Origin of the sequence: Roseateles sp. (genome assembly GCF_965262435.1) — a bacterium.
Lineage (GTDB): Bacteria > Pseudomonadota > Gammaproteobacteria > Burkholderiales > Burkholderiaceae_C > Paucibacter_A.
The window spans coordinates 1658821-1885529 of sequence record NZ_OZ253537.1; the positions used below are offsets into that span (position 1 = coordinate 1658821).

General features: G+C 66.1%; 198 protein-coding genes, 2 tRNA genes, 5 pseudogenes and 1 riboswitch (2 of these 206 only partly in view). Of the genes and pseudogenes, 81 read left to right on the forward strand and 124 right to left on the reverse strand.

Annotated elements, in window-relative coordinates; genetic code table 11:
- The 11 genes from ACQY39_RS07150 to udk form a co-directional block, all read left to right on the forward strand.
- Positions 1-302: the 3' portion of a pyridoxal-phosphate dependent enzyme gene (locus tag ACQY39_RS07150; protein ID WP_428504768.1), read on the forward strand. The gene continues 631 nt to the left of window position 1, outside the view; the window shows 302 of its 933 coding nt (coding positions 632-933); its start codon lies beyond the left edge, outside the window; its stop codon occupies positions 300-302.
- A 128-nt stretch (positions 303-430) separates the two neighbouring features.
- Positions 431-1111, forward strand: a complete 681-nt coding sequence (can, locus tag ACQY39_RS07155) for a carbonate dehydratase (RefSeq protein ID WP_428504770.1) — start codon at positions 431-433, stop codon at positions 1109-1111.
- Between the two features lie 69 nt (positions 1112-1180).
- Positions 1181-2947 (forward strand): bifunctional isocitrate dehydrogenase kinase/phosphatase, encoded by a 1767-nt coding sequence (gene aceK / locus ACQY39_RS07160; RefSeq protein WP_428504772.1) that lies wholly within the window; start codon positions 1181-1183, stop codon positions 2945-2947.
- Positions 2948-2994: 47 nt separating this feature from the next.
- A complete protein-coding gene (locus ACQY39_RS07165; protein ID WP_428504774.1) occupies positions 2995-4176 on the forward strand; it encodes an acetyl-CoA C-acyltransferase in 1182 nt (393 codons plus the stop codon).
- 366 nt (positions 4177-4542) lie between these two features.
- Entirely contained in the window at positions 4543-5406 is an 864-nt protein-coding gene (gene prs / locus ACQY39_RS07170) for a ribose-phosphate diphosphokinase (protein ID WP_428504776.1), read from the forward strand.
- 38 nt (positions 5407-5444) lie between these two features.
- Positions 5445-7031, forward strand: coding sequence for a nicotinate phosphoribosyltransferase (locus ACQY39_RS07175; RefSeq protein WP_428504778.1), 1587 nt, complete (start codon positions 5445-5447; stop codon positions 7029-7031).
- A gap of 68 nt (positions 7032-7099) precedes the next feature.
- Positions 7100-7786 carry an NUDIX hydrolase gene (locus tag ACQY39_RS07180; RefSeq protein WP_428504780.1) on the forward strand — a complete coding sequence of 229 codons (687 nt, stop codon included), beginning with the start codon at positions 7100-7102 and terminating at the stop codon, positions 7784-7786.
- A gap of 32 nt (positions 7787-7818) precedes the next feature.
- On the forward strand, positions 7819-8283 hold the full coding sequence (locus ACQY39_RS07185; protein ID WP_428504782.1) for a hypothetical protein: 465 nt from the start codon (positions 7819-7821) through the stop codon (positions 8281-8283).
- Positions 8284-8628: 345 nt separating this feature from the next.
- Positions 8629-9390, forward strand: coding sequence for a tetratricopeptide repeat protein (locus ACQY39_RS07190; RefSeq protein ID WP_428504784.1), 762 nt, complete (start codon positions 8629-8631; stop codon positions 9388-9390).
- 121 nt (positions 9391-9511) lie between these two features.
- A complete protein-coding gene (locus ACQY39_RS07195; protein WP_428504786.1) occupies positions 9512-10135 on the forward strand; it encodes an FG-GAP repeat protein in 624 nt (207 codons plus the stop codon).
- Between the two features lie 129 nt (positions 10136-10264).
- Entirely contained in the window at positions 10265-10906 is a 642-nt protein-coding gene (udk, locus tag ACQY39_RS07200) for a uridine kinase (protein ID WP_428504788.1), read from the forward strand.
- A 68-nt stretch (positions 10907-10974) separates the two neighbouring features.
- Here udk and ACQY39_RS07205 read toward each other — a convergent pair whose 3' ends face one another.
- Positions 10975-11775 (reverse strand): substrate-binding periplasmic protein, encoded by an 801-nt coding sequence (locus ACQY39_RS07205; protein ID WP_428504790.1) that lies wholly within the window; start codon positions 11773-11775, stop codon positions 10975-10977.
- A 269-nt stretch (positions 11776-12044) separates the two neighbouring features.
- On the opposite strand from ACQY39_RS07205, the gene ACQY39_RS07210 reads away from it, so the two are divergent.
- The gene (locus ACQY39_RS07210) at positions 12045-12434 is read left to right on the forward strand and encodes a 50S ribosome-binding protein YggL (RefSeq protein ID WP_428504792.1); all 390 of its coding nucleotides are present in this window, start codon (positions 12045-12047) and stop codon (positions 12432-12434) included.
- Between the two features lie 458 nt (positions 12435-12892).
- Here ACQY39_RS07210 and ACQY39_RS07215 read toward each other — a convergent pair whose 3' ends face one another.
- The gene (locus ACQY39_RS07215) at positions 12893-13192 is read right to left on the reverse strand and encodes a DUF2834 domain-containing protein (RefSeq protein WP_428504794.1); all 300 of its coding nucleotides are present in this window, start codon (positions 13190-13192) and stop codon (positions 12893-12895) included.
- Positions 13193-13321: 129 nt separating this feature from the next.
- Between ACQY39_RS07215 and ACQY39_RS07220 the strand changes: the two genes are divergently transcribed.
- Positions 13322-14122 (forward strand): helix-turn-helix domain-containing protein, encoded by an 801-nt coding sequence (locus ACQY39_RS07220; RefSeq protein WP_428504796.1) that lies wholly within the window; start codon positions 13322-13324, stop codon positions 14120-14122.
- Between the two features lie 215 nt (positions 14123-14337).
- Here the strand turns inward: ACQY39_RS07220 and ACQY39_RS07225 are convergent, their stop codons facing one another.
- The 12 genes and pseudogenes from ACQY39_RS07225 to ACQY39_RS07280 all read right to left on the reverse strand — a co-directional run bounded on the left by ACQY39_RS07225 (position 14338) and on the right by ACQY39_RS07280 (position 30247).
- Positions 14338-14934, reverse strand: coding sequence for a PIN domain-containing protein (locus ACQY39_RS07225; protein WP_428504798.1), 597 nt, complete (start codon positions 14932-14934; stop codon positions 14338-14340).
- A 442-nt stretch (positions 14935-15376) separates the two neighbouring features.
- Complete coding sequence (darG, locus tag ACQY39_RS07230; RefSeq protein ID WP_428504800.1) at positions 15377-16462, reverse strand: type II toxin-antitoxin system antitoxin DNA ADP-ribosyl glycohydrolase DarG; 1086 nt, start codon at positions 16460-16462, stop codon at positions 15377-15379.
- Entirely contained in the window at positions 16462-17106 is a 645-nt protein-coding gene (gene darT / locus ACQY39_RS07235; protein ID WP_428504802.1) for a type II toxin-antitoxin system toxin DNA ADP-ribosyl transferase DarT, read from the reverse strand. Before darT ends, darG begins: the two co-directional genes overlap by 1 nt.
- Complete coding sequence (locus tag ACQY39_RS07240; RefSeq protein ID WP_428504804.1) at positions 17103-17678, reverse strand: DarT ssDNA thymidine ADP-ribosyltransferase family protein; 576 nt, start codon at positions 17676-17678, stop codon at positions 17103-17105. Before ACQY39_RS07240 ends, darT begins: the two co-directional genes overlap by 4 nt.
- 431 nt (positions 17679-18109) lie before the next feature.
- Complete coding sequence (locus ACQY39_RS07245) at positions 18110-19954, reverse strand: uracil-xanthine permease family protein (protein ID WP_428504806.1); 1845 nt, start codon at positions 19952-19954, stop codon at positions 18110-18112.
- Between the two features lie 12 nt (positions 19955-19966).
- On the reverse strand, positions 19967-21061 hold the full coding sequence (locus tag ACQY39_RS07250; RefSeq protein ID WP_428504808.1) for a hypothetical protein: 1095 nt from the start codon (positions 21059-21061) through the stop codon (positions 19967-19969).
- A 137-nt stretch (positions 21062-21198) separates the two neighbouring features.
- A pseudogene (locus ACQY39_RS07255) lies at positions 21199-21636 on the reverse strand (hypothetical protein); the annotation flags it as partial.
- 23 nt (positions 21637-21659) lie between these two features.
- Positions 21660-22004: an STAS domain-containing protein gene (locus ACQY39_RS07260; RefSeq protein WP_428504810.1), complete on the reverse strand. Its 345-nt coding sequence runs from the start codon at positions 22002-22004 to the stop codon at positions 21660-21662.
- 49 nt (positions 22005-22053) lie between these two features.
- Entirely contained in the window at positions 22054-24591 is a 2538-nt protein-coding gene (locus ACQY39_RS07265; protein WP_428504812.1) for an ATP-binding SpoIIE family protein phosphatase, read from the reverse strand.
- Between the two features lie 7 nt (positions 24592-24598).
- Positions 24599-25072, reverse strand: a complete 474-nt coding sequence (locus ACQY39_RS07270) for a hypothetical protein (RefSeq protein WP_428504814.1) — start codon at positions 25070-25072, stop codon at positions 24599-24601.
- 13 nt (positions 25073-25085) lie between these two features.
- Positions 25086-26462 carry a hypothetical protein gene (locus ACQY39_RS07275; RefSeq protein WP_428504816.1) on the reverse strand — a complete coding sequence of 459 codons (1377 nt, stop codon included), beginning with the start codon at positions 26460-26462 and terminating at the stop codon, positions 25086-25088.
- 68 nt (positions 26463-26530) lie between these two features.
- On the reverse strand, positions 26531-30247 hold the full coding sequence (locus tag ACQY39_RS07280; RefSeq protein ID WP_428504818.1) for an AAA family ATPase: 3717 nt from the start codon (positions 30245-30247) through the stop codon (positions 26531-26533).
- 200 nt (positions 30248-30447) lie between these two features.
- On the opposite strand from ACQY39_RS07280, the gene ACQY39_RS07285 reads away from it, so the two are divergent.
- The 6 genes from ACQY39_RS07285 (at position 30448) to ACQY39_RS07310 (ending at position 37875) form a co-directional block, all read left to right on the forward strand.
- Positions 30448-31116: an SDR family oxidoreductase gene (locus ACQY39_RS07285; RefSeq protein ID WP_428504820.1), complete on the forward strand. Its 669-nt coding sequence runs from the start codon at positions 30448-30450 to the stop codon at positions 31114-31116.
- A gap of 32 nt (positions 31117-31148) precedes the next feature.
- Positions 31149-32555: a hypothetical protein gene (locus ACQY39_RS07290; protein ID WP_428504822.1), complete on the forward strand. Its 1407-nt coding sequence runs from the start codon at positions 31149-31151 to the stop codon at positions 32553-32555.
- Positions 32556-32925: 370 nt separating this feature from the next.
- Positions 32926-33600 (forward strand): PEP-CTERM sorting domain-containing protein, encoded by a 675-nt coding sequence (locus ACQY39_RS07295; RefSeq protein ID WP_428504824.1) that lies wholly within the window; start codon positions 32926-32928, stop codon positions 33598-33600.
- A gap of 184 nt (positions 33601-33784) precedes the next feature.
- Positions 33785-34915 (forward strand): acyl-CoA dehydrogenase family protein, encoded by a 1131-nt coding sequence (locus ACQY39_RS07300; RefSeq protein ID WP_428504826.1) that lies wholly within the window; start codon positions 33785-33787, stop codon positions 34913-34915.
- A gap of 192 nt (positions 34916-35107) precedes the next feature.
- Positions 35108-36802, forward strand: coding sequence for a GNAT family N-acyltransferase (locus ACQY39_RS07305; protein WP_428504828.1), 1695 nt, complete (start codon positions 35108-35110; stop codon positions 36800-36802).
- A gap of 152 nt (positions 36803-36954) precedes the next feature.
- Positions 36955-37875, forward strand: coding sequence for a hypothetical protein (locus ACQY39_RS07310; protein ID WP_428504830.1), 921 nt, complete (start codon positions 36955-36957; stop codon positions 37873-37875).
- 57 nt (positions 37876-37932) lie between these two features.
- On the opposite strand, the gene ACQY39_RS07315 is transcribed toward ACQY39_RS07310, so the two are convergent.
- The 5 genes from ACQY39_RS07315 to ACQY39_RS07335 all read right to left on the reverse strand — a co-directional run bounded on the left by ACQY39_RS07315 (position 37933) and on the right by ACQY39_RS07335 (position 42588).
- The gene (locus ACQY39_RS07315) at positions 37933-38124 is read right to left on the reverse strand and encodes a hypothetical protein (RefSeq protein WP_428504832.1); all 192 of its coding nucleotides are present in this window, start codon (positions 38122-38124) and stop codon (positions 37933-37935) included.
- A 367-nt stretch (positions 38125-38491) separates the two neighbouring features.
- Entirely contained in the window at positions 38492-39556 is a 1065-nt protein-coding gene (locus ACQY39_RS07320) for a hypothetical protein (protein WP_428504834.1), read from the reverse strand.
- A 5-nt stretch (positions 39557-39561) separates the two neighbouring features.
- Positions 39562-40257, reverse strand: a complete 696-nt coding sequence (locus tag ACQY39_RS07325) for a hypothetical protein (protein WP_428504836.1) — start codon at positions 40255-40257, stop codon at positions 39562-39564.
- A gap of 3 nt (positions 40258-40260) precedes the next feature.
- Positions 40261-41439 (reverse strand): hypothetical protein, encoded by a 1179-nt coding sequence (locus ACQY39_RS07330; protein WP_428504838.1) that lies wholly within the window; start codon positions 41437-41439, stop codon positions 40261-40263.
- Positions 41440-42588, reverse strand: a complete 1149-nt coding sequence (locus ACQY39_RS07335; protein ID WP_428504840.1) for a hypothetical protein — start codon at positions 42586-42588, stop codon at positions 41440-41442.
- A gap of 684 nt (positions 42589-43272) precedes the next feature.
- Between ACQY39_RS07335 and ACQY39_RS07340 the strand changes: the two genes are divergently transcribed.
- The 4 genes from ACQY39_RS07340 to ACQY39_RS07355 all read left to right on the forward strand — a co-directional run bounded on the left by ACQY39_RS07340 (position 43273) and on the right by ACQY39_RS07355 (position 48603).
- On the forward strand, positions 43273-43824 hold the full coding sequence (locus ACQY39_RS07340; protein ID WP_428504842.1) for an RNA polymerase sigma factor: 552 nt from the start codon (positions 43273-43275) through the stop codon (positions 43822-43824).
- Positions 43824-44543 (forward strand): hypothetical protein, encoded by a 720-nt coding sequence (locus ACQY39_RS07345; protein WP_428504844.1) that lies wholly within the window; start codon positions 43824-43826, stop codon positions 44541-44543. Before ACQY39_RS07340 ends, ACQY39_RS07345 begins: the two co-directional genes overlap by 1 nt.
- On the forward strand, positions 44540-47845 hold the full coding sequence (locus ACQY39_RS07350; protein WP_428504846.1) for a CHAT domain-containing protein: 3306 nt from the start codon (positions 44540-44542) through the stop codon (positions 47843-47845). Before ACQY39_RS07345 ends, ACQY39_RS07350 begins: the two co-directional genes overlap by 4 nt.
- A gap of 98 nt (positions 47846-47943) precedes the next feature.
- Complete coding sequence (locus tag ACQY39_RS07355) at positions 47944-48603, forward strand: 2-hydroxychromene-2-carboxylate isomerase (RefSeq protein WP_428504850.1); 660 nt, start codon at positions 47944-47946, stop codon at positions 48601-48603.
- A 12-nt stretch (positions 48604-48615) separates the two neighbouring features.
- Here the strand turns inward: ACQY39_RS07355 and ACQY39_RS07360 are convergent, their stop codons facing one another.
- Positions 48616-49470, reverse strand: coding sequence for a substrate-binding periplasmic protein (locus ACQY39_RS07360; protein WP_428504852.1), 855 nt, complete (start codon positions 49468-49470; stop codon positions 48616-48618).
- Between the two features lie 65 nt (positions 49471-49535).
- Positions 49536-53126 (reverse strand): indolepyruvate ferredoxin oxidoreductase family protein, encoded by a 3591-nt coding sequence (locus ACQY39_RS07365; protein ID WP_428504854.1) that lies wholly within the window; start codon positions 53124-53126, stop codon positions 49536-49538.
- Between the two features lie 123 nt (positions 53127-53249).
- On the opposite strand from ACQY39_RS07365, the gene ACQY39_RS07370 reads away from it, so the two are divergent.
- Positions 53250-53720 (forward strand): Lrp/AsnC family transcriptional regulator, encoded by a 471-nt coding sequence (locus ACQY39_RS07370; RefSeq protein WP_102768093.1) that lies wholly within the window; start codon positions 53250-53252, stop codon positions 53718-53720.
- 211 nt (positions 53721-53931) lie between these two features.
- On the opposite strand, the gene ACQY39_RS07375 is transcribed toward ACQY39_RS07370, so the two are convergent.
- The 3 genes from ACQY39_RS07375 to ACQY39_RS07385 form a co-directional block, all read right to left on the reverse strand.
- Positions 53932-54468: a hypothetical protein gene (locus tag ACQY39_RS07375; protein WP_428504857.1), complete on the reverse strand. Its 537-nt coding sequence runs from the start codon at positions 54466-54468 to the stop codon at positions 53932-53934.
- Between the two features lie 147 nt (positions 54469-54615).
- The gene (locus ACQY39_RS07380) at positions 54616-55482 is read right to left on the reverse strand and encodes a DUF4399 domain-containing protein (protein WP_428504859.1); all 867 of its coding nucleotides are present in this window, start codon (positions 55480-55482) and stop codon (positions 54616-54618) included.
- Positions 55483-55630: 148 nt separating this feature from the next.
- Positions 55631-55972, reverse strand: a complete 342-nt coding sequence (locus ACQY39_RS07385; protein ID WP_428504861.1) for a zinc ribbon domain-containing protein YjdM — start codon at positions 55970-55972, stop codon at positions 55631-55633.
- 328 nt (positions 55973-56300) lie between these two features.
- Here ACQY39_RS07385 and ACQY39_RS07390 point away from each other — a divergent pair, with 328 nt between their 5' ends.
- From ACQY39_RS07390 to ACQY39_RS07410, 5 genes are all read left to right on the forward strand, one after another.
- Complete coding sequence (locus ACQY39_RS07390; protein WP_428504863.1) at positions 56301-57158, forward strand: class I SAM-dependent methyltransferase; 858 nt, start codon at positions 56301-56303, stop codon at positions 57156-57158.
- Between the two features lie 11 nt (positions 57159-57169).
- The gene (locus tag ACQY39_RS07395; protein ID WP_428504865.1) at positions 57170-58063 is read left to right on the forward strand and encodes a DUF2520 domain-containing protein; all 894 of its coding nucleotides are present in this window, start codon (positions 57170-57172) and stop codon (positions 58061-58063) included.
- 60 nt (positions 58064-58123) lie between these two features.
- Entirely contained in the window at positions 58124-59317 is a 1194-nt protein-coding gene (locus tag ACQY39_RS07400) for a diguanylate cyclase (protein WP_428504867.1), read from the forward strand.
- Between the two features lie 13 nt (positions 59318-59330).
- Positions 59331-60023 carry a CBS domain-containing protein gene (locus ACQY39_RS07405; protein WP_428504869.1) on the forward strand — a complete coding sequence of 231 codons (693 nt, stop codon included), beginning with the start codon at positions 59331-59333 and terminating at the stop codon, positions 60021-60023.
- A gap of 179 nt (positions 60024-60202) precedes the next feature.
- Positions 60203-60796, forward strand: coding sequence for a protein phosphatase CheZ (locus tag ACQY39_RS07410; protein ID WP_428504871.1), 594 nt, complete (start codon positions 60203-60205; stop codon positions 60794-60796).
- A 15-nt stretch (positions 60797-60811) separates the two neighbouring features.
- On the opposite strand, the gene ACQY39_RS07415 is transcribed toward ACQY39_RS07410, so the two are convergent.
- Entirely contained in the window at positions 60812-61663 is an 852-nt protein-coding gene (locus tag ACQY39_RS07415; RefSeq protein WP_428504873.1) for a zinc-dependent peptidase, read from the reverse strand.
- Positions 61664-61759: 96 nt separating this feature from the next.
- Between ACQY39_RS07415 and ACQY39_RS07420 the strand changes: the two genes are divergently transcribed.
- The 4 genes from ACQY39_RS07420 (at position 61760) to ACQY39_RS07435 (ending at position 64648) form a co-directional block, all read left to right on the forward strand.
- A complete protein-coding gene (locus ACQY39_RS07420; RefSeq protein WP_428504875.1) occupies positions 61760-62941 on the forward strand; it encodes a YbfB/YjiJ family MFS transporter in 1182 nt (393 codons plus the stop codon).
- Between the two features lie 54 nt (positions 62942-62995).
- On the forward strand, positions 62996-63370 hold the full coding sequence (locus ACQY39_RS07425; protein WP_428504877.1) for a nuclear transport factor 2 family protein: 375 nt from the start codon (positions 62996-62998) through the stop codon (positions 63368-63370).
- A 340-nt stretch (positions 63371-63710) separates the two neighbouring features.
- Complete coding sequence (locus ACQY39_RS07430; protein WP_428504879.1) at positions 63711-63893, forward strand: hypothetical protein; 183 nt, start codon at positions 63711-63713, stop codon at positions 63891-63893.
- A gap of 311 nt (positions 63894-64204) precedes the next feature.
- Positions 64205-64648, forward strand: a complete 444-nt coding sequence (locus ACQY39_RS07435) for a phosphate ABC transporter substrate-binding protein (protein ID WP_428504881.1) — start codon at positions 64205-64207, stop codon at positions 64646-64648.
- A 24-nt stretch (positions 64649-64672) separates the two neighbouring features.
- Here the strand turns inward: ACQY39_RS07435 and ylqF are convergent, their stop codons facing one another.
- The 4 genes from ylqF to ACQY39_RS07455 all read right to left on the reverse strand — a co-directional run bounded on the left by ylqF (position 64673) and on the right by ACQY39_RS07455 (position 68542).
- A complete protein-coding gene (ylqF, locus tag ACQY39_RS07440) occupies positions 64673-65728 on the reverse strand; it encodes a ribosome biogenesis GTPase YlqF (protein ID WP_428504883.1) in 1056 nt (351 codons plus the stop codon).
- Positions 65729-66162: 434 nt separating this feature from the next.
- Positions 66163-66387: a cysteine-rich CWC family protein gene (locus ACQY39_RS07445; protein ID WP_428504885.1), complete on the reverse strand. Its 225-nt coding sequence runs from the start codon at positions 66385-66387 to the stop codon at positions 66163-66165.
- On the reverse strand, positions 66384-67919 hold the full coding sequence (locus ACQY39_RS07450) for a malonate--CoA ligase (protein WP_428504887.1): 1536 nt from the start codon (positions 67917-67919) through the stop codon (positions 66384-66386). The genes ACQY39_RS07445 and ACQY39_RS07450 overlap by 4 nt, the downstream gene beginning before the upstream one ends.
- Before the next feature lie 101 nt (positions 67920-68020).
- Entirely contained in the window at positions 68021-68542 is a 522-nt protein-coding gene (locus ACQY39_RS07455) for a response regulator (protein WP_428504889.1), read from the reverse strand.
- 356 nt (positions 68543-68898) lie between these two features.
- Between ACQY39_RS07455 and uvrA the strand changes: the two genes are divergently transcribed.
- From uvrA to ACQY39_RS07470, 3 genes are all read left to right on the forward strand, one after another.
- Entirely contained in the window at positions 68899-74556 is a 5658-nt protein-coding gene (gene uvrA / locus ACQY39_RS07460; RefSeq protein WP_428504891.1) for an excinuclease ABC subunit UvrA, read from the forward strand.
- A gap of 59 nt (positions 74557-74615) precedes the next feature.
- Positions 74616-75152, forward strand: a complete 537-nt coding sequence (locus ACQY39_RS07465) for a hypothetical protein (RefSeq protein ID WP_428504893.1) — start codon at positions 74616-74618, stop codon at positions 75150-75152.
- Positions 75153-75276: 124 nt separating this feature from the next.
- Positions 75277-76707: an esterase-like activity of phytase family protein gene (locus tag ACQY39_RS07470; RefSeq protein WP_428504895.1), complete on the forward strand. Its 1431-nt coding sequence runs from the start codon at positions 75277-75279 to the stop codon at positions 76705-76707.
- A 98-nt stretch (positions 76708-76805) separates the two neighbouring features.
- On the opposite strand, the gene ACQY39_RS07475 is transcribed toward ACQY39_RS07470, so the two are convergent.
- Complete coding sequence (locus tag ACQY39_RS07475; protein WP_428504897.1) at positions 76806-77108, reverse strand: hypothetical protein; 303 nt, start codon at positions 77106-77108, stop codon at positions 76806-76808.
- Positions 77109-77209: 101 nt separating this feature from the next.
- Between ACQY39_RS07475 and ACQY39_RS07480 the strand changes: the two genes are divergently transcribed.
- Together ACQY39_RS07480 and ACQY39_RS07485 are read left to right on the forward strand one after the other, a co-directional pair.
- Entirely contained in the window at positions 77210-79930 is a 2721-nt protein-coding gene (locus ACQY39_RS07480) for a S9 family peptidase (RefSeq protein WP_428504899.1), read from the forward strand.
- A gap of 46 nt (positions 79931-79976) precedes the next feature.
- Positions 79977-80468 carry a Fur family transcriptional regulator gene (locus ACQY39_RS07485; protein WP_428504901.1) on the forward strand — a complete coding sequence of 164 codons (492 nt, stop codon included), beginning with the start codon at positions 79977-79979 and terminating at the stop codon, positions 80466-80468.
- A 9-nt stretch (positions 80469-80477) separates the two neighbouring features.
- Here ACQY39_RS07485 and ACQY39_RS07490 read toward each other — a convergent pair whose 3' ends face one another.
- Together ACQY39_RS07490 and ACQY39_RS07495 are read right to left on the reverse strand one after the other, a co-directional pair.
- Positions 80478-82763: a hypothetical protein gene (locus ACQY39_RS07490; RefSeq protein WP_428504902.1), complete on the reverse strand. Its 2286-nt coding sequence runs from the start codon at positions 82761-82763 to the stop codon at positions 80478-80480.
- Positions 82764-82766: 3 nt separating this feature from the next.
- The gene (locus ACQY39_RS07495; protein WP_428504904.1) at positions 82767-84974 is read right to left on the reverse strand and encodes a TonB-dependent receptor; all 2208 of its coding nucleotides are present in this window, start codon (positions 84972-84974) and stop codon (positions 82767-82769) included.
- Between the two features lie 134 nt (positions 84975-85108).
- On the opposite strand from ACQY39_RS07495, the gene ACQY39_RS07500 reads away from it, so the two are divergent.
- The 3 genes from ACQY39_RS07500 to ACQY39_RS07510 all read left to right on the forward strand — a co-directional run bounded on the left by ACQY39_RS07500 (position 85109) and on the right by ACQY39_RS07510 (position 90105).
- Positions 85109-88495, forward strand: a complete 3387-nt coding sequence (locus tag ACQY39_RS07500; RefSeq protein WP_428504906.1) for a hypothetical protein — start codon at positions 85109-85111, stop codon at positions 88493-88495.
- Between the two features lie 52 nt (positions 88496-88547).
- Positions 88548-89300 (forward strand): hypothetical protein, encoded by a 753-nt coding sequence (locus tag ACQY39_RS07505; RefSeq protein ID WP_428504908.1) that lies wholly within the window; start codon positions 88548-88550, stop codon positions 89298-89300.
- A gap of 88 nt (positions 89301-89388) precedes the next feature.
- Positions 89389-90105 carry a PEP-CTERM sorting domain-containing protein gene (locus tag ACQY39_RS07510; RefSeq protein WP_428504910.1) on the forward strand — a complete coding sequence of 239 codons (717 nt, stop codon included), beginning with the start codon at positions 89389-89391 and terminating at the stop codon, positions 90103-90105.
- Between the two features lie 66 nt (positions 90106-90171).
- Here the strand turns inward: ACQY39_RS07510 and ACQY39_RS07515 are convergent, their stop codons facing one another.
- From ACQY39_RS07515 to ACQY39_RS07530, 4 genes are all read right to left on the reverse strand, one after another.
- A complete protein-coding gene (locus ACQY39_RS07515) occupies positions 90172-91167 on the reverse strand; it encodes an AraC family transcriptional regulator (protein WP_428504912.1) in 996 nt (331 codons plus the stop codon).
- Between the two features lie 19 nt (positions 91168-91186).
- Positions 91187-91834, reverse strand: coding sequence for a UPF0149 family protein (locus tag ACQY39_RS07520; RefSeq protein WP_428504914.1), 648 nt, complete (start codon positions 91832-91834; stop codon positions 91187-91189).
- A 60-nt stretch (positions 91835-91894) separates the two neighbouring features.
- Positions 91895-92122 (reverse strand): hypothetical protein, encoded by a 228-nt coding sequence (locus ACQY39_RS07525; RefSeq protein WP_263516802.1) that lies wholly within the window; start codon positions 92120-92122, stop codon positions 91895-91897.
- Positions 92123-92210: 88 nt separating this feature from the next.
- Positions 92211-93137, reverse strand: a complete 927-nt coding sequence (locus ACQY39_RS07530; RefSeq protein ID WP_428504916.1) for a DUF808 domain-containing protein — start codon at positions 93135-93137, stop codon at positions 92211-92213.
- A 93-nt stretch (positions 93138-93230) separates the two neighbouring features.
- Between ACQY39_RS07530 and ACQY39_RS07535 the strand changes: the two genes are divergently transcribed.
- Both ACQY39_RS07535 and ACQY39_RS07540 read left to right on the forward strand, forming a co-directional pair.
- Positions 93231-93734 carry a thioredoxin family protein gene (locus tag ACQY39_RS07535; RefSeq protein ID WP_428504918.1) on the forward strand — a complete coding sequence of 168 codons (504 nt, stop codon included), beginning with the start codon at positions 93231-93233 and terminating at the stop codon, positions 93732-93734.
- 86 nt (positions 93735-93820) lie between these two features.
- Positions 93821-94750, forward strand: a complete 930-nt coding sequence (locus ACQY39_RS07540) for a transposase (protein WP_428504920.1) — start codon at positions 93821-93823, stop codon at positions 94748-94750.
- Between the two features lie 147 nt (positions 94751-94897).
- On the opposite strand, the gene ACQY39_RS07545 is transcribed toward ACQY39_RS07540, so the two are convergent.
- The 13 genes and pseudogenes from ACQY39_RS07545 to ACQY39_RS07605 form a co-directional block, all read right to left on the reverse strand.
- Positions 94898-95434 (reverse strand): SRPBCC family protein, encoded by a 537-nt coding sequence (locus ACQY39_RS07545; protein WP_428504922.1) that lies wholly within the window; start codon positions 95432-95434, stop codon positions 94898-94900.
- Between the two features lie 102 nt (positions 95435-95536).
- Positions 95537-96010 (reverse strand): hypothetical protein, encoded by a 474-nt coding sequence (locus ACQY39_RS07550; RefSeq protein WP_428504924.1) that lies wholly within the window; start codon positions 96008-96010, stop codon positions 95537-95539.
- Between the two features lie 139 nt (positions 96011-96149).
- Positions 96150-97541 carry a bifunctional UDP-N-acetylglucosamine diphosphorylase/glucosamine-1-phosphate N-acetyltransferase GlmU gene (glmU, locus tag ACQY39_RS07555; RefSeq protein ID WP_428504926.1) on the reverse strand — a complete coding sequence of 464 codons (1392 nt, stop codon included), beginning with the start codon at positions 97539-97541 and terminating at the stop codon, positions 96150-96152.
- A gap of 105 nt (positions 97542-97646) precedes the next feature.
- Positions 97647-98270 (reverse strand): DUF4136 domain-containing protein, encoded by a 624-nt coding sequence (locus tag ACQY39_RS07560; RefSeq protein ID WP_428504928.1) that lies wholly within the window; start codon positions 98268-98270, stop codon positions 97647-97649.
- An 84-nt stretch (positions 98271-98354) separates the two neighbouring features.
- Positions 98355-99338, reverse strand: coding sequence for a tRNA 2-thiocytidine(32) synthetase TtcA (ttcA, locus tag ACQY39_RS07565; RefSeq protein ID WP_428510747.1), 984 nt, complete (start codon positions 99336-99338; stop codon positions 98355-98357).
- Positions 99339-99492: 154 nt separating this feature from the next.
- The gene (locus ACQY39_RS07570; RefSeq protein ID WP_263517155.1) at positions 99493-99861 is read right to left on the reverse strand and encodes a dihydroneopterin aldolase; all 369 of its coding nucleotides are present in this window, start codon (positions 99859-99861) and stop codon (positions 99493-99495) included.
- Positions 99862-100071: 210 nt separating this feature from the next.
- Positions 100072-100851 (reverse strand): annotated as a pseudogene (locus tag ACQY39_RS07575) (NAD(P)/FAD-dependent oxidoreductase); the annotation flags it as partial.
- A 204-nt stretch (positions 100852-101055) separates the two neighbouring features.
- Entirely contained in the window at positions 101056-101667 is a 612-nt protein-coding gene (locus ACQY39_RS07580; RefSeq protein ID WP_428504930.1) for a sulfite oxidase heme-binding subunit YedZ, read from the reverse strand.
- Positions 101668-101678: 11 nt separating this feature from the next.
- The gene (gene msrP, locus ACQY39_RS07585; protein WP_428504932.1) at positions 101679-102677 is read right to left on the reverse strand and encodes a protein-methionine-sulfoxide reductase catalytic subunit MsrP; all 999 of its coding nucleotides are present in this window, start codon (positions 102675-102677) and stop codon (positions 101679-101681) included.
- 115 nt (positions 102678-102792) lie between these two features.
- Complete coding sequence (locus ACQY39_RS07590) at positions 102793-103611, reverse strand: substrate-binding periplasmic protein (protein ID WP_428504934.1); 819 nt, start codon at positions 103609-103611, stop codon at positions 102793-102795.
- A gap of 14 nt (positions 103612-103625) precedes the next feature.
- Positions 103626-105005: a c-type cytochrome biogenesis protein CcsB gene (gene ccsB / locus ACQY39_RS07595; RefSeq protein WP_428504936.1), complete on the reverse strand. Its 1380-nt coding sequence runs from the start codon at positions 105003-105005 to the stop codon at positions 103626-103628.
- The gene (locus tag ACQY39_RS07600; RefSeq protein ID WP_428510749.1) at positions 105002-107077 is read right to left on the reverse strand and encodes a cytochrome c biogenesis protein ResB; all 2076 of its coding nucleotides are present in this window, start codon (positions 107075-107077) and stop codon (positions 105002-105004) included. Before ACQY39_RS07600 ends, ccsB begins: the two co-directional genes overlap by 4 nt.
- A 295-nt stretch (positions 107078-107372) precedes the next feature.
- Positions 107373-108002 (reverse strand): c-type cytochrome, encoded by a 630-nt coding sequence (locus tag ACQY39_RS07605; protein ID WP_428504938.1) that lies wholly within the window; start codon positions 108000-108002, stop codon positions 107373-107375.
- Positions 108003-108073: 71 nt separating this feature from the next.
- Between ACQY39_RS07605 and yihA the strand changes: the two genes are divergently transcribed.
- A complete protein-coding gene (gene yihA, locus ACQY39_RS07610) occupies positions 108074-108862 on the forward strand; it encodes a ribosome biogenesis GTP-binding protein YihA/YsxC (protein WP_428504940.1) in 789 nt (262 codons plus the stop codon).
- A gap of 6 nt (positions 108863-108868) precedes the next feature.
- On the opposite strand, the gene ACQY39_RS07615 is transcribed toward yihA, so the two are convergent.
- The 6 genes from ACQY39_RS07615 to asd all read right to left on the reverse strand — a co-directional run bounded on the left by ACQY39_RS07615 (position 108869) and on the right by asd (position 120135).
- Positions 108869-111169 carry a patatin-like phospholipase family protein gene (locus tag ACQY39_RS07615; protein ID WP_428504942.1) on the reverse strand — a complete coding sequence of 767 codons (2301 nt, stop codon included), beginning with the start codon at positions 111167-111169 and terminating at the stop codon, positions 108869-108871.
- On the reverse strand, positions 111159-113171 hold the full coding sequence (locus tag ACQY39_RS07620) for a DUF1631 family protein (protein ID WP_428504944.1): 2013 nt from the start codon (positions 113169-113171) through the stop codon (positions 111159-111161). Before ACQY39_RS07620 ends, ACQY39_RS07615 begins: the two co-directional genes overlap by 11 nt.
- Before the next feature lie 215 nt (positions 113172-113386).
- On the reverse strand, positions 113387-115036 hold the full coding sequence (groL, locus tag ACQY39_RS07625; protein ID WP_263516819.1) for a chaperonin GroEL: 1650 nt from the start codon (positions 115034-115036) through the stop codon (positions 113387-113389).
- A gap of 181 nt (positions 115037-115217) precedes the next feature.
- Positions 115218-115508 (reverse strand): co-chaperone GroES, encoded by a 291-nt coding sequence (gene groES, locus ACQY39_RS07630; protein ID WP_133700865.1) that lies wholly within the window; start codon positions 115506-115508, stop codon positions 115218-115220.
- Between the two features lie 510 nt (positions 115509-116018).
- Complete coding sequence (locus ACQY39_RS07635; protein WP_428504947.1) at positions 116019-118802, reverse strand: TonB-dependent receptor; 2784 nt, start codon at positions 118800-118802, stop codon at positions 116019-116021.
- A 451-nt stretch (positions 118803-119253) separates the two neighbouring features.
- On the reverse strand, positions 119254-120135 hold the full coding sequence (gene asd / locus ACQY39_RS07640; protein ID WP_428504949.1) for an archaetidylserine decarboxylase: 882 nt from the start codon (positions 120133-120135) through the stop codon (positions 119254-119256).
- A gap of 88 nt (positions 120136-120223) precedes the next feature.
- On the opposite strand from asd, the gene ACQY39_RS07645 reads away from it, so the two are divergent.
- Entirely contained in the window at positions 120224-121873 is a 1650-nt protein-coding gene (locus tag ACQY39_RS07645; protein ID WP_428504951.1) for an aminotransferase class III-fold pyridoxal phosphate-dependent enzyme, read from the forward strand.
- 59 nt (positions 121874-121932) lie between these two features.
- Here the strand turns inward: ACQY39_RS07645 and ACQY39_RS07650 are convergent, their stop codons facing one another.
- Positions 121933-122559 carry a hypothetical protein gene (locus ACQY39_RS07650; protein ID WP_428504953.1) on the reverse strand — a complete coding sequence of 209 codons (627 nt, stop codon included), beginning with the start codon at positions 122557-122559 and terminating at the stop codon, positions 121933-121935.
- 207 nt (positions 122560-122766) lie between these two features.
- Between ACQY39_RS07650 and ACQY39_RS07655 the strand changes: the two genes are divergently transcribed.
- On the forward strand, positions 122767-124020 hold the full coding sequence (locus ACQY39_RS07655; protein WP_428504955.1) for a glycosyltransferase family 4 protein: 1254 nt from the start codon (positions 122767-122769) through the stop codon (positions 124018-124020).
- A gap of 25 nt (positions 124021-124045) precedes the next feature.
- On the opposite strand, the gene lplT is transcribed toward ACQY39_RS07655, so the two are convergent.
- The 15 genes from lplT to ACQY39_RS07730 form a co-directional block, all read right to left on the reverse strand.
- Positions 124046-125335, reverse strand: a complete 1290-nt coding sequence (gene lplT / locus ACQY39_RS07660) for a lysophospholipid transporter LplT (protein ID WP_428504957.1) — start codon at positions 125333-125335, stop codon at positions 124046-124048.
- 97 nt (positions 125336-125432) lie between these two features.
- A complete protein-coding gene (locus tag ACQY39_RS07665) occupies positions 125433-126599 on the reverse strand; it encodes a VWA domain-containing protein (RefSeq protein WP_428504959.1) in 1167 nt (388 codons plus the stop codon).
- On the reverse strand, positions 126596-128863 hold the full coding sequence (locus ACQY39_RS07670) for a DUF5682 family protein (protein ID WP_428504961.1): 2268 nt from the start codon (positions 128861-128863) through the stop codon (positions 126596-126598). Before ACQY39_RS07670 ends, ACQY39_RS07665 begins: the two co-directional genes overlap by 4 nt.
- A 19-nt stretch (positions 128864-128882) precedes the next feature.
- The gene (locus tag ACQY39_RS07675) at positions 128883-129977 is read right to left on the reverse strand and encodes an ATP-binding protein (RefSeq protein WP_428504963.1); all 1095 of its coding nucleotides are present in this window, start codon (positions 129975-129977) and stop codon (positions 128883-128885) included.
- A complete protein-coding gene (locus ACQY39_RS07680; RefSeq protein ID WP_428504965.1) occupies positions 129974-131563 on the reverse strand; it encodes a DUF5691 domain-containing protein in 1590 nt (529 codons plus the stop codon). Before ACQY39_RS07680 ends, ACQY39_RS07675 begins: the two co-directional genes overlap by 4 nt.
- Complete coding sequence (locus ACQY39_RS07685) at positions 131560-132900, reverse strand: SWIM zinc finger family protein (RefSeq protein WP_428504967.1); 1341 nt, start codon at positions 132898-132900, stop codon at positions 131560-131562. The genes ACQY39_RS07680 and ACQY39_RS07685 overlap by 4 nt, the downstream gene beginning before the upstream one ends.
- Before the next feature lie 64 nt (positions 132901-132964).
- Positions 132965-133624, reverse strand: a complete 660-nt coding sequence (locus ACQY39_RS07690; protein ID WP_428504969.1) for a DUF2306 domain-containing protein — start codon at positions 133622-133624, stop codon at positions 132965-132967.
- A 259-nt stretch (positions 133625-133883) separates the two neighbouring features.
- A complete protein-coding gene (locus tag ACQY39_RS07695; RefSeq protein WP_428504971.1) occupies positions 133884-134696 on the reverse strand; it encodes a LytR/AlgR family response regulator transcription factor in 813 nt (270 codons plus the stop codon).
- A gap of 41 nt (positions 134697-134737) precedes the next feature.
- Positions 134738-135904 (reverse strand): sensor histidine kinase, encoded by a 1167-nt coding sequence (locus ACQY39_RS07700; RefSeq protein ID WP_428504973.1) that lies wholly within the window; start codon positions 135902-135904, stop codon positions 134738-134740.
- A gap of 465 nt (positions 135905-136369) precedes the next feature.
- Entirely contained in the window at positions 136370-137365 is a 996-nt protein-coding gene (locus ACQY39_RS07705) for a PEP-CTERM sorting domain-containing protein (protein WP_428504975.1), read from the reverse strand.
- A gap of 152 nt (positions 137366-137517) precedes the next feature.
- Positions 137518-138318, reverse strand: coding sequence for a hypothetical protein (locus tag ACQY39_RS07710; protein WP_428504977.1), 801 nt, complete (start codon positions 138316-138318; stop codon positions 137518-137520).
- A complete protein-coding gene (locus ACQY39_RS07715) occupies positions 138315-139322 on the reverse strand; it encodes a Kelch repeat-containing protein (protein WP_428504979.1) in 1008 nt (335 codons plus the stop codon). The genes ACQY39_RS07710 and ACQY39_RS07715 overlap by 4 nt, the downstream gene beginning before the upstream one ends.
- A gap of 152 nt (positions 139323-139474) precedes the next feature.
- Complete coding sequence (locus tag ACQY39_RS07720; RefSeq protein WP_428504981.1) at positions 139475-141628, reverse strand: winged helix-turn-helix domain-containing protein; 2154 nt, start codon at positions 141626-141628, stop codon at positions 139475-139477.
- Positions 141629-142067: 439 nt separating this feature from the next.
- A complete protein-coding gene (locus ACQY39_RS07725) occupies positions 142068-142808 on the reverse strand; it encodes a hypothetical protein (RefSeq protein WP_428504983.1) in 741 nt (246 codons plus the stop codon).
- A gap of 50 nt (positions 142809-142858) precedes the next feature.
- Positions 142859-143860, reverse strand: coding sequence for an extracellular catalytic domain type 1 short-chain-length polyhydroxyalkanoate depolymerase (locus ACQY39_RS07730; protein ID WP_428504985.1), 1002 nt, complete (start codon positions 143858-143860; stop codon positions 142859-142861).
- Positions 143861-144178: 318 nt separating this feature from the next.
- Here ACQY39_RS07730 and ACQY39_RS07735 point away from each other — a divergent pair, with 318 nt between their 5' ends.
- From ACQY39_RS07735 to ACQY39_RS07750, 4 genes are all read left to right on the forward strand, one after another.
- On the forward strand, positions 144179-145213 hold the full coding sequence (locus ACQY39_RS07735) for a tetratricopeptide repeat protein (RefSeq protein ID WP_428504987.1): 1035 nt from the start codon (positions 144179-144181) through the stop codon (positions 145211-145213).
- An 11-nt stretch (positions 145214-145224) separates the two neighbouring features.
- On the forward strand, positions 145225-145641 hold the full coding sequence (locus tag ACQY39_RS07740) for a hypothetical protein (protein WP_428504989.1): 417 nt from the start codon (positions 145225-145227) through the stop codon (positions 145639-145641).
- Between the two features lie 97 nt (positions 145642-145738).
- The gene (locus tag ACQY39_RS07745) at positions 145739-146830 is read left to right on the forward strand and encodes a sensor histidine kinase (RefSeq protein ID WP_428504991.1); all 1092 of its coding nucleotides are present in this window, start codon (positions 145739-145741) and stop codon (positions 146828-146830) included.
- Complete coding sequence (locus ACQY39_RS07750) at positions 146827-147600, forward strand: LytR/AlgR family response regulator transcription factor (protein ID WP_428504993.1); 774 nt, start codon at positions 146827-146829, stop codon at positions 147598-147600. The genes ACQY39_RS07745 and ACQY39_RS07750 overlap by 4 nt, the downstream gene beginning before the upstream one ends.
- A 17-nt stretch (positions 147601-147617) precedes the next feature.
- Here the strand turns inward: ACQY39_RS07750 and ACQY39_RS07755 are convergent, their stop codons facing one another.
- The 5 genes from ACQY39_RS07755 to ACQY39_RS07775 all read right to left on the reverse strand — a co-directional run bounded on the left by ACQY39_RS07755 (position 147618) and on the right by ACQY39_RS07775 (position 152306).
- A complete protein-coding gene (locus ACQY39_RS07755) occupies positions 147618-148622 on the reverse strand; it encodes a GlxA family transcriptional regulator (protein WP_428504996.1) in 1005 nt (334 codons plus the stop codon).
- A gap of 28 nt (positions 148623-148650) precedes the next feature.
- Complete coding sequence (locus ACQY39_RS07760) at positions 148651-149226, reverse strand: cysteine hydrolase family protein (protein ID WP_428504998.1); 576 nt, start codon at positions 149224-149226, stop codon at positions 148651-148653.
- Between the two features lie 126 nt (positions 149227-149352).
- Positions 149353-149949 (reverse strand): DUF1415 domain-containing protein, encoded by a 597-nt coding sequence (locus ACQY39_RS07765; RefSeq protein WP_428505000.1) that lies wholly within the window; start codon positions 149947-149949, stop codon positions 149353-149355.
- Between the two features lie 15 nt (positions 149950-149964).
- Entirely contained in the window at positions 149965-151086 is a 1122-nt protein-coding gene (locus tag ACQY39_RS07770) for a M14 family metallopeptidase (protein WP_428505002.1), read from the reverse strand.
- A 23-nt stretch (positions 151087-151109) separates the two neighbouring features.
- Positions 151110-152306, reverse strand: a complete 1197-nt coding sequence (locus ACQY39_RS07775) for a M20 aminoacylase family protein (protein ID WP_428505004.1) — start codon at positions 152304-152306, stop codon at positions 151110-151112.
- 190 nt (positions 152307-152496) lie between these two features.
- Here ACQY39_RS07775 and ACQY39_RS07780 point away from each other — a divergent pair, with 190 nt between their 5' ends.
- The 3 genes from ACQY39_RS07780 to ACQY39_RS07790 are packed head-to-tail and all read left to right on the forward strand — an operon-like array spanning position 152497 to position 155979.
- Positions 152497-154551, forward strand: a complete 2055-nt coding sequence (locus tag ACQY39_RS07780) for a molybdopterin-containing oxidoreductase family protein (RefSeq protein ID WP_428505006.1) — start codon at positions 152497-152499, stop codon at positions 154549-154551.
- A gap of 1 nt (position 154552) precedes the next feature.
- A complete protein-coding gene (locus ACQY39_RS07785) occupies positions 154553-155635 on the forward strand; it encodes an aminopeptidase (RefSeq protein WP_428505008.1) in 1083 nt (360 codons plus the stop codon).
- Positions 155636-155646: 11 nt separating this feature from the next.
- On the forward strand, positions 155647-155979 hold the full coding sequence (locus tag ACQY39_RS07790; RefSeq protein WP_263564564.1) for a polyhydroxyalkanoic acid system family protein: 333 nt from the start codon (positions 155647-155649) through the stop codon (positions 155977-155979).
- A gap of 48 nt (positions 155980-156027) precedes the next feature.
- On the opposite strand, the gene ACQY39_RS07795 is transcribed toward ACQY39_RS07790, so the two are convergent.
- Positions 156028-156279, reverse strand: a complete 252-nt coding sequence (locus ACQY39_RS07795) for an acyl-CoA-binding protein (protein ID WP_263564565.1) — start codon at positions 156277-156279, stop codon at positions 156028-156030.
- Between the two features lie 136 nt (positions 156280-156415).
- Here ACQY39_RS07795 and ACQY39_RS07800 point away from each other — a divergent pair, with 136 nt between their 5' ends.
- Positions 156416-157828, forward strand: a complete 1413-nt coding sequence (locus tag ACQY39_RS07800) for a wax ester/triacylglycerol synthase family O-acyltransferase (RefSeq protein ID WP_428510751.1) — start codon at positions 156416-156418, stop codon at positions 157826-157828.
- 470 nt (positions 157829-158298) lie between these two features.
- On the opposite strand, the gene ACQY39_RS07805 is transcribed toward ACQY39_RS07800, so the two are convergent.
- The 3 genes from ACQY39_RS07805 to ACQY39_RS07815 all read right to left on the reverse strand — a co-directional run bounded on the left by ACQY39_RS07805 (position 158299) and on the right by ACQY39_RS07815 (position 160304).
- The gene (locus ACQY39_RS07805; RefSeq protein ID WP_428505011.1) at positions 158299-158646 is read right to left on the reverse strand and encodes a hypothetical protein; all 348 of its coding nucleotides are present in this window, start codon (positions 158644-158646) and stop codon (positions 158299-158301) included.
- A 214-nt stretch (positions 158647-158860) separates the two neighbouring features.
- Positions 158861-159634: a hypothetical protein gene (locus ACQY39_RS07810; RefSeq protein WP_428505013.1), complete on the reverse strand. Its 774-nt coding sequence runs from the start codon at positions 159632-159634 to the stop codon at positions 158861-158863.
- 13 nt (positions 159635-159647) lie between these two features.
- Positions 159648-160304, reverse strand: a complete 657-nt coding sequence (locus ACQY39_RS07815) for a TetR/AcrR family transcriptional regulator (protein WP_428505015.1) — start codon at positions 160302-160304, stop codon at positions 159648-159650.
- A gap of 183 nt (positions 160305-160487) precedes the next feature.
- Between ACQY39_RS07815 and ACQY39_RS07820 the strand changes: the two genes are divergently transcribed.
- The 16 genes from ACQY39_RS07820 (at position 160488) to ACQY39_RS07895 (ending at position 172317) form a co-directional block, all read left to right on the forward strand.
- Positions 160488-161396, forward strand: coding sequence for an ABC transporter ATP-binding protein (locus ACQY39_RS07820; protein WP_428510753.1), 909 nt, complete (start codon positions 160488-160490; stop codon positions 161394-161396).
- Positions 161393-162172 carry an ABC transporter permease gene (locus tag ACQY39_RS07825; protein ID WP_428505017.1) on the forward strand — a complete coding sequence of 260 codons (780 nt, stop codon included), beginning with the start codon at positions 161393-161395 and terminating at the stop codon, positions 162170-162172. Before ACQY39_RS07820 ends, ACQY39_RS07825 begins: the two co-directional genes overlap by 4 nt.
- Before the next feature lie 50 nt (positions 162173-162222).
- A complete protein-coding gene (locus ACQY39_RS07830; RefSeq protein ID WP_428505019.1) occupies positions 162223-162492 on the forward strand; it encodes a BolA family protein in 270 nt (89 codons plus the stop codon).
- 121 nt (positions 162493-162613) lie between these two features.
- Complete coding sequence (gene hisG / locus ACQY39_RS07835; RefSeq protein ID WP_102769610.1) at positions 162614-163270, forward strand: ATP phosphoribosyltransferase; 657 nt, start codon at positions 162614-162616, stop codon at positions 163268-163270.
- An 11-nt stretch (positions 163271-163281) separates the two neighbouring features.
- Entirely contained in the window at positions 163282-164595 is a 1314-nt protein-coding gene (gene hisD, locus ACQY39_RS07840) for a histidinol dehydrogenase (protein WP_428505021.1), read from the forward strand.
- A 108-nt stretch (positions 164596-164703) separates the two neighbouring features.
- A complete protein-coding gene (locus ACQY39_RS07845; protein ID WP_428505023.1) occupies positions 164704-165582 on the forward strand; it encodes a substrate-binding periplasmic protein in 879 nt (292 codons plus the stop codon).
- A 105-nt stretch (positions 165583-165687) separates the two neighbouring features.
- Positions 165688-165909 (forward strand): CopG family transcriptional regulator, encoded by a 222-nt coding sequence (locus tag ACQY39_RS07850; protein WP_171827544.1) that lies wholly within the window; start codon positions 165688-165690, stop codon positions 165907-165909.
- Positions 165906-166364 (forward strand): PIN domain-containing protein, encoded by a 459-nt coding sequence (locus ACQY39_RS07855; protein ID WP_263516855.1) that lies wholly within the window; start codon positions 165906-165908, stop codon positions 166362-166364. The genes ACQY39_RS07850 and ACQY39_RS07855 overlap by 4 nt, the downstream gene beginning before the upstream one ends.
- 5 nt (positions 166365-166369) lie before the next feature.
- Positions 166370-167470: a histidinol-phosphate transaminase gene (gene hisC, locus ACQY39_RS07860; RefSeq protein ID WP_428510755.1), complete on the forward strand. Its 1101-nt coding sequence runs from the start codon at positions 166370-166372 to the stop codon at positions 167468-167470.
- Between the two features lie 5 nt (positions 167471-167475).
- Positions 167476-168099 carry an imidazoleglycerol-phosphate dehydratase HisB gene (gene hisB / locus ACQY39_RS07865; RefSeq protein WP_263516857.1) on the forward strand — a complete coding sequence of 208 codons (624 nt, stop codon included), beginning with the start codon at positions 167476-167478 and terminating at the stop codon, positions 168097-168099.
- A 1-nt stretch (position 168100) separates the two neighbouring features.
- Positions 168101-168748: an imidazole glycerol phosphate synthase subunit HisH gene (gene hisH, locus ACQY39_RS07870; protein WP_428505026.1), complete on the forward strand. Its 648-nt coding sequence runs from the start codon at positions 168101-168103 to the stop codon at positions 168746-168748.
- Between the two features lie 143 nt (positions 168749-168891).
- Positions 168892-169635, forward strand: coding sequence for a 1-(5-phosphoribosyl)-5-[(5-phosphoribosylamino)methylideneamino]imidazole-4-carboxamide isomerase (hisA, locus tag ACQY39_RS07875; RefSeq protein ID WP_428505028.1), 744 nt, complete (start codon positions 168892-168894; stop codon positions 169633-169635).
- Positions 169636-170101: 466 nt separating this feature from the next.
- Entirely contained in the window at positions 170102-170875 is a 774-nt protein-coding gene (gene hisF / locus ACQY39_RS07880) for an imidazole glycerol phosphate synthase subunit HisF (protein WP_428505030.1), read from the forward strand.
- Positions 170872-171501: a 16S rRNA (guanine(966)-N(2))-methyltransferase RsmD gene (gene rsmD / locus ACQY39_RS07885; protein ID WP_428505032.1), complete on the forward strand. Its 630-nt coding sequence runs from the start codon at positions 170872-170874 to the stop codon at positions 171499-171501. The genes hisF and rsmD overlap by 4 nt, the downstream gene beginning before the upstream one ends.
- 53 nt (positions 171502-171554) lie before the next feature.
- Entirely contained in the window at positions 171555-172055 is a 501-nt protein-coding gene (coaD, locus tag ACQY39_RS07890; protein WP_263564576.1) for a pantetheine-phosphate adenylyltransferase, read from the forward strand.
- A 4-nt stretch (positions 172056-172059) separates the two neighbouring features.
- A complete protein-coding gene (locus ACQY39_RS07895) occupies positions 172060-172317 on the forward strand; it encodes a YfhL family 4Fe-4S dicluster ferredoxin (RefSeq protein WP_428505035.1) in 258 nt (85 codons plus the stop codon).
- Between the two features lies 1 nt (position 172318).
- Here ACQY39_RS07895 and ACQY39_RS07900 read toward each other — a convergent pair whose 3' ends face one another.
- From ACQY39_RS07900 to ACQY39_RS08020, 25 genes are all read right to left on the reverse strand, one after another.
- Positions 172319-172882, reverse strand: a complete 564-nt coding sequence (locus tag ACQY39_RS07900) for a histidine phosphatase family protein (protein ID WP_428505037.1) — start codon at positions 172880-172882, stop codon at positions 172319-172321.
- Positions 172872-173669 carry an adenosylcobinamide-GDP ribazoletransferase gene (locus ACQY39_RS07905; RefSeq protein WP_428505039.1) on the reverse strand — a complete coding sequence of 266 codons (798 nt, stop codon included), beginning with the start codon at positions 173667-173669 and terminating at the stop codon, positions 172872-172874. The genes ACQY39_RS07900 and ACQY39_RS07905 overlap by 11 nt, the downstream gene beginning before the upstream one ends.
- A 48-nt stretch (positions 173670-173717) precedes the next feature.
- The gene (locus tag ACQY39_RS07910) at positions 173718-174590 is read right to left on the reverse strand and encodes a sensor histidine kinase (RefSeq protein ID WP_428505041.1); all 873 of its coding nucleotides are present in this window, start codon (positions 174588-174590) and stop codon (positions 173718-173720) included.
- A 7-nt stretch (positions 174591-174597) separates the two neighbouring features.
- Positions 174598-176148 (reverse strand): DUF3369 domain-containing protein, encoded by a 1551-nt coding sequence (locus ACQY39_RS07915; protein WP_428505043.1) that lies wholly within the window; start codon positions 176146-176148, stop codon positions 174598-174600.
- An 80-nt stretch (positions 176149-176228) separates the two neighbouring features.
- On the reverse strand, positions 176229-177275 hold the full coding sequence (gene cobT, locus ACQY39_RS07920; protein WP_428505045.1) for a nicotinate-nucleotide--dimethylbenzimidazole phosphoribosyltransferase: 1047 nt from the start codon (positions 177273-177275) through the stop codon (positions 176229-176231).
- Positions 177272-178075, reverse strand: a complete 804-nt coding sequence (locus tag ACQY39_RS07925) for an ABC transporter substrate-binding protein (RefSeq protein ID WP_428505047.1) — start codon at positions 178073-178075, stop codon at positions 177272-177274. The genes cobT and ACQY39_RS07925 overlap by 4 nt, the downstream gene beginning before the upstream one ends.
- Positions 178072-179562: a cobyric acid synthase gene (locus ACQY39_RS07930; RefSeq protein ID WP_428505049.1), complete on the reverse strand. Its 1491-nt coding sequence runs from the start codon at positions 179560-179562 to the stop codon at positions 178072-178074. The genes ACQY39_RS07925 and ACQY39_RS07930 overlap by 4 nt, the downstream gene beginning before the upstream one ends.
- The gene (locus tag ACQY39_RS07935) at positions 179559-180626 is read right to left on the reverse strand and encodes a pyridoxal phosphate-dependent aminotransferase (RefSeq protein ID WP_428505051.1); all 1068 of its coding nucleotides are present in this window, start codon (positions 180624-180626) and stop codon (positions 179559-179561) included. The genes ACQY39_RS07930 and ACQY39_RS07935 overlap by 4 nt, the downstream gene beginning before the upstream one ends.
- The gene (gene cbiB / locus ACQY39_RS07940) at positions 180623-181573 is read right to left on the reverse strand and encodes an adenosylcobinamide-phosphate synthase CbiB (protein WP_428505053.1); all 951 of its coding nucleotides are present in this window, start codon (positions 181571-181573) and stop codon (positions 180623-180625) included. The genes ACQY39_RS07935 and cbiB overlap by 4 nt, the downstream gene beginning before the upstream one ends.
- A 165-nt stretch (positions 181574-181738) precedes the next feature.
- Entirely contained in the window at positions 181739-182308 is a 570-nt protein-coding gene (gene cobO, locus ACQY39_RS07945; protein ID WP_428505055.1) for a cob(I)yrinic acid a,c-diamide adenosyltransferase, read from the reverse strand.
- Between the two features lies 1 nt (position 182309).
- A complete protein-coding gene (bluB, locus tag ACQY39_RS07950) occupies positions 182310-182972 on the reverse strand; it encodes a 5,6-dimethylbenzimidazole synthase (RefSeq protein ID WP_428505057.1) in 663 nt (220 codons plus the stop codon).
- Positions 182969-184315: a cobyrinate a,c-diamide synthase gene (locus ACQY39_RS07955; protein WP_428505059.1), complete on the reverse strand. Its 1347-nt coding sequence runs from the start codon at positions 184313-184315 to the stop codon at positions 182969-182971. Before ACQY39_RS07955 ends, bluB begins: the two co-directional genes overlap by 4 nt.
- Before the next feature lie 11 nt (positions 184316-184326).
- Positions 184327-185172 (reverse strand): ABC transporter ATP-binding protein, encoded by an 846-nt coding sequence (locus tag ACQY39_RS07960; RefSeq protein WP_428505061.1) that lies wholly within the window; start codon positions 185170-185172, stop codon positions 184327-184329.
- The gene (locus ACQY39_RS07965; RefSeq protein WP_428505063.1) at positions 185169-186179 is read right to left on the reverse strand and encodes a FecCD family ABC transporter permease; all 1011 of its coding nucleotides are present in this window, start codon (positions 186177-186179) and stop codon (positions 185169-185171) included. The genes ACQY39_RS07960 and ACQY39_RS07965 overlap by 4 nt, the downstream gene beginning before the upstream one ends.
- Positions 186176-187060, reverse strand: coding sequence for an ABC transporter substrate-binding protein (locus ACQY39_RS07970; RefSeq protein ID WP_428505065.1), 885 nt, complete (start codon positions 187058-187060; stop codon positions 186176-186178). The genes ACQY39_RS07965 and ACQY39_RS07970 overlap by 4 nt, the downstream gene beginning before the upstream one ends.
- The gene (gene cobU, locus ACQY39_RS07975; protein ID WP_428505067.1) at positions 187057-187635 is read right to left on the reverse strand and encodes a bifunctional adenosylcobinamide kinase/adenosylcobinamide-phosphate guanylyltransferase; all 579 of its coding nucleotides are present in this window, start codon (positions 187633-187635) and stop codon (positions 187057-187059) included. The genes ACQY39_RS07970 and cobU overlap by 4 nt, the downstream gene beginning before the upstream one ends.
- Before the next feature lie 22 nt (positions 187636-187657).
- Positions 187658-189643 (reverse strand): TonB-dependent receptor domain-containing protein, encoded by a 1986-nt coding sequence (locus ACQY39_RS07980; RefSeq protein WP_428505069.1) that lies wholly within the window; start codon positions 189641-189643, stop codon positions 187658-187660.
- 99 nt (positions 189644-189742) lie between these two features.
- A riboswitch (cobalamin riboswitch) is annotated at positions 189743-190003 on the reverse strand.
- Positions 189998-190507: a hypothetical protein gene (locus tag ACQY39_RS07985; protein WP_428505071.1), complete on the reverse strand. Its 510-nt coding sequence runs from the start codon at positions 190505-190507 to the stop codon at positions 189998-190000. Its footprint overlaps the riboswitch before it by 6 nt.
- Positions 190508-190509: 2 nt before the next feature.
- Positions 190510-191190: an aminoacyl-tRNA hydrolase gene (gene pth, locus ACQY39_RS07990; protein WP_428505073.1), complete on the reverse strand. Its 681-nt coding sequence runs from the start codon at positions 191188-191190 to the stop codon at positions 190510-190512.
- A gap of 168 nt (positions 191191-191358) precedes the next feature.
- Positions 191359-191979: a 50S ribosomal protein L25/general stress protein Ctc gene (locus ACQY39_RS07995; protein WP_428505075.1), complete on the reverse strand. Its 621-nt coding sequence runs from the start codon at positions 191977-191979 to the stop codon at positions 191359-191361.
- 144 nt (positions 191980-192123) lie between these two features.
- Positions 192124-193086, reverse strand: a complete 963-nt coding sequence (locus tag ACQY39_RS08000; RefSeq protein ID WP_124448124.1) for a ribose-phosphate pyrophosphokinase — start codon at positions 193084-193086, stop codon at positions 192124-192126.
- Positions 193087-193156: 70 nt separating this feature from the next.
- Positions 193157-193233 (reverse strand) — tRNA-Gln (locus tag ACQY39_RS08005).
- A 40-nt stretch (positions 193234-193273) separates the two neighbouring features.
- Entirely contained in the window at positions 193274-194278 is a 1005-nt protein-coding gene (ispE, locus tag ACQY39_RS08010) for a 4-(cytidine 5'-diphospho)-2-C-methyl-D-erythritol kinase (protein ID WP_428505078.1), read from the reverse strand.
- A 45-nt stretch (positions 194279-194323) separates the two neighbouring features.
- Complete coding sequence (locus ACQY39_RS08015; RefSeq protein ID WP_428505080.1) at positions 194324-194884, reverse strand: lipoprotein insertase outer membrane protein LolB; 561 nt, start codon at positions 194882-194884, stop codon at positions 194324-194326.
- The gene (locus tag ACQY39_RS08020; RefSeq protein WP_428505082.1) at positions 194881-196593 is read right to left on the reverse strand and encodes a tetratricopeptide repeat protein; all 1713 of its coding nucleotides are present in this window, start codon (positions 196591-196593) and stop codon (positions 194881-194883) included. The genes ACQY39_RS08015 and ACQY39_RS08020 overlap by 4 nt, the downstream gene beginning before the upstream one ends.
- Before the next feature lie 174 nt (positions 196594-196767).
- Between ACQY39_RS08020 and mutM the strand changes: the two genes are divergently transcribed.
- The 3 genes from mutM (at position 196768) to ACQY39_RS08035 (ending at position 201726) form a co-directional block, all read left to right on the forward strand.
- On the forward strand, positions 196768-197598 hold the full coding sequence (gene mutM, locus ACQY39_RS08025) for a bifunctional DNA-formamidopyrimidine glycosylase/DNA-(apurinic or apyrimidinic site) lyase (RefSeq protein ID WP_428505084.1): 831 nt from the start codon (positions 196768-196770) through the stop codon (positions 197596-197598).
- Entirely contained in the window at positions 197583-198641 is a 1059-nt protein-coding gene (gene mutY, locus ACQY39_RS08030) for an A/G-specific adenine glycosylase (RefSeq protein ID WP_428505086.1), read from the forward strand. Before mutM ends, mutY begins: the two co-directional genes overlap by 16 nt.
- Before the next feature lie 484 nt (positions 198642-199125).
- Positions 199126-201726, forward strand: coding sequence for a TonB-dependent receptor (locus tag ACQY39_RS08035; protein WP_428505088.1), 2601 nt, complete (start codon positions 199126-199128; stop codon positions 201724-201726).
- 63 nt (positions 201727-201789) lie between these two features.
- Here the strand turns inward: ACQY39_RS08035 and rapZ are convergent, their stop codons facing one another.
- From rapZ to ACQY39_RS08050, 3 genes are read right to left on the reverse strand one after another with little or no spacing between them, the layout of a single operon-like run.
- Entirely contained in the window at positions 201790-202752 is a 963-nt protein-coding gene (gene rapZ / locus ACQY39_RS08040; protein ID WP_428505090.1) for an RNase adapter RapZ, read from the reverse strand.
- Entirely contained in the window at positions 202749-204494 is a 1746-nt protein-coding gene (recN, locus tag ACQY39_RS08045) for a DNA repair protein RecN (RefSeq protein WP_428505092.1), read from the reverse strand. Before recN ends, rapZ begins: the two co-directional genes overlap by 4 nt.
- A 3-nt stretch (positions 204495-204497) precedes the next feature.
- Positions 204498-205373: an NAD kinase gene (locus ACQY39_RS08050; protein ID WP_263516887.1), complete on the reverse strand. Its 876-nt coding sequence runs from the start codon at positions 205371-205373 to the stop codon at positions 204498-204500.
- A 68-nt stretch (positions 205374-205441) separates the two neighbouring features.
- On the opposite strand from ACQY39_RS08050, the gene hrcA reads away from it, so the two are divergent.
- Positions 205442-206461, forward strand: coding sequence for a heat-inducible transcriptional repressor HrcA (gene hrcA, locus ACQY39_RS08055; protein ID WP_428505094.1), 1020 nt, complete (start codon positions 205442-205444; stop codon positions 206459-206461).
- Positions 206462-206657: 196 nt separating this feature from the next.
- Positions 206658-206734: transfer RNA gene (locus tag ACQY39_RS08060), tRNA-Ile, on the forward strand.
- A 365-nt stretch (positions 206735-207099) separates the two neighbouring features.
- Here ACQY39_RS08060 and ACQY39_RS08065 read toward each other — a convergent pair.
- From ACQY39_RS08065 to ACQY39_RS08130, 14 genes and pseudogenes are all read right to left on the reverse strand, one after another.
- Positions 207100-208011 (reverse strand): annotated as a pseudogene (locus ACQY39_RS08065) (IS3 family transposase); the annotation flags it as partial.
- Positions 208007-209356: an IS110 family transposase gene (locus tag ACQY39_RS08070; protein ID WP_428505096.1), complete on the reverse strand. Its 1350-nt coding sequence runs from the start codon at positions 209354-209356 to the stop codon at positions 208007-208009. The pseudogene ACQY39_RS08065 and the gene ACQY39_RS08070, both read right to left, overlap by 5 nt.
- A 226-nt stretch (positions 209357-209582) precedes the next feature.
- Positions 209583-210203: pseudogene (locus ACQY39_RS08075) on the reverse strand (transposase); the annotation flags it as partial.
- Positions 210204-210552: 349 nt separating this feature from the next.
- Positions 210553-211719: a hypothetical protein gene (locus ACQY39_RS08080; RefSeq protein ID WP_428505098.1), complete on the reverse strand. Its 1167-nt coding sequence runs from the start codon at positions 211717-211719 to the stop codon at positions 210553-210555.
- Between the two features lie 167 nt (positions 211720-211886).
- A complete protein-coding gene (locus ACQY39_RS08085; protein ID WP_428505100.1) occupies positions 211887-213446 on the reverse strand; it encodes an IS1182 family transposase in 1560 nt (519 codons plus the stop codon).
- A 134-nt stretch (positions 213447-213580) separates the two neighbouring features.
- Positions 213581-214513 (reverse strand): hypothetical protein, encoded by a 933-nt coding sequence (locus tag ACQY39_RS08090; RefSeq protein ID WP_428505102.1) that lies wholly within the window; start codon positions 214511-214513, stop codon positions 213581-213583.
- A gap of 134 nt (positions 214514-214647) precedes the next feature.
- The gene (locus tag ACQY39_RS08095) at positions 214648-215058 is read right to left on the reverse strand and encodes a hypothetical protein (protein ID WP_428505104.1); all 411 of its coding nucleotides are present in this window, start codon (positions 215056-215058) and stop codon (positions 214648-214650) included.
- 681 nt (positions 215059-215739) lie between these two features.
- Complete coding sequence (locus tag ACQY39_RS08100; protein ID WP_428505106.1) at positions 215740-217302, reverse strand: IS1182 family transposase; 1563 nt, start codon at positions 217300-217302, stop codon at positions 215740-215742.
- 207 nt (positions 217303-217509) lie between these two features.
- Complete coding sequence (locus tag ACQY39_RS08105; RefSeq protein WP_428505108.1) at positions 217510-217896, reverse strand: hypothetical protein; 387 nt, start codon at positions 217894-217896, stop codon at positions 217510-217512.
- A gap of 128 nt (positions 217897-218024) precedes the next feature.
- The gene (locus ACQY39_RS08110) at positions 218025-218312 is read right to left on the reverse strand and encodes a hypothetical protein (RefSeq protein ID WP_428505110.1); all 288 of its coding nucleotides are present in this window, start codon (positions 218310-218312) and stop codon (positions 218025-218027) included.
- 805 nt (positions 218313-219117) lie between these two features.
- Positions 219118-220020, reverse strand: a complete 903-nt coding sequence (locus tag ACQY39_RS08115) for an IS3 family transposase (RefSeq protein WP_318023264.1) — start codon at positions 220018-220020, stop codon at positions 219118-219120.
- Complete coding sequence (locus ACQY39_RS08120; protein WP_166096270.1) at positions 219939-220301, reverse strand: transposase; 363 nt, start codon at positions 220299-220301, stop codon at positions 219939-219941. Before ACQY39_RS08120 ends, ACQY39_RS08115 begins: the two co-directional genes overlap by 82 nt.
- A 90-nt stretch (positions 220302-220391) precedes the next feature.
- Entirely contained in the window at positions 220392-220739 is a 348-nt protein-coding gene (locus ACQY39_RS08125; RefSeq protein ID WP_171829319.1) for a HEAT repeat domain-containing protein, read from the reverse strand.
- A gap of 120 nt (positions 220740-220859) precedes the next feature.
- Positions 220860-221306: an ankyrin repeat domain-containing protein gene (locus ACQY39_RS08130; protein ID WP_428505113.1), complete on the reverse strand. Its 447-nt coding sequence runs from the start codon at positions 221304-221306 to the stop codon at positions 220860-220862.
- Between the two features lie 230 nt (positions 221307-221536).
- Here ACQY39_RS08130 and ACQY39_RS08135 point away from each other — a divergent pair, with 230 nt between their 5' ends.
- Complete coding sequence (locus ACQY39_RS08135) at positions 221537-222583, forward strand: integron integrase (protein WP_428505115.1); 1047 nt, start codon at positions 221537-221539, stop codon at positions 222581-222583.
- 77 nt (positions 222584-222660) lie between these two features.
- Positions 222661-223074, forward strand: a complete 414-nt coding sequence (locus tag ACQY39_RS08140; RefSeq protein ID WP_428505117.1) for a hypothetical protein — start codon at positions 222661-222663, stop codon at positions 223072-223074.
- A gap of 36 nt (positions 223075-223110) precedes the next feature.
- On the opposite strand, the gene ACQY39_RS08145 is transcribed toward ACQY39_RS08140, so the two are convergent.
- Entirely contained in the window at positions 223111-223656 is a 546-nt protein-coding gene (locus tag ACQY39_RS08145) for a hypothetical protein (protein ID WP_428505119.1), read from the reverse strand.
- 428 nt (positions 223657-224084) lie between these two features.
- On the reverse strand, positions 224085-224339 hold the full coding sequence (locus ACQY39_RS08150) for a helix-turn-helix domain-containing protein (RefSeq protein WP_428505121.1): 255 nt from the start codon (positions 224337-224339) through the stop codon (positions 224085-224087).
- A 157-nt stretch (positions 224340-224496) separates the two neighbouring features.
- Here ACQY39_RS08150 and ACQY39_RS08155 point away from each other — a divergent pair, with 157 nt between their 5' ends.
- The 4 genes and pseudogenes from ACQY39_RS08155 to ACQY39_RS08170 form a co-directional block, all read left to right on the forward strand.
- Positions 224497-225360, forward strand: a complete 864-nt coding sequence (locus ACQY39_RS08155) for a hypothetical protein (RefSeq protein ID WP_428505122.1) — start codon at positions 224497-224499, stop codon at positions 225358-225360.
- Positions 225361-225381: 21 nt separating this feature from the next.
- Complete coding sequence (locus ACQY39_RS08160; protein WP_428505124.1) at positions 225382-225861, forward strand: RNA polymerase sigma factor; 480 nt, start codon at positions 225382-225384, stop codon at positions 225859-225861.
- Between the two features lie 128 nt (positions 225862-225989).
- Positions 225990-226085: pseudogene (locus ACQY39_RS08165) on the forward strand (FecR/PupR family sigma factor regulator); the annotation flags it as partial.
- 117 nt (positions 226086-226202) lie between these two features.
- On the forward strand, positions 226203-226709 hold the 5' portion of the coding sequence (locus ACQY39_RS08170) for a FecR family protein (protein ID WP_428510757.1). 258 nt of this gene lie beyond the right edge of the window; the window shows 507 of its 765 coding nt (coding positions 1-507); it begins with the start codon at positions 226203-226205; the stop codon falls past the right edge of the window.

Here is a 226709-nt window from a genome sequence, read left to right on the forward strand (position 1 = left end):
CGATCACCTCCATCGCCACCTCGCTCGGTGCCCGGCGTGTGGCCGACGAGGCCTTGCGCCTGGCCCGCATCCACCCGACGGTCAGCCTGACCGTCAGCGACGCCCAGGCCACCGCCGCCTGCGCCCGCTTTGCCGACGCCATGCGTGTGATGGTCGAGCCCGCTTGCGGTGCCGCCTTGGCCGTGCTGAGCGCCCATCCCGAGGTGTTTGCGCCCTTCAAGCGGCCCTTGGTGGAGGTCTGCGGTGGTGTCGGCGTGAGTGTCGAGCTGCTGCAGCGCTGGCGCGCTGCCCCAGTTGACTGAACAAACAAAGATCCAAGCCGCGAGCCATTCATGACGACCTGCCGCGTTCACTGCTCCAGCCGCGCCTCTTGGCACAGCAGCGAGAATGTCAGCTTGCTGCAGTGCAACAAGATCAGAATGCGAATCCTATGAGTACCGAACTTCAAGAGCTGCTGGACAGCAACAAGCAATGGGCGGCGGATACCGAGCTGCGCGAACCGGGCTTCTTTTCGCGCCTGCTCAAGCAGCAGACGCCGCAATACCTGTGGATCGGCTGTGCCGACAGCCGCGTGCCGGCCAATGAGCTGGTCAACCTGCTGCCGGGCGAGCTGTTCGTGCACCGCAATGTCGCCAATGTCGTGGTGCATTCGGACCTGAACTGCCTCTCGGTCATGCAGTTCGCGGTCGATGCACTCAAGGTCAAGCACATCATCGTGGTGGGTCATTCCAACTGCGGCGGCGTGAAGGCCGCCTTGCTGGATGCACGCACCGGCCTGGTCGACAACTGGCTGCGCCATGTGCAGGACGTGCGCAACCATCACAGCGAATGGCTGGACAGCATTGCCGCCGAGCAGCGCGTCAACGCCCTGTGCGAGCTCAATGTGCTGGAGCAAGCCCGCAATGCCTGCCAGACCACGGTGGTGCAAGACGCCTGGGCGCGCGGCCAGGAGATCGTCGTGCACGGCTGGGTCTACGGCCTGCACAACGGCTTGCTGGAAGACCTTCGCATCACCGCCGCCTCGGCCGAGCAGGTGGCACCCGCCTTCCAGCGCGCGTTGGCGGCCGTCAAGCAACGCTACGAGGCCGCGCGCCTCCAGCCGGCGGCCTGAGTCGCCACGGCGGCTTGCTGCATCGCCTCAGTCCTTTGACTATTTCGTCCCAGCCCGGCGCGCCCGTCCATGTTTCCGCAGAAGCTGACCGACGCCCGTGCCTTCGAGATCGCGCAGACCCTGCTCGGCGGCTTTGACCGCCACTACCAGCTCTTCAGCGCCACCAGTGCCGCTGCCAAGCAGCGCTTCGAGCGCGCTGACTGGCAGGGCCAGCAGCGCGCCCAGGCGCTGCGCATCGAGTTCTACGAGCAGCGGGTGGACGAAACCGTGGCCCTGCTGGAAGCACGCTTCCAGGTCGGCCAGCTGGCCATGGATGTCTGGCAGCAGGTCAAGCTGCACTTTATCGGCCTGCTGATCGACCACCTCCAGCCCGAGCTGGCCGAGACCTTTTTCAACTCGGTCTGCACCCGCATCCTGCACCGCGGCTACTTCCACAACTCTTTTCTCTTCGTGCGCCCGGCCGTGTCCACCGAGTACATCGAGAACGAGGAGCCTGCCGCCCGCGCCACCTACCGCGCTTACTACCCGACGCCGCAGAACCTGCGCGACACCTGGTGTCGGGTGCTGACCAATTTCCAGCTCGATGTCGAGTTCGAAGACCTCGGCCGTGATGTCGACCTGGTGCTGCAAGCGGTGCAGCGCCAGCTCGGAGATTTCCGCTGGCGCGCTAACTTTCAGATTCAGGTGCTGTCCAGCCTGTTCTACCGCAACAAGGGCGCCTACCTGGTCGGCAAGATCATCAACGGCTTCACGGAGACGCCGTTTGCCCTGCCCATCCTTCATGCCGAGCGATCGGGCCTGCTGCACATCGACGCCGCCCTGTTCGGCGAAGACGATCTCCTGATGCTGTTCAGCTTCGCCCGCGCCTATTTCATGGTCGACATGGCCGTGCCCAGCGCCTGCGTGCAGTTCCTGCGCTCGCTGATGCCGCGCAAGCCGCGTGCCGAGCTCTACAGCGCCATCGGCCTGCAAAAGCACGGCAAGAACCTGTTCTACCGCGACCTGCTCGCCCATCTGCGCCATTCCAGCGACAAGTTCCGCATCGCCCCCGGCATCAAGGGCATGGTCATGCTGGTGTTCGATCTGCCCAGCTACCCCTTTGTCTTCAAGCTGATCAAGGATTTCTATCCGCCGCAGAAGGAAAACACCACGCGTGAGCTGATTCAGAGCAAGTACCTGCTGGTCAAGCAGCACGACCGTGTCGGCCGCATGGCCGACACGCTGGAGTTCTCTAACGTCGCATTGCCACGCCATCGCTTTGACGAGGAGCTGCTGGCCGAGCTGCGCCACTTCTGCCCCAGCCTATTGGAAGAGGACGGTGACAAGCAGGGCGGTGAGCACCTGGTGCTGCGCCATGTCTACATCGAGCGCCGCATGGTGCCGCTCAACATCTATCTGCAAGAGGCCACGCCCGCGCAGCTGGAGCATGCGGTGATCGAGTACGGCAATGCCATCAAGGACTTGCTGGCCGCCAACATCTTCCCCGGCGACATGCTGTGGAAGAACTTTGGCGTCACCCGCCACGGCAAGGTGGTGTTCTACGACTACGACGAGATCGAGTACATGACGGACTGCAAATTCCGCCGCGTGCCCGCGCCGCGCAACGAGGAAGAGGAAATGTCCGGCGAGATCTGGTACGCGGTCGGCCCGCGCGATGTCTTCCCCGAGACCTTCGGCCCCTTCCTGCTCGGCCACCCCGGCGTGAGCGAGGTCTTCATGCGCCACCACGCCGATCTGCTCGACCCCGAGTTCTGGCAGCGCCACCAGCAGCGCACGCTGGACGGCCATGTGCACGACGTTTTTCCCTACGACCCGCAGCGGCGCTTTCTTTGCTGACGGATCCCTTTTGACTTTCGCCCCTTCACCCCCAACCGGAGATTCTCATGTCCACTGAATCCATCGTTATCGTTTCCGCCGCCCGCACCCCCATCGGCGGCCTGCTCGGTGATTTCGCCGGCCTGCAAGCCTGGGAACTGGCGGCCGTGGCCATCAAGGCTGCCGTCGAGCGCGCCGGTGTGCCGGGTGATGCCATCCAGGAAGCCTTCATCGGCAACTGCCTGATGGCCGGCCAGGGCCAAGCCCCCGCCCGCCAGGCCGTGCTCAAGGCCGGCCTGCCCCAGTCGGTCGGCGCGGTCACGCTGAGCAAGATGTGCGGCGCCGGCATGCGCGCCACCATGTTTGCCCATGACACGCTGAAGGCCGAAAGCGCCGACATCCTGATCGCCGGCGGCATGGAATCCATGACCAACGCGCCGCACCTGATGTTCGCGCGCAAGGGCGTGAAGTACGGCGCCGCCCAGATGTACGACCACATGGCCCTGGACGGCCTGGAAGACGCCTACCAGCGCGGCAAGGCCATGGGCGTGTTCGCCGAAACTTGCGTCAGCAAGTACGGCTTCACCCGCGAAGCGCAAGACGCTTTCGCCGTGGCCTCGACCGAGCGCGCCAAGCGCGCCAATGAAGACGGCAGCTTCGCCTGGGAAATGGCCCCCGTCACCGTCAGCAACCGCGGCGTGGACACGGTGTTCAGCCGCGACGAGCAGCCCTTCAAGGCCAAGCTGGACAAGATCGCCGGCCTCAAGCCCGCCTTTGTGAAGGACGGCACCATCACCGCCGCCACCTCCAGCTCCATCTCCGACGGCGCCGCCGCCCTGGTGCTGATGCGTGAAAGCACCGCCGCCAAGCTGGGCCTGGCGCCCATCGCCCGCATCGTTGGCACCGCCGTGCATGCCAACGCCCCCGAGTGGTTCACCACCGCCCCAGTCGGCGCGATCCAAAAGCTGCTGAGCAAGAACGGCTGGGATGCCAAGAGCGTCGACCTCTGGGAAGTCAACGAAGCCTTTGCCGCCGTCACCATGGCGGCCATGGCCGAGTTCAAGCTGCCGCACGAGATCGTCAACGTCAACGGCGGCGCCGTTGCCCTGGGGCACCCGATCGGCGCCTCGGGCGCCCGCATCCTGGTCACCCTGATCGGCGCGCTCAAGCACCGCGGCCTGAAGCGCGGTGTGGCGGCGCTGTGCATTGGTGGGGGCGAAGCAACGGCCGTGGGCGTCGAGATCCTGTGAATCTCCACGTAGGCCGTTGAGCCGTGGGCGTGGAACTCCTGTGAAGTTCCACGTCGGCTCGCTTTGCGCCTCGTGCGGCAAGGCATTCGCAAAGCGGCGTCTTGGTAGCCCGCATGAAGCGCTTGCGTAATGCGGGTCGCGGACCAGCCGCGTGCTTAACCGCTGGCCCCGGCTCTTAGGTGGCAGGCAAGGGCTCCGTAGCGAGGCGCTGTGCCTCATGAGCCGCCAGCCTTTCAGGCCTCAGGTTCAATTTTCTTGTCCACCCGTGCGTATGGCAGACCCAGGCCCGGGCGGCGAGCGCAATTTTTCTTGCCTCACGTTCTATATATATGTACGATGCATCAAACGACAAACAAGGCCAAGACGATGCAATCGACGTTGACTCTTCACTCCTCTCTCGTTCCAGGCAAGGATGAGGCCAGCCGGGAGCACCCCGGTGTTCACAGGCTCAGCTTTCCCGGCGGCGAACGCCACCTGCGTTTGCCCGAAAGCGTGTTGGGCTGTACAGACCTTTGCTGGACGATCACCGCTGGTCTCTACTCGGCCGAGGGGGTGATGGATCTGCTGCTCCTGGCCGACGCGCTCAAGCGCGCCGTTCCGGCGGGCGCGCAGCTTCACCTGCGGCTGCCCTATGTGCCCTACGCCCGGCAGGATCGCGTCGCCATCGAGGGCGAGCCGCTGTCGGCCGCGGTCTTCTGTCAGCTGATCAATAGCGTCGAGTTCGCAACCGTCACCGTGAGCGATCCACACAGCGACGTTGTCCCGGCCTTGCTGAGGAACGTCCGCGTCATCCCCGCGGTCCACTACGTCCGGCAGCTGCGTGAAGGTGCGCTCTCGCACATCGGAGAGCTGGCCGTCGTCGCCCCGGATGCCGGCGCCCGCAAGCGTGCCGAACTCGTCGCCAAGGCGATCGGATCGCAGCTGGTGTTCGCGAGCAAGCGGCGCAACCCCCTGACCGGCAGGCTCAGCGACGCGGCCGTCGAAGGCGAGCTTCCTGATCTCCCGCTGCTCGTGGTCGACGACATCTGCGATGGCGGAGGCACCTTCATCGCCCTGGCCGCCGCGCTGCGCGAGCGCAGCCAGCAGCCGCTCTACCTTTACGTCACCCACGGGCTTTTCACCAAGGGACTGGCGCCCTTGAGGGCCCACTTCGACGCCATCTTCACCCCCTTCTGCGCCGATCCCGCCTTGGCCGCGGAGACCTGCCTCCACAGCGCCAGGGCCGCCTGACAGCACGGCCAGCCATCAACATCTTTCGAGGACGTCCCATGAAAATGAACCCGCTTCACCTGATCGATTTCTACAAATCGGGCCATGTGTTTCAGTACCCCGCAGGAACCGAGAAGGTGTACTCGAACTTCACGCCGCGCTCCGATCGACTGGCGCCGGTGCTGCGCGAAGGCCCGGGCGCCTTCGATGGCCGGGTGCTGTTCTTCGGCCTTCAAGGCTTCATCAAGGAATTCCTGATCGACCTGTTCAATCAAGAGTTCTTCCAGCTCCCCAAGGACAAGGCAGTGCGCCGCTACCAGCGCCGCATGGACAACGCGCTGGGCCCCGGCGCGGTGCCCGTCCAGCACATCGAGGCGCTGCACGATTTGGGCTACCTGCCCGTCCGCATCAAGGCGCTGCCGGAAGGTTCGCTGGTCAACATCAAGGTGCCGGTCTTCACGATCACCGAGACCCTGCCTGCGTTTTTCTGGCTGGTGAACTACCTGGAGACCATGCTCTCCAACGGCGTCTGGAAGCCGATGACCGTGGCCACCATCGCTCGTCAGTACCGGCGGCTGCTCGAGGTCTTCTGCGAACAGACCGGCGGCGACGCCAGCTTCATCGACTGGCAGGCCCATGATTTCTCGGCCCGCGGCATGTCCAACCCGGAGGACGCCAGCCGCTGTGGCGCCGGACATCTGGTCAGCTTCTGTGGCACCGACACCGTGTCGGCCATCGACTACGCCGAGGACTGCTACGGCGCCGACAGCGACAAGGAGCTGCTGGGTGGCTCGGTGCCTGCCACCGAACACAGCGTGATGAGCATGGGCGGGCAGCTCGACGAGGTCTCAACCTTCCGCCGATTGATCACCGAGGTGTACCCCAGCGGCATCATCAGCATCGTCTCCGACACCTGGGACTTCTGGCAGGTCATCACTGAGTACACGGTGACACTCAAGAATGAGATTCTGAGCCGCAGCCCCAATGCCTTGGGCCAGGCCAAGGTCGTCTTCCGGCCGGACTCGGGAGATCCGGTGCTGATCCTGACCGGCTATCTGGACGGTGAGCTGGCCCGCAACAGCCGCGGCGAGCTCATGCAGGACGAGCAAGGCCGCTACACCGTGATCCACAACGGTCGTTTGATTTCCGATGCCGAACGCCGCGGCTCGGTGCAGTGCCTGTGGGACATCTTCGGCGGCAGCGAGACCGCCAAGGGCTACAAGGTTCTGCATGAGCGCGTCGGTCTGATCTATGGCGACTCGATCACCCTGGAGCGCGCGCAACAGATCCTGACGCGTTTGCAGGCCAAGGGTTTTGCCTCCACCAATGTGGTGCTTGGCGTGGGAAGCTATAGCTACCAGCACCTGACGCGCGACAGCTTCGGCATGGCCATGAAGGCCACGGCGGGCATCGTCGGCGGCGAGCTTCGCGAGCTGTCCAAGGACCCCAAGACCGACAGCGGCGTGAAAAAGTCGGCCGTGGGCCTGCTGCGCGTGGAGAAGATCGCGGGCGACTATGTGCTCTTCGACCGGCAAACCCCGGAGCAAGAAACCCAGGGCCTTCTGGAGCTGGTGTTCGAAGACGGGAAGCTGCTGCGCGAGCAGAGTTTTGCAGACATCCGCGCGCGGGTGAGGGCGGATGCCTGAGGCGATGCACCTCCGCGCGTCACCGCCGTGTCGCGCGGAGGTGCCCGTGGCAGAGAGAACCGAGGACCATGTTCAAGACCCCCATCCTGACCGTCGATGCCGTCATCCTCACCCTGGTCGAGCAGCGGCTCATGGTCGCGCTGATGCAGCGCAGCGAGGAGCCTTGCGCCGGCCAGCTGGCCCTGCCGGGCGGCTACGTCCATGCGGACCCCGAGTCCGGCAAGGTCGATGCGTCCACCGAGGATGCCATGCTGCGCATTCTGCGCAGCAAGCTGGGCTTCAAGCCCAGCCATCTGGAGCAGGTCTGCACCGCCTCCGGCCCCAAGCGAGACCCGCGAGGCTGGTCGGCCAGTGTGGTGCATCTCGCCCTGCACCACCATGACGCGGTGCAGCCCCTGGTCGATGCCGGCAAGGTCGAGCTGCACGAGGTGATCCCGAACTTGAGCCTGAAAGCCCGCGGCCTGGCCTTCGATCACCTGCAGCTGATCGCCACCGCTTTGGCGCGGCTGCAGGCCAAGGCCACGTACAGCACCATCGTCGCGCATCTGCTGCCCAAGGTCTTCCGCATGGCCGATCTGCAGGCCGTCTACGAGATCGTCACCGGATCCCCGACGAACAAGGACAACTTCCGCCGCAAGGTCCTGGACGAAGGCGTGCTGGTAGAGGCGCAGCTGATCCGCCATTCCGGCGGGCGTCCCGCCCAGGGCTACAGCTTGCGGGACGAGCTCGCCATGCTGGGCCGGCAGATCAGCTGAGTTCGACAGGCAAGACTGGCAGTGCGCCAGCCGTGCTGGATACCAGTTGGACAATTGGTCGTGCTGTTGCTGTTGCAGGGCCGGCCGGCATCGCCATGAAAGGTCGCGCTATGGCGCCAGGAATCCGCATGAATGCAAGAACCATCGCTGTCTCCTCTCTGGCCCTGCTCCTGGGCTCGCAGCTCCGTGCAGAAGGCTTGTCCAGCGTTGAAGGCCAGGCCCTTTTGGACGTGACCATCGAGGTTTGCAGCAAGGCCGACACGGCCAAGCCGGGGCGGTACGAGCTGCTGTTAGAGCCACCGTATGCTTGCAATCGAAAGGACCCGCGCATCGTCGCGCGGTCGCGCGCAAGGCCGGAGTACCGGGAGTTTTCTCTCAAGGTGAGGAAGGAGTTCGCGGCGATGCCGCAGGCCGAGCTGCTGGCCGTGTGCCAGAGCATGTTCGAGGCGATGTGCGAGCGGGAGCCCGAGCAGGCTGCGCCTGCAAAACAGCGCTGAGACGGCGGGCAGAGGCTTTCTGCCGCGGCAAAGCCGTCGCAGGCTGAGCCCTCGGTCTGGCGATTCGCGCCTTCGCCTCCTCCGTGCCCCATGTCTCTGTGTCCCCGTGTCCCCGTGTCCCTGTTCACAGTGCCGAGCTTGCGACTGCAGCTGCGCCTTGGTGATCAGCTGACTGTCGCGATCCTTTTTTTCATTCCGCGCGAGTAGCTCGCCAGCCCGCACGGTCTGGTCAAGTCTTGTTGTAGCAAGGCTGCCGCGCCTGCTGCAATCGACTGCTGGCAGAATCCCGCGCGAGGCGCTTGTATGCGCTCAGGTAACGGGCAAGTAAAAGGGGAGGAATGCAGCATGCCATTCGCAGGATTGAGTCTCCATGTCGTGATCGCCGTCTTGTGCGCCATCCACGCCGTTCGCAGCCGCCAGCAGATGTACTGGCTGTTCATCTTGTTCGCCTTCCCGCTGCTGGGCAGCCTGGTGTACTTCTTCGCCATCTATCTGCCGAACTCGCGCATGGAGCGAGGCGCGATGAAGGCGGTGTCAGCGGCGGTTAAGGCGCTGGACCCGGGCCGCGAGCTGCGCGAGGCCAGGGCTGCGCTCGAGGATGCGCCGACGGCGCAGAACCAGATGCGCCTGGCCGCCGCCCTGCTTGAGATCGGCGAGGCGGAGGAGGCGGCCCGGCAGTACCAGTCCTGCCTGCGCGGGCCTTTCGCCGCCGACCCCGACATCCGGCTCGGTGCCGCCCGTGCCTGGGTCGAGTGCCAGCGCTATGACGAGGCCTTGGCCCTGTTGCAGCCCTTGCAATCGGATCGGCCGGAGTTCCATGCGGAAACGGTGTCCCTGCTGATCGCCCGCTGCTATGCCGGCAGCTCGCGAAGCGCGGAGGCGCGCGGCGCCTTCGAGGCTGCGCTCACGAAGTTCGACACCTATGGGTGCAAGGCCGAGTACGCCGTATGGGCCTATGCCACCGGCGATCTCGCCATGGCTGAACGGCTCTGGCAGGAGCTGGAGAAGATTTCCGCGCGCTGGAATCCCTTGACGCGAGAGCTGAACGGCCCGGTCGCGCGCCGGCTGGCGGCGGCGCGGGCCTTGGCCGGCCAGCGGAACAGCTGAGAGCCATGTATCGCAGCTGAAGCTGCAGTCGGGGTGGGGCCGTGTTGTCGGCTGTGTCTGTGCCCAGGCGTGGCACCATGGCGAGTTCTCCCGCTACCCCTTGCCTTCCCAAGGCGCCACCATGCGAAACCACCTGCCCCTGTCCATCGCATTGCTGCTGGCCTGCTCATGCGCAGCGCCGGTCGCTGCGAATGAACGCCCGGAAGCGCTGCAGGCCTTCGCCTCGCAGGCGCGCGAACTGCGCCATCTCGACTTCGTATGGGGCGAGGCCACCGGCGACCTGAATGGCGACGGCATTTCCGATGTGGCCCTGGTGCTCACCGGAAGCAGGCGCGACGAGGCCCCACGGGAAGAACGACTGGTGGTGCTTGCCGGAGTCCCGAGCGGGGGCTACCGCATCCTCTCGCTGTCTGGCGAGTTCTGCCATCCCGGCAAGTTCTACACCCTTGATATCAAGCGGGGTTCCCTGATCGTTGAAGCGGTCGAGACCTCCGACGCCAGCCGCCACGGCAGCACCACGCGGCGCTTTCGCTACAACGCCAAGCTCAAGGACCTTGAGTTGATCGGCGAGGACACCCTGTCCGTGGCCTATGACGAGGACGAGGAAGAGCGCAGCAGCGCCAATTACCTGACGGGCAAGTCCATCGCCACGCTGCGCAGCAAGGGTAAGACCCGCAGCTCGGAGAAGCGAATCGAGAGCCCCGTCCGACCGGTACGGCTCAATGGCTGGGACTGTGGCGCATGAGCGGGTTCAGGCGTCCCCTCCACCGATAAAATCTGCCCCTCGTCCGCTCCTCCCCCCGCTTGCGCACCTATTGGTTTGTTTGTTTGCATACCAATTCGCAAGCCCTGACCCTTCCCGCTGTAGCTGCTCATGCCTAAATCTCCCCACAAACCTTTCGTCATCGGTGTCGCAGGCGGCAGCGGCAGCGGCAAATCGACGGTGACGCGCCAGGTGGTGGCCGCCATCGGGCCCGAGAACGTGGCGGTGGTGATGCAGGACGACTACTACCGCGACCAATCGCATATGCCGCCCGAGGACCGGCGCAAGCAGAACTACGACCACCCCGATGCCTTCGACTGGCCGCTGATGACCCAGCACCTGGCGGCCCTGCGCAAGGGTGAGGCCATCGCCATGCCGGTGTATGACTTCGCGGCCGACAACCGCTCCAGCGACACCATCACCGTGGCGCCCGCGCCGGTGATCGTGGTCGAGGGCCTGTTCGCCCTGTACGACACGAAGCTGCGCAACATGATGTCGCTGAAGATCTACGTGGACACCGCCTCGGACGTGCGCTTCATCCGCCGCCTGCAGCGCGATATTTCGGAGCGGGGCCGCAGCACCGAGTCGGTGGTGACCCAGTACATGGACACCGTGCGCCCCATGCACAAGCAGTTCATCGAGCCGACCAAGCGCAACGCCGACGTCATCCTGCCCCACGGCGCCAACGGCCCGGCGGTGGACATCATCACCACCAAGGTGAGGAGCTTGTTGCAGGAGATGGGGCGGGGGTGAATGAACTGAGGCCTTGGGGGCTTCAGATTCAAGACCTGACCCTCAGGCTTCAGGGTGCTGCCTGGGTCTCAGCGGCTGCAAAGTTTGGACTGCGCCGGCGGATTCATTGAGGCGTACATCGTTTCAAAGCGAGCCTGCTGGCCCTGCACCCACTCGATCTGGGCCGGCTGCTTCATGAACGCCGTCACTTGTGGCAAGACACCCAGGTGCTTGGAGCGCTTGGACATCTGCATGAACAGCGGGCCGTCTACCACCTTGCCTGGCAGCAGGCGCAGTTGTGCTTCGCAGCCTGTGGCGCGAATCTGTTGCTGGCCCGCATGCCTTGCGGTGACCACGGCGTCGAGCCTTCCGAGCAAGAGCTTCTGCAGATTGTGTGCTTCGCTGATCGCAAGATCGAACTGAGTGTGCTGAGCCAAGTAGGCGTCGAACTCTTCCCCGAAACTGACCCCGCGCCCCATGCCGATGCGCAAGCCGTTCAGGTCGGCCCAGGATTTGTAGACCAGGGCGCTGTCGCGGCGCACGATCAGCACCGCTTCGTTGTGGCCGACCGGAGGTTCCACCATCACCGCGTGCTCCAGCCGCTTGTCGTTCGCAAAACCGCACAGATTGACGTCAACCTCACCGGTTTCGACCATCCGCAGGCAGCGCGCCCAAGGCGTGGGGGGCTCCACCTGAAGCGTCAGCCCTACCGCGGCGAAGGCCCGCCGCGCTGCGGCCACACAAACGCCGGTCAGCTGGCCGTCCTGATCCCAGCTCATCGGTGGCGCGGCCGGGTGCCCACAGGCGCGCAGCACCGGCTCCTTCGCGCTGCTGTGCTGCGCCCAAGCGACCAGGCACATCAGCAGCAGAACTGAGCGGAGCGGCATCATCGGGACATGATACCCAGCGAGCCAAGCGCGGGGTCACAAGCTCGTCGGATTCAAAGATGGGCTGACGCCGTTCGCCGCGTGCAGTGACTTGACACCCGGCGCAGGGGAATTCGATGCGCAAGGGGCGGGTCATGCTGGGTGCTGAGCTGACGCTCCAGGGAGCTTCATATTCAAGACATGACCTTCATGTTCCTCCATCTGCATCAGGCGTCTCTGGCGGGTGGTGAAATGTTCTACAACGTGTACTTAAAGCTGACTCTGATCGCACCATGAAATACAACCCACCTCAAGCTAGGCATCGCAGCCGCCGACTTCGCAAGAAGCTCCGAATTGGTGAATTTCGTGAGTTGGGGTTTTCGGTCAAGGTGGAGTTCAAGCGGGAGCTGAGCCGGGAAGAAAGCTTGTCTCTGACTTTTGATTTCCTGGCGCAGGTGATCGACCCACGTGGTCTTGCATACGGCGGCTTTTGGGACGATTCGTACCTGTCCACCATGCGGCCGGGCTCTGTCACCGAGGTGGACCGTGAGGCCATTACCACCTGGTTGCTGTCCAGGAGCGAGGTCAGTGCGGTCGTCACGGGGGAGTACACGGACAGTTGGCACTGTGGTCCACAGTATGTGTACCGACCGCCGACTGAGCACCGAGAACCTTCGGTGTGATTCAGGCGCTGAACACCAGGCGAGTTGAGACAAGGTGCGTGCGGAACTGTGGAGCCAGCCTTCGACAAACCTAGGTGTTTGCGCCCTGGCCTTTACCTACCTGTCGTCTGGTCGTCATACCCCACCCGCTGAGCCATGGCAACGAGGCCTTGGTGCCAATCGAAGTGACCTACACCTTCCCGCCGAACCACCGTGTCGATGGTGCAGCGCTAATTGAACACCGTGCGCCCCATGCACAAGCAGTTCATCGAGCCGACCAAGCGCAACGCCGATGTCATCCTGCCCCACGGCGCCAACGGCCCGGCGGTGGACATCATCACCACCAAGGTGAGGAGCTTGTTGCAGGAGATGGGCGGGGGTGAGCGGGGGCCCTTGGGGACTTCAGATTTAAGGCCTGACCCTCGTGCCTCGGGAGCTCAGCTAAGGGCCTTGGGGTCTTCAAATTGAAAGCCTGACCCTCATGCCCCACGCTCGCGGCTGCGGCGCGCGGTGATGAAGTAGAGCAAAGGCCCGAAGGAGCCCACCACCAGCGAGAAGATCGCCCAGGGCCAGAACGGCCGCCCCTGGGCTTGCGCGTCGCGGCGCATGAAGACCAAGAGCAACACCATGACGATGATCAGATCGGCCATCACCTGCCAACCCTCGGGGATGCGCAGCAGCACTTGCACCAACTCCAGGACCCCGCCGGCATGCTGCACGGCGTAGACGCTCAAGGCGCTGAAGAGCAGCAGCACAACGATCAACACGGGCTTGTTCATGGCTTGTTTCCTTCCTTACTCGCTGTCAAAAATCGAATGAAGAAGGGCAGTGTCCGAGTCCCGCACCAGCGCCGCAATTACCTCGCAGATCATTGAGAAGAGGCGGCCGGGCTGTGGTGGAATCCGCTCATGCTCGCCGCCAGCCCCTCACTTCGCGAAACCCTGCAAAGCGCACGCAAGGCGCGCCGCATCAGTCAGCTGGACCTGGCCTTGCGCCTGGGGGTGAGCCAGCGCCATGTGAGCTTTGTCGAGAGCGGGCGGGCCCAGGCCAGCCGTGAGCTGCTGCTGGCCTGGTTGCAGGAGCTGCAAGCGCCGCTGGCCCTGCGCAACACCGCCTTGCAACAAGCCGGCTTTGCCGCCGCCTACAGCGGCCATGAGTTGGGCGCGGCGGTACTGGCGCCGGTGTGCGAGGCCCTGACGCTGATGCTGGCGGCCCATGACCCGCTGCCCGCCATGGTGATGGACGCCGGCTGGAACATCTTGCAAATGAACCAAGGCGCCCGCTGGATGGCTCTGACGCTGATGCCCTGGCTGGCCGACCAGCCACCGGGCCAGAGCCTCAATATGCTGGACCTGCTGCTGCACCCCGAAGGCATGAGCCGCCACATCAGCAACCTCGACGAAGTGGCCCCCGCCATGCTGGCCCATCTGCGCGACGACGCCTCGGTCGTGCCCGAGTTGCAAGCCCGTGTGGAGCAGTTGGCGGCGCAGTTTCAAGCGCGCCTGGGCGGCCAACAACTGGCGCCCTGGACGCGCCAACTGGCCCCGGTCTTGACCACCCGCTTCGCCACCGTCCACGGCGAGCTGGCCTTCTTCAGCATGTTCTCCACCTTCGGCACGCCGCAAGACATCACGCTGGCCTCGCTGCGGGTGGAGCATGTCTTCCCGGCCGACGCCAAAACCCGTGCGGTGTTGGAGGCCGCGGCTTGATGAGTAGTTTTAGGGCCTGGCCCTCATGCGCTCCTCAGCGCCAACGGCCCGGCGGTGGACATCATCACCACTATGGTGAGGAGCCTTTTGCAGGAGATGGGGCGGGAGTGAGTTAAGGCCTCGAAGCGCTGGGTTGGGCCTCGACTCTCAAATCCTCATGGCAACTGAGCTGCTGACTGAAGCTCAAATCTATGGGCTGACTCTCTTGGTCCGCTTTAGTCAGGTAAGCCGTACCTCAGCTTCGTGCCATCACGCTCATAAACACCGTTAGCCTCGAGAATTTTCAGCAAACGCTCAGTCTCAAGCTCTCCCAACTTGGGTTGAAAGATCGCAGACGTGGAGCCGATCAATGTCTTCCATGAAGCTGGGCGTTGAGAGCCTCGCCTCACGAGGAACTCCAGAATTCTCGACAGCTTCTCGTCTTCACCAGTTTCGGCTGGTGCTTTTACTATCGGTACGTCCGAAACACTCTTCCACCGTGCTGCGCGCACACCTTTTTCAGTCAGATGGCAGAGCAAGGGGTCTAGGCCCGTGTCATTGCTGATGACATGGAAGAAGTCGTCAGGAAACTCCTGACTCAACTTGCCCAAGTAGTACGAGATGTGGAAATCAAGTGCATCGCGCCCTGTTGCACTGATGCGAATGATCTTGGCAGCGCCGCCTTTTCGCTGAACGAGTTCAACAAGATCAAACTTGACCTTGGCTTGCTGCGCACCAACAAACACCCAGACTTGGAAAACCTCCCTTGCCAAGGCATCGGCGACCTCTGGCTGAACGTTCTCATAGTCAATCAGGACGTGGTTTGTCTTCAATTGCAATTCGTGACCGATCGCTGGCTGCGAATCTGACGGCCAGTCTGTGCGGTCTCTCCCTGTCGGCAGTCTAAATCGGAGTACCAGCTCGGCTCCGAGATGACTTCGCATCTAGGGCCTGATCCGCAGGCGCATAGCGCGGGGACAGGCCATACACAGCGCGGGATCACAGAGCGCTGGGTCACAAGAAGCGAATACGCGCAGCCATGATCCTGATGGGTGACTGGTGCGCTGCGGCGCAACCATGCATTGAGAACCAAGTGCGCGGTGAGTTCGACGAGCGGGGAACTCAGTCTTGAGTAAGGAGGTGAACAAGTGCGCTCTTGCGGGGCAGGGGTGTGTGTTTGCTACTTGACAGGGGCGGCTAATGGGTGACCCTCATGCCACTCTCCTAAGGCCATGCCCTTACGCCAGCGACCCTTAAGCGCGCTAGAAAGGAGCGTCAAGCGGGAGCGTAGAGCGGGCTGGTAAGCAGTCGCTGTAGAGCAATGCCCACGGAACGTTCGTCGAAAATCTCGCTCTTACGCTTGCCAGCGCCAGCGTCACCATCCGCCGGCCAATTCGCCAATCCAGCAAGTAAGGCCGGCACCTCGGGCGCAATGCCTTTGCGGCTCAGCAACCAGTCCACCGAGGCAAGCAATTCCATGCCGAACGGCGATTCAAATCCGTCGATCACCCGACTTGCCAGCTCAAGTGCGGGGGCCACGTCCTTGGCCTCGCTCTTTAGATAGCCTTGCACCAACTCCTTGCGCCCGTCGTCGAATCCGATCACATCCAGCGGACCAGCGTCGGCGATGCGCTTGTCAGAGCGTAAGTAGCTGCCGTCCAAGCTATTGAGAAGATGGTTGAGGTTCGGGGCAAACGGGCCGTATCGGTGAGGCACGAAGTTGAGCTTCAGATCATTGCGCAGGCCCAGGTGGTTCAGGCTGCGTTCCAGGAACCAGGCAAGTTTCTGCACTTCCAGTAGGCTGCACTCCATGCCCAACACCCAGTAGCGACGCACCGCTTCTGCCACCAGCGCGCGAGCGGGAGTCAGTTTTTGCACGCCCGCACGTTTGGCTACATTCTGGTACTGGTTTGTGGGCTCGTAGACGATGACCTCGACATCTTCGAGATCAGACAAAGTGGATTCGATTCGCGCCCTGACTGTCGGCCAATCCAGCCCACCATTGCCAGCACCGAGCGGAGGAACGGCCACGGAGCGAATCTTTCGCGCACGCAAGACTCGCTTTAAATCCTCCAACCCGGACTCCACCCACTCTAGCCGCGAGTTGCCTTTCCAGTGGTCCTTGGTCGGAAAATTGATGATCCAGCGCGGTCCATCGAGCTCGCCCGTTTCGGTTACGAACATCTGTCCGACCTTCACCTGCTTACCTTTGCACGCGGCGGCGTAAAGGTTGAAGTTACGGTCGAACCGCTCTCTGAACATCAAGGCGATCCCCTTTCCCATCACGCCCACGGTGTTGACCGTGTTAACCAGCGCTTCGGCGTGGGATTCGAGTAGGTTGCCTTGGGTGTAAGTGATCATCAGAAGTACCAGTTGGGGCGTGTGTGCACGGGCAGTGCTACGCTCCGGGCATGCATTGTGCACTCGATATCGGCTCGGACAACATCCGTGTAGCACACGACACCTAGCAGGGCGGCCAGCGGTAAATGTCTGTGCACCAAGGCCTCCGCTTGGTACCGCTCCAGCTTGCCAGGATCCTCGGGGTCGCGCTTGAAATCGCGACGTTGAAGAAGCGGCCAGTCGACCTTGTCTAGTCGGGCAAGATCATCGTAGAAGTTTGCTAGGCCGCTATAGGCGTGGCGGTCAGTGAATAAAAATGGCAACTTGAGCTCGCTAACGCGGCGCAGGCTGGACACCAAGATGACAATGTCGGCGTTAGGCACGTGCTTGATCCCGTTCCAGCCGGTATGGATGTTGCGCAACATCACTGAGAACGGCGTGAAGTAGAAGGGAACGTAGTCCCCAAGAGTCCCTCCTGGGGAGGTTGGAATCGGATGCCCTGCGCGCTTGTCAATCAGCTCGGCATTTCCAATGCTCACCCATTTAGGAGAGCGAATTGAACTGTTGCCGCAATGCACACCGTTCTGAAGTACCCACGGTAAATTGTCCTTATGGAGGATGCGCCAAATTAACGCCTTCTCAGGATTGAGGCTTGCGTAGTTCACTTGGAAAACATCGCTGGCGCGACGTTAACGTGCGGCACACGGTCTTGCCCATCAAGCATCGCAAGCACCTGTGCCTGCGCTTCGTCATCTTTGACGTAGATCGAATGAAACAGGTCCGGGGGAACAGGCCCAGGTGCCAAACATTCGGCCATGCAGACGCACTTGCAGTGCTGATCCGAGTAGTCACGCCTATTCATGACATCCCAGTCGATCGTTTCCATTCCAGCGTCGTAGTCATGCAGTTCAATCTGCCCTCCGGCCAAGGGGTGTTTTGGGATGATTTTCCAGCCCTTCGCTCGAGCAACTTCTCTTTGTACGGCAATGAGCACGAACCGCCTTCGCGGATCGTCACGCTGCACACGCCCATCAAAAGGATTTTTTGCAAAGAAGTGGAACGGGACGTGGCGCTCGAGGCGCAGCCGCTTTCGGTCCTCAATGATTTCGGGATCAGCCACGTCGACAAAGTTGTTCAAGCTCGACCTCGGTAGCAAGCCGTTTTCGAGAATGGACCGAATGTTGTTCAAGCTTGTCAAGTGGTAGAGCAGTTTCTTCGCGCGAATATCGTCTTTCATTGCCTCCCCCGGCTGCTTCAGGCGCTCCCATTGAAGATCTGCGAGTCATCGCGACCTGGGTGATTGCTTTTTGGGGGCGGTCGACATCCTAACCTTGGCTGCTGGGCGTCGCAGACAAGACTTGCTGCACAGCCGTCGCTCGCGGAGTCGAGTTGGCTACAGGCTTACAGCACCCTCTCGGTGCGTGGCCGCGACTATCAGCTTTCTTTAGCAAAGCAGACCTTCGTCCTGCCGTCAAAGCTTGTCCTCTCGATAGCTCCCCAAGATGAAAAGCGTTCTTAAGGCTTGGGCTTAGCAGCATTCGCTACGTAAACGGCCTGAGGGCCTGAGGGCCTGAGGGTCAAGGGGCCAAAGAGGGGCCTAAGGGCCAGCCTTAAGTCTGAAGTACTCCTAGCCGAATATCGCCTTGCCTCTAAGCTGCCGATGCGCCCTCAATGATCAAAATGCAACCTCAACACCGCCTGCCCCGCCCCCAGGCTGGCGCTGCTGAGCTTGTCGGCCAGGTGGCGGATCAGGACGCCGGAGACGCGAGCCATGGCGGCGTCGAGCTGGCGTTCAATGTCCTCATCGCTGTCCATCAACGCATCCAGATCCAACGGCGCTTCCGCCGTTGCAGCTTCGCCCGCTGAGCCATCGCCCAACCCCGCAGCCGATCCCCCCAGCCGCAGCGGCTCGCCCTCGTGCAGCAGCTCCAGGTCGAAGTTGAATTCATCAAAGCTGCCGCGTATCACCAGCAGGCGGCCGCCACCGGCGGCTTGAATGGCTTCGCTGGCTTCCAGTGCGGCCAGGGCGGCGCGGCGGACGATGTCCATGCGGGCGCCCCAGGCGGCGCCTTGGCGCTCGACAAAAGCGGTGAGCTGGTGGTTGATGGGTCCGAGGCCCGGGTCCAGCTCGCAGCTCGCGCGCATGCGGGTGCCGAGGCGAAACAGCAGGTTCAGACCCATCACGCAGACACCGGTGACCACAAAGCCATCGCCGGCCAGCATGGCCACACCTTCGGGCAGGCCTTGGCTCAGGCCCGGCATCAGCATGGTGGCCAGGCCGGCGCAGAGCGACAAGCCGACCATGAAGATGCCGCGGCTGTCGAGCGCGCGGGTGGCGATCATCTCGATGCCGGAGACGATCAGGTAGGCGGCGGCGTAGAGCGAGATGGCGCCCAGCACGGCTTGCGGGATGAGTGTGAGCGCCATGGTCAGCAGCGGGCTCAGGGCCACCAGCAGCAGCAGGGCCGCGCAGGCCAGGCCGATGTAGCGGCTGCTGGATCCGGTGGCGTGCACCAGGGCGATATTGGCCGAGCTGGGCGCGGTGGGGAAGCTGCCGAACAGGCCGCTCAAAAAATCACTGGCCCCGTTGGCGCGGATGCCGCGGCCCACCATCTGCATGTCGGCGCGGCGCCAGTCTGCGTTGTCGGTCTTGTCCATCACGATCAGGCAGCCGATGTTGTCCAGCTGGTTGAGCGTGGCGATCAGCACGATGGCAAAGATGATCTCGGGGCCCAGGTTGAAGCTGGGCGCGATCGGCTGCGGCAGGGCCAGCCAGGGCGCGCTGTGCAGCCACTCCAGGCCCAGCAGGCGGTCGCTGAGCGCGGCGATCAGCAGGCCCATCAGCAAGCCGGCCAACACACCCAGCAGCTTGAAGCGCCGCCCGCCCCAGACCGAGAGCACCACGATGCTGGCCAGGGTGGCGCCCGAGATGAGGGCGCTGATGCCGTCGATCTGCAGGGTTTGCAAGCCGCCCGCCACCTGGGCGGATTCATGGATGCCCAAGGCGTTGCGCATGGCCGGCTCCACCAGCCCCAAGCCACCCATGCAGACCACCGTGCCCACCACGGTGGGCGGGAAGAGGGCGCGCAGATGGCGCATCAGCGGCCCCACGCAGAGCGTGACGCCGGCGGCGATCAGGCTCACCTGCACCAGGGAGCCCAGGCCGTAGCTGGCGATGGCCGCGCCGGCCACGGTGATCATCATCGGGTCGGGCTGAAACACCAGCAGGGTGCCGCTGCCCCAGCGCCCGCCCCAGGCTTGCAGGGCCGTGCCCATGGCCATGCCCAGCAGGGTCATGGCGACGATGGAGTGGGTTTGCGGCAGGCTTAAACCCGCGATCTTGGCGGCGGCCAGCACATGGGCGATCAGGGCCAGCACCGTGGCCGCATGTTGCAAGGCCAGCAGGCCCAGGGCGCCGCGCGGCGGGCATTCATCGGCCGCGTAGATCAGCTCGAAGGGCCGGCGCACCGGCTTGGACGGGGGCAGCCAGCGGCTCAGAGCGTGGTGGATCAAGGTGTGGGACTCTCAGGTCTTGGTGGAGGGCGCCGTGGCCATGGCCGTAACCTTGGCCGTGAGGGGGCTGTCCAGCAGCAGCACATAGCGCCGCGCCAGCCAGACACAGCGTTCGAACACGGTGGTGGCGCTGAACACGGCCTGGCGCAGGCCGGCTTCCAGATCGCTGCCTTGCAGGCGGCGGCGGATGCCGTCCATCAGCTCCGAGCGGTCGTGGGTGAGGCTGCGCAGCAGCTCCAGGTCTTCGGCGTCGGGCTGGGCGCGGGCGGCGGTTTCGGCCAGGGCCTCCAGCATCAGGTGCAGGCTTTGCACCAGCTGGTCCAGCAGCTGGGCCACGGTGGCGCGGCCGGCTTCATCGACATCACGCACATCTCCACCGCCGGCCACCTGGGCGGCCTGGTGCAGCTCCACCAGCGATTCCTGCAGCGAGGCGAGCAGGCGGTTGCGGTCGCGCAGCACCATGCTGCGTTCCAGCACATCGCGGCTGCGCTGGCGGTCGGCCAGCTCCACCAGGAACTGCTCGCAGAGCTGCAGCACCTGGCTCTCGGCGGCCTGGCGTGTGTCCGCCGAGGTCAGGGCCTCGGGTGCGTCCTGACGCAAGGCGTCGAGGTAGGCGGGCAGGCAGGCGAGCAGGCGCTGCTGCTCCTTGTCGGCCAGCAGCAGGGCGGTTTCGGCTTCGTCCAGGGCCTCGTCGTGCACGAAATGCGGCTTGCTCAGGTTCTCTTGCAGCGAGGGCGCGGCCCAGGCCTCCAGCCAGCGCAGCGAGGGTGCCTCCAGCGCGCGGCTTGCCAGGTCGCTGAGCAGCTGCACCACCATGTAGAAAGCCGCCAGCCGCGCCGGCAGGCCCATCTGGAATTGGTCCAGCAGGCGGCCGAAGGGGTCATCCAGCAGCCAGCGGTTGCCGGCGTAAAACGCCAGCGTCAGCAAGAGGCCCTGCAGGCGCAGCAGCACCTGGAACAGCACCAGCTGGCGGGCGCTGCCCTGCAGGCGGCCGGCCAGGCTCCAGGCCGAGGCGGCCGAGCCCAGGCCGGCGCCCATCACCAGCATGGCGCCGCCGTTCCAGCCGATCAGGCCGCCGGCCGCCAGGCTCATGGTGATGACGACCACGGTGGTGGATGATTGCGCCGCCCAGGCCACGGCCGCGCCGATGGCAAAGCTGGGCAGCAGCCAGACGCCCAGCTCGCTGATGTGCAGGCGCAGCCAAGGTTCGGTGCGCAGCAGGCGGCGCCGCTCTTGATGAAATCGGTGCCCAGAAACAGCAGGCCCAGTCCCAGCAGGGCACCCACGGCATGGCGCCAGCGGGTCGATTGGTCGATCTGCCGGTAGTAGGCGATGCCGGTGAGCCCGACCAGGCACAGGGCCAGGGCGTGCAGGTCGATGGCGGCCACCAGGGCCAGCAGCGAGGTGCCGAGGTTGGCCCAGCGGATGATGGGGAAGGCGCGCTTGCGGTCCATGGCGCCGGCGGTGACCAGGGCCACCAGCACATGGATGACGGCATTGACGCTTTGCATCACCGCGCCGGCCAGCAGGCCGAACAAGGCCAGCGAGCCCGGGCCGGTGACGGCGCGCGCGATCAGCTGGCGCAGGCGGCGGCCGATCACTTGGCGCAGATTGCTGCTGATCAGGCGAACGCCGATGAAGAACAGGCCCAGCCCGGCGAACAGGCTGATGAAGATGCTCATGGAGGAACCGTGCGAATCTGCAGTCAGGCGTTCAGTTGACGCAGACCCTCAGCGCGGTCCGCGACGCTGTCGATGATCTTCAGGAAGCCGCTGATCTCGAACACCTCGCGCACATGCTGGGGCAGGCCGCAGAGCAGCAGGCGGCCCTGCGCCTGCTTGGCACGCTTGGCCGCCATCAGCACCACGCGCAGGCCGGCGCTGGAGATGTAGTCCACGGTGGCGAAGTCCAGCAGGGCGCGGGCGCCGGGCGTGGCGAACAGGTCTTGCACGGCCAGCTCGAAGGCGCCGGCGGTGGCGCTGTCGATGCGGCCCTTGAGTTGAACCAGGCGGGCGCCTTGCTCATCGCTGCTGTGGTGTTCGAAGCTCATGGGGGTGTCTTTCTTCAGGTCGAATTTTGGGTGGCGCTGGAAAGCAGCGTTAGCGCTTGAGGGTCTTCAAGAGCACGATCAGGTTGCCGCTGCCGTCGTAGAAGGCGCGCACCTCGTCCATCATGGTTTTGACCATGTGCACGCCCAGGCCGCCCACTTCGCGCGCTTCGACGCTGGCGTTGAGGCTGGGGGCGGGCGCTTCGACGAAGGGGTCGAAGGGCGGGGCGTCGTCCTTGAGGATGATTTCCAGCCATTCGTCCGAGCGCGAGAGCCGCACATGGATGGGGCGGTCGGGCGCGCCGTGCAAGCCGTGCTGGATGGTGTTGGTGATCAGCTCTTCCAGGCAGAGGTTGACGGCAAAGGCCAGGTCGGGGCGCTCGGCCAGGGCTTCGTCCACGGCCTCGGCCAGGGCGGCGATCTCCTCGACGCGGCTGTCCAGGCGGTACTCCAGCAGCAGGGTCTTGTTCTTCAATTCCAGGGGGGCATGGCTCACGGTCAGAGCTCCTCGGGCTTGTGGGCTGGCGGGCGTGTCGGTGGTGGAGGGAATGAGCAGGTCGGTGGCGGCTTCGCCTTGCGGCTTGCGGCAGAGCAGCAGGGCGGTCAGGTCGTCGCTGGGCTCGGCGCCGCCGACGAAGGCGGCCACATCGCGCACCAGGCTGGCCAGCTTGGCGGCGGCTTGCGGCTCGCGGCTGCTGCGCAGCCAGGCGATCAGGCGGTCGTCGCCATAGGCCTGTTCGGCGGCATCGAAGGCCTCGGTGATGCCGTCGGTGTAGAGCAAGAGGGTGTCGCCGTAGGCCAGGCGGGCATGCTGGCGGCTGTAGCTCATGCCGGGCAGCACGCCCAAGGCGACTTCGCAGGGCGAGCTCAGCGTCAGCACCTCGCCCAGTGCGGTGCGCAGCAGGGGCGCCGGGTGGCCGGCGCTGGCGTAGGCCAGGCTGCCGTCGCGCGGGTCGTAGATGCAATAGCAAGCGGTGACGAACAGCTCCATCGGGTTGCGCCCGCTGAGCACTTCATTGGCGCGGGCCAGCACTTCCTCGGGGCCGAGGTCGGCCTGCGCCAGGTCTTGCAAGACGGTGCGCGAGACGGCCATGAAGAAGGCCGCACCCACGCCCTTGCCCGCCACATCGGCGACCAGAAAGCCCCAGCGGCCTTCGGGCAGGGCGAAGCAGTCATAAAAATCACCGCCCAGCTCGCGCGCCGGGTTCATGCAGGCCTGCATGGAGAAGTCCGCCGTGTCGGGGAAATGCTGGGGCAGGATGGCCTGCTGCATGTCGCGGGCCGACTCCAGCTCTTCCTGCACACGAAGGGCGGCCAGGTGCAGCTGGTCGTTCTTGTCGGCCAGCTCCAGGGTGCGCTGCTGCACCAGGCGCTCCAGCTCGCGCTGGCGCGATTCGTTCTGCTCGCGGATCACATCGAGCAGGCGCCCGACCTCGGAGGCCACGGTGTTGAAGTTGCCCGCCACCAGGACCAGCTCGTCCTGCGTGTCGATGCGGATGCGGGTGTCCAGGCGGCCGGCGCAGAAGTCTTGCGTGCCCTGCGAGAGCCGGCGCAGCGAGCGCAGGGTGGAGACGTAAATGCCGGCGAACAGGTAAGCGATGGCCGCCATCGCCCCCACCAGCAGGGCGCCCACCTGCCACTGGCTGCGGCGCAGCTGGGTCAGGCGCTCCTGCAGCAGGGCATCGGCTTGCACGGTGCTGGCCACCAGCAGGGCCTGGGCTTGCGCGAGGTTGGCGCTGGCGATGGGGCGCAGCTCGGACAGGGCTTGCGGTGTGTCCAGCACCTTGTCGACGGCGTCTTGCTGGCGCTCGATGCGGGCCAGCAGCTCATCGAGCTGGGCCTGCAGACCGGCGCGGTCGCCCGGGGCCAGCAGCTGCTGCATGCCGGCGCGCAGGGCCGGCGTGGCCTCGCTCAGCACCACCTGGGCGGCCACGGCGTAGCTGGCCATGCTGTCGCTGGACAGGGCCAGCGCGTCCTGCTGCTTGGCCAAGGTTTCCATCAGCAGGGGCAAGCGGTGGCTGAGCATCTCAAACGCCGCGTCCAGCGTCGGGTCGACATTGAGACGGTGGGCGCGGGCGCTCTCGCGCATCAGGGCCAGCAAGGCATTGATGGTGCCGGTGTGGGCGGCAAAGCGGCGCTGGGCGTCATCGTCCTGCGCGGCCAGGTCTTGCAGCTGCTGCCATTGCTGCTGCAGGCGCTGGGCCAGGGCGGGCAGGGTGCTGGGCAGGGCGCTGTTCGGCAAGGGCGGCGCGGCCGCCCAGTCCAACAGGACTTTCAGCTCGGCGCGGGCGGCCTGCTTGTCGGCGCGTTCGGCCTTGAGTTCACCGCGCTGGCGCACCAGGGTGTTGAGCACGGCCGCCTGTTGCGCCAGGGCGGCCAGGCCGCGGCGTTCCAGCTCGGCGCTCTGCGCGTCTTGCCCGGCCTTGCGCAGCAGGGGCCAGCTCAGCAAGGCCAGGGCCAGCAGCATGACCGCGCCGACCAGCAGGAACTTGCGCGAAAAACTCAGCCGCCCCGACAACCAGCTGGCCGGCGCCAGCAGGCGCAGCCAGGAGGCCTGCTCCAGGCCGGGGTCGGTGGCGGCGGCTTTCATGGCCGGGTCAGTCCAAATTGGCGGTCAGCAGGACTTTCACGCCGGCGCCGTTGGGCTTGCGCGAGACATAACCGATGGCGCCCGGCGTGCTTTGCACCAGGCGGGTCACGTCCTCATCGCTGTCCACCTGGCGCGGCGGCAGGCCCATGCCGGTGAAGCTCTGGCGCGCCCAGTAGGCGCGCAGCTGGCCGGGGCTGCGGCCGGTCACCTGGTCGTAGAAGCTGCGGCGCAAGCCGTTGCCTTCGCGCAAATCGATGGGCTGGATGGGCTGGCCGTCGGGCCAGTTCTGCTGCTGGCGCAGAAAGATCTGGGTGACGCGCTCGGGGCTGATCTTGTCCAGGGCCACATCCTTGTGGGCGATGACGATCAGCTCGTTGGCCGCCAGGGCGGCTTGGGGCGCGGTGACCCAGAACAGGGCCAGCAGGGCCGTCATGGGCAAGGCGACGCGTGGCAGCAGGGAGGAGTGCAGGTGCAATTTCATGGCGGGGCCCTCCTCAGAACACCAGGTCCAGCGTGACGCTGAACAGCTGGAGCTTGTGGTTGAAGGGCAGGGTGGGCACGGCCAGCGGGCCGGGCGTGCCGGGGCTGGGCGTGCGCATCAGGTCGAGCTGGGTCTTGAGCGCCATGTTCTCGCGCCAGTCCCAGCGCAGGCCCAGGCTGAGCGAGCGGCTGCTGATGTCGGCGAATTGCTGGGCGCGGTCAAAGCCTTGCTGCAGCTGGTTCAGTGCACCGTCGAGCTGCGGGTCCAGGCCGGTGGGGCCCAAGGCTGCGGTGTTCAGCTTGGCGCCCGAACGCTTCAGCTGGGCCACGCTCAGATAGGGCGTGAAGTCACCGATGCTGCGCGCCAGCGTGACGCTGTAGCCGCGGCCGCGGCCGACCAGGTCGTTGTGCGGGTTCATCCAGGTCAGCTCGGCCAGCAGGCGCCAGCGCTGCCAATTGCCGTCCAGGCCGATGCTGGTGTAGACGGGGCGGTTGTCGAAGGGGTTGCGCAGGGCCTCCAGGCCTTGCGATTTGGCCTGCAGGGCGGCCAGCATGGGCGGCGGCAGCATGGGGTTCATCGCCAGCTGCTGCAGGGCGCCGCTGATCTGGCTCAGGCCGCTGTTGATCTGGCTGACCTGCTCGGAGCGCAGCTCATAGCGCTTGATCTCGGTGCGCGAGACGCGCAGGGTCAGGTCCTGCAGATGGGCGCTGAGGCTGAAGCCGAGCAGGCCGCGCAGGCTGGCGTCGGCCGAGATGGCCGGCGAGAAGTTGTTGAAGCGGTGGGTGTAGTCGTAGCGGCCGCCGAAGACTTGCGCCAGCAGGCTGGCGTCACCAAGGTTGAGCCGCCACTGCAGGTCGGCGCCGTCCAGGCTGGCCACGCTGTTGACCACGCCGTAGATGGCCGGCGCAGGCCGCACGCTCAGGTTGGCGTAGCCGATCTCGGCCACGCTGGAGTCAAAGAACAGCGGGCTGCGCAGGCGGCCCAGGTTGAGGCTCAGGCCCTGGCCCAGCTGCTGGCGCAGGGCGGCGATGCGCAGGCGCGGTTGCATGTCCTCGCCGGCCCGGGCCACCGCTTGCACTTGCAGCGTGGTGCCTTGGGCGGGCTGCCATTCCAGCTGCAGACCCAGGGCCGTGTCCATATTGGCCGACCAACCCTTTTGCACCGGCCGCAGCTGGGAGAAGGAGGTGGTGACGCCGGCCGTGGCGTTGTCGTTGTGGGCCAGGCCCAGGGTGGCAAAACCGGAGAAGCGCAGCGTGCTGCCCTGGCTCTCGCTGGCCTCGCCTGCCGCCTGCGCGCTGGCGCCAGCCAGCAGGCCCGCCAAGCCCATGCCGCCGGCCAGCGCCCAGGCGGCGGCTGCTCGCCCGGCTCGTCGTTCTCGTCTTGTCTGCATCAAAGCATCCCCTCGCTGTGACCCGCGTCATGGCTGGCGGGTCTGAAACTGAGCGGGAGCTTGGCGGGTCAGCGTTGAATTTGCGTTGAATCGAATGTCGGCAAGGCCTGGCGCTGGCTGGCCGTGCGCTGCAAGAGCAGCTCCGCACCCATGGCCTGGCCGGCGTGCTGGGCCTGCTCCAGCGCGTGCTCGACCTCGGCGCGCGGCTCGCCCAAGGCCGCCAGCGCCTGGGCGCGCATGCGCCAGAGCTCGGGCAGCAGGTAGAACTCCTGGCGCTCGCGCGCCTTGGGCAGGCAGGCGTCCGCTTGCGCCAGGGCCTCTTCGGCCTGGCCCAGGTTCAGCAGGGCTTCGATCAGGAAGGACAGAAACGTGGCCTCAGTGCTGGGCATGGCCACGGCCGAGGCGCTGGCCGCCTGGCGGATGGGCAGCAGGCCGGCCGGGTCGCCGCCGGCCGCCTGGCTCCAGCCCAGCACCAGGGCGCCCACGGCCTGCCACAGGGCCAGGCCATGGCGCTGGGCCAGGGCCAGCAGCTCCAGGCTCAGCGGCAAGGCGGCCTCGGGCCGGCGCAGATGGCGTAGCAGCACCGCGTTCATGGCCAGGGCGAAGCCCAGGGTATGGGCATGGCCGAGCTGGCGCGCTTGCTGCAGGCCCAGATCCGTTTGCTCCAGGGCTTCGTCGACGCGGCCTTGCAGGGCCAGGGGCCAGCCCAGCATGGCGCGCGCGGCAATGCCGCCGTGCTCGCCAAAGCGCTGGGTCAGCTGGGTGCGCTGGCGTGCGGGCAGGCGTTCGCCCGCCGCAGCGGCCTCGGCCAGGGCCTCGCAAGAGGCGTGCAGCTGGCCCAGGAAGAACAGATTGTTGCCCAGGGCATAACGCGCTTGCACAGCGGCGGCGGCATCGCCGGTGTCGGCGGCCACCGTCTGCAGCTCCTGCGCCAGGGCCAGCACGGGGCGCTCGTCCGGGCCGCTGCGGCTGCCCAGCCACAGACCCCAGAGCGCCTGGAAGCGCTGGCCCGGGCCGCTGCTGGCGCCGGGCTCGTCGCAGGCCTCCAGCGCCTGGCGGTAGCACTGGCGTGCGGCCGGCGAGCCATAGCCCTCCAGAGCCAGCAGGCCATGGCCCAGGCCCATCAGCAGGGGCAGGCGCAGGCGCTGCACCAGGGCGGGCGTGGCCTCAGGCAGCTGCAGGGCGGCCAGGCCTTGCTCGAAGCCGTGGCGCGCTTCCTGGTGCGCCGATTGGGCGGCGGCGCGCTCGGCTGCCTGCAGCCAGTAGTGCGCGGCCACCGGGTCGCCGGCGGCGTGCAGATGCTGGGCCAGGGCCTCGGGCGCATCGGCGGCCAGGCTGGCAAACGGGCCCATCAAGGCCTGGGCGGCGCGGCGGTGCAGGGCGCGGCGCTCGGCGGCGCTGAGGGTCTCCAGCGCCGCGTCGCGGATCAGGGCATGGCGGAACTGCCAGTGCTCGGGCCCGTGGGCTTGCAGCAGGTCGAGCCGCTCCAGCTGGGCCAGCTGCTGGGCCAGCGGGCCGGCCGGCAGCTGCAGCAGCTCTTGCAGCAGGGCGGGCGAGCAGCTGCTGCCCAGCAAGGCCGCGCCCTGGGCCAGGCGCTTGGCCTCGGGCGGCAGGCGGTCGAGGCTGGCGGCCAGCAGATCCCAGAGCGTGGCGGGCACCTTGTCCTCGGGCCGCAGGCGCAGCGAGCGCGCCAGCTCCTCGGCAAACAGGGGCACGCCGCCGGCGCGCTGCAGCACTTGCAGGCGCTGGGCGGCGGGCGGCGGGGCACCGTCGAGCTGGTCGATCAGCTGGCCCATGTCTTCTGTCGGCAGGGGCTGCAGGTTCAGGCAGAGGTCGAGGCTGCCGAGCAGATCCTCGGGCGGAGCTTCGCGTGAGCTGAGCAGCAGCAGGCCTGGGGCACGGCTTTCGGCCGGGCGCTGCAGATGCAGCTGCAGCAGCTCCAAGGTGGACGGGTCGACCCAATGCAGGTCTTCCAGCACGAGCAGCTGCGGCCGGCCCTGGGCCAGGCCTTCGAACAGCTCGCACAGCAGGGTTTGCAGCTCGCGCTTGTGCAAAGGCTCGCTCGTGGGCACGCTGGCTTGCGCCTGCAGCAGCAAGGGGCGCAGCAGGCTGCGCGCGCCAGCCTGCGCGGCCGGGGCGATGCCCGCGTGTTGCAGCAGCAGGCCGAGCGCCTGTTCCGCTTGGGCTTCGTCGCCCTCCAGGGCTGCGCCCAGGCGCCGGCGCAGGGTGGCGCGCACCGGCTGAAGCGGGGTGTGGCGGTACTCGGGGCGGCAGTGCAGTTGCGAGATTGGCGGGGCGGGCTGGCCTGTGTCATGGGCCAAGTGCTGGCGCAGGGCGAGCAGCAGCCGGGTCTTGCCCAGGCCGGGCTCGCCTTGCACCCAGACCGTGCGTGCGGCCTGCTGGGCGCGGGCCCATTCCTGCTGCAGCTGGGCCAGCTCGGCGCTGCGGCCGACCATGGGCTTGATCGTGTCCAGGCGGCTGGCCGCTTGCACCGGGCGGGCGCCCAGCAGCTCGGCGCTGCCGCCTGTGGCGTCGGGGGCGGTGAAGCGGTGATGGCGCTCGCTCTGCTGTTGCAGCTCGGCGCTGACGCGGATGTGCCCAGCCTCGGCCTGCAGGGCCAGCTTGCGCGCCTGGCGCGAGAGCGCGCCCACGCTGTCGGGCGAGGCCTGCTCGGGGTCGGCGTGGACCCAACCCACATGCAGGCCCAGGCGCAGGGCCCAGGGCTCGTGTTCGGTGTCTTGCTCTGCCGCCAGTTCCAGCGCGGCGTCCAGGGCCAGGCGCGGCGCCTGCTCCTGCGCACGCGGGTGGCCGAAGAAGGCCAGCAGCTCGCCGCCTTCGGCCCGCTGCACATGGGCGCCACGCGCCTGCAGCGAGCGCCGGGCGGCTTGCATGCGGGCCTGCAGGGCGGCGGCCAGGGCCTCGGCCTCGCGATCGGCCTCGTCGGCCGGCGCTTCCCATTCGCAGGCCAGGGCCACCACGCGGCGGCGTTCGGCACGGGTGGCTGGGGCTTCGGGCGCGTGGCTTGCGGGCTGACGCAGGCCTTCGGCCAGGGCCTGGGTGGCGGCTTGCGGCTGCAGCTGCAGCTCGGCCTGCAGCTGGCCGCGGAACTGCTCGAACAAGGCCAGGGCCTCGCCTGCGGCTGTGGGCGCCAGCATGCGCATGCAGCGGCGCAGGGCGGGCTCGCACCAGGGGTCTTGGGCCAGGGCGCGGCGGGCGCAGGCCAGGGCCGCCTCGGGCTCGCCGGCGTCTTCATGCAGCTGGCCCAGCGTCTCCAGCAGCTGCTGGGCCTGGCGCTGCAAGGCCTCGCGGCGCGGCTGCAGCCAGGCTTCAAAGCCGGGCGCTTCGGGCAGCTGCAGGCCGTCCAGCAAGGGGCCGCGGTACAGGCTCAGGGCTTGCTGCAAGGCCTGGCGGCGCGCCTCGGGCTGTGGCGTGGCGGCGTCCAGCTGGGCCAGGGCGAAGTCGCGGCAGTCCAGCTGCCAGGCCAGGTCGGCGCGCAGCTGCAGCTGCTTTTTGTTGTCGCTTTGCAGGGGCTCCAGTTCCGGCTGCTCGGGCCAGAGCTGGGCCAGCACTCGGCGCAGGTCGAACAGGGCACGGCGCAGATTGGCGCGCGCCTGTTCCAGGGTGGAGTCGGGCCAGAGGGTGTCGGCCAGCAGCTCGCGCGCCAGCGGCCCGGTCTGCAGCACCAGCATGGCCAGCAGGGCGCGCACCTTGTCGTAGGGCAGGGGCAAGACCTGACCCTGGGGCCCGCGCAAGTCGAAGCCGCCCAGCAGGCGAAGCTGGGGCAAGGTTGTGTCAGGAGAAGGCCGTGCGCGGATCGCAGAGGCAGCCGTGAACTCGGGGAACTGGGGCGGCATGGTGCAAAAGAATCAGGCGAGAGTATGCCCGGGGCATGTGACGGGGAGGTGAGCTGGGATGGATCAACGTGTGAACGGCTCGTGGGGCTGGGGCAGAATCGCCGCTCCCATCCCCCTTGGAAGTCTTGAACATGGCCTCAGTCTTGATCGTCGGTGCCTCGCGCGGCATTGGTTTGGAATGGGTGCGCCAGGCGCGCGCGGCGGGCGACCGGGTGGTGGCGACGGCGCGCGATGAAGACGGGCTGCAGCGCCTGCGCGAGCTGGGCGCGGTGGCGCTGAAGCTGGATGTGATGAACACGGCCAGCGCTTCTGGCCTGGCCTGGCAGATCGACGGCTATGCCTTCGACCAGATCGCCCTGGTGGCGGGGGTCTTCGGCAGCCGAACCACAGGCTTGCAAACGCCGACCGAGGCGGAGTTCAACACCGTCATGCAGACCAATGTGCTGGGCCCCATGCGGGTGCTGCCGCAGCTGCAGGATGCGCTGGCGCCGGGCTCGCGGCTGGCGATCATTTCCTCGCGCATGGGCTCGATCAGCCTGCGCAGCGGCAGCCATGGCTGGCTGTACCGCGCGTCCAAGGCGGCGGTCAATTCGGTGCTGAAGGACGCCTCCTTGCTGATGCAGGACAAGGCCTGCTGCATCAGCTTCCACCCCGGCTGGGTGCGCACCGATATGGGCGGCGCCGACGGTGACATCGATGTGCAGACCAGCGTGGCCGGCATGCGCACGGTGATGGCCGGCTTGAGCGCGGCCGACAACGGCAGCTTCATCAATTACGATGGCGAGCGCCTGAGCTGGTGAGCGGGCCTAACTGAATAGCTGCTGGGGACTCTATGAACTTGAAGAGGGCAGGCCGTGGCCTGCTGTGGGCACTGGGCCTGAGCTGTCTGCTCGTGATCGGACTGGTGCTTGCCTGGTTGGCCAGCAACAACCGCTGGGTCGATGCAGCGCCGCAACCTCGGCCCTCTGCGCTGCAGCTGCGCCCCACGACGGCGCCGCCCGAGGCCAATGTGTTCTTCGATCTGGCCGGGCTCTTGGCTCCTGCGAACGAAGCGCCGCTGGCGCGCGGCCAGGCTGTCTGGGCGGGTGGCGAAGCGCTTGCTCTGCACGCCGTCCTGGCCTCGCCCAAAGACCCTCTTTGGAATTGCAATTGGACTCGCGAGGACTGTCTGGCCAGATGGTCGCAAGAGGCCGTGGCGCTGGCAGCAGTCCTGCGTGAACAAGAGCTCTTGCTCGGCCGTTGTGCCGCCATCGCCGATGCCCTGGGCGCTGGACGCCGGGTGTTCGAAGAGCCGATGGCCCAGGCCCGCTCTGAGCTGCGCAAAGTTCTGGATCAGTATGCGGCGCTGCCCCGAGCCAACCACGTTCAAGGGGCCAATGTGTGCCTTCGTGGCTTTCAGTTGCAGGCCGCACAGGCTCAGCTGGCGGGGGATTCGACCTTGTTGGCGCAGTCCTTGGGTCGCGGCCAGGTTTTGACTCAGGCCCAGATCAGCGGTGCGCAAAGTCTGATCGCGCAGTCGGTAGCCTGGTCACAGTCGCGCCAGCAGCTGCAGCTCCTTGCCGCATTGCTGGCGCGTGAGCCCGGCCGCGCGGGCCTGTTGGCGCCGCTGCTCGGCCCCTTGCCTGCGCGCGCAGCCGACGCGGCGAGTTGGATGCCGGCAGAGGCCTATGTCCAAGCACAGGTGGGCCGCGAGCTGGTCCAGTTGTGCGGCCGGGTGCAGCTGCCAGACGAGGCTCAGCCCGTGATCCTGCTGGCCGAGGCTTCGGCCTGGGAGCGGCTGAAGTGCAATTTCGGCTTCATGCCGCAGCGCACCCAGCAGGCCAACGATGCCTGGTGGTTGCAGCAGCATGAGGCGGCCAAGGACGGGCCCGAGGCTTTGCTGCGCCGCATGCAGGCGCAGCCAGCCCCCGACTTTTCCTTGTGGAGCATGCCCTTTCGCAACACGATCGGTGCCATTTTGCTCAGCGTGGCCCACCCGGCGTTTGACGACTACCCGGCCAAGCAGGCTGATCTCTTGCTGGACCACCGCGTGGCTCAGCTGGCCTTGGCCCTTGCCACGCAACACGTCCCCGTGGCCGAACGTGGCGCCTGGCTGGCCCGGCAGGACCTGACGCCCAGCCAGCGCGAGCGCATCACGCTCAGCGAGGACGGGCTGAGCCTGCGTGTGCTGCCCTGGGCCAAGCCGGTGACGCCCAGCCCCGGCGGCCTCAGCCGCAGCTGGCCGCTGGCACCGCTCTGACGAAGCGTGGCATCGCGGCGCACGATGCCGAACCGGCCACCCCCTGAGTCAGGGGGGATTCGGCGTTTGGCGTCGCTGGAGGCGCAGCCGACCGGAGAAGCCCGATGGCATCGGGTCTGTGTGGCCTCGGGCCGGCAGACCGGGGCTCAAGTGCCAACTTTGCACACCCGTGCCTGCGGGGGGTAGGGCGGGCCGCTGCTCTTGAATAATCCGCTCCGCCAAACGATCTGCGGTCGCGGTTTGGCAGGGGGGATCTGGACCGGAGTTGAGGGACAGATCGACGAGGTGGTTCATGGATAGAGAGAACGATGGATCCATTCATTCATTCATGCATGCATCCATTCATTCATTGCTCGGACGGACAAGACAAATGACGCAAACCAACAATCTGATTTCCAAAGTGGGCTTCGGCGCAGTGGCCCTGGCTCTGGCAGTAAGCGCTCAGGCCGGTGTGGTCGTGGGTTGGAACTTTGACAACGCGGCGCCCGGCCAGGCCGGCGGCATCGCCGCATCGACCGCCGCGGCGGGCGTGAGCAACGCCAACTTCAGCACGGCCAACGTGGGCGTGTGGAACTGGGGCGCCCCCTATGGAAATGTCGTGGGGACGCAGTTTTTCGGCAGCAACAGCAACACGCTCTCGCTGGGCTTCACGCTGGCGAACTCGCTGAATGACCTGACCCTGTCCTTCACCCACTACCACAACCACAACTTCAGCAACACCAGGCCCAGCTACAAGTACGCGGTGCAGATCAACAGCGGCAGCGGCTGGACCGACCTGGCTGCCGGCTTGACGGCCTCCTACGACACCACCAGCGCGACCGAGCACATCACGCTGAGCAGCGGCCTGGCCGCAGGCAGCTACTCCATGCGCTGGATCGGCTATGGCTTTGGCGCCGGCGGCCGCGACACCAACTCCGACTTCTTTGCCCTGAACGATGTGAGCTTGAGCCAGCGCAATCAGGTGCCCGAGCCGGCCTCGCTGGCCCTGGTGGGCCTGGCCCTGGCCGGCATGACGCTGGCCCGCCGCCGCAACAAGCAGGGCTGAGCCTGTTTGGAGCCCAACAAGCCGCGACTGCGGTCTGGGCTCGCATGCTTGAGTTCTCCAGCCCTGTGGACGGTGTCCGCAGGGCTGGTTTTGTTTTGGCGGAGCGGGGGCATGTCGAGGCCGGCCCCGCTGTGGCAGGGCTGGCTGGCACAATCGCGGCGACGAAACTCGCCGTAACCGACCCATGCTGCTCAGTGAAGACCACCGCGCCATCCAGGACGCGATCCGCTCCTATGTGCAAGACCAGATCGCGCCCAAGGCGGCCGAGTGGGACAAGAGCCACCACTTTCCCGCCGCCGAACTGAAGGGCCTGGCCGAGCTGGGCTGTTACGGCGTGGCCGTGCCCACCGAGTACGACGGCGCCGGCCTGGACTACCTGGCCTTGGCCATCATCCTGGAAGAGATCGGAGCCGGTGACGGCGCGACCTCGACCGTGGTCAGCGTCAACAACTGCCCGGTCTGTTCCATCCTGATGGCCTTCGGCAACGAGGACCAGAAGCAGCGCTTCCTCAAGCCCTTGGCGCGTGGCGACATGCTGGGCGCCTTCTGCCTGACCGAGCCGCATGTGGGCTCGGAGGCCGGCGGCCTGCGCACCACGGCTGTGCGTGATGGCGACGACTATGTGCTCAACGGCGTCAAGCAGTTCATCACCAGCGGCAAGAACGGCGATGTCGCCATCGTCATGGCCGTCACCGACAAGGCCGCGGGCAAGAAGGGCATCAGCGCCTTCCTGGTGCCCACCAACACTCCGGGCTATCTGGTGGCGCGCATCGAAGACAAGATGGGCCAGCACGCCAGCGACACGGCGCAGATCAATTTCGAGAACTGCCGCGTGCCGGCGGCCAACCGCCTGGGCGAAGAGGGCCAGGGCCTGAAGATCGCACTTTCGGGCCTGGAGGGCGGACGCATCGGCATCGCCAGCCAGAGCGTGGGCATGGCCCGCGCGGCCTTCGAGGCGGCGCTGAAGTACAGCAAGGATCGCGAGAGCTTCGGCCAGCCCATCTTTCAGCACCAGGCCATCCAGTTCAAGCTGGCCGATATGGCCACCCAGATCGAGGCCGCGCGCCAGCTGATCTGGCATGCCGCCGCCCTCAAGGACGCTGGCCAGCCCTGCTTGAAGGAAGCGGCCATGGCCAAGCTCTTCGCCAGCGAGATGGCGGAGAAGGTCTGCTCTGCGGCCATCCAGGTCCATGGCGGATACGGTTATGTCAGCGACTTCCCGGTCGAGCGCATCTACCGCGATGTGCGCGTGTGCCAGATCTACGAAGGCACCTCGGAAGTGCAGAAGATCCTGATCGGCCGCGCCCTGGCCTGATGGCCGGTGCCACCGGGCGCGTGCAGCGATGCTTTGCGCCCGGCTTGCGCTCCGCAGGCTTTGCTGATTAGCATGGCGTGCCCGCCTTGCCTCGGGCCGCCCGACCGCCTTGCTGTAGCCCCGTGTTCTGCTCTTGCCCTTGTTTTTCGGTCGGTGCCTGCAAGGCCGGAGGATGCGAAAGGAGCATCACCGATGAACAGCACCGCGACCCAGCTGGAAGCCGAAGCCCAAGTCGAGGCCGAATCTGAAGCCCGGCACGAGCCGCCCAAAGCCGGCCTCAGCTTCAAGATTGCCGATCAGGCCTGGGAACTCGAGGCCATCCACCGCCTCAACTACCGCACCTTCGTCGAAGAAATTCCGCAGCACGCGCCCAATGCGGAGCGGCGCTTGATTGACCGCTTCCACGACGAGAACACCTATGCCATCGCCCTGCACGAGTGCGAGCTGGTCGGCATGATCGCCGGCCGCAGCGCGCGGCCTTTCTCGCTGGACGGCAAGTTGCCCGATCTTGACCGCCACCTGCCGCCGCATCAGCGTGCCATGGAGGTGCGCCTGCTGGCGGTGGCGCCGGCCTTTCGTAATTTTCAGAAGCACGGCGTGTTCGCGCGGCTCTCGGGCGTGCTGGCGCGGCACTTTCGCGCGCAGGGCTGCGATCTGGCCCTGATCTCGGGCACGCTGCGCCAGACGCGGCTGTATCGCCATCTGGGCTTCCAGCCTTTCGGCCCGCAGGTGGGCAGCGCCGAGGCGCCGTACCAGCCCATGCTGATGCGCCTGCCCGACTACGCGGCGCATTGCGCGCATCTGGAGTTCCTGTCGGACGGCCGCCATGCCAGCTTCCTGCCCGGCCCGGTGGCCATGTCCGAGGCCGTGGTTCAGGCCCTGGCCGAGCCGGCGCATTCGCACCGCGGGCCCCAGCATTTGCTGCGCCTGGCCCGGGTGCGCGAGCGCCTGTGCGCGCTCAGCGGCAGCGAGGATGCGCTGATCTTTCCGGGTACGGGCACGCTGGCCAACGACGCGATCGCTGGCCAGCTCTCGCTGCTGGACGGCCCGGGCCTGGTGATCAGCAATGGCGAGTTTGGCGAGCGCTTGCTTGACCATGCGCGGCGCTGGCGTCTGCCGCACCAGGCCCTGCGCCTGGACTGGGGCCAGCCGCTCTCGGCCGAGGCGCTGGAGCAGGCCTTGCAAACGCAGCGCCCGGCCTGGCTTTGGGCTGTGATCAGCGAGACCTCCACCGGCATGCGCAACGACCTGGGCCTGCTGCGTGCGGCCTGCCGCCGGCATGGGGTGCGCTTGTGCGTCGATGCGGTCAGCGCCCTTGGTCAGCAGGCGCTGGACCTGAGCGGGGTGTGGCTGGCCAGCGCCGTCAGCGGCAAGGCTCTGGGCGCATTTCCTGGCCTGGCCATCGTGCTGCATGAGGGCGCGCTGCAGCCCGAGGGGCAGCTGCCGCGCGCCATCGATCTGGCAGCCTTCGCGCCGGCCGAGGGCGTGCCCTACACCCAGAGTTCCAATCTGCTCGCAGCGCTCGAGGCCGCCCTGGCCATCGACTGGCCCGCGCGCTGGCGGGCGGTGCGCAGTGCCGATGCGCAACTGCGCCGCGCCTTAGGCTGCGGCCCATTGCTGGTCGCCTCCATGCCCTGGCGCGCCCTCGTGACGCCGGATCAAGCCATGCCCGGCATCCTGACCCTGGCCCTGGCGCCGCATCTGCAGGCCGGTCGCATCGGCCCCCAGCTGGAGCGGGCCGGTTTCAAGCTGGCCTGGCAGAGCGCCTATCTGCAGCAGCGCAACTGGCTGCAGATCTGCCTGATGGGCGCTTGGGATGCGGCCGCGCTGGCCGTGCTGCCGGCGCGCCTGGCGCAGGCGGCGGGGGGCGCTTTGCCGGAGGCTTGAAGCCGAGGCTGCGACGGCGCTGTACATAACGTACACAGACAGCGAAGGACCGGATTTCTACACTTGCGTCTCGATATCTGAGTGGCGCCGAAACAGGTCGATGACCTGGCCCGAGAGCCACCCAGCCCGCAGCGCAAAAATCAGGAAATACCATGTCATCGCAGCCCACCCGTCTCGCTTCCGCTCCTCGTCTTCGTCCGGTCTGGGCGGCTTTGGCTTTGTCGTCCTTGGTGGCGCTCACCGCCTGCGGCGGTGGTGGCAGCGGCGGTAGCAGTGAAGTCACGCCCCCGCCCCCGCCGCCGGCCAATGCACCGGAGCTGATGGTCAGCATGAGCCTGCCTGGCGCCGAAGTGCCCTCGGGCTACACCCAGACCATGGCCACCCTCAAGCTGCGCAATGTCGGCAAGGGCGCGGCCACCACCACCGATGTCAACATCGTCGCCGACGCGCTGCTCGAGGGCCTGAAGGTCGTCAACTGCCAGTCTGACAACGCCGGTACGGCCTGCCCCGCCACCGGTTCGCGCATGACGGTCAGCAATTTGCAGCCCGGCGCCACGCTCACGTTTGATATCACCGGCACCGTCAAGCTCGGCAGCAGCGGCACGGTCAATCTGGAGGCCTCGGCCACCACCGGCACGGGCACCCAGCTGTCCAGCAGCAAGATGGGCGTGGGCTTCAAGGCCTACACGGCGGATGTGGCGGTGCAGGCCACTGGCCCCAGCAGCGCCGTGCCGGCCGGCGGCAGCTTTGAGTATGTGGTGACCGTCAGCAACAAGGGCCCCGACGCCGCCAAGGACGTGCTGATCGCCAACCAGCTGGCCAGCTCGCCCAGCGAGAACGCAGCCACCCTCGGCGCCATGAGCTGCAGCGCCAGCGGTGGTGCGGTCTGCCCGAGTGAGCTTAAAGCCGTGGGCATGACGCTGGCCACTCTGCCCAAAGACGCCAGCGTGGTGTTCCGCCTGCCCTACAGCTTCGCCCCGGGCGTTCGCGGTGGCTTGGTGTTCGAAGCGGCCGTGCAGGCGCGCGGTGACAGCGACGCCAGCAACGACCGTGCGCTGCTGCTGACGCCCTGAAGGAATCTCGGAACCATGGCCCTCACTCGGGGCCGCCAGGCGCGGCTCCGTTTGTTTTCAGGGCGCGGCCTGCACCTTCACCTCGAACTGCCGTCGGCCCACACCCTGCAAGGAGTCGGCAATCTCGACGCTGAGCTTGTGCTCGCCGCTGGGCAGGGCCGCCTTGCGGATGCGCATGCTCTGAGGTTCGATGCGGGCTTCGCCCTCGGCACTCCAGCGCAGCTGGATGTCGATCGGGCTGGGCAGCACATCTGGGCCTGGCCTGGGTTGCAGCAGCTCCAGGCGCGGCGCGCCGGGCGCGGGGCTGAACCTCGGGCTGGGCGGCTCGGGTGTGGCGCGTTCCTGCCGCCACTCGGCTTCGCTGATCAGGAACAGCCCTGGCTTGGGCCGGATTTTTGCTTGGTGGTTCTCATCGTCCCTGGCTCCTATCTGGCATTGATCAGCGGTGACTGCACTCAGAGCTGTATCTGGTAGCCCAGACCGTCGTAGGCGAACACGGGGTGTGCTGAAGGTACTTGCAGGGTTGGCGTCGGCAGATGCTGCGCGACTCTTGTATGAAACTGGGGCGAGCCTCCTTCGACTGACTTTGCTTTCTCGCGCTGCAGGCTGCCACCTGTCAGCAGTCCACGTTGACGATGGATGCATCGCACATCTCTTCACGTGTCAGGGGACGCGTGTAGAGGATGGAGGTCGAGAACATCAGGTCCACCAAGGCCTTTGCATCGAGTTCGCCGCTCTTTCGCTGGATCAAGCGCCAAAGGTCACTTGCGGTCTCGGTAGTGCCTTTCAGATGATCCTGGAGCTGCTCGACGATGAGGGCTGACGCTGAACTGGTTGCAGGGTCCACTCGCTTGGATCGCTTGGCGCCGAGGTTTTGATCCAGTGTGGCCGCGAAGACCTTGGTGCTGACGAGCGCAATGCCTTCGTTGATCTTCTCGACATGTGGGTCTCCGAAATTGCCATGCTGGTACATGGCGGCCAGTGCCGCGCTTCGTTCAAGATCGATGTAGCGCGTCCGGATGGCGCCGTCCCAGGCAGTTAGAAGTTCACGCGTGGTGTCTTCCAGCGCCAAGAAAGCGGCCTGGCACTGCGCCGGGCCTTTGCAAGCCAGCACGCGCTTCAGGCCATCGACGTCTCGGTCTTCTGCGTAAAGATGCAGTCCGATGGCGTGGGCGGCCCACTTCAGCCGGTGAGTGTTGACGTGTGGCCTGCGCTCAGGATCCGGGTCTGCCCAGTTCTTGCCCTTGACCAACTCGGGGTTGGATCCGTTGAGGCTGGAAAAGCCGTGGGGCTCTAGCTTGGAGCCGGCCGGGACGAAGCGATCCGAGCCGGCGATGAACAGGAAGGTGCAGGCTGAGACACACCGGGCACCGGGCGCGACCTCCATCCGGACGCCACGACGCTCGCCCGTCGTAGCAATGAAATGGGCCATCTCCAGCCCGGCAGTGACATAGCCGCCGCCGCTATTTAGCCGGATGACTGGCACGACGCCTCGAACGTTGTCGAAGCAGCGGGAGAACTCCTGCCGAAGCAGCGCCGGATCGGGCAGATCAACGCCACCCTCGTAGTTCACCCAACGCTGATCGTTCGTGATGACGCACTTGATGGTCGCCGCTTGGCAGTAGCTGTAGGCGATCAGGATCAGTCCAAAGAGGCAGCGAGCAACCATGTCGACCCGCATTTTGGTCAGGCCGTCTTAGCTTCGACACGAACCAGTTTGCCGGTTTCATTCGGACAGTGGAGTTCCTCCTGTCGTGCTTGACCAGCGGGCGTCGTCACCAGATTGGTCTTGCGCTGGCAGCCTGCGAAATCGCCCGTGGTGATCGGTGGCGAACCTTGGGTCACGACGGTCGCGCCACCTCCGAGGTCATTGGTCACCGGTCGGGCCATAGAGGCTTCGTACTCACGCTGTAGCCGTGCCAGTTCCTCGTCCTTGGCTTGTGCCTGCTTGGCATTCGTGGTGGATCGGCTCTCGACGCTGCGCCGAGCTGTTTCGTAGGCGGCCTGCTCCTTGCTGCGGCGCTCGGCATCGCGTTGCATGGCTTCCTCGTACTTTTGCTGTTGAGCGCTATTGAGCATTTTGCCGATGACCGTGACCGCAATGCCGATGACGCAGCCTTTGACGACCACCTCCATCTTCTTCTTTGTTGTGGCTGCGTCGTTGGTCACCTTCTTGCCGCTGATCCTGTCGATGATCATGTCGCCCACGCCAGCCAGGAACGCGCCGGTCAGGCAGCTGTTGACGGCGCTGCTGACGGTCGATTCGCTGCTGCTCCGCGAACTGGCGCCAGGCATGTTCTGGCAGCCTGTGGTCAAGACCAGCAGTGCACCGGCCGCGATGAATTGTTTGTTGGTAAGACGGGAGAGAGGGCGAGACGTCATGACTTAGTTCCTTGAGTTACAGACGGAGGATTCGAGCCGCTCGGAAGGGCTGGACTGGGAACTGCTGAGCGACTTGGCTGATTCAAGTCGCGAAACAATGGCCTGCCGGAAGGCGTTGCGCTTAAGCACGCCGTCGCGCAGTTGCAGCAGCCGCGACGTCTGCCGCTCGCATGTGAGCTTGCTTGTTTCCGGCGCGCGCGCTGCGGCATCCTTCTCCGTGGCCCAACGGGTGATCTCGCCGGAGGCAAACTGCGTCATACCTCTCATGCAAGTGTTCATTGCGGTGCGCACCGACTCCAGGCCTTGTTCGTACTCCAGGCTCCGCTGGCCCATCTGTAGGCCTTTCTGCAGGATGATGAGCTGGTCGTCAGAGAGCGGAACCTGTAGCGCTGAACTCGGCGGTGCAGGCAGGTTGCTCGGCGTGGGGCTCAGGTTGATGCCCGCTAGGCGGACGATCTCCTTTGCCGGCAAGCGGCTTTGCATCGCCTGCAGACGCAGGCCGACGGCCACGCTGCAATGGTGCCGGGCATGTACCTGCAGGGTGTCGTCCGCAACCGCCCATGCGGGTTGTGTCGGTACAGCTTGTTCTGGGCCCCGCATGCAAGCTGCTGGCGCAGCCCCGGGGCGGGCGTCCAGCCGCGACTCGAGATCGCTGATCTCCTTGTCCTCGGTTTCGGCACGCCGGTTGAGTGATTCCAGTTCCGAGCTCAGAGAAACGACGGCGTTGTTGGCCCTAAGGCGCTGCTCCCAGGAGAAATGCCGGAATTCGTAGCCGTCGTCACTGCCGGCAGCGGCGCGCAGAGGTAAGGTTTTGCCATCCGTGCCGCGGATGTACAGGCAGGCGGGTTCTGGTGGCAGTCCCTGCAGGCTTGGCATTTGGAAGAAGTAGCCGTCCAGCCTGGGATCGAACCTCGCTCGAGCTAGTTCTTGCGACGCCATCATCAAGACGACGACGCCATAGGAGACACGTGGCGCGGCCATGTCGAAGCGCACACCCCCAGGGGCGATGCGCATGGGTTGCTGCTGACCGGGATTCGCGCTGACCGCCGACGTGGCAGGGCCTCGGTAGATCAGGGAATGTGGGCTGCCGATGAGTTCGACGGTGGCAGCATCGGCCGGCATGCTCGCCGCAACCGCCAGCAGGGCGCGCACAAGGGTCGATGGAATGATGGAACGGTTCATTCACTCTCCTGCCAATGACTTGGCGATGGTTCTGACATGCGCTTCGACCTCCGGCGCGCAGCTCGTCGCCGAAGGAGTCTTGGCTGAAACGGCGGCCGCGCATTGAATGCCCTCGAGTTGCTGTCGAGCGATCAAATAGGAGCGCAGCAACTCAGGTGTGGGCGAGGTGTAGCCTCTGGACCGCTCCTTTTGGGTGAACCAGTTGGACAAAAACTCGGAGTGGACCTTCGCGGCTGCGAGTCGCTCCGCTGGCGCTTGCACACCGGCCTTGGCGGCGATCAGGGTGCCTGCCGCCGCGCCGAGCGTGACGATTTTTTGCGTATTGCCGGAGCGGATGAGATCTCGCTTGAACGCCAGACTCTCGGGATGGTTTCGGAAAAGGTACGCCACCCCGACTTCGTTGAAGACGTAGAAGCGCGCCAGGTTCAGCGATGCCTGTGGGTTCTTCTGTGCGGCCGGGTCGGTCCCCAGGAAGATGATGGGATCCAGGCAGACGCTCAGCGAGGACAGGCGCCGCGCCTCGGTTTTCCAGAATTCGCGCGGAACCATCCAGTCCGAACAGACACGCGCTCGCACGTCCAGCCACTGTGACCAAGCGATCCGGGCTGTCACGGCCTGCAAGTCTCTATCAAGGACTGGCAGCAGGCTCGCAACGGTCTTCTCCTTGATCGAAGTCAGGAGTTTGAAATCGGCATCGGAATAGGCGGCCGGATTGAGGAAACTGTTGATCTCGTCGTAGAGGATCCGGGCTGGCGCTAGCTTTGCGGCTCCGTTGCGCAAGGACCGGATCGAATCCGCAAGCGCTGAGGTATTCCGGTCGTCGAACTGCAAATGGGCCGACAGCGCGACTTCGTCAGGCAGCACCACTTCGGGGGCAGAGGCAATCTCGCGCCCGTCGACATCAAGCCGTCGATAGTCCGGCGTGTTCTTCTCGGAAATGCTGACCCATAGCGCTTTCAACTGCCCGCCACCCACCGCAACTGCAATCGGCTGGTAGACGAACTCGAAGCTGTACTGAAGCGACCATGACTGCGGCGCATCTTGGCGCCACATCTGCACTATGCAGCGGCTGCGCTTGGTCGCGGTGCGGGCGGCACAATCATCGGCATTCGGCTTGACAAAAGTCACCGCCAAGACCGATTTGGCCATTTGGAAGAACGCTGCCTTCCGGTATTCCTCAGGGCCGCTGGAATGACCGCCCTGAGAACTCAGCCTGTCGCTGACAGCTCGCTGTAGAGCTTCGGCTCCCGCAGCATCTAGTGCGAAGCATGATGTGACAAGCAAACCGTGAAGTAGGAATGCGATGACTCGGCGAAATGGCACCATATTGTTGAGCCTCCCTGAGTCAAGCCAAGCAGGCGCAGCCACGTAGGTCGACGCCAATTGAACATGACGTTTGCACGCATGTAACAAATCGCCTTGCGCGTTTAAGTAGTTCCACTGGACGAGTACCTGTTGACGCTAGAGCAGCATCAGACTGCGATGCGGGCGAGGGGACGCAGAAACAAAGAGGGCGCGGATGTTCACGGATTTCTTCCTCTTAGGCTGGATCGGAGGCGGCATGTAGAGAGGGACGGATGGCGCCGGAATTCGTCAGGGTTTGTTGACTTGGGGTTTTCACCAGGGTGCTTCTGATCCGTCGAACCCTGACGTTTCCTTCATCCGGCCGTCTCTGGGCTGTGTTTGCTGATTTCAGGCCCGGGAAGTAGCGCGAAGGGAAGCAAGCTGTCGCAATTGCTCGTTAGACTCACTTTGTTACAAGAACCGGTGGGAGCAATCGGCGACATGGAACGAGAGGTGTTCAAGCGGGCCTGCGCGCAAGGAGGCGAAGACATGCGGCTCGCGTTTCGGCAGCTGGTCCAGGACTATGGCCGCGCCTTGTTGCGCGAGTGCAGCGTCTGCTTGCGTGATCCGGAGTCGGCTCGCGACGCTTTGCAGAACGCGCTGCTCAAGATCTGGAAATCCTGCGCCAGCTACCGCGGCGATTCCGAGCTCTTTCCCTGGCTCAAGCGGGTGGCCCGCACGGTGGCCATCGACGAGTTGCGTGCCAGCGCCGTGCGCCTGCCCAGCAGCGCTTCCTTGCCCGCCGTGGATGAGGAGCTCGACCCGGCGTTGCCGGACGAGCTGCCCGGGCCTGAGGCGCTGACTGCTTCGCGCCTTGCCCTGGAGCGTTACCGCGAGTGCGAGGCCCGTTTCCGCGAGGTTGAGCCGGAAGCGGCTGCGGTGATCCGCTGGATCGCCGAAGACGAGTTGAGCATCGAGGATGTGGCACGCCTGCTCAACCGCACGCCGCAGGCCACGCGGCAGTATCTGTACCAATGCCGTCGCAAGGCGCGGCAGTATCTGGCGCCCTGGTATGCCCAGGTGGCTGGAGGAGAAGGCTGATGGCTGATGAAGACCCATTGATCCCCGCGCAGGCGGCCGAGCTGGAGGCCTGGCTGCGCGGCTTGCGTGGCCAGGCTCCGGAGTCGAGTGCGGGCCAGAAGGCCCATGCCGAAGGGCAATGCCTGCAGCGCGCGCTGTCGGCCACCGCCACCGCCACCGCCAAGGAACAGCCGGCGTTGTCGCCGCGCGAGCTGGATGCGCTGCTGGAGCGGGCCGAGCGTGACGGCCTGTTCCGCGCTTCTGGCTGTCAGATCTGCGCCGCCTGGCGCGAAGCGCTGGGCCGTGTCTGGCAGGCGCCGGCCTGGCGTTGGGGTGGGGCCTTTTCCGGGGCGCTGGCCCTGAGTCTGATGGTCTGGCTGGGTCTGCCTCAGCAGAGACTCCTCTGGCCTGGCGATGGAGAGGCGCCGGCCGCCAGCAGCGCCGAGACGCGGGGCGCGACGGATGATGTGACCCGCGGCAGCGACGGTGTACTGCAGCTGCGCGTGCCGGACCCGCAGGCCTGGCGCGAGTCGCTGGCGACGGACCTGCAGGCCCAGGGTCTGCAGGTGCGACGTTATGAACGCCTCGGTCGATTGGGGCTGGATGTGGAGTTGAGCGACCTGACCGCCGAGCGCCAGCCGGTGGCGCGGGCGATTCTGAAGCGCCGCGGCATCCCTTGGCCGACCGATGGCGTGCTGATGCTGGAACTGAGCGTCGGTCCGGCGCCATCCCCGCCATGAGGCTGCGCCTGGCCTCCGGTGGTTGGCTGTTGGCGGCCGGCCTGGCTGCTCTGCCAGCATGGAGTTCTTCACCCGGCAGCCAGTCCGGTGGCGAGGCCGCGCAGCAGGCTTTGGCCGTTCTGTGTGAAGCCACGCCCGCCGCCGGCCAGGCCAGCCTGCCTCTGCTTGAACAGCTCTTGCGCGAGCCCGAGGCCGCCCTGGCTCGGGTCTGCGGCCGTGCGCCCACCGAGGCTGCGGATCTTGCCGCGGCCCTGCAGCAGGCGCGCATGGCCTGGCAGTTGTTGGAGCGGCCGTTCAGCGCCGAGCTGAATCAGACACTGCTTGCACTGGAGCCCGCAGCGGGCCGCACAGGCTTTGAAGAAGCGCGGGTCTGGGCCTTGATGCTGGCCGCCCGCGCCGCCCTGGACCGCGCCGCCCGCGACGAGGCCGTGCCGCTGGTGGCTGAGGCGCTGTCCATGCTGCTGGCGCAGCCCATGGATCGAGCCGGGCGCGATGTGATGCTGGCCCAGCTGCGTGTGCTGGAGGTCGCTGCCAGCTGGCGTCGGCAGACACCCGGTTGGGTCGAGCGAAGCGAGGCGAGCTTGAGCGAGGCCACGGCCTTGCTGCAAGGCCAGGGCCTGGCGGTCAGCGCCCTGATGGGTGAAGTCTTGAACCTGCGCACCGTGGTCAGCCATGCCCAGGATCAGCTGGCGCTGGCGGTGGGCTATGCCGAGCAGGAGGCCGACCTGCTGCGTCAGATGGGCCGAGGCGAGTCGCCCGATATGCTGGATGCGCTGGCTTCGCTGGCGGCGATTTACGGGCAGATGGAACTGATGGACCGTTCGCAGCAGGCCCTGGAGGACGCGCTGCGCATCATCGAGCGCCACCCTGACGCCAACCCCTCGGCACAGTTGGGTGTGTTCCACAACCTGGCCTCCAATTACCTGCACTACGCTCGCGTCGATGAAGCGCTGGCGTTGGCGTTGCGCGCCGTGGCTTTGGCCGAAACCACCTTCGGTGCCAACAGCCCGCGCTTGCTGCCCTACCGTGTGAGTTTGCTGAATTTGCGCATGACCCAGGGCCAGTTGGGCGAAGCCTTGGCCGTCAGCGAAGCCATTGACGCCATGCTCGGCCCGGACAGCGCCGGCACGGTGGGTCTGGCACGACTGATCCGCGCGCGTCATCTGCAGTCGGTGCTGTGGCAGAGGCTGGGTCAGCCCCGGCGCGCCCGCGAGTTGCTGACGCCGCTGCTGGCCCTCAGCGAGGGGCGCAGCGATCTGGGCTACTGGCGCGCGCGTCTGCTGCTCAGTCATGCGGCGGCGCAGATGCAGCTCAGCCAAGCTGTGCCAGCTTACCGAGACTACGACGCGGCCCTGCAGGCTTTGCGCCAGATCGTCGGCGACACGCCGTCCCTGTTGCTGGAAGCCTATGGTGGCCGCTGCCGCGCCGCCGTGGCGCTGCCGGGCTCGATGCAGACACCCCTGCATGCCTGTGAGGAGCTGCAGCAGTTCCTGGCTTTGCACGCCGATTACGACGGCCTGCCGCCGGCCGACCGCGCGCGTGCGCACCTGGTCTTGGCGCAATGGCAGGACAGCCGTTCCTCGTGGGCCGCAGCGCTGGACCACCATCTGCGTGGCCTGGCCGCCGCCGAGAGCCACGCCGCGCCTGCGCCGCTGTGGGGCAACCTCCACGGCCTGGCGCGCCACTGGGCGCGGCGCGGCCGCGAAGACCTGGCCTTGCAGTTGGGCCGCCGAAGCCTGGAGCAGATCGAGCGAATGCGTCAGGACCTGCGCGGCAAGCGCCCGGGCCAGGAGCGTGGCTTTGTGCAGGAGTTGTCCTTCGTCTACCGCGACCAAGCCGCCTGGCTGGCACGCTCGGGTCGGATCGCGGCGGCGCAAGATGTCTTGCGCGACTGGTCTGCCCTGGAACTGGATGAGTTCAGCGATGGCCAGCTGCGCGTGCGTCGCTCCTCGCGTCTGCGCGCCCCCGAAGCCTTGCTTGGCATGGACCCCAGCGCGGCGGGACCGGAGCGTGGCGGCGTCGCGCCCGCGCTGGTGGCAAGCGCGGGTGGCGAGGCGCTGAGTTCGCGTCGCCTGGCCCAGGCCCAGCAGCGCTGGCGGGCCCAGCGCGAGGACGAGGCTTTGAAGCTACAGCAGTGGCAGCAATGGATACAACAGGCGTTGCAGGCCACGCCCGCCAAGCCGGCCTCAGCGGCCCTGCGCCTCAAACCCGCTGCTCAGCAGCGCCCGGGGCCGGGCGTGCTGGAGGTCTGGAGCATCTCGGGCCAGGAGCGGCTGAGTCTGCTGATGGTCCATGCCGGCGGCCAGTCGCAGCTGGAGCTGCCCTGGCCGGCGCGCCAACTGGGCCAGGACCTGGCCGAGCTGCTGCGCAAGATCGAGGCCCGTGAGCCGGTCGATGCGGACCTGCGCCACTGGTTCAATCGCCTGGGTGAGCCTCTGCTACGCGCTGCGCGCCGGGCCAAGGCCGGGCAAGTGGAGGTGTACCTCGACGGCGCCCTGCGCTATCTGCCCCTGGGGCTGCTGCGTGGGCCGCAAGGCTATCTGGGCCAGAGCCTGCGCCTGGTCCAGCGATTGCCGGAGGGCGGGGCCGGTGAAGCGGGAGCGGGCCATGCCGAGCTGTTGGCCCTGTCTGGCTTGCGATTGCGCGCCTTCGGCAGCAGCCAGGCCGTGGCCGGCCTGCCGGCGCTGCCGGCGGTGGTGCAGGAAATCTGCGAACTGGTGGCCGGCCCGATCGAAGGCCTGGGCAACAGCGCTTGTCTGAGCGGCCCGGGCCTGTGGCGGGGCCAGGGCTGGCTGGACGCCAGCTTCACTCAACGCACCCTGCAGGACGCGCTGCAAACCGCCGCCCGCGCCCGGACCGCTGGGCTGTTGCACCTGGGCACGCATTTCACCTTACGGCCGGGCGTGATGTCTCGCTCTTGGCTGCGCCTGGGTGACGGCCAGCGCCTGCACCTGGCCGAGCTGGCCCGCATGCCTTTCGCTGGCACCCAACTGGTGACGCTGTCGGCCTGCTCGACCGGCCTGGGCGGCGGCGACGATGGCTCGGGCGCCGAGGTGGCGGGGCTCAATGTCAGCCTTTTGCAGGCGGGCGCCAGCGAGGTCTTGTCCAGCCTCTGGAGCGTGGACGATGCAGCGACCCGGCGCTGGATGCGCAGCTTCTACACGGCCCTGCGCCGCCATGGCGACAGCGCCCGCGCCCTGCAATCGGCCCAGCGCGAGTTTTTGGCCCGGGCCGGCGGCGCTCAGTCGCATCCGTTTTACTGGGGTGCTTTCTACCTAGCTCGGGCAGCCAGCCCGCGCTGACGGACGGCGCATGCGCTCAGGGCGCTGCCCGCACCCGCTGTTCCGCATGCTGGTAAGTCTGGCTGCAAGACATGGCCCGGATGGTCTATGGTTCATCCATGCTTGAAACCACCTTACCCGAACGCTCTGCCCAGGCCATGCAAAAAGGCCCGCTGCATTTCTATTTCGATTTCTCTTCGCCCTACAGCTACATCGCCTCGGAGTGGGTGGACGCGGTCGCGGCGCGTCATGGTCGGCGCGTGCAGTGGCACGCCATCTTGCTGGGTGTGACCTTCCAGGCCGCCGAGTTGAAGCCGCAGATTGAGCATCCGCTCAAGCGCGATTACGCCTTCCGTGACTTCGCCCGCTCGGCTGCTTTTGCCGGCTTGCCGTATCAGCAGCCCGCGCGCTTCCCCATCGCCACTCAGAACGCCGCACGCGTGTTCTGGTGGCTGCACGAGACGCAGTGCGCAGCAGCCGCTGTGGCCTGGGCCCGGGCCGGCCTGCGTGCTTACTTCACTCGCGGTGTTTCACTGGACGACCCGGCCCAGCTCAAGGCCTTGGCGGCCGAGAGCGGCCTCGATGCCGATGCGGCCGAGCGGGCTTGGAGTGACCCGGTCTGGAAGGACAAGCTGAAGACCGTCAATAGCGCGGCGATCGCCGCTGGCGTGTTCGGTGCGCCCTACTTCATCATCGACGGCGAGGCCTTCTGGGGCAACGACCGCCAGGCGCAGATCGAGCGCTGGTTGGCCACGGGCCCCTTCAAAGGTTTGATCTGACTGAAGCCCGATTCAGGGCAAAGGGGTCAGCTGTGCGGCGCGGAGCAGGCGGCGGTAGCTGCCGTCCTGCTTCATGGCCTGGAAAGCCTGATCGAAGGCCTGGCGCAGGGCCTCTGCCTGCGGGTCGCGGCGGCTGAAGGCCAGGTGGGTGGGTTTGCGTTCCAGGCCGGGCTCGTGCCACTGGACCTGGGCTCGCAGCTCGGGTTGGCGGGCCAGCTGGTAGAGGCCGGCGGCGCGCTCGCCGAATGCCAGGTCGATGCGCTCCTTGGCCAGCTTGCGCAGATTGCCGTTGAGTGAGCCGGCCGGGTCGAGCATCAGGCCAGCTTGGCGCAGGGGCTGGGGCAGGTAGCTGCCGCGCTCGACGCCGATGCGCAGGCCTTGCAAGGCATCGGCATGGCCCCGCTCGGGCGCTGCGCCGCGGCGCACGAAAAAGCCCAGCTCCTGCTCCAGCAGCGGGGCGCTGTAGTCAAACAGCTGGTCGCGCGCGGCATTGCGCCAGATGCCCAGGATCAGGCAGCGGCCTTCTTCGCCTTCTTTCAAGATGCGAGCCCAGGGCATGAACTCGGCCTGCATTCGGTAGCCGGCGCGCTGGAAGGCCTGCTGTGCCAAATCGAGCACGGGGCCCATGCGCGGCAAGCGGGGGCTGTTGTAGGGCGGGAAGTCGCCGACGCAGACGCGCACCGTGGGGCGGTTGTCGGCCGCGCGCGCGGCCGGTACTGCGCTGCCTTGCGCATGCGCTGCGACGCTGGCCGCCAGCAGCAGTAACAACAACAGCAACAGCAACAAGACCGCCTGCACGCGCCCAAGCCAGGTGGGTGCGGCCGGCAGGAGCAGTGGGGCAAAGGGGCGAGGCAGCGTCGTCAACATCAGCGTCCACCCTAAGCCCAAATGCACCTCGCCTCAAGCGGGCTTGCCCCGGGTGCTGTGAAGTCTTACAGCTCCGCCACGCCCTTGACCCGCGCGACCGGCACCGGCATGGCCACCGCCGCCTCTTGCACGCGGCCGTGGAAGCGGTCCAGCAGCGCCTTTTGCTTGGCCCGGGCCGTCACCACATTCGCATGCTTGACATGGCCGTAGCCGCGGATCTGTTCGGGCAGGCGGGCCAGCTGCAGGGCGACTTCCAGCTTGTCGGCCGTCAGGCCGGCCAGCAGTTCGTCCACCAGGGCTTCGTAGTCCTGGATCAGCTGGCGCTCCATGCGGCGCTCTTCGGTCTTGCCGAAGACATCGAGCGCGCTGCCGCGCAGGCCCTTGAGCTTGGCCAGCAGCTTGAAGGCCTGGAAGGTCCAGCTGCCCATCTCGATCTTCTTGGCGCGACCATCGGCACCCGGCTTGGAGATCAGCGGCGGCGCCAGATGGAAGCTCAGGCGCTCCCAGTTTTCGAACTGCTCCTTCATCGCGCGCTCGAACTGGCCGTCGGTGTAGAGCCGGGCGACTTCGTATTCGTCCTTGATGGCCAGCAGCTTCGCGTAGTAGCGGGCCACGGCCTTGGTGAGGCGCTCGGTCTTGCCGGCCTCGCCCAGCTGGCCTTCGGCGCTGCGCACGCGCTGCACGAGGGCCAGGTAGCGCTGGGCATAGGCGCTGTTCTGGTAGGCCGTCAGGTGGGCGCTGCGGCGGGCCAGCAGGCCGTCCGGGCCGTCGAGCTTGTCGAAGTTCAGCACCTGCACAACTGACTGCGCATTGCGGCCGGCCAGGCGGCGCAGGGCCTCGGGCGCGGCAATGGCCAAGCGGCCCAGGGCGAAGGCGGTCTTGTTGCCTTCCACGGCCACGCCGTTCAGCTCCATGGCCCGCATCAGCGAGGCTTCGGACAGCGGCACCAGGCCGCGCTGCCAGCAAGCACCCAGCATGATGATGTTGCTGGGCATGGTGTCGCCCATCAGCTCCTGGGCAATCGCCTGGGCGTCAATCGTGCTCATGAGGCCGGCGGCGCCACCGACGGCATGCTGCATCTTGGCCAGCAGCGAGTCGGCTTGCAGGCTGGCATCGGGGTTGCGCACAAAGGCCGCCGTGGGCAGCTCATGGGTGTTGGCCAGGATGACGGTGCGGCCCGGCTTGACCGTGCCCAGCGCATCCGGGCTGGCGCCCACCACCATGTCGCAGGCCAGCAGCACGTCGGCCTGTTGCGTGTCGATGCGCACCTGGTTGAGCAGGTCTTGCGTCGGCGCCACGCGCACGAAGCTCAGCACCGAGCCGCCTTTCTGCGCAAAGCCCATGAAGTCAAGCACCGAGGCTTGCTTGCGCTCCAGATGCGCGGCCATGCTGATCAGGGCGCCCACCGTCACCACGCCGGTGCCGCCCACGCCGGTGACCAGCAGGTCGAAGGGACCCGTCCAGTTCCAGGGTTTGGGCGAGCCAATCGCGGCCAGCTCGCGCGCCAGATCGGCGGGCGTGTAGCCAGCGCCGGCGCGCTTTTTCAGCTGCGCGCCGTGCACCGAGACGAAGCTCGGGCAGAAGCCGTTGACGCAGGAAAAATCCTTGTTGCAGCTGCTTTGCTCGATCACGCGCTTGCGGCCGAAATCGGTCTCCACCGGCACGACCGACAGGCAATTGCTGGCCTGGCCGCAGTCACCGCAGCCTTCGCAGACCTGCTCATTGATGAAGATGCGCTTCGGCGGGTCGTAAAACTCTTTCTTTTTGCGGCGGCGGCGCTTTTCGGCGGCACAGGTCTGGTCGTAGATCAGCACCGTCACGCCTTCGATCTCACGCAGCTCGCGCTGCACCGCGTCCAGCTCGCTTCGGTCGTGGAAGGTGGTGCCCGGCGGGAACAGGTTCTCGTGGCCCTGGTACTTCTGCGGCTCGTCGCTGACCACCACCAGGCGCTTCACGCCCTCGGCCTCCACCTGGCGGGCGATCTGGGGCACGCTGGTCTGGCCGTCCACCGGCTGGCCGCCGGTCATGGCAACTGCGTCGTTGTAGAGGATCTTGTAGGTGATATTGGTCTTGGCGGCGATGGCCTGGCGGATGGCCAAGTAGCCCGAGTGGTAGTAGGTGCCGTCACCGAGGTTCTGGAACACATGCTTCTCGGTGGTGAAGCGGCTGTGGGCCGCCCAGTCCACGCCCTCGGCGCCCATTTGAATCAGGCCCGAGGTGCCTCGCTCCATCCAGCTGGCCATGAAGTGGCAGCCGATGCCGGCCAGGGCTCGCGAGCCTTCGGGCAGCTTGGTGGACGTGTTGTGCGGGCAGCCCGAGCAGAAGTAGGGCTGGCGGCGCACGCCATCGGCCGCGTTGGACAACAGGCAGGGGGTGAGGAAATCCACCACCAGATGGCGGCGGTCCAGGGCGGGGTTGAGGCGGGCCAGCCAATCGGCCACCGTGTTCATGATGCGCGAGGGGCGCAGCTCGCCAAGCGCCGACAGCACAGCCTGGCCATGCTCATCGGTCTTGCCTACCACACGCGGGCGTTGCGCATCGGGCAGGTGGTAGAGCAGTTCCTTGATCTGGCGCTCGACGACCGGGGCTTTCTCCTCGATCACCAGCATATCGGTCAGGCCCTGGGCGAACTCGCTCATGCGCGAGGCCTCGAGCGGGAACACCAGGCCCACCTTGTAGACCCGCACGCCGGCGGCGGCCAGGGCATTGGGGTCCAGGTCCAGGCGGCGCAGCACTTCCATGAAGTCGTAATGCGCTTTGCCCACGGTGACGATGCCCAGGGTGGCGCGGGGGCTCACGACGATGTGCTTGTCGATGCTGTTGAGCTTGGCGAAGGCCTTGACGGCGTTCAGCTTGTGCTCGAGGCGCGTCTCCAGCTCCAGCGAGGGCAGGTCCACCGCCCGGATGTGCAAGTCCACTGGCGGCTTGTGGTCCACCGGCAGCTCAAAGTCCAGCGGCACGCTGTCCAGGTCCACCGTCATGCCCGATTCCACGACCTCGGAGATCGCCTTGAAGCCGACCCAGGTGGAAGAGAAACGGCTCAGCGCCCAGCCATAAAGCCCGAACTCCAGATACTCAGCCACATTGCCCGGGTGCACGATGGGCATATGCCAAGCCTGCAGGGCCAGATCGCTCTGGTGTGGGGTGCTCGACGAGACGCAGCCATGGTCATCTCCGCAGACCACCAACACGCCGCCTAACTTCGAGGTGCCGTAGACATTGCCATGCTTGAGCGCATCGCCCGAGCGGTCCACGCCCGGGCCCTTGCCGTACCACATCGCGAACACGCCATCGGCCGTGCGCTTCGGGTCCAGCGCCACGCGCTGCACGCCGAGGCAGGCGGTGGCGGCCAGGTCTTCGTTGATGGCGGGCAGGAAGTTGACCTTGGCTGCCTCGAGGAACTTCTTAGCCTTCCAGAGCTGCTGGTCCACCATGCCCAGCGGACTGCCGCGGTAGCCGGAGACAAAACCGGCGGTGTTCAGGCCCTTGCTTTCGTCCTGCGCTTTTTGCGCCAGCAGCAGGCGCACCAGGGCTTGGGTGCCGGTCAGGAAGACTGCGCCGCTGTTCGCTGCGAGGTTGTCCGAGAGCTTGTAGTCCCGCAGCGCGGGCTCCTGGGGAGCCGTAGGGCTGAGTGTTTGGGTTTCTGAACTGGACATGGGCTTTCCTCGCGAGACGAACGATGGCTGCCGGGGATTTTTCGTCAGAGAGCCAAGTGTTTGTTGCTCTGTTTGCCGCTGTCAAGCCAGCGAATGAGAGAATTCCTCTCAAAGGAGTCTCAAATGGAGATGGATCGTTTTGATCGGGCCACGCGCCAGATTCTCGAAGCCCTGCAGGCCGACTGCCGCCAGAGCACCCAGGCCCTGGCCGACCAGGTGGGCCTCTCGGCCACCCCGGTCTGGCGCCGCATCAAGGAGCTGGAGGACAGCGGCGTGATCCGCCGCCACGTGGCCCTGGTGGACCGCGAAAAGCTGGGCCTGAACATTTGCGTGCTGGCCAATGTCTCGCTGGTGCGGCACAGCGAGGGCGCGGTGGAACAGTTCGAGCGCCTGGTCCTGGCCAGCCGCGAAATCATCGAATGCCACGGCATCACCGGCGAGGCCGATTACGTGATCAAGGTCGTCGTGCCCGATATGAAGGCCTACGACGCATTTCTGCAAAGCCAGATCTTCAAGGTGCCCGGCGTGGCCAGCGTGCGCAGCAATGTGGTGCTGAGGGAGGTGAAGTACGAGACGGCGCTGCCCGTGGGATGAGAGTTTGTGGACTTTCTTGAGCGCGACAATCATGCGTCGTTGGTCCGGTGTTGGCTCCGACATCACGTTCATTCCGCGAATATGAGTCTCGCCGCAGCTCCATTGTCGGAATCCTCGCGTAACGGAATCGTGGGAAGCGTAACTGCACGTGAAATCCTGCTTCTGGGGCAGTTCGAGCAGTACTAGGACTTGCTTAAGTAAGTGTCGATTGTCATTGGCATGATTTGATGAGTGCTGCGGCCACTGAGCCTTCGCCATTCGTTGGTAGCTCAATAACTTTGAAAGTAGAGGTCATTTCAATCGTTTTGTACCCGAGTCCAGTGACGGCAACATCTCCAGTCATCAGGATGTATCGAGTTTGATTTGGTTTTGCGGTCAAGGTAAATGTTTCATCTGAAACGCGAAGCATTGGGCCAAACTTCAGACCAATTTCTGCTTTTCCATTGGGAATATTTACTTTTACGCAGGAATTGTCCTTAACTTCGGCAGTGACCTTTCCATTGATTATTAGCTCCCCAGTCCAGGCGGTAGGAGGGTAGTGCATCCGCGCAATGTAAAAAAGTGAGCTGTTATCGTTGGCTGTTTGAGCTTGAACGTACGATTTTGTTGATGCGCAGCCCGTTAAGATAATGCTTATCAGTATGGCGGTTATTCTGGTTTTCAAGTGGTTTGTATTGAAGGGGGGCATTTTTTGACGACCTTGCGAGATGCTAAATTCCCGAATTTTGGCTGCCATGGTTTTCTTCATGTCGTTGGAGTGCGTGAGGCGCGGTTAATTTCGCGGCTATTAATTGTTTGGCCTATTTTGATGCCAAGGTGGTGGGTGAAAAATGCCACAAATCTGGCCTGATTTGCGTGATTGCTAAAAGCCCGTAGATTTAATTTGGGCGAAATTTCACCGCCCCACCACCTGCAGCCCCTGCGCCCCCGCGCTGAACAGCACCTTCCCGGCCTGCACGTTGTCCACGAAATCGAGCTTGAGCTGGTACTTGCCTTTGGGGGGCTTGAGCCAGGCTTCGGTTTCGCCGCCGGGGAAGCTCAATACCTCGGTCTTGCCGCCGCCCTCGGGTGCGATGCTCAGGCGGAAGTGGCCGGTGCCGGGTTCTTGCAAGGCCTGGTGCGAGACGTTCAGCTTGGAGGCGTGGAACAGCACTTGAACAGGGCTGCCTTCGCGGGCCTCGTTGCTCTTATCGCCGCTGCCCGCCACGCGCAGGCTGATGCCGGGCTGGCTCAGGGTTTCGGGTTTGACGTTTCCATTGAACTTCGTGACCGTGATCTTCAGCGGCTTGCTGTAGACGAAATTGGGCACATGGCGGTGGTCGGCCAGGACCAGGCGCAAGGTGTAGTCGCCGGGCTTGAGCGTCAGCACGGTTTCCATCTGGCCTTTGCCGAAGTGGACGTACTGCTCGTTGAAGGGCAGGGGCTGGTTGAAGTCCAGCGGCAGGTCGCGGTTGATCAAGAGGTGGTGGTGGCCGGTCTTGCTCTGCGCCTTGGTGATGGGCGCAATGCCCATGCCGGTGAGGCCGAAGGTCAGCAGAAACGGCGTCTCGATCTTGGCGCCGTCTTGCAGATTGGTGAAGTGGGTCTGCTGCGCCAGGCGCGGCGCCGAGGCCAGCCAGGGGTGGGGCGATGGGCCCGGTGTTTGGGCAGCGGCCGGAGCCAAGGCGCCCCCCATCAGCAGCAGACAGCCGATCCCATAGGAAGCCAAGAGCGAGGCGGTGATGCGGGGCTTCTGGGAGTTCGTCGTCATCGTCTTCGTCATGATCTTCTTCTAGTGGGTCTGCACGAGCGGGCTGTTTTTTTAGCTACGGCCGCTTCGTGGCGTGGTGGGTGCGGAGGCTGGCGGGGGACTGCTAAGGCTTTCTAAGTACTGCTTGGAACGACTTCTGGATGCTGGGGGGAGCGAGCGCCTAGGCCTTCTTTAAAAACTCCGACTTCAGCATCAGGCTCACCCCATCAATCTTGCAATCGACATCGTGGTCGCCGTCGACGATGCGGATGCCCTTGGCTTTGCTGCCTTTTTTCAGGGTGATGGACGAGCCCTTGACCTTGAGGTCTTTGATCAGGATGACGCTGTCGCCATCGGCCAGGGGCTGGCCGTTGGCATCGCGCACCACCTTGGCGGTCTCGCCGCCCTCATCGCTCGCCGCCTCGGCCGCCCACTCAAAACCGCAGTCGGGGCAGATGTACTGCGCGCCGTCGGCATAGGTGTTCTCAAGCGTGCATTGGGGACAGGCGGGCGGTGTGGACATGGCGATGAAGGCTCTGACGGGGTGGCGAATGGCGCGACACTGTAACCGAGTGCTTCAGCGCATGCGGACCTGAAAGCGCTGCCACGCATGCCTTAGTCAGGGGGGGTGTTCGGGCTTGGGGCTTGGCTTTCTGCGAGGCTTCCGGCATGGCTTTCGGCACGGGTTGGCGCTTGCGGCCATACTCTCGGCGGCTGCGCGGGGATGCAAGCTCGGCGGAATGCGGGGCGACCCCCCGCCCCGAAGCCGCACCTCGTGCTGCCGCTGGAGTGGACGGTTGACCCGACCGCTGCCTCCAGCCCGTGTTCACCGCTGACCTGGAAACCCTGCCATGACGATGACCCGACCCTTGACCCTGTCTGCGCGCCTGGCGCTGGCGACTTGCGCCGCTCTGCTGGTGGCCGCTGCGCCCGCTCGTGCTGTTGCCGCTGCGCCCGCTGAAGATGTTGCGCTCAAGGCTGCCATTGCCAGCCCGCACCGCACGCCCGCCTTTGTTGCCCGCGATGGCGCCCGCCACCCGTACGAAACCCTGAGCTTCTTCGGCATCAAGCCGGGCCAGACCGTGGTCGAGCTCTCGCCCGGCGGCGGCTGGTACACGGAAATCCTGGCGCCCTATCTGCGCGACAAGGGCCAGCTGATCCTGGCCGGCGATGACCCGGCTTCCGAGCAAGCCTATTTCCAACGCAGCGCAGCCCGCATGAAGGCCAAGCTGGAAGCGCTGCCGGCCGTCTATGACAAGGTGCAGGTCAGCGTGTTCGCGCCCGGCGCTGGCAAGTTCGACTACGCCAAGCCGGCCTCGGCCGACCTGGTGCTGACCTTCCGCAATGTGCACAACTGGATCTCGGCCGGCGAGGGCAAGGCCCAGGCCGTGTTCAACAGCGCCTTCGCCGCGCTCAAGCCCGGCGGCGTGTTCGGCGTGGTCGAGCATCGCCGCCCGGTCGCCCAGGCGCAGGACGCCAAGGCGTCCAGTGGCTATGTGCACCAGGCGTATGTGATCAAGCTGGCCGAGAACGCCGGTTTCAAGCTGGCCGCCAGCTCCGAAGTGAACGCCAACCCCAAGGACACGGCCGACCATGAAGGCGGTGTCTGGTCCCTGCCGCCGACCTTCGGCCTCAAGGACAAGGACCGCGCCCGTTTCGAGGCCATCGGCGAGAGCGACCGCATGACGCTCAAGTTCGTCAAGCCCTGAGGCTTGCCACGGTGAGCGCCGCGTCGGCCACGCCCATGTTTGAGCGCATCGCCTTCATCGGCGCCGGCCGCCTGGCGCGAACCCTGGCGCCTGCCTGGTCTGCCGCCGGGCAGCGCGTGGTGGCGGTGGCCAGCCGCCAGCTTAGCGCCGCGCAAGACCTGACCCTGCAGCTGCCCGGCTGCAAGGCGCTGTCGCCCGAGGCGGCCGTGGCCGCGGCCGACCTGGTGCTGCTGACGGTCAGCGACGACGCCATCGCCCCCCTGGCCGCCGCGCTGCCCTGGCGCGCCGGCCAGGCCGTCGTCCATTGCAGCGGGGCCACCGAGCGGGCGGCGCTGGCGCCGGCCGAGCAGGCGGGCGCGGCCGTCGGCGGCTTTCATCCGCTGCAGATCTTTTCTGACCCTGCCCGTGCCGCGCGCTTGCTGGCCGGCAGCACGGTGGGCATCGAAGCGGCAGACGCCGGCCTGAGCAAGCGTCTGCAGGAGCTGGCCGCGGCCCTGGGCATGACGCCCATGCCTTTGCGCCCGGGCACGCGGGCGGCCTACCATGCGGCCGCCAATCTGGCCGCCAGCAGCCTGCTGGCTGTGCTGGCCGAGGCGCAGCAGGTCTGGGCCGCCATCGGCCTGCCGGCTGAAGCCGCCTTGTCGGCGCTGCTGCCGCTGGCGCGCGGCACCTTGGACGCGGCCGAGGCGCGCGGCCTGGCCGGTGCGCTCTCGGGCCCGGTGGCGCGCGGCGATGCCGGCGTGCTGGCTGCGCATCTGCAGGCGCTCGATGGCCTGGGCGCCGACCATGGGGCGTTTTACCGTGCGCTGCTCAGCCGCCAGCTGGATCTGGCCGCAGAAGCAGGCCGTCAGCCCGAGGCGGTTCTGGCGCAGCTGCGAACGTTGTTGCTGTTGCAGGCGTGCTGATTCTGGCCGCGGAGCAGCACCTGCTTGCTGCACCGCTCAAGCACGTGCCTAGAATCCGGCATGCATTTGGACGTAACGACCTTGTTTGCCGTGGTGACGCTGGTGGCTCTGCTGATGGCCGGCTGGGTCAGCTTCATGGCCTGGGGCAAGCCCGCACGTGACGCGCTCTGGGCCTGGGGCCTGGCCCTGGTCTCGTATGCGGCCAGCCACGTAATTTTTGCTGTGCTCAATGTCGTGCCCTCGGCCAGCTTGGTGGTGGCCGGCAATATGGCTTACGGCATGGCGCTTTCGCTGATGTTGCTGGCCATGCGCCGCTTCGATGGGCTGGACGTGAACAGCGGCCCGCCGGTCTGGGTGCAGCTGCAGCTCTTGCTCCCTGTGCTGGCCATCGCGCTGCTCTACACCGTGCTGATGGAGCAGTACGCCGCGCGAGTCGTGGCGGGCTCTCTCGTGTTCTCGCTGCAAATCGGCTTCATCCTGCGCGCCCTGCTGGACCCGCATCTGCCCCGTCCGGGCCGCGGCCGCTACATCCTGTTGACGGCCTTTTTCGCTCTGCTGACCTCGCTGCTGCTGCGCGCCCTGGCCGCAGCCATGGGCTGGATGAGCAGCAACACCGACGAGGCCGGCCGGCTGTGGCTGACCATGGTCTTCTTGGTGGCCTTGTGCGCGGTCATCAGCATCTCGCTCGGCTTTGTCTACATGACCATGGAGCGGGCCGAGCACCGCAATTTCGAGCTGGCCATGAAGGACATGTTGACCGGCCTGTCCAACCGCCGGGCCATCAGCGACCAGCTGCACATGGCCGTCGCGCGCGCCCAGCGCCAGGGCCAGTACCTGAGCGTGCTGATGCTGGACATCGACCACTTTAAGCGCGTCAACGACGGCTATGGCCACCAGGCCGGCGATGCGGTGCTGCGCGCCGTTGCGCAAACCTTGCAGAGCCGCCTTCGGGCGCAGGACCAGATCGGGCGCTTTGGCGGCGAGGAGTTCCTGATCATGCTGCCCGACACCAGCTTAGACGGTTCTGCCACCCTGGCCGAAGCGCTGCGCGAGGCCGTCGAGTCCGCTCCCACGCAATGGGGCGCACACCGCATTGCCGTCACCATCAGCATCGGCGTGGCGGGCGGTGCCATCACCGGCGCGGCGACGGTTGACGGCCTGGTCGGGGCGGCCGATTCGGCCCTGTACCGCGCCAAGCAGGGCGGCCGCAACCGCGTCGAAGTGGCGCCTGCGCTGCAGCAGGCGCCGAGCTGAGGGGCGAGCGGCCATGCTGACCGTCTACGGCCTCAACGGCCGCATCTTCAGCGGTTCGCTGGAAGGCTTGCGGGAGCTGGGGCCGGTGCAGGCGGTGGCGCGCCTGCGTGCGGTCGAGCCGGTGCGGCGCGACGCCATTGAAGAACCCAGCGTGTTGCTGGGCGGGCCGGTGCCGGGAGAGCCCGGCGGCCTGCTGGCCACGCCCGAGCCGCGCCAGCAGGCGGCGCTGGCGGCCTATTCGCAAACCCAGGCGCAGCGCGGCGCCGGGGGCGCGGCGCGCCAGGCCTTGAACCTGACCGAGCAGTTGATGAGCCGGCAGCTGATCACGGTGCCGGTGTCGTCCACGGTGGCACAAGGCCTGGACATCCTGGCACGCGCGCGCATCGGCCAAGCACCGGTGCTGAACCGCCAGCAGCGTCTGGTCGGGCTCTTGCTGCGTGCCGACCTGTTGCCCATCCCCAGTGCCTTGCAGGACGGCGCGGCCTGGGCACGCTGGTTCGAGCGGCCGGTCGGCGACGTGATGTGGACGCCGGTTCCCGCCGCCCGGCCTGACACGCCACTGCGTGAGGTGGCGCAAGCCTTGCTGGACCTGCGCCTGCCTGGGCTGCCGGTCATGAACGATGCCGGCGAGCTGCTGGGCTTCATCTCGCGCAGCGACATCCTGCGCGCCGTGACCCGGGAGCCGCCCTTGGATCTGTGGGGTTGAGGCCGTTGGATCTGGCCGCAACATCGCTTTTTTCGGCATCTTTGCGCTTGGACTTGTGGCTTGTGGGTGGATATCTGGTCGAGGCTGGCCTCAAACGCTACTATTTCCGACCGCGCTGCCGATAAGGTGATGTGCGCACGCCGCCCAGGGTGGCATTCAAGGGTCTAGGGAGTCGCTGCATGGCAGTTGTTGGATCGGGGGCCGAGACCTCCACGTATCAACAGACGGGATACCACGGCACGGAACACCCGGCCGTGGTGCTGCAGAAAGTGGTGCAGGAGCTGCCCGATGCCTGCGAGCGCCTGGCCTATGTGCGCCAGATGACCGAGCAGGCCGCCACCACGGTGCTGGGCCTGGTCGACGCCGCCCAGGAGGACGCCGAGCAAGTGCGCCGCCAGGGCCATGACCTGTCCGAATCCCTGACCCGCATGGCCGCTTCCCCCGACATGAGCGTCGAGCGCGCCCGCGCCATGCTCAAGCTCTGCGCCGCCTACGCCGCCACCGCCGCCGGTTTCGCCGACCGGGAGCGATCGTTGCACACCGAAATCATGATGGCTCAGGGCTTCCAGGACTTGTCCGGCCAGGTCATCAACAAGGTGATCGGCATGCTGGAGCGCACCGAGAAGCCACTCGAGCATTTGCTGGCCGATTTCGACCCACCCAAGAGCGAAGGCGATGCGCCGGCCGGCCAGGTGCTGGAAGGCGTGCAGACGCCGGACAAGGCGCTGCAGCAGGACGATGTGGACGACCTGTTGGCCTCGCTGGGCTTCTGACGAGCTTCTATCGATTCAGTGCCAGCTCAAGGGATTGAGCTTGTAGTAGCTGCTCAGCTGGCCGTAGAGCTCGGGGTGGGCGCTGGCCAGTTCACCGGGCCGCTCAAAGAACAGCTCGCTGGTGACGGCAAAGAACTCCGCCGGGTCGGTGGCGCCGTAGGCGTCGATCAGGCCAGCTTCGCCCCAGGCCAGGCGCTGGCGCAGGGCGTCAAACTCGTTTTGCATGACCGTGGACCAGCGCCGGTACGCGGCCTTGCTGGCCAGTGCCGGCGCGCCATTGGCATAGCCCTTGGCTTGGTCGAGCTGGTGGGCGAATTCATGGATGACGACATTGCGGCCGTCGTCCGGGTCCATGGCGCCGGCCAGCACATCCTGCCAGGACAGCAAGACCTGACCCTGCACCCAGCTCTCGCCGGCCAGGGCGCGGCGCTGCTCCATCTGCACCTCGGCCAGGCCGGGCGCCTGGTGCAGGCGGTCGACCATGAAGGCACCGGGGTAGAGCAGCACCTGCTTGAGCTGCGGGTAATAGCCGCGCCGTGCGCCCAGCAGGGGCAGGCAGGCCTGGGCAGCGATGGTCACGCGCATCTCGTCTGTCACCTCGAGGCCGGCGCAACCGATGATGGGTTTCTCGGCCAGAAACACCTGCATCTCCTGCTTGAGGCGCAGTTGCAGATCGGCCGGCAGGCGCTGCAGCAAGGGCAGGCGCCGGCGCAGGATGCGGCGCCAGGCCTGCGGAAACACCTGGGCGCGCAAGGCGGCCCGGCGGCGGCGCTGCTGCCAGGGCGCGGCAATCAGCCAAACCATCAGGCCCAGGGCCGCAGCAAGCGTGAGGAGCAGGGGCAGATGGGGCAGCAGGGCAGCGGTCATGGCGGGCACGGTGGGTGTCGAGTGCACATGGGCCTGCCGCGGCAATAAACAAGAGGCGCCCGGTGCAGGGGCCGTGTCCTCGATTACGCTTGGCCCATGTCGAACCGCCCCACCCCCGCCGCGCCGCGCGAGCTCCACCCCGTCCAGGTGATCGCCGGCGGCATTTGCGGCCTGGTGCTGACGGTCGGTCTGGCGCGCTTTGCCTACACGCCCTTGCTGCCCCTGATGCAGGCCCAGGCCGGGCTCAGCGATGCGGCGGCCGGTTGGCTGGCGGCCATCAACTACCTTGGCTATATGAGCGGCGCCTTGCTGGCGGCGCGCCTGGAAGACGCGCGCCTGCGTCACCGGCTCTACAGCGCCGGGCTGTGCCTGAGCTTGCTGATCACTCTGGCCATGGGCATGGCGCCGAATGTCTGGCTCTGGGCGCTGTCGCGCTATCTGGGTGGCTTGTGCGGGGCGGCCGGCATGCTGCTGGGCTCGGGCCTGGTGCTGGGCTGGTTGATGCGCCAGGGGCGGCGGCCGGAGCTGGGTCTGCATTTCATGGGCCTGGGCCTGGGCATTGTGGTCTCGGCCCTGGGCGTCATGGGTATGAGCCGCTTGAACCTCAGCTGGGCCCTGCAGTGGCAGGGCTTCGCCTTTGCCGGCCTGCTCTTTCTGCTGCCGGCCTGGGCCTGGCGGCCGCCGGTGGCGCCGGCCGCCGCGGCCAGCGCCGTGCCGGCCGTGCTGCCTTCGCGCGCCTGGCTCGGGTTGATGGGCCTGATGTATTTCTGTGCCGGCTGGGGCTTCGTCATCAACGCCACCTTCACCGTGGCCATCGTCGAGCGCCAGCCCTTGTTGAGCGGGCAGGGGCCCTGGGCCTGGCTGCTGGTGGGCCTGGCGGCGGTGCCGGCCGTGTTTGCCTGGGACCGCGTGGCCCGGCGCTTTGGCGAACTCAAAGCCTTGCTGCTGGCCTTCGGCTTGCAGGTCATCGGCGTGCTGCTGCCGGCCCTGCACGGCGGCCTGGCCGCGGCCCTGGGCGGCGCGCTGCTCTACGGCGCCACCTTCATCGGCATCGTCAGCCTGACCCTGGCCCTGGTCGGCCGGCGCTCGCCCGCCAACCCGGGCAAGGCCATGGCCCGCCTGACCCTGGGCTATGGCCTGGCCCAGGTCGGCGCGCCGGCACTCAGCGGTGTCTGGGTGCAGGCCAGCGGCTCATTCCATGGCGCGTTGTGGCTGACGGCCGCGGTGCTGATGCTGGGTATGGGGCTGCTCTTGCGGCTGATCTGGTTGGAGCGATAGCTGTAATTTCATCCAGTATCATGCGCGCGCCAACCATGTAAGCAGGAGGTCGCCATGAGCGCCGCGAATGAAGAGCTGATCCGCCGTTTCTGGGCCACCGCCAATGCCGGCGACTGGCCCGCCTTCGAAGCCTTGCTGAGCACGGACATGGTCTATCTGGTGCCGCAAACGCGCGAGCGAATCCGCGGTCGCGAGCACTTCGTCGAGTTCTTCCGCACCTGGCCCGAGGCCTGGCGGGCCGAGATCACGCGCTGCATCGTCGATGCGCAGCGTGCCGTCACGGTGATTGATTTCCTGACCGAACGAGGCCGGGACACCGGCATTTCCTTTTTCGAGCTGCAGGGTGGCTTGATCACCGAAGTCTGCGACTTCTGGCCCAGCGACTACGAGCCACCGCAACGCGTCGTTGCCTCGGTGGAACGCTACTGAGGCGGGCGCACCTTCGCTGTTTCCGCGCACTTGTGTGCATGAGTTGGCGATTCAAGGCTGCGGTTTGTGGCGCCGACGCCGCCTGTCAGCTTCTGTTTGCAATGGTTTGTAATACTGGCCGTCAACCGTTGAGCCACGGCGATGCGCAGACATCGACCGAGGCCGCAGCCGAGGCTGCGAGCAAGGCTTGACGGCGGGAGTGGAGGGCGGGTGCGTGAGGTTCGCGCGCTCAGAACGTCTTGAAAGGGTAGTCATGGCTTCGACGTCTTCCCACGCTTCGTCTCCGGCGCGAACGGCCACCGAGCCGGCAGCCCCTCCGGCGGCGTATTGGAAGTTGGCCATGCCCGGCCTGTTCGGCTTGGGTCTGCTGGCGCTGGTGCTCGGTCTGTCTCAGCCCGCCCACGCCCAGGAATTTGATTTCAAGGGCTTGGGCACCCCGGCTGTCGGCGCCGTGCAAAGCGGCTCACGGCAAACCCCGCTGATGGGGCGCTTTGACTGGCCTTGCATCATGTCGATGGCCTGAGGGCCGACCTGGAATGGACCTATTCGAGCCACTTGCCCAGCAGCAGCTTGGCCCTGCAGGCCGGTCGCAAGCGTCAGCCCTTGTTCTACCAAACCGGACTGCCGTGATGTCGGCTCTGCCTGCAGCTGGAGCCGCCCGCCGCAAGATGCTTATGGCTGGGCGACGATCAATTCCCATGGCGTGGCTCTGGCCGCGGGCTATCGCATCGGCATGTTCACGCCTATGCTGACCGTGGGTCGTTTTAGCGAGACCAAGCACTTCGCGCCCGATACGGTGAGCCTGCCCCGATTCACTTCGCTGGAGAAAAACCCATGACAAGCACCGCCTTCCCACGCACCGCCACCCGCACCATCGCCGGCCTGCTCTTGAGCTTCAGCCTGGCGAGCGCCTGGGCCGAGATGGTCATCATCGTCAACCCCAAGAACCCGGTCGCCAATATGAGCGCCGATCAGGTCAGCGCGCTGTTCCTGGGCAAGTCCAGCGTCATGCCTTCGGGCGCGACCGCCGCACCGGTGGATCAGCAGGAGGCCGGGCCGCTGTACGAGGAGTTCTATGCCAAGGTGGCCGGTAAATCGAGCTCCCAGGTCAAGGCCGCCTGGTCGCGCCTGACCTTCTCCGGCAAGGGCACGCCGCCACGCGCCATGACCAGTTCAGTCGAAATCCGAAAGTTCGTGGCGAGCAATGTCGACGCCATCGGCTACATCGAGAAATCGGCCGTAGACGCCAGCGTCAAGGTGGTGCTGTCCGTCAACTGAGGCAGCGCTGCAGCAGGGCAGCGCTCAGACCGGGCTATCTCCGGACACGTCTTCGGGCACGTCCGCCGGCACATCGTCAGCCTGATCGTCAGTGCCGGCTGAAGCCTCGCCCTCGGCCGCCGCCAGCGCGGCATCGCGCTCCGCACGTGTGGCCGGGCCCTTGACCCGCTTCTTGCGATCGGCCGCCTTGGCCAGGCGGGCCGCTTCGCGCTCGGCCGCCACGGCCGACCAGGCCAGGAATTCTTCCGGCGTTTCCAGCGAGATCGCGCCCAGCACCTTCTGGCGGAACTCGTACATCAGCACCTCGGCCGCCTTCTGTAGATTGACTCGGCCGCCGCTCAGCATGGCGCCGCGCTTGCGGCCGATTTCGGTCAGCAGTTCTTCGTCGTTCAGCCCGGCGACCTCGCCGAGCTTGTAGCGCGCCTTCAGCATGTCCAGATAGGCCGGGTGGCGACGCAGATAGTCGAGCAGCTCCAGCGCCACCTCGGCTTCGTCAAAAGCATTGCGGCCGATGGCGCCGCTGGCGGCCAGGTTGTAGCCACTCTCTTCGATGGCGATCTTCGGCCAGAGCATGCCGGGGGTGTCGAAGAGGTAGAAGTCCTCGGCCAGCACGATTTTTTGTTCGATCTTGGTGATGCCGGGCTCGTCGCCGGTCTTGGCGCTGCGCTTGGAGACCAGCGTGTTGATCAGGGTGGACTTGCCGACATTGGGAATGCCGCAGATCAGCACCCGCACCGGCTTGACCATGCCGCCGCGCAGGGGGGCCAGTTCGCGGCAGGCCTTGATTAAAGCCTGGGCAGGCGCCTTGTTGCCGGCGTCCAGGCCAATGGCGCGGGTATCTGGCAGGCTGTTGTAGTGGGCCAGCCAGAGCGCGGTGCGCGCTGGGTCGGCCAGGTCTTGTTTGTTGAGCAGCTTGAGTGTGGGCTTGCCGGCGGTCAGCTGGGCCAACAGGGGGTTGGCGCTGGAGCCGGGCAGGCGTGCATCCAGCAACTCGATCACGACATCGAGCCCCGCCTTCATGCGATCGTTGATCGCATTGCGGGTGGAATTCATGTGCCCGGGGAACCAGTTGATGGCCATGCTTGTCTTGTGCTCGCGATCGTGAAGGGCTTGCGCCGAAGCGGCTATTGTCGCCCGCCAGTTCTCTTTGCTGGCTCTGGGTGCCGCCGGGCCGCGCGTAAGCGGCGTTCGGCAGCGCACCGACGCCCGCGCCGCCGCCGCCAAGACTCGGCCTGCTTGCGGCAGATCTCAGGCCGCGCTCACCTCAGCTCTGGAGCACTGCCATGAAGACTTCGACCCCAACCGAATTCGCGCCGGGCCGCGCCTCGGAAGTCCGGCGCGCCCTCAAGCCTTTGCCGCCCAAAGGCCGCAATCTGGCGCAGCAGCAAGCCGACTTCACTGCCGAGGGCTCTCCACCGCCGACGCGGAGGGTGGCGCCGGTTTCACCGCAGCCAGCCATTCCTGCGCCACCAACGCCAACGCGGTCTTGAGGCTGCCAGCGTGTCGGCGAGGCCTCAGGGTGATGGTGGCTCCGCCTCGGCTGCGCTGAGCTCGCGCAGGCATGCCAGGCACAGGCAGCTGCTGTACTGCGCCGCCAGGCGCTCGCGCAGGGCCGGGCTCAAGCGCAGCTCGAAGCAATCGCAGTGCGCGTCCTGCGCGCCGCAGTGGAAACCGCCACCGCAGCGCGGGCAACAGTCGTCGAGCTGGGGCACTTGTGCCGACGCGGTGGCGGCGTTCATGCGAACAGCCCGGCATGCTGCTGGCGCAGCAGATTCTTTTGCACCTTGCCCATGGCATTGCGCGGCAGCTCGGCCGCCAGCAGGATCTGCTTGGGGACCTTGAAGCCGGCGATGCGGGCCTTGAGTGCGGCCGTGAGGGTCGCAGGTTCCAGGTTCGCTCCGGCCTTGGCGATCAGCACGGCCACCACGGCTTCGCCGAAGTCGGGGTGGGGCACGCCGATCACCGCCGACTCGGCCACGCCGGGCAGTTCGTTGAGAAAGCCCTCGATCTCGGCCGGGTAGACATTGAAGCCGCCACTGATGACCAGGTCCTTGCTGCGGCCGACGATGCTGACATAACCGCGCTCATCCACGCGCCCGACATCGCCGGTCTTGAACCAGCCGTCGGCGGTGAACTCCTCGCGTGTCTTCTCGGGCATGCGCCAGTAGCCGCCGAAGACATTGGGGCCGCGCACCTCGATCTGACCGATCTCGCCCGTGCCGCAATCGGCCCCTTCGGCCGTGCGTATGCGCAGGCCGACACCGGGCAGGGCCGGGCCGACCGTGCCGCCGATGCGCGGGCCATCGGCCGCGCGGCAGGGGTTGGAGGTGAGCATCAGGGTCTCGCTCATGCCGTAGCGCTCCAGGATGGTGTGGCCGCTGCGCGTCTGCCAATCGCGGAAGGTCTCGATCAGCAGCGGCGCCGAGCCACTGATGAAGAGGCGCATGGAGGCACAGGCCGTGCGGTCCAGGCCGGCTTCGGCCAGCAGGCGCACATAGAGCGTGGGCACGCCCATGAAGACCGTGGCCTCGGGCAGGCGGCGCAGCACGGCGCGCGGCTCGAACTTGCTGAACCAGAGCATGGTGCTGCCATTGAGCAGCGCGCCATGCGAGGCGACGAAGAGGCCATGGACATGGAAGATGGGCAGGGCGTGGATCAGCACATCGCCGGGCTGCCAGTCCCATAGCTCTTTCAGGGTCAGCGCATTGCTGAGCAGATTGCCGTGGCTGAGCATGGCGCCCTTGCTGCGCCCGGTGGTGCCGCTGGTGTAGAGGATGGCCGCCAGGTCCTCGCTGCGGCGCGCGGCAGGCGGGTGCTGGTCGGACATGGCGGCCGCGCGGTCCAGCAAGCTGCCGCTGCGGTCTTCGTTGAGGGTGAAGACGTTTTGCACGCCAGCCATGAAGGCCAGCTTGCTGGCCCAGCCGAAGTTCTTGCCGGCGCAGACCAGCACGGCGGGCTCGGCGTCCTTGATGAAGTAGTCCAGCTCAGCGGCCTGATAGGCCGGGTTCAGCGGTAGGTAGACGAAGCCGGCGCGCAGCACGGCCAGGTAGAGCATCAGCGCCTCGACGCTTTTCTCGCAGTGGGCGGCGATGCGGCTGCCCTCAGGCAGGTCCAGGCTCAGCAGCAGGTTCGCCAGCATGGCGGTGCCGCGCTCCAGGTCGCGCCAGCGGTAGCGCAGGCCCTCGCCATCGGCACATTCGATGGCGACGCGGTCCAGGTCGGCGGGGAAAGCGGCGCGCAAGGCGCAAAAGAGATTGGCGGAAGCACTCATGCCGGGATTGTCGACCAGGGTCAGTGCTTGCCAAGGCGCATGTTCTCGCGCCCAAATGGCGACAGGTGAAAATTACCCGAAACGCAGGTGCGGTGCGATTTTCAGCTGCTCAAGCCCGGCAGCACCAGCCAGCGACCCAGACGCATGCGCAAAGCGCTGAAATCCAGAGGCTTGGTCAGATGCTCGTCCATGCCGGCGGCCAGGCTGGCTGCGATGTCGCTTTCCAGGGCGTGGGCTGTCAGTGCCAGGATGGGAAAGTGCGGCAAGCTGCCGTTTGACTGCAGCAGGCGCAGGCGGCGTGTGCATTCCAGGCCGTCCATGCCCGGCATCTGGATGTCCATCAGCACCAGGTCCGGCGTGGCCTGATGGCAGGCGCTCAGGGCTTCTTGGCCATTGCTGGCGAGCAAGGCTTCAACGCCCATCAGGGCCAGGAATTCCAGGGCCACGACCTGGTTGATGTGGTTGTCCTCGACCAGCAAGACCAGGGGGCGCCGGCTCTGCTCGGCCGGCTCGGAGCCGGATGGTGCCGCAGCCAGGCCCGGGGCTCGCGGCGGGCCCGGTTCCTGCGCGACCAAGCGCAACCAGTTGGCCCGGATGGCGCGCTCGAAACCCTGTGTGTTCATTTCCCGACCTCAACACTCTGCAAACATCAGCACTGCTGGGCCGACGGTGACCTTTGCCGATCACTCAGAGCCCTCCCTCGCGCAATCTCGTACTTGTGCGCCTGCGCTCGCCAATCCCCGGGAAATTTCCGACTCCAAACGGTTCCTTGTGCGCTGGGCGACATTGTTGCTTGTGCGCAAGGCCAACGCAACGCGCGGGGCTCCCAGTCGCCCTGGGGTTTCCCCGGGGTGCGCATTCGGGGGGCTTGACCTGCGCCGGCAAAGTCGGATCGCCCCCGGGCGAGAGACCTGCTGACAGCATTGGGCAGGCGCGCTCCCTAGAATGCCTGCTCCCAGCGCAGCAGCAGGCACTCTCCATGTCCGAAGGCACCATCCGCATCCGCGGCGCCCGTCAACACAATCTCAAGAACATCGACCTGGATCTGCACACGGGCGAGTTGACCGTCGTGACCGGCCCCAGTGGCTCGGGCAAGTCCAGCCTGGTGTTCGACACCCTGTACGCCGAAGGCCAGCGACGCTATGTCGAGACCTTCTCGGCCTATGCCCGCCAGTTCCTGGACCGCATGGACCGCCCGGCGGTGGACAAGGTCGAAGGTGTGCCGCCGGCGATTGCCATCGACCAGACCAATCCGGTGCGCACCAGCCGCTCCACGGTCGGCACCATGACCGAGCTGAACGACCACCTCAAGCTCTTGTTTGCCCGCTCGGCCCAGCTTTTCGACAAGAAGACCGCCCAGGCGGTGCGCCACGACACGGCGCAGACGATTTATCTGGAGCTGTTGGAGCGCACCAAGGAGCAAGACCCACGCATCGTGCTGACCTTTCCGGTCGAGTTGCCGGCCACGACCAGCAGCGAGGAAGTGACGCAGTGGCTCTCGGCCAGTGGTTTCACGCGCGTGCAAGCCGAGCGCGAAGTCGCCACGCCGACCGGGCCACGCAAGCTGCTGGACGTGGTGGCCGACCGTTTCCGTTTGCAGGGCACCGACAAGCAACGGGCGATGGAGGCGATCGAGCTCTGTCTGAAGCGCGGCAGTGGCCGATTGAATGTTTACGTTCTCCCCGCTGACGAGGGTGACGCCGTCCTGTGGCGTTACTCCACCGGCCTGCATTGCCCCGACAGCGATCTGCGCTACCAGGAGCCACAGCCGCCGCTGTTCTCCTTCAACTCCGCCATGGGCGCTTGCGAGACCTGCCGCGGCTTCGGTCGCGTCATCGGCGTGGACCTGGGCCTGGTGATCCCGGATGAGAAGAAGACGCTGCGCAATGGCGCGATCAAGACGCTCTCCACCCCGGCCTGGAAAGACAGCCAGGACGACCTGCTCAAGTACGCCGGCGACGCCGGCATTCCGCGCGACACGCCCTGGAGCCAGCTCTCGCAGGCGCAGCGCGACTGGGTGATCCACGGCTCGCCGAACTGGACCGGCAACTGGAACAAGCAGTGGTACGGGGTCATGCGCTTCTTCGAGTACCTGGAGAGCAAGGCCTACAAGATGCACATCCGGGTGCTGCTGTCCAAGTACCGCAGCTACACCACCTGCGGCACCTGCGATGGCGCCCGGCTCAAGACCGAGGCCCTGCTCTGGCGGGTTGGCTCCAAGGAATTGGCCGACTCATTGCTACCGCCTGCTCAGCGCCTGATGCCCAAGGGCGTGGATTGGAATCGCGCCCAGCTGGAAGCCCTGCCGGGCCTGGCCCTGCATGATTTGATGCAGCTGCCCATTCACCGCCTGCGCAGCTTTCTCGACCAGCTGCAGCTGCCCAGCAGCCTGCTCGACGATGCGCTGAAGCTACTGCTGGAGGAGATCCGTAACCGCCTCAAATACCTCTGCGATGTCGGCATCGGCTACCTCACGCTGGACCGCCAGAGCCGCACGCTCAGCGGCGGCGAGGTGCAGCGCATCAACCTGACCACGGCCTTGGGCACCTCGCTGGTGAACACCCTCTTCGTGCTGGATGAGCCCAGCATCGGCCTGCATCCGCGCGATATGAACCGCATCGTCCAGGCCATGCACCGCCTGCGCGATGCCGGCAACACCTTGGTGGTGGTCGAGCATGACCCGGCCGTGATGCTGGCGGCCGACCGCCTGATTGATATGGGCCCCGGCCCGGGCGAGAAGGGCGGGCAGATCGTGTTTGATGGCACGCCGGACGCCATCCGCGCGGCCGATACCCTGACCGGCGCCTACCTCGGCTCGCGCAAATTCGTCGGCATGGGCCTGAAGCGCCCGGTCGAAGCCAGCACGCCCAAGCTGATTCTCGAGGGCGTGCGTGAGCACAATCTGCGCAACGTCAGCGTCGAGTTCCCGCTGCAGCGCATGGTGGTGGTGACCGGCGTGTCGGGCTCGGGCAAGAGCACGCTGATGCAGGATGTGCTGTACCCGGCCCTGGCCCGCCATTTCGGCCAGGCCACCGAGACGCCGGGCCAACACGATCGCCTGCTCGGCGCCGACTGGCTGTCCGATGCCGTCTTTGTGGACCAATCGCCGATCGGAAAGACCGCGCGCTCCAACCCGGCTTCTTACGTCGGTGCTTTCGATGAGCTGCGCAAGCTCTTTGCCGCCACGCCGCTGGCGGCCGAGCGCAGCTACACGGCCGGCATGTTCAGCTTCAATGCCGGCGACGGCCGCTGCCCGACCTGCGGCGGCTCGGGCTTTGAGCATGTGGAGATGCAGTTCCTGTCCGACGTGTACCTGCGCTGCCCGGACTGTGACGGCCGCCGCTACCGCGCCGAGATGCTCGATGTGAAGCTGCAAAGAGCCGAGCGCGAGATGAGCGTCGCGGACGTGCTTGAATTGACAGTCAGCGAAGCGGTGCGCCTGTTCAAGGACGACCGCGAGGTGCTGGCCAAGCTGCAGCCCATCATCGATGTGGGCCTGGAGTATGTGAAGCTGGGTCAGCCCGTGCCCACGCTCTCGGGTGGCGAGGCACAGCGGCTCAAGCTGGCCGGCTTCCTGGCCGAGGCTGCAGCGAAGCCCCGCCAGGCCGTGGCCAAGAAGGGCACGCTCTTCATGTTCGACGAGCCCACCACCGGCCTGCACTTCGACGACATCGCCAAGCTGATGCGCGCGCTGCGCAAGCTGCTGGCCATCGGCCATTCGCTGATCCTGATCGAGCACAACCTTGATGTGATCCGCGCGGCCGACTGGCTGATCGACCTGGGCCCCGAGGGTGGGGAAGACGGCGGTGAGCTGGTTTGCGTGGGCACACCGGAAGAGGTCAAGGAACACCCCACTTCGCATACCGCCCTGGCCTTGCGCGAGTACTCGGCGCAGATGGACCGCCCGGCCATGAAGGTGGAAGAGGGCCGGCCGCTGCAAAGCCTGATCCGCGCGCGCCGCCAGTCGGCCAACCTGGACAACAACATCCAGATCGTCAACGCCAAGGAACACAACCTCAAGTCGGTCAACGTCAACATCCCGCGCGGCAAGTTCAATGTGATCACCGGCGTCTCGGGCTCGGGCAAATCGACCCTGGCTTTTGACATCCTGTTCAACGAGGGCCAGCGGCGCTATCTCGAATCGCTCAATGCCTACGCGCGCTCCATCGTGCAACCGGCCGGCCGGCCCGAGGTCGATGCCGTCTGGGGCATTCCGCCCACGGTGGCCATCGAGCAGCGCCTGAGCCGCGGCGGCCGCAAGAGCACGGTGGCCACCACCACCGAGGTCTGGCATTTCCTGCGCCTGCTCTATGTGAAGCTGGGCGTGCAGCACTGCGTGCACGACGGCACGCCGGTGCGGCCGCAAAGCGTCGAGTCCATCGCCGCGCAGCTGCTGCGCGATCACAAGGGCCAGCATGTGGGCCTGCTGGCCCCCCTGGTGGTCAACCGCAAGGGCCTCTACACCGACCTGGCCAAATGGGCCAAGGGCCGCGGCTACACCCATCTGCGCGTGGACGGCGAGTTCACGCCCACCGCGCCCTGGCCGCGCTTGGATCGCTTCAAGGAGCACACGCTGGAGCTGCCGGTCGGCGACCTCATCATCAGCGTGGACAAGGAGGCCGAGCTGCGCGAGCTGCTGGCCAAGGCGCTGGATTTCGGCAAGGGCGTGCTGCATCTGCTGACCCCGCTGGACGGCCTGCACGAAGCCATCGCTTCCGGCCGCTCGACCGTCGGTCTCGGCACCGTCAAGGTCTTCAGCACCAAGCGCGCCTGCCCGACCTGTGGCACGAGTTATGGCGAGCTCGATCCCCGCATGTTCAGCTACAACAGCAAGCATGGCTGGTGCAACAGCTGCGTGGGGACAGGTCTTGCCCTGACGCGCGAACAGCGCAAGGCGCTGGACGACTCGGTCGTCGACGACAAGGGCGGCCGCGAACAGAGCTTTGCCGGCCAGGAGGTGGACATTGAAGGCCTGGCCGACCAGCCCTGTGGCGATTGCCATGGCACTCGCCTGAACCCTTCGGCGCGCGCCGTGACCTTTGAGTCGCAAGCCATCAGCACGGTCGCGTCCTGGAGCGTCAAGCAGGCGCGTGCCTGGGTCGACAGCCTGGAGTTACTCGGCCGCGACGCCGAGATCGCCCGCGATGTGGTCAGCGAAATCCAGGGCCGCCTGGAGTTCCTGGAAGAAGTGGGCCTGGGCTATCTGACCTTGGACCGCGCGGCTCCCACGCTCTCGGGCGGCGAGGCGCAACGCATCCGCCTGGCGGCGCAGTTAGGCTCGAACCTGCAAGGCGTTTGCTATGTGCTGGACGAGCCCACCATCGGCCTGCATCCGCGCGACAACCAGATCCTGCTCAAGGCCCTGGGCCGGCTCAGCGATCTGGGCAATACCTTGGTGGTCGTGGAGCACGACGAGGACACCATCCGCCGCGCGGACCACATCATCGACATCGGCCCCGGCGCCGGCAAACGCGGCGGCCATGTGGTGGCCCAAGGCACGGCGGCTGATCTGGCCCTGCAGGCCGATTCGGTCACCGGCCGCTTCCTGGCGCATCCGCTGATCCACCCGCTGCAAGCGCGGCGCGAGATGCTGGACGAGGCACCGCGCCTGCGCGTGCTCGATGCCACCCTGCACAACCTGCAGAAGGTGAACATCGATGTGCCCCTGCATCGCCTGGTGGCGGTGACCGGTGTGTCGGGCTCGGGCAAGTCCACCTTGGCGCGCGATGTGCTGCTGGCCAATATGGCCGTCGCCGTGCCGCTGCGCAAGGCGCCGGCCCACTGGATCGGTTGCGCCGGCATCGAGGGCCACGAGAAAGTGGACCGCGTGCTGGAAGTCGACCAAACACCCATCGGCAAAACCCCGCGCAGCTGCCCGGCCACCTACATCGGTTTCTGGGACGCCATCCGCAAGCTCTTTGCCGAGACGTTGGAGAGCAAGGCGCGTGGCTATGCGCCGAACCGCTTCAGCTTCAACACCGGCGAGGGCCGCTGCCCCGGCTGCGAAGGCCAGGGCATGCGCACCATCGAGATGAGCTTTCTGCCCGATGTGAAGGTGCTCTGCGACCAATGCCATGGCCAGCGCTTCAACCCGGAGACTTTGGGCGTCAGCTGGCGGGGCAAGAGCATCGGCGATGTGCTGGCCATGGAGGTGGACGAGGCGGTCGAGTTCTTCGCTGCCATGCCGGCCATCGGCCACCCGCTCAAGCTTTTGCAGGATGTGGGCCTCGGTTATCTGACCTTGGGCCAGCCCTCACCGACGCTGTCGGGCGGCGAGGCGCAGCGCATCAAGCTGGTGTCCGAGCTGGTCAAGGTGCGTGACGAGGTGGGCCGCCGCGGCCAGAAGGCACCACACACGCTCTATGTGCTGGACGAGCCCACCGTGGGCCTGCACATGGCCGACGTCGAGCGCCTGATCCGCGTGCTGCACCGCCTGGTGGCCGGCGGCCACTCGGTGGTGGTCATCGAGCACGATTTGGACGTGATCGCCGAAGCCGACTGGGTCATCGACCTGGGCCCGGACGGCGGCACAGCCGGTGGCGAGGTGGTGGTGGCCGGCACGCCGGAGCAGGTGGTGGCCAAGGGCTCGCACACGGGCGAGGCCTTGCGGCCGGTCTTGAGCCGGAGCCCGGCCTGATGCTTGCGCAGCGGCAAGGCTCGAGGGGTCGAGCGAATGCCGCTGCGCTTTTGTTCCTGATGGCGACTTTGGCCATGCCGGCGCCCCGGGCGCAGGCGCAGTCCATATCGCCTTCGCAGCCCTTCGCCTTCGCTGGCCTGAGCCTGGAAACCACACGGAACCAGCTCCGGCAGCTCTACCCGCAGGACTACGACAGCGGCAACACCCTCGATGTCGCCCCCGAGCGGGTGCAGGACCATATCCATCAGATCGAGATCGCCACACCGGACGGCAGCGGGCGCGGGCGCTTGTTGCTGAGCTTCGAGCGTCGGGCGCTGGTGTCGGCCGATGGCCGAGTGCTGCGGGCCGCTGGCTATCCACGCTGTGCTGAGATCGAGAAGCGGCTGAAAGCGCTGTTCGGCGCGCCGACACGCAGCGATGAGTTCATCGAAGGCGATACCGATGGCTATATGAACCGCGTCCTCGTCTGGGAGCGCCGCCTGCCGCAACTCGCGCCGGATCAACAGATGGAGCGGCTGAACCTGCAGTGCGGGCGCAGCAAGGGCGAGCGGCGATTCTGGGCTTTCTCGGTGGGCGTGGCGCGGAGTGCGCGCTGACCGGGGCTGAGCTGCTTTCGTTTGGCGCGGGGCTACGGGGTGATATGTCACGCCCTCGTCACAGCCCCCGACTAGCCTGCCGGGTCGACTCGTGATTTATTCACTCTCCGGGGCTCTGCACACCATGATGAACATTCTCTCCCTGCGTGCCGTTTCGGCCGCCGTCTTGCTGGCTTCGGCCGGCGTGGCCGCGCAAGCCGCGCCTTCCTTCGTCAACGGTCTGGCCCTGGACGGCGCCGCCCTGGATCTGTCCGGCGGCAGCAGCGTCAACAACGGCCGCCTCGGCTATTTCTCCGACATCTACTACGACACGAACCGCAATGAATGGTGGGGCCTGTCGGACCGCGGCCCGGGCGGCGGCACGCTCAGCTACGACACCCGCGTCCAGCGCTTCACCCTGGACATCAACCAGAACACCGGTGCGATCAGTAATTTCAAGATCGCCGAGACGGTGATCTTCAAGAGCGGCAGCCAGGGCCTCAATGGCCTGGCGCCCAACCCCAAGAGCCAGCTGGGTCTGGCCTTTGACCCGGAAGGCGTGGTCATCAATCCGCGCACCGGCACCTTCCTGGTGTCCGATGAGTACGGCCCGTCGGTGCGCGAGTTCAATCGCAGCGGCGAACTGATCCGCACCTTCAACACGCCCGCCAATCTGGTGCCGCGCAATGCCGCCTCTGGCCTGGCCAACTATGCCGACGACAGCGGCAACACCGCCGGCAAGCGCACCAACCGTGGTTTCGAAGGCCTGGCCATCAGCCCGGACGGTAAGTACGCCTATGCCATGCTGCAGAGCGCCATGCTGGACGAAGGCGCAGGCAATGGCTCGGTCAACCGCATCGTCAAGTTCGACATCAGCACGGGTGAGGCCGTGGCCCAGTATGCGTATCAGATGAAGCGCAGCGGCCAGGGCCAGGGCATCTCCGCCCTGGTGGCCATCAACGACCATGAGTTCTATGTGCTGGAGCGCAACAACCGCGGCGTCGGCGTCGGCGCCGAGTTCGCCACCGCCGACAAAGAGGTCTACCGCATCGACCTGAGCGGCGCCACCGATGTTTCTGGGCTCAACCTCAGCACCGGCAGCTACACCAAGGTCAGCAAGTCGGGCCAGATTCTCGATCTGGACGCCAACACCTTGGCCGAGCTGGGTGGCAAGTCGCCCGAGAAGTGGGAGGGCCTGGCCATCGGCCCCAAGCTGGCCAATGGCAAGTACCTGATCCTGGCGGGCACCGACAACGACTACAGCGTGACCCAGAACTCCAGCGGCGAGCAGTTCGACGTCTACTTCCGTTTCACGGATGCCAATCCTTATGCGAGCTCGATCCAGTGCCCGCTGGGCACGGTGATCGGCTGCACCGGCGCGGCCAACAGCGTGCCGCAGGACGGCAGCTACCGCCTGCTGCCGGGCGTGCTGCATGCCTACACCATCAGTGATACCGAGCTGGGCGGCTACACCGCCCCGGTGCCCGAGCCCGGCAGCTGGGCGCTGATGGCCGGCGGCCTGCTGGCTCTGGGCGGCCTGGCCCGGCAGCGCCGCAAGACAGATGTACCGAGCTGAGTAGGGAGCGAGGCCTGAAGGGCGAACGGGCTCTGGACATGCAGTCCAGAGCCCGTTCGCCTGTTCAGGGGGGCGTCCGCTGCGGCGCGGTGCCGGCCTCAGTGCAGATCGCGTCGCTTCTTGGGATCGAACTGCTTGGGTCGGTAGACGTTGCCGTCCCGGTCGACCTCGTCGCGGGCCTTGGCGCGGCGGATCAGCTCGGCCGCTTCCGCCGCGGCTTGCTTGCTGTGCTGGCGGTGGCTGCGCCAGTGGCGCAGCTGGGAAGCCAGTTCGCGCAGGCGCGCCCAAGCGCGGCGCAGGGCGGCGTCCACCTGGCGCTGGCGCGCGGCCGGCAGGGCCATGCGCAGGGCCAGCAAGAGGCAGGTCAGGAGACCGAGGGCGGCAAAGACGTTGGCGATCATGATTCCTGGAGTTTCGCGCAAGAGCCGCAGCGCGAACATGCGAATTGCAAGTCTTTCTAGAATGCGCGCTGCCCTGAACCGGGGCGTGTGCGGAGACTGGATTGTTCAAGAATCAACCTTCAAGACTGGCAGGCACGAGCTGCTTGGTGGCGGCCCTGCTCAGCGCAGCGAGCTTTTCCTTCACGGCAACGGCCGCGACCAGCGCGGCAACTGCCACCGCTTCGCCCTTGAGCCTGGAGCAGGTGTTCCGCGCCGAGCCCTACCGGGGCGAGAACGCGCGTGAGCCCAAGTTCAGCCGCAGCGGGCGCTATCTGGCCTATTTGTGGAACCCGTTTGGCGAGCCGGGCACCGATCTCTACGTGCACGACAGCAAGACCGGCAAGAGCCTGCGCCTGACCTCGCCAGCCATCATGGCCGCTTTCGATGCGCCCGAGGATTTGCAGCGCTTTGACAAGAAGCTGCAGCAAAAGCGCAGCGAGACCGCCGAGCGCCAGGCCCGCGAGGTGGCCCAAGCCGCCTATCTGCGCGGCGAAAACGTGGACCTGGGCCAGTGGGAAGCCGCCCAGCTGGAGCTGGTGAAGAAGGAATTCGCCGCCAAGAAGGCCAAGGACGAGGCCCAGAAGGCCGCCGACAAAGCCGAGGCCGAAGCCGAGAAGAAGGCCGCGGCCGCACTGGAAGCCAAGCGCAGCGGCAAGCCCGTTCCCCCCACGGCAGAGGCTGCCGCATCGGCAGCGTCCGCACCCAGCGCCACAGCCAAGGCCGAGAGCAAGCCAGAGAAAGACAAGGAACTCTGGGAATGGCGCGACGAGCTGAAGAAAAAGCAGCTGCGCGACAAGCTCAAGCCCAGTGACCTTTACCCCGGTGTGACGCAGATCGTCTGGGCCAACAAGGCCGATGAGCTGATCCTGCAGTACCGCGGCGCCCTGTTCCGCTGGGTCGCCGGTGACAGCAAGCTGCAGCCCCTGCTGGACTTGCAGCGCAATCTGCGCATGGTGGCCTACACCGCTGATGACGCCGGGTACGTCTTCATGGATGACAAGCGCGTGCTGCGTGCCCGCTTCAGCCAGGGCGGCGTGCAGGTGCTCAACCGCGAGCTGATCCACCCCGATGATGCGGACAAGAAGTACGCCATCGAATCGACCACGCTGAGTGAAGACAGCCGCTGGATGGCCTTGATCGGCCGCGCACCCAGCAAGCCGGCCGGCGATGACGGCAAGCCCGTGCCCGAGCCCACCGGACGCCAGGTCGAGATCATGGGCTACAACGAGCGCTTCGCCAAAGCCAAGAAGGTGGACCGCGAAGTCTCCGACGACAAGCGTGTCAACAAGCCGCTGGCGCTCTACATCCGCAAGGTGCCCGCCGCCGGTGAAGCGCCGGCCAAGCAGTCGACGCCTGTGTTCACCCATGCCGGCGGCGATGTCTGGTTCGAGATCAGCCCCATCGCCTGGGCGCGTGATGGCAGCCGCTATGCCTTCAGCACCTGGGAGCGCGAGAAAGAACTGCTGCGCGTCTACGTGGGCAGCGCCGACGAGAGCGCCAAGCCCGAGATGGTGCTGGAGCGCCGCGGTGATGTCGGCCACGAGGTGGTGAACGTCGTGCGCCCGCGCTTCACGCCCGATGGCAAGCAGCTGGTGCTGGTGCTGGACGAAGCCGGCTTCCGCCAGCCCTATGCCTGGGACCTGGCCTCACGCAGCCTGCGCCATCTGCTCAAGGGTGAGTTCGAGGCCCACCAGGTGCTGGGCTTCACGCCCGACAGCAAGAGCATGTTCGTGGCGGCCAACAAGGATGATCTGGCCAGCATGAACCTGTTCCGCGTCAGCATGGCCGATGGCAGCATGCAGGCCCTGGGCACGCCGGGCGAGTACCACCGCAATGCCGTGGTCTCGCACGACGGCCAGTGGCTGGCGGCCAATGCCGGCAACTGGGTGTCGCGTCCCGAGCTCAAGCTGATCGAGGCCAGCGCCAAGCCCACGCTCAAGACCCTGACCGACAGCCATGACAAGGCCTGGAGCCAGGTCGATGTGCTGCGCCCCGAGCGATTCGGCTTCAAGAACCGCCATGGCGACAGCATCCCGGCCTATGTCTTCAAGCCGCAGGGCTGGAAGGCCAGCGACAAGCGCCCGGCCGTGGTCTACATCTACGGCGGCCCGCTGAACGACCGCCACTCGGTCGAGAGCGACAGCTTCCAGCCCAGCGCCTACGTCTTCGCCATGTACATGGCGGCCAAGCATGGCTATGTGATGGTGACCATCGATTCGCGCGGCCACAGCAACTACGGCCGCCGCTTCTCGGACGCCAACTGGGAACAGGCCGGCCTGCCGCAGACCGAGGACCTGGAAGACCTGCACGCGCTGATGAGCAAGGACTTCGGCATCGACCCCGCGCGCGTGGGCCTGAATGGCTGGAGCTTCGGGGGCTTCCAGACCCAGTACACGATGTACAGCAAGCCCGATCTGTTCGCCGCCGGCATCGCCGGTGCCGGCCCGACCGAATGGGAGAACTACAACAGCTGGTACAGCGGCCGCACCATCGGCAAGGTCGACCGCAGCAAGCCCGTGCTGCGCAAGTACTCGCTGATCCCCATGGCCAAGGGCCTGCGCAAGCCTTTGCTGCTGGTGCACGGCATGATGGACCCGAACGTGCTCTACCAGGACACGGTCAACGTCTACCGCGCCCTGCTCGAAACCGGCAAGGAAGGCCTGGTCGACCTCTTCCTCGATCCCGAGGGCGAGCACGGCATGGGCGGCGCCGTCAAGACTGTCGGCTGGCACCGCAAGTACGAAGCCTTCTGGCTGCAGCATCTGGGCCGTGTCACGCCCTGATGCCTCCGGGGCCTGCCTTCGGGCAGGTCGCCCCTAGAATTGCGGCATGAAGACACGCAAGCCCAGTGCCAGCCCGTCCGCCCCTGCCCGTGCCACCCAAGAAGAGGCGCTGCTGGAGGCGCGGCGGGAGCGTCTGGCCACCCTTGGCCTGCGTGTCACGCCCAACCGTTTGGCCGTGCTGGCGGTGTTTGAGCAGGCCACCCGTGCGCTCAGCCACGCAGACATCGAAGCCGAGTTGCCCCAGGCCATCGATGCGGTCACCCTCTACCGCACCCTGGACGCCCTCGCTGAGGCCGGAGTTCTGAGCAAGGCCGTGGGTGACGACCGGGTCAGCCGTTACGCCTTGATGCAGCAGGCTGCCCAGCACCAGGGCCATGCCCATTTCCACTGTGATGATTGCGGCCGGGTCTATTGCCTGCCGGCCAAGCCGCCGCGCCAACCGGCGGTGCCCGAGGGCTTTGCCGTGGCGGCGGTTGATCTGAATGTGCACGGCCAATGTGCCGACTGCGGCACGCAGCCACAGGCCAAGCTGCGTTGACCCTGCACCTCAGAAGGGGTTGTTTGGGGCGATGTAGTGCATGTAGAGATTGCCTTGAGCGTCGCGGCTGCTCAGGCGGGCGCTGAGCCATACCGGCAGGGCGCCCGTGGGCAGGGCCGCTGTCGGCAACAGCTGCGCTGGCATCAAGTGGCTTCCTGCTGCGTGCAGGCTTCGGGCACTCAGCGGCAGTTGCAGCTGACCTTGGGCCCCGGTCTCGGGGTGCCCCCAATGAAGCTCCAACTTTGCGCCCACCAGCTGCTGTGAGGCGCCCTTGGGGACTTGCCATGCCCAGCGATAGTCCAGCGCCTGCTGGCGGCGCTCCGGGTCCAGCACGCGGGCGTAGAGCGGCTGCTGCGCCGGCTCCGCTTGCAAATCGAAACGCGCGAACCACTGCGAAGCCTGGGCCTGCAACTGCGCCGCCGGTGCGGGTGAGGCGGGCAGACGCGCTGTTTGGGTTTGCAGCAAGCGACCCTGGGCATCAAAGAAACTGAATCGGTAGACCTCGCCCACCTGGGCCTTGGCCCAGTTCGCCTGGCAGACCGTGTGCTCGGCTGCGCTGCCGCCGCTGCCTGGGCAGCGGTCGGTGCGCAGGGCATGCCAGTCCTGCTCCGGGCTGTCGGCCAGGGCCAGCTGTTCGAATCCCTGCCCTTCGGCCGGGCGCACCAGGCTCAGGCCCTGCTCGGGCAGGCCGCTGCCCTGCACCCGCACTTGGCTGACGCGTGGGTCAATGCGGCGGGCGTCCACCTCAAACGCGCGATGCTGGCTGACCTGAGCGCTGGGCGTGGCCAAGAGCCGCGTGCGCTGGCGCGCCATCTGCAGGCGCTCTTGCCAGCTGCCGGCCTCGGAGCGGTAATGGGCCAGCAGGCCGAACTGCTCGCCCTGCGGGCTGCCGTAGTCCAGCTGGCCGCTACTGGGCGCATCGCCCTGGCCGCCTTCGACGGCGCAGCGTGTGTCTGCTGTCCCACTGGCGGCGCAACGCATGCCCGGCAGGGCCAGCAGATCGGCGGCCTCGCGTGGCTTGGGCCCAAGGATGGACAGATGGCGCAGACGCACCAGGCCGGTCTGGCCATCGCCCTCCCAGAGCCAGCGGTCGCCGACCTTGCGCAGCCACAGTGTTTCGCTGCGCGGCAGGGCGGGGGGCGGCAGGCTCAGCTGTACGCGCACGCGCAGCCGATCGGCGCTGTCAACCTGCACAAGACGTGGCCGCTCAAAGCGCACACCGCGCAGGCTGCTGCCGGGCGCCTCGCCCGGCTCGGCTTGCAGCAAAACTTGGTCGATGAAGGCTGCGGCGTCCAGCCCGGTGTGGCGAAACTCCGGCGCCAGCCAGGCCTGCAGGTCGGGGGCATTGGGCGCTTGGCCGCTCTGAAACAGCTGGCTGAAGCGCGCCAGCGACTGCTCCAAGTCCGGCAAAGCCGCCAACCCTGCCTGCAGTGCCGTCGCTTGGGCTGTGCTGGGCGCAGGCAGCACCGCGTCAACGCTGGAGGCCACCGGGTCCACCTGTACGCCGGCCTGGGCAGCGGCATCGCCTGCCACGCCGCTCAGGCGGTAGGCAGAGGCCACGCGCTGCAGCTCGATCAAAGACGCCAGTGCGCCCATGCCTTGGTGGGCCGGCCCTTGCTCGCCGTTGCGCAGATCGGGCGCTGCAGCGCTGGCGCCGGCGATCACCGCCCAGGACGACTGGACGAGATGGCGAACCCGGTCCTGGCTGCTGCGCAAGCTGGTGGCGCTGACGCGCATGAAGTCGATTCGGCCCTGTTGCAGGAGGTCCTGCGGTGTGCCGCCGAGCACAAAGGCTGCCATCAGCTCGGTCAGGGGCGAGACATGGACGGCGCGGTTGCCCACATCCACGGCCACGGCCAGCGAGTGCAGCTGCACCGGCTCGCCGCTGCTCAGGCCGTTGACCTGCACCAGCAGGGCGCCGCTGAGTCCGGTGGTGGCAATGGCATAACGACCTTGCGCATCGGTGCGGCCTCGGGCGGTTTGGCCTTGCGCGTCGATCAGCAGCACATCGGCATCGGCCAGGGCCACGCCGTCATGCGCCTGCCCGACCAAAAAGCCCTCGCGGCAGCCGGCGCAGGGCGCGCCCACCAAGTCGTCGGGCAGCAGCTTGAAGGATGCAGGCTCGTCCACCGTGTTGCCGCCGCCGCAGGCGACCAGGCACAGGGCACCCGCTAGCACGCTCAGGCGCAGCCGTGGCTGCAACCGCCAAAGCGGCAAAGTGCGGTGCAAGGCGCGGTGCAGGGTGGGGCGCTCTTGGTGCAGCGTCAGCGGTGGATGTGCGCGGTGGCGGGCCATGGGTCAGTACCTCAGTTCGGCGCCCAGCTCAATGCTTCGGCCGGGTTCGGGGGCGTAGTTGCGCAGGAAGGAGGTGCTGTTGCGCACCTCCTGATTGCTCAGATTGCGGCCCAGCACATAAGTGCTGAGCTGCAGGCCGGCATCCAGGCGACCGGTCCAGCGCAGCGAGGCGTGCCACTGTGTCGATGCCGCGGTGTCAGTCTCGTTCTCACCCGGGTGGCGCTGGGCCAGGCTGTGCATGCGGCGCAGCTCGGCCTGCCAGGGGCCTCGCAGCAGCTCCAGGCGTGCCCCCCAGCGCGGGGCGGGTTGACGCGGCACGTCCTGGCCCAGGCGGTCCAGGCGGCCGCGCAGCCGGTCACCCAGCAGCGAGAGCTGCAGGCTGTCGCCGGCGGCGCCTTCCGCGCCCAGATCGAGCAGCTCTTGCTTGAGCTCGGCCTCAAAGCCGTGAAAGCGGGCATGGTCTTGCTCGTAGCGCGTCACTGGCAGGCATTGATCCAGCTGTGCGCACAGGGCGCGAAACTGCTTCTTCTCGGCCGCGTAGAAGACGCCCAGGCTGCGCTGGTAGATGTGGTCCTCGCTGTCGTAGCGGAAGGCATTGGCCTGAAAACCCAGGCCGCCCCATTGCTGGCGCAGCGCCAGGTTCCAGCCGCGCAGGGTTTCGAGCCGCAGCGCGCTGTTGCCGAAGTCGTAGGTGCGGGTGGCGATGTGTGGCCCCAGTGCGTACAGCTCTTGCACATCGGGTGCTCGGCTGGCGCGCCAATGCGTCAGGCTCACGCTGCCATCGCCGAGCTTGCGAGTCAGGGCCAGCGACAGGTTGCCGAAGGTGAAGCGCCGCTCGGGCAGTAGCACCTCGATGCCGAAGCTGGATGCCTGAGGCTGGGGGCGGCTGCGGCGCCAGTCGGCGCGCAGGCCCAGCTCCAGGGTCCAGTCCTCCTGTTTCAAGCCTTGAATGGCGTAAAGGGCGGCGCTCTCGATTCGGGTCCGGGGCACAAAAGCCTCCAGGCCGAGGGCCGAGAAGCGCCGATTCTGCAGATGCAGCCCCAGGCTGCCCCAGTGTGCAGGGGCCAGACTGTGTTCGAGCTCCAGCCGGCCTTCTTGCACCTCGTTGCGGAACTCGGTCTCGCTGACGCCCTGGTTCAGCTCGTCGTGGCGGTAGCGGGTGTCGGCCAAGTGCAGCTTGAGCTCTCGGGCCCAGGCGTCGCCGAGCTTGATGGCTGATTTCAGGTCCAGGCGCTGCTGCTCTGCTTGGATGCGGATGGCGGGCTCAGCCGGTTCGCCGGGGGGCGTGCTGCCGCCGCCATGGTTGTGCGAATGGGCGCCCGGAGGCAGTCCGTAGTTGATGCGCATGGTGGCTGCCGAGACGCCGGCATAACCGGCATCAAAGACGGTGCTCAGGCCCGCGGCGCCGCCCGAGCTGCGTGCGTCGCTGTTGGGAATGTGGCCCCAGGTGTTGCGGCCGCTGACCAGGAAGAACTGTTGTTTGACCGCCTCTTCATCGATGGCCCAGCCCGGGATGCGGGCCTCATCCTTGCGCCGCCCATGGGCGTCCAGATGCCAGGCCCAGCCATTGCGCGGCCTGGCGCCTTCGCTGCCGCCCTGCGTTGCGGGCCCGCCCCAGCCGCCCTGGGCGCGCAGCAAGCCCAGGGTGCCGCCGCCCCCTGCGCGGCCTTCGCTTTGCAGCTTGAGGCCTGGCGGGCGCTGCTCCGGGATACGGCCGTACTCGATCTCAACCGCGCCGCCGATAGCGTCGCCGCCATGGCGGATCGCCGAGGGCCCACGGTGCACGGTGATGCTCTGCGCCAGACCGGCTTCGACCATCACGCCGTGGTCGGCGCTGAGGGTGGAGGCGTCGTGAGCGCCGCCGCCGCCCACCAGGGCTTTGACGCGTGAACCGCCTTGGCCGCGGATGATGGGCAGGCCAACATTGGGCCCGAAGCTGGAGTTGGCCACGCCCAGTTCATCTTGCAAGGTTGCGCCCAGGGTGGCCGAGGCCTTGTTGCGCAGCTCGTCGCCGCTCAGCTGGGTGGTGGGCCCGGCCAGCTCCGAGCTGCGCTGCTTCCTCCCCTGCAGCTTGACCGTGGGCAGAGCTTGCGCCTCGGTTTTGCTGGGCTCGGCGGGAGGGTTCTGGGCCCAGCTGGCCGCGGTGTGCAGGAGAAAGGCCAAAGGCAGCAGCTGCTGCGCCCGGCGCGGGTTTGCGAGGTTGGCGTTCATCGAGTCTGAAGGCGTCGGGCCCGGGTTGCACAACGAGCGGGCGCTTCTGCGGGAATGCGTGCTGTTGAAGTGTTTGGTTACGTGCAAGCAACTTGCATTATTATATGCAACTCATTTGCATTAAATATTGATTCATGTCCGCTTTCGCTGTGCTTGCCCATCTGCTGCGGGTCGGGTTTCTTGGCTTGGCGCTCGCCGGTCTGGGTGGCGGTGCTTGGGCGCAGCATTTCGACGTCGAGCTGCGCACCGACAAAGGCCCGGTGGCGGGCAGTCGCATCGAGACCGACTTTTACGGCGACCTCGGCTTGGCGGGGCAGCTGCCCATCGACGGGCTCACGGGCTACCGCCTGTTTCCGGCCTACTTCGGCGACTTTCCTGGCGGCAAGTACGCCACGGCCAACCCAGGCTTCCAGGCCTTCAACGGGTGGTTTGCGTCGGCGGAGCAGATCCACTTTCGCGCCCTGGGCCGCCTGCAGTACTGGTCGCCCGCGACCGGCAAATGGGGGGCTGCGCCAACGGGCGTCAAGATCACTTTGTTCGGCGGCATCCCGCCCGAAGTGGTGCTGGGCTACAGCACCAATCCCACGCTTTGGGCAGACCAGTACGCCTACTACGCCGCGGGCACGCGCTTTGATTCGCAAGGCATTGCCGGCCCGCTGACCGCTCTGATCGATGAGACCAAGATTGGCGGCACCTTCCACTCCCACCTCGACTGGAAGATCTCGGCCAGCAGTGGCACACCGCCGGTCGGCGCCTACCTGGTGACCCTGGAACTGTGGTCTCCTGTTCTGGTCTCGGGCCAACCCAAATACCTGGCCTCGCAGCCCTTCCACGTCATCTTCGAGTCGGGCATCAACACCCAGCAGATGCAGCAGGCTTTCGCGGCCCGGATCACTCCGCCCTGTGCAGCGCAGACGCTGAGCTGGTCGGTGGGTGCGGCGAGCTGCTCGGCCACTGCAGACGAGGCCGCCTCGGGCACCACGCTCACACTGGACGACAGCACGGCGCCGGCTACCGGCAGTGCGCGCTTCAGCTGCAGCAGCGGGCGCTGGGGATCGCCCAGCCAGGCCAGCTGCAGCTTGCCGCCTCCGCCCGCGTGCCCGGCGCAAACCCTGAGCTGGACCGTGGACGGCCAGAGCTGCAGTGCCACCGCAGCGGCGACCGAGTCGGGGCAGAGCCTGGTGCTGACCGACAACATCGCCCCCGCCTTGGGCGAGGCCAGCTTCAGCTGTGTTGCTGGGCAATGGAGCACACCCAGCCGCAGCCGCTGTGCCGTGCCGCCGCCGCCTGCCTGCGCGGCTCAGCAGCTCAGTTGGAGTGTCGGCGGTGTCAGCTGCTCAGGCTCGGCCAGTGCAACGAGCTCGGGCTTGAGTCTGCAGGTCGAAGATCGGCAGGCGCCCGCCACTGGCGCGGCTCGCTTTGAGTGCCGTAGCGGGCAATGGAGTGCCGCCTCGGCCGCGAGCTGTGCCGTGCCGCTGCCTGCGGCCTGCACGGCCCAGAGCCTGAGCTGGACAGTGGACGGGCACAGCTGCGGCGCCACGACGGCGGCAGCAGCCTCGGGCACGGAGCAACAGCTGTTTGATCAGATCGGCCCTTCGGTGGGCGATGCCAGCTTTAGCTGCCAAGACGGTCTCTGGAGCGCGCCGCAACGCGCTCGTTGCGCGCCACAGATCTTGGCGGCTTGCGTCGCGCAGGCGGTCACCTGGAGCGAGGCCGGCGCCAGCTGCTCGGGGAACTTGGTCGGGGCCGCCTCGGGGGCCTCGCAGACCGTGCTGGACAGCGTGGCGCCGACCACAGGCCAGGCTTCCTACAGCTGCAGCGATGGGCGCTGGAGCGCTGCGGCTGGCGTGCCGCGCTGCAACGAAGCGCTACCACCGGCCTGCCCCAGCCGCACGCTGAGCTGGGATGTGGGCGGCTTGGTCTGTAGCGCCACCGTACCCGAAACGGCTTCCGGTGGCAGCAGTATGGCCGTGGATCAGCAAGAGCCGCTGACCGGCTCTGCGCGCTTTGCCTGCAAGCAAGGGCAATGGAGTGGTGTCAGCGACGCCAGTTGCCAGGCGCCACCGCCCAAGCCTTGTGTGGCGCAGAGTTTGAGCTGGACAGTGGCTGGGCACGCTTGCGGCGCCATGACCACCAGCGCTGCCTCGGGCACGGAGCAACAGCTGTTTGATCAGATCGGCCCTTCGGTGGGCGATGCCAGTTTCAGCTGCCAAGACGGTCGCTGGAGCGCGCCGCAACGCGCTCGTTGCGCGCCACAGATCTTGGCGGCTTGCGTCGCGCAGGCAGTCACCTGGAGCGAGGCCGGCGCCAACTGCTCGGGGAACTTGGTCGCGGCCGCCTCGGGGGCCTCGCAGACCGTGCTGGACAGCGTGGCGCCGACCATAGGCCAGGCTTCCTACAGCTGCAGCGATGGGCGCTGGAGCGCTGCGGCTGGCATGCCGCGCTGCAGCGAAGCGCCACCACCGGCCTGCCCCAGCCGCACGCTGAGCTGGGATGTGGGCGGCTTGGTCTGTAGCGCCACCGTACCCGAAACGGCTTCCGGTGGCAGCAGTATGGCCGTGGATCAGCAAGAGCCGCTGACCGGCTCTGCGCGCTTTGCCTGCAAGCAAGGGCAATGGAGTGGTGTCAGCGACGCCAGTTGCCAGGCGCCACCGCCCAAGCCTTGTGTGGCGCAGAGTTTGAGCTGGACAGTGGCTGGGCACGCTTGCGGCGCCATGACCACCAGCGCTGCCTCGGGCACGGAGCAACAGCTGTTTGATCAGATCGGCCCTTCGGTGGGCGATGCCAGTTTCAGCTGCCAAGACGGTCGCTGGAGCGCGCCGCAACGCGCTCGTTGCGCGCTACAGATCTTGGCGGCATGCGTCGCGCAGGCGGTCACTTGGAGCGAGGCCGGCGCCAGCTGCTCGGGGAACTTGGTCGGGGCCGCCTCGGGGGCCTCGCAGACCGTGCTGGACAGCGTGGCGCCGACCATAGGCCAGGCTTCCTACAGCTGCAGCGATGGGCGCTGGAGCGCTGCGGCTGGCATGCCGCGCTGCAGCGAAGCGCCACCACCGGCCTGCCCCAGCCGCACGCTGAGCTGGGATGTGGGCGGCTTGGTCTGTAGCGCCACCGTACCCGAAACGGCTTCCGGTGGCAGCAGTATAGCCGTGGATCAGCAAGAGCCGCTGACCGGCTCTGCGCGCTTTGCCTGCAAGCAAGGGCAATGGAGTGGTGCCAGCGACGCCAGCTGCCAGGCGCCACCGCCCAAGCCTTGTGCGACGCAGGCCCTGGGCTGGATGCAGGCCGGTGAGCGCTGCGAGGCGGTGGCGCCTGCCAGCCCCTCGGGCGGTCTGCTGCAGTTGCAAGACAGCCAGGTGCCCAACACGGGCTCGGCCAGCTTTCGGTGCACCGAAGGACGCTGGAGCGAAGCCACCGAGGCACTGTGCCACCCACCACCGGTCAAGCCCCTGCCCCCGGCGCGCGCGCCGACCTCGCCCTGGACGCCTTCGGTGCAGCTGCCGTGGGAACGACCACGCCGCTGAGCCTGGACGCTTGTTATCTATTTCTTGTTTTGACTAAGGAGTGAGGACCCGAATGATGAGAACAACGATGTATCGATGGCTGGGGGCCGGCGTGCTGACCGCAAGCGCGGCCGTTTCCGCCTGGGCGGCCGACCATGCCGGCGATGTGGCCGTGTCGGCGCGCGAGGGGCAGCTGAAGCTGGGAGGGCAGCGGGTCGAGATCCATGCCTCGACCGGCTTCAACATCTACCGTGCCGATCTGGGCGATCTCTTTCATGGTCCCTGGGCCACCAGCAACCCTGGCTTCCAGACTCAGGGCAGCGAGCGACTGAAGCCTGGGGTGGAGATCGGATTTGAAGGCCTGGGCGCGCTCAGCTTTTGGGACGGCGCGCGCTGGAGCCTGGCGCCGTCCGGCACGCAGCTGAAGGTATCCGACTACCTGGAGGTGGACAGCATCTGGTCCTCCGCCGGGTTTACTCCTGGATCCAGCCAACTGCTGGGGGAGACCCGCGCATCAGGCAAGTTGCATGAACACCTGGTGTTCTCGGTCACCGAAGGCGCAGCCCTGGGCGCCTACCAAATCACCCTGCGCTTGAATTCGACGGACTATTTGAGCTCTGACCCCTTCTACATGGTCCTGAACCGCGGGCTTGATGAGGCGTCCTTCCAGCGCGCGCGCGAAGCCTTCATGCAGACCTCGCCGGTTCCCGAGCCGACATCGGCTGTCGTCTTGGCTCTAGGACTCGTGGCTTTGTGGCTCGCCTCATGGCGCCGTCAGACCGGGCGCAGAGCGGCCCCTCCAATTAGGGGGTTAGTAGTTCATTAAATGCAAGTGAGTTGCATAATGATCAAGTTGTTCATGCCATTGGGTTGGCACATTGGTTCCATCTGAAATCACTGCTAGGAGAATTTTCATGCTGAAGAAACTGTCCATCAAGCTGGCCTTTGCGGCCCTCGCTGTACTGCCGGTCTGGGCCGTGGCCGGTGAAGACCATGCGGGCGACATCTCGGTCTCGGCCGTCAACGGCAAATTGATCGTCGGTGGCTCGCACTTTGAAACCCACGGGGTGACCGGCTTCAACATCTACGAGGCCGATTTCGGCGATCTTGCCAGCGGACCCTGGGCCACCAAGGACCCAGGCTTCCAGACCCAGGCCGGCGGCCTGCTCAAGCCGGGCGCACTGATCTCCTTCGAGGGCCTGGGCGCCTTGAGCTTCTGGAATGGCGTGAATTGGGGCGCGTCAGCTGCGGCCTACGGGGTGACCATTGCCGATGTCTACCAAGATGCGCCGACCACCTGGACCTTCGGTGGTGTGAGCCAGGGCGAAACCCAGTATGTCTCTGAGGTCTCCGCGGGCGGCACCATCCATGATCACCTGAAGATGTCGGTGACCCCCAACGCACCGGTGGGCGCCTACCTGATTGAGCTGAAGCTGAAATCGGACGACTATGCCGCGTCCGATTCCTTCTACATTGTCTTCAACCGCGGCTTGAGCGAAGCAGCCTTTGAAAGCTCGGTCGACGCCCTGGTGACGGCTCCGGTGCCGGAGCCCAGCAGCTACATCTTGATGCTGGCCGGCATGGGTGCGATCGGCTTGCTGGCCCGTCGTCGCCGCCGCGCGGGCGTCTGAGCGAAAGCTGCGCAGATCCACGTCGAGGTTTGATGCCTTCGCGTCCAGGACGGGCGTGAAGGTCACTCAGCTCGCCTTCACCGGCAGGCAGAGTTCGCAGCTGAAGATGCCCGTGGTGGGGTCGTAGTCGGCGCCCGGCGGGTAATGCTCGAAGACCGGGCGGCCATCGATTTGCATTCCGCTGGAGGGCAGCCAGCCGCGTAGCAGCTCGGTCCAGGCATGGCTGAAGTCAGCCAGGCTTCCGCGGAACTGGGCCACGGCGTAGCGACCGCCGGGCAGGTCCTGGATGCTGGCCGGGCTGCGGGCGATGAAGTCGGCGTCGACCTCGACGCAGGCGTCGTAGCGACATTGCTCAGGCGCGGCGAGACTGGGGTCGTCATGGCCGATGCCGTAGCAGGCACGCTGTTCCAGGCCCTGAGCCTGACGCCAGGGCAGCACGGTGTTCATCCAGAATTTGTGGACGCGCTGGCCGTAGGGCCCGATGTGGCGGAGGTAGGCCACCCGGGTCGGGGGCAGTTGTTGGAGGCTGATGTGCATCTGGCTCTCTGAAGTGAAACAAGAGCCTGTATCTTCTTCAGCACAGGTCGCGTCGGCCTGATCGAGATTGCGCTCTGTCTGATCCAGATTGCTCAGCAAGGCTTGCGGCGGGCGGTGGCGCAAGGCCTGTTGCTCGCGCGAATGTGCCAGTTCGCGCGCCCAGCGCTGCGGGCTGTCCAGGCGCCAGGCGCTGGGCGTCTGGCCAAAGCGCAGTTTGAAGGCACGCGCAAAGGCTTCGCTGGAGCCAAAGCCCACGGTCAGGGCGACTTCGAGCACCGAGCGCGGCTCGGGCTGTGCCAGCATCAGGGCGGACACATCGAGGCGGCGGTGGCGCAGGTAGTCGCCCAAGGTCTCGCCCATCCAGGCCGCGAACACGCGGTGGAAATGAAAGGGCGAGAAGTGCATGCGCTCGGCCAAGCTGCTCAATTCGAGCGTTTGGTCGAGATGCCGGTCGATGTGGTCGAGCAGCGCATTCATGCGCTGCGCGTGGCGCTGCCGGTGGGCCGCGCTGGGCTCGTTTGCCATGCCTGCCCTGGGGCCGTCCTCAGCCTTGCTTGGCCTTGCGGAGTTCCCAGAGCTTCAGTACGTGGTCGAGCACGGCGCGGCTCAACTCATCCTTCTGCTTCAAGTCGGCCAGCTGGGCGCGTTGCGCGTCGCTGAGGGTGGCCTCGTCGCCGCCCAGCAGGGCGATGGGGGCCAGCAGAGGACCGGTGACCGCGTCGTCGAACAGCGGCGCCCAGGCTTCGGGAGCCAGGTCCACGGCGGTCAGGAAACCGATCGCCCATTCCTCGGCATCGACCAGATCGCCCTTGTCGTCCTCAGCAACGCTGAAGATCGGCTCCCAGAGCTCGGGCTTGGCATTGAGTTGCCATTCGATGGACTGCAGATGGCGCAGCACCAGCAAGGTCACGCGCTTGCGCTGCTTGCCGCTGACGAAGGGGTAGTTCTCGGACTTGCTGTCCGCTTCCAGGTCCTCGCCATCGCCGCCCCAGACCGTGGGCAGCCAATCGGCGCCCGGCAGATCGGCCAGGCGTTGCGGGCTCAGCAGCAGCCCGACCAGATAGCCATCGAGCGCCTCGATGTTCATCGCAGCCTCGACCGGCAGCTTGATCAGCATGTCGTCCAGGGTGGACAGCTCCTCGTCGTTGAGGGGCAGATGGTCGGACTGGGGCTTGTATTGGGGATATTCCATGGCGCCATTGTCGCTGTTGCGCGCGCCATGGGCCTGCGGGCCCGGGCGCGGGCCGCGAAATCAGAAGCGGCTGCGTGCCTTTTTGCCGTCGAACTCTTGCAACTGGGTCTTGAGCAAGGCCATCAACACGCGGGCATTGGCCTCGGTCAGCGCCAGGATGGTGCTGGGCTCGATGCCCTCGACGGCGGCCTTGGGGCTGACCAGGGCGTCGACCTTGAGCAGCATCTGGCCGTGGATGTTGTTGGAGGCAGCCTTGAACTTCTGGATTTCGATGGTGTACGTCTTCATGGGGCGAATCCTACTCTGGGTGCGGGCAGGCAAGACCTGGCCCCGCGTGGCCGCACGCGCTTGCGGCACAGCGGGAGTGAATGAACGACTATGCCAGCGTCTGGCCGCCCAGGCGAGCCTTGAGTCTGACGAAGGCGCTGTGCGCAGCCAGGCAAAGGGCGCCCGCCACCAAGCCGACCGCGCCGTCGAACAAGACCGGTCCCAGCCAAGACAGTGAGCCCATGGCTATGGCCAGGCTTTCGCTGAGGTGGTGCAGGGCGGGCAGGCCGTGGCTGAGGATGCCGCCGCCGACCAGGAACATGGCGACCGTGCCGGCCAAGGCCAGGGCCTTCATCAACCAGGGGGCCGCGGCGAGCAGGCCGCGCCCTAGGGCCTGGGTTGCGGCGCCGCCGCGCTGGCTCAGGTAAAGGCCGGCGTCGTCGAGCTTGACGATGCCGGCCACCAAGCCGTAGACCCCGACCGTCATGGCCACGGCGATGCCGCTGAGCACCAGCAGCTGTGTCATGAAGGGCGACTGGGCCACCGTGCCCAGCGTGATGGCGATGATCTCGGCCGAGAGGATGAAATCGGTACGGATGGCGCCTTTGATCTTGTCGCGCTCGAAAGCCACAAGGTCTTGTTCGGGCGCCAAGGCCGCGGCGCTGAGTGCTTGGTGATCTGCGGCCAGTTCGTCTTTGCTGTGCAGAAATTTGTGCGCCAGCTTCTCGAAACCTTCGAAGCACAGGAAGGCGCCGCCCAGCATCAGCAGCGGCGTCACCGCCCATGGGGCCCAGGCGCTGATGGCCAGCGCCGCCGGCACCAGGATGGCCTTGTTGAGCATGGAGCCTTTGGCCACGGCCCAGACCACGGGCAGCTCGCGCTCGGCCGCCACGCCGGCCACCTGCTGAGCGTTCAATGCCAGGTCATCGCCGAGCACCCCGGTGGTCTTCTTGGCCGCGACTTTGGCCAGCAGGGCCACATCGTCGAGGATGGTGGCGATGTCGTCGATCAGAGCCAGAAGGCTGGAAGCGGCCATGGAGTTTTGGCGGAAGCAGAGTGGTGAAGTGCAGCTTTGTACCGCATTCGGCATGGCAAACTCGCGAATCGTCCACCCAGACCGCCGCTCACCATGATCAAGAAGACCGCTCTCCTCAGCAGCCTGGCCCTCAGCAGCCTGTGCTTCGCAGCGCCGGTGCTGGCGCAGACCACTGCCCCGGCGCCGGCTGCCACGGTGGCCAAGCTGGTCTACAACGAACTGGCCGACGCCCGCGCCGAGCTCAACCAGGCCCTGGCCACCGCCCAAGCCCAGCGCAAGAACGTGTTGCTGGTGTTTGGCGCCAACTGGTGTGGCGACTGCCTGGCCCTGGACCGCAAGATGAGCGCCGGCAGCCTGTCCGAGCATGTTGGCAAGCGCCTGGTGGTGCTCAAGGTCAATGTCGGCCGCTTCGACCGCAATGTCGATCTGGCAGCGCAGATCGGCGTCTCCCTCAAGAAGGGCATCCCGGCTGTGGCCGTGCTGGCCAATGACGGCAGCGTGCTCAAGGCTACCAATGGTGGCGAGCTGGCCGACGCCCGCAATATGGGCGACGAGGCCGTGCTCAAGGTGCTGGAAGGCCTGCACGGCAAGACCTGACCCCGGCTGGGCATGACCTGTCCCCGCTACAGGGGTCAAGCCTTGCCTTTTCTTGCCTTTTGCACGCCGCGCATCTAAGTTGGTGCATGGCCCGTCCTCCTCGCATCGAAATTCCCGGCGCTGTTTACCTGCTCAGTTCGCGCTGCGACCCAGGTGTTGCGGCCTGTGTTGATGACGCCGATCGGCGCGCGCTGCTGGGGCTGGTCGCCCAGACCATGCAGCGCTTTGACGCCCAGGTGCTGGCCTACTGCCTGCTGCCCGATCATTTCCAGCTGCTGCTGTTCACCCGCCAGGCCAATCTCTCGCGCCTGATGCGCCATTTGAACGGGGTCTACACCCAACACCACAACCGCCGCCATGGCAGCGAAGGGCCGCTGTTTCATGGCCGCTTCAAAGCTGTGCTGGTGGACCGAGAAGCCCATCTGCTCGACGCCTGCTGCTATGTCGAGCTGAGCCCTTTGCGCCTGGGCTTGGTTCGGGACCTGGCGGCCTGGTCTTGGTCAAGCTACCGCGCGCATATCGGCCTGGAGCCGGCTCCGCCCTGGCTCGATTCCGATGGCCTGCACGCCTTTGTGCTGGGCCGCAGCCTGCGCGGCGCTCTGGACCGGCGGCGTGCAGCGGACCGTTATGCCGACTTGGTGGCCAGTCAGCCGGATCTGGACCTCTGGGCCGGACGCTTGCGGCAACAGATCTTTCTCGGCGATGCCGCTTTCGTCAAACGCATGAAGGCGGCCGCCAGAGCGGCGGCTGCGGCCCTTGCTGCTGCAAGCAAGGCTGTCGGGGTGCCGCGTCAGGCCGCCCGCGCTCGCCCGGGCCCCGGCTCGGCCACCGGGGGGCCTGCTCGCACCGCGTGGGAAGAATGTTTGGCGGCCAACCCCAGCCGGGAACAGGCGCTGTACAGCGCCCACACCGAGGGCGGCTGGTCCATGACCGCCTTGGCGGCCGAACTCGGCCTGTCGGTGTCGCGTGTCAGCCGTCTGATCGCTGGGGTGGAGCGCGGCCGGATGCCTGGCTGAGGTGTCGGCTCTATCCCCGCCTGCTGTGGATAAGCACGTGGGCAAGGCGCCCATAGACGCGCCAAGTGCTTGATTGCAGAGGTTTTGTCTTGTCTTGCTGCAAATTGAGGCAGCCGCGCTCTGCGACCGGCTGGCGGCTGGCCTGATTCAGGGCTGTTGCTGCTCGCTCACCTGCTTGAGGCGGGCCAGGCCGGCCTCGAAGTCTTTGCCGACCATGCCGTCGGCAAACAAGGCCAGCCAGCGGAACAAGGGGTTGCTGCCCATATCGCCATCCATGAGCCAGCTCAGTTCGGTGCCCCCGTCCTTGGCGGACAAGCGCAGTTCGCCTCGCGAGGTGGTGCCGAAGTCGGGGAAGTAGAGCTCATAGGCGACGCGCTGGCCCGGCTCGGCCGAGGTGAAGCTCATCTTGCCGTCGCCCTCGGTCTTGCTCCGCCAAGCCCAGACGGCGCCCGCGCCCGACTCTGGGCCGCTGTAGTCGATCTGCATGGCCGGGTCGCGCTGATTCCAGACGCTCCACAGCTTCCATTGGCGCGGGCTGGCCACCAGGGCATAGACCTTGTCGGGGCTGGCAGCGATCTGCACGCTGCGGCTGACATGGAACTTCGGGGACAGCAGCAGGCCGCCGATCAGCAGCAGCGCGAGCAGACCGATCACGGCCATGGCTAGGAACTTGAGCACTCTCATGGGCAGGACTCCAAAGTGGCGGGCAAACTCAAGAACAAAAAAGGGCGCGGCACGGGGGTGCGGCGCCCTTGCGGGGAGACTGGCTGCGCTTCAGCGCTTCATTCAGTGTGTCAGGGCCTGACGCGGCGCGGCCAGCTCGGCGTCGACCCAGGCTTCCTGGCTCAACTCGCGGGCGGCGGCCAGTTGTTGGCAGAGTTCAAACACACCGAGGGTGTCGGCGCCCACAGCTTCGGGAACGGGGGCCGTGCTCACCTCGGCAGGCAGATCGGACAAAGCTCCCAGCAGTTGGAACAAGAGCTCCAGTGTGGGCTCGCCGTCGGCCTCCATCTGGCGCGCCAGGCCCAGGCTGCGGCACAAGTACCAGCAGGCGCTGGCCGCGTCATCGCATTGGGCTTGGTAAAGGGCTTGGGTTTCCAGGGCCTCAGCGCGCGCTTGCTGCTCTTCGCGGGCCTGGATCTCGTCCAGCGTCTGCCAGGAACTGTCGATCACAAGAGCCTCTTCACCTTGGGTGCCTGCGGAGTCGACCGTGGTGGAGTCGGTCAGACCTCGCCTGGATGCTGTGAGATTGCGCGCCATGATGTGCCCTTTGAGACTGCTGAAGGAACCCGTTGCGAAATCCTAGGCGCTGAGCCCGACTGGCGCGCCCCCGCAGACGGGGGTGCAACACCAGGCGGAGCCAAGCCTGCGTGTGATTATCACGCCCGCTCGGCCGATCTCAGCGTTTCTTGAGCGGCCGGCTCCAGCCGGCGATGGCCACCTGTTTGCCGCGCGCCACACTCAGCTCGCCCGCCGCCACCGGCTTGGTGATGGTGGAACCCCCGCCGATCGTGGCGCCCGCGCCGATTTCGACCGGCGCGACCAGCACGCAGTTGCTGCCCACATGGACGTCAGCGCCGATCACGGTGCGGTGCTTGTTGGCGCCGTCGTAGTTGGCGGTGATGGAGCCGGCGCCGTAGTTGACGCGCTCGCCCACGGTGGCGTCGCCGAGATAGGCCAGGTGGTTGGCCTTGGCGCCCTTGGCCAGGGTGGAGTTCTTGACTTCGACGAAATTGCCGATGTGGACCTCGTCACCGAGGTCTGCGCCGGGGCGCAGGCGGGCGAAGGGGCCGATCAGGGCGCCAGCGCCGACCTGGGCGCCGCCGGCCTTCTCGCCGTCGATGTGGGTGAACTCATGGATGCGGGTGCCGGCGCCGATGCTGGCATTGCGGATCACGCAGTTGGCGCCGATGCGGACGTTGTCGCCGAGGATCACGGTGCCTTCGAACACGCAGTTGACGTCGATTTCCACGTCCTGGCCGCAGCTCAGCGAGCCGCGCAGATCAAAGCGGCGCGGGTCGGCCAGGCGCACACCGGCTTCCAGCAGGGTTTCAGCCTGCTCCAGTTGGAAGCGGCGTTCCAGGTCGGCCAGCTGCACGGGGCTGTTGACGCCCAGCACCTCGGTCTCGTTCGGTGCGGCAATGCCCAGCACCGGCACGCCTTCGGCCACGGCCATGGCGACGATGTCGGTCAGGTAGTACTCGCCCTGGGCGTTCTCGTTCTTGAGTTGGCCGACCCAGCGTTTCAGTGCGCCGGTAGGGGCGGCCATCATGCCGGTGTAGCCCTCGCGGATGGTGCGCTGCTCAGCGCTGGCATCTTTGTGTTCGACGATGGCCAGCACGTTGCCGTCCGCTTGGCCGCCCTGGCGCACGATGCGGCCGTAGCCGGTCGGGTCGCTCAGGTGGATGGTCAGCAGCACCAGGGCCTTGCCATCACAGGCTTGGACCAAGGCTTGAGCGGTGGCTTGCTTGATCAGGGGCACATCGCCGTTCAGGATCAGGGTCGTGCCCTCGTCCTCGGGCAGGGCCGGCACGGCCTGCTGGATGGCGTGGCCGGTGCCCAGTTGGGGCATCTGGCGCACGAACTGCACGCCGGGGCCGGCGACAGCGGCTTCCACCGCGTCCGCGCCATGGCCGGTGATGACCACATTGCGCTGGGCTTGCAGGCCCTGCGTCATGTCGAGCACATGGCGCAAGAGCGAGCGGCCGGCCAGCTTGTGCAAGACCTTGGGCAAGGCCGATTTCATGCGGGTGCCCTTGCCCGCGGCCATGATGACAATGTTCAGCGCCATGTGAATGCAAGCGGGGCGGTGACCGCCCCGTGAGGTTTCAGTGAAGCGCTGATTATCAGCCGGCCCGCATGACAGCCCGCTGGGGGCTTGCCACGGGGGGCTGGCTTATCGAATGGCTTGCACCACCACGCGGTGCGGCTCAGGTCGCACCTTGGGGAAATCGCTCAGTGCGGCTTCGAACAGGGCTCCGGCCAGCTCGCTCGGGCCTTGGGTCATGCCTTCATTGCTGGCGCGGGCTTCGTAAAGCGGCTCGGCGCTCTGGCGGTCACGCAGCAGCACGGCCACCGAACGGTCATAGCGGCGGTCCAGCATGTCCGAGGGGTGGTACATGCCGATGCGGCCCAGGCCGCCGTAGCGCCAGTGCGAGTAGCTGCCTTGCCAGCGCCACCACAGCGGGTCGTCCCAGGGTGCGCGGTCCTGGGCGTCCACGCGCATACCCAGGGACACCAGCACGTCGGCACTTTTCGCGTCAGCGGCTTCGGTGAAGCCGGCTTTCAGCAGGGCCGCGCGAGCGCTGGCCTCGATGCGGGCCTGGTTGTCGGCGATGGCGCCCGCCTGGGCCTGCGAGGGCAGGCGTTCAAACGCAAAGCTGCCGGGCTTGCGGCTCTCGGGCCAGCTGCCGAAGCTGGAAACTTCGCTGCTGATGCTGTAAGGGCCGCTGCAGGCACTCAGGCCCAGTGCGGCGACGGCGCCCAAGGCGGCCAAAAGGGAACGACGAGGAATGTGCATGGCGTGCTCCTAACGTATTGTTCTGATGGCTTTGATTGTGAACCGATTCCGCGCGCGCTTTGTGTCTCTTGTGTAGGCGAAGCTTTACTGTTCTTGACGGTGGATGCTGATCACGGACGGGCCGGCGTTGGTTTGCGGCGTGCTGCAAGCCTCGTCCTCGTCGAAGGCGATGTCGCCGTTGGCGTCGGGCCGGCCGTCGGCCTTGAGGGTTTGGAAGGGGAAGAGATCGCGGTCCATCATGTGCGAGGGCACGATATTGCCCATGGCGCTGAACATGTTCTCGATGCGACCTGGGAACTTCTTCTCCCAGTCGTTGATCATGGCCTTGACCTGCACGCGCTGCAGGTTCTCCTGGCTGCCGCACAGGTTGCAGGGAATGATGGGAAAATCGCGATGCGCGGCCCAGCGCACCAGATCGGGTTCGGCCACATAGGCCAGGGGGCGAATCACCACATGCTTGCCGGTGTCGCTGACCAGTTTCGGCGGCATGCCCTTCATGCGCGCGCCGAAGAACATATTCAGCAGCAGGGTGACGATGATGTCGTCGCGGTGGTGGCCCAGGGCGATCTTGGTGGCGCCCAGCTCCTCCGCCACGCGGTAGAGGTTGCCGCGGCGCAGGCGCGAGCACAGGCTGCAGGTGGTTTTGCCTTCCGGCACCAGGCGCTTGACGATGGAGTAGGTGTCCTGCTCCTCGATGTGGAAAGGAATGCCGCGCGACTTCAGGTATTCGGGCAGCACATGCTCGGGGAAGCCGGGCTGCTTCTGGTCGAGGTTGACGGCGACGATGTCGAACTTGATCGGCGCGCGTTTCTGCATGTTCAGCAGGATGTCCAGCAGCGAATAGCTGTCCTTGCCGCCCGAGAGGCAGACCATGACCTTGTCGCCCTCCTCGATCATGTTGTAGTCGACGATGGCCTGGCCCACCTGGCGGTGCAGGCGCTTGGACAGCTTGTTCAGCTCGACCGAGGTCTTTTTGTCCTTGGCGCTGCTTTCATCGCTGGCCGGCGCGGCGGCTTCCAGTTGGCTGGGCAGGTCGAGGTTCAGGGTGGGGGCGTCTTGGGTGTTCAGCATGATGGGGTCTGTCCTTGCTATCGCGGCAGTCTGTGTCATTGAGCGCCCCGCCAGGGGCTGCGAATCTTCGCGTGGCGCGCGTGGAGCCGGCTCTGCCGGGCCACCGGGCGCTGCCCCTTGAGGGGTGCGCGAAGCGCGTCGGGGTGGTCCACTACCACTGGCCGCATTCGGCGCTGATGGCGACTTGGCAGTCGGGGAAGATTTCGAGTTTGGTGACCTTGATGCGCACGCCGGCCACGCCGGGCAGCTTCATCAAGCGGGTGCAGAGCTTGCCCAGCAAGGCTTCGAGCAAGTCGGTGTGCTCGGCCGTGCATTCGTCGATGATGATGGTGCGCACGCGACGGTAGTCCAGCACATGGCCGATGTCGGCGTCGCGCGAGACGATCTGCTGGGCGCCGAGGTTCACTTCGGCATCAACCTGGATGGGCTGAGGGCCTTCGCGTTCGAAGTCCAACACGCCGAGGTTGGCGCCGAAGCGCAGGCCGGTGATGTGGATGATCTGGCGGTTGTTGCGGCGCATCGCCAGGCTGGGCTGGCCCTCGTGCAGCGGGCGCAAAAAGGCCTCGACGGCCTTGGCCGCCACGACCCCGTCGCCGAGCGCGGTTTGCACGCAAGGGTGCTGGCGGCCGCTGGTATCGCCGGCCACGAACAGGCCCAAGGGCGCGAAGCGCGGCTCGTCACGGAAGGGGTGCGACGGCGCCGTGATGCCGGCGCGCTGGAGCGCATCGCCAACCTGCAGCCAGGCGCTGGGTTCGGCCTCGAAGCCCAGCAGCACGGCCACATGCTCAAAGCGCTCTTCGCCAAAGGCTTGCGAATGCACGGTGACCCCAGCCTCATCGGGCTGCAGGCGGCTCGGCATCGGGCTGGGCAGGCGGGTGTGGATGGCGTCGGCCATGCCCTGGATGCGCTCCACCAGGCGCTGTTGGGCGCGCCAGTCGCTGCGCGACCAGAGCGTGACCTGGTGGCCGCGTGCCTGCAGGTAGAGCGCGTTCTCGGCCGCGTTGTCGCCGCCGCCCAGCAGCAGGATGCGCGCCGGCGCCAGTTGCTCGCGGCAGGCGGTCAGGCTGAGTGCGTCCAGCACGCGCGGGTGGGGCTGTCGGCTGGGGAAGAAGGCTTCCGGGCGCAGCGGCTTCAGGCCGGTGGCCAACAACAGGGCACGTGCTTGCAGCACCTGCCCGTCCTCCAGGCGCAGGCGCCAGCCTTCGCCGGCCAGCCAGTCCACGTGGGCGCAGCTCTGGCCCAGCACGGTGTGTACCTCGCTCAGGCGCTCGACCTGGCGCGCGTATTGCTGGCCCAGGCTGGCCAGCGTCTGGCCGGGCGCGCCCAGCACCCAGTCTTGGCCGAACTGCAAGCTTTGCAGGCCGGCGCAGAGTTGAGCGGCCCGCTCCACCAGCGCGACGCGCAGGCCCAGCTGCTGCAGCCAGGAGGCGGCACTGCAGCCAGCCGGCCCGCCACCGAGGATGGCGACATCGAGCTGCGGCGGCAGAGAGTCAGGCGTGGAATGGGGCATGGTGGCGGACGGGGCAAAGACCAAAGCGCCGGATTATCCCCGCTCACCCGCGCCCGTGCCTTTGGCAGGCTTCCCGCGGGCCGGGGTCACGCCGCAAAGCGCCGGCAGCGTGTGAGAGTGCGCACAAGGCCTGAGCTGCTGATGATCAAGTTCCTGGGCCGCCCGAACGGCTCAGGCTCGCTCCCGCCGCGGCAGCCTTGGCTGTCAGCGCCGCGGACGGCGTGCCCGCTGCCACAAGCGCCAGCCCAGCAGCAGGGCGAGCACCGCGCCATAGATGGCTGGCTCGGCAAAGTTGTTCTTGCCGGCCCGCATCCAGATGAAGTGGGCGAGGGCGACCAGGCTTAGCAGATAGACCAGGCGATGCAGGCGCTGCCAGCGGGCCGCCCCCAGCGCCTTGATGACGCGGTTGAAGGAGGTGGCGGCCAGCGGCAGCAGCATCAGCCAGGCCGTGAAGCCCATCAAGATGAAGGGGCGCTTGAGGATGTCAGCGGCGATGTCGCCGGGCTCCAGGCCCATGTCCAGCCAGGCATAGGCGAGCAGGTGCAGGCTGGCATAGAAGAAGCTGAACAAGCCCAGCATGCGGCGAAAGCGCGCCAACGCCGGCTGGCCGCTGATGACGCGCAAGGGCGTCACGGCCAGGGTCAGGCAGAGACCGCGCAAGCTCCAGTCGCCGAGGCTGCGGATCAGGGTCTCGGCCGGGTTGGCGCCCAGGTTCTCGCTGATGGCGCCCCAGACCAGATAGGCCAGGGGCAGCAGGCAGATCAGGAACAGCAGGGGCTTGGCGGCGGCATGCAGCCAAAGAGAGCGGCGAGCCATCGGGGCGCCGGTCAATAGAACTTTTTCAGATCCATGCCCGCGTACAGCGAGGCGACCTGGTCGGCGTAACCATTGAACATCAGCGTCGGCCGCTTCTTGGTGAACAGGCCGTCTTCGCCGATGCGGCGCTCGCTGCCTTGACTCCAGCGAGGGTGGTCGACCAGCGGGTTGACGTTGGAGTAGAAGCCGTACTCGCGCGGCGCCGATTCGGTCCAGCTGGACACCGGCTGCTTCTCCACGAAGCGGATCTTGACGATGGACTTGGCCGACTTGAAGCCGTACTTCCAGGGCAGGATCAGTCGCAGCGGTGCGCCGTTCTGATTGGGCAGCACTTCGCCATACATGCCGAAGGCGAGCAGGCTCAGCGGATGCATGGCTTCGTCGATGCGAAGCCCCTCGGTGTAGGGCCAGTCCAGCACCCCGTTGCGCAGGCCGGGCATTTGGGACCGGTCCGCCAGGCTGATGAACTCGACGTACTTGGCGCGCGAGTTGGGTTCGACCTTTTTGATCAGCTCGGCCAGCGAGTAGCCGACCCAGGGGATCACCATACTCCAGCCTTCCACGCAGCGCAGGCGGTAGACGCGCTCTTCCATGGGGCTGAGCTTGAGCAGCTGATCCAGGTCGAAGCTGCCGGGCTTGCCGACTTCGCCTTCCACCGTCACGGTCCAGGGCCGCGGGCGCAGGCTGCCGGCGTACTGCGCCGGGTCGGATTTCTCGGTGCCGAATTCGTAGAAGTTGTTGTAGCCCGTGGCGTCGGCGTAGCGGCTCAGTTTGTCCATGCTCATGGCTCCGGCCACGGCACTCCGCGCACCGGGCAGCTTGGCCAGCTTGCCCGGCCCGGCGGTCTGGGCCATGGCCTCGCGCCCGGCCCATGCGGCGAGGCCAGCCCCGGCAGCGCCGGTGGCCATCAGCTGCAGCCATTGACGGCGCTCTTGATAGACCGCTTGCGGGGTGATGTCCGAGGGCAGGATCCGGGGGGCGTTTGAGCGGATGTGGGCAGAGCGTGGCATGGCGGGCCTTTGCAAAAGCGAGAGGAGACGCCCTCAGTCGTGGCGGCTGGCCGCAAGCTTACGGGCCTGGCTGTTTTTTTGCCCGGCAGGGTGGAAAAACCTTGCTGCCGCGGGCTCAGCGGCCCGGGCCTTCCGCTTCGGCCCAGCCTGCCGGGCAGCTCATGGACTTCAGCAAACGCGCATGTTCCCCGCTGTCCTTGAGTTTCTTCAGGCCAAGGTTGAAGTCGCGCAGCAGCTCGGCGCTACGGGCCACTTGCGGCGGCAGGATCAGATGGGTGGTGAAGCTGTCCGTCAGCAGGCGCGGATGGGCGGTGAGCCGGGCCGCTTCGGCCGGTTTGAAATGGCGGGCCAGCAGGTCACAGGCCACATTGCGCTCCATGGGCAAGACGTCGATGCGGCCCAGCAGCAGCTTGCGCAGACCAGCGAGATCGGTCGGTGTGGCGTCACCCTTGAGTTCACCGTTCTTGAGTGCGGCCCAGAGCTCCGGGGTGTAGGTGTAGTCGCGCACAAAGCCGATCTTGTAGGCACGCAGATCGTCCAAGCTCTGCCATTCGAGCTTGAGGCTGCGTGGGTGCACCAGCAGCCATTGCTCGGTGAGCACGTTGTCGCTGAGCAGGAAGTCGCGCCGGCGCTCGGCCGATGCGCCCCAGTAGGCGGAGGCATCGAAATGACCGAGCCGGGTTTCCTGCTGTGCCCGGGTCCAGGGCAGGAAATGGAATTCCACCTGATGCCCCGCCAGGGCAAAGGCGCGGCGCACGATGTTCAGGGCGATGCCCTGATCGGCCCGGCTTTGCGTGGCATAGGGCGGCAGTTCGCCCGTGGCGATGCGCAGGTCCAGGCCCCAAGCGGGGGCCGAGCTCAGCAGCAGGGCCGCCAGCAGGCCCGCGGCGAACCGCAACAGCGGTGTCGGCGGGAGCCTGGCGGTGGGCAGCATGCTGCGGCCGGGGTTCAGAGCGTGCCGTAGGAATGCAGGCCGGACAGGAACATGTTCACGCCTAGGAAGGCGAAGGTGGTGACCACCAGGCCAGCCAGCGCCCACCAGGCGGAGACGGCGCCGCGCAAACCCTTCATCAGGCGCATATGCAGCCAGGCCGCGTAATTGAGCCAGACGATCAGGGCCCAGGTTTCCTTTGGGTCCCAGCTCCAGTAGCCGCCCCAGGCCTCGGCGGCCCAGAAGGCGCCGAGGATGGTGGCGATGGTGAAGAAGGCAAAGCCCAGGGCGATGGCCTTGTACATCAGGTCGTCCAGGGTGCTCAGCTCGGGCAGGCGAGCCGTCAGGCGGCTGCGCAGGGCCACGGCCAGCACGAAGAAGACCAGCAGGCCGGCCATCTTGCGCGCCCAACCATCCAGACCGGCGATGGTCTCGGCCGGCAGGTCGGCGCCGAAGCGGGCCGCCAGAATCATGGCGATCAGCGCCGCCGGCATGGCGATCAGGCCCAGGCTCAGCGCACGCAGGCTGGCGGTCTTGAGCAGATAAGCCAGTGCCACCATGGCGGCCAGGGCGAAGGTGCCGTAGCCGACGAAATTGGCGGGTACATGGATCTTCATCCACCAGCTCTGCAGGGCCGGCACCAGGGGCTGGATCTCATGCGCTTCGCGCGCCACCGTGTACCAGAGCAGGAAAGTGACTGCCGCGCTGATCACCAGCAGCACATAGGCGCCCAGGGCGCGGGTCTTGAACTTCGCTTCGTAGTACAGGTAGAACAGCGCTGTCATCCAGGCGAACAGCACGAAGACTTCGTAGAGGTTGCTGACCGGGATGTGGCCGATGTCGGGCGCGATCTGGTGGCTTTCGAACCAGCGCACCATGGTGCCCACCAGGGCCATGAAAACAGCAGCCCAGGTCAGGCGCGAGCCGATGGCTTCAGCAGCGCTGGTCTCGCCGCGCTGGGTGAAAAAGCCGCCCCAGTAGAACAACGTGGCCATGTAGAAGAGCACGCTCATCCACAGGATCGCGCTTTGGCTGGACAGGGCGTACTTGAGCCAAAACACCTTGTCGGCCGCGGCCAGATCGGCGCCGAAGGCGTCAGGCGTCTGGACGTAGAGGCCGATGGCCAGCAGGCTGGCTGCGCCCACGCCGGCACACAGCCAGCGCAGCGGCGCCCAGAACCAGCCCAGGGCGATCAGGGCCGGCAAGGCACAGATCAGGATGCCTTTCTCATAGCCGTCCATGGAGGCGCCGTAGCGCGAGAAGGCGAACAGGCCGCCGGCCAGGATCAGGGCGGCGAAGCCCCAGTCGATGGCGTTGCGTCCGGAGAAGTAGCCCAGGTCCTGGCCGCGGACCGCGGGGCGGCCTGCGCTGACGGTGCTGCTGCTTGCGCTGTTCATACGCCTTCCTTCAAGAGATAGCCTTGCAATTGTTCGAACTCGGTGGCCAGGTCCGGCGACTCGCGCGTGCTGGCCATGGCCATGCGCACCCGTGTGGTTTCCGGTTGGCCCGGGCTGGGTTCCAGCCACAGCCACAGGCGGCGCTCGCGGATGTAGAGCATGGCGAACACGCCGATGATCAGGAGCACCGCGCCTAAGTAGACCAGTTTCTGGCCGGGCGCGCGGGTCACCTGGAATACGCTGGCCTGCACCTGCTTGAAGTCGTTCAGCTGCAGCAGCACCGGCGCCGGGTAGAACATGCTGTCCGACAGGGACAGCACGGCCTGGGTCATGAAGGCCTGGGTGCTGGCATCCGCCGTCGCGGCGCCCAGGCCGGCTTGCTCGCGGCCCAGCTTGTAGAGCTCGAACAGGCTGCCATTGAGGATGCGCAGCAGCACCTCGGAGACGCGCTGGCGCTCGCCCTCGGGCACTTCACTTTCGATGAATTGGCTCAGCGCCGGCAGGCCGCCCCAGCCGCCGCTGGTGTCGGCCTTGGCAGGCTCGGCACCCGCGAACAGATTGAGCGCACGGCGTGCCGTGGCCTGCAACTGGGGCGTCATCTGCGGCTTGTCATTGGGCGTGGCCGCCTGTGCGTAGCGGCGTGCGGCGCGCTCGCGCTGCTCCGGGTCGAGCAGGCTCTGGCGCAAGCGCATCCAGCTGTCCAGGCTGAGATCCGCATCGGCCGGGATACGCAGGTAGCGGAAGGCCTCGGTCGGGGTCTCGCGCACGCCGGCCAGGTAGACCTTTTGCCCGTCCAGGTCGACCGGCAGCATGTAGTTGTTGTATTCGCGGGCCTGACCGGCGGCGTCGCGCAGGCGGTAGCTGAAGGAGGGGCCGACATTGCGCAGCTCCTTGTCAGCGCCACCGCGGGCGCCGCTGCCCATATGGTTCTGCAGGCGGTTGACCAGGTCGACGGCGCGCACATCGGTGCCGCCTTCCTTGCCGCTGCCACCCTTGCCGCCGGAACTCATGTTCTCGACATTGATGACGCGCAGGCCGTTGAACTCCAGGCGCAGGCTTTCGCCGTCCTTGGAATCGCTGCTGGCCAGCTGCGTGCTGCCGCCGACCACGCCATCGATGGCGAAGGGCTTGGCCGCGCCGGCATTGCGGGTCATGGGCAAAGCTTGCAGCTTGAGGCTGGAGCCGCCGTCTTCGAAGCTGCTCTGGTAGATGGCGATGCCGCGGTGCTGGGCCGGTTCATTGACCTTGACGCGCTTTTCGGTCGTCAGCCCGGTCTCACGGTCACGGATGACGATGTCGCTGGCGAACAGCTTGGGCATGCCGGTTTCGTAATACTCGACGATGAACTTCTTCAGCTCGACGTCGAAGGGCAGGTCCTGCAGGACCACGCCGCTGGGCATGGACAGGACGGCCGTACCGGCTGTGGCGCCTTCCGGCACCATCAGATTGCCGCGGAAGCTTGGGTTGTTGGGTGGCAGGCGGTGTTCGGGCTTGACCTCGCTGATCAGGCCGCCGCCTTCATAAATCGTCTTGCCCTGGGCCCACATCAGGCCGCGCACCAGCAGGTCGCCATCGAGCAGGCCGCCCAAGCACACCAGCACGATGGCCGAATGCGCCGCGAGATAGCCGAGCTTGTTGCTCGCGCCGCGCCGGGCCGCCAGCATCACGCCGCGGTCCCGCACCTGCACCTTGGTCTTCCAGCCGCCAGCGCTCAGGCGGTTCTTCAGGTCGGCCAGGGCCGCCTCGGGCGCCCGACTCAGCTGCAGGATGGCCTTGTGGTGGTGGGCCTGCAGCGATTGTTCGCGCACCGATTCCTTGAAATTGCGCAGATCTTGCAGGATCTTGGGCGCGTTGCGCGTGATGCACAAGCTGGTCGAGGTGACCAAAAAGGCCAGGATCAGCAGGAACCACCAGGCGCCGTAGACGGTGTACAGGTCGAACTTGCCGAACACCTCGGCCCAAAAGGGGCCGAACTGGTTGACGTAGTTGTTGAGCGGCTCGCGCTGCTTGACCACGGTGCCGATCACCGAGGCGATGCAGATGATGGTCAGCAGGGCGATGGCAAAGCGCATCGAGGCCAGCAGGTCGAGCAGCTCCCGGCCTGGCGAATGCGCGGCGATGGCTGCAGGCGCCGGAAGCGGCGCGGCTTCGCTGGGTTCGGGCAGTGCCGCAGGCTCGGGCGCAGCCGTCGGCGCCAAGCCGGACGGCACGGTGTCAAGCGCGTACTCGCTGGAGGGAAGGGTGTCGCTCATGGAAGCAGGATTGTCGGTGGGCCCGAGGTATCAAGGGCGAGCCCATGAAAAAAGGCCGGTGAACTTCACCGGCCTTGTTCGTGATCAGGTGCAGCGGCCGAAGGCGCGCCCGGGCTCAGCGCAGGCCGGCGATGTAGTCGGACACGGCCTTGATTTCGCGGTCATTGAGCTTGGCTGCGACACCGGTCATCTGGGCATTGTTGGCGCGGGCGCCCGAGCGGAAGGCGATCAGCTGGGCTTCCGTGTAGTCGGAATGCTGGCCGGCCAGACGCGGGTACTGGGCTGGCATGCCGGCGCCGTTCGGGCTGTGGCAGGCAGCGCAGGCCGGGATCGAGCGATCGGCGATACCGCCGCGGTAGATCTTTTCGCCGAGCTCAACCAGGGTCTTGTCCTTGGCGAAGCCGGGCTTGGCTTGCTTGGAGGCGTAGAAGGCGGCGACATGCTTGATGTCTTCGTCCGACACCACGGCGGCCATGCCTTGCATGACGGCGTTTTTGCGAATGCCGGCCTTGAATTCGGTCAGCTGCTTGGCCAGGTACTCGGGGTGTTGGCCTTGCAGGATGGGGTTGGCCGGGCTGCCGCGCGAGCCATCTGCCGTGTGGCAGGCGGCGCAGACCTGGGTCGAAATGGCAGCGCCCTTGACCAAGTCAGGCTTGGCGGCGGCTTTGGTTTCGTTGGCTTGTGCCGCCGAGAACGTGGCGAATGCAAGCACGAGGCTCGAGGTCAGGACAGCAGCAGTCTTCATCATGAATATATTGATTCGGTAAGCGCAACCCATAGATTTTACAATGGCAATCCACCAAGCCTGAACACTTCATGACCAACACCACTTCTGAGCCGCAAGAAAACGCGCCAAATCCGGTTGCCGCGGCCACCCCCACCGACAAGGTGGTGTTGGGCTGGACCCACACCGCGCGTTTTCTGACCACTGCCAGCCAGCTGGTCCACCTGCCGCCGAACGAGCTGCCCGAGATCGCCTTCGTGGGCCGCTCGAACGCCGGCAAGTCCACCGCCATCAACACCCTGGCCCAGCAAAAGCGCCTGGCTTTTGCGTCCAAGACGCCGGGCCGCACCCAGCACATCAATCTGTTCCACCTGGGCCCCAAGGATGCACCCAACGCCTTGTTCGCCGACCTGCCTGGCTACGGCTATGCCGCCGTGGCCAAGGCCGCCAAGCTGCGTTGGCAGAAGGTCATGGCCGACTATCTGGAAGTGCGCCGCAGCCTCTCGGGTGTGGTGCTGATGGTCGACTCCCGCCTGGGCCTGACCGATCTGGACAAGCAGCTGCTGGAGTTCGTCACGCCGCGCGTGCGCAATGGCGAGATCAAGCTGCTGGTGCTGCTGACCAAGGCCGACAAGCTCAATCGCAAGGAGGCTGATGCGGCCTTCTTCGCCACCCAGGATTTCCTCGGCGACATCGTCACCGAGGAGTCGGATGTGCGTGTGACCCTGTTCTCGGCGCTGAAGAAGCAGGGCGTGGCCGATGTGGCCCACATCCTGTACGAATGGGCCCACAGCGTGACCCTGGTGCAGGCCAGCTTCAACCCGGCCGATCTGCCCGATCCTGCGGCGCAGCTGGACGACGCGCCACCGGCGGGCGAGTGATCGCGCTCAGGGCCGGCCGATAAAGAGGTAGATGGCCGAGCTGCCCTGCGGCGCCCGGCCCAGGGCCAGGTAGAGCGGGCCGATGCCGGTGTCGGCGCCGATGAAGACGCTGGCCGCCGTGCGCAGGTCGCGTGCCGCCACCCGTTCGCTCTGGCCCCAGGCATTGCCAATTTCCAGCGAGCCGCCATAGAAGAAGCCGCGCGTCAGCAACGGCGTCTCGCGCAGGCGGCGGTAGTAGGTGGCGCGGCCGAACACCAGGGTGTCGCCGATCAGTTGCCCCGGCTGGTAGCCCGAGAGCTGCTGGAAGCCGCCCAGCGAGTAGGGCCCTTGCGCCGAGTCTTCGGGCTGGCGCGCCAGGAAGGTGCGAGCGTGCAGATTGAGGGTGTGGGTGCCCCAGCTGCGCACCCAGCTGCCTTGCAACTCGGCGCGGTGGAAGGCCGCGTGACGCACGCTGCCGCCGCTTTGCTGGCCGGCAATCGCTTCGAAAAGCACCCGGTAGCCGCGCTGCGGGAAATTGGCGAAGTCCAGCTGGTCGACCACGGCCTTGAGGCGCAGGCCGGTTTCGCTCCAGACCTTGTCCAGGCGGTTGTCGCTGATCACGGTCGGCGCCAGCTTGGGCGTGACTCGCCAGTTCTGGTGCAGCAGGCCCAGGCGCAATTCGCCCAGACGGCCCCAGGGCTGGCCCAGGTCGGCGCCAAAGGTGGCGGCCTGGCGCTGCAGGCGGGCCACGGCCACATCGCTGGTGTCCTGGTAGAGGGTGAAGTTGCGGCGGTCGAGCTCGCCCCAGGCGGACACAAACCAATCGTTCGAGCGTCCCAGCTGGAAGCTCAGCGGCTGGTAGATCTCGCTGTAAAAGCGCGGCGTTTGGCCGATGGTCAGTTGGTTGCGCCATTCGGTGCCCAGCTTTGTCAGCCAGTGGCGGTTGTGGGAGATGCGCAGATTGAAGGCGCTCTCGCCGTCGAAATCGGTGCTCAGGTCCAGGCCGATGCGGAAGTAGTTGGGCCCCCAGTGCTTGTCGTCCATGGTGAAGACCAGGGCGTCGCCGCCAGAGCGCTGTTCGACGTGGTAGTCCACCCGCTCGTAATCACCCGAGGAGGCCAGCAGGCGCGCATCGCGCTCGGCCCGCTCGGTGTCGAAGATCTGGCCCGGTGCCGATTCCAGCTGTGCCTTGAAGCGCTCGGGGTTGGTGATGCTGCTGCCCTCGAACTTCACCGCGGCCAGCATGGCCTTGGGCTGGTTGCGGCGCACGCGCTCCAGCTGCCATTCGGCATAGGCCGCAGGGCCCAGGGCCAGGCCGCGCAGGCGCGGCAGCAAGGCCTCGGCCGCCGCTTCGCCGGCGGCGATCAATTCACGGGTCTTGTCAAAGTCGCCGGCGCCAAGCGGCCCCAGCGTGGGCGTGATCAGCAGATCGTCGGCGCGCAAGCTGGCCAAGCTTCGCTGCACATTCTGCTCGGTCAGGATGTTGATCATCTGCCCGGTCACGCCGACCAGAGAGCTCAGTGCCGAGCGGCCCGAAAGCGGCGTGCCGACATTGACCGCGATCAGGCGCTCGGCGCCCAGGCTGCGGGCCACATCGACCGGCAGGTTGTTGACCAGACCGCCGTCGCCGAGGATGCGGTCCTGCCATTCGGTCGGTGCGAACACGCCCGGCACGCTCATGCTGGAACGCAAGGCCAGGGCCAGGTCGCCCTCGCGCATGATGCGCTGCGCGCCAGTCTCCAGATCGGTGGCCACGGCGCGGAAGGGCGTGGGCAGATCGTCGAAGTTCTGCACATTGCGCACCGGCAGGGTGAAGCGGCGCAAGAGAATTTCCAGGCCGCGGCTGGACAGCGTGCCCTGCGGCAGGCGGAATTCGCCCTCGCGCATGCCCACTTCCACGGCCGGCGAGAACTCGAAGTCCTCTTCCTTGCGGCGCTGCGAGAGTTGCTGCCGGTCGACCCGGCTGTTGAAGACCGTGCCCCAGTTGACGGCCAAGAGCTCGCGTTCCAGATCCCGCGCGCTCATGCCGCTGGCAAAGAGGCCGCCGATGATGGCGCCCATGGAGGTGCCGGCAATCATGTCGGCGGGGATGTGCTCTCGCTCCAGCACCTTGAGTACGCCGACATGGGCCAGGCCGCGTGCGCCGCCGCCCGACAGCACCAGGCCAATCTGCGGCCGCAGCTGAGGCCCGGGCTGAGCCATGGGTGCCACGGGCTCGCTGGTCGGGGCGGCCACCGGTCTGGTGCCCGGCGCCTGGGCCAATGCCAAGCTGGCCAGCAACAAGCCGGCGAACCCCACGCCCCAGCGCGCGCCGCCCTCAGACCGCATCGTCGAGGTCTTGCATCAAGGTGTCGACCGCGCGCTGCACCAGGCTGTTTTCATCGAGGGCGGTGATCAGGCCGTGGGTGAGCAGGCGTTCCAGGGCCGCGCGCGTCAACGAATGGCGCTGGTCGGGGTCCTGGCCAACAAAGAGGAAGAACTGGCCGCTCTCGCTGATCCAGGCCACTTGCGCAGTCAACCAATTGCTCTGCACGAACAAGTGGTACCAGCCGCCGATGTGCAAGCCGTCCAGCCAGGCGCTGACGGCCGAGCGGGCCTCGGGCGTGTCGCCTTGGTCGTAGAGCTGCACCGGCACGGTGGGCAGATGACCGCGGTTGACCCGGGTGTGGGCCCATTGCGTGGACATCTGTGATTCGCGTTCGATCAACAGGCGCTGTAGCAGCTCCTCGGGGCTGAGCTCTTGAGAATTCGGCCCACGCGGGCTGGCTTCGAGCGGCTTGGCCGCATCGGGCAGGGCGCTCATGCCGCGCAGCAGGCGGCCGTGCTGCAGCATCAGCTCCTGCAACACCGACTCGCGCTGGGCTTCCGGCAGGGCGATGGCATCGCAGCCGCTGCGCAGACCTTCGATCAGGCCCGGCAGTCGCTGGCGCAGGCGCTGGCGCGAGCGCTCATCGGGTGTGTCGTGCAGGCTTTCCAGCAACTGGTCCACCCATTCGATGCGCGCCATGGCCTGATCGGATTCGCGACCATGCAGCACCATGGCTTGCACGATCACCTCCACCCATGCCGTGTTCATGAAGCGGCGCAGCTTGGGGCCCAAGGGCGCTTCGATCGTCTGGGCGGCCAGCTGTTCATGCAGCAGCTTGCTCCAGGGTTCGCGCATGGACTCGCGCTCCAGTGCGCCGAGGGCCTGGACGCTGCGCTCACTGCGCTGCTGTGCCTGGCTGCTCAGATGTGCCTCGACCCGTGTCAGGGCCTGCTGGAACAGCGCCGCGCTGGGCACGGCCACATCGATCAGGCCCTGCACCTCGCCCTCGATGAAGCGCAGAAAGCTCTGCAGGCGCTCGTCGTCGGCGCGCTCGAAGGCCATGCCATGGGCGGCGACGCGGTTGAGCAGGCCCCAGGTCGGGTGGTCCTGCTTGTGCAGGAGGTTGGCATCGCTGCGCGCCAGGCGCACCACGGCCACCTGCAGCCGCGCCAGCAAGGCCTTGAGTGGCGGCAGCAAGCGCGGGTCGGCCAGGATCTGGTCGTAGAGGCGGCTCAGCAGATCGGGGCCATGGCCGGCCCGGAACACCGGCGCGGCCGGTGCAGTGGCGCCGACCGCCGCTTGGCCCAGTGGTGCCGGCCGGGTGTTGTGTTCGTGGACGCGTCGGGCCAGGCCGTCGAGCGTGGCCGGTTGAGTGCTGCGGCGCGCCAGGGCCAGGCGCAGTTCGGCGTCCGGGTCGACGCGCGCCGCATGGCTGGCCACCATCTGGCTCAGGTCGGCCGCGCGCAGCTGGGCGCACAAGGCGCTGTAGAGCCGCAACATGCCGCTGGCCATGGGTTGGGATGCGGCCTGCATCAGCTCGTAGCGCGCCTGCGGCTCCATCTCGACGCTGGACAGGGCCACCAGCAAGGCCTGGGCGAACAGGGCCGGCCGCACCGGGTTCTCGTTCTTGAGGGCGCGTGCGGTGCCGCGCAGCGCGGCGAAGACATTGCCGAGCTGGTGCAGCTCGGCGCGCGCATGTTCTTCCACGGCATGGATCACATGGGCCACGGCCACGTCTTGCAGGGCCTGGCGGTCATCGACCAGGCTCAGGGAACTGAGGTCATTGAGCTTGCGCTGCAGCGGGTCTTCGCCGCGTGCCGAGGCCTGCAGCAAGGGCAGCAGGGCGGTCTCGAAATCGTTGGCGAAGCGCGCGCGCATGCGGCGCCAGCCGTCGAGCAGGTGGAAGTGCTTGGGCCGGCTGTCCAGTTCGTCCTGGATGGCGTTCAGGACATGGCGGCTCAGACCCGGCGCTTGGGTCATGGCTTCGGTGAGCAGGGATTGCAGGGTGGGTGCGTTGGACATGCGAGCAGCGGGACCGATTTGCCGCTGATTATCAGCGTGACGAAGGCTGCTCGCGCCGGCCTGTGGTGCTGTGGCTGCAAGTGGGCCACCTGAGCGGCTGCCGGCGCGCAGAAACGCACAGCGGAACGTGCCGCCGAGAACGAAAAAAGGGCGCCTTGCGGCGCCCTTTCTGGCTTGCTTGGCGTGGCAGACCCGAGGGCCTGCCGGGCCGGGCATTACATGCCCATATCGCCCATGCCGCCCATGCCGCCCATGCCACCAGGCATGCCGCCGCCAGCTGCTTCTTCCTTCGGCGACTCGGCGACCATGCACTCGGTCGTCAGCATCAGCGAGGACACCGAAGCGGCGTTCTGCAGTGCGGTGCGGGTCACCTTGGTCGGGTCCAGGATGCCCATTTCGATCATGTCGCCATAGGTGTCGTTGGCGGCGTTGAAGCCGTAGTTGCCCGAACCAGCCAGGACAGCGGCCACGACCACGGAGGCTTCGCCACCGGCGTTGTAGACGATTTCGCGCAGGGGAGCTTCGATGGCCTTGAGCACCAGCTTGATGCCGGCGTCTTGGTCAGCGTTGTCACCCTTGATGGCGCCAGCAGCTTGCTTGGCGCGCAGCAGGGCCACGCCACCACCGGCCACGATGCCTTCTTCCACCGCAGCGCGCGTGGCGTGCAGGGCGTCTTCCACGCGGGCCTTCTTTTCCTTCATCTCGACTTCGGTGGCAGCGCCGACCTTGATCACGGCAACACCGCCGGCCAGCTTGGCCACGCGCTCTTGCAGCTTTTCACGGTCGTAGTCGCTGGACGCTTCTTCGATCTGGATGCGCACTTGCTTGACGCGGGCTTCGATGTCGGCAGCAGCACCGGCGCCGTCAATGATGGTGGTGTTTTCCTTGCCCACTTCGACGCGCTTGGCTTGGCCCAGATCGGCCAAGGTGACCTTCTCCAGGGTCAGGCCGACTTCTTCGGCGATGACCTTGCCGCCGGTCAGGATGGCGATGTCTTCCAGCATGGCCTTGCGGCGGTCGCCGAAGCCAGGCGCCTTGACGGCCACAACCTTCAGGATGCCGCGGATGGTGTTGACCACCAGAGTCGCCAGCGCTTCGCCTTCGACTTCTTCAGCGATGATCAGCAGCGGACGGCCGGCCTTGGCCACTTGCTCCAGCGTGGGCAGCAGGTCGCGGATGTTCGAGATCTTCTTGTCGAACAGCAGGACGAAGGGGTTGTCCAGCAGCGCGGCTTGCTTCTCGGGGTTGTTGATGAAGTAAGGCGACAGGTAGCCGCGGTCGAACTGCATGCCTTCGACGACGTCGAGTTCGCTGTCCAGGCTCTTGCCGTCTTCGACGGTGATCACGCCTTCCTTGCCGACCTTGTCCATCGCTTCGGCGATGATGCGGCCCACTTCCACATCGCTGTTGGCCGAGATCGTGCCGACTTGTGCGATTTCCTTGGAGGTGGTGGTGGCCTTCGAAGCCTTCTTCAGCTCGGCGACCAGGGCGGTGACCGCCTTGTCGATTCCGCGCTTCAGGTCCATCGGGTTCATGCCGGCGGCCACGTACTTCATGCCTTCGCGCACGATGGCTTGGGCCAGCACGGTGGCGGTGGTGGTGCCGTCACCGGCGTTGTCGCTGGTCTTGGAAGCAACTTCCTTGACCATCTGCGCGCCCATGTTCTGCAGCTTGTCCTTCAGCTCGATTTCCTTGGCCACGGACACACCGTCCTTGGTCACGGTGGGGGCGCCGTAAGAGCGCTCGAGCACCACGTTGCGGCCCTTGGGGCCCAGGGTCACCTTGACCGCATTGGCCAGGATGTTCACGCCTTCAACCATGCGAGCACGAGCTTCGCCGCCAAAGATCACGTCTTTTGCTGCCATGTGTATTTCTCCGAATTCGTTAGTAGATGACTACGCTTGCTTCACAGCACATTCGTTGAGAAAGAAAGCGTAGCGAGCGCCTGTCAGGCAAGGCGGGCGAAGCGCAGGAACCGGAACGTACTTCCTGCACGTGAGGATTCCGAGCATTCGACCAACGACGCATGACAGGGGCGTAGTAGCTTTATTTCTCGACGACGGCGAAGAGGTCTTCTTCGCGCATCACGAGCAACTCATCGCCATCAACCTTGACGGTCTGGCCCGAGTACTTGCCGAACAGAACGCGGTCACCGACCTTGACGTTCAGGGCGATCAGGTCGCCACGGTCATTGCGCTTGCCGGCGCCGACGGCCAGCACTTCGCCTTGATCCGGCTTTTCAGCAGCGGCGTCAGGGATGACGATGCCCGAAGCGGTCTTGGTTTCTTGTTCGAGGCGCTTAACGATCACGCGATCGTGCAGAGGACGCAGTTTCATCACATCTCCTTGAGATTTTCGGGGCTTGTTCAGGGGTGATCGACCGAGCCGTCCACCCCCTCATGGGGAAAAACCGTGACCGACAAAGCCCGGCGGGCCGGGCTTCTGGGGTCGTTAGCACTCGATTGGGGTGAGTGCTAGCAGGAAGGATTATAGGGGCGGCTTCCTGGCTTTCAAGAGGGCAGAGCGCAGCAAAGTGATGGTGGCGCCAAGCCCGCGGCGCGCTTTGAGCCCTGCGCTGGGTGCGCGGATTGATGTCGCTTGGCGCCACAAGGCGGGCACTTGTGGCTTGGCTGCAGCCATCACCTGCCTGCCTTGCTGGGTGAGCCGCACCTCGATCGGGTACGAGACCGCGCAGAGGTGCGTGATCTGGCCTATCTGAAAAACCAGCATGGCCAGGTGCAGCCGTGGTTTTGGGTACGCGGGGCCGCGAGCGCTGACTCGAGTCTGCTTCGGCTATAAAAAAGGCCCCTTGCGGGGCCTCTTGAACTGTATTGCCTGACGTGACTGTCAGAACTTGTAGCCAGCCGTCAGATAGACGAAGCGGCCGCGCGGGTCATATTGCGTCACGTCGTAGCCGTTTTGGAACTGGTTCGACACTGGTGTGAACACGGCCGGCTTCTTGTCGAATAGATTGCGTGCGCCCAGGGTCAGGCGCAGGTTCTTAAAGCCGGTGTAGCTGACGCTGGCGTTGTACAGGGCCAAGCTGGGCATGAAGTGAGGCTCGTCATTCAGATCGTGACCAGCTTCGTAGCCGCTGGCGTAGTCCTGCACCAGGGTGCCTGCCCATGCGCCGACGGTGTAGGTCGCTTGCAAGCTTTGCTTCCAGCGCAATACCACACCGCCTTGGTCAGCGCCGAGCACAGGGTTGCCGGCTTGGTCGACGATGGTGCCGACCTTGTGCGACATCACTCCGCCGGGGCTCAGCTGGTCGAACTTGTCCATGTAGGTGCCGTTGAAGCCCAGGTCCAGGCGGCTGCCGTCGAAGCGCAGTCGGTAGTTGGCTTCCAGATCCACGCCTTGCACCGTGGCACTGCCGGTGTTGGTCTGCACGACGTTCACTTGCTTGATCGAGCCCGAGGGATTGAGCTGGACCAAACCGGCGTACGAGGGGTCACCCTTGCGGAAACCCGAGACGATTTCCTGCACCGAAGCCAGCGACAGGATGTCCTTCAGCTTGACGCGGAACACGTCAGCCGACAGGGTCATGTCCTTGACTGGCGAGACCACGATGCCGAAGCTCGACTGGGTCGACTTTTCCGGCTTCAGCAGAGGGTTGCCGCCTGTCAGTGCGTTGACCTGAAGCTTCTTCTCGCCGGTACCCGGATCGTCAAATTGCGCGCTGGTGCCCAGCACCTGCGGATCCCACAGGTCCACAAGGGTCGGCGCGCGGAAGCCTGAACCGGCTGAGGCGCGCAGCATCAGCTCCTTGCTGGGCTGGAAGCGCACATTGGCCTTGTAGTTGGTGGTCGAGCCCGCGTCGTTGTAGCGGTCATGACGCAAGGCCAGGCCAGCTTCCAGAGTCTTGATGATGGGTGCGTTGAACTCCGCGAACACCGCCTTCACATTGCGGCTCTTGTCCAGGGGCTTGGTGGCGCCGCCCAGGCCAGCGATGTCGCCGCTGAACATGGCGGGCGACGGCGATTTGGAATAGCTTTCCTTGCGCAGCTGGGCGCCGGCGGCGTACATCAGGGAGCCGGCCGGCAGGGCCAGCAGATCGCCTGAGACCTTCGCTTCCACGACATCGACCTTGGACTTGAATGTCGTGGTGTCACCGATGTACTTGGCGCCTTCGATGGCCTTGCGGAATGCTTCCGATTGGGCCAGCGAGAAGGGGTTGTAGTCGCTGTTCTCGGCGTTCACGGCCTTGACGAAAGCGACTTGCGAGAAGTAGCCGTCGGTCACCTTGCCACGGGTCTTGCCTTCGTTGTGCGACGCCGCCAGCTCGTAGTCGTGGCCGGCGTATTCGCCGCGCACGCCCAACACATAACGACTTTGGTCGGCCGTGGACAGCTCGGTGCGGTCGCCGAAGTCATAAACGCGCGCTGTCACGCCCAGGGGCTGACCCACCAGCGAGCCGAAGCCGTTCTTGGTCAGGTAGTCGGCGGCGATCTTGTAGTTCGGATTGTTGGGGCGCAGCAGCATCACGGGGTCAACGCCCTGCTTCGCGAACTCTTCGTCGCTGACCAGGAAGCCGTTGCGGATGGGGCTGGGCTGGAACTGTTGCTGCACTTTGCTCTGGCTGTACAGCAGGTCGCCGAACAGCTCAGCCTTTTCGTTCAGCTTGACGGTCAGGTTGGCGCTCAAGGTGGTCAGGTCGCGCTTCGGCACCAAGCCCACGAACGGCGCTGCGTCATAGGCGCAGAACGGCATCTTGCTGGTGCCGTTGACGGTCGGGTTCTTGAACATCTTGATGTCAGCGCACTTGTCGGCTTGGGCCAAGGGGTTGCCATAGCCAGAGCCGCCCAGGAAGTCCGTGCCTGCGGTGCCTTCCACCCACTTGCCATTCACCACCTTGCCAGGGGTGTAAGGGCCTTCGATATTGCCGTGCCCAGTGGCGCCAGAGACGATGAAGGGGTCGATATTGCCGGTTTTGGCGAAGTCACGATCACGGCCGAACAGGGCGGTTTCCTTCTCCAGACTGGCCGAGGCGGTGATGTTGAAGCGGTCCCTGTTCAGGTCGCCGTAGCCGGCCACGATGCTGGCGCGGGTGTTCTTGCCACCGCCTGAGGCGGTCGGCGAGCCGGCGGTAGCGCTCAGCTCCACGCCTGTCATGCTCTTGTTCAAGATGAAGTTGATCACGCCGGCCACGGCGTCGGAGCCGTACACGCCCGAGGCGCCGTCCTTCAGCACTTCCACGCGTTCGATGGCAGCCAGGGGGATGGATGCCACGTTGACCGTGGTGCCGCCACCACCGGCAAACGGTGCCACGCGGCGGCCGTTCACCAGGACCAGGGTGCGGTCAGAGCCCAGGCCACGCAGCGACACGGACGACAGTCCGTAGGTCGAGCTGCCGGCGCCGGCCGAGGTATTCAAGGCGCCGGCGGAGGCGATGGAGGCGATCGAAGCCAGCAGGGCTTCGGTGCTGACCACGCCGCTGCGGCGGATTTCTTCCTTGGTGACGATGGTCACCGGCAGCGCCGATTCCGAGTCCACGCGCTTGATCGAGGAGCCGGTGACTTCCACGCGCTCCATCTGTTGCGGGGCGGCGGTCTGTGCCTGAGCGCTGAGGGCGTTCACGGCCAGGAACACGGCAGCGCCGATGGCGCTGAACTTCGGGTCTTGTTTCAACATGGGGTGCAAACTCCTGTTTGGGTGGGTGTCCAACAACGCCGCCGGCGCGGCACGGCCCGGGGGTGGCGGGCGTGCGACCGGGCAACGGTCTGCGGCGAGTCTAGGAGTGGTGTTTGGCAAGCCGGTGAGGGTCAGTCCTTGTCAGACCTCTGCCACAAACTTCCTGTAGTGGAAGCATGAAACGTGTAGTGACGCCGAATCCGGGCGGATAGCGAATGGCGCGTGCGAGAACTCGCCTTTGGGGCCGCGTGGCGTGACTTTCGCGTCTTGCGTGCGGCCGCAGAACTGGCGCGAGATTGCGCCGGGTCGGTGCTTGCGGGACTTTCGGCACATGGAGGAAGTCACGCCATGGGCCGAGCCCTTGGGCGTTGAGCGCACAGCGTTCGCTGCTCGTCCCCAAAACAGGGTCAGCGAGCGCGCTTGTGCGGCTGGCGCGCAGCCCGGCGCCGCTTCAGGGCTGGCGGCGCAGCAGCGCCTGCCCCATGCGCAGACGCTGGCCGGTGGCGATGCCCTCGCAGAGCGCAAAGCCTGGTGGCACGAAGACCAGGATGGTCGAGCCATGCTGGAACCAGCCCATCTCCTGGCCCTTGCGGAACTCGGCCCGGCAGGGCAGTTCGTTGGCGCCGCGGTAGCCCACGTGCAGCAGCAGGTCGAGGAAGTGCAGGCGCAGGCTGGCCACCAGGATGGCGGCCACCGGAACCAGGGCGATCGGCGTGGCCGGAGCGTCAGCCAGGCGGCAACGCAGCACGGCGCGCTCGTTGCGGCAGAACAGGCGCTCGACCCGCTTGAGTGCAATCGGGTTGACGTTCCAGGTGTCGCCGGCGATGTGGGTGACATGCTCGACGCGGCAGTCGGCCGGCGCATGGAAGCGGTGGTACATGGCCGAGGTCAGGCGCAGGGTGATGAAGAGCCCGCCTTCGAAGGCGCTCGTGTCCTGTGTCGGGCCGAAGAGATCGTGCAGCCCATACGGAAAGCCCTTGGCCTGGAAGACCTGGCCGGCCTCGACCCGGCCGCAGGCGCCGACGATGGCGTCGCAGGGGCTGCTGAGCACCTCGGGCCGTGGGTCGACCGTGCGTGCGCCCTCGCGCAGCTCGCGGGTGAAGCAGTCGTGCAGGCTGGCAAAGCGCTGTTGCTTGGCGTCGCTCAGGTCCAGGTCGGTGAACAGGCGCCAGACGGCGATCGAGGCGCGCGCCAGCAGCGGTTGGCGCAGCTGGCTGAACCAGCCCATGAAGCGGGTCAGGGCGATGCGCGGGATGCGGTTGGTGAGCAGGAAGTTGAGGTCTTCCTGCTGCAGGCTGCGCTGCAGGGTTTGGCGCCAGGCGGAGGTTTTCATGAGCTTGTCAATTCGGGCTGTTAGATAAGAGGTCTGCGCAACAAAGAGCGCTGCCAAGCAGGCGGCGACAACCAGGTAGGCACGTGGAATGAATGAAACTTTTGCTCTCTCGGCGCTGGCCCTGGCCGCGCTGGCCTGGACCTTGCCCAAGGCCAAGCGGCGACTGGAGTTGTCGCGGGCCAAGCACCGTTCGCTGGCCGGGCACTCGCGCATGGCCAAGCGCCTGGCCGGCTGGATTCCCGGCTACGCCTACGACGAGGCGCGCTTCTTTGCCTCCGACGAGGCGCCGCCGGCCGTGGCCGCGCAGCGCCGCGCCGGCTTTCAGCGCCTGTGCGCGGTGTATTCGGATCGTTTTGAGAAAAGCATTGCCATGACGGCGCGGGCCCGTGAAGGCATCTCCGACCTGCAGTTCACTGGCAGCTACCGGGTGCCCTTCCAGTACAGCCCCTATCTGCGCGAGCACCTGAAGAGCGGCAGCTTTCTGCAGGCCTCGAGCGGCGTGATGGTGGAAGACCTGGACGGCAACCGCTTCTACGACCTGACCGGCTCCTACGGCGTCAATGTCTTCGGCTACGACTTCTACCGCGACTGCGTGGACGAGGGCATCGCCCTGACTCACAAGCTCGGGCCGGTGCTGGGTGCCTACCACCCCTGCGTGGCCGACAACGTCGAGCGGCTCAAAGCCATCTCCAAGCTCGACGAGGTGTCCTTCCATATGTCGGGCACCGAGGCGGTGATGCAGGCCGTGCGGCTGGCCCGTTATCACACCGGCCGCAAGCATCTCGTGCGCTTCTGCGGCGCTTACCATGGCTGGTGGGAGGATGTGCAGCCCGGCCCCGGCAACCCGCTGCCGCCGCGCGAGACTTACACCCTGGAAGACCTGGACCCGCGCAGCCTGCAAGTGCTGCGCACGCGCCGCGACATCGCCTGCGTGTTGGTCAATCCGCTGCAGGCCCTGCACCCGAACAAGGGCGCGCCGGGTGATTCGTCCCTTCTGGACAGCGGCCGCCGCGCCGGCTTTGACCGCGAGGCCTACACCACTTGGCTCAAGGCTTTGCGCGAGGTTTGCACCGAGCGCGGCATCGTGCTGATCTTCGACGAGGTGTTCCTGGGCTTCCGCCTGGCGCCCGGCGGCGCGCAGGAGTATTTCGGCGTGCGCGCCGACATGGTCACTTATGGCAAGACCCTGGGCGGCGGTCTGCCGGTCGGTGTGGTCTGCGGCCAGCGCGATCTGATGAAGCGCTTCCGCGAGCAGCGGCCGGCCGACATCTGCTTTGCCCGCGGCACCTTCAATGCCCACCCCTATGTGATGGGCGCCATGAGTGCCTTCCTCGACCGCCTGGAGTCGCCGGCCGTCAAGGCCATCTACGCGCAGGCCGACGAGCGCTGGGAACAGCGCGCGCAGCACTTCAATGAAGCGCTGCAGGCGGCCGATGTGCCGGTGCAGATCGCCCAGCTGCAGTCGGTCTGGACGGTGTTCTACACCCAACCCTCGCGCTACAACTGGATGCTGCAGTTCTATCTGCGTGAACAAGGGCTGGCTCTGAGTTGGGTGGGCACAGGAAGGCTGATCTTCAGCCTCAACTACAGCGATGCCGACTTCGAGGCGGTGCTGCAGCGTTTCGTCAAAGCCTGCAAATGCATGCAGGCCGATGGTTGGTGGTGGGAGGACGAGGGGCTGACCAACAAGTCCATCCGCCGCTCGGTCTTGCGCGAGATGCTGCAGCAACGGTTCTGATCCGAGGCGGGCGAAAAACAGGGCGCCTCGCGGCGCCCTGTTGCTTCTCGCTCGGCGCTTCAGCCGCCGTGCTTGACGTGGTCCATCGGGTCGATCAGTTCGCCGCGCAGCAGGTAGAGCGGCGCCTTGTGGTACAGCCAGATGTCGTGGAAGGGGTCGGTGATGATCTTGGTGGCCCAGGTCAGGCCGGTCATCAGGCTTTGCTGCTGCCAGAGTTGCAGCACGCGGAACAGCAGGCCGGCCACGCCCAGCGACAGCCAGGAGATGCCGACGTCATGCAGGAAGCCGCGGAAGTCGGTGGCGGGCTCGATCAGGCCGAACACCGAGGGCTGCAGCCAGAGCAGGGCCGGCAGTGCCACCCAGACAGCCAGCAGCACGATCTTGCGGCGGATGTTGTAGCCGATCTTGATTTCTTCCTTGTGCTCGTCGGTGGCCTGGTTGACCTCGTCGTAGCCGCGCGGCTCGAAGAAGAAGTGACCGGCCTGGCGGCTGGTCATGGAGACGGTCCAGGCCAGCAGGGCGGCCATGGCGGGGTCAACGAAGAGCAGGCCGTAGGAAATGACAAAGCAGATCGCGCTGAGCAGATGCAGGCTCTGGTTGATGCGGCTGTGGTGGTAGTAGCGGTGGTCGTCCCAGCGCTGCACGCGCAGCTCGGCTGCGATGTTCTTGAAGATGTTGTGGCGCACGCGTCACCTCGGTTGTGTGAGGGTGAAAGAAAGGAACCGGCGAAGGGAAAGGCAAAACAACGGAGCGAGCGCAGCCCGGTTCGGCCTGCGTGACGCGATGGTGACGCCGCTGCATGAAAACTGCGTGACCATCGCGGCCCGGCGTTTTCGCCGTGCGGTGGCCGGACTTGTCACGGAACTGTGATGTGGCCTAGGCAAGATGCGGCCATGGAACCCACACCCAGCGCGGACAGCATCGTTGTCGACAACTACCCCGCTGCCCAGCGGTCCCTGCGGATTGCGGTGGTCACCGAGACCTACCCGCCCGAGGTCAATGGGGTGGCGATGACCTTGGCGCGCATCGTCGAGGGCTTGCACCGCCGCAATCACGATGTGCAGCTGATTCGCCCGCGCCAGGACGCCAGCGACGCGGCCGAGCGCACGGTGCGTTTCCACGAGGTGCTGATGCGCGGCCTGCCGATCCCGCGCTACCCCAATCTGCGCATGGGCGTGCCGTCCAAGAAAGCGCTGGTGCAGCTCTGGTCGGTGCACCGGCCCGATGTGGTGCACATCGCTACCGAGGGCGCCTTGGGCTGGTCGGCCCTGCAGGCTGCCGTGCACCTGAAGTTGCCGGTCAGCTCCGACTTCCGCACCAATTTCCATGCCTACAGCCGGCACTACGGCATTGGTTGGCTCTACAAGCCCATCATGGCCTACCTGCGTAAATTCCATAACCGCACCCAGTGCACCATGGTGCCGACCGAGGCGCTCAAGCGCGACCTCGAGGCCGGTGGCTTCAAGCAGCTGACGGTGGTGTCGCGCGGTGTCGACATCCAGCAGTTCTCGCCCAGCCGGCGCAGTGCCGCGTTGCGTGCCGAGTGGGGCGTGGCCGAGGATGACTTGGTCGTGGTCTATGTCGGCCGCATCGCGCCCGAGAAGAATCTGGCCACCTTGACGGCGGCATTTGAAGCCGTGCTGCAGGTGCAGCCGCGGGCGCGCCTGGTGGTGGTGGGCAGTGGCCCGCAGCAGGCGGAATTGCAGGCGCGCTGGCCGCAGGCCATCTTCGCCGGCCAGCGCAAGGGCGAGGACCTGGCCGCGCATTACGCTTCCGGCGACCTCTTCCTCTTCCCCAGCCTCACCGAAACCTTCGGCAACGTCACCACCGAGGCCATGGCCAGCGGCCTGCCGGTGCTGGCTTTTGACTACGCGGCCGCCGCTCAGCTGATTCGCAATGGCGAGAACGGCGTGCTCGCGCCCATGGACGATACGGCCGCCTTTGTGCGCGCCGCCACGCATCTGGCCGGCCAGCCCGCGCTGCGCCGCCAGATGGGCGCCGCCGCTGCCCTGACTGCGTCCGAGCTGGACTGGTCCACCATCGTTGCCCGCTTCGAAGGCGTGCTCGACACCGTGATGCTGCGTGCGGCCCAGCCGGTGAGCCTGAGCCCGGGCCTGGTCGGCAAGACCAAGCGTCCGGCGGTTTGATCGGGCCTTGACCGGCGCGTCCTGCTCAGAGCAGGGCGCTGTCTGGCAGGTTCTGCGCGTCCTGTTCTTTCGCCTGCGCGGCCCGGTGCCGCCTAGCATCGCGCCGCCAGAGCAGGGCCATGGTCGCCGCGATGCTGAGGCCGAAGCCGCTCATCACCATGATGATGGGCAGGTCCAGCCGCAGCAGCACGGCGTACAGAGCCAGCATGCCCAGCACGCTGGCGTTCTCGTTGAAGCCTTGCACGGCGATCGAGCGGCCGGCCGTCAGCAGGCAAAAGCCGCGGTGCTGCAGCAGCGCGTTCAAGGGCACCACCAACAAGCCACCGACCACACCGACCAGCACCAGCAAGGGCAGGGCCCAGGGCAAGCCCGGTGCCAGCGCCACGGCCGGCACCAGCAGGCCCAGCAGCACGCCGAAGCCCAGCATCTTGCGGGCCGCGCGCAGCGGCACCCAGCGCCCGGCCGCGGCGGCGCCACCCACCACGCCCACGGCCACGGCCGCCTGCAAATAGGCCGCCTGGTTCAGCGGCAGCTGCAGCGCATCGGCCGCCCAGCGCAGCACGGCGAACTGCAAGGTGGCGCCAAAGCCCCAGAAGATGGTGGTCACCGCCAGCGAGAGCCCGCCCTCGGCATCGCGCCAGAGCTTCATATTCGCCGCGTTGAAGTCGCGCAGCAGCGGCATCAGCTTCAAGGTGCAGGCCGGGTAGCGCGCGCCGCTGTCCGGCACACCCAGGTTCAGCCAGCTGGCGCTGCCGTAGACCAGCATCAGCGCGAGGATGGACAGGCTCAGGCCGCTGGCATTCGCCAAGCCCAGAAATTCCAAACCCTCACGTGCAGCGGCATACAGGCCCGAGCCCAGCAACCAGGGGCTGACCAAGAGCCCACCCAGTACCGTGCCCAGCAGGGCCGCGCCCACCACCGACACCTCCACCCAGCCATTGGCCTGCACCAGGCCCTGTGCCGGCACCAGCTCGGTGACCAGGCCGTACTTGGCCGGCGCGTAGGCGGCCGCGCCAAAGCCGATCAAGGTGAAGGCTGCCATCGGATGCACGCCGGCCAGCAAGCCCAGCACGCCGACCATCTTCACGCCATTCATCCAGGCCATCAGCCGCGCCTTGGGCACCGCATCTGCCAGCGGCCCCACAAAAGGCGCCAGCAGCACATAGGACAGCGTGAAGCCGAACTTCAAGAGCGGCGCCCACCAGCTCGGAAAGCCCTGTTCGACCAGCAAGGCGATGGTGACGATGAGCAAGGCGTTGTCGGCCAGGGCCGAGGCGAACTGGGCCGCGATCAGCCGGTGAAAGCCAGGGGGCATGGGGCGGGCTCGCTGCGCTGTCGCGGGCGATGAGAAGAAAGACGGCAGCGTGACAGGGGGGTGTGAAACAGGCGTGACAGGCAGGCCTGCTCCAGCCTCAAGTACCCTGCGTCACCAAGCCCTGCGATGCCGCCCAGGCCGCCACGTCGTCGCGCCGGATCGCGGCGGCCATCAGGCCGGGGAAGGCGTCCGGTGTGCAGGCAAAGGAAGGTACACCCAGCGCGGCCAGCTTGGCAGCCAGGCCGCGGTCGTAGGCGGGCGCGCCTTCGTCGCTGAGGGCCAGCAAGGTGATGAACTGCACCCCGGCCTCGACCAGCTCGGCCGCGCGGCGCAGCAGGCCTTCTTCAACCCCGCCCTCGTACAGGTCCGAGATCAGCACCAGGATGGTGTTGCGCGGTTCGCGGATGATGGACTGGCAGTAGCCGACCGCGCCGTTGATATCGGTGCCGCCGCCCAGCTGCACGCCGAACAGCACATCGACCGGATCGTCCAGCTGCTCGCTGAGATCGACCACGGCGGTGTCGAACACCACCAGTTTTGTCGCCACCGCCGGCAGCGAGGCCAGCACCGCGCCGAAGATGCTGGAGTAGACGACCGAATGGGCCATCGAGCCGCTCTGGTCGATGCACAGCATCACCTCGCGCTGCGGCCGTCGCGCCTTGCGGCCATAGCCGAGCAGGGTCTGCGGCACCACGGTGCGGTACTCGGGCTGCCAGTGGCGCAGGTTGGCGCGTATGGTGCGGTGCCAGTCGATTTCGGCATGGCGCGGCCGGCGATTGCGCTGGCTGCGATCCAGTGCGCCGCTGACGGCCGATCGCATCGGTTCCTCCAGACGCTGCATCAAGGCCTCCACCACCTGGCGCACCACCCGCCGCGCGGTCTCCTTGGTGCCGGCCGGAATCACCGAGGCCAGGGCCAGCAGGCTGGCCACCAGATGCACATCGGGCTGCAGGGTGTTGAGCATCTCGGGCTGCAGCAGCATGTCACGCAGCTTCAGTCGCTCCAGCGCGTCGCGCTGCATCACCTGCACCACCGAGCCGGGGAAGTACTTGCGGATGTCACCCAGCCAGCGCGCCACCTGCGGGTTGGAGCCGCCGCGCCCGCCCGGGCGCCGGGCCAGGCCGCCGGGGCCTTCGGGCTCGTAGAGGGCGGCCAGGGCCTGGTCCATCTCGGCCAGCGGGCCGTCCAGAGCGCCGCAGCTGGCTTGGGCTTCTCCCCCTAACACCAGTCGCCAGCGGCGCAGCCGTGTCGTGTGGTCGCTCATGCGCTGATCCCCAGCAGTTGACGCAGCAGAGGCAGGGCCAGTTCGGCGCGTGCCGGGTCCCAGCTCGGAGCCGCTGCTTCAGCGTTTGCTTGCCCGCTGCCGCCTTGGGCCGCGCGCTCGCCCAGCTCGCGCCGTTCGCTGGCGCCGAAGCTGGAGAAGCTGCGCCGCACCAGGGGCAAGACCGCCTGAAAGTGCGCCTCGCTGAGCCCGGCCAGCCAGGCGTCCACCAGGCCCCAGACGGTGCGGTCATGCAGCAGCACCAGGGCGTTGCGGTTCAGGAATCCGTCCAGCCAGGCGGCGGCGCGGGCCGGCTCGCTGCCGCTGGACAGGTGCAGGGACAGGCCGGTGGCGACCTGCTCGGCCTCCCAGACCCCGGCATCCAGCAGCAGGCGCGTGGCCAGGCCTTGCAGCAGCTCATGGGCGCCTTGCTGCCGGGCCACCTGGGCCAGCGCGCGCTGCCAGGCCTCGGTCTGCACCTCACTCTGGCGCAGCGCCACCGCGCCGTGGGCGGCCAGCAGTGCCTCGCGCAGGGCCTCGGCGGCGCTCTCGTCGAGCGCGCCGCAGGCCAGCGGCAGGGCCAGGGCGGCGCGCAGGATCAGGCCGTCCAGCACCTGGCTGACCAGGGCGGCATCGGTGCCGCGCACATTGCCGTAGCGGAACACCTGGGCCAGGGGCGCCAGTGCGCCCAGGAGCTGGCCGGCATCGCCGCTCAGCGCGGCACGGTCTTGCAGCGCCCGTGTGGCCGCGGCCACGGCCTCGGGCAGATCGGCCAGCAGGGCGGCGTCCACCAGGCCCGCCAGCTCCGCCAGCTGGGCGGCCTCGGCGCAGCGCTGGGCCACGCGGGCGCTGGCGGCCCCTGCCAGGGTCTGGCCCCAGGGGCTGGCCTCGATCAGGCGCAAGGCAAACTCGGGCTGCCACTGCAGGGTCCAGACCTCGTGGAAACTGCCGCGCGCGCTGCGGCCCAGTCGGGCCAGCCGGCCCCAGGGCAGGTCCAGCAGGGTGAGGCGGTGCAGCAGCTGGCTGCGCGCCAGGTCATTGGCCTGGCGCAGATCCAGGTCCAGGGTCTTTTCCAGGGCCTCGGGCTTGAGGCGCAGCGTCTTCTGCGCCTGAGCCAGCTCGCGCTGCAGCGGCACGGTGGGCACGTCGGCCGGCACGCTGCCCAGGCGGTCGCCCACCACCAGGGCGTCGGCAATGAAGCGGAGCTGGCTCTCGTCACCCAGGGTCAGCACCGCGCGGCAGGCCTCGTCCAGCTCGGCCAGGCCGGGGGACGGGCGTTCTCGCAGCGCGGCCAGGCTTTCGGCCAGGCGGGTGGCCTCGATCAGGTGGGCGCTGGAGCAGTCCAGATCGCGTTCGCGCAGCAGCCGCGCCACCCGCGCCAACCAGCCCACCGCGCGCGGCCGGTGGCTGGGGTCCTGGGCACAGTGCCACAGATGTTCATACCAGCCCGGTGCGGCAATGCCGGCACCGTAGCCGCTGGCACGGCTCAATCGCTGGTAGGTCCAGGGCACCCAGGTGGACTGGACCTTGAGCTTGGGCGCGTCCTTGAGCCCGTCCTTGAGCAGGGCCTGGTCGGCCTTGGCCGTGGTCTTGGCCCGCAGCGCCGGCAGGTGCCAGGCGCCGCAAACCACGGCGATGCGGGTGAAGCCGTCCTTCTGAGCCTGGCGCAGGCCCTGGCGCATCTGCGCCTCGCGCAGGGCTTCGCGCTGCGCCTCACGGGGGGCAGCGCCGCCGTGCGCAGGGGCCTCGGCGCGCAGTGCGGTCATGGCCTCCTCGATGGCCGCAAACAGGGCCTCGCCATCGCCGCGCTCTTCCACCATATGGTTCCACCAGGCCTCGCCATCGGCATAGCCGGCCGCCTGGGCCAGCCAGCCCAGCGGGTCGGCGCTGCGGCCGTGCTCGGGCTCTCTGTCGGGCGCTGCGTCAGGGGCCTCGTCAGCGGCGGCGGCCTTCTGCAGGGCCAGCTCCTGGGCCAGGGGCAGGTCGATGAAGCGGGCCGGCACGCCGGCGCCCAAGGCCCAGCGCAGGGCTTGCCACTCGGGCGAGAACTCGGCGAAGGGGTGGTAGACGGCCAGCCGGGGCTCATCCGGGCAGTAGCTCAAGAGGGCCACCGGCGGCTGCATCTGCTCGTGCAGCAGGGCCGGCAGCAGGGCCTCGCCTTCGGGCGGGCCCTCGACCAGCAGGCAGTCGGGCTGCAGGGCTTGCAGCGCCTGCAAGAGGCTGTGCGCGCTGCCGGGGCCGTGGTGGCGGATGCCAAAGAAATGCATGAGGCGCCTTTTGACCGTCTCAGCCTTGCAGATCGCGGCAGGCGCGGTACAGGTCCTTCCAGTCGCTGCGCTCCTTGACGACGGTCTCCAGATATTCGTTCCAGACCAGCTGGTCCTGCACCGGGTCCTTGACCACGGCGCCGATCAGGCCGGCGGCCAGATCATGCGGGCGCAGCACACCGTCACCGAAGTGGCCGGCCAGGGCCAGGCCGCTGTTGATCACCGAGATTGCCTCGGCGCTGCTGAGCGTGGCGCTGGGGGACTTGAGCTGGGTCTTGCCGTCCTCGGTCTTGCCATTGCGCAGCTCGCGGAAGATCTGCACCAGGCGCCGCACCTCCTTGAGCGCCGGCGGCTCGGCCGGCAGCTGCAGAGAGCGGCCCATCTCGGCCACCCGCTTGACGACGATGGCCACCTCCTCGTCCTCGCTGGCCGGCACCGGCAGCACCACGGTGTTGAAGCGCCGCTTCAGCGCCGAGGACAGCTCGTTGACGCCCTTGTCCCGGTTGTTGGCGGTGGCGATCACGCTGAAGCCGCGCACCGCCTGCACCTCGCTGCCCAGCTCGGGGATGGGCAGGGTCTTCTCGGACAAGACGGTGATCAGGCTGTCCTGCACATCGGCGGGGATGCGGGTCAGCTCTTCGACGCGCGCGATCTTGCCGTGGCGCATGGCCTGCATCAGCGGGCTGGGCACCAGGGCCGCCTGCGAAGGGCCGTGGGCCAGCAGCTGCGCATAGTTCCAGCCATAGCGCAGCTGCTCTTCGCTGGTGCCGGCCGTGCCCTGGATCAGCAGGGTGGAGTCGCCGCTGATGGCGGCGGCCAGATGCTCGGAGACCCAGCTCTTGGCCGTGCCGGGCACGCCATAGAGCAGCAGCGCGCGGTCGGTGGCCAGCGTGGCCACGGCCACCTCCATCAGGCGCGCACTGCCGATGTATTTGGGGCTGATCTCGAAGCCGTTGTCCAGCGTGCCGCCCATCAGATAGCGCAGCACGGCCCAGGGCGAAAGCGCCCAGTTCTCGGGGCGCTGGCGCGTGTCCTGGCGGCTCAGCTCGGCCAGCTCTTCGGCGAACTGCGTCTCGGCATGCTGGCGCAGCACGGGGGTGGTGGGTGCGTTCATGAGGATGTCGGTGTGGCGGAGGAAGAAGAATGAAAAAGGGCCCGGCGCAGTTGCAGCAGCCGCTCCCAGCTGGCCAGCAGATCGCTCAAGCCGCCGGCCTCGTCCGCGCTGCGTGGCCAGGCCGGCAGCAGGTCCAGCGAGCGGGGGTGGAGCAGGCACAAGATCTCGCTCAGGTGAAAGCGCAGCGAAGCGTCGTGCGTCAGCGCACCGGCGGTGATGCTGTGTGCCAGCTGGGTGGCCAACGCCTGTGACAGCGCCGGGCTCAGCACCCGCCCGGGGGCCGAGTTGGCCCGCAAGTCCTGCATGGCCGGGATCAAGGCTGCCGCTCCCTGCGCGCCGAGTCGGCGCAGCCAGTGGCGTTCGCGCAGCTCCGCCGGCAGTGCGCGCATCAGTAGATGGTCGCTCACATGCAAAAGCTCTTGAGGCCAGCGCGCCAGCAAGGCATCACACCAGGCCGCCTCGGGCGCGGCCAGCAAGGCCTCGTGCCACCCGCGCAGCAGGGCCTCCTGCCAGTCGGTGCCGGCTGCCCAGGTCAGCAGGGCCGGCGGCTCCATGGTCAGCTGCTCGGTCCACCAGCGCAGCGGGATCTGGCCGACCAGCTGGCAGAGCCACCAGCCCCGCTCGCCCAGCGTGTCGTGGCGCGGCCGCTCGGCCAGGTCGCCGGCCCAGGCGGGATCGGCCTGGGCCGGCGCATCGACCAGCCAGCGATCCGCGCCCAGCATGCGGCGCTGCTTCGTCAGCAGGCGCGCGACGCAGGCCTGCGCTCGATGCGCCCGCGCGCTGTCCGGCAGGCCCCGCAACATGGCCTGGGCCCGCTGGCGCACCTCGCGGCTGCGGTCGGCGCACAGCCTCTCCAGCAGGGCTTCATCCTCCGGCCCCAGGCCGGTGGCCAGGGCGCCGAGCAAGTCGGCGCGCTCCTTGGCCGGCAGCGAGGGCAGGGCCTGTTCCAGCTCGGCCCGAGCGGCCGCTGGGTCGCGCTGACGCAGGCGCTGCAGCCAGGCGCAGCGCTGGGCCAGGCTGCCCTCGCTCCACTGGCTGGGGTCGTCGGCATCGGCGCCGGCCACACCGGCCGCCCAGGCCCAGTCTGCGTGCTGGGCCGCCAGCCACAGGCCGCGTGCACCCAGCACCGGCAGCAGCGGCGCACGCAGCGCCAAAGAGCGCCGGCCGGCCTCCAGTGCCTGGGGCAGCAGACCATGCGGCAGGCGCAGGCCCAGGTCGGCCAGGCGCAGCAAGGCCTCGTGCTGCAGCTGGGCCGGGCCTTCTTGCAAGACCCAGGCCAGGCCCTCGTTCAGCGGGCCGGGCGGCGGCGCCGGCACGCGTTCGGCAGGCGCGGCCTCCGGCAAGCCCAGCGCAGGCTCAAGCCCGCGTGCCCCGGCCAGGCCGCAGGCCGCCAGCACGGCGGCGCTGCGCAGCGCTCCGAGGGCGGGGTCGGCGGCCGCCTGCTGGGCCTGTTGAATCAGTGCGCCGATCGCGCCCGGCCAGGCGGCGCCATCCGGCAGGGCGTGGCGCTGCGTGCCCACCATGGCGGCGGGCAGCAAGGGTGCCCAGGCACTGCTGTTGCTGCTCTTGTTGTTGCCCTTGCTCATGACGCGGCTCCGAGCAGCCAGAGTGGGGCGGGCTCCGCAGGGCTCCAGACGCTCAGCGGGCGCAGCGTGCGGCCATCCCACTCGCCCATCAGGCCCAGCGCTGCCCCACCCTGCAGGGCCAGCAACTGCCATGCCTGGGTGTCGGGAATGCTGGCAGGCAAGACCTGACCCTCGCAGGCGATCTGCCATTGCGTGCCCGCGCGCAGCAGCACGGCCTTGCTCAACACCATAGGCTGCAAAGCCTGCCAGGGGCTGGCGGCCACGCGCTCGGCCAGGGCCTGCCACTCCTGCGCCAGCTCGGTGGCAGGCCAGCGAGCCGCGCCGTCTTGCACCGGGCTGTCGGTGCACAGCGCCCGCAGTCCGGCGCTGCCGGGATAAAACGCCAGGACGGCGCGCTGCCGGCTGCCCACCAGCCAGGCCTGCTCAAAACCGCGGCCGGCGAAGGCATGGTCCAGCAGCAGGGCGCGCCGACCCGTGGACTCGCCGTGCAGCCAGACGCGCCGTTCCGTCAGCCGGTCCTCACGCTCCTCGCTGAAGGACGCCAGCACGCTCCAGGCATCGTCGACGCGCTCGCCGCCGGCCAGAACATCGACTCGCTCCAGCGGCCAACCGAGCAGCTGGCGCAGCTCCGCCTGGGTGGCAGGGGCCAGGTCTTGCCGTCGCGCCAGCGCCTCGCAAGCCAGCTGCAGCAGACCGAGGCGTGCCAGCGTGCGCTCGGGCCAGTCGGCACCCTGGTGCACACCGGCGGCGGCTTCGCGCAGGCGCTGGGCCAGGCCGGGCGCCTGCGCATCGACCAGACGGGCCGCCATGGACTGCCAGGTCTTCAGGCCTTGCGCATTCAGAGCCCCCAGGCCCTGGTTCAGCTGGTCGGCCAGCCAGCGCTGCAGGTCCTGGCCAGCCAGAGTGATTCGTTCCCAGCGCTGCGTCTCGCGCTGGGCGGCGGCTTCGGGGTTCGATGGGGCCGCTGGCGCCGACGATGCCGCTCGGCTCTCCTGTTTCTGCGCCTTCTCGGCGCGGGCGTCGAGCCATTCGCTGACCCAGGCCGGCGGCTCGCTGTTCGCCTGGAACAGTGCCGCCTGCTGCACATGCAGCATCAGCAGGGCCAGGCCATGCTTGCAGGGGAATTTGCGGCTGGGGCAGCTGCAGCGGAAGGCGGGGCCGGACAGATCGACCTGGGTCTGGTAGGGCTTGGCGCCACTGCCCTTGCACTCGCCCCAGAGCGCGCGCGGGCTGGCGCCCAGCAGCGGCCAGCCGCCTGGCGCCTGCAGGCCCCGCGCGGCCTTGATCGAGGACTCGTCCGGTGCGAGGGCCAGAACCCCCTCCATGCTCAGCGTCATGCTGGGCCACTCCCTGATTGCTTGCTCTCTTGGTTTGCTGTCGCCCAAGTGTTGTGGGCGCAGTCTACGGCATGCGGCGCACGGCTCTTGCTTGGTACGAATCAGACAGACCGGGCCTGCTGAACGCTTTGGCGATATTTGCCTTGTGACGTAGGAGCAGCTCGGCAATTAACAAGTTCGGAACCCAGCAAATCCACGCCAAAACGGGGTACGCATCAAAGAACTTGATCCCCAAAACGACGCTGATACCAAGATAGAGTCTCAAGGTAACTCCTGCCAAGGTGACTGCATAGCTTCGTGTCATCCAGTTCTCATGGGCTTTGACGTCGCCATTGCGAATCAGCTGGTAGGCCTTGAATGTGGTGGCCAGCCAAAATATAGCCATCAAGCCAAACCCTGTTTGCACATAGGGGCCGCCAATGGAATTGATGGCCAAAACAAGGCCGGCAGCGCCGCTGAACAATATGGCTCCAACGTAAAAACGACCGAGCAAGCGGTGCAGTGACAGGTGCTTGCTTCTCAGCGAGGCGCTGAACTGAAAGGCTCCGGCGACTATTGCAATGGCGCCGCCTATGAAATGTATTGATGTGAGGCCGGGGAATTTTGAAAATAGGTTTTGAATGAAGGGTGGCCTGATGCTTGGCGCGGCAAGCAGCCCGATGGCATAAAGCGCCACAAGAACTGCAGACAGTGTCATCAAACTCCACAGGATTCTCTTGCTCATAGGTTTTCCTTGATGCCTAACGCGAAAACTAGTAGATGGTCGCCTAGTAAATGAAACGGTGCGCAGCCGAATCGCGGCCGATGCCAGTGAGTCGTCGGATTGGTTTTGTCAAAATAGTTCGCAATCTGCTGGGGGCGCGCAGATTCAGGTGAATTCCATTTTCTGAATGAAATTCAATGGCCTGCCTTTGAACACCCGCCCTGGGCCGTCGATGGCGGCGGCTGCACTGACTGACATTCGCCGCCTGCCCTGACAGCGCTCACATCGCCTTGAACAGATGCACATAGGCGCGACTCACGGGCAGCTCGCGCTCATGGCCGCGCATCTTCAGCAAGAGCCTGGCGTTGTCATCACGACGGGTGGACAGCAGGTGGTCCACATTGATCAGGGTGCCGCGATGCACTTGCCAGAAGCGCTGCGGGTCCAACTGGCTGGCCAGCTCCAGGATGGAGCTGCGGATCAGGTACTCGTGCGCTGCCGTGCGAACCAGGGTGTATTTCTCGTCGGATTGCAGGTAGAGGATGTCCTCGACCGGGATGATGTGAGTGCTGCTGCCATGGCTGGCTCGCAGATGGCGCAGCATCGGTTGAGCGCTTGTGGCGCTGGGCATCAGCTGAGCCAGCACCTTGGCCAGCTGGGCAGCATCTTGCAAAGGCGGGGTCGGTGCGGCATGCGTCGCATCAACAAGGGATGGCTGCCCGGGACGATTCGCCAAGGCGCGGCGCAAGCGGTCCACCGTCAGCTGCAGCCGCTCTGTCTGCACCGGCTTGAGCACATAGTCCACAGCCTCGTGCTCAAAGGCACTGAGCGCATGCGCGTCATAGGCCGTCACGAACACGACGCGGGTCGCACCTTCAATGCCTTGTGCCACCTCAAGGCCGGTCAGCCCAGGCATCTGGATGTCCAAGAAGGCGATGTCCGGCTGCAGCCGTCCGATCTGCTCGGCCGCCGCGCGGCCATGAAGGGCTGTGGCCACGATCTCCAGTTCAGGCCAGAGCTCGTGCAGGCGGTCTTGCAGCACGCGCAGCAGATGGGGTTCGTCGTCGGCCAGTAGGGCGCGGGGGCGGGGCATGGGGGCGGTGCTCATCGGCTTCAGCTTGATATCGGGAGTCGTCAAATGGCAGGCGTCGCTTGTGGGTGCAGACGCGGCAAGGTCAGGCGCACGCGGGTGCCTTGTTCGTTCGCGCCTGTTTGCAATTGCAAGCTGGCCTCGGGTCCATAGGCGGCACACAGTCGCTCGCGGATGTTCTTCAGAGCCACGCCGTTGCCACGTCGGGGGCGCTGCTGCGCAGCGGCCAGGCCGATGCCGTCGTCATCGATCTCAATGCACAGACCCTGGCCGTCCATGCGGGCGCGCAGGGCGAGCTGGCCACCCTCAATCTGCGGTTCCAAGCCGTGGTGAATGGCGTTTTCGATCAAGGGCTGCAAGAGCAGCGGTGGAATGCGGGCAGCACGCAGCTCATCGGGGATGTCCAGCTGCCAACGCAAGCGCGCGCCCATGCGGCACTGCATAACGGTCAGATAGCTCTGCACCAACTCCAGTTCCTCGCCCAGGCTCACGTCTTGGGCGCGCATCTGCTGCAGGCTGGCGCGCAGGTAGACGGTGAAGGCATCCAGCATGCGCTTGGCCAGGTTCGGCTCATAGTCGATCAGCCCCTGCACATTGGCCAGGGTGTTGAAAAGAAAGTGCGGTTCGATCTGGGCCTGCAGAAGGCGCAGCTGGGCCTCGGTCATCTGCTGGCGAACCTTGTGCGCCTGCAACTGGGCCCGCAGCCGCCACCAACTCAGGCCGGCCAGCAGGGTGCCGCTGGCTAGAAAAGTGACCAGCGGCCCGAAGCTGGGCAGTCGAGGTCGGGCCAGGCTGCCCGTGTCCACCGATCGCATCAGGACATCCATCGTGATCAGTCCCAGCACGCTGCACAGGGCCGGCACGCCGATATAGGCCAGCCAGCGCCGACGCCCCACCCCCTCACGCCATTGCGAGAGTTGCTCAGCCGGGACGGCCCAGCTCAAAGCGCTGAAGCTGCCCTGCAAGATCAGCATGATGATGATGCCCGTCAGCATCGACCAAGCCAGATTGGGCGACCACCAGGCCATGCGCAGCAGATTGCCGCTGAACAGGGCAGCCAGAAGGACAATCGCCGCGCCCACGCTGGCACCGGTGAGGGCGATCAAGGCCCAGTGGGCGTACCAGGGCAGGCGGCGTGGTGCGCCGATGTACCAGAGGTCATCAAAAGCGGTGCTGATCGCGCGCCGCCAGGTCTTGCTCAGTGGGTTCATGCGCGGCAGTTTAGGGGGGCGGTCTTGATGGACTGGCCGGCCTGCGACCAGCGGTTTCAGACCGGCACGAATCGACGAGCCAGCGCCTCGAACGCATGCCCGCCCGCGGTGCTGTTTGCACCACACCCATGCTGCCAAGAAGCTTCCCTAGACGGCCACGGTCTAGACCAAACCAACGTTCAACATCTGCCTCCAGTTTGCTGACACCGCCTTGTGTGGGTCATGGCGCAAAACGTTCAGATCGAAGCGAGGGCTTGCCTCGAACGGCCGAAGGCGACCCCAACCGGTGTGGCTCGGGCTGACTTGAGCATCAGGCTCGTCCGTGAGAGCTTTGGCGACGCCTCTTCTCACATCAAAGCTCGGACTGGGCCATGGCAAACAAGCAAGAACGGCTTCCGTCCGTACGGATGAACCGAGAAACGCCAGGGCTCAGTCAGCTCAGCCTTCTGGCGTTTGATCGGCCCCTCAGCCTTGCTGCTTTTCGCGACGACGCCAGGCCAAGATGCCGACCAAGCCCAGTGAAGCGAGCAGGGCGCTCGAAGGTTCGGGCACGGCAGCGGCCAGGCCCAGATACTGATAGCCGCTGTCGGAGTGGAAGCTGCCGCCGGGGCTGATTTGCAGGCCCAGGTAGTCCGAATGCGAGGCGTCGCTGCTCAGATCGCAGTTGGCCAGGTGGAAGCAGCGCACGCCGTTGTAGGCGGTGTAGCTCAGGCGGATGTCGGTCTGCGTGGGCAGCAGCAGCGACAGCGTGAGCTGGCCGGTGTAGCGGCCGTTGTCTTCATCGCCATTGGTGTAGATGCCGTTGGGGCCGCCGAGGGCCACCTCGCGGAACAGGTCTTTGGAGAGGACCTCTTGCTGGGTGATGAACTGCTGGGTTTCCGGCGGGCAGTACATGCCGTCGCTGCCGAGGTCGGTGCAGGTGGCGCCGGGGTCGTAGCTGGGGTTGGCGATCTCGTAGCTCAAGCTCAGGTTGCGGAAGGAGCTGGCTTGCATGAAGTGCGACAGGCCGCCCACGCGTGCAAAGGCTTCAAAGCCCAGGCCGGCAAACACGGTGTCGTAGTTCAGCGTCCAGGTGACGGCCACGGTGCTGCCCGAGCCTTCAAAGCGCAGCAGGTCGTTCACATCGAGCCGGCTGTAGGTTTCGGCGATATTGGTCTGCTCGGTGAAGCCGCTCATCTTGACCTGAGCGATGGACTTGAACATGCCCGTGCTGGGGTCGGCCCAGGCATTGACGCTTGCGCTCACGCCGCCTGCTGCGGCCGTGACCGGGCCTTGGCTGCTGAAGTTGCCCGAGCTGACGGCATCGGGGAAGTTGTAGACGAACTGCTGGGTCGCCTGGTTTTCGGCGCTGCTGCCGAAGGCCAGGGTGGCACCGGCTTGCGCGTTCAGCGCGGCGCCGCAGAGCAGGGCGGCGAGGCCCAGTTGGGTTCGAGTCTTGGGCTGGGTCAGGATCTTGCGCACGGAAGCCTTTGTTCACGAGGTTTGAATTGGATTCCGGGCTTGTACCGAGCCTGCGCCGATCTGGCACTCCCCGGGCCGCGGGGTGTTGAAAGTCAATTGCGGCCCCAAGCCTCGCTGGGGCCGCTGGTCCTGGGACTTTCAGCCCTCTGGGGTCAGGTCTTGTCCTCCGGGCAATGCAGGCGCGGCGCAACACTTTGTGCGGTGTCCGCCGCCACCTGGCGCAGCTGGCTTTGCACCGTACTGTCGAGGCTGCTGAGCTTTGGCAGCGTGGGCAGGCTCAGCGGTGAAGCCCCGGTGATGGTGGTGTAGAGCATCAAGGCGGCCAGGTGGGTGCCGGCCATGGCTGAGTGATTGCCGTCCCTGGCGTGCAGGGTCAGGGCCGGGTGGCGCGTCAAGGACAGGTCCCAGGCCTGGCCGATGGGCGCCACGCAGGCCGCTTGCTTGCGCGCGATGGAGACATGCAAGTCGTAGATGCGTGCGGTTTCGTTGACACCGCGTCGCGGCCATTCGGGGAACAGCACTGGCAGGGCCTGGACCTTGCGCACCTCCTGGACCCATTCCTCGGCGGCGGTGGTGCTGTAGTGGTAAGCACCGCTGCTGCTGTACTTCTGGGCCTGCAGCACCACAGCCAGCCATGGGCGGCTGCGCAGCAAGGCCCGGCTCATCGGGTCGGCCAGGCGCTCGTCGAGAAAAAGCCAGTTCGGCGCCTCCACCACCGCCACCGTTCGGCCGGGAAATCGGGCCTCCAGCATGGCCTCCAGCTGCCGGGGCAATGCGTTGGCCGAGGTGTGGCTGTTGCCCATCATCAACACGGCCACTTCGGCCGAGGGCACGACCACGTCTGGAGGCTTGCCGACCTCGGCGCCGGCCTCAGGGTTGAGGGGGCTGCCGCCGCATGCGCTCAGCATCAGGGTCGCGGCCACGGCCAACCTGGGTGTGAGCTTGGGCTTCATGGCTGGTAACGGTAGAGGGCCACCGACTCGCTGCCGACGGCATCGGACGCCTGCCCAAATCCGCCCATCACATAGATGGCATTGCCCACCACCACGGCACCCAGGCCATGGCTGCGGTAGGGCATGGCGGGCAGTGTGGTCCAGGCTTGGCTCTGCGGGTCGTAGCGTTCCACGGCATTGCTGACCTGGCCGGGTGTGGACTCGCCGCCCAAGGCGTAGAGACGGCCGCCGAGCGCCACGACCGCGAGGCTGCCGCGCGCCGTGGGCATGGCTGGTGCCGCCGCCCACTGCCCACTGGCCGGCGTGTACACCTCCAAGCTGGAGAGGCTTTGCTGATCGTTGGCGCGAATCCCGGGTGTGCGACCACCCAGGACATAGAGCTGGCCATCTACGACCGCAGCGCCAGCGGCATTGCGCGCCGTGCTGATGGGAGCGGCGCTGCTCCACGACTGGCTGCTTGGGTCAAACACCATGTGGCTGGCCACCGAGGCGCTGGCGGTGTTGCTGTAGTTCCAACCACCGACGAGGTGCAGACGGCCCTCCAGCACGGCGGCAGCCGAGGCGAAACTGATGCGCGGCAGGCTGGGCCCGGCGCGCCATTGGGCAGTCGCGGGCTCGTAAACCTGGAGGGCGGTGCGGGCCTCGCCGCCGATGGCGTACAGGCGCTCGGCGCTGGCCAGGGCGGCGACGTTGTCGGTGCCACGCGGCAGCGGCGTGCCGCTGGCCCAGCGGTCGCTGGCGATGTCATAGACCATCACGGCACGCCGGGTGTCGTAGCCACCCAGCACATAGATCTTGCCGCCCAGTGCGGCCACGCCGAACTTGGCCACTGCTGCGGGCATGTCGGCCAGGCGCGACCAGCCGGCGGGGAGCTCGGGCGCAGGCGCGGGAGCTCGGGTGGGTGCTGGTGCGGACACCTCGGCCACGGCGCTGCTGCTGCCGCCCCCGCAGGCACTGACCAGGCCCAAGAGCAAGACGCTCGATGTGACCGTTCTTCTTTTCATGGCGTCTCCTGAATATGCGCATCGCCGTGATGCGCTTTCAGTAGGCCCCGAGCCGGGCCCGGATCGCAAGACGGCAGCGCTCCAAGCGCGATCCAAAGCGCATCCAAAAGATATTTATCCTTGCGTGACAGGCACTTGGCCCTGCCCTCGGATCAGCGCAGCTGCATCAGATCGGCCACGGCGGTGTTGGAAACTTCCACCAAAGCAGTGCCGTCGGCGGCCAGCGTGAAGCTGGCCAGCTCCGGAAACGTGCCCAGGGCATGCACGCTCAAAGACTGCTGGCGACCGCTGCGCAGCTCGATCACACGGAAGCGTTCGCGGCTGCCGCGGCTCAGCACCACCAGACCTTGGGGCCCCAGTCGCCAGTCCACCAGGCTTTCGCCAGGCAGCAGAGGCGCGAGCTCGCGCTCCTGGCCGTCGCTGCTGCGCAGGCGCAGCGTGCTGCCGTGGCGCGGCTGGTAGACCAGGCTCTGGCCATCTGCCGTCCATTGCACGGCCCGACCCGGCGGCATGTGCGTGGGCACGGCGACCGGCGCCTGGCTGCCATCGGCGGCAAAGCGCCAGAGTTGCCAGGCCCCGCCGCGGTCGCTGCTGACCCAGACCTCCTGGCTGTCGGCGCGCCAGCTTGGGCGGCCGTAGTTGGCGGCGTCGGCGGCCAGCACTTGAAGGCTCGCGTCAGCGGGTTTGAGCACACACAGGCCGAAGCGTTTGCCGGGGCCGCAGCTGCCCAGAAAGGCCAGGCGCTCGCCATCGGCAGACCAGGCCGGCGTGGCCACCTGGCTGTCCAACTGGGTCAGACGGCGGGCCGCGCTGGTCTGGCCATCGGCGAGCCAGAGCTCGGGCTGTCCGGAACGGTTGGAGACGAAGGCGATCCGGGTGCCCCGGATGTCCGGCGCGCGGTCATTGGCCACCGAGCTGATGCGGCGTTCGGGCTGTGCCTGCTGGCCCCAAGCGAGGCTGGCGATGCTGACGTGGTTGCGCAGCAAGGCGTAGACGAGGCTGCCGTCGGCATTGCGCTTGGGCGCGCTGCCGTCCAGGCCCAAAGGCTGGGCCGAGGCGCTGGCGCGATCCCAGCGCAAAAGTACCCGGGTGTCCTGACGGGTGCTTGAGAAGATCAGGTCGCGGCCTGTGGCGGCGTAAGTCAGACCGTGCAGCGAGTAGAGCTTCAGCTGGCTCAGGCGCTCCAGCCTGCCGTCTAGCGTGATCTCGTACACATCGCGGCTGCCGTCTGCGGGGTCTTGGCGAGCAAAGGCGAGGGCTTGGCTGTCGGGCGACCAGGCGGGCTGATGGTCAGCCATGGCGGCAGGGGGCGAGGCGCTGAGGCGACGCAGGCCGCTGCCGTCGGGCGCAATCAAGAACAGCCCGGCCACGCCGTCGGCCGTGGCGCTGAAGGCGATCCACTTTCCGTCGGGCGACCAGTCGATCGTGGGCGTGAACATGGGCAGGCATGGGGCGAGCTCCTGGTGGCGGCCCGCTTTCAAGTGGTACAGCCAGAGCTTGCACTGCCCGCCTTCGCGTGTGGCCACATAAGCCAAGGCCTGCCCATCGGGCGACCAGGCCAGCCCGTTGACCTCCTCACCCTCCGCACTGATGAGCTGAGGCGTGGCGTTCAAGTCGGCAGCAGGGCGCAGGTACAGCTGGCCCACGCCCTGGCCCTGCCACCAGGCAAAGGCCAGCTGCTGGCCATCGGGCGAGAGCTGGCCCAGGTATTCCTGACCTGGCGTCTGTGTCAGCGGCGTCGGACGGGCCAAAGCGGCTGTGCCGGGCCCTGTGGATGCGGGCGAGGGCAAGGGGCGTGAACCAGGCTCGGCTCTTTGAAGCAGCAGCCAGGCCACAGCCATGCCGAGCCCGGTGATGAGCAAGAGCATGGCCAGTTGGCGCTTGCGTGCAGGGCGCGCCGCTGCCGGCGAGTCTCTCCGGGCTGGGGCTTCGGCCGGTGGAGGCTGCGCGGTGGCTTCGTCGCGGGCGGGAGCAGGGAGGGCGGCCACCGGGGCGATCAGGCGATAACCCTTCTTTGCTACGGTTTCGAGATAGCGCGGTGCATCGGGGTCGTCACCCAGGGCCTGACGTATGGCCCAGATGGCCGTGTTGATGGCCTTGGGCGCGACGAAGCGATTGCCATCCCAGATGCTGTCGATGATCTCGTCGCGGCTGACCGTTTCGCCAGCATGGCGGGCCAGCAACACCAGCAGGGCCATGGCCTTGTGGCGCAGCGGCCGCGATTCTTCGCCACGGAGCAGGCGGTTGCCCGGGGCATCGACGATCCAGTCGCCCAGGCTGAAACGCTCGCGCTCCGGATTCAGCATGGGCGGCGCTCAGCTCGGCTCGCGGCCCGGGCCTGCGAACCTGGCTGATTTCGGGGTGGAGCGCTCATCATGAGCCTGGATGCAGCGGGTGTGAGGGGCGAAAAGTCCATGGAATCCGGCGGCATTATGGCGCTCGGTTCCGGCTCGACCCTGGCCTCTGGAAGGCCCCGCGCTCAGAGGCCTGTGCGTGGGGTCTCACTCATGTGCGTCACCGCCCGCTTCTTGAACCATCGGGGCCGAGGGCGGCGAGACCGAGGCGCAAGAAAATGGACCTGCGGCATCCCATCAGCTGCGACCTTGCGCAAGGCCATCGGTTCGCCAAGGCGCTGCCAGCGCTGGACTTCGAGCCGTTGTTTTTGCAGCCAGCGTCGACTCGGCAGCGTGGCCTGTCAGGCACGCTGGTTTTGCTTGCCCATGCGCAGACTGGCCTTACGTGGGCTCAGGCAGCCTCCAAGCGGCGAGCACGTTTGCGTTTGTGCGCACCCCAGGCCGTGTGGCCGAGCCAGAACAGCAGCAAGGCCAGGATCAACAGCGCCGGCATATTCAACAAGCCGGACTGCTGCACCGCCTTCGGGAAAACTTGGGGCTGACCCAGGAACAGCGAGTTGGCGGCGATGAACAAGGCGACGGTCATGCGCCAGAGATGGCGCGCCAGGCGGGTGGCGCCCGTGACGCCACGCTGGATGATCAGGCGCAGATCGCCCACCGCGGCCAGGCTGCCGATGATCACGAACATGACGAACGCCGCGCTCGGCTGGCCGTCCAGCATGCCGCGCGGGTTTTGCATGGCAAGCCAGAGGAAGTAGGCGCCTGCGCCGGTGATGCTCAGCGATGTCAGCAACAGGCCGTGGTCGAACTTGCCAAGTTCGCCGGGCTTGCGCTTGACGGCCATCCAGGAACTCAAGACCAGATAGAAGGTCAAGACGCCGGCAATCACCGAGGCGCGCTCGGGCGTCGGCAAGAAGGGCGCCACGCAGGCGCCGATGCCGGACATGATCAGCATCGACACGACAAAAATCTTGCCGATCCGGCGGTGCAGCGGCGTGCCCTTGCGGAACACAAAGGCGGCTGCACCGGACAAGATGCCGACGCTGCCGGCGCCGATATGCAGATACAAAACCGCGGCAGCGGCGGCATGAACGAGAGGGGAACTCTCGGGGCTGATGTAGAGGGTCGCCATTTTCAATAACTCCGAAATTCAGTGAACAGGGCCTGCTGTTCTTGTTTTGTTCACTTCGGCTGACGTTCGAAGAAGGCCCAGATCATGGCCGGGCCGTTGGGCGCCATTGGGGACGGGCCCAGCAGTCGGGGGCGCTTGGCGTAGGGTTGTGGCAGGCCGTGTCCGCCGCCATGAATGCTCACCAGTTCCACCTCGGTCTTGCCATCGCGGCTGCCATTGCTGGCCGGGCCCCAGCGGTTCTGCTCGACACGAACACCGGCGGCGACGAGCTTCTCACTGGTGTGGGGCGCGCCGCCCAAGTGGGCCCAATCGGCGAAGTACTGCGCTGACGCGCGCGATGAAATGATGGGGCCGCCCTTGTAGAACAGGCCCAGCAGATTGATCTCACCGCCGGCATAGGGCACCAGCGGGTCCTCCGTGCCGTTCATGATCATCACCGAGGTGGACTTTTGCGCCGCCGGCTGGCATTGGAAGTTCTCAGCGGCCGGCACATTGGCGACCACGGCGGCCACCGCCTTGTAGCGGCCTGGTTGCTCCAGTGCCAGGCGCATCGCCATCGAGCCGCCATTGGAAACGCCGGCCGCAAACACGCGCGCAGGGTCGAGCGCCAGCTCGTTGACCAATTTGTCGACCAGGGCGGCCAGGAAGCCCACATCGTCGCCGCGAACGCCGTTCAACTCCTTGTCACCGATGCGGCTGCAGTCGTTCCAGTCGGACGCGTAGGCCTTGGGATAGACGACGGCAAAGCCATGCTGGTCGGCCAGGCGCTCGAACGCGTAGCCGGTGCCTATCCGAATGCGTTGTGGGCCTTCGCCCGATCCGTGCATCACCAAGACCAGCGGCGCGCCTTTGGGCAGGTTCTTGGGCACATAGGTCCGGTAGTTGCGTGTCACGCCGGCCACTTCAATCGTCCCTTTGCTCAAGGTGCCAGACAGCTGCGGCAGTTCGGGATCCGGCGTGTAGAGGAAGTAGGCGAACAGGCCGACCAGCACGGCCAGCAGCGCAGTCAGGGCCAAGAAGCCTCGCAGCAGGAAACGCAAAACTCTCTTCATGACAAGGCTTTCTTTGGAGTAACGGGGCCGACTGTGCCTGTAGGGCAGGGCCGCAGCCAAGCCATGCCGGATCGGCGGCGCCCTTGCAGGGACGAGCGACGCCCCGTCGCGACCAGTGGCGCCGGCGGCTACCGATCGGCCGGCCGCGCCATTCATCCCCTGACATCGGGCCTGAAAACCCGCAGCGCGTGGCTCGTCGGAGCGGTGTTTTGGGCGGGCGGGTCGCTCAACACAATGGCCCTGCCTTCTCGAATTCAGCAGCACAGGCAAGTTCCAAGGCCCGCTGCATTCAGCCACTCAAACAAGCCCTAGTCGACCATGAACACTCAGTTTCTTCCCGCGCGCCACAGCGCTTCGATCTACAAAGCCATGCTCACCCTGGCGCTGGCCGCCTCCCTGGGCAGCGTCCAAGCCGCCGTTTTCAAGGATCCGCAGTTGGAGTCCCTGCAAGATGACGGCAAGTTTGTCGAACTGGAACCAGTGGCGCAGGCCCGTCTAAAGAGCAACCCCGCCGACGTTGAGGCCAGCGCGGCTTTGTCCTTGGCCTTGAGCTTCAGCGACGCCGGCGACGGCAAGCGCCTCGAGGCCGGCGCCAAGCAGGCCAAACTCTGCGTCGAGCAGCACCCGAACATGGCGGTTTGCCACCTGGCCTCGGCGCAGAACCTCGGCTTGCAGATGATCAGCATGGGCATGGCCAAGGCTCTGCGCAACGTGGGTAGCTTGAAAGAGTCTTGGATCCGCACGCTCGAGTTGGACCCCAGCAGCTTCACGGCTCGGGTGGAGTTGGCCAAGCTCTATCTGACCGTGCCCGGGATGATGGGCGGCAGCGTGTCCAAGGCCAAGGAGCTCGAGGCCGCCGTGCGCAACAGCCAGCCCGAAACGGCTCGCATCATCCGCGTCCATATGGCCGCCGAAGACAAGAAATGGGCCGAGATGGAGAGCGAGTTGCTGGGTGTCAAGCCGAGCCAGGATGGCGCCATGCTGGACGAGGTGCGCCAGGCCACCATGCAATTGGCGCGGGTCTATATGAAGGACAACAAAGACTTGGCCAAGGCCAAGAGTCTGTATGAAGGCCTTCACCGCGATCAGCCGAGCAAGGCCAGTGGCAGCTATGGCCTGAGCCGGGTTTACGCCGCGCAGGGCCAAACGGACGAGGCTATTCGCTATCTGGAGCGTGCGAAAACCCTGGCCGGCGCCGACGAGTACCCCATCGACCACCGCCTGGGCGACGCCTATCTGGCCAAGGGCGACAAGGCGCAGGCCAAGGCAGCCTACGAGCGCTTCATCGCCAACAAGCGGGCCAAGCCGGCCAATGTCGAAGACGCACGCAAGAGCCTGGCCAAGCTCGGCTGAAGCAGAAGGACATGAAAATGACCGACCAAGACGTCCCCCTCTGGCGCCTGAATCTGTTGCGCGCCTTCTATTTGCTGATCACGGTGGGGCTGGCGCTCAGCTGGGGGCCGAGCCTCTTGCAGCACAGTGAGCTGTGGGCACAACGCAGGGGTGAGTTGGGCGCGATGTTGATCGGCCTGGCCCTCCTCTGTGTCTGGGGCCTGCGCTACCCCTTGCAGATGTTGCCGCTGCTGATTTTCGAGCTGCTCTGGAAGAGCATCTGGCTGCTGCTCATTGCTTATCCTCTGTGGCTGGCCGGGGCGATGACGCCGAATGTGCAGGAGTCGGTGTTTGCCTGCTTGATGGGCCTGGTGCTGACGCCGCTGGTGCTGCCCTGGCGCTATATCGCGCACCACTACTTTCGCAAGCCGGCGCAGCGCTGGCGTTGAGCGCTGGCACTGAGCGCTGGCACTGAGCGCTGGCACTGACGGCCGCACGCCTTTGCCGCTCAAGTCTTTCTGCCATTCACTCGAGTATTCTGCTGTGATGTCACCCACCACCCCATTCGAAGCAGTGCCGCTGTCGCCGGCCTTCCATTGGCGGGCGCTGTTCAGCTGGCGGCGCGTGCGGACCGTCGCCATCATTTGCGCGCTGTTCGTTCTGCTGTTCAGCTTTGGCTGGAAAGCATCGATGTGGCATCTGGTCGCGCGGGTGTACGGCGTAGGCGTGACGCTGCTGCTGGTTTTTGGCTTGTTCGAGCAATGGCCGCGCCGCTTGCCCAAATGGATGGCGCGTTGGGCCTTGCAGGTGGCGGCCGTGGGGGTGACGGTCCCGTTGGCCTTCTTCGCGGCCTTTCTATTGACCACCGCCGCCGGCGCTCCGCCGTTCTGGAAGACCGCCCGCCTGGAAGGCTTCATGACTTTCACGTTTTTGGGCATGCTGGTGGCGCCTTGGACGGCGTTGGCGGCCTTGTTGCGCCACCGCGAGGCCAAAGTGGAGAAGCAAGCCATTGACTTTGAGCTGGAGCGCAGCGAGTTGGCCCGCCAGGCGCTCGACGCGCGCATGCGCCTGCTCACGGCCCAAGCCCAGCCGCATTTTTTGTTCAACACCTTGGCCAATGTGCAGGCCCTGGTGGAGGCCGGTTCGCCGCGCGCCCCGCAATTGCTGCAAAGCCTAACGGACTATTTACGCGCCGCCGTGCCGCGCCTGGACGGCTCGGCCAATACGCTGGGCCAGGAACTGGAGCTGGTGCGGGCCTATCTGGAGCTGATGCAGATGCGCATGCCGGACCGCTTGGCCTTTGCCCTGCACATCGACGCCGGGGTGCATCTGCTGCGCTGCCCGCCGATGACCTTGTTGACCCTGGTGGAGAACGCCGTCCAGCATGGCCTCGACCCGAGCGAAGAAGGCGGCCGCATCGACGTGCATGCCGAGCTGCTGGAGGGGCGGCGTTGCCGCCTGCGCGTGGTCGACACCGGCATGGGCCTGCAGGCCACCGGCGGCGGCCTGGGCACCGGCCTGGCGGCGCTGCGCGAACGCCTGCTGTGGGCCTATGGTGGCAGTGCCAGCCTGGAGCTGCGCGAGGTGGCCCCGCATGGGGTTGAGGTGACCATTGAATTCAGCGAGCCCAAGCCATGAGTTTGACTGCCCTGCTTGCCGACGACGAGCCGTTGCTGCGCGAGATCCTTGAGGCGCGCCTGGCCGCAGCCTGGCCCGAGCTGCAAATCGTCGCGCAGGCGCGCAATGGCCGCCAGGCGATCGAACTGTTCGAGCAGCATCAGCCCACGATCTGCTTTCTGGATGTGCACATGCCGGGCTTGAGTGGTGTGGAAGTGGCCCGCCAGATCGGCAAGCGCGCGCACCTGGTCTTCGTCACCGCCTTTGATCAATATGCCTTGGAAGCCTTTCAGCATGGCGTGCTGGACTATCTGGTCAAGCCTGTCACCGCGGCCCGCCTGAGCGAAACGGTGGAGCGCTTGAAGGCTCGGCTGCAGCAGGCCCAGCCGGCGGTGCATTCGGAGGCCTTGCTGACGCAACTGGCCGAGCGGCTCAAGCTCGAACACAAACCCGAGACGCTGCGTTGGGTGCGCGCCAGCGTCGGCCCCTCTCTGCGCATGATTCCGGTCGATGACATCGACTACCTGAAGAGCGACAGCAAATACACCCTGGTCGCCTACCGCGACGAAGGGCAGGTGGCCGAGGCCCTGATCCGCATGCCGTTGAAGGACCTGCTCCCTCAGTTGGACCCGCAGCAATTCGCCCAGGTGCACCGATCGGTGGTGGTCAATCTGCGCTCGATACGCCGCGTCACCCGTGGTGACAACGAGACCGCCGACATCGAGCTGAAGGGCCGCAGCGAAAGGCTACCCGTGAGCCGCAGCTATCTGCAGCTGTTCAAGGAAATGTAGAACGGGTCTCGTCTTGCTCAATGCTGCGGCCTGGTACTCGCCGCCGCGCGCGCCAGCCGCGTACGCCGCAGCTGCTGGTCCGAACTGAAGCCGGCAGCCAGAGCCGCATCGCTGGGGCTGGCGCCGCGGGCCAGGGCTTGCTCGGCACGCTCGAGCCGTATGGTTTGCAGATAGTTCAGAGGGCTGATGCCGGCATGCTCGGCGAACAAGCGGCTCAAGTGGCGCGGCGTGACATGGGCGCGCGCGGCCATGGCGTCCAGGCTCCAGTCGCGCGCCGGCTCGGCGCAGATGGCGTCTTGCACCCGGTGCAGGGCCGCGTGCAGATGGTGGCGGTGGGCCAGCAGGGGCGAGAGCTCGGGGTCCTTGCTGCTGCGGCGCAGGTAGACCACCATGGTCTGGGCCACGCTGGCGGCCAGGGCTTCGCCGCAGTGCTGGGCGATCAGGTGCAGGCTGAGGTCGATGCCGGCGGTGATGCCGGCGCTGCTGGCGATCTGCTCCGCGGGGCCGTCGAGCACGAAAACGCGGTTGTCCACCACCTGGGCCTCGGGCGCCAGCTCGCGCAGCTGGTCTAGCATCTCGTGGTGGCTGGTGCAGCGCACGCCGCGCCCCAGCAGGCCGGTGCGTGCCGCGAGCAAGGTGCCCGAGCAGATGCAGACCAGGCGCCCGCCCTCGCGCAGCAAGACCTGACCCTGCCTCGCCAGCCAGCGCTCGCCGGCCAGCTCCTGCGCCAGTTGTTCGCTGCTCGGCGCCGGCTCATCGGGCGCCTTGCTGCGGCAGCCGCTGAGGATCAGCCAGCTGCCCGGCGCGAGCGCTTCAGGCGGCGGCTCCAGGCCGCTGAGCTGCAGGCCGACCGAGCTCTCGCACTCGGCCTCCATGCCGATGAAGCGCAGGCGAAAAGCCTCGGGCTGCTGACGCCGGCGCAGGGCCTGGTTGGCCAGGCGAAAGGCCTCGGCCGGCCCGGCCAGGTCGAGCAGCAAGGTGCCAGGCTGCACCCACATCAGGACATCAATCGGTGTTGACATGAAGCGAGCTTAGCGCCTGGGGCCGGTCTCAGGCCGAGACGGCAGCCGCGGCACGCGCCAGCGCCTGGTCCACCGTGCAGATCTCGGCGAAGCGGTCCTGCAGCACGGTCTCGGTGCGCAGCTTGATCTCGGCCGGGCTCAGCGTGGTGCCGCTGGCCGGGTGCTGCATGGCGAAGGTCAGCGTGGCCTCGGTCACGTAGTCGACCTGCCAGCCTTCGTCGCTGGCGTGGCGGGTGGTCGTCTCGCAGCATTGCTCGGTGCGGATGCCGCTGACGATCAGGCGCTGGATGCCGTGTTGATGCAGCCAGATGGCCAGGCCGGTGCCGGCCAGGGCGCTGTGGCGGTGCTTGATCACTTCCAGCGCCGGCTGCAGAGCCGGCAGTTCTTCCAGCGGCCGCATCAGGCCCGAGGCCAGGGCGAAGGGGTTGTCGGCCGTTTCGGGGCCGTCGCTGTGGAAGACGCGCACGATGGGCATGCCCTGTGCCTGTGCGCCTTCGATCAGGCGGCGGCTGGCGTCGAGAAAGGCGGGCAGCTCGGCCGTGCTCCAGTAGGGGCGTTGGCGGAAGGATTCTTGAACGTCGATCAGCAGCAGGGCGGTTTTCATGGGCAGAGGCTCCGGTGGGGGCTGGGTTTCAGTGCCTCCACTGTGCCTCCGTCGCAAGGCTGCGTCGCGCCCGATTCGGTCCGGTTTCGGTCAAATAAGGACATGGTGCTTCATGCCCTGCCGAGCTCAGCCGCGCGCTTTCAAGCCCAGTGCTTTCCAGCCTTCCAGCCCAAGCTTTTCTAGGGTCGCCATATTCGCCTCGTAGATGGCGTCGGTGTCGGCCATGGTCTCTGTCGCTCGTTCGATGCTGCTCTCGCGCAGCAGGTGCAGGGTGGGGTAGGGCGAGCGGTTGCTGTAGTTGCTGATGTCGTCGATGTCGGTGCCGGCGAATTGGTAGTCGGGGTGGAAGCTGGCCACTTGCAGGATGCCGTCCAGTTCCAGGTCTTCGACGAGCGCGTCAGCAGCACCGAGGAAATCATTGAAGTCCAGGAAGTCCGTCAGCACGCGCGGGTGGATCAGCACCGTGGTTTCGATCTCGTCCGGGTCAGCCCGGTTCAGGGCCAGCAGCTCATGCGCCAACTCCTTCAGCAAGTCTTCCGGCGTGCTGGCCTGGCTGACTACATAACGCAGCCGATTGTTGACATGCACGCTCTTGGCAAAGGGGCAGAGGTTGAGGCCGATCACGGCCTTCTCCAGCCAGTGCTGGGTTTCCTGGCGGATGGTCTCGATCTCGGCGTCGCTGAGTGCGGGGAGAGGGTTTTGGGTTTGGGCTGGGTCGCTCATGGGGTCTCGGTCAAATCAAGGAAGTGGGGCTGTGCTCAGCCCCGCCAGGGCCTGGTGCGCAGCCTCGCTGGCCTGCGCCAGCAGCTGGGCTTTCCAGGCCGGGGTGTCGATATAGAACGCGTCACGGATCTGGTGCTTGATGGACTGCGCCTGCTCAGGGAGAGCCTCGGGGTGGGCCTCCAGCCAATGGTCGGCGCGCAGGGCCATGATCATCTCGTCCAGGGGCACGGTGTCGAATTCCAGCGCCATGCCGGTGTATCGAGCGCCCGGCGCCACTTGGGCGAACACGGGCTCGACGATGGACCACATCAGGCCCACCAGCGGCGCCGAGCTGGAGTTGCCTTCGCTCAGCGAGGTCACCCCCGCGCCCCACCACTGGCGCGCGCGGGCGAGGCTGTCGCCCGTGTCTTGGCCGGTGTAGATGCGCTCGCCATGGCCGCAAGGCCCGAGGCCGGTGTGCAGGTCGATCCAGGCCAGCTCGCGCACGCCGGCCAGGTGCTCTTCCAGCACATGGCGCAGGGTGATGTGGCTCCAGGTCGGCGCGTGGCCGCCGTAGAACAGGCCCAGCTCCTGCGTGTACTGGCCGCCGCTGACGGCCTGCTGCCAGGCGGCCCGGCCGTGGCGGGCGATGTAGTCGCTCAAGCGCGCTTCGTTCTCGGCGCTGGGCGGCCACTGGCGGGGCAGCAGGGCGCTGGCCAGTTCCTCATAGCCCGGGTTGGCGGGCAGGGGGCGTTGGTGGAAATCGACGAAGTTGCGGTTCAGATCCACGCCTTCCTGCGTGACCCGGCGCCACCAGGAAAAACCATGCGGGTTCAGGCCGTGCAGATAGAGCACGCAGACACCGCTGGCGCGCACAGCGGCCAACCATTGTGTGTCCGCCAGCAGCCCGCACTGAATGCCCGAGCCGGCAAAGCCCTCCACGCCATGGCAGGCGCTGCTGAGGATGAGCACGCGCTCGGCCCGGCCGCGCGCCGGGCCCTGGCGCAGCACATCGAGGGCCAGGGTCTCGCCCTCGCGGCCCAGCAGCGGGTGGCGGTGTGGCTCAGGGTCCAGGCCAGCGGCCTCGGCCGCGGCCAGAAACTTGGCGCGCGCCTCGACATAGCTCTGCGCGAAAAAGGTCTCGGCGTGCTGTGCCATGGCGGCGTCCTCCCGTCCGCCCTTCAGGGCCGCGGCTGGTTCAGCCAGGCCTCGGCCAGCTGCACCCACATCGAGCCGCCCAGCGGGATCAGATCGTCGTTGAAGTCATAGCTGGGGTTGTGCAGGGTGCAGGGCCCCATGCCGTGGCCGCCGATGCGGTGGCTGCCGTCGCCATTGCCAATCAGGAAATAGCAGCCGGGTTTCTCTTGCAGGAAGAAGCTGAAGTCCTCGGCGCCCATGGTGGGCTCGAACTCCTGCACGCTGTCGGCGCCGACCATGGCACTCAGCGTCTGGCGCACGAACTCCGTTTCGGCGGGGTGGTTGATGGTGGGCGGGTAGTTGCGGCGGAACTTGAACTCGCAGCTGACCTCGAAGGCGCTGGCGATGCCTTGCGCCATCTCCTCCATGCGCCGCTCGATCAGGTCCAGCAGCTCCAGGGTGAAGGTGCGCACCGTGCCCTCGATCACGCAGGAGTCGGGGATGACGTTGGTCGCCTCGCCCGCGTGGATCATGGTCACCGAGATCACGCCGGCCTCGGCCGGGCGCTTGTTGCGGCTGATGATGGTCTGGAAGGCCTGCACCATCTGGCAGGCCGCCGGTACCGGGTCCACGCCCAGATGCGGCATGGCCGCATGCGCGCCCTTGCCGCGCAAGGTGATCTTGAACTCATTGCTGGAGGCGAACACCGGCCCGGTCTTGAGCGCAAAAGCGCCGGCCGGCATGCCCGGCCAGTTGTGCGCGCCGAACATGGCCTCCATGGGGAAGAGCTTGAAGAGCCCGTCCTTGATCATCTCGCGGGCACCGCCGCCGCCTTCTTCCGCCGGCTGGAAGACCAGGTAGACGGTGCCGTCGAAATTGCGGTTCGTGGCCAGATGCTTGGCTGCGGCCAGCAGCATGGCGGTGTGGCCGTCATGGCCGCAGGCGTGCATCTTGCCGGGCTGGGTGCTGGCGTGCGGGAAGGTGTTGTGCTCCGTCATCGGCAGGGCGTCGATGTCGGCGCGCAGGCCCACGGCACGCTCGCTCGTGCCGTTCTTGACGATGCCCACCACCCCGGTCGTACCCAGCCCGCGGTGCACCGGAATGCCCCATTCGGTCAGGGTCTGAGCGATCAGGTCCGAGGTGCGCTGCTCCTGGAAGCAGAGCTCGGGGTGGGCATGGATGTCGCGGCGCAGGCGCTGGATCAGCGGCGCATCGGCCAGGATGGAGTCGATGAACTTCATGGCGGCGTGGCCAGGTCGGCCCGGTGGGTGGTGGAAGCAGGGCGTCAGTCTAAACCGGGGGGGGCGTTCCCGTGCGCCGCTGCGCTTGCGCCGCGATGCCGGGATGTGGCTGGTGATGAATTGAGCTCGGGCCCGGGGACTTTGTGCGCAGCGTGCCCGGCCCATCGGGCAGCTGTGCAATAGTCTCGCAATGCACGACCTCAGCCCTTCGTCCTCCTCAGCTTCTTCCCTCCACATCGTCAAGGGCGCCTGCCCGCACGACTGCCCCGACACCTGCGCCTTGCGCATCACGGTCGACCAGGGCCGGGTGATCAAGATCCAGGGCGCGGCGGACCACCCGAGCACGCACGGGGCGCTGTGCACCAAGGTCTCACGCTATGCCGAGCGCACCTACCACGAGGAGCGGCTGCTGCGCCCGCTGAAGCGGGTCAGCCGCAAGGACGAGGCGCCGCGCTTTGAGCCGGTCAGCTGGGCAGAGGCCCTGGCCGATATCTCGGCGCGGCTGAAGACCATCGCCGCGCGCGACCCGCAGGCCATCCTGCCTTACAGCTACGCGGGCACCATGGGCTTGTTGCAGGGTGAGGGCATGTCGGCGCGCTTTTTCAACAAGCTGGGCGCCTCGCAGCTGGAGCGCACCATCTGCGCCTCGGCCGGCGCGGCGGCGCTGAATGCGACCTACGGCCACCGAGTCGGCATGCACCTGCCTTACTTCGCCGAGAGCCGCCTGATCCTGATCTGGGGCAGCAACTCGATCGCCTCCAACCTGCATTTCTGGACCTACGCGAACAAGGCCAAACGCGAGGGCGCCAAGCTGATCTGCATCGACCCGCGCAAGACCGAGACGGCCGACAAATGCCACCAGCACATCGCTCTGTTGCCCGGCACCGACGGCGCCCTGGCCCTGGGCCTGATGCATGAGTTGATTGCCCACGACTGGCTGGACCACGATTACATCGCCCGCCATGTCGATGGCTGGGAGGAGCTGAAGGCGCGCGCGCTGAACTGGCCGCCCGAAGCGGTGGCCGAGGTCTGCGGCATCACGGCCGATGAAGTGCGCGGCCTGGCGCGCGATTACGCGCAAACGAAGCCGGCGGCCATTCGCCTCAACTACGGCATGCAGCGCGTGCGCGGCGGCGGCAATGCGGTGCGCTTGGTGGCCTTGCTGCCTTGCCTGACCGGCGCCTGGCGTTCGCGCGCTGGCGGCCTGCTGCTGTCCAGCTCGGGCTGGTTTGCGCCTTTCAAGAACATGGCCGCGCTGGAGCGGCCCGAGCTGCTCGCCGGCCGCCAGCCGCGGCTGATCAATATGAGCACCATCGGCGACGATCTGCTGCGCGAGGCCTCGCCCGAGTTCGGCCCCAAGATCGAGGCGCTGATCGTCTACAACAGCAACCCGGTGGCGGTGGCGCCCGAGTCGCCCAAGGTGGTGAAGGGCTTCCAGCGCGAGGACTTGTTCACCGTGGTGCTGGAGCATTTCATGACCGACACGGCCGACCTGGCCGACTATGTGCTGCCGGCCACCACGCAGCTGGAGCATCTGGATGTGCACACCAGCTACGGCCACACCGATGTGCTGATCAACGAGCCGGCGATTGCGCCCATCGGCGAGGCCAAGCCCAACACCCAGATCTTCCGCGAGCTGGCTGCGGCCATGGGCTTCACCGAGGCCTGCTTTGCCGAGAGCGACGAGCAGCTGGCTCGCCAGGCCTTCAGCGCTGAGATCGATTTCGAGGCTTTGCGCGCCCAGGGCTGGCAAAGCCTGCCGCTCAAGGAGGCGCCGTTTGCCGAGGGGGGCTTCCCCACGCCGAACGGCCGGGCGCAGGCGGCCGGCGCGGACTTCGTGGCCAATTACGAGAGCCGCCGTTCCAGCCCCGAGCTGGCCGCGCGCTACCCGCTGGCCATGATCTCGCCGCCGGCGCGTAACTTTCTCAACTCCAGCTTCGTCAACGTCAAGAGCTTGCGAGACATCGAGGGCGAGCCCCTGGTCGAGCTGCATGCTGAAGACGCTGCGGCCCGCGGCCTGCAGGACGGCGCCATGGTCCGGGTGTTCAATGACCGCGGCAGTTACCTGTGCCGCGCCCGCATCAGCTCGCGCGCGCGGCCCGGGGTGGTCAACGGCCTGGGCGTGTGGTGGCGCAAGCTCGGCGCCGGTGGCAGCAATGTCAACGAGGTGACTCACCAGCGCCTGACCGATCTGGGCCGGGCGCCGAGTTTTTACGACTGTCTGGTCGACGTGGTCGCTGCCTGAGATGCTGAAGCGCTGGCGCTGGTGGACGGTTGGTGCGCTGGGCGCCGGCTTGGCGCTCTCGCTGGGCGGCTGCGCGCAGATTGGCTATCTGGGCCAATCGGTCGGCGGCCATCTGCGCCTGGTTGCGGCGGCCAAGCCGGTGGAGGACTGGCTGGCCGACCCGGAGCTCAAGCCCGCTTTGCGCGAACGCCTGCAGCAGAGCCAGCGCATGCGCGACTTCGCCGTGAAGCAGCTGCACCTGCCCGACAACAACAGCTACCGCCGCTATGCCGACCTGGGCCGCTCGGCGGCGGTCTGGAATGTGGTGGCCACGCCCGAGCTGAGCCTGACGCTCAAGACCTGGTGCTTTCCCATCATGGGCTGCGTCGGTTATCGCGGTTACTTTGATCAGGCCGAGGCCGAGGCCTATGCCGCTGAGCTGCGCGCGCAAGGCCTGGAGGTCATGGTCTACGGCGTGCCGGCTTACTCCACCCTGGGCTGGAGTCGGTTCTTGGGCGGCGACCCACTGCTCAACACCTTCATGAGCTACCCAGAGGCGGAGCTGGCCGGGCTGATCTTCCATGAGCTCTCGCACCAGGTGGTTTACGCGGCCGACGACACGCAGTTCAATGAATCCTTTGCCACCGCTGTCGAGCGGCGTGGTGCCTTGGCCTGGCTGCAGGCCCAGGGCGTCAGCGCTGAAGGCCAGAACTATCTGAAGCGCCAGGCGCGGCGCGAGCAGTTCCGCACCCTGACCGGTGGTTACCGGGCGCGGCTGGAGGCGCTCTACGCACAGCCGCTCACGGATGAGGCCAAGCGCGCGGCCAAGGTGCAGCTGATGGCCGAGCTGCGTGCGGATTACGCGCGGCTGAAGGCCGAATCCTGGGGCGGCGACAGCGGCTATGACGGCTGGTTCACGCGCGCCAACAATGCCAGCTTCGCCCTGCTCTCGGCCTACACCGAATTGGCGCCGCAGTTCGAGGCTTTGCTGGACCGCGAGGGCGGCGACTGGCCGCGTTTCTACACGGCCGTGAAATCCCTGGCCGAGCTACCGCCGGCGCAGCGCAGAATGCGCCTGCAAGACATCAAGAACACTGGAGAGTGAGAGAACACACCATGGCTGACATCCGCATCCACCGTGACCATGCCCTCGGGCTCAAGCGTGCCCGCGAGATCGCTTGGGCTTGGGCCGAGCAGGTCGAAGAAAAGTTCGACATGGAGTGCACGGTGCTGGAAGGCAAGACCAGTGACACCGTCGAGTTCACTCGTTCGGGCGTCAAGGGCGAGCTGATCGTCACCGCCGACCATTTCGAGCTGCATGCCAAGCTGGGCCTGCTGCTGGGCGCCTTCAAGTCCACCATCGAAGGCGAGATCCAGAAGGAGCTCGACGGCCTGCTGGCCGCCGGCGCCACCGACAAGAAACCAGCGGGCAAGAAAAAGCCGGCTTGAAGCCGGCCCGCGAGACCGAGCCAGCATGAGGCTGGCTCGTAGTTCCGATCACTGCAGCGATTCGATCAGGTCGATGTAGCTTTGCATGGCCTCATCTTGCGTCTGACCCTTGAGCTCGTTCCAGGCGTCCCACTTGGCGCGGCCGACCATGTCGGTGAAGCCAGGGCGGCTGCCGTCGACATCGCCACTGCTGCCTTGCTTGTACAGGGCGTACAGCTTCAGCAAGGTCATATTGTCCGGGCGCTCGGGCAGTTGCTTGGAGGCTGCAACAGCGGCTTCGAATTGATCTTTCAGGCTCATGGTGTCTCCTAGATGGCTGTGGGTGTCGACTGAACTGGTAACAATCGGGATGGACGCCGGCGATGTTACCCAGCATTGTCTGGGCGAGACACTCTAAATCCTCAAGGAGACTGCATTGGCCCACGCCACGGAACGCATGTCCAAGGTCGACACCGCCTGGCTGCGCATGGACACGGAGTCCAACCTGATGATGATCGTCGGGGTCTGGATCATCCGGCCTGGCATCAGCCTGGCGGCCTTGCGCGAGCGCGTGGAGGCGCGGCTGCTGCAGTACGGGCGCTTTCGCCAGAAGGTGGTGGAAGACGCCATGGGTGCGCAGTGGGTGGAGGACGATGACTTCGACATCGCTCGCCATGTGCAGGCCGAGGAGTTGCTGCCGCTGCGCGGCCAGAGCCGGCAAGACTGCCTCAAGGGCCGGGTCGGTGAACTGGCTGCTGAGCCGTTGAACCCGGCGCATCCGCTCTGGCAGTTTCAGCTGATCGAGGACATGGGCGACGGCACGAGCGCCCTGGTCGCGCGCATCCACCACTGCATCGGCGACGGCATCGCCCTGATCGCCGTGATGCTGTCCATCACCGACGGTGGCAAGGCGCCGCCGAAGCGCCTGCAGCAGCCGCGTGACGACCAGGACTGGCTGACCGAGGCCTTGCTCAAGCCCATCAGCGCCATGACCATCAAGGCCATCCGTGTGGCCGGCGCCGGCATGGCCAAGTCGGTGGACTCGTTGATGCAGCCGCACCATCCGCTCGACAGCTCCATGGACATGGCGCGCATGGGTTATCAGGCGGTCAGCGATGTGGCGGCCTTTGCGCTGATGTCTGACGACTCGCCGACCCGGCTCAAGGGCAAGCCCGGCACGCAAAAACGCGTGGCCTGGGACGAGGGCCTGCCGCTGGACGCCGTCAAGGCGGTGGGCAAGGCTCTGAACTGCTCGATCAACGATGTGTTGCTCAGCTGCGTGGCCGGTGCGATGGGGCGTTACTTGCAGGCCAAGGGCGAGGACGTGGCCGGCAAGGAGATCCGCGCGATGGTGCCGGTCAATCTGCGGCCGATGGAGAAGGCCTATCAACTGGGCAACCGATTCGGCCTGGTTCCGCTGGTGCTGCCCATCGGCATCGAGAACCCGGTCGAACGCCTCTATGCCGTGCGCTCGCGCATGCAGGACTTGAAGGGCAGCTTCCAGCCGGTGCTGGCCTTTGGTCTGCTGTCGGTGGCGGGCTTGTTGATCAAGCCGGTGCAGCACGCGATGCTGAATATCTTTGCCAAGAAGGCGACGGCGGTCATGACCAATGTGCCCGGCCCGGCTGAGGCCTTGCACTTCTGTGGCGCGACCGTGGAGCGGGTGATGTTCTGGGTGCCGCAGTCGGGCGATATTGGCGTCGGTGTCAGCATCCTGACCTATGCCGGCCGGGTGCAATTCGGCCTGATCACCGACAGCACTTTGTGCCCTGACCCCGAGGGCATCATCGAGCAATTCGCCCCCGAGTTCGACAAGCTGCTGACCCTTGCTTTGATGCTGCCTTGGGGCGAAGAGGGCGCTGATTTGTAAGTCGGCTCCGGACTGGAAACGGCACAAAGCAGCCTTCTTGCTCTCCCTCGTGAGGCCCTGCAGTCCGGGTCGCCGCCGGGCTCATGGTTCCGGGGTCGGCCCTGGCGGGCCGACTGCCTTGCGCTGCTCGCGCCTCGGGGCTGGCGCATAACTCACTGCACTCACTGCGTTCGTTCCGTTCAGACAGACGCGCCAAGTCAGCGCTTGAAGCGCGCGGGTACGCGCGCGCCCCGAGCCGCTGCGCTGCTCAGCCCTTCACAAATCGCCCGGCGGCGCCCCGAACTGCAGGGCGCTTGCATCGCGATCGATGTGCCCCTCGACGGTGGAACGAGCCACCGCAGCGCGGAAACCCGGATACCGAACTTCCGCTCTGTGCCGATTGCTGACTTCCGTCCTCCAAGAAAAAAGCGCGCAAGTCCCCTTGGGAACTGCGCGCCTTCTGAATCACAAGCGCCCTCAGGGCGCAGCGATCACTTCTTGTCGACTTGGTCAGCCAGGTTGGGCTTGATGTTGGGCTTGATGCTGGCAGGACGGCCGGCGGCGGTCGGGTAGGCGTTCATGACGCGGGTCGGGTCCACGCTGGCCAGGTAGGCGTTGTACTGCTTCTCGGTGCAGCCAATGGTCTTGCCGGCTTGCTTCTCGCCACGGTACTCGCCCTTGCGGTAGACGAATTGGTACTCGGCTGCGGCTTGTGCCGGCTCGATGCTGGACTGGTACTTGGACGCGCATTCCACGCGCAGGGCAGTGGCTTCGGGCGACTGGGCCCAGGAGGCTGCGGCCAAGGGGGCGAGGATCAGGGCAATCAGGGTGCGCTTCATGATGGGTCAACCTTTTACGTGTCGGGGTGAGGTGAAGTCCGCGGGCCCGGTCAAGCTGCTGGCTCGAAGGTGTCCGCCTCAGGTGTCACAGCTTAGCCAGCCTGCTGGTGAAAATCCATCCGCGAGTGCGGGGGGAGGCGGCTTACCATCCAATTGAAAGCGTGCGGTTTTCCACGCTTTTCAATCGCTTCACGGCCGCATTCATGCCTTTGACTCAGTCTTCGAGTTCCTCGCGCGCCATCTCGACATCGAGCAATTCCATGGCGTCCATGGGCTCGCAGGCCGCGGCATCGGCGTAGAGGCTTTCGGCCTCCTTCATGCGCTTGTCGCCCTCCAGCATCACCAGACCGTTGGCGCGCTCGATCATGGCGATAGCGCTGCTGGGGTTGAGCTTGATGGCGGCCTCAAACATCTTCAGGCCGGTGGCGGTGTCCGCGCCCTGGGTCTTGCCCAGCAGCTTGCCGACCTTGTCGATCACCTCGGCGTGGAAGGCGCCCAGGGCGATGTGGGCGTCAGCATGCTTGGGCGCCAGTTCGATGGTTTTCTCGAGTGCGTTCTTGACCTTGCTGCCCAGGCCTTGGGCCAGGGCCTTGGCCACACTGATGCCCTGGCCGTAGCGGCCGATGGCATAAGCCTGCCAGTAGTAGGCGGCGGGGTTCTTGGGCTCTTCCTGCTGCTGGGCGTCGGCGCGCTCGGCCACTTCCAGGAACATCTCGAGCTTGGTCTTCTCTTTCTTTTCCAGGTAGTTGGCGTAGATGGCCTGGGCCTTGTTGGCCACCGTGATGCCAGCGCCACCGGCGGCCAGACCGGCCTCGTAGGCTTTCTGGAAGTCGCCGGCGTGGAAATGAATCCAGGCCTCGACCACGGCCGCGTCCTTGGGCCAAGGCTCAGCGTCGCCGGCATGCAGGCGTGCCCAGTGCTTCTTCAGGCTGGCGGCGCTGTACTGGAAAGCGCTGTTGTCATGGGGGAAAGCGGTCCACTTGGCCATGGTGCGGCGTCCTTCAGGTTTGGTACTGGTTGGCAAGGGCGAAGAGGTGATCCTTGGAGGCCGGCTCCAAGTAAGGCAGCAGCAGGCTCAGCACATGGAAGGCGCCGCGCATCAGGGCGGCACCGGCCTGCTCGGGCTCCAGGGCGTGGCGCGGGTCGCGCACGTATTCGAAACTGAGCCAGTAGCTGAGCAGCACGACCATGGAGTTGGCAGTCGGCCCGGCCTCGCGCAGCGCCATCTCCAGCGCGCCGCCTTTTTGCAAGCCGGCCAGCACCGCGCGCATGGCCTGGTTCTTCTGCGTCAGCACGTTCTGGAAGTGCATCTCCAGGCGGCGGTTCTTGGACAGCAGATCGTTCAGATCGCGGTAGAGAAAACGGTGCTTCCAGATCAGCTCGTAGAGCATGTGGAAGAACAGCCAGGCGTCCTCGACATTGCGCACGTTCTCGGCCGCCACCAGCAAGTCGCACAGCTCCCGCTCATAGCGGTTGAAGAGCGCATTGATCAGCTCGTCCTTGGCCGGGTAGTGGTAGTAGAGGTTGCCGGGGCTGATGCCCAGTTCGGCGGAAATCAGCGTGGTCGAGACATTGGGCTCACCAAAGCGGTTGAACAGGTCCAGCGTGACTTCGAGAATGCGCTCGGCGGTCCGGCGTGGCGGCTTTTTTGTGGCCATGTAAAGGTTGTCTCCTGCTTTGGCTGATTCTGGCATCAAGCAGCGGGGGCGCTCTAGAGTTTGACTACAAATGAGTGCAGCTGTCTGCTGAAAACCCTGGGCCAGCGGATTCAGGTCGTGCTTCCTACAATGACGGCCATGCAGCCATCCGCTTCCTCAGCTTCCTCTAATGGCGGGCCCTCGGTGCCCGCCATTTCATTTCAGAACGTCTCCAAGACCTACCGTGGGGGTCAGGTCAGGGCTCTGGACGGAGTGTCCTTTGACATTGCCCAGGGCGAGTTCTTCGGCCTGCTGGGCCCCAACGGCGCCGGCAAGACCAGCTTGATCAGCATCCTGGCCGGCCTGGCCCAGGCCAGCGGTGGCAGCGTCAAGGTCATGGGTCATGACGTGGTGACGGATTACGCTGCGGCGCGCCAGGCCCTTGGCATCGTGCCGCAGGAGCTGGTCTTTGACCCTTTCTTCAGCGTGCGCGAGGCACTCAAGATCCAAAGCGGCTATTTCGGTGTGCGCAACAACGAGGCTTGGATCGACGAGCTGCTGGAAAACCTCGGCCTGGCCGACAAGGCCCACGCGAACATGCGCCAGCTCTCGGGCGGCATGAAGCGGCGCGTGCTGGTGGCCCAGGCGCTCGTGCACCGGCCGCCGGTGATCGTGCTCGATGAGCCCACCGCTGGCGTTGACGTGGAGCTGCGCCAGACCCTGTGGCAGTTCATCGCCCGCCTCAACCGCGAAGGCCACACGGTGCTGCTGACCACCCATTACTTGGAAGAGGCCGAAGCCTTGTGCGGCCGCCTGGCCATGCTCAAGCTCGGCCGCATCGTGGCGCTGGACCGCACCTCGGACCTGCTCAAGGGCCGCGCCTCGACCATGCTGCGCTTCAAGACCGATGCCGCCCTGCCGGCCTCGCTGCAAGAGCAGGCCCGCATCACCGGCCGCATCGTGCAGATCAAGGCCCATGACGCGGCCGAAGTGGAAACCGTGCTGGCCACGTTGCGCGCGGCGCAATGCCCGATCGAAGACCTGGAGATCGGTCGCGCCGACCTCGAAGACGTGTTCCTGGAAATCATGCAACAAGAAGGGAGCGCGGCATGAGTGGCAGCGGCGGTATTCAATTGAAAGGCGCCGGCACGCTGTTCTACAAAGAGGTGCTGCGCTTTTGGAAGGTCAGCTTCCAGACCGTGGCCGCGCCCGTGCTCACGGCGGTGCTCTACCTGCTGGTCTTCGGCCATGTGCTGGAAGATCACGTCAAGGTCTACGGCACGGTCGGCTACACCAGCTTCCTGATCCCGGGTCTGGTGATGATGAGCGTCTTGCAGAACTCGTTTGCCAACTCGTCCTCCAGCCTGATCCAGAGCAAGGTGACGGGCAACCTGGTCTTCCTGCTGGTGACGCCGCTCTCGCACTGGGCCTGGTTCGTGGCCTATGTGGGCGCCTCCATGGTGCGCGGCATGGTGGTGGGCCTGGGCGTGCTGCTGGTGACCTTCTGGTTTGCGCCGCCTGGGGTGGCCAACCCCTTGTGGATCGTGCTGTTCGCCTTGCTCGGCGCGGCCATGATGGGCACGCTGGGCCTGATCGCCGGCCTCTGGGCCGAGAAGTTCGATCAGCTGGCCGGCTTCCAGAACTTCATCATCATGCCCATGACCTTTCTCTCGGGCGTGTTCTATTCGGTCAACTCGCTGCCGGCTTTCTGGCAGGGCGTCAGCCATCTGAACCCGTTCTTTTACATGATCGATGGCTTCCGCCACGGCTTCTTCGGCGTCAGCGATGCCTCGCCTTGGCTGAGCCTGGCGGTGGTCGGCGGCAGCTTCTGTCTGGTGGCTGCGGTGGCGCTGGAACTGCTGCGGCGCGGCTACAAGATCCGCTCCTGAAACCGCCCTGCAACGACTCATGGCGCGCTTGAAACTAGAATCGAGGGCTTATGGCCGACCCAACACCCGCTGAAGTCCAGCAATTCATCGCCGCAGGCCTGCCCTGCGAGCACCTGCACGTCGAAGGCGACGGGCGGCATTTCTTCGCCACCATCGTGTCCTCGGAGTTCGAGGGACTGAGCCGCATCCGCCGTCACCAGCGCGTGTACGCGGCCCTGGGTGAGCGCATGCGCGAGCAGATCCACGCGCTGTCCATGAAGACCCACACCCCGGCCGAGCATGCCGCCACCGCGGCGGCATCGCAGCACCATCACGCCTGAACCGGCATCCGCAACAAATCTTTCAGATTGAGATGCGGGTGGCGGTGAGACGCCCCACCCAGGTGAATCTCACGGCCGTCCGCTGAATCCTGTTATTCAGACCCTCCAAGGACCGCCCATGATGATCACCCTGGCACTCTCCAAAGGCCGCATCTTCGAAGAAACCCTGCCGCTGCTGCAGGCCGCTGGCATCACCGTGCTGGAGGACCCGGAGAAATCGCGCAAGCTGATCCTGGCCACCAACAGCCCAGAAGTGCAGGTGGTGCTGGTGCGCGCAAGCGATGTGCCCACCTACGTGCAGTACGGCGGTGCCGATCTCGGCGTGGCCGGCCGCGATGTGCTGATCGAGCACAACCATGCCCTGGGCGGCAACGCCGCCGGCATGTACCAGCCGCTGGACCTGAACATCGCCCGCTGCCGCATGAGCGTGGCGGTGCGCGATGACTTCGACTACGCCCGCGCCGTCAAGCAGGGCTCGCGCATCCGCGTGGCCACCAAGTACACGGAAATTGCCCGCCAGCATTTCGCCGACAAGGGCGTGCACGTGGACCTGATCAAGCTCTACGGCTCCATGGAGCTGGCGCCGCTGACCGGCCTGGCCGATGCCATCGTCGACCTGGTCTCCACCGGCAACACGCTCAAGGCCAACCGCCTGGTCGAGGTCGAGCAGATCATGGACATCTCCTCCCGCCTGGTGGTCAACCAGGCTGCGCTCAAGCTCAAGCGCGAGCCGCTGCGCCGCATGATCGACGCCTTTGCTTCTGCCATCCCGAAGTGAGAACGAACGCCATGTCCCTGCAACTTCGTCAACTGAACACAGCCAGCGCCGATTTCGAAGCCGAGTTCCAGCGCGTGCTTCATTGGTCGGCCGAGGCCGACGCCGCCATCGAAGGTCGGGTGGCCGAGATCCTGTCCGATGTGCGCGCGCGCGGCGATGCCGCCGTGCTCGAGTACACCGCCCGTTTCGACCGCTTGCAGTCGGCCAGCGTGGCCGAGCTGGAGCTGAGCCGCGAAGAGCTGAAGGCCGCCTTCGAGGCCATCAGCCCGGCCCAGCGCGACGCGCTGCAAGCCGCTGCCGCCCGTGTGCGCAGCTATCACGAGCGCCAAAAGGCCGCCTGCGGCGAGAGCTGGAGCTACCGCGACGAAGACGGCAGCCTGCTGGGCCAGAAGGTCACGCCGCTGGACCGCGTGGGCATCTATGTGCCCGGCGGCAAGGCGGCCTACCCGAGCAGCGTGCTGATGAACGCCATCCCCGCCCAGGTGGCCGGCGTGCCCGAGATCATCATGGTCGTGCCCACGCCCGGTGGCGAGAAGTACCCGCTGGTGCTGGCTGCGGCCTATGTGGCCGGCGTGCACCGCGCCTTCACCCTGGGCGGCGCCCAGGCCGTGGCGGCCCTGGCCTATGGCACGGCCACGGTGCCGCGCGTGGACAAGATCACCGGCCCCGGCAATGCCTATGTGGCCAGCGCCAAGAAGCATGTCTTCGGCCAGGTCGGCATCGACATGATTGCCGGCCCCAGCGAGATCCTGGTGCTGGCCGATGGCAGCACGCCGCCGGACTGGGTGGCCATGGATTTGTTCAGCCAGGCCGAGCATGACGAGCTGGCGCAAAGCATTCTGCTCTGCCCCGATGCCGGCTACATCGCCCAGGTGGCCGAGGCGATCGAGCGCCTGCTGCCCACCATGCCGCGCCAGGCCATCATCCGCGCCTCGCTGGAAGGCCGGGGCGCGCTGATCCAGACGCGCTCGATGGAGGAGGCTTGTGAGATCAGCAACCGCATCGCGCCCGAGCATCTGGAAGTGTCCAGCAGCGACCCGCACCGTTGGGAGCCGCTGCTGCGCCACGCCGGTGCCATCTTCCTGGGCGCCTACACCAGCGAATCCTTGGGCGACTACTGCGCCGGGCCCAACCACGTCTTGCCCACCTCGGGCACGGCGCGCTTCTCTTCACCGCTGGGGGTCTACGACTTCCAGAAGCGATCCAGCCTGATCGAGGTCAGCGAAGCCGGCGCACAAAAGCTGGGCCCGATCGCGGCCGAGCTGGCCTATGGCGAGGGCTTGCAGGGGCATGCACGGGCGGCGGAGTTGCGCCTGCGCTCCTGAGAACCCAGCTGGGCTGCGCCCAGACCCGGGGTTAGCGAGTTGTCGGCGGCGGCCCGGGCTGTGGCAGAGTCAGGTTTCTGCGTCTGCCATGGCTCTGCGCCTCCTGTCTTGACCTGCCTGCCCCGCCGTCAACTGCTGATCAGCGCCTTGCCTGTGGCCAGCTTGGCGCCGGGCTTTGGCTTGGCTGCGGCGGCGCCGCCGCTGCGCGTGCGTTACCCGCGGCCCATGCGCGAGATTGACCCCAGCAGCTGGTACCCGCTGCAACTGCTCAAGTTGGCGCTGGAGGCCTGCGGGGTCAGCTGCGAGCTGCAGCCGACGCGCCAGGTCATGGTGCAAAGCCGGGCCTTGCTGGACCTGCAGAATGGCCAAGACGGGCTGGACATCGCCTGGAGCATGACCAGCATCGAGCGCGAGCAGCATCTGCTGCCCATCCGGTTTCCGATCTACAAAGGCCTGTACGGCTGGCGCCTGATGCTGGTCAAGCGCGGGCAGGAGCAGCACCTGCTGCGTGACGTTCGCAGCCTGGCCGACCTGCGCCGCTTCAGCCTGGTTCAGGGCCATGATTGGCCGGACACGGCCATCCTGCGGGCCAATGGCTTGCAGGTGGTTGCCGGCTCTTCTTTTGACGCCATGTTCAGCATGTTGGGCCTGGGGCGCGGCCAGGCTTTTCCGCGCGCCCTGCTGGAGATTGACTGGGAGCAGGAGAGCCATGCCGACAGCCTGGCCATCGACCCCCATCTCTGCCTGCATTACCCGACGGCCATGTATTTTTTCGTCGGCCGTGGCAACGAACGCCTGGCCGGCCTGGTCGAGCGCGGCCTGAACCGCTTGCTGGCCAAGGGCGGCTTTGAGCGCATCTTCATGCAGTACCACGGCGCCATCCTGGCCCGCCATGTGCTGAGCCGGCGCCGGGTGCTGGAACTGCACAACCCCTTGTTGCCGCCCGAGACGCCGCTGCAACGCAAGGAGTTGTGGATGCGGCCTTGAGGCGAGATGGCCGCAGGGGGATGTGTGCTCCAACACCTCCGGGCCCCGTGGTTTGAAATTAACACGAACTTCGTGTTGCACGAACTTCGTGTTAATCTGCGGCCCGTGAAGAACGTGACCATCTCCATGGAAGACAGCGTCGCCGAATGGGCTCGGCTCGAGGCTGCGCGGCGCAACACCAGCGTCTCGCGCCTGGTCGGCGAGATGCTGGCCGAGAAGATGCGCCACGATGACGCCTACGAGCGCGCCATGCAGGACTGGCTGCACCGCGAGCGCAGCTGGGCCTCGGACGGCGCGGCCTATCCGCAGCGGGGCGACGCAGCATGAGTGCCGTGCTGGCCACCCGCGAGCCGGTGTTTGTCGACACCTCGGTGCTCATCCTCAGCGAAGACGGCGCTCAGCCCGAGGCGCGCGAGCAGGCTATGGCCGTGCTGCGCCTGCTCTGGCAGCAGCGCCGCGGCCGGCTCTCGACCCAGGTGCTCAACGATTTCTACCGCCTGGTCACCACCCGCATCCAGCCGCCCATGCCCAACGGCGATGCGCGGGCCGAAGTGCGGCGCTACCAGCGCTGGCAACCCTGGGCGATTGACCATGCCACGGTGGAAAGCGCCTGGTCGATCGAAAGCCGCTTCGGCCTGCCTTATGCCGACGCCCTGATCGTGGCCGCCGCCAAAGCCCAGGGCTGCAGTCGCTTGCTCAGCCTGGAGCTCAAGCATGAGCTGCAGTTGGACAGCGTGCAGATCCTCAACCCCTTGCTGATGGCGCCCGAGGCGCTGCAATGACGACCATGAACCGCCCCAGCATCTCGCCTGACGATCTTCTGCAGCAAGCCCTGGCCGCCATCCGTCCCGATGTGCGCGCGATGAGCGCCTACCCGGTGCAAAGCAGCGCCGGCCTGATCAAGCTGGACGTGATGGAGAACCCGTTTCGCCTGCCGGCCGCGCTGCAGCAGGCCCTGGGTCGTCGCCTCGGTGGCGTGGCGATCAACCGTTATCCGGCCGAGCGCACCCGCGAGCTGGCCCTGGCCCTGGCCGCCCATGCCGGCATGCCCGAGGGCTGCGACATCGTGCTCGGGAATGGTTCGGACGAGCTGATCACCTTGCTGAGCATGGCCGTCAGCCAGCCCGGCGCTTGCGTGATGACGCCGCTGCCCAGCTTTGTGATGTACGAGCATTCGGCCCGTTACCAGGGCCTGGGTTTCGTCGGTGTGCCGCTGCGCGCGGAAGATTTCGAGCTGGACGGCCCGGCCATGCTGGCGGCGATTGCCCAGCATCAGCCGGCGCTGATCTACCTGGCCTACCCGAACAACCCGACCGGCAATCTCTGGGACGCAGCCGTGATCGAGCAGATCATCGCCGCCGCGCCGGGCTTGGTGGTGATGGACGAGGCCTACCAGCCCTTTGCTGCCGCCAACTCCATGGCCTGGCTGCGCCGCCACCCGAATGTGCTGGTCATGCGCACCATGAGCAAGTTCGGCCTGGCCGGCGTGCGCATCGGCTACCTGATGGGCCGCAGCGAGCTGGTCGCGCAGATCGAAAAACTGCGCCCGCCCTTCAATATCGGCGTGCTCAATGCCGAGGCCGGCCTCTTTGCGCTCGAGCATACCGAGGTGTATGCCGCGCAGGCGGCCGAGCTGCGGGCCCAGCGCGAGCGGGTCTTGGCGGCGCTGCAAAGCCTGTCTGGCGTGCAGGTCTTCCCCAGCCAGGGCAATATGCTGCTGGCGCGGGTGGCGGACGCGGCAGCCACATTTGCTGCCATGAAGGCGCGCGGCGTACTGATCAAGAACGCGTCCAGCGCCCACCCATTGTTGGCCAATTGTTTGCGCATCACCATCGGCACGGCCGAGGAAAACACAGCCATGCTGGCTGCCTTGAAAGAAAGTCTCTGAGCATCATGAGTACCGATCTGGTCCTGAGCCCCGCGCCCGCGGCGCGCGTCGCCGAAGTCAGCCGCAACACCAAGGAAACGCAGATCCGCGTGCGCGTCAATCTCGACGGCACGGGCGAGGCGCGCCTGAACACCGGCATCGGTTTCTTCGATCACATGCTGGACCAGATCGCCCGCCATGGCCTGATCGATCTGGAGATCGAAGCCAAGGGCGACCTGCACATCGACGGCCACCACACGGTGGAAGACGTGGGCATCACCCTCGGCCTGGCAGTGGCCCAGGCGGTCGGCGACAAGAAGGGCCTGACGCGTTACGGCCACAGCTATGTGCCGCTGGACGAGGCGCTGTCGCGCGTGGTGGTCGATTTCTCCGGCCGCCCCGGCCTGGCCATGGATGTGAAATTTACCGCCGGCTCGATTGGTGCTTTCGACACCCAGCTCGCCTTCGAGTTCTTCCAGGGCTTCGTCAACCATGCCCTGGTGTCCCTGCATGTGGACAACCTCAAGGGACATAACGCCCACCATCAGTGTGAAACCATCTTCAAGGCCTTCGGCCGTGCGCTGCGCATGGCTCTGACCCTGGACCCGCGCTCGCTGGGCGTGATTCCTTCGACCAAGGGCAGTCTTTGACATGAAGCGGACTGTTGCGGTGGTCGACTACGGCATGGGCAATCTGCGTTCGGTTTCGCAGGCCGTGCTCCATGTAGCGCAGGACTCCGGGCTGGAGGTGGTGATCACCTCCGAGCCCGAGGCCGTGCGCGCCGCCGAGCGCGTGGTGCTGCCGGGGCAGGGCGCCATGCGCGATTGCATGCGCGAGCTCAAGGATTCCGGCCTCCAGCAAGCGGTACTCGAAGCCGCCGCCAGCAAGCCGCTGATGGGCGTCTGCGTGGGCATGCAGATGCTGCTGGACCACAGTGAAGAGCAGGACACGCCGGGCCTGGGCCTGATCCCCGGCCGCGTGCGTCGCTTCCAGCTGGATGGCCAGTTGCAGCCCGATGGCAGCCGCTACAAGGTGCCGCAGATGGGCTGGAACCGCGTCCGTCAGGCGCAGCCGCATGCGCTCTGGGCTGGCATTCCCGATGAAAGCTGGTTCTACTTCGTGCACAGCTTCTATGCCGCGCCGTTAGATGTGCGCCACAGTGCCGGCGAGACCGATTACGGCCTGCGCTTTACCTGCGCCGTCGCCCGGGATAATATTTTTGCCACCCAATTCCACCCTGAAAAAAGTGCTGCGCTGGGCCTCGCCCTGTATCGCAATTTCCTTCACTGGAATCCCTGAGCCTTCTTCTCATTTCTGACCCAGCCATCATCGAACTGCATGTATGCATGCGCGGTCCGCTCAGGCACTTTTCCTGGCTGCTCTGACCCCCGTTCCTGTCCTTCCCTCCAACCCCATCTACATCCTCACCACTGACCTCGGCCATGTTGCTGATTCCTGCTATTGACCTGAAAGACGGTCGTTGTGTACGCCTCAAGCAAGGCGATATGAACGAGTCCACCACCTTCGGCGAAGACCCGGCGGCCATGGCGCGGCGCTGGATTGACGCCGGCGCGCGGCGCCTGCATCTGGTCGACCTGAACGGTGCCTTCGCGGGCAAACCGGTCAACGAGACCGCGATCAAGGCCATCCTGCGCGAAGTGAACGGCGAGATTCCCGTGCAGCTGGGCGGAGGCATTCGCGACCTCGACACCATCGAGCGCTATCTCGACGCGGGCCTGAGCTACATCATCATCGGCACGGCTGCGGTCAAGAACCCTGGCTTCCTGCAGGATGCGGCCACAGCGTTTGGCGGCCACATCATCGTGGGCCTCGATGCCAAGGACGGCAAGGTAGCGACCGATGGCTGGAGCAAGCTGACCGGCCATGAGGTGATCGACTTGGCACGCAAGTTCGAAGGCTATGGCCTGGAAGGCGTGATTTACACCGACATTGGCCGCGACGGCATGCTGACCGGCATCAATATCGAAGCGACGGTGAAGCTGGCGCAGGCGCTCAGCATTCCGGTCATCGCCTCGGGCGGCCTGTCCAATATTGCGGACATCGAAGCGCTCTGTGCCGTTGAAAGCGAAGGCGTGGAAGGCGTGATCTGCGGCCGCTCCATCTACACCGGCGATCTGGATTTCGCTGCTGGCCAGGCGCGCGCGGACGAGTTGTCGTTGGGCTGAAGTACGCGGCTGACGGTACAAAGCAGGCGTTCCGTCCGGCGGTGATCGGGCCAACTGGGCACTCTGCTCCGTTCATGTCCCCGTCGCCCGACTACGCCGGGCGCCTCCTCCTTGACTTCACTTCGCAGAGCACCCAGCGGGCCCGATCCAGCGCGAGCTAGCCCCCTAGACGAAAACGTCATCGGTGGATCTGCCAAGGGGTGTCGGGTGAGTGCTGAAGCGAAGTTAAGGAGGAGGGCCGCGCGAAGCGCGGGCCGGGGGACTGAGCCCGGACTCAAACAGTCCTGAGGACTGTTTGAGCCTGGCGAAGGGCTGGGCCGCTGGCCCAGACATGAACGGAGCAGAGTACCCAGTCGGCCCGATCAACACCCGCTCCAAGGGCTGCTTCGTGCCGATTCTTGCCAATTCCAGGTTGATCAGACGGACGTCTGCTCCTCACTTCTTTTCTCTCTCGCGAAAGCTCGTCATGCTGGCCAAACGCATCATTCCCTGCCTCGACGTGACCGCCGGGCGGGTCGTCAAAGGCATCAACTTCACCGAGCTGCGTGACGCGGGCGATCCGGTGGAGATTGCGGCGCGCTACAACGAGCAGGGTGCCGATGAGCTGACCTTTCTCGACATCACCGCCACCAGCGATGGCCGCGACCTGATCCTGCACATCATCGAGGCCGTGGCCTCGCAGGTCTTCATTCCGCTGACGGTGGGCGGTGGCGTGCGCGAGGTGGCCGATGTGCGGCGCCTGCTCAATGCCGGCGCCGACAAGGTCAGCTTCAATTCCGCCGCCGTGGCGCGGCCCGAGCTGATTCGCGAAGCATCCGACAAGTACGGTGCGCAGTGCATCGTCGTCGCCATCGATGCCAAGCGCCGCGCCGAGGGCGATGCGCGCGGCCCGGGCTGGGATGTCTACACCCATGGCGGGCGCAAGAACGTGGGCCTCGACGCGGTGCAGTGGGCCAAGCAGATGGCCGAGTTCGGTGCCGGCGAGATCCTGCTGACCAGCATGGACCGCGACGGCACCAAGAGCGGCTTCGACCTGGCGCTGACCCGTGCGGTTAGCGACGCCGTGTCGGTGCCGGTGATCGCCTCGGGCGGCGTCGGTTCGCTGGAGGACCTGGCCGATGGCATCACGATCGGCGGCGCCGATGCGGTGCTGGCCGCCAGCATTTTTCACTACGGCCAGCACACCGTCGGCGAGGCCAAGGCCTTGCTCGCCTCGCGCGGCATTGCGGTGCGGCAATGAGCGGCGGTCGCCCTCGTTCCAGCGTCGCGGCCAAGGCTGCCGGTGCCGCGCCTCAGAAGCAGGGCGCGCCGCGCATGGCGGCCCGCGAAGTGCGCATCATCGGCGGCCAGTGGAAACGCTCCAAGCTGCCGGTGGCCGACCGGCCGGGTCTGCGGCCCACGCCCGACCGGGTGCGCGAAACCCTGTTCAACTGGCTGGGCCAGGACCTTGACGGCTGGCGTGTGCTCGATGCCTTTGCCGGCAGCGGCGCCCTGGGTTTCGAGGCCGCCTCGCGCGGTGCGACCGAGGTGCTGCTGCTGGAGCGTGACGCTGAACTTGCACGCAGCCTGAATGCCAGCAAGCTTCGCCTCAAGGCCGACACGCTGCGAGTGGAGAGCAGCGACGCCCTGGCCTGGATGGCGCGCTGCGCGCCGGCTCGCTTCGAATTGGTGCTGCTGGACCCGCCTTTTCAACAGGACTTGTTCCTGCCAGCCCTGCGCGCGGCCCTGCCGCTGCTGGTGCCCGACGGCCTGGTCTATCTGGAGTCCGGTGAACCCATCGTGGCGCCGGAAGAGCTGGGCCTCGAGGTCTGGCGCTCGGGCAAGGCCGGGGCCGTGCATTTCCAGGTCTTTCGGCGCAAGGGATAATTCCAGCCTTACCCGCCAACGCCATGGTCCAGCCCCTCCGCCGGACCGATTCCATGAGCCGACCTTCGCTGACCGCCGTTTACCCCGGCACCTTCGACCCCCTGACCCTCGGCCATGAGGACCTGCTGCAGCGCGCCTGCCGCATGTTCGACCGGGTCGTGCTGGCCGTGGCGGCTGCGCATCACAAGCGCACCCTGTTCAGCCTGGACGAACGCTTGGCCATGGCGCGCGAGCTGGCTGGGCCGCTGCCGCAGGTCGAGGTGATCGCATTCAGCGGCCTGCTCAGCGAGTTTGTGCTGGGGCAGGGCGGCCAGGCGGTGGTGCGCGGTGTGCGCTCCAACAGTGATTTTGAATACGAGTTCCAGATGGCTGGCATGAACCGCCACCTGATGCCTGGCGTCGAGACGGTGTTCCTGTCCACCTCGGACGCCTACCAATTCGTCACCGGCACCTTTGTGCGCGAGATCGCGCAGCTCGGTGGCGATGTCAGCAAGTTTGTGTCGCCGCTGGTGCTGGCGCGTTTGCAAGAGCGCTTGGCGCGGAAGGAGGGCTGATTCCATGGCGCTGATGATCACCGACGAATGCATCAACTGCGATGTCTGCGAGCCCGAGTGCCCCAACAACGCCATCTCCATGGGCGAGGAGTACTATCAGATCGCGCACGACAAGTGCACTGAGTGCGTGGGCCATTTCGATGAACCGCAGTGCGTCCAGCTCTGCCCGGTGGCCTGCATCCCGGTCAATCCGGCCCATGTCGAGGACAAGGACAGCTTGATGGCCAAGTACCTGCGCTTGACGGCCGCACCCGCCACCTGATTTAGCGCAGCGAACCGGCCTGCAGCGCCCAGCATTCCCCGTAGCGCGGTGGTGCCGGCCATTCGGCGGCGCTTGGAGTTCTTTCTCCGCCTTCCTGCTCCATCCACCGGCGTGCCAGCATCCAGCCGCCGTGGCTGATCAGCAGCCCTCCGGCCGGCACCGGCCAGGCGGCAGCGCGCGCCAGCAACTGCCTCAGTGTTTCCGCGCCGCCCGGCGCATGGCCGGCAAAGTCCAGCATCCAGGGCTCGAAATCGGCGGGGCTCAACTCACTCCAGGGCCGGCCATCCCAGCGGCCGAAATCCATCTCGGCCAGGGCCGGATCGATGCGATGCCGCCAACCCCAGCGGCGCAACCAGCGGCCCACATCGGCGCAGCGCTGCAGCCCTGAGCTGCACACCACATGCGGCAGGCGGTGGCGGCGCGCGAAGCGCTGAATGCGCCGGGCCAGGCGCTTGGCGCGGCGCCGCTGCACCGGCAGATCAGTTCCCGCGCCGATGCAGCGGCCGGCCGCGCCCTCGGGCTTGGGGTGGCGCCAGACCCAGGCCTGGGCAGACTCAAGCGGCATGGGTCACGGCCAGCAAACCCAGCAGCAGACCCAGCTCCACCAGTTGCTGTGTGGCGCCGAGGTTGTCGCCGGTGTAGCCGCCGAGGCGGCGCTTGAGCATGGATTGCATCCACAGCGTCAGACCCAGACCGGCCAGGCATGCGGCGCCGAGCGCCGGCAGCACGCCGGGCATCAGGGCCAGCATGCCGCCGGCCATGGCCAGCGGCCAGAGCAGTCCCACGAACACCGTGCCGAGGCTCGCCTCGGTGGCCAGAGGCTTGGCCTTGGCGTGTTCGGCATCGCCGGCGTAGGGCAGGGCGTGCATCAGCCAGACCGGCGCCAGGCGCGAGGCGCTGTGGGCCCAAATCAGGGCCAGCAGGCCCAGCATCGGGCTGTGCTCGACCAGGGCCAGCAAGCTGGCGGCCTTCAGCCCCAGCATCAGGATCAGGCCCAGGGCGCCGTAGCTGCCGATGCGCGAGTCCTTCATGATGGTGAGGGCCTTCTCGCGGCTGACCGCGCCGCCCAGGCCATCGCAGCTGTCAGCCCAGCCGTCTTCGTGGAAGCCGCCGGTCAGCCAGATGCTGGCCGCCATGCTCAAGCCCACCGCCACCATGGGCGGCCATAGCCACAGGGCCGCGCCCAAGACCGCCGCCGACCAGGCGCCAACCAGCAGGCCAACGGCCGGAAAGTAGCGCCCGCAGGCCTGCAGCCAGGCCGGCTCAAAGCCGACCCAGGCGGGCACGGGACAGCGGGTGAAAAACTGCAGGGCGATGAAGAACAGGCGAAGCTCGTGGAGCAGGGAAGGCATGCGCGGCGGGGGAGGAGCGGGTGAGCGGGTGAATCGTGAATGGGGGGCTCAGTCGCGGAGCGGAAGGTTGATGGGGGGCTCGTGGAAGCCTAGGCCGGGGTTGTGGGCCTCGTCGACCACGATGTGGCCGCCCATCTCTTCGCACAGCTTGTGCACGATGTAGAGGCCCAGGCCCGAGCCACCGCTGCCGCGGCGGGTGGTGAAGTAGGGCTCGAACATGCGCGCCCGCACCTCGGGCGGCACGCCACGGCCGTTGTCGCTGAAGTGCAGTTGCAGGCGCTCGCCTTGGCTGTGCAGGCGCAGGCGGATCAGGCGCGGCCTGTCCTCGGGCTGATCCTGGAACGCATGGGTCAGGGCATTGGTGATCAGGTTGGAGACGATTTGCGAGAACTGGCCGGGTACCAGGGTGGCGTGCAGATGCTCGGGTGTGTCCAGTTCGGCGCGGGTCTGGGCAGCGCGCAGTACCGGGTTGTGCGCCTTGACGATGCCGCTCAGATAGGGGCTCAGGTCCACATGCATTTCAGCGGCACTGGCCTGGTCCACCGCCAGGGTCTTGAAATTGCTGATCAGGTCGGCCGCGCGGGCCAGGTTGTTGTTGACCAGTCGCGCACCGTCTTCGAGCTGGCTGGCCAGGGCCTGCAGCTCGCTGCGGCTGACCTTGTCGCCGCTCAGTTTGCGCGTCAGGCTGCGCGCGAACTCTTCCATGCCAGAGGCGGCGGTGACGGCGATGCCGATGGGCGTGTTGATCTCATGCGCCACGCCGGCGACGAGGTTGCCGAGTGCAGCCAGCTGCTCCTGCTCCAGCAGGCGCTCAGTGGCCAGTTTCAGCTCTTGCTGCAGGCGCAGCAGCTCTTGCTGCTGAGTTTCGCCCGTTCCGGTGGGAACCGAGGCATTCACGTCGGAGGGATTTAGGCTGCTCATGGCGGCCTCAGGAATCCGGATAGCGGACGTAGATGTCCTTGACGGCCGGAAGGTTGGCCATCAACTTGGCCACCAGATCGGGGTCGAACTGCAAGCCGGCCTGCTCCTGCACATAGGCCAGCGCCTCCTCGAAGTTCCAGCTTTCCTTGTAGCAGCGGCGGCTGACCAGGGCGTCCAGCACATCGGCCAGGGCGACGATGCGGCCGGCGATGTGGATCTGCTCGCCAAGCAGGCCGCGTGGGTAACCCTGGCCGTCCCAGCGCTCATGGTGCTCGTGGGCGATGATGGCGCCCAGCTGCAGGATGCGCTTGTCCGATTTGCTCAGCAGCTCGAAGCCAATGCGCGAGTGGGTCTTCATCACCTCCCACTCCTCCGCATCGAGCTTGCCGGGCTTGTTGAGCACGCGGTCAGGGATGCCAATCTTGCCCACATCGTGCAGGGGTGCGGCCTGGCGCATGAACTCGATCTCGCTGCTGCGCATGCCCGAGAGCTCGGCCAGCAAGGCGGCCAGCTCGCCGACGCGGCGCACATGGGCGCCGGTTTCCTTGCTGCGGCGTTCGACCGCCTCGCCGATGATGTAGACGGTGGAGCGCTGGGTGTCCTGGATCTCCTCGCGCAGCAACAAGGCCTCGTAGGTGATGGCCACATTGGCGCAGAAGATCTCCAGCAGCTCGCGCGACTGCGCGTCCACCGGCTCGGAGAAGGTCATGTAGAGCAGGGTCTCGTTGCCACTGCTGCTGCGGTAGTAACCGACAAAATGGTGGGAGTCGAAGGAGCTGGTCTGGTCGTCCAGCGCCCGGTCCAGGGCCAGCTTCACCTCGGCGGGAAGGTTGCTGATTTCCTCGTCCACCAGCAATCGCGAGTACTCGGTGGTGGCGGCCAGGACCTTGAGCCTGCCTTCGATGTGCGAGGCCGCGTAAGCCGCCACCCGGCTGGCGCACAAGCCCTGGGCTTCATAACCGAGCAAATGCGCGGCTTGCTCCAGCACGGCCGAGGCAAAGCGGCGCAGATTGTGTGAGTCGTAGATGCGGGTGATGGCGTCGATCGAGCGGCGCAGGGCCAGGCGCGACTGCTCGATGATCATGATGTCGCGGTAGCTGCGCAGCGCCGCGTAGAAGACCGTGATCAGCTTGCGCTTGGTCAGCTCGGTCTTTTCCTTGTAGTCGTTGATGTCATAGCTCTTGATGACATGCTCTTCCGGCGCCTGGCCGGGCTGGCCGGTGCGCAGCACGATGCGCACATGGTGGTTGTCCAGCTCCTCGCGGATGTAGCGGGCCAGGTCCAGGCCGGCGTGCTCGGACTCCATCACCACATCGAGCAGGATCAGGGCGATGTCGCGCCGGGTCTGCAGCAGCTCGCGTGCCTCGGCGCCGCTGTAGGCATCCAGGAACTGCAGGCGGCGGCCGCTGAACTCGAAATCGGCCATGACCAGCTGGGTGACTTGGTGCACCGCCACATCGTCGTCGACGATCATCACCACCCAGGGCTCCAGCGGCTTGGGGGCGTTGCCGTCGGTATCCAGCTCGGGGCTCTCGTCAGCAAAAACCAAATCCGTCATGGCGCGTGTCCTGGTGCAGCGTGGCTGGCCCGATTATGGCCACAGCGGCCGCCCTGTAAACAGGACTTTGGACACGGAAATCAGTGCTGTTCGCTGACTCCGGCCGAGGCGAAGCTGGCCATATCTTCCAGAATCCGGCAAGCGGATTCCAGCAGGGGCCAGGCCAGAGCGGCACCCGAGCCTTCGCCCAGGCGCAGGCCCAAGTCCAACAAGGGCTCGGCCTGCAAGGCCTCCAGCATCAGGCGGTGGCCACTCTCGTTCGAGCGATGGGCAAAAATGCAACGCTCCAACACGGCCGGCTGCAGGCGGGCGGCCACCAGCACCGCGCTGCTGGCGATGAAGCCGTCGACGACGATGACGCGGCGCTCCAACGCCGCCTGCAGCACCGCGCCCACCATCATGGCGATCTCGAAGCCGCCAAAGGCCGCCAGAGCCTGCAGCGGCGTGTTGGCCTGCACATGCAAGTCCAGCACCTCTTGCAGCACCGCCACCTTGCGCGCCAGGGCGGCGTCGTCAAGACCTGTCCCCCGGCCGGTGCAGTCGGCCACCGGCAGGCCTTGCAGCCGGGCCAGCAGCAGGGCGGCGCTCGAGGTGTTGCCAATGCCCATCTCGCCCAGCAGCAGGGCATTGCCCGGTTTGTTGCGCAAGAGGTTCTTGCCGGCGGCGATGGCGGTGGCGCATTGGTCGATGCTCATGGCCGCTTCGGCCGAAGCGTCCCGTGTGCCGTGGGCGATCTTGGCGATGATCAAGCCCTCGCGCGGCGCAAAGTCGTGGGCCACGCCGGCGTCGACCACGCTCAGGGCGAGGCCGTGCTGGCGCGCCAGCACGCTGATGGCGGCGCCACCGGCCAGGAAGTTCTCGACCATCTGCCAGGTCACATCGCTGGGGTAGGCCGACACGCCGCGCCGCGCCAGACCGTGGTCGCCGGCGAACACCATCATCTGCGGGCTTTTGAGCTGCGGCGTCTCGCTGCCGAGGATCAGGCCCAGGCGCAGCATCAGGGTTTCCAACTGGCCCAGGGCACCCAAGGGCTTGGTCTTGCCGTCGATGCGGGCCTGCAGGGCGGCGGTGAGGGTCAGGTCTTGCAGGGATGCGATATCGGGGATCAGGTGCTCGGCCATGGTCATGGGTTTTCTGTGGGGTCTTGAAACAGGGATTGCAGGGCGGCTTGCACCTGGCGGGCGCCGCGTTCAATGGCCGTGGGGCCGGGGGCCAGGATGTCAGCCGACTTGATCTCGATCAGGCGTGCGCCCAGGGCGGCGAAGCCAGGCCGGGCCAGCACCTTGTCGGGCACGAAGCGCTTGCCGCACCAGCTGCCCAGGATCAGCTCGGGCCGTCGCGCCAGCACCTCCTCGGGGCTGACGATGCGGTCGCGCGCCAGGCTGGCGCGCGCGCGGTCGGCAAACACGTCCTCGCCACCGGCCAGCTCGATGATCTCGCTGACCCAGCCTATGCCCATGATCAGCGGTTCATCCCACTCTTCGAAGCAGACGCGCGGCCGGCGCGGCAGCTGGCGGCCAATGGCGGCGATCTCGTCCTGCGTGGCTTGCAGACTGGCGCAGAGCTGCTCGGCTTGGGGCTCGTGGCCGACCAGGGCGCCGAGGGCGCGCACCATGGCGTGGATGCCGGCCAGATCGCGGTGGTCGAAACTGAGCGTGGCCAGGCCGGCGGCCTCGCATTCCGCCAGCAGCGGCTTTTGCAGATCCGAAAAGCCGATCACCAGATCCGGCTGAACGGCCTGGATCTTCTCCAGCTTCATGGTGGTGAAGCCGCTGATCTTGGGCTTCTCTTGGCGAGCTTCAGGCGGGTAGACGGTGTAGCCGGAAATGCCGGCAATGCGCGCTTGCGCACCGAGGCGGTAGAGCGTGTCCACGGCCTCGGTGGACAGGCAGGCGATGCGTTCGGGGTGGCTCATGGCTTGGCTCATGAGGCGGTCCTGTCTTGGAGCAGGCCCATCAGAGCGCCGGGCTCGAAATGCTGTTCGATGTAGTCGGCCAGGCCGTCGAAGACCGCGTCCAGGCCGGGCAGGCTCTGGCCGAAGAGGGCGCGCAAGACCGTGTCCTGCTCAAACAGGCCGTGGGCGTAGAGGCCCAGCACCGAACCTTCGCGCCAGCCAATGGCCTCGCCCGCTTCGTTGCGCAGGGCCACCTGGGCCGGCGCCAGGCTGGGGTGCTGGACGGTGCGGCCGTGGTGGATCTCGTAGCCGCTGGCGGCCACACCGCTCAGTGCGGACCATGGCCCTTCGAGCTCGGCAAAGCGCAGATCGCAGGGGCGCAAAAGCTTGTCCCGTTCGAACTGCGTGACCAGGGGCAGCAGGCCCAGACCGGGCGCATTGCCGTCCAGGCCATGCGGGTCGAGCAGGCTTTCGCCCAGCATCTGCAGGCCGCCGCAAATGCCCAGCACCGGCCGGCCGGCGGCGGCATGCTGGGCGATGGGCAAGTCCAGGCCCTGGGCTCGCAGCCAGGCCAGATCGGCCGCCACCGCCTTGGAACCGGGCAGGATGATCCAGTCCGCGCCCTCCAACTCGGCCGGGCTGCGCGCCCAGCTCAGGCGCACGCCGGGCAGGCTGCGCAGGGGCTGGAATTCGTCAAGATTGGACAGGCGCGGGTAAGCGATGACGGCGATGCGCAAGCGCGCCTGGCCGCTGCCCGTGGGTCGATCGTCGTAGACCCCGTCTTCTTCCGGCAGACCGTGGCCGCGCCACATCGGCAGCACCGCCATCGTGGGCACACCGGTCAGCGCCTGCAGCTGCTCCGGCCCCGGGGCCAGGAGGCGGGCATCGCCACGGAAACGGTTCAGCACAAAGCCGCGGATCAGCGCGCGCTCCTCCGCAGGCAACAGCTGGTGGGTGCCGTAGAGGTGGGCAAAGGCGCCGCCGCGGTCGATGTCGGTCACCAGCAGGCAAGCCGCATTCACCTCCAGCGCGGTGCGCATGTTCACGTAGTCGCTGCTGTGCAAATTGATCTCGGCCGGCGAGCCCGCGCCCTCGATCACCACCACATCGTTTTCGGCCATCAGCGCGTGCAGGGGCGGCCGGGCGCGCAGCCACAGCTGCTCGCTGCGTTCGCGCCAGGGCCACTCGGTCAGCACCGGGTCCACCTCGCCGAGCACGATGACCTGGGATTTCGTGTCCGCCTCGGGCTTGAGCAGCACCGGGTTTATGCGCACCTCGGGCGTGCGCCGCGCGGCCAGGGCCTGGAAGTACTGGGCGCTGCCGATTTCGCCCAGCCGGCCGTTCAGGCCGGGCACCACCCGGGCGTTGTTGCTCATGTTCTGCGCCTTAAACGGCGCGACCTTGAGGCCTTGCCTGGCGTAGTAGCGGCACAGAGCCGTGGCCAGCCAGCTCTTGCCCGCGCCGCTGGTGGTGCCCAGCACCATCACGGCCTTGGCGGCCGTTTGTTTCTTTTGCGTCATTGAGGGCATTCCTTGATCGCTTGGTACAGAGCAGCCTGAGCGGCAGGCGGCTGGGTCGAGACGCGCAGCCAGCCCGGCAGGCCGAAGCTGCGCGCATCGCGCAGCTTGATGCCTCGCTGTCGCAGCGCGCGCAGCAGGCTGTCGCTGCCCTGTGTGGGCCGGGTCAGCCAGAAATTGCTGCAGCTGCGCTCATCTTGCTGCCAGCCCAGCTCGGCCAGCAGCGTGCGCTGATCCTGCCGCCATTCGCCCAGCTGGGCTCTGACCTGGCTCAGATAGCGCTCAGTTTCCGGCCGGCACCAGGCCTGAAGCAGGGCGCAGCCCTCGCTGGCCAGCACCCAGCTGGGCGCCAGCTGCAGGGCCAGGGTTTGAAGCGGGCAGACCGCAGGCGCCAGCAGGTAGGCGGCGCGCATGCCGGTCAGCCCCAGGGCCTTGTTGGGGCAGACCAGGCGCCAGGCGCGCTCGGCCAAATCGGCGGGCAGGGCGCAGGCGCCGTCCAGACGCAAGGGCTCGTACGCCTGGTCCACGGCAAGGATGGATGCGCTGTCTTGCAAGGCCAAGTCCAGCACCATCCACTCGTCGAGGCTGAAGCTTGCGCCGGTCGGGTTGCAGGGGTCGCAAACCCAGACCAGGGCCGGTGCGGCGCATGGCAAGCCGTCTTCTTGCCGACCCAGGCCCTGCACCAGCTCCTGGCTCGTCGCATAACCGTGCACCTGCAGGCCCAGGGCCAGAGCCGCGGCCTCGTAATCGGCAAAGCCGGGGCTGGGCAGCCAGACATGGCGCAGGCCGGCGCGCAATGCAGCCAAGCTCAGGCGCCGGATCGCCTCGGCCCCGCCCGAGGCCGGCAGCACGCGCTCGCCATCGTCCAGGCCGTGCGCAGCCCCCAGGCTCTGGCGCAGCGCGCGGTACTGCGGGTCGGGGTAGTGGCTGCGGTCGGCGTCCAGCACCGCCTGCCAGAGCGCCGGTGGCGGTCCCAGAGGGCTGGCATTGCTGGAGAAATCATGCCGGGGCGTGGGGCCGCTGTCGGCACCGCCATGCTCGGGGATGAAGGGGGCCGCGGCGCTCATGACAAGCCTCCACGCAGCCAGGCCGCGCCAAGTGCCAGCAGGCCGGCGTTGAACAAGAGGCCCCAGCGCGCCAGGCCCAGGGCCGGCGCCAGATCGCCGCGTTGCGGCGCGCGCCCTGCTTCATTGAGGCGGTAGACCCCGGGCTTGCCCAGGCTCAGGCCCAGGCACAAAGCCAGCGCGGCCATGGGCCAACCGCTGTTGGGCGAAGGTGTTTGGCGCGCCTGACCGAACAGTGCCAGCCACAGCTTGGGTCGGCCGAGCAGCAGGCCCAGGGCCGTCAGCCGCGCGGGAATCCAGGACAGCGCATCGTCGGCGCGCGCCGCCCATTTGCCCGACCACTCGCGCCGGTCGCGGTAGCCCCACATGGCGTCAGCAGTGTTGGCAAAGCGGTAAAGCGCCGCGCCGGGCAGGCCGGCGACCATGGCCCAGAACAGGGGCGCCACCACCGAGTCGTTGAGGTTCTCGGCCAGGGTTTCCAGCGCGGCCTCGCGCACCTCGGCTTCGCTCAGGTGCGTGGTGTCGCGGCTGACCAGGCGCGCCAGTCGCGCCCGCCCGGCCGGCAGCGATTCGGCCAGCGCCGCTTCGACCGCCGCCACCTCTTCACGCAGCATGCGCCAGGCCAGCAGGGGCTTGAGCAGCAGGCCGAGCAGGGCTGCGGCCAGCAGCAGGCGCGTGCCGCTCTGCCAGGCTTGCAGCTGCGTGATCAGCAGCGTCTCCAGCCCGGCAGCGAGGACGATGCAGGCCGCCCCGCCCAGGCACCAAGCCAATGCGCCGCCAACAAAAGCCAGGCCCGCCGGCTGCCGCGCCAGGCGTTCGGTGAACAGGCCCAGGTACTTGCCCATGGCCACCACCGGATGCGCCCACAGCGGCGGTTCGCCGCAGAGGCGATCGATCGCCAGGGCGAAGGCAAAAGCCAGGGGCAGCAGCCAGGCCATGCTAGTCGTCATCTCGTCCTTCTCGTGTGACGCCCCGCTTGCAAGCGGGGCGTTCTTCGGCAGGCGTCGGTCCAGCCGCAGGGCTGGCCCTCGGTCCTGCTGTTGCCAGCCCGCTCGTAGGCGGGCTGTCCTTCGGCAGGCGTCGGTCCAACCGCAGGGTTGGCCCTCGGTCCTGCCTCAGTCCTCTATGCCGCGTTGTGCCGGCACACCCGCCTTGAAGTGGTGCTTGACCAGCGTCATCTCGGTCACGGTGTCGGCCAGCTCGATCAGCTCGTCTGGCGCATTACGTCCGGTCAGCACCACATGGACATGGGCCGGCCGTTCGCGCAGCGCTTGCAGCACCGGCTCCAGCGGCAGCCAGCCGTAGCGAAGGGGGTACATGATCTCGTCCAGCACGACCAGGAAATGCTCGCCGGCGGCTATTGCTGCCGCGGCGCGCGCCCAGCCATCGCGGGCCAGCTGGGCGCTGTGCTCCAGGTCGCGGCTCTTCCAGCTGAAGCCATCGCCCAGACCTTCGATGGGCACACCGAGCTGCTCGAACATGCGGTGCTCGCCGAAGCGGGCGCTGGGCACTTTCATGAACTGGTAGATCTTGACCGCCTTGCCGCGGCCGTGGGCGCGCAGGGCCAGGCCGAAGGCGGCCGTGCTCTTGCCCTTGCCGTCGCCGGTGTGGACGAGGATCAGGCCGCGGCGCTCGGCCGTGGGGATGATGCGTTCGCGGTCGACGGGGGGCTTTTCGATTTCCATGTCAGCTCAATTCCAAAGAGGGTTCGTCCATCAGCATGTCGGCCAGCGGGCGGGCATCGCGCCAGCCCAACTGCTCCAGCATGGGGCGTTCGTAAAAACTGGCCACCGGGCCCAGGCACAGCAAGCCCAGGGGCAAGGAGCCAACAGGCAGACTCAGCAACTCGGCCAGGGCCTCGGGTTCGAACATCGAGACCCAGCCCAGGCCTAGGTTTTCGGCGCGCGCGGCCAGCCAGAGGTTTTGCACCGCGCAGGCGGCCGAGCACAGCGCCATCTCGCGCGGCATGCTGCGGCGGCCAAACACTGTGCCGTCGTCGGGCGCGAGGCTCACCAGCAGCAGCTCGGCGCATTCGCCAATGCCCTCGACCTTGAGGCGCAGAAACTCCGCCGCGCGGGCATCCAATGCATCAGCCGTGCGCTGGCGCTCGGCCTCGACCAGGGCCTGGATCTGTTGACGGCGCTGACGGTTTCGGATGCGCATGAAACGCCAGGGCTGCATCAGGCCTACCGAAGGCGCTTGATGGGCGGCGTTCAGCATGCGCTGCAGCTGCTCATCGTCTACTTTTCCGTCGGGCGCGAAGTGGCGGATGTCGCGGCGCAGGGCGATGTTGGCGTAAATGGTGTCGCGCTCAGCCGCACTGAACTGGTGCTGGGCGTTGGCGATCACCGAGGTTCACCCACCGAGAAAAAACGCGTAACAGCTTCCGGGTTGGACGGGAAGTAGTGGTGCACATAGCTGGCCCGCAGCGAGCCCTGGAGGTAGAGCGCTTCGGCTGCGCGGCTGCCGGTCTTGGCATTGGGGTTGCTGGCGATGGCGGCAGGGGCCAGCGGGGTGTCCATGGTCGAGTGGTGAAAGCTGTGACCTCGCAGCGGGCCCTCGGGCCAGTCCAGGGCTTGCAGGCCCAGCGCGGCCAGTCGCTTTTGCATGCGCGCCTGGCCGGGCATCAGGCCGGCCATGGGGTGCACCTGGCCCTCGGCATCGGCCAGGCTTTCGAGCAGACAGAGCATGCCGCCACATTCGGCCAGCAGGGGCTTGGCCTTCGCCAGGTGCTGGCGCAGCGAGGCGAAGAAGTTGGGGTGGGCGGCCAGGGCCGGCGCGTGCAGCTCGGGGTAGCCGCCGGGCAGCCAGAGCGCATCGCAGTCAGGCAAGACCTGACCCTGTAGCGGCGAGAAGGTGATCACTTCGGCGCCGAGCGCGCGCAGGCAATCGAGGTTGGCCGGGTAGATGAAGGAGAAGCAGGCGTCTTGTGCGACAGCGATGCGCCGCCCGGTCAGCGCTTGTGGCGGCACCTCGCTCGCGGGCCAGAGGGGTTCTTGCAGATCGAAGCGCACCCGCGGCCATTCGAACTCCGGCCGCAGGGCCTCGCCCCAAGCATCAGCCCAGGCGTCCAGCTGGCTGTCCAGCTCGGGCAGCTCCATGGCCTGGACCAGGCCCAGGTGGCGCTCGGGCAGGCTCAGCTCAGGCTTGCGCAGCAGGGCGGCGGCCAGGGGCAGATCGGCCGGCAGGCCTTGGGCCACCATCTGGCCATGGCCGGGGCTGCCCACGCGGTTGGCCACCACGCCGCAGAGCTTGATGTCGCTGCGGTAGCGCTGCAAGCCGGTGGCCAGGGCGGCAAAGGTTTGGGCCATGGCCGAGGCATCGATCACGGCCAGCACCGGCAGGCCAAAAGCCGCGGCCAGATCGGCGCTGCTCGGGTCGCCGTCGAACAAGCCCATCACGCCCTCGACCAGGATCAAGTCGGCCTCAGCCGCAGCCTGGGCCAGCAGGGCGCGGCAATGCGTCAGGCCGCCCATGAACAGGTCCAACTGGTAGACCGGGTGGCCGCTCGCGCGCTCCAGCACCATGGGGTCGAGGTAGTCCGGCCCGGTCTTGAACACGCGCACGCGCTGGCCCTGGCGCCGGTGCCAGCGGGCGATGGCCGCGGTGACGCTGGTCTTGCCCGAGCCCGAGGAGGGCGCGCTGATCAGCACGGCGGGGCAGAGGGTGGTGGTGTCGGGGTTCAGCGGCATGGCGAGTGAATTCAATCGGCTTTTTGTTTGAGGGGCACGACATTGCTGAAGGCTGCGGGGCTGGGTGCGGGCGCTGTCACGGGCGCTAGGGGCAAAGCCAGCCACTGGCCCTGCACCTCCAGCAGATGCAGGCGTTCGTCAAACACCTGCTGCAGGGCGCGGCGCGTGTCGGCTTCGCTGGGCGCGCCGTGGCAGAGCACGCGGCCGGCTTGCATGATGACCAGCCCGTCGGCCTGCAAGGCCATATTCAGCTCATGCAGCACGCTGACCACGGCCACGCCGGCCCGGGCCAGGCCGCGCACCAGCTGCAGCCAGTCGGCCTGGTGGGGCGGGTCCAGATGGGCCAGGGGCTCGTCCATCAGCAGCACCTGGGCCTGCACGGCCAGGGCGCGGGCCAGCAGCACGCGCTGGCGCTCGCCGCCGGAGAGCTGGCCCAGCGGGCGCTGGCGCCAGTCCCAGCACTGGGTTTGCAGCATGGCCTGCTGCACGGCGGCCTGGTCGGCGCTGCTCGGCGGCGCCAGCCAGGCGCGGTGGGGCAGGCGGCCCAGCATGACCACGTCCTTGGCGCTCAGCTCGTCGCCACTGCTTTCGTTCTGGCCCAGCCAGGCCAGCTCGCGGGCGCGCGCCTTGCGCGGCCAATCGGCCAGCGGGCGACCGAGCAGCTCGATGCTGCCCAGGCTGGGAATCAGCCCGGCCAGGGCGCGCAGCAGCGTTGATTTGCCCGCGCCATTGGGGCCGACGATGGCCGTCCATTGCCCGGCCGGCAGCTCCAGTGAGAGCCGGTGCAGCACCGGCTGGCCTTGCAAGCTGGCGCTGAGCTCATGGCAGCTCAAGGCTGCGTTCGCGCTGCGGCTCATGCGCGGCCTCCGTATTTGCGCTTGTGCATCAGGCGCAGCAGATAGCCGCCGCCGAGGATGGCGGTGATCACGCCCACCGGCAGCTCTTGCGGCGCCATCAGCCAGCGCGAGAGGATGTCGGCCGCCAGCAGCAGCAGGCCGCCGGCGCAGGCCGAGAGCAACAAGAGCTGGCGGTGCGAGCCGTGGCAGAGATTGCGCACCAGATGCGGGGCCACCAGGCCGACGAAGGCGATCATGCCGGTCTGGGCCACGGCGGTGCCGGTGGCCAGGGCGAAGGCGCCGATCAGCAGCACCCGCACCAGGCCCAGGCGCACGCCCAGCGACTCTGCGGTGGCCTCGCCCAGGGTCAGGGCATCTAGCGCTTCGCTGGCGCCCAAAGCCACGGCCAGGCTCAGCAGCAATACACAGCCCATCAACACAATGCTGGGCCAGCCGAGAAAGCTGGTGGTGCCCAGCACAAAGGCCTGCATGGTGCGCAGGATGTCGGGCTGGGCCAGGGTCACCAGGTCGGTCACGGCGCCCAGCACCACACCGACGACGACGCCGGCCAGCAGCAGGCGCAGCGTCTGCTCGACACCGCGCGCCATGGCCAGGGTCAGGCTCACGCCCATCAACGTGCCCAGAAAAGCCACGCCGGTCAGGCCCAGGCGTTCCAGCCACTGCATGCCCATGGGTGTACCGCCCAGAACGGCCAGGCTCAGCGCCACGCCCAGGCGCGCGCCGGCAGCGCTGCCCAGCAAATAGGGGTCCGCCAGGGGATTGCGGAACAGGCCCTGGGTGATGGCCCCGGCCAGGCCCAGCAGGGCGCCGGCCAGCCAGGCGCCGGCCGAGCGAGGCAGGCGGATCTGCCAGAGGATTTGCGCCTGCATGGGGTCGGTGCCCGACCAGTCCAGCGCAAAGCCGGTGCTGCCCACCGCCACGCCCATCAGTAGCGCGAGTCCGCTGGCCAGCAGCAGGCCAGCCAGCAGCGGCCAAGCCGACCAGGCGGTGGGCGCGGCGCGGCTCATGGCTTGGCGTAGTGCTCGCGCAGACATTGCGCCATGAGCTGCGCCGCCTCGCCCATGCGCGGGCCGGGGCGGGCCAGCACATCGCTTTGCTGCGCATCAAAGACACAGACGCGCTTGTCGCGGATGGCGGGGATGCGGTCCCAGCCGGGGCGCTGGAACAGGCCGTCGGCATTGCGCTTGCCGATCATGATCAGCTGCGGGGCCGCGCGCACCACGTACTCGGGGCTGATCTTGGGGAAGGGCCCCATCTCGGGCGTGATGATGTTCTTCAGGCCCAGGCGGGCCATGGTCTCGCCCATGAAGGACACCGGGCCGGCGGCATAGGGCGAACGGTCGACTTCGTAATAGACCAAGCTGCCGCGCGCCTGCGGCGGGATGCTTTGCGCCGCGGCACCGACCAAGGCATCGATCCGGCGCCAGACGGCCTGCGCATCGCGCACCTGCAGCAAGGCGCCGATCTTGTCGAGCACACGCTGCACATCGGCGTAGGACTTGGCCTCCAGCGTCACCACGGTCAGGCCCAGGCTGCGCAGCCGGTCGGTCACGCGCGAGGACGGGGCCAGCAGCACCACATCGGGCCTCAGCGAAACAATGGTCTCGACCTGGGTGTCGTCCAGGCCGCCGAGCTTGGGCAGCTTGTTCACCGCCTCAGGGAAGTTGGAATAGCGGTCCACGCCGACCAGGCGCTCGCAGGCCCCAAGGGCGCAGACGGTCTCGGTCAGCGAGGGCAGCAGGGTGACGATGCGCTGCGGCGGCCGGCTCCACTGGGTGGTGTGGCCGAGGTCGTCCTTGATTTCGATTTTGGCCGGTGCCTGAGCGTGCGCCGGGCCCAGCAGCAGGGCGAACAGGAGGGCGCAGAAAGAAAATAAACGAGGCTTCATGGCAGATCGGTCTCCACGTGCACCGGCCGGGTCCAGGCCTGGCCGGCCACCATCAGGGTCAGGTCTTGACAGCGGCTGGCCACCGCCTGGTTGAGCCGGCCCAGCTCGTCGACAAAGTCGCGCACCTCGCGCCCCAGCGGCGAGATGCCCCAGCCCACCTCGTTGGACACGAAGAGCACCGGCGAGCTCAGCTCGGGCAGGGCGGCCAGCAGCGCGCTGCGCTCGGCCTCCCAGGCGGCGCGGTCGGGCCGGCCGTCCATGGGCATCAGCCAGTTGGTCAGCCACAGGGTCAGGCAGTCCACCAGCAGCAGCCGGCCCGGCGCGCTCTGCGCGCGCAGGGCGCGGGTCAGCGACAGCGGCACCTCCACCGTGGCAATGCCGGCCGGGCGGTCGGCCTGGTGGCGGGCAATGCGCTGGCGCATCTCCTCGTCCCAGGCCTGGGCCGTGGCCAGCACGCAGACCTCATGCGCCGGCGAGGCCTTCAGCCAGCGCTGGGCCAGGCGCTCGGCATGGCGGCTCTTGCCGCTGCGCTGGCCGCCGACGATCAGCTGGTGGTCTGCTGCTGTTGTGCTCATGCCGGACTCGCTGGCGCTGGCTTCAGAGCTCGGAGCTGTAGCGCAGGCTGAACAGCACGGTGCGCGGCGCCTGGGCATAACCCTGGGCCGTCTCGTAGCTCTTGTTCAGCGCGTTGTCGAGATTGATCTGCACGCGCAGCTGCTTGTTGATGCGGTAACCCGCATCCAGATTCAGCAGCGCGTAGCCGCCCATCGGCTTCTTGTTCGCGTGGTCATCGAAGCGCTTGCCATTGGCCTGCACTTGCGCGCCGGCGGTCCACTGGTCCAGGGTCTTTTCCACGCGCAAGGTGCCGTGCGTGCGCGAACGGCGGCCGAGGATCTTGTCGGTGCCCACATCACGCGGATCCTGCCAGTCCAGCGAACCCTGCAGGCGCAGACCGGCGAAGCGGGTCTCGCCCTGCAGGCTGACGCCGCGCAGCGTCACCTTGGCCAGATTGCCGTAGCAGCCGCCGAAGGTGGAGATGCAGTTGGCGGCAAAGCCGCTGTCCCAGGTGATCAGGTCGCGGATGCGGTTGTTGTAGACCGTCAGGCCCAGCTCGCTGTCACCGTTGCTGTAGTTCAGGCCCAGCTCGGAGTTGCGGCCGCGCTCGGGGCTCAGGGCCGCCACGCCGGGCTTGGGGCCGTATTCGCTGAAGATCTGGTACAGCGTCGGCGCGCGGAAGGCGGTGCCGGCGCTGGCCCAGGCACGCCAGCCGCTGGCGAAGCGCCAGCCGGTCGCGACCGTGCCCGTGTTGGTGCCGCCGAAGTCACTGTCATCGTCATGACGGGCGTGAAGCTGGAAGTCCACGCTGCCCAGGCTCAGCAGATAGGCGAGGGCCACCGCGTCCTGATGACGGTCGGCGCGGCCGCCGACGTCTTTGCGCAGGCCGGAGTTCACCAGCTCGTCGCTGCGGCGTTCCAGCAGACCGTTGATCTGGCCGAGGCTCGCGCCCAGCTTGTAGCTGCCGCTCAGGGCGGTCTGGCGCACGCGGGTTTCGGTCAGATAGGTACTGGCCTTGTTGGTCTGCGTTTCATAACGCTCGGTCGACACGCCCTGGCTCAGCTCGGTCTGCAAGTCCGCATTCCACTGCGCGCTCCACAGGGCGCGCGTGATCTGGGTGCGGTGCAGATTGCGGTCGCTGACACCGGCCTTGGGCTTGGCCGAAGCGTCGTAGGCCGCATCGGTGGCCGCGCTGGTGTTGACCAGTTCCACGCGGTGTTGGCGGTTCAGCTGGTAGCCTAGGCGCGCATTCAGGCTGTAGTTGCGCCAGTCGTCGATGTCCGGCGTGTAGGCCGGGTCATTGCTGACCTTGCGGATGTTGAAGCCTTCGGAGTATTCATTGGCGAGGCCGAAGGCGTAGTCGAAGTCGCCCAGCAAGCCGCTGGCATTGAAATCGGCCTTGACCGTGCCCAGCGAGCCGATGGCGGCGCCGATGTCGACCAGGGGCTTGCCCGTGGACTTGCGGGTGAAGACCTGGACCACGCCGGCCACGGCGTCCGAGCCGTAGACGCTGCTGGCCGCGCCGCGCACGATTTCGATGCGCTCGATCATGGACAGGGGGATGGCCTCCCAGGCCGGGCCACCGCTGCCGCCCTGGGTGTCCATGCGCACGCCGTCCACCAGCAGCAAGGTGTGCTGGGTGTTGGCGCCGCGGGTGAACAGGCTGGTGCTGCTGCCGGGGTTGCCGTTGCGCACGATTTCGACGCAGGACTGGCGGCTCAGCAGATCGGCGAGGTTGCCGAAGCCTTGGCGCTCGATGTCGGCGCGCGTCAGCACGGTGACGTCGGCCAGCACCTGGTTGAGGTCGAGCTTGCTGCGCGTGGCCGTGACCACCACCGAGCTCAGCTTGCTGGGGCCCATGGCCGTGGTTTGTGCTTGCACGGGCGCTTGGCTGAGTGCCGCCAGGGCCGTCAGCGCAAATGGCAGGCTGCGCTGCGTGATCGAAGACAAGCGGGAGGTGGATGCGGCAGAAGCGGACAAGGACGCGCGCGCCTGAGTGCGGGCCTGGGGCCGGACAGAAGAGGTCATGTGAACGAGAAACAAGCAAGACTGCCAGGCGCCAGCTCACCCGCTGAGCGCCTGTTGAACGATGTGCTGCGGCACCAGCCCGGTTCGGGCATGGGCACGCGGCGCACCACGTTGTTGGCCGGTATCCGGGCTGGTGAACATGGCCTGCTGTGTCCTTCCCAATGCCTTGAGGCATCAGTGGATTGTTGACAGAGGCTGAGGTGCGAGCGGGCGCCCGGCGGGCGTTGTCGAACTCGTTCACTTACCGTTGCGGGGACAGCTCAGGTTGGGCATGGCTCCGTGGGAGCGCGGCCTTTCTGATTCCCGTTTAACTGCACAGACATGAATGCCTGCACGAGCACCAACGGCGAGATTCTAGCTTGCCGCAGAGGCGGGCTTGGCGGCTTTGCCCGGCTGGCTCACCTTTGGCGCCTTGGGTGTCTTTGGTGGCTTGGGGCCTTTGGGTGGCTTGGGCGGCGTCGGGGCCTGCGCCTGCTTGCTGGGGGCGGCAGCTGTTGCGGGAGGCTGGCCTCGGCCATGGATGGCGATGGCAGGAGCCGCCCGGTGCCGGGCTTCGGCCTCTTGCTGCTGGCGCTGCACTTCGAGCTCGCGAGCTCGCCTTGCATCCCGCTGGGCGAGTTCTTGGGCGGCACGCCGGTCGGCGGCACTGGGCTGGTCGAAGCTGAGGGATTGGGGCGCCTTGTCGGCTGCCTCGGGGCAAGGGGCGTCGCGCAGGTCTCGCCCGTCTGGGCCGCAGCGGTAGATCGTCGTGCTGCGTGTCTGGCTCTGCGCCATGACGGTGCTGCTGAGCGGCAGCGCCAGGACCGCAGCCAGGGCCGCTGCGGTGAGGTGACCGAAGGGGCGGGGCTGCGGGGCGCTGTGCATGATCAGCTCACTTTCAGATCCGTTGGACCGGGTGCGGGAGCATTGCTGGACACGGTGTCAGCATCTGGCTTGCTGACTGGCTTGGGTGGCTTGGGTCGTGGCGGCTTGGCGTGGATCTTGGCCAGTGCCTTGTCCATCTGACCGCTCAGCATCAACTCGACGGCGTCCATGGATTTGGCGATGCAGTCCTGCAACAGCTCGCGCTCCGACAGCGGGGGCTTGCGCAGCACATAGCCGGCCACCTCGCCCTTGTGGCCCGGGTGTCCGATGCCCAGGCGCAGACGCCAGAAATTGGCCGAGCCCAGCTGGGCCTGCATGTCCTTCAAGCCGTTGTGGCCGCCGTTGCCACCGCCTTGCTTGAACTTCATCTCTCCGGGCAGCAGATCGAGCTCGTCGTGAACCGCCAGGATCTGTTCGGGCTCGATCTTGAAGAAGCGCGCCAGCGCGGCCACCGACTTGCCCGAGAGGTTCATATAGGTCATGGGCTGCAGCAGCCAGACCGGGCCGTCGCTGCCGGGCGCGTTGTTCACGCGAGCGCACAGGCCGTGGTAATTGCGCTCGGGCTGCAGGGTGGTGCCCAGCTTGCGCGCCAGCGCATCGGTCCACCAGAAACCGGCGTTATGGCGGGTGTCTTCGTACTCGGCGCCCGGGTTGCCCAGGCCAACAAAGAGTCGGATGCTCATGCGAAAGATTATGGCCTTGTGGCTGTCGGCGCTGGCGCCGGTGGCAGCTCAGGTTTCAAGCATTGGAATGAAACAAAAAAGGCCCCGCAGAGCAGGGCCTTCTTCTTGATGCCGATGCCGCGCGTGAGCGGGGCAAATCGGCAGGGCAGTGCGGGAAGGGGAGAAGAATTACTTCTTCTTCTTCTTCTTGCCGTCGTCGGCCGGAGCGGCAACTGCGGCCACCACGACTTCAACCACGGGCTCCACCGGCGTGGCGACCACGGGGTTCGGCTTGCCGTGCGTCACGACCTTGATACCTGCGGGGATCTTCAGGTCATTGACGTGCACCGAGTGACCCTTGGTCAGGCCGCTCAGGTCCACTTCGATGAAAGCGGGCAGTTGCTGAGCCAGGCAGGTGATCTGCAGCTCGGTGATGATGTGGTTGACCGTGCAGTGGTCGGTCTTCACAGCGGGCGAAGTGTCTTCGCCGATGAAGTGCAGCGGGATCTTCTTGGTGATCTTGGTGGTGCCGTCCACGCGCTGGAAGTCGCAGTGCAGGACTTGCGGCTTGTAGGGGTGCAGTTGGAAGTCGCGCAGCAGAACTTGCGTGACGGCGCCGTTCAGTTCCATCTCGAGGATGGTGCTGTGGAAGGCTTCCTTCTTCAGGGCGTGGAACAGGGCGTTGTGGTCCAGTTCGATGTTGGCAGGAGCGCCAGCGCCGAAAACGATACCAGGAACGCGGCCGGCAATGCGCAGGCGGCGGCTCGCTCCGGTCCCCTGCAGATTGCGCTCAAAAGCGGTGAATTTCATAGTGACTCCAAAAGGGCTGAACACCGCAAGCGGTGTTCATGGTGTTGAGCGCCCGCGACCAGGCTGCTCAGTGAAATGCAGTCCGTACTGCGACTGCATGTGATTCGGGCGCCGCGGCTGAACGCTGCGTCGCCCAAAAATTGCTTAGAAATTGTTGTTCTGCTCGCTAAACAGCGAGGTGACCGACTCACCGTCCGAGATGCGGCGGATGGTTTCGGCGAACAGGAAGGCAACCGACAACTGGCGGATCTTGCCGCAGGCCTTGGCGGCGTCGTTCAGCGGAATGGTGTTGCTGATGACGACTTCGTCCAGGTGCGACTTGGAGATGCGCTCGATGGCCGGACCCGACAGGATGGGGTGGGTGCAGTAGGCGAACACGCTCTTGGCGCCACGGTCCTTCAGCACTTCAGCGGCCTTCACCAGGGTGCCTGCCGTGTCGATCATGTCGTCCATGATCACGCAGTTGCGGCCGTCGATCTCACCGATGACGTGCATCACTTCCGAAACATTGGCGGCCGGACGGCGCTTGTCGATGATGGCCAGGTCGCAACCCAGCTGCTTGGCCAGGGCGCGTGCGCGCACCACACCGCCAACGTCGGGGCTGACCACCACCAGATTGCTGTAGTTGCGGGCCTTCAGGTCCGACAGCAGCACGGGCGAGGCGTAGATGTTGTCGACCGGGATGTCGAAGAAGCCTTGGATCTGGTCGGCGTGCAAGTCCATAGTCAGGACGCGCTCGACACCGACGGTTTCCAGCAAATTGGCCACCACTTTCGCCGAGATCGGCACGCGGGTCGAACGGGGGCGGCGGTCCTGGCGGGCGTAACCGTAGTAGGGGATCACGGCAGTGATGCGGCGAGCGCTGGCGCGCTTCAGGGCATCAACCATGATCAGCAGTTCCATCAGGTTCTCGTTCGTCGGCGCGCAAGTGGGCTGGATGACGAAGACGTCGCGAGCGCGAACGTTTTGCTGGATCTCGACCGTGACTTCACCATCGGAGAAGCGACCGACCACAGCCTTGCCGAGCTCGAGGCCCAGATGTGTGGCGATTTCTTGGGAGAGCACCGGATTGGCGTTACCGGTGAAGAGGACGGTATTGAGCAGCACGGGCCATCCTTTGGGTCAAGGACCCGTGGCCAGCCAGCGTGTCCGGGTGGGTATCTACGAGAAAGAAATTTGGCAGGGGAAGAAGGATTCGAACCTTCGCATGTCGGAATCAAAATCCGATGCCTTAACCAACTTGGCGACTCCCCTACACAGGACACTGCAGAGCTGCAGCACCCCATAACTTGTGTCAGTCTTTTTCAGCCCAACCCTGCAAAGGGTGGCGATTCAGACTGCGGCAAATTCTACCAGACCAGTGAGTGGGCAAACCCGAAATCAGCTGATTTTTTTTACGGTAGTCAATCCCGTCTTTCCCGTACTCATGGGCATTTTCTGGAGTGCGCTCTGAAGCGTCGACTCTTGCAAATACCGCACTGCCTGAACCCGTCATCCGGCTGTTGCCGAATCGCGATTCCAACAGTTCGAGTGCCTGTGCCACCTCGGGGCAGAAGTCCTCGGCCGGCTTTTGCAGGTCATTGCGACCAAAGCCATTCAAGAGTTTCTTAACTCCTTCGGAGTCCAGGCTCACTGCGCTTGTCAGGGCGCCAGCATCTTCAGACAGCTCCAATTTCTTGGTTTTGTCGTCGCTGCTGTTGTGTGCAGGAAAGCCCGCTACTATAGCCACGGATTTTGATCTTGCCAAGAGGGGGCTCGAAAATATTTTCTGTGTGGGGATGCTGGCGGCCGGTTTCACCACGGCAAAGCTCATCTCCGGCAGCTCGATCGGATGCAGGATTTCGCCGATGCCTTCGACAAAAGCATGGCTGCCGCCGAGGAAAAACGGCACATCGGCGCCCAGGCTCAGGCCCAGGGGCAGCAGGCGCGACAGCGGCCAATTCAGGCCCCAGAGCCGGTTCAGAGCAAGCAGGGTCGAGGCGGCGTCAGACGATCCGCCGCCCATGCCCGCGCCGGCCGGCAAGCGCTTTTCGATATGGATGTCCGCGCCCAGCGTGCAGCCGCTTTGCTGCTGCAGCGCGCGGGCGGCGCGCAGGCACAGGTCGTCGGCGGGCAGGGCGTCGCCCTGGTCATGGCGCTGCAGCACGCCGTCGCCACGGCGTTCGAAGTGCAGGGTGTCGGCCCAATCGATCAAGGCGAAGATGGACTGCAGCAGGTGATAGCCGTCCGGCCGCTTGCCCACCACATGCAGGAACAGATTGAGCTTGGCGGGGGCGGGAACGTCGTAGAGCGCTTGCATGGAGGGCAAAGGTCAGAAAGGGGCGAGAAACAAGGGCTGGGCGCTTCAGTTGGCGTCCAGGCGCGCGCGCAGGATCACGGTCGGGCTGGCATTGCGGCTAGCGACAATCAGGCCTTCGGCGCGGCGCGCCAAGTCCAGGCGCCAGCCCAGTTGTTCGAAGCCGCTTTGCGGGGCCGGCAGGGCTTCGTGGGTGGCCTGCGGCCAGGGCTGGCCGCGCAGCCAATCGAACAGGGCAGCCAGCGGCACGGTCTCGCCCAGCATCTCGCGGGTCAGGGCGTCGAGGTTGTCGAAGCGGCGCTCGCCTTCGGGCGTCTGCAGGCTCACCTCGCTGCTGTCCCAGCGTGCCCGTGCCACCAAGCTGCCCAAAGGCGTGCTCAGTTCCAGCAAGCCGGCGGCGGGGCCGCCACTGAGATCGAAGCTGACATTGCCGCCGCTCGGCCGGCCGTTGAGGCCAGTCGTCTGCACGCTGAGCCGGCCGGTTAGGTGCACTGAGTCGGCTGCACTCAACACGGAGGCGGCGGGCACCTGTTGTGGGGCCAAGCTGGCGCAGCCGCCCAGGAACAATGCAGCGACGGCCAATGCCGGCGCCAGGCGGCGCACGCTCACAGCTTGACCTTCAGGCGTTTGAGCGTGTCCAGCAGTGCCTCGTTCTTGGGGTCACGGCGCATGCCCTCGGCCCAGACGCGGCGGGCTTCATCCTGCTTGTCGCTGGCCCAGAGCACCTCGCCCAGGTGGGCGGCAATCTCGGCGTCGGGGCGGGCCTCAAAGGCCAGGCGCAGCAGACGCTGGGCTTCTTCCTTATTGCCCAGGCGGAACTCGACCCAGCCCATGCTGTCCATGATGAAGGGCTCCGAGGGCACCAAGCTCAGGGCCTTGGCGATCAGGCCGCGCGCTTCTTCCAGGCGGATATTGCGATCGGCCAGCGAATAGCCGAGCGCGTTGTAGGCATGGTGGTGGTCGGCCTTGAGCGCGATCACGCGCTTGAGCAAGGTCTCCATCTCATCCAGGCGGCCCAGCTTCTCGGCCATCATCGATTGCTCGTAGATCAGGTCCGTTTCATTGGGCAGGCGGGCCGTGGCGCGGGCAAGCACCTCGTAGGCCAGCTGCCATTCGCGGCGGTCGCGCAGCAGCTGAGACTCGGCCATCAGCTTGGCGCGGGTGGCTTCGGGGCTGTCCTCGGGCAAGTCCTGCAGAAGTTTGCGTGCTTCGGGCAGGCGGCCCTGGCGAGCCATCAAGGACGCGCGGCGGTACTGGGCTTCGAAGCGCCGTTGCGGGCTGTCCACCTTGATCAACCAGGCTTCGGCCGCCTTTAGATCACCACGCTGTTCGGCCGCCTGGGCCAGCATCAGCCAGGATTGCTGGCGCGCTTCCAGGTGGGTCTCGGCCTGCTCTTCCTGGGCCTCGGCGCTGCTGGCCTCGAGGCGGCGCAGGTATTCGAGCAGGGCCGATTCGGCCGCCTCGGGCTGGCGCAGTTCCAGCTCCAGGGTGCCTAGCGCGAACCAGGCCGTCAGCTGGTCGGGGTTCTTCAGGGTCACGGCTCGGAACTCGCGGGCAGCGTCCGAGGGCCGCTGGGCCCGTGCCAGCGCGCGGCCATAGGCCAGGCGCAGCTTGTGGTCATCCGGGGTGATTTGCAGGCGGGCTTCGATCAATCGCTCCGCTTCCGGCTGGTCGGGCATGAGCTCCAGGGCCAGTTGCAGGCTGTCGTCGCCTTCAGGGAATTGCCGTGCCAGGTTCTGGCTGATGCTCAGCGCGCGCGCCTTGTCGCCGGCCGCCATGGCCAGCCTGGCCAGCACGACCTGGGCCGCCAGCCGGGTTTCTGGCTGCTGGCTGGCGCTTTGCAGCAGAGGCTCGAAGCTGGCCAGCACCCGCTGAGGTTCGGCGGCACGCTGGAACAGACGCGGCAGGCCGGCCAGCACGGAGCCGCGCAGGTCGGGTGGGTTCAATGCCAGCAGGGCGCGCAGCGGCTCCACGGCTTCGGCCGGGCGGTTCAGCAAGGCCAGCAGTTGGATGGTCATCTGCTGAGCCGGCAGCGAGGCCGGCAGGCTCTCGCGCCAGGAGCGTGCGGCCGAAAGGGCTTGGTCGCCCGCGCGCGCTTGCAGGGCGATGTTGACGACGCGCTTGAACAGCTCCTCGTCCTTGGTGCGGCGCGCCGCGTCGAGCAGCACTTGGTAAGCCACGCCGGCCTGGCCGGTGCTCAGCTCCAGTTCACCGACCAGGAGCTGGTAGAACAATGGCGCGTCGAGTTCGGAGTTGCTGGGCTTGGCCTCGCTCGCGCTCTTGGACGCTTCGGGCGAGGTGGCGGCGCTGGCCGTCATGGCCCCAGCACCAAGCAAGCCGGCCGCCAGGAGGGCAAGAACTGGGGCCCTGAGCTTGGGGCTCGGGCGGTGGCGGCGTAAGGATTCGGGCATGCAACAAGCTCCTGCGTGATCACAAGACCCGGGCTTGGCTTGCTCGGGCTGAGGGCATTCTGCACCGATATGATCGCCGCCATGCCCGAGCTCCCCGAAGTCGAAGTCACCCGCCGCAGCTTTGCCGATGCCATTGAGGGAGCCACGGTGCAGTCGGTGCGCCTGGGCAAACCGCTGCGCTGGCCGCTGGGCCTGGAGCCGCAGCGCCTGGTCGGTGCCCGTGTGGGCGCGACCACGCGGCGAGGTAAGTATTTGTGGTTGCCGCTGAGTTCGCAGCTCGCCCCGGGAGGTTTGCTGCTGCATCTGGGCATGTCAGGCAGCCTGGGCTTTAGCGCTGATCCGGCCGCGCCGGCCGGCTTGCATGACCACTTTGATTTGCAGACCGACCGCGGCCTTTTGCGCCTGAACGACCCGCGCCGCTTTGGCGCCGTGGTCTGGTCACCGGGGCTGACGGCCGCCCCCGCCGCCAAGCTGCTGGCCGGCCTGGGTTTGGAGCCATTCGACGCCCGTTTTGATGGCCCGCATCTGCATGCCGGCCTGAGTGGCCGGCGTGTGGCGGTCAAGCAGGCCTTGCTGGCCGGCGACATCGTTGTGGGCGCCGGCAATATCTACGCCTGCGAGGCCCTGTTTCTGGCTGGCATTGACCCGCGCCTGGCGGCCTACAAAGTTAGCCGCCCGCGTGCCGCACGTCTGGCCGCCGCCGTGCGCGGTGTGCTGGCGCAGGCGCTGGAGGCCGGTGGCACGACCTTGCGCGATTTCAAGGACGCGCACGGCGTGGCCGGCAGCTTTCAGATGCAGGCCCAGGTCTACGGCCGCGAAGGCCAGCCCTGCCTCGTCTGCGGCACGCCGATTCGCCGCATCGTTCAGGGCGCACGTTCCACTTTTTTCTGCCCCCAATGTCAAAAGCGATGATGGTCAAGGACAGCGGCAGCGCCGCGCTGCCGCTGGAGTTTGGCGAGCGCCTGGTGGCCTGGCAAAAACGCCATGGCCGGCACGAGCTGCCTTGGCAGAAGACCCGCGACCCCTACCGCGTCTGGCTGTCCGAGATCATGTTGCAGCAGACGCAGGTGACGACGGTGCTGGGCTATTACCAGCGCTTTCTCGAGCGTTTCCCAACCGTGGCCGACCTGGGCGCCGCTTCGTTGGACGAAGTGCTCGCGCTCTGGGCCGGCCTGGGCTACTACAGCCGCGCGCGCAATCTGCATGCCTGCGCGCGCGCCGTGGCGGCGCGGCCCGACGGGCGTTTCCCGCCCACGGCGGCCGAGCTGCAGGACTTGCCCGGCATCGGCCGTTCCACTGCCGCGGCAGTGGCGGCCTTCTGCTTCGGTGAGCGCATCGCCATCCTCGACGGCAATGTCAAACGCGTGCTCGGCCGCCTGCTCGCTTTCCCCGGCGACCTGGCCAGCAGCGCGCAGGAAAAACTGCTGTGGCAGCATGCCCAGGCCCTGCTGCCGGCTGAAAGCATCGAGTCCTACACCCAGGGGCTGATGGATCTGGGCGCCACGGTCTGCACGCCGCGCTCGCCGCAATGCCTGATCTGCCCAGCCGAGAGCTTGTGTGCCGGGCGCAAGACGGGCGAGCCGACCCAGTTCCCGATCAAGACCCGCAAGCTCAAGCGCAGCCGGCGCGAGAACTGGTGGCTGTGGCTGGAGCATGAGGGTCAGGTCTTGCTGCAGCAGCGGCCGGATACCGGCGTCTGGGCCGGGCTCTGGAGCCTGCCTTTGTTCGAAGACGAGGCGCAGCTGCAGTCGCATGCGCAAACCTTGGGCGCCACGCCCGATGTGCTGCCGCGCATCGAACATGCGCTGACCCATCTGGACTGGGTGCTGCACCCGCGTCGTGCCGTTCTCAGTCCCGAGGCCGCGCAGCGTGCCGGCCAGCAGGGGCAGTGGGTGGCGCGTGAGGCGCTGGCCAGTTACGGCCTGCCGGCGCCGCTCAAAAAGCTGCTGGGCTGAGCGCCGATGTCGGCCGCCTGGAGGGTGGTATCTAAGCGGCATGCATAAGCAAACAAGTTTTTATTGTTTGGGTGGAATTAGGGTTTCCACTAAATTTCAGGGGCGCCAACAAGAGCGTGCAGTCGAAAAAGAGCCCCCGCGATGCCATCCCTCGCTTTGCAGTTTGTTGATTTGATGACCCTCCCGGGTCCAGCTCGCGCCCCCGTCGCCCGAATGTGTCGATGACGGCCGGCCGCAGCGTTTGAGTCGAAGCGCTTTGACGTTCGAAGCGTCTGTGCGCTTCACCCGCCTGCCCCCACCTCCGATCTGAAGCCCTGCACCTGCTCGCCCGGGCAGCCCTTGCAGGCGGCTTCACTACGCCCGTTTTTCTTTCTGTGCCCCGTGCAGCGCCCGATCGGCGCTGCCGCGGGCTCGGCTTTGCCTCTCCCTTACCGGGCGGGTTTCACCTCGTTTCCATCCTTCACCACAAGTGTTGTCACCCATCATGTTTCTGAAGCCTTCTCTTCTCGCCGCCGCCCTGGCCTCGGCCTTTGTGCCGCTCGCCCATTCGCAATCCACGGAGCCTGCGCCCGAGGGCGCCAAGCGCCTGGAGCGCGTCACCGTCACCGGCTCCAACATCGTCAGTCTCAAGCGCGAGGGCGCCAACCCGGTGCAGGTGCTGAGCGCGGCCGACATCAAGGCCAGCGGCAAGACCAGCCTGCCCGAGGTGCTGCGCCTGATTGCCGCCAACAGCGGCAACAGCTTCAACGAGCAGTTCACCGGCAGCTTTTCCGCCGGCACGGCCGGCCTGTCCCTGCGCGGGTTGGGCCAGCAGAACACCCTGGTGCTGGTCAACGGCCGGCGCGTGGCGCCGTATGCCACGGCGCAGAACATGCAGGATGTGTTCACCGACCTGAACAGCCTGCCCCTGGCCGCTGTGCGCCGCATCGATGTGCTCAAGGACGGCGCTTCGTCCATCTACGGCTCGGACGCCATCGCCGGCGTGGTCAATATCGTGCTCTACGACGACTACCAGGGCACCGAGGCGCGCGTGGGCTTGGGCCGCTCGACCGAGGGCTCGGGCCAGGGCGAGCGCAGCTTCGAGTTGCGCCATGGTTTTGGCGATCTGGCGCGCGAGGGTTTCAACCTGACGCTGAGCTTCGACGCACTCAAGCGCGACCGCCTGGACCAGAGCCAGGTCGCTTGGCTGCGCGACAGCGATTTCCGCGGCGAGCCCGGCGGCACCCTGGCCTGGGTGGCGACCAACTACCTCGGCAGCGACCCGACCAACAAGCTCGGCGGTGTGCAAGGCCCGCTGCAGCTGCTCAACTACGGCGACCTGACCCCCGGCAAAACCGGCACCGTGCTGGCCTACAACCCGGCGGCCTACAAGACCCTGATCCCCGGTGCCGAGCGCTACCACGGCTCGGCCCGCGCGACCTGGCGCCTGACGGAGGACGTCGAGGCCTATGCCGAGCTGCTGCTGGGCAGCTCGCGCGCCGATCTGATCTTCGGCGCGCCCCTGTCGGTCTCCAGCAGCCTGCGTGCCTGGAACGACAAGACCCAGTCGCTCGACACCATCTCGGTCGCCCTGCCCAAGAACCACCCCAACTACCCAGCCAGCGGCTCGGCTGTGCTGAACGCCACCTTGTTCGACCTGGGCGCTCGCTTCAAGCAGGACGCCGTGCAGTTCCAGCGTGTGCTCACCGGCGCCCGCGGCACCACCGGCGCCTGGGACTGGGAGGCATCCTTCACCCAGTCCAGCAGCCGCCTGCGCGAGACAGTGCAGAACTTCGGCAACCGCTATGAATTCGAGCGAGCGCTCAAGGCCGGCAGCTACAACTTTGCCGACCAGAACCTGAACAGCGAGTCACAGCGCCAGGCCCTGCGCATTTCCACCCTTCGCCCGGCCAGCGCCGAGCTGATCGCCCTCGACGCCAGCGCCTCGACCGAGCTGACCCGCCTGCCGGCCGGCCCCCTGGGTTTTGCCTTGGGTGTGCAGCTGCGCCGTGAGAGCATGGATTCGCGCACCTCGGACGCGGTGCTCAGCGGCACCGAGCTGCGCCCGGCCATCAACATCATCCAGGGCGGCCGCACGGTCAGCGCGGCCTTTGCGGAATTCAACGTGCCCCTGCTCAAGAGCCTGAGCCTGAACCTGGCCGCCCGCGCCGACCGCTACAGCGATTTCGGCTCCGCCGTCTCGCCCAAGGCCAGCTTGCGCTTCCAGCCGCTGAGTAACTTGGTGCTGCGCGCCAATGTCTCGCAAGGCTTTCGCGCGCCCTCGCTGCCCGAGATCACGCAAAGCACGGGCGTCAGCTACGGCTCGGTGATCGACCCGCGTGACCCGATCTCGCCCACCGTGGCGCGCGGCGTCACCAACCTGACTGCGGCCAACCCAAACTTGAAGCCCGAGCGGGCCAGTAACTTCAACTTTGGTGTGGTGCTCTCGCCCGATGCGCAGAGCCAGATCAGCGTCGACTACTTCAGCATCCGCCAGAAGGACTTGATCGACACCGAGACCGCCGACTTCATCATCGCCAACGAGGCGCGTCTGCCCGGCCGCGTGTTGCGCGACGAGCAGGGCCGCATCGTCTCGCTGACGCGCCAGTTCAAGAACCAGGGCACGCGCCGCGTTTCGGGCTTTGACATCGAGGCCAGCCGCAGCTTCGTGCTCGGCGGCGCGGGTCAGCTCAAGCTCAAGGCCCAGCTGAGCCGCCTGCTGCAGTTCGCCCTGCCGCCGGCTGAAGGCGAGGCCGTCGTCAACGGCTCGGGCAGCAATGAGTTCGGCTCCCTGCCAGCCTGGCGCAGCAGCACAAGCGCCGTCTGGACCCTGGGCGACTGGACCAGCACCCTGAGCTGGAACCGCGTCGGCAGCTACACGCAAACCTACCGCCCGCGGCCCGAGATCGCCGAGCGTGTGCGCGCTATCAACACCGTCGACCTGAACCTCGACTGGCAGCTCAGCCGCCAGCTTCAGGCCACGCTGACGCTGCAAAACCTCAGCGATGCCAAGCTGCCCTGGGACGCCTCGACCGGCAGCTACGACTACAGCCAGGGCGATCCGCGCGGCCGCTTCCTGAGCTTCAAGGCCAGCTACCGTTTCTGAACTCCCTGCTCACAAAGATAAAAGCCCCGCATGCGGGGCTTTTTCATGGCGGGAGCAAGTCGCTCAGCGCGCGTCCAGCTCGCGGTGCCGCTTGAGCACCGGGCCATGCTTGCCGAACAAGCGGGCCAGGGTCTCGACCAGATAGACCGAGCGGTGCTGGCCGCCGGTGCAGCCGATGGCCACGGTCAGGTAACTGCGTTGATCGGCGGCAAAGTTGGGCAGCCAGCGGTTCAGGAACTCGCCGATCTGCTTGAACATCACCTGCACCTCGGGCTGGGCCTGGAGGAAATCGGCCACTGGCTTGTCGCGGCCGGTCAGCGGGCGCAGTTCGCGGTCGTAATAGGGGTTGGGTAGCACGCGTACATCGAACACAAAGTCGGCATCGCTGGGTACGCCATGCTTGAAGGCAAAGGACTCGAACACCAGGGTCAGCTTGTTGCTGGGAGCCAGCACCAGATCGCGCACCCAGGCGCGCAGCTGGGCCGGGCGCAGCTGGCTGGTGTCCAGCACGGTGGACTCCACCCGCAGGGCGGCGAGCATCTCGCGCTCCAGCTCGATGGCTTCGAGCAGTGCGCGGTGGCCGTTGTCTGAGCTGCCGTGGCCTCCGCGGGCGCGGGATTCGCCGCCGTCCAGTTCGCCGAACTGGCTGGTCTCGTCGATGCGCAGCGGGTGCGGCCGGCGCGTCTCGGAGAAGCGCCGCATCAGGGTTTCGGTGTTGGCATCCAGAAAGATCGAGCGGATGGACACGCCCGAGGTGCGCAGTTGCTTGAACAGCGGCAGCAGCAGGGGCAGGGAGCCGGCGCTGCGCACATCGACCGCAATCGCCACGCGGCGCTCGCCGCGCTCGGCTTCGAGTTTGAGGAAGTCCAGCAGCAGCTCGGCCGGCAGGTTGTCCACGCAGAAAAACTCGGCATCCTCCAGCGCATGCATGACCAGGGACTTGCCGCCCCCGGACATGCCGGTCACCAGGACCACGGAGCTGGCTTCGGCTTGGGCGGCATCGTAGGGGGATGTCGTCGTGCTCATGAACGTGCTTTCTTGGCCTTGCCGGCGGAGGTGGTGGGGGAAGAGGGAGAGTTGGATAAGCTCGAGGTGTCCAGGGCCGACAGATCCAGCATTTCCTGGGCATGGGCCTGGGCGGTGGACGACAAGCGCTCGCCGCCCAGCATGCGGGCAATCTCGGCCACGCGCGCTTCGCCCAGCACCGGCTGCACATCGCTGCAGGTCTGGCCGCCGCGTAAGGCCTTGGCCACCAGCAGATGGTGGTCCGCACATGCGGCCACCTGGGGCAGATGGGTGACGGCCAACACCTGGCTGCTGCGGCCCAGCTGCTTCATCAGCCGGCCCACGGTTTCGGCCACGGCGCCGCCAACGCCGGCGTCAATTTCGTCAAAGATCAAGGTACCCACGCCCGCGTTCACGCCCGTGCCGGTCTTCTGGCAGGTGGTGACGGCAATGGCCAGGGCGATGCGCGAGAGTTCGCCGCCCGAGGCCACCTTGGCCAGCGGCCGCGGCGCGCTGCCGGCATGGCCGGCGACCAGGAACTCAGCCGACTCCAGGCCATAGCTCTGCGGTTGCTCTTGCGGCAGCAGGGCGATGTCGAACTGGCCACCGTTCATGCCCAGCAGCTGCATGGCGGCGGTGACGGCGCCGGCCAGGGCCGGGGCTGCTTGGGCGCGCGCGGCGCTGACGCGGCGTGCTTCGGCATCAAAGGCCTTACGGGCCGTGGCCAGGCTGGTTTGCAGGGCGGCCAGGTCGGTGGCGGCGTCCAGCGCGGCCAGCTCTTGGCGCCACTGCGCATGCAGGGCCGGCAGCTCCTGCGGCGGACGGCGGTAGCGGCGGGCCAGGTTCAGCCAGGCGGAGACACGCTCGTCCAGCTCGTCCATGCGGCCCGGTTCGCTGTCGGCGCCGTGCAGATAGGTGCTCAAGCTGTGGCCGGCGTCCTGGATCTGCGCCTGCGCGCCGCGCAGGGCTTCCACGGCCGAGCCCAGGCGGGCGTCGTAATCGAGCACGTTCTCGAGCCGGTCCAGCGCCTCGCCGGTCAGCGACTCGGCCGTGCTGCCCTCGGCCTCGCTGAGCAGCTCCAGCGCGGCGCGCACGGCATCGAGCAGAGACTGTGCATGCGAAAGCCGCTGGTGCTCGGCATTGAGCTCCTCCCACTCATCGGCGCCGGGCGCCAGGCGGGCGATCTCGCCGATCTGCCAGGCCAGGCGCTCGCGTTCGCTGAGCAGCTCGCTCTGGCGCGTCTGCGCGGCGTCCAGCGCCTCGCTGGCGTGCTTCCAGTCGGCGAAGGCCGCGGCCAGAGGGCGGGTGTCCAGGTCGGCATAACTGTCCAGCAGGGCGCGCACCGAGGCCGGGCGGGTCAGGCCTTGCCAGGCATGCTGGCCGTGGATGTCCAGCAAGCTGTCGGCCAGCTCGCGCAGCTGGCTGATGGTGGCGGCGCTGCCATTGATCCAGGCCCGGCTCTTGCCCTGGCTGTCGATCACACGGCGCAGCAGCAGGCTGGTGCCTTCGGATTCAAAGCCGGCCTCGTCCAGCCAGCCGGTCAAGTGGGCGGGGCAGTCGAACTCGGCCGAGATCTCGGCGCGCGCCGCGCCTTCGCGCACCACGCCAGCGTCACCGCGCTGGCCCAGGGCCAGCTGCAGCGCGTCGATCAAGATGGATTTGCCGGCCCCGGTCTCGCCGGTCAGCACCGAGAAGCCGGCGCCGAAATCGAGCTCCAGCTCGGGCACGATGACGAAGTCACGCAGACTCAGGCGTCGCAACATGGTTCAGCTCACCCCTTCATACCAGCGCAGCTTGCGGCGCAGGGTGGCGTAATAGCTCCAGCCCTTGGGGTGCAGGAAGCAAACCTGGTGGGCCGAGCGGCGCACGGTGATGCGGTCGCCGTGCAGCAGGCTGGCCAGGCTTTGCATATCGAAATTGACGCTGGCGTCGCGCCCGGCCACGATCTCCATGCGCACCTCGCCGGTGTCCGGCAGCACGATGGGTCGGTTGGACAAGGTGTGCGAAGCAATCGGAACCAGCAGCCAGCCGCCGATGCTGGGGTGCATGATGGGCCCGCCGGCCGAAAGTGCGTAGGCGGTGGAGCCGGTCGGCGAGGCAACGATGATGCCGTCGGCCCGCATATTGGCCACGAACTCGTCGCCCACATCCACGCGCAGCTCCACCATGCTGGCGGTGGCGCCGCGGCTGACCACCACATCGTTCAGGGCCAAGCCTTCAAAGATGCTTTCGCCGTCGCGCCAGACGGCGCCTTCCAGCATGGAGCGCTTCTCGGTTTCGAAGTCGCCATCCAGAATCGGCGCCAGTGCTTCCTGGAATTTTTCCAGCGAGATGTCGGTGATGAAACCCAGGCGGCCCTGGTTGATGCCGACCAGGGGCGTGCCGTGGCGGGCCATCTCGCGGGCGAAGCCCAGCATGGTGCCGTCGCCGCCGACGACGATGGCCAGGTCGCAGCGCGTGCCCAGCTCCTCGGTCGTCAGTGACTCAAATGCCGTCATGCCGGTGTTGAGTGCGGTCTCGCTTTCGAGGGAAACATCGAGGCCTTGCCGCATCAGAAAATCGGCAATCTCCTCCAGAATCGGGCGAATGCCGCGGGCCTGGTGTTTGCCGACGATTGCCACATGTTGGAAACGTTTGGCCATAGCGAAGAATTACACCACAGCACTATGTCAGTCCGCTGAAGGCGGGCGCCAGTCCCTACAATGGCTACATGCTCGACGAGCGATCCAAATCCCTTCTGAAAACCCTGGTCGAACGCTATATCGCGGACGGCCAACCTGTCGGTTCCCGCACGCTGTCCAAAGCTTCCGGTCTGGAGCTGAGCCCGGCGACCATCCGCAATGTGATGGCCGACTTGGAAGAGCTGGGCCTGATCGCCAGCCCCCACACCAGCGCCGGCCGCATTCCGACGGCCCGCGGCTACCGCCTCTTCGTCGACACCATGCTGACCGCCCAGCCCGGCTTGGTGGTGCCTGACGACCGGCCGATCGAGACCCAGATTCAGCCCGACCAGCCGCAGCGCGTGATCGCCAGCGCTGCGCACCTGCTGTCCAGCCTGTCCAATTTCGTCGGCGTGATCACCGCGCCGCGCAAGCCCAGCGTTTTCCACCACATCGAATTCCTGCGCCTGGGCGAACGTCGGGTGCTGGTCATCATGGTCTCGCCCGATGGCGATGTGCAGAACCGCGTCATCTTCACCGCGCAAGACCACAGCCAGGCCGAGCTGGCCGAGGCCAGCAACCGCCTCAACGCCAGCTATGCCGGCCTGAGCCTGGAGGCTGTGCGCGAGCGACTCAAGAGCGAGGTGGACCAGCTGCGCGGCGAGATCTCCGGCCTGATGAGCGCCGCCGTGCAGGCCGGCACCGAGGCCATGGCCGACGAGCAAGAGCGCGTCATCATCTCCGGCGAGCGCAATCTGCTCACCGTGCAAGACTTCTCCAACGATATGGGGAGTCTGCGCCGCCTGTTCGATATGTTCGAGCAGAAGACGCAGCTCATGCGCCTGCTCGACGTTTCCAGCCGCGCCGAGGGCGTGCGCATCTACATCGGTGGCGAAAGCCAGGTTGTGCCCTTCGAAGAACTGTCCATCGTCTCCTCGCCCTACGAGGTCAACGGCCAGGTCGTCGGCACCCTGGGCGTCATCGGCCCCACCCGCATGGCCTACGACCGAATGATCCAGATCGTGGACATCACGTCGAGGATGGTGAGTCAGGCGCTGTCGCAGAAGTGAGGGAGTGGGGCGCGCCGCTAAGGGCGCCGTGAACAGGTGAACAAGAGCACGCCCGGCTGTTTCACGACTCACGACTCACGATTCACGATTCACGAGCCCCCTTCGCCGCCAAGTCTCCGCCTGCTGCGCCACCTATACAATCGCGGGCTCCGCCGGTGCAATGCCGGCGATTTCTCCAAGGGTCGCAAGTCCCCGGGGGCCGTTAGCTCAGTTGGTTAGAGCAGAGGACTCATAATCCTTTGGTCGCAGGTTCAAGTCCTGCACGGCCTACCAGTTTTACAGGGATTTTAACGATAGTGATCGCTAACATTGTCTGGCTGGCTTTTGCTGGTGCCAGTCTGGTGCCAGTTTTGGATCGATTGCACTGCGCAAGAAGCGACTGTTTTTCAGGTCTAAAATTTTTCTGGCGCTGCGCCCGGAGTCGCTGAATTTGAGCGAGAACTCATCGCTTGCCCACGCAGAGATGGCGCGTGCATTGTGTGTGCCAATCGCGGATTGACCCATTTGCCGAAGTTCTGTCGACCGCCGACTGACCCCGCGAGCAACGTCGCTTGACGCTGCTGCTCGGTAAACGACGCAGGTTGGTAGGGGCAGTCGAAGGCCGGCGCCCCGGGGATGCGGACAAAAACTTGGACTGGTTATGCGGCGATGCCCAAGCGCCGACGATGCTGGGCAGGACTGCGAAAGCCCAGTGAGCTCTTGATCCGAGCCTCGTTGTACCAGCGGATGCAGGCGTCCACCGCCGCCACGAACTCCTCGATGCTTGTCGAGAGCCAGTTGCGAGCGAAGAACATCTCGGTCTTGAGCCGACCGAAGAAGCCCTCGCATGCCGCGTTGTCCGGCGAGCATCCCTTGCGTGACATCGAGCGGACCAGCTTGGCGTCAGAGATTCGAGCTAGCCAGCCTGGCCATCGATAGTGGCCGCCCCGATCGGAATGCACCACCGGCCTCTCGCCACTTGCTGCGACCTTCTCGATCGCAGCGTCCAGCATCGTATTGACCAACTCCGCGTTCGGCCGAGTGCCGATCGACCAACTTACGACCATGCCGTCGAAGCAATCAATCATCGGAGATAGATATACCTTGCCGGCCGGAATTTGGAACTCCGTGATGTCGGTGAGCCACTTCTCATTCGGCGCGCCGGCATTGAAGTCTCGGTTCAGCACGTTGTCGGGCGCTGGACTGATCTCGCCCATGTAGGAGCCATACCGACGGCGTTTGCTTGTCGCGGCGATCAAGCACTCCTGCTTCATCAGGCGGCGCACGACCTTCTCCGAGATACGCACGCACTGATCGTTCAACGACGCGTGGAGCCGCCGGTAGCCGTAGCAGCCATAGTTCTGCTCGAAGATGTTGGTCATCGCCTGACGTACGTCCGCGTACTTGTCATCCACCCCCAGCCATGCCCGATGGTAGAAATAGGAACTGCGCGGCAGGTCCACTTCGCACAGCAGTTCGGTCACCGTGTAGGTGAACCTCAGGGCATCAACCAGCAGCGTCTTCTCCCGGTTCGTCAGGCGCTGCTGATTGATGCCCAGCTCTTTCCTAAGAAACACCTTCCGCGGTCGGCTGCAATGAGAAGCCAAAGTGAGCGGCGCGCCGTTGCAGTTGCTTGACCACGCGCTCGCGATATCGCTGCTCATACTGATCGACACCCGGGTCTTCGTATTGCATGCCGAACCGCATCGTGCGGTAGAAGAGGATGGCGAGCTTGCGCGCTGTGGCGGTCACCGCCTTGGCCTTGCCGATGCGTGCTGCCAGACGCCGGTAGAACGCGCCGAGGGCCGTCTCAGTACGTCCAACATTCACTGCCACCAAGCGCAACTGTGATGCCAAGCGGCTGGACGTTCTGCGGGTATGGGCGGAGAGCACCTTGCCGCCGCTGATCTTGCAGCCCGGTGACAAGCACAGCCACGAGGTGAAGTGCTTTTCGGTGGGCCACTTGCTGAGGTCCGTGCCGCACTCCGCGACAAGTGACAGCGCGATGCTGGGCCCGATGCCATGGATCAACGTCAGGTCGGTGCCGGTGAGCTGATACAACATCGACCTTACATCGAACTTCGGCGCGTTGGCCTGTTTGGTCTTCGTGCGTGGAGCCGGTAGCGGTGCCTCCAGTCTCGGCCGGTCAGCGTTCAGCAGTTGCAACGAGTTCTCAATCTGCTTGTCGCAGTCGGCGATGCGTTCCTGGTACGAATCAAACAGGGCCAGAGCCTGTGACAGCGCGAACACGTGCTCAGCCTGATAGTTGCCGACCAGCGCTGCGCGTATGGTCTGGATGCTTTCATGGCAGCGAACGTCGCGCATGGCTGCAAGAACGTCGGGATCTTTTTCCCCTGCCACGATTGCACGGATGATCTTCAGACCGGTCACGCCACTGATATCGCTGAGGACATGATGCAGTTGGAGATTCATCAGCGTCAGCGCCTTCTGCATATGCTGCATGTGGGCGGCCGCGTATTCCAAGTGCCGATCCCGGATCCGCATGTAAGCACGCAGCGCTGCGATGTCCCGCGCCGGGTGGAAGCTTGCGCGCAGCAACCCGCAGGCGTGCAAGCGCTGAAGCCACTGGGCGTCGTTGACATCGCTCTTGCGCCCCGGCACGGCCTTGCAGTCTCGCGCGTTGGCCAGCACGACCGTCAGCCCGTGATCCTCCAGAATCTCGTAGACCGGAATCCAATACACACCGGTGGACTCCATCGCCACGGTCGTGATGCCGACCGAGATCAACCAGTTGGCCATGCGCTCGATATCGGCAGTGAAGCTCTGGAACGTTTGCACCGGATCGTCGCTCAACTCCGGCGGTACAGCCGCGACTTGAATGCGTGAGCCGATATCGATGCCGGCAGCTCTGGCGTTGATGATCGGCAGGCCGATCGCTTTCCCACTTTTGGACATGACAACCTCCTGTAGGCAATGCGCCGGACAGGGGAGCGGGTTCAATCACTTTCCTAATCGGGGTCGCCGAGGCGCCACCACAGTTGGGTCAGCAAGATCCCCAAGGGCCACGTTTTTTGACGGGGACAAGTGCCTCCAAAAAGCTGACGGCCACGGTCCAGCCCGCTCAGTGTAGGCAACCCAGTGTTTCTTGCCATTGGGACAGGGCAACGCCGAGATGGACGTTTTTTAAGAGCTCATTCGCCTTCTTCAGCACGTCCTTCTCGAGCTGCAGCCGGCGAATGTCGTGTTGCAGCGTTTCGAGCTGTTGTGCCAAGTCTGCCCGGTCTGGGCTATCAAGGGCGCGTTTCTTGAGCTTCATGGATGCGGGTGCGTCGTGGCCAAGTAATTGATCCTTCCACTTGTACAGCGAGCCCCGCGACACGCCGACCTCGTCGGCGACTGCCTGCGCGCTGGCCGAGCGCGTGCACAAGGCAGTCACTGCAGACTGCTTGGCTTCCGGCGCCAGTTCCTGCATTCGACCGACGACGCGCGTTGGCTGGGGGTGAAGCTCTTGCAGCCACGCGTGTAGCAATGAACGGCAGGAATAGCCCAGAGCCTTGACGGTCACAGCGATGCACCGGCCGTGCTCAAGGTAATGCTCGACAGCGCGCAGCCTATACCCCTGAGAAAACTTTGCAGTCCTCTTGTAGCCGGCGCGTAGGTCTTGGCTCTGTTCGTACTCGCGGTACCAGGTCTTGAGCGCGTTCTTCGTCGGATATCCCAGCTGCCGAATGGTCAAGCCGACTCGCTTGCCCAGCTTGATGTACCGCTGCACTGCTCGAAGCCGATCCTCGTATGTGTACATGAACTACCTCCAGGTAGTCCAAGAAATCGTCCGCATCCCCCCCCGGGTCAATTTTTCGTCGGCGCCAACACCCAGCGCACCGAAGTAAAGCACTGCCAACAACGCGCCATGAATTGATGTGGCAAATCGTTCGAACCTGCGAGAACTCTTGGAGCTTTGGAAGTAAACAACGCTTACAGCGGCGGCGACGAGCGGCGCCCACAACCACTGGAAAAGCGCGGCGAGATAGCCCATAAGTTTCAACGTTGAAGCTGAGCCGCGAGCGGCGGCTGGGCGCGTATGGCCCAGAATGAAATGAGGGCCTGAAGTGGCCAGTCGTTGCGAATCGGCGCCAGCGAGGGGTTAGGCTTCACCGCAGGGCAGAGGCCATTCGCTCGAACGCCTGTCTGAGTTGGTTGACCAGCACGTCGTAGATCGCGAAGAGGTCCGCGGACTCTGCAGGGATGCCCAGCCTGTCGATCACTTTCGTGATGATCTGAGCCTGTCCTTCCACTGACCCCAAGTGCGAGTAGGCAACCCGCAGGTCGTAAAGAACGAACAGGGGAGCTGTAGTGGCAGCGGCTTCCGCGGGCGACGCCATGGTGCTCTCAAGGAGTCTCTCCAGGCGCTTGAGGCTTCCAATGCCGTCGTAGGGGCGCCCTACCGCATCGAGTGCCTTCGCAAGCGCCTTGTTGTCGAGTGACTCGAGGTAGACCTTGTTCAACGTGTCCGCGACGTGTCGTCGCTCAGCAGGCGTGTCTACAACAGGACGCCGGATGGAGATGGCGAGGTCAAGGACCTCTTTCTCGAGGTGGGCGGCCTTCACGCCGAACTTCGCAAAGAAGGCTTCGAGAAAGCGAGACCGCTGCTCGAACAGCTTGTCCTCAGGCGTGCGTTCCGTGAACACACACTCGATCTGGCCATCGTAGAACTCGGACCCAATAGAGTGATCTGAGGCTACGTTCTCAGACCTCAGATAGAACTGCTCGCTTTCCGGGAGCGTGGCAATATCGCCAAGCCACATAACCAATCGGCCGTTTCGATTGATCCCAAAAGCGATGTCAAAGTCATCTTTGCGAATCGTTCCGTACGTGCGCGAGGCAAAGTCAACGCGGTACGACGGGTGAGCGTCGTACTTGAGCAGAGCCTCCTTGTTGAAAAAGACAGGTGTTAGAAATCCAGGGTCGAACTCTCGGCGCAACCCAGGGATGTAGTGATAGTCGTCTGAGTCGTACAAGAACGGAACCTCGGTGAACCCGAAGTTTTGGCTGGTCTTCTTGCGAACGACGTTGACGGCCAATGAACGTTTATCTAGCGCTTGTCGATGGGTCTCGATCAGCGCGAAACGGGAGCGATCTGGCAAGAAGGTCGACTGGCATGCAGGGCAGCGGAGTTGTGGCAGTCCCTCGACTCGAATGTGAACGCCAGAGACGTCGTCTTCAAAGTCAAAGAACGACAGCTCAAGGTGGGCATGGCACTTGTCGCAGTAGATGTTGCGGTGCGTGCCTTCAACTGGGAAGAGATCGCCGACGTTCATTCTGTGAGGCCTAACGAGGTTGTCCAATACCCCGATATCCCCAACCACCCGCACTACTCTGGGCGTGTGAATGTCGGCGAAAGCGAGTTTCTAGGTTCATCAGTGAATTGGGGTCTGTAAGCCGCTCCAGTGGCACCTGAGTGCAATTGTGCTGCCTGTGGACTGCGTTATTGAACTCCGATTTGCCCGAGTCCCGCTTTCGAGAGTTTCTCGATGTTGTGCACCATGCAATACAGGCTCCACTGCGTGCGCACCTTGGCCTGCCCTCGGTGGCTCAAGCGAGTCAGCCGCTTGTTGTGCCGCAGATTGGCGAACACCGGCTCCACCGTGCCGATGCGCTGGCTGTAGAGCTGCCTGCCTCGCGGTGAATCGATGGCCTGGCGCATGCGCTCACTCGGGTGGCTGGTGTCGGGAGGCCTGGGCAGGAAGCGGCTGACTTGGCGGCCACGTGTCAGCGGACTCTGGCCATCACGCCCTCGAGTCTTGATGCATTTGGAGCGCAGCGGGCAGCTGCTGCAGTTCGTCGCCTGAGCGATGTAGGCCTCGTAGGGCTGGCCACTGCCGGTGATGTGGATGCGCCCGCTGCTGATCAAAACCTGGCCCGCCGGGCACGTGGCGGAGTTGTCCTCGTCGTTGAAGTTGAAGTCCTTGGGCCGGAAGGACTTGATCTCTGCGGCCTCGCTGCTGACCTTCTTCTCCGACAAGGGGTCAGGCTTTGCCTTGTGCTTGGCCTGATCTGCGAAACGCTCATCGCGCTTGCGCATCTGGCCGTCCGCAATCAGGGCTGGCGTGTTGTTGTCGTGCAGTTGCTGCACATTGGCATCGCTGTGATAGCCCGCATCGGCGGTGACCAGGGTGTTCTCATCCGTCCATGCTTGGGCTTGCTCGATCATGGGCGCGAGCATGGCCTGCTCCGAGCCCGAGCCCACCACGTCGGCGGCGATGATGACTTGGTTGGCGCTGTCCACGGCTGCTTGCGCTGCGTAGCCCTGGATGACGCCTTTGTTTGTGGCCATCTTGGCGCTGTCAGGGTCGGTGATGTTGGACTTGAGCTCTTGGCCCTTGGCATTCAGTCGCTTTGGGTTCTGGGCGACGAAGGCCCGGGTGCGTGCGGCCTCCTCGCGCAAGGCGTCCACGCGGGCTTGCCGTTTGGCTTCCAACGGCTGCTGAGCGCCGGCCTTGTCCTGCGCCTGGTGCAGCGCCAGGATCTTGTCGGCCGCCTTGTCCAGGCGCTCGGCTCGGTGGCGCAGTTCCTCCTGCGTGCCGCTGCGCTCCTTGCTGGCATTGCTGGGCAGCTTGACGCCGTCGATGGCGAACATCTCGCGGCCGATCAAACCTTGGGCGTCACAGGTCATCAGCACCTGGGCAAAGAGCGGCTTGATCTGATTGCTCAGCGAGACCACGAACTTGGCAATGTGCGCGTGGCTGGGCTGGCTGTCGCCGCTGATAGCGATGAACTGCACGTTGCGTGAGCAGGCGGTCGCGATGCTGCGGCTGGAGATCAGACCTTGGCTGTAGGCCAGCAAGACGATCTTGAGCATCACGCGCGGGTCGTAGGCGCTGGCGCCCGTGATGTCGTTGTTGAAGCGCGCATCCAGGGCGCTCAGATCCAGCTCGTGATCGACCAGGTAGCTCGGCGCAAAGGCAAAACTGCCTGGCACGATCTGCTCCGACAGCACCACGGGCAGCATCATCGCGTGGCAATCACTGGGCTTGTAGCGCGGCATGGCGGACTCCTGGACGGGTCTGCGTATTTGACGCGTCAGGGGCTGCGCAATGAATCGGGGAGGACCCGGTGGGGAGTTTTTTACAGCCTCAACGTTGGAGATCCGCTTGAGACAGGGGTTAGGCGTCGCTGCGCTCACTCGTAGGAGTATGTGTACGTTCGAGACTCTTCTTGAACAGTGGGCAAAGGACGTTGCCCTGGCACCTGGACTCGCATAGAGATAGTTCGCTTCACCTGTTCGAAATAAATGAGCATCGTCTTTGGGTCGATCAGCCGACTGAGCGAGCCTGTGATTCGAGTGGCTCCGCCTTCGAGCTTCGGAGCCATCTGTGGTGCTGATGCGGCGCTAGCCACGCTGCCAAGTACACCTTCGACCAGCTTTGCCAACTCGGCTGCGTCAGACTCATATATCTGCTTTAAACGAATGCAGCTGCCAGCCGGACATGGTTCCCAACCTGGGAAACTGGTTCGGATCGTGTAGTTGATGGTCTCACCATTAGCTAGTCTCTGCGGGGCCTGGACGTCAATGACTTCGCCGATCCTAAATTTGCCGTCAGCGTACTCTGAGTAACGTGCATTCCATTCGGCCTTTTCTCTCGCGACTAGGCTTGCCTCGTTCAAAAATGGTGCCAGCGCTGCAGCCACCTGGGCAGGCATGGTCGACCTTACAGATTGTTTGACCTCAGAAAAGCCCCGTATCTCAGTCGCCTCTCCACCCTTTGATATGACATAAGTGATCTGGACTTTGGAGAGAAGGTCAATTATGGGATCGTTAATTTCCGTGCCGTTGCGGCGAAGGGTTGAAGATTTGATCTTCGGACAATATTCGAAGCTATCACCGACACGCCTGAACGTTCCTTCGGTTTGGGTTTCCGCCTCGTCCTTTACGAGAGGTTGCCCCTCAGTTTTTCTCGTCTTTTCCATCTTGTACGTTTGACGGACACTGATTCCGTTGGGAGGCTGGAATCGAAACACGAACTCTTCAGCGGGCGGCTGTAGTGCGTTTTGGGCCAGGACCGTGTGGGGTACCGCGTAGAAAATGGTGATGGCGATCAGTAAATTTCGCATGCGAACTCGAGATGGAAGTGGATTGAGACGCCTAACGTTGAAGATAACCGGCCCGCGACGGCAGGACGCCGAAGGGCCAGAATGAAATGAGGCCGGTAGGCGGCATGCCGTTTCGGGTCAGGTTGAGCGCCCGGTTAGGCCTTGGATGCACAAGCAGCCTCGTATTTTGCATAGTGCCCGGGAAAGAGCCGCCCAAACTGCTCCTGGTGCATTCCGACAAATTCAAGGTGCAATCCCTCTTCAGGAAACTCAGGTCTGAAGTCCTGAATGGAGAATCCCATGATGTCCAGTGGCTCGCCAGTTTCTGCGACGAGGACCAAGTTAAATTCGGACAACTTGCGATCAATAGTTTCCAGGGATTCTGTGCCTGGGTCGCCGAGTCCACCGATACAAACGCTTCGACTTCTAAAGAGACTCTCGACCGTCGAGTACGCATCCAATGGCTGAAACGCAACGTCACCACATCCCATCGGTGGATCAGTAAGCGCTTCCTCGGTCTCCGCGAATCCCAGCGTCTCGTCGGCAAGTTTCAGCAGCAGCTTCATGGGAGTTGAATGAAAGGCCTAAGGTGCGAGCTCAGCGGACGGCGAAGCCGTCCGCTGCAGCGACCGGTTAGGGGGAAATTTTGGAAAACCGATTGGGCCCGTAGCCTGACGCGCCGACAGCTGCTGATTGGACATGGAAGCGGGCCTCCTGTGGCGTAAGTTGAAGCATGCAACTGCTTGAACAGAAATGCCCATTGGCTCTTGGATGAAGCTCATGGTGCACGACGGCGCCCTCGCGTACAAATGCCAGCAAGTAGCTGCCTTCGCCCACGCCCTGTGGGTAGGTACTTGCGCATTGAGTCCATGAACCTGACAAGGCGGCACAGATTCGTTCGCTAGAGGCGTACGGGCCAAACACAACGACGCGGTCCCAGGAGAACTGAGTTAGCTTCGCAAGGTCAATGGTCTTGGATTTCGAGGCCTCGGCAGCGATTCGGTCTGACACGCTGGCCTTCGGCGAGCAGCCAAGCGCCGCAGCCACAACAACCAAACCGATGAAGTAGAAAAGTCTTCGCATTTTCCCTCTAACGAGGTTGTCCAATAACCCGAAATCCCCAACCACACTCAACGCTCAGTACGTGTGAATGTCGGCGAAGGCGAGTTTCTGGGCTCATCGGTGAATCGGAGACTGTAAGCCGCTCTAGCGGCACCTGAGTGCAATTGTGCCGCCTGTGGACTGCGTTACTGAACCCCGATTTGCCCGAGTCCCGCTTTCGACAGTTTCTCGATGTTGTGCACCATGCAATACAGGCTCCACTGCGTGCGGACCTTGGCCTGCCCTCGGTGGTTCAAGCGAGTCAGCCGCTTGTTGTGCCGCAGATTGGCGAACACCGGCTCCACCGTGCCGATGCGTTGGCTGTACAACTGCCGGCCCCGCGGTGAATCGATGGCCTGGCGCATGCGCTCACTCGGGTGGCTGGGGTCTGCGGCCTTGGGCAGGAAGCGGCTGACTTGGCGGCCACGTGTCAGCGGCGTCTGGTCATCACGCCCTCGAGTCTTGATGCATTTGGAGCGCAGCGCGCAGCTGCTGCAGTCCGTCGCCTGAGCGATGTAGGTCTCGTAAGGCTGGCCGCGGGCGGTGAGGTGGATGCGGCCGCTGCTGATCAAGACCTGGCCTGCCGGGCACGTGGCCGTGTGGTCTTCGTCGTTGAAGCGAAAGTCCTTGGGCCGGAAGTGCTGGCCCTCTGGCGGCCCGTCGGCGCCTGCCTTTTTGTCATGCAAGGGGTCAGGCTTTGCCTTGTGCTTGGCCTGATCCGCGAAGCGCTCATCGCGCTTGCGCATCTGGCCGTCCGCAATCAGGGCTGGCGTGTTGTTGTCGTGCAGTTGCTGCACATTGGCATCGCTGTGATAGCCCGCATCGGCGGTGACCAGGGTGTTCTCATCCGTCCACGCTTGGGCCTGCTCGATCATGGGGGCGAGCATGGCCTGCTCCGAGCCCGAGCCCACCACGTCGGCGGCGATGATGACCTGGTTGGCGCTGTCCACGGCTGCTTGCGCTGCGTAGCCCTGGATCACGCCTTTGTTGGTGGCCATCTTGGCGCTGTCGGGGTCGGTGATGTTGGACTTGAGCTCTCGGCCCTTGGCATTCAGTCGCTTTGGGTTCTGGGCGACAAAAGCCCGGGTGCGTACAGCCTCCTCGCGTAAGGCTTCCACGCGGGCTTGCCGTTTGGCTTCCAAGGGCTCCTGAGCGCCGGCCTTGTCCTGCGCCTGGTGCAGCGCCAGGATCTTGTCGGCCGCCTTGTCCAGGCGCTCGGCTCGGTGGCGCAGTTCCTCCTGCGTGCCGCTGCGCTCCTTGCTGGCATTGCTGGGCAGCTTGACGCCGTCGATGGCGAACATCTCGCGGCCGATCAGACCCTGGGCGTCACAAGTCATCAGCACCTGGGCAAAGAGAGGCTTGATCTGATCGCTCAGCGAGACCACGAACTTGGCAATGTGCGCGTGGCTGGGCTGGCTGTCACCACTGATGGCGATGAACTGCACGTTACGTGAGCAGGCGGCTGCGATGCTGCGGCTGGAGATCAGACCTTGGCTGTAGGCCAGCAAGACGATCTTGAGCATCACGCGAGGGTCATAGGCGCTGGCGCCCGTGATGTCGTTGTTGAAGCGCGCATCCAGGGCGCTCAGATCCAGCTCGTGATCGACCAGGTAGCTCAGCGCAAAGGCAAAACTGCCTGGCACGATCTGCTCCGACAGCACCACGGGCAGCATCATCGCGTGGCAATCACTGGGCTTGTAGCGCGGCATGGCGGACTCCTGGACGGGTCTGCGTATTTGACGCGTCAGGGGCTGCGCAATGAATCAGGGAGGACCCGGTGGGGAGTTTTTTTACAGCCTCAACGTTAGAGGTGAGGCGGGACCGACGGCAAGGCGCCAGGCCCGCCGGACGGAAGATACACAGAGCCGGCCGGCGGGCCTGGCGACTTGCCGTTAGGCATCGCATCGACCGAGGGGTTAGGCGTCGCTTCGGGCGCTGCCGGCTGCAACGAAGTAGCTTTCAACTGCTTTGTACTCACCAGCTGCCAATTGCCGCCAGAGCGTCAGGGCCTCGCCTTGCCCAATCTGGTTGATCGTGACCGGTGCGCGGACTTCTTGTTCATAGTCCCAGTCCGCCCATGTTTCGAGAATAGCTCGACGATGTCGTGTCACGTAGAGCACGTACATCGGTCCCTCCACTGGTCCCGCCCGTTGCCACGATGCGCCATGTTCCTCGTAGTCAGCTTCTGTCAGTGACGGCTCCATCTCGACATAGAGCTCCTTCACCGCTGCCTCAAGTTGGTTGTCGGACGGAGACCGAACCTCTGTCCCGTATCTTGTGTTGAGGACGCGGATTGACTTCATAGAACTTTTTGGCCTTCGGTGCTGCTCTTCGAGACAATGGTTAAAGCCGAAGCGGTGGGGCGCTGGCTGTTTGCGACGCCTAACGTGAAAGTGAGCGGACGCCGAAGGCGGTCCGCTCCAATGACAGGTTAAAGCGCATTTGCCGCATACGCTTTCCATTCCCCGATTGGAACGAACGTCTCTTCGCCATCATCCTGAAATCGTACCCAGCCCCCGCACTGCTCGCTGAGTATCCGCAAGCGCTCAACATGCTCATCGGTGAACTGAAGCCTCCCTAAAGTGTAGGGCCCGAAGACGACTGCTTTCCACAGCGATAGCTCCAGGCCCTCCATCCATGCGGCCTGATAGGCGACTTCAGACAGGCTCGACATGTAGTCGGCAAGCGTTCGCTGGGCAGGGGATAGGTGGTCAAGCATTTATGCGCTTTAACGTAAAGGTCAGCGGACGCCGCAGGCGGTCCGCTGCAACGACCGGCTATGCAGAGCCACCTTCGGAGGCACTGCGGTGAAAGTGGCCGAGGGCATACCGAAGCTGTACCCACGCTGCAGTCGGCTGAGGCGACAGGCTGCATCCGTACCATGCGGCAGGCGGCGAAACGAGGAAAGCGAACGGCCAGCGTGCCATGACCAGGCAAGATCACAGCGGCTGAAAGCTGGGGCTGCTTGCGTCCTGACCGAACACGAGAAAGCCTCGGCCCGTTGCGCCGCGTGATCGCCGCGAACGCGCAACCCAGAACGGATCGTCGAAGATTTCTTAGCCTGCTGCATAGCGTAAAGGTCAGCGGACGCCGCAGGCGGTCCGCTGCAACGACCGGCTATGCAGAGCCACCTTCGGAGGCACTGCGGTGGAAGTGGCCGAGAGCATACCGAAGCGGCACCCACGCCGCAGGCGCCCGAGGCGACAGGCTGCATCCGTACCATGCGGCTGGCCGCGAACTGAGGAAGGCGAGCGGCCAGCGTGGCTTGAACCAGCAAGATCCTCGCAGCCGAAAGCTGGTGCCGCTCGCGCCCAGCCCGAACACGAGAAAACCTCGGCCCGTTGTACCGCGTGGCCGCCGCGAACGCGGAACCGAAAACGGATCTTCGAGATTTGCTTAGCCTGCTGCATAGCGTTCGAGCTAAGCGGGAGGCGACGGTGTGACGACTGGCCCGCGAGGCTGATGATAACCAGCGCGGCCTCGCGGGCCAGGCGGCACGCCGTTGGCTCGGAACTTGCACCGATTCAGTTGACACATGATTGCTGCCGCTGCTGTTGCTCGAATTTAACCGGGGATAGATAGCTCAGCGAGGAATGTAGCCGCTGCTGGTTGTAGAAGCCGATGTAGCTGCGCAGTGCGGTACGCAGTTGCTTGTCCGTCTCGAACGACATGCCATGCAAGGACTCGGTCTTCATCGAGTGGAAGAACGACTCCATGTGCGCGTTGTCGTTCATTTTTCCGGGCCGGTTCATGCTCTGCTTGATGCCCAGCCGGTTCAGTTGCTCCCGATACTCGTACGCCGCATATTCGATGCCCCGATCGCTGTGGAAGATCAAACCCGGCGACGGCTGGCGCTTGCGCACGGCATGATTCAGAGCCTGACGCGTCAGCGCAGCATCGCGACGCCGGCTCAGGCTCCAGCCCACCAGCCGCCGGGAGTGTCGATCCATCACCGCCGCCATGTAGCGCCACTGGCCCGCCACTTTGAGGTACGTCACGTCACCGACCCAGGCCTGGTCTGCATCGCTCAGTGCCACGTCTCGCAGCGCATTGGGCACGCTGGCGAAGAACTTGCGTTGCCCCACCTTGGCACGCCGGTACAGCCGGGCGCTGCGCCCCTGCAGGCCCGCCTTGCGCATCAGACGCGCCACACGACGGCGCCCCACCTGAACGCCCTGCTGCTTGAGCTGCTGCGCAATGCGCGGGCTGCCGTAGTAGCCTCGGCTTTGCTCGTGAACCAAGCGCACCTGCTCAATGAGTTGCTCGTCGCCGGCAGCTCTGACGCTGCGCTCACGCCGGCACCAGGCGTAGTAGCCTGCGCGGGTGACTTGGTACAGCTTGCACATCACTTGGATCGAGTGGGCTTGCCGGTTTGCCGCGATGAAGGCGAAGACTTCCGCTTTTGATCTGCTGCAAACCGGATGAATTTTTTTAGCAGATCGTGCTCCGTCTGCAAACGCTTGAACTGCTGCTCGACTTCGCGCAGCCGGCGCAGCTCCGCCACTGCTGCGGGTTCAACCGGCTCGATGGGGCCGGACAGCTCGCCATCACGCACTTGCTTTCGCCACTTGGACAGCATGAAGGGATGAATGCACAAGGACTCCGCCACGTCCTTGATCAGCACCCCTGGCTGCTCGCTCATCAGCACCGCCTTGAGCTTGAAACTCAGCTCGTAACGGTGAACTTTTCTTGGCCCTGCTGTTCCCATTGAACACTTCCTTCGTTAGGTGGAAGTGTCAACGAAACCGATTCAAGCTCCGAGTCGGCTCCAGCGACTGGTTGGGCCTCAAGTTTGCCGTCACCTTGAGCCCCAATGTTCCAGCCCCTCTCGCCCGTACTCCTGAAGGAAGGGGTCTGATTGGCTCGCAAGCGCCTCGAGTACAGAACGCGACTCTGGAGTACCAATGTTGGCCAATGCGTAGGCGCATTTGCGCTGAAACTCGTGCAGGTTGTTCCACTTGACGAGATGACCGAACGGAATCTGGACGGCCCGCGCTATAGCGCTGACGGCGTACGGATCACCGATCAGGCCGAGCTCGAAAACGATGTCCTCGTGAAATTCGTGCGAATCGTCGAGCAGTAGTTCAGAGAGGGCGACGGGATCTCGCTCCGCCATTGCAGCTTCGTACTTCGTCAGATCTTCCACGGCGTCTTCCTTGAGGCCCAACGTTGAAGCTAACAGGCCCGCGACGGCAGGACGCCGAAGGGCCAGAATGAAATGAGGCCCGCAGGCGGCATGCCGTTGCGGGTCCGGTTGAGCGACCGGTTAGGCCACATCGTCGACCGGTGGAAGATCCGCGAAGAACTGAGCAACATCGTAGTTTCCGATCGTTCGCGCAAGGATGACAGGCGAAACACCGTGCTCATTTTTGCCATGCGGATCAGCACCTGCTTTGCGGAGGATGCCAATCGTGGCGCCATCTCCGGTTGAGGAGAATACGGCCCGAAAGAGCGCTGTATTGCCAAAGGAGTCTTTGAGCGAAACGTTGGCTCCGGCTCTGATGAGCAACGTGACGCATTCGACGGATGAGGCCTGTGCCGCGAAATGAAGAGGAGACCAGCCGTTGTCGTCTTGGGCGTTTGCATCCAAGCCCGTGGCAAGGAATTGCGCAACATCCTCCGAGTTTCCATCGATGCAAGCATAGTGAAGCGGAGTGCGGCCCAGGCCATCCACCCCGTCGCGCTGTTTCCGCTTTGGTTGCTTGCTCGCCATAGGCAGCCTCCTTGTGGCCTAACGTGTTGTATAGCGCTGCTGAGTGTCGGATAACACCGTGACCCGTGCAATAACAGGCTGCCCAAGCTGCGCCGTAAGTACTTGCCGCATCCTCACTTTCCTCCTGCTTGACTGTTTTTTTATACAGTATTAAATTTGGCGTCAAAAGCCGCGCCTGTTACAACGCGCTCGGACGGTCCGCGCGGCCCCGTTCGAGGGAGGCACACGTCATGTTGCCATCTGGTTTTCACCCTGCACCGTCGCGCGCGCTGCTTCGGCCGCCAGCCAGCGTCGATCTGCCACCGGTGAAGTCAGCGCGACTGCTGGATCAGCTGCGTGAGCGCATCCGCATGTTGCATTACAGCCTGCGCACTGAACATGCGTATTCACACTGGTGTCGCGCCTTCATACGTTTTCATGGCTTGAAGCATCCCGCAACTATGGGCGGCCCGGAAGTCGAGGCCTTTCTGACGCACTTGGCGGCGGATCGTGGTTTGGCTCCTTCCAGCCATCGACAGGCTTTGTCGGCTCTGCTGTTTCTGTATGGCAAGGTGCTGGGTCAGCAACTGCCATGGATGCAGGAGATTGGGCGACCCATACCCAAGCGTCGCTTGCCGGTGGTGCTGAGCGCCGATGAAGTCGCCTTGGTGCTGGGTCAAATGAAGGGTGAGCATAAATTGCTGGCGCGCCTGCTGTACGGCACCGGCCTGCGGATTTCAGAAGCTATAGGGTTGCGGGTCAAGGACGTCGATTTTGTGCAACGCGCTATCTATGTGCGGCAAGGCAAGGGCGGCAAGGACCGCGTGGTGATGCTGCCGGCTTCACTGGTGCCGGACCTGCGGGTGCAAATGGCGGCAGGTCGGCAGATTTGGTGCCGGGATGTTGAAGACGGTCAGGCCGGCGTCGAGATGCCCTATGCGCTTGAACGCAAATACCCGCGTGCCGGCGTCAGTTGGGCCTGGTTCTGGGTCTTTCCTCAACGCCATCAAACTACCGATCCGCGCAGCGGTGTGGTGCGGCGCCATCATCTTTACGACGAGACTTTCCAAAGGGCCTTCAAGCGGGCGATTCTGTCAGTCGGCATCGACAAGCCTGCCACTCCGCACACGCTGCGCCACTGCTTTGCCACGCATTTGCTGCAGGACGGCTATGACATTCGCACGGTGCAGGATTTGCTCGGGCATGCGGATGTGTCCACAACGACGATCTACACCCATGTGCTCAAGCTTGGCGGCGGCGCGGTGCGCAGTCCCTTGGACAGGCTCGGCCCCTCGTAGGCATGCCTGTACGGCCTTCCCCGAAACACCGTTTGCGGGTACCGTCGTTTGTGTTGCACGTCCACTTTCTTGCAGCCATGGGCCTGTCCTGCCGCCGATATTTTCTAGATCAGGAAGAACGCGTGATCCGCATGAGGATCACGACGTTCGAAGGGCTTATGCAGAATCCGGCGCTCCACACGATGCCATCACTGGCTGGTCAGCGGGTGCGGGTTGCGGAGCTGATCGTCCAAGTCAACGGGCGCACGGTGCTTCAGATTGTCAGACGCATGTATTTCGTGCTGCCGTTCGATCAAGACGGCCGCGTCGACACCCAACGGTTCGAGCGACAACAGCGTGCACTCGCTGGCATTGCCTTGGAGGGCCTGTTGGGCGAAGCGCGATGCCCTGCCGGAGTCCTCGACGCCACGGAGCGCTTTGTCGCTCAAGGTGGGCGATGGCGCCCCACGCGTGCGCTTGCTCAGAAGATCGACGGGATGGCTTTCGCCTGATGGATCATCGACCTGACGCTACTTGCATCGGCTTCGTCACAACGACAATGGCCGCTGCGGCAGATTTACCAGTGGATCTACCAATCGTTGGATCACGTCGACGGGCACGTTTTGGCGGCAGACCACCGCGGGCCAAAGTTCCAGGGGCGGGTGCGTAATCACTTGCGTGTCCAGATTGACAACGTGCAGGTCGTCATTGAGGTATTCCCGCCGCCCGCAGTTGCTGGCTCGACACGCCAGGCGCAGGCTAAAACGGCATTCACGCCAGCTGCAAATGCGCCCGATGTACTGCTCGTCTGGGTGAGCCAGGAAAATGTCGGCACCGCTATTGCGGGTCTGATCTTTGCCGTTGAGCTGGCGACCGAGTCGGGCCAACTTGGTCAAATCCAAGGTGGGCTCCACCGTCACCAGCACGTCGGCATCTTTGGGCTTGGGTTTGGGCGTGGTCAATGAACCGATTAGCGCGATGCGACGCACCCCAGGCAGGTCGCGCGCCTGACAGGTGAATTGCAATACCGCGTCCAGCAAGAAGCTACGAATCGGCGTCATCAAGGGCGGATTTTGATTCGGCGAGTCGGACATGTCGGCTTCGTTCTGGCTTTTGGGAGGCTAAACGATCAGACGCCACGCCTGCAAGCGCCCGTCTAAAGCTGGCCCCATTGAATTCTGGTCGCTGGCTTCGGCTGCGTGAATTCATCGAGCCCGCCCGGATACACGCAATGGGCACATTGCTGCCGCTAACGACTGAAGGCCGACCGACTCCTTTGGGCGGCGCGTCCGGCCGTTCACGTCGCGCCGAACCGGCGGTTCAGGATCGGACCGCATGGCCTTCAGCTGTCGAGTGGCCGGTCTTGTAAACACACCGGCCCTTCTTGCTGCTGCCGGTCGATTGGCCGGTGATGATCGAAACAGCCGCTGAGGCTGTCAGATGCGAATGACTCTGACCAGCCTTTAGAAGCCGTACACATAGCGGCTAGACCGATCGAAACTGGCCTCAACGTCGATGCTCGCTACTCAGCGCTCGAACTCGGGCGCAGCAGGCAGTAGGTTTCGACGCCGAGCACAACGGCCAATTTCTCAATATTGTCCAAAGAAATGTTCCTTGCGCCGCGCTCAACATGCGCGACGAACGTGCGATGTAGCCCCGCTTCCAAGGCTAGATCTTCCTGGGACCAGCCCCGCTCTCTACGCATCAGGACAAGGTTGCCAGCGAGATGCTCGCGTGCAGTCCTTCGATGAGCTTTAGATGCATTTGTTGGGGGCATCTGCGAAGTCTTTCGCTTTGATGCTTTTAAGTCAGCCGTGTTTGAGTCACAATTTGACAAGCTTCCGCATGACTCATCGCGTTTGCTCGTCGCAAACAAGACTCGGTGTCGTGCATTCAGGTGTCCGGCCGGAGGCTAATTCGGTACGGGAGACGCTGTGACCAAACTGACAGAACCTCAGAACAAGCCGAAGGACACTCTCGACAAACTGGATGGGGAGCGCCCGACGTCGCTTTGCCTGCACTACTTCAGTGCCCACTTCGAAGAGCAGAAATTGCCGGTGCTGGTAGCCGGTGGTGGCTTGGCCGAGCTGAGATTGGGCTGGGCGGTGGGCGTGCTGGCGGACGGCGACTGCGAGCCGCTGGGTGTTTGGCCTAGGGACGGTGCCGGCCCTGGGTTTTGGCAGGGAGTCTGGCAGGACTTCGATGAGCGCGGCGTCGGCAAGCTCTCCTGGGTAAGCTCGGCAGACAAGGAGAACGCTCGCGCTCTGTACCCCATTGCGAAAGTGCTCCCGCCTTTCCGCCGAATCCTGGGGCAGCAGTACGTGCCGGTTGCCTACGGCGTTGGCGTGCTGCGCGCTGAAGCTCGGCGTTTGGTCCGTGAAGCCTCAGGTGTCCGTGCGGCGCGGTTTGCCCTGGAGCTTCTGCTTTCTGGGTCAGGGGAGGGCAGGGACTCGGTTTTGTCGCCAGACTGGCCCGCCGTGCTGGAGCAGTTCCGCCCCTTCTATGCGCTGCGACCCCATCGCCGGGCCTTGGTGCGCGAAGGCGACCGACGCCTGGAGCAGCTGGGCGGCATGCTGGCCCGCGCTGTGCGCCGGCATGGCCCGTTTGCCGACATGGGCGCTGCGGTGTCCTTTGTGGCCTGGACCTTGGCTCGGTGCCAGTCCCGGATCGAGTGGGCTGAGCTGCCGCCGCTGCCTTTTCCAACGCATCCGGTCGGGCGCGCTGTGGCTCGCGTTGCGGTGAGAGCTGCCGTTCGGTCTGAACTGGCTGCGTGTGCTGCGCCGGCCTCATCTGTCTGACCCCGCCTGGAGGGATCTCCCATGCTCAAGAACCTACCCCCGGTCTTTTTCCGCATACGCGCCGCGCTGATGCGCAGCGGTCGTTCCTCGCATGACGCGGACGACCTTGTACAGGAGGCTTGGGTTCGGCTGGCTTGCTATGAAGGTGTGCAGGTGGTTGCCAAACCTGAGGCTTTCATGATGCGAACGGCTCTGAATCTGTCCATTGATGCGCATCGGTCCAGCGTCAGCCATGGGGAGCAGCTGATGGTGGATGAGGTGGTCCTGCTCGACACCGCTCCGGGCACCGAGGCAATCGTGCTGGCTCGGGAACGCATGGCGCGCTTGAGCCTTGGGTTAGGGCGTCTGACTGACAAGACCCGGGACATATTTCTGTCCCATCGGATCGACGGTTTGACTTACCAAGAGATCGCCCAGAATCATGGTTTGAGCATCAGCACGGTGGAGAAGCATGTCGCCAAGGCCACCCTGCAGCTGACAAGCTGGATGGAAGGTTGGTAGTGGTCGCTGAGTTTGATGGGGAGCCCGGTAGGGCAGGGCGGGTGGACAGTGAACGTTTTGGGCTGTCTGAGGATGCGAGAGGACATTCACCGCCTTTGGTGACGCCTGACATCGCTGCCGAAGCCGCTGTGTGGATCGCGCGATTGCATGGCCCCAGCCGTACGCCAGCTATGGTGCGCGAGTGCTTGGCCTGGCAGTCCCAGTCACCCGCGCATCGGCTTGCTTTTGAACGGTGTACGGAGACATGGCAGGAGGTTGCGAATCTCAGTCTCAGTGCCTACGCCAGCGCCTGGGGCAGTGCCAAAAGGGCTCCAGAGCAGCGCGTGAGAGTCGCCAGGCCTATGCAGTGGGCCTTGGCGGCGGTGTTCCTGGTGCTGGCCTCCGTGCTGGTTTTGGCGCTGCAGCCATGGCGCACTGGGGAGGTGTACGCCACGGGAGTGGGGGAGCACCGGGTGGTGATGCTGGCAGATGGCAGTCGCATGTCGTTGAATACCGCCACTAAGGTCTGGGCACGTCTGAGTTCGTCTCAGCGGCTCATTGAAGTCGAGGCCGGTGAGGCGCTGTTCGAAGTGGCCAAGGACACGAGCCGCCCCTTTCTCGTGACTGCGGTCGGGACCGAGGTCAAAGCGACGGGAACTGCGTTTCTCGTGCGCTTGCAGCCGAGCAGTCTAGAGGTCGGCAGGTCGCTCGAAGTGACCTTGATCGAGGGGCAGGTTGTTTTGCGGCCTCAGATAGGTCTGGTGGCCCCAATGGTTGATGCCAATCCGGTTGTGATGACTGCTGGAGAGCGCGTGCACGTTTATGGAGAAATGGCCGCTTCACGGACTTCTAAGGTGCGAGTTGAACGC

Bases quoted from the DNA above. Each gene is read 5' to 3' on its own strand.
- can (WP_428504770.1), top strand. From the start codon at position 431: ATGAGTACCGAACTTCAAGAGCTGCTGGACAGCAACAAGCAATGGGCG.
- aceK (WP_428504772.1), top strand. From the start codon at position 1,181: ATGTTTCCGCAGAAGCTGACCGACGCCCGTGCCTTCGAGATCGCGCAG.
- ACQY39_RS07165 (WP_428504774.1), top strand. From the start codon at position 2,995: ATGTCCACTGAATCCATCGTTATCGTTTCCGCCGCCCGCACCCCCATC.
- prs (WP_428504776.1), top strand. From the start codon at position 4,543: ATGCAATCGACGTTGACTCTTCACTCCTCTCTCGTTCCAGGCAAGGAT.
- ACQY39_RS07175 (WP_428504778.1), top strand. From the start codon at position 5,445: ATGAAAATGAACCCGCTTCACCTGATCGATTTCTACAAATCGGGCCAT.
- ACQY39_RS07180 (WP_428504780.1), top strand. From the start codon at position 7,100: ATGTTCAAGACCCCCATCCTGACCGTCGATGCCGTCATCCTCACCCTG.
- ACQY39_RS07190 (WP_428504784.1), top strand. From the start codon at position 8,629: ATGCCATTCGCAGGATTGAGTCTCCATGTCGTGATCGCCGTCTTGTGC.
- ACQY39_RS07195 (WP_428504786.1), top strand. From the start codon at position 9,512: ATGCGAAACCACCTGCCCCTGTCCATCGCATTGCTGCTGGCCTGCTCA.
- udk (WP_428504788.1), top strand. From the start codon at position 10,265: ATGCCTAAATCTCCCCACAAACCTTTCGTCATCGGTGTCGCAGGCGGC.
- ACQY39_RS07205 (WP_428504790.1), bottom strand. From the start codon at position 11,775: ATGATGCCGCTCCGCTCAGTTCTGCTGCTGATGTGCCTGGTCGCTTGG.
- ACQY39_RS07210 (WP_428504792.1), top strand. From the start codon at position 12,045: ATGAAATACAACCCACCTCAAGCTAGGCATCGCAGCCGCCGACTTCGC.
- ACQY39_RS07215 (WP_428504794.1), bottom strand. From the start codon at position 13,192: ATGAACAAGCCCGTGTTGATCGTTGTGCTGCTGCTCTTCAGCGCCTTG.
- ACQY39_RS07220 (WP_428504796.1), top strand. From the start codon at position 13,322: ATGCTCGCCGCCAGCCCCTCACTTCGCGAAACCCTGCAAAGCGCACGC.
- darG (WP_428504800.1), bottom strand. From the start codon at position 16,462: ATGATCACTTACACCCAAGGCAACCTACTCGAATCCCACGCCGAAGCG.
- ACQY39_RS07240 (WP_428504804.1), bottom strand. From the start codon at position 17,678: ATGAAAGACGATATTCGCGCGAAGAAACTGCTCTACCACTTGACAAGC.
- ACQY39_RS07260 (WP_428504810.1), bottom strand. From the start codon at position 22,004: ATGAGCTTCGAACACCACAGCAGCGATGAGCAAGGCGCCCGCCTGGTT.
- ACQY39_RS07265 (WP_428504812.1), bottom strand. From the start codon at position 24,591: ATGAAAGCCGCCGCCACCGACCCCGGCCTGGAGCAGGCCTCCTGGCTG.
- ACQY39_RS07270 (WP_428504814.1), bottom strand. From the start codon at position 25,072: ATGAAATTGCACCTGCACTCCTCCCTGCTGCCACGCGTCGCCTTGCCC.
- ACQY39_RS07275 (WP_428504816.1), bottom strand. From the start codon at position 26,462: ATGCAGACAAGACGAGAACGACGAGCCGGGCGAGCAGCCGCCGCCTGG.
- ACQY39_RS07285 (WP_428504820.1), top strand. From the start codon at position 30,448: ATGGCCTCAGTCTTGATCGTCGGTGCCTCGCGCGGCATTGGTTTGGAA.
- ACQY39_RS07290 (WP_428504822.1), top strand. From the start codon at position 31,149: ATGAACTTGAAGAGGGCAGGCCGTGGCCTGCTGTGGGCACTGGGCCTG.
- ACQY39_RS07295 (WP_428504824.1), top strand. From the start codon at position 32,926: ATGACGCAAACCAACAATCTGATTTCCAAAGTGGGCTTCGGCGCAGTG.
- ACQY39_RS07300 (WP_428504826.1), top strand. From the start codon at position 33,785: ATGCTGCTCAGTGAAGACCACCGCGCCATCCAGGACGCGATCCGCTCC.
- ACQY39_RS07305 (WP_428504828.1), top strand. From the start codon at position 35,108: ATGAACAGCACCGCGACCCAGCTGGAAGCCGAAGCCCAAGTCGAGGCC.
- ACQY39_RS07310 (WP_428504830.1), top strand. From the start codon at position 36,955: ATGTCATCGCAGCCCACCCGTCTCGCTTCCGCTCCTCGTCTTCGTCCG.
- ACQY39_RS07320 (WP_428504834.1), bottom strand. From the start codon at position 39,556: ATGCGGGTCGACATGGTTGCTCGCTGCCTCTTTGGACTGATCCTGATC.
- ACQY39_RS07325 (WP_428504836.1), bottom strand. From the start codon at position 40,257: ATGACGTCTCGCCCTCTCTCCCGTCTTACCAACAAACAATTCATCGCG.
- ACQY39_RS07330 (WP_428504838.1), bottom strand. From the start codon at position 41,439: ATGAACCGTTCCATCATTCCATCGACCCTTGTGCGCGCCCTGCTGGCG.
- ACQY39_RS07335 (WP_428504840.1), bottom strand. From the start codon at position 42,588: ATGGCCAAATCGGTCTTGGCGGTGACTTTTGTCAAGCCGAATGCCGAT.
- ACQY39_RS07340 (WP_428504842.1), top strand. From the start codon at position 43,273: ATGCGGCTCGCGTTTCGGCAGCTGGTCCAGGACTATGGCCGCGCCTTG.
- ACQY39_RS07345 (WP_428504844.1), top strand. From the start codon at position 43,824: ATGGCTGATGAAGACCCATTGATCCCCGCGCAGGCGGCCGAGCTGGAG.
- ACQY39_RS07350 (WP_428504846.1), top strand. From the start codon at position 44,540: ATGAGGCTGCGCCTGGCCTCCGGTGGTTGGCTGTTGGCGGCCGGCCTG.
- ACQY39_RS07355 (WP_428504850.1), top strand. From the start codon at position 47,944: ATGCTTGAAACCACCTTACCCGAACGCTCTGCCCAGGCCATGCAAAAA.
- ACQY39_RS07360 (WP_428504852.1), bottom strand. From the start codon at position 49,470: ATGTTGACGACGCTGCCTCGCCCCTTTGCCCCACTGCTCCTGCCGGCC.
- ACQY39_RS07365 (WP_428504854.1), bottom strand. From the start codon at position 53,126: ATGTCCAGTTCAGAAACCCAAACACTCAGCCCTACGGCTCCCCAGGAG.
- ACQY39_RS07370 (WP_102768093.1), top strand. From the start codon at position 53,250: ATGGAGATGGATCGTTTTGATCGGGCCACGCGCCAGATTCTCGAAGCC.
- ACQY39_RS07375 (WP_428504857.1), bottom strand. From the start codon at position 54,468: ATGAAGAAAACCATGGCAGCCAAAATTCGGGAATTTAGCATCTCGCAA.
- ACQY39_RS07380 (WP_428504859.1), bottom strand. From the start codon at position 55,482: ATGACGAAGACGATGACGACGAACTCCCAGAAGCCCCGCATCACCGCC.
- ACQY39_RS07385 (WP_428504861.1), bottom strand. From the start codon at position 55,972: ATGTCCACACCGCCCGCCTGTCCCCAATGCACGCTTGAGAACACCTAT.
- ACQY39_RS07390 (WP_428504863.1), top strand. From the start codon at position 56,301: ATGACGATGACCCGACCCTTGACCCTGTCTGCGCGCCTGGCGCTGGCG.
- ACQY39_RS07400 (WP_428504867.1), top strand. From the start codon at position 58,124: ATGCATTTGGACGTAACGACCTTGTTTGCCGTGGTGACGCTGGTGGCT.
- ACQY39_RS07405 (WP_428504869.1), top strand. From the start codon at position 59,331: ATGCTGACCGTCTACGGCCTCAACGGCCGCATCTTCAGCGGTTCGCTG.
- ACQY39_RS07410 (WP_428504871.1), top strand. From the start codon at position 60,203: ATGGCAGTTGTTGGATCGGGGGCCGAGACCTCCACGTATCAACAGACG.
- ACQY39_RS07415 (WP_428504873.1), bottom strand. From the start codon at position 61,663: ATGACCGCTGCCCTGCTGCCCCATCTGCCCCTGCTCCTCACGCTTGCT.
- ACQY39_RS07420 (WP_428504875.1), top strand. From the start codon at position 61,760: ATGTCGAACCGCCCCACCCCCGCCGCGCCGCGCGAGCTCCACCCCGTC.
- ACQY39_RS07425 (WP_428504877.1), top strand. From the start codon at position 62,996: ATGAGCGCCGCGAATGAAGAGCTGATCCGCCGTTTCTGGGCCACCGCC.
- ACQY39_RS07430 (WP_428504879.1), top strand. From the start codon at position 63,711: ATGCCCGGCCTGTTCGGCTTGGGTCTGCTGGCGCTGGTGCTCGGTCTG.
- ACQY39_RS07435 (WP_428504881.1), top strand. From the start codon at position 64,205: ATGACAAGCACCGCCTTCCCACGCACCGCCACCCGCACCATCGCCGGC.
- ylqF (WP_428504883.1), bottom strand. From the start codon at position 65,728: ATGGCCATCAACTGGTTCCCCGGGCACATGAATTCCACCCGCAATGCG.
- ACQY39_RS07445 (WP_428504885.1), bottom strand. From the start codon at position 66,387: ATGAACGCCGCCACCGCGTCGGCACAAGTGCCCCAGCTCGACGACTGT.
- ACQY39_RS07450 (WP_428504887.1), bottom strand. From the start codon at position 67,919: ATGAGTGCTTCCGCCAATCTCTTTTGCGCCTTGCGCGCCGCTTTCCCC.
- ACQY39_RS07455 (WP_428504889.1), bottom strand. From the start codon at position 68,542: ATGAACACACAGGGTTTCGAGCGCGCCATCCGGGCCAACTGGTTGCGC.
- uvrA (WP_428504891.1), top strand. From the start codon at position 68,899: ATGTCCGAAGGCACCATCCGCATCCGCGGCGCCCGTCAACACAATCTC.
- ACQY39_RS07465 (WP_428504893.1), top strand. From the start codon at position 74,616: ATGGCGACTTTGGCCATGCCGGCGCCCCGGGCGCAGGCGCAGTCCATA.
- ACQY39_RS07470 (WP_428504895.1), top strand. From the start codon at position 75,277: ATGATGAACATTCTCTCCCTGCGTGCCGTTTCGGCCGCCGTCTTGCTG.
- ACQY39_RS07475 (WP_428504897.1), bottom strand. From the start codon at position 77,108: ATGATCGCCAACGTCTTTGCCGCCCTCGGTCTCCTGACCTGCCTCTTG.
- ACQY39_RS07485 (WP_428504901.1), top strand. From the start codon at position 79,977: ATGAAGACACGCAAGCCCAGTGCCAGCCCGTCCGCCCCTGCCCGTGCC.
- ACQY39_RS07490 (WP_428504902.1), bottom strand. From the start codon at position 82,763: ATGGCCCGCCACCGCGCACATCCACCGCTGACGCTGCACCAAGAGCGC.
- ACQY39_RS07495 (WP_428504904.1), bottom strand. From the start codon at position 84,974: ATGAACGCCAACCTCGCAAACCCGCGCCGGGCGCAGCAGCTGCTGCCT.
- ACQY39_RS07500 (WP_428504906.1), top strand. From the start codon at position 85,109: ATGTCCGCTTTCGCTGTGCTTGCCCATCTGCTGCGGGTCGGGTTTCTT.
- ACQY39_RS07505 (WP_428504908.1), top strand. From the start codon at position 88,548: ATGATGAGAACAACGATGTATCGATGGCTGGGGGCCGGCGTGCTGACC.
- ACQY39_RS07510 (WP_428504910.1), top strand. From the start codon at position 89,389: ATGCTGAAGAAACTGTCCATCAAGCTGGCCTTTGCGGCCCTCGCTGTA.
- ACQY39_RS07515 (WP_428504912.1), bottom strand. From the start codon at position 91,167: ATGGCAAACGAGCCCAGCGCGGCCCACCGGCAGCGCCACGCGCAGCGC.
- ACQY39_RS07520 (WP_428504914.1), bottom strand. From the start codon at position 91,834: ATGGAATATCCCCAATACAAGCCCCAGTCCGACCATCTGCCCCTCAAC.
- ACQY39_RS07525 (WP_263516802.1), bottom strand. From the start codon at position 92,122: ATGAAGACGTACACCATCGAAATCCAGAAGTTCAAGGCTGCCTCCAAC.
- ACQY39_RS07530 (WP_428504916.1), bottom strand. From the start codon at position 93,137: ATGGCCGCTTCCAGCCTTCTGGCTCTGATCGACGACATCGCCACCATC.
- ACQY39_RS07535 (WP_428504918.1), top strand. From the start codon at position 93,231: ATGATCAAGAAGACCGCTCTCCTCAGCAGCCTGGCCCTCAGCAGCCTG.
- ACQY39_RS07540 (WP_428504920.1), top strand. From the start codon at position 93,821: ATGGCCCGTCCTCCTCGCATCGAAATTCCCGGCGCTGTTTACCTGCTC.
- ACQY39_RS07545 (WP_428504922.1), bottom strand. From the start codon at position 95,434: ATGAGAGTGCTCAAGTTCCTAGCCATGGCCGTGATCGGTCTGCTCGCG.
- ACQY39_RS07550 (WP_428504924.1), bottom strand. From the start codon at position 96,010: ATGGCGCGCAATCTCACAGCATCCAGGCGAGGTCTGACCGACTCCACC.
- glmU (WP_428504926.1), bottom strand. From the start codon at position 97,541: ATGGCGCTGAACATTGTCATCATGGCCGCGGGCAAGGGCACCCGCATG.
- ACQY39_RS07560 (WP_428504928.1), bottom strand. From the start codon at position 98,270: ATGCACATTCCTCGTCGTTCCCTTTTGGCCGCCTTGGGCGCCGTCGCC.
- ACQY39_RS07570 (WP_263517155.1), bottom strand. From the start codon at position 99,861: ATGCGCCGCAACAACCGCCAGATCATCCACATCACCGGCCTGCGCTTC.
- ACQY39_RS07580 (WP_428504930.1), bottom strand. From the start codon at position 101,667: ATGGCTCGCCGCTCTCTTTGGCTGCATGCCGCCGCCAAGCCCCTGCTG.
- msrP (WP_428504932.1), bottom strand. From the start codon at position 102,677: ATGCCACGCTCTGCCCACATCCGCTCAAACGCCCCCCGGATCCTGCCC.
- ACQY39_RS07590 (WP_428504934.1), bottom strand. From the start codon at position 103,611: ATGCTGCCCACCGCCAGGCTCCCGCCGACACCGCTGTTGCGGTTCGCC.
- ccsB (WP_428504936.1), bottom strand. From the start codon at position 105,005: ATGAACAGCGCAAGCAGCAGCACCGTCAGCGCAGGCCGCCCCGCGGTC.
- ACQY39_RS07600 (WP_428510749.1), bottom strand. From the start codon at position 107,077: ATGCGCTTTGCCATCGCCCTGCTGACCATCATCTGCATCGCCTCGGTG.
- ACQY39_RS07605 (WP_428504938.1), bottom strand. From the start codon at position 108,002: ATGAAGACTGCTGCTGTCCTGACCTCGAGCCTCGTGCTTGCATTCGCC.
- yihA (WP_428504940.1), top strand. From the start codon at position 108,074: ATGACCAACACCACTTCTGAGCCGCAAGAAAACGCGCCAAATCCGGTT.
- ACQY39_RS07615 (WP_428504942.1), bottom strand. From the start codon at position 111,169: ATGCGGTCTGAGGGCGGCGCGCGCTGGGGCGTGGGGTTCGCCGGCTTG.
- ACQY39_RS07620 (WP_428504944.1), bottom strand. From the start codon at position 113,171: ATGTCCAACGCACCCACCCTGCAATCCCTGCTCACCGAAGCCATGACC.
- groL (WP_263516819.1), bottom strand. From the start codon at position 115,036: ATGGCAGCAAAAGACGTGATCTTTGGCGGCGAAGCTCGTGCTCGCATG.
- groES (WP_133700865.1), bottom strand. From the start codon at position 115,508: ATGAAACTGCGTCCTCTGCACGATCGCGTGATCGTTAAGCGCCTCGAA.
- ACQY39_RS07635 (WP_428504947.1), bottom strand. From the start codon at position 118,802: ATGTTGAAACAAGACCCGAAGTTCAGCGCCATCGGCGCTGCCGTGTTC.
- asd (WP_428504949.1), bottom strand. From the start codon at position 120,135: ATGAAAACCTCCGCCTGGCGCCAAACCCTGCAGCGCAGCCTGCAGCAG.
- ACQY39_RS07645 (WP_428504951.1), top strand. From the start codon at position 120,224: ATGAATGAAACTTTTGCTCTCTCGGCGCTGGCCCTGGCCGCGCTGGCC.
- ACQY39_RS07655 (WP_428504955.1), top strand. From the start codon at position 122,767: ATGGAACCCACACCCAGCGCGGACAGCATCGTTGTCGACAACTACCCC.
- lplT (WP_428504957.1), bottom strand. From the start codon at position 125,335: ATGCCCCCTGGCTTTCACCGGCTGATCGCGGCCCAGTTCGCCTCGGCC.
- ACQY39_RS07665 (WP_428504959.1), bottom strand. From the start codon at position 126,599: ATGAGCGACCACACGACACGGCTGCGCCGCTGGCGACTGGTGTTAGGG.
- ACQY39_RS07670 (WP_428504961.1), bottom strand. From the start codon at position 128,863: ATGCATTTCTTTGGCATCCGCCACCACGGCCCCGGCAGCGCGCACAGC.
- ACQY39_RS07675 (WP_428504963.1), bottom strand. From the start codon at position 129,977: ATGAACGCACCCACCACCCCCGTGCTGCGCCAGCATGCCGAGACGCAG.
- ACQY39_RS07680 (WP_428504965.1), bottom strand. From the start codon at position 131,563: ATGAGCAAGGGCAACAACAAGAGCAGCAACAGCAGTGCCTGGGCACCC.
- ACQY39_RS07685 (WP_428504967.1), bottom strand. From the start codon at position 132,900: ATGACGCTGAGCATGGAGGGGGTTCTGGCCCTCGCACCGGACGAGTCC.
- ACQY39_RS07690 (WP_428504969.1), bottom strand. From the start codon at position 133,624: ATGAGCAAGAGAATCCTGTGGAGTTTGATGACACTGTCTGCAGTTCTT.
- ACQY39_RS07695 (WP_428504971.1), bottom strand. From the start codon at position 134,696: ATGCCCCGCCCCCGCGCCCTACTGGCCGACGACGAACCCCATCTGCTG.
- ACQY39_RS07700 (WP_428504973.1), bottom strand. From the start codon at position 135,904: ATGAACCCACTGAGCAAGACCTGGCGGCGCGCGATCAGCACCGCTTTT.
- ACQY39_RS07710 (WP_428504977.1), bottom strand. From the start codon at position 138,318: ATGAAGCCCAAGCTCACACCCAGGTTGGCCGTGGCCGCGACCCTGATG.
- ACQY39_RS07715 (WP_428504979.1), bottom strand. From the start codon at position 139,322: ATGAAAAGAAGAACGGTCACATCGAGCGTCTTGCTCTTGGGCCTGGTC.
- ACQY39_RS07720 (WP_428504981.1), bottom strand. From the start codon at position 141,628: ATGCTGAATCCGGAGCGCGAGCGTTTCAGCCTGGGCGACTGGATCGTC.
- ACQY39_RS07725 (WP_428504983.1), bottom strand. From the start codon at position 142,808: ATGGCGACCCTCTACATCAGCCCCGAGAGTTCCCCTCTCGTTCATGCC.
- ACQY39_RS07730 (WP_428504985.1), bottom strand. From the start codon at position 143,860: ATGAAGAGAGTTTTGCGTTTCCTGCTGCGAGGCTTCTTGGCCCTGACT.
- ACQY39_RS07735 (WP_428504987.1), top strand. From the start codon at position 144,179: ATGAACACTCAGTTTCTTCCCGCGCGCCACAGCGCTTCGATCTACAAA.
- ACQY39_RS07740 (WP_428504989.1), top strand. From the start codon at position 145,225: ATGAAAATGACCGACCAAGACGTCCCCCTCTGGCGCCTGAATCTGTTG.
- ACQY39_RS07745 (WP_428504991.1), top strand. From the start codon at position 145,739: ATGTCACCCACCACCCCATTCGAAGCAGTGCCGCTGTCGCCGGCCTTC.
- ACQY39_RS07750 (WP_428504993.1), top strand. From the start codon at position 146,827: ATGAGTTTGACTGCCCTGCTTGCCGACGACGAGCCGTTGCTGCGCGAG.
- ACQY39_RS07755 (WP_428504996.1), bottom strand. From the start codon at position 148,622: ATGTCAACACCGATTGATGTCCTGATGTGGGTGCAGCCTGGCACCTTG.
- ACQY39_RS07760 (WP_428504998.1), bottom strand. From the start codon at position 149,226: ATGAAAACCGCCCTGCTGCTGATCGACGTTCAAGAATCCTTCCGCCAA.
- ACQY39_RS07765 (WP_428505000.1), bottom strand. From the start codon at position 149,949: ATGAGCGACCCAGCCCAAACCCAAAACCCTCTCCCCGCACTCAGCGAC.
- ACQY39_RS07770 (WP_428505002.1), bottom strand. From the start codon at position 151,086: ATGGCACAGCACGCCGAGACCTTTTTCGCGCAGAGCTATGTCGAGGCG.
- ACQY39_RS07775 (WP_428505004.1), bottom strand. From the start codon at position 152,306: ATGAAGTTCATCGACTCCATCCTGGCCGATGCGCCGCTGATCCAGCGC.
- ACQY39_RS07780 (WP_428505006.1), top strand. From the start codon at position 152,497: ATGCACGACCTCAGCCCTTCGTCCTCCTCAGCTTCTTCCCTCCACATC.
- ACQY39_RS07785 (WP_428505008.1), top strand. From the start codon at position 154,553: ATGCTGAAGCGCTGGCGCTGGTGGACGGTTGGTGCGCTGGGCGCCGGC.
- ACQY39_RS07790 (WP_263564564.1), top strand. From the start codon at position 155,647: ATGGCTGACATCCGCATCCACCGTGACCATGCCCTCGGGCTCAAGCGT.
- ACQY39_RS07795 (WP_263564565.1), bottom strand. From the start codon at position 156,279: ATGAGCCTGAAAGATCAATTCGAAGCCGCTGTTGCAGCCTCCAAGCAA.
- ACQY39_RS07800 (WP_428510751.1), top strand. From the start codon at position 156,416: ATGTCCAAGGTCGACACCGCCTGGCTGCGCATGGACACGGAGTCCAAC.
- ACQY39_RS07805 (WP_428505011.1), bottom strand. From the start codon at position 158,646: ATGAAGCGCACCCTGATTGCCCTGATCCTCGCCCCCTTGGCCGCAGCC.
- ACQY39_RS07810 (WP_428505013.1), bottom strand. From the start codon at position 159,634: ATGGCCAAGTGGACCGCTTTCCCCCATGACAACAGCGCTTTCCAGTAC.
- ACQY39_RS07815 (WP_428505015.1), bottom strand. From the start codon at position 160,304: ATGGCCACAAAAAAGCCGCCACGCCGGACCGCCGAGCGCATTCTCGAA.
- ACQY39_RS07825 (WP_428505017.1), top strand. From the start codon at position 161,393: ATGAGTGGCAGCGGCGGTATTCAATTGAAAGGCGCCGGCACGCTGTTC.
- ACQY39_RS07830 (WP_428505019.1), top strand. From the start codon at position 162,223: ATGGCCGACCCAACACCCGCTGAAGTCCAGCAATTCATCGCCGCAGGC.
- hisG (WP_102769610.1), top strand. From the start codon at position 162,614: ATGATCACCCTGGCACTCTCCAAAGGCCGCATCTTCGAAGAAACCCTG.
- hisD (WP_428505021.1), top strand. From the start codon at position 163,282: ATGTCCCTGCAACTTCGTCAACTGAACACAGCCAGCGCCGATTTCGAA.
- ACQY39_RS07855 (WP_263516855.1), top strand. From the start codon at position 165,906: ATGAGTGCCGTGCTGGCCACCCGCGAGCCGGTGTTTGTCGACACCTCG.
- hisC (WP_428510755.1), top strand. From the start codon at position 166,370: ATGAACCGCCCCAGCATCTCGCCTGACGATCTTCTGCAGCAAGCCCTG.
- hisB (WP_263516857.1), top strand. From the start codon at position 167,476: ATGAGTACCGATCTGGTCCTGAGCCCCGCGCCCGCGGCGCGCGTCGCC.
- hisH (WP_428505026.1), top strand. From the start codon at position 168,101: ATGAAGCGGACTGTTGCGGTGGTCGACTACGGCATGGGCAATCTGCGT.
- hisA (WP_428505028.1), top strand. From the start codon at position 168,892: ATGTTGCTGATTCCTGCTATTGACCTGAAAGACGGTCGTTGTGTACGC.
- hisF (WP_428505030.1), top strand. From the start codon at position 170,102: ATGCTGGCCAAACGCATCATTCCCTGCCTCGACGTGACCGCCGGGCGG.
- rsmD (WP_428505032.1), top strand. From the start codon at position 170,872: ATGAGCGGCGGTCGCCCTCGTTCCAGCGTCGCGGCCAAGGCTGCCGGT.
- coaD (WP_263564576.1), top strand. From the start codon at position 171,555: ATGAGCCGACCTTCGCTGACCGCCGTTTACCCCGGCACCTTCGACCCC.
- ACQY39_RS07895 (WP_428505035.1), top strand. From the start codon at position 172,060: ATGGCGCTGATGATCACCGACGAATGCATCAACTGCGATGTCTGCGAG.
- ACQY39_RS07900 (WP_428505037.1), bottom strand. From the start codon at position 172,882: ATGCCGCTTGAGTCTGCCCAGGCCTGGGTCTGGCGCCACCCCAAGCCC.
- ACQY39_RS07905 (WP_428505039.1), bottom strand. From the start codon at position 173,669: ATGCCTTCCCTGCTCCACGAGCTTCGCCTGTTCTTCATCGCCCTGCAG.
- ACQY39_RS07910 (WP_428505041.1), bottom strand. From the start codon at position 174,590: ATGAGCAGCCTAAATCCCTCCGACGTGAATGCCTCGGTTCCCACCGGA.
- ACQY39_RS07915 (WP_428505043.1), bottom strand. From the start codon at position 176,148: ATGACGGATTTGGTTTTTGCTGACGAGAGCCCCGAGCTGGATACCGAC.
- cobT (WP_428505045.1), bottom strand. From the start codon at position 177,275: ATGACCATGGCCGAGCACCTGATCCCCGATATCGCATCCCTGCAAGAC.
- ACQY39_RS07925 (WP_428505047.1), bottom strand. From the start codon at position 178,075: ATGAGCCAAGCCATGAGCCACCCCGAACGCATCGCCTGCCTGTCCACC.
- ACQY39_RS07930 (WP_428505049.1), bottom strand. From the start codon at position 179,562: ATGACGCAAAAGAAACAAACGGCCGCCAAGGCCGTGATGGTGCTGGGC.
- ACQY39_RS07935 (WP_428505051.1), bottom strand. From the start codon at position 180,626: ATGAGCGCCGCGGCCCCCTTCATCCCCGAGCATGGCGGTGCCGACAGC.
- cbiB (WP_428505053.1), bottom strand. From the start codon at position 181,573: ATGACGACTAGCATGGCCTGGCTGCTGCCCCTGGCTTTTGCCTTCGCC.
- cobO (WP_428505055.1), bottom strand. From the start codon at position 182,308: ATGGAAATCGAAAAGCCCCCCGTCGACCGCGAACGCATCATCCCCACG.
- ACQY39_RS07955 (WP_428505059.1), bottom strand. From the start codon at position 184,315: ATGCCGCTGAACCCCGACACCACCACCCTCTGCCCCGCCGTGCTGATC.
- ACQY39_RS07960 (WP_428505061.1), bottom strand. From the start codon at position 185,172: ATGAGCCGCAGCGCGAACGCAGCCTTGAGCTGCCATGAGCTCAGCGCC.
- ACQY39_RS07965 (WP_428505063.1), bottom strand. From the start codon at position 186,179: ATGAGCCGCGCCGCGCCCACCGCCTGGTCGGCTTGGCCGCTGCTGGCT.
- ACQY39_RS07970 (WP_428505065.1), bottom strand. From the start codon at position 187,060: ATGAAGCCTCGTTTATTTTCTTTCTGCGCCCTCCTGTTCGCCCTGCTG.
- cobU (WP_428505067.1), bottom strand. From the start codon at position 187,635: ATGAGCACAACAGCAGCAGACCACCAGCTGATCGTCGGCGGCCAGCGC.
- ACQY39_RS07980 (WP_428505069.1), bottom strand. From the start codon at position 189,643: ATGACCTCTTCTGTCCGGCCCCAGGCCCGCACTCAGGCGCGCGCGTCC.
- ACQY39_RS07985 (WP_428505071.1), bottom strand. From the start codon at position 190,507: ATGCACAGCGCCCCGCAGCCCCGCCCCTTCGGTCACCTCACCGCAGCG.
- pth (WP_428505073.1), bottom strand. From the start codon at position 191,190: ATGAGCATCCGACTCTTTGTTGGCCTGGGCAACCCGGGCGCCGAGTAC.
- ACQY39_RS07995 (WP_428505075.1), bottom strand. From the start codon at position 191,979: ATGAAATTCACCGCTTTTGAGCGCAATCTGCAGGGGACCGGAGCGAGC.
- ispE (WP_428505078.1), bottom strand. From the start codon at position 194,278: ATGCAAGCGCTCTACGACGTTCCCGCCCCCGCCAAGCTCAATCTGTTC.
- ACQY39_RS08020 (WP_428505082.1), bottom strand. From the start codon at position 196,593: ATGACGGCCAGCGCCGCCACCTCGCCCGAAGCGTCCAAGAGCGCGAGC.
- mutM (WP_428505084.1), top strand. From the start codon at position 196,768: ATGCCCGAGCTCCCCGAAGTCGAAGTCACCCGCCGCAGCTTTGCCGAT.
- mutY (WP_428505086.1), top strand. From the start codon at position 197,583: ATGTCAAAAGCGATGATGGTCAAGGACAGCGGCAGCGCCGCGCTGCCG.
- ACQY39_RS08035 (WP_428505088.1), top strand. From the start codon at position 199,126: ATGTTTCTGAAGCCTTCTCTTCTCGCCGCCGCCCTGGCCTCGGCCTTT.
- rapZ (WP_428505090.1), bottom strand. From the start codon at position 202,752: ATGAGCACGACGACATCCCCCTACGATGCCGCCCAAGCCGAAGCCAGC.
- recN (WP_428505092.1), bottom strand. From the start codon at position 204,494: ATGTTGCGACGCCTGAGTCTGCGTGACTTCGTCATCGTGCCCGAGCTG.
- ACQY39_RS08050 (WP_263516887.1), bottom strand. From the start codon at position 205,373: ATGGCCAAACGTTTCCAACATGTGGCAATCGTCGGCAAACACCAGGCC.
- hrcA (WP_428505094.1), top strand. From the start codon at position 205,442: ATGCTCGACGAGCGATCCAAATCCCTTCTGAAAACCCTGGTCGAACGC.
- ACQY39_RS08070 (WP_428505096.1), bottom strand. From the start codon at position 209,356: ATGTCCAAAAGTGGGAAAGCGATCGGCCTGCCGATCATCAACGCCAGA.
- ACQY39_RS08080 (WP_428505098.1), bottom strand. From the start codon at position 211,719: ATGAACGTCGGCGATCTCTTCCCAGTTGAAGGCACGCACCGCAACATC.
- ACQY39_RS08085 (WP_428505100.1), bottom strand. From the start codon at position 213,446: ATGCCGCGCTACAAGCCCAGTGATTGCCACGCGATGATGCTGCCCGTG.
- ACQY39_RS08090 (WP_428505102.1), bottom strand. From the start codon at position 214,513: ATGCGAAATTTACTGATCGCCATCACCATTTTCTACGCGGTACCCCAC.
- ACQY39_RS08095 (WP_428505104.1), bottom strand. From the start codon at position 215,058: ATGAAGCTGCTGCTGAAACTTGCCGACGAGACGCTGGGATTCGCGGAG.
- ACQY39_RS08100 (WP_428505106.1), bottom strand. From the start codon at position 217,302: ATGCCGCGCTACAAGCCCAGTGATTGCCACGCGATGATGCTGCCCGTG.
- ACQY39_RS08105 (WP_428505108.1), bottom strand. From the start codon at position 217,896: ATGAAGTCAATCCGCGTCCTCAACACAAGATACGGGACAGAGGTTCGG.
- ACQY39_RS08110 (WP_428505110.1), bottom strand. From the start codon at position 218,312: ATGCTTGACCACCTATCCCCTGCCCAGCGAACGCTTGCCGACTACATG.
- ACQY39_RS08120 (WP_166096270.1), bottom strand. From the start codon at position 220,301: ATGGGAACAGCAGGGCCAAGAAAAGTTCACCGTTACGAGCTGAGTTTC.
- ACQY39_RS08130 (WP_428505113.1), bottom strand. From the start codon at position 221,306: ATGGCGAGCAAGCAACCAAAGCGGAAACAGCGCGACGGGGTGGATGGC.
- ACQY39_RS08135 (WP_428505115.1), top strand. From the start codon at position 221,537: ATGTTGCCATCTGGTTTTCACCCTGCACCGTCGCGCGCGCTGCTTCGG.
- ACQY39_RS08140 (WP_428505117.1), top strand. From the start codon at position 222,661: ATGGGCCTGTCCTGCCGCCGATATTTTCTAGATCAGGAAGAACGCGTG.
- ACQY39_RS08145 (WP_428505119.1), bottom strand. From the start codon at position 223,656: ATGTCCGACTCGCCGAATCAAAATCCGCCCTTGATGACGCCGATTCGT.
- ACQY39_RS08150 (WP_428505121.1), bottom strand. From the start codon at position 224,339: ATGCCCCCAACAAATGCATCTAAAGCTCATCGAAGGACTGCACGCGAG.
- ACQY39_RS08160 (WP_428505124.1), top strand. From the start codon at position 225,382: ATGCTCAAGAACCTACCCCCGGTCTTTTTCCGCATACGCGCCGCGCTG.